This window comes from Sorangium sp. So ce362, from assembly GCF_051519845.1.
In the GTDB taxonomy this organism is placed as follows: domain Bacteria; phylum Myxococcota_A; class Polyangia; order Polyangiales; family Polyangiaceae; genus Sorangium.
Window position 1 is genome coordinate 5297501 of the sequence record NZ_CP150332.1, and the last position, 230686, is coordinate 5528186.

Consider the following 230686-nt stretch of genomic DNA (forward strand, 5'->3'; position numbering starts at 1 on the left):
CTTCGCCTCGCAGTGGTGGCCCCAGAACAGGAACGGCATCGCGGACCGCTGGAACTCCGTGGTCAAGGACTACGGCGATCTGACGTCCGATCCGGACAACCTCTCGCCGGCGGAGAAGTACGATCTCCTGTTCTACGCAGGACAGGCCCGGTCGCTCGAGGCGCCCGCCGGCGCCGGCGCCGACGAGACGGGCCTGCCGGAGGGGACGCGCGCGGCGCCGCGCGCTCCACGGGCGACGCGGGTGGTGGGGCCAACGACGTACTGGGAGCTGCAACACCACGGCCTGTATCAGGGCGTGACCCCGGAATACTGGTGGGGACACTGCAACGGCTGGGCGGCCTACGTCGTCGCCGAGGGCGGCGGCCCGCCGCTGCGCGACATCCGCGTGAAGCTCTCCGGCAGCACGCTGACCGAGTGCGCGTCCGTCGAGCGGGGGTGCATCCTGTTCCGCACGGCCGACATCGAGGCGCTGATGACCGAGGTCTATCACAACGACTCCGCCACCGTGTCGGGGCGGCGCTGCGAGGCGCGGGAGGACCTCGTCCAGCGCGACGTCTACGGCAGGCCGGTCGACGCCGCGTGCCGCGATCTGAACCCGGGGACGATGCACGTGGCCATGACCGGCCTGCTCGGGCTGGGCGCGAGCTCGATCAGCTCCGCGTCGAGCGGGCACGGGCGGCGCTCGTTCGTTGTCGACTACACCTGGCACCGCGAGGTGTGGAGCTACCCGGTCACGTCCTTCAACATCGACTCGATGGCGGAGGTGAGCGCGCAGGAGGCGGCGCGGCTCGTCTGTAACGGCGGGTACCAGGGGGCCGATTGCTATAATTACCGGTTCAACCCGAACGCGCGGCGCTTCATGCGCGTCGGGGCGCGCTACGGGATGATCTCGGACGAGGTGAGCCCCGCGCAGCTCCTCCAGCCGCCCGCGCTGCGCAGCGTCCCGATCCTCAGCTCGGAGCTCCACTACGTGCTCGAGCTCGATGACCGGCTGACGGTGCTCGGCGGCGAGTGGATCAAGAACCCCGCCCTCGCCAACGGCGTGAACGGCAAGGCGATGCACCCGGACTATCTCTGGATTCCGGTGAGGCCGCAGGGCGCAGGCGAGGACGGCGACGATCTGGGCGGCTCCGGAGACAACCCGTACATCGCGTACTCGCGCGCGAGGGCGCTGCTCGATCTGTCGCGGAGACGGTGAGCGGGCGGCGCGCGGGCTGGTCTACGATGACCGCCCGATGATGCACCTGGACGAGGCGCTCGCGGCGCCGCTGCGCCGCGGAGATGTGCGGTGGCTCGACGAGCACCTCGACGAGGCGCGCTGCACCGACGAGGTGCTCCGCCAGCTCGTGCGGCACGGCGAGGCGCGCGTGCGTTACCTGGGGCTCTCGCGGATCGCGCAGGCCGCCGCCCGTCGCAGCGCGGGCGCGCGGCGGGCGCTCGCGGCGATGCTGCCGCGCGCGATCGACGGGGACGGGACGCCGGAGGAAGCGCTGCTCCTCGCCGGGCTCTACCGCGAGCTCTGGCCGTTCCTCCCGGAGCAGCGGCTGCCGGCGTGGCGCGAGGCCGCGCTCCATGCGCCCGTCCGCGTCGCCTGGCTGCGGACCGAGATCCTCACGCGGCCCGAGGTCCTCCGCGACGAGCCCGCCGGCGAGCTCGTCTACCAGGCGCTCCACGCCCTCGACCCGGACGAGATCCCCGCGCCCGAGGCGCTCCTCCCCGAGCTCGCGGCGCGCCGCGACCCGGTCCTCCAGGCCGCAGCGCTCGATCTGACCCGGCGCTGCCTCCACGCGGCGCTGCTCGCGCCGGCGCAGGCGCGCGCGGTCCTCGGCGCGCTCGCCTTCGCGACGGCGCCCGCGGTCGCCGCCGCCGCGCTGCGCGAGCTCGCCGAGCCGTGGGCGGTCCTCGCCGGGGCGCCGCTCCCGGGCGCGCACCTCGATCAGCTCCTGCGCGGCGATCCCGAGGTGGCCGCGGCCGCGCTGGAGGCCGCGGCGCGCCACGGCGAGGGCGCGCCGCTCCGCGAGGTCGCCGCGCGCGAGGACGCGCCGCCGCGGCTCCGGCAGCGGGCGCTCGCGCTCCTGGGCGAGCGCGCGACCCGCGAGGACGTCGGCGCGATCCTCGAGCTCGCCGCGCGCGATCCGCTGCTGCTCGGCCCGAGCGCGATCGCCTGCCTGCGCGCGCTGCACCGGCGCGGCCACTTCCCTGCCCCGGAGCACGCGGCGGCGATCCTCGAGCTCGCCCTCGCCGATCCAACCCTCCCCGCCGGCGACGTCGCGGCGATCACCTTCACCTGCAGGCGCGCGCTCTTCGATGCGCTCGCCGCAGCGCCAGCCAGCGACGCGCGCTGGCCGCGCCGGGCCGCGATCGCCGTCGCCATGGCGGAGCAGGGCGCGACAGACCTCCCCCTCGGGGACATGCTCGCCGAGAAGCTCCGCGAGGCCGCCTCGCCCGCGCCCTTGCTGCGCGCGATCGGCGCCCTTCGCCACGCGGCCGCAGAGGACGACGTGCTCGCCGCGCTGCCGCGCGCGCCCGCCGAGGCCCTGGACACGCTCGCCGCGATCGGCGGCCAGCGCACGGCGGACGCGCTCCGCACCGCCCTCGGCCTCGACGGCGCAGGCGCAGGCGCGACCATCGCGCCATCGATCGCCCCATCGATCGCCCTGAATATCCGTCACCAACGGTATCGTGCCGTGACGCTGCTCTGGCATCTGACGGAGGAGCCCGGGGACCGGCGCGCGCTCCTCGCCCGCCTGAACCCCCGCGATCTGCCGGTCGATCTCGCCGCCGATCTCGGCGGGGCCGATCCGGCGGAGCTCGCGGTGCTCCAGCATGCGGTGGAGCGGTACACGCCCGTGGACGCGCTGCCGGCGCTCGCGCGCGCCGGCGATGCGCGCGCGCTCCCGGCGATCGCCGACCTGCTGCTCCGGATCGCGGCGGATCTCGCGGCCGCGTGGGCTCCCGGCGGGCCGGCCGAGCGGCTCGAGCCCGCGATCGACCAGGGCCCCCAGCGGCCCGCGGAGCCGGCGGTGCCGGCGGAGGTCGCGGAGGCGATCCGCGGCCTCGGCCGGCGGCTCCACCGGCGCCGGAAGATCCGGCCCGTGTGCCTGCTCGACGCGAGCGAGCGCGAGGCCGGCGACGCGCTGCTCGCGAGCCTGACCCTCGACCTCCTCGATCGGCCCGGCCTGTCCGCGGGCGAGCGCGCCCTCCTCGTGGACCTGCTGCGCTCGGCGCCGTGGCGGCGCGCGCGCCCGCGCGTCCCGCGCCTCCTCCGCCACCGCGACCCGCACGTGCGCAAGCGCGTGATCGCGCTGCTCGCCCAGGGCGGCGCCGAGGCGCTCTCGGCCAGCCTGACGCTCCTCACGGGCGCCGGCGACGTGCAGACGGCGCGGCAGGCGCTGCGCGCGCTCGGCGCCATGGAGGCACGCTGGGCCTGCCCCGCGATCGCCGCGTGCCTCGATCACCCGAGCATGAGCATCAAGAAGACGGCGGCCGAGGCGCTATCGCGGGCGGGCGGGCCAGAGGCCGTGCCGAGGCTCGTCTTCTGGCTCGGCCGCCACGACAACCCGGGGCTGCGCGCCGCGCTCGAGGCCGCGCTGCGGGCGATCGTCGGGCCGGCGTGCGCGGCGACGATCCTCGCCGCCGCCGAGGCCGCGGAGGACGAGCGCGCGCGCGACCGGCTGCTCGACGCGGTGGGCCGCACGCTGTCGGCGCAGGCGATCCGGAGCGGGATCCGCCAGGGATCGGCCGCGGCGGCGCGGCTGCTGGAGCGGGCGATGGCCGGGGAGGTCGCGCTCGCTTCCGGGACCGCCGCCGAGCTCGCCGCGGACCTCGAGGCGCGCGACCCGCACCGGCGCGAGCAGGGATCCGCGGGTGCACCGGCGCCGCCGGGCGCGGGGGAGGCGCTCGCCGCGGCGGCGCTCGCGGCCGCGCTGGCCCGGGGCGGCTGGGACAACGCGACGGCGCGGCGGCTGCTCGAGCGGGAGGCGGCGCTGCCGCAGGACGGGCTCGCGGCCCTGCGGCAGCTCGCGCCGGAGTGGCTCCGCCTCGCGGCGTCCGAGCCGGCGCTGCGCGACGCGGCGCTCCGGCTGCTCGTCCGCGCCTCCCCTGCCCCGTGGTCGCCCGGCGAGGCGCGCGCGCTCGCGAGGCAGGTCGCGGTGCTGCTCGACGGGCTCGCCGCGGCGGCGGCCGATCTGCGCGACGGTCTCCTTTCGCTGCTCGAGGCGGCGGCGCCGGAGCTCCCGGCGGCCGAGGCGCTGGGCGTGGCGGCGCGCGTGCGCGGGCTCGCGCCGGCGCCCGGGGCGCGCCGGTCGCCGCTCGAGGTGCTGCGGCGGTGCGGGGCGATCCTCGGGCGCACCGACGTCGAGCAGGCGCTCGCCATGGCGCGCGTGGCCGCCGATCCGTGGACGGCGGAGGCGGCGATCCTGCGCGAGGTGTTCGGCGCGCCGGCGGAGGCGGGCGAGGGCGCGGATCCCGAGGGCGCGGCCGCGTGGCAGGCGGCGCTCCGGGCCGCGGCGCAGGAGCCGGGGGAGCTCGCGGCGCTCCGGGCGGAGGGGCCGCGCGGCGGGGTCGGCTCGCGGGCGCAGCTCGCCGCGCTGATCGAGGTGTTCCCGTCCGCGGCCGAGCCGGCGCGGGCGCTCCTCCTGGACTGGATGGAGTCGCTGCAGCCGATCGGCGCGCCGCCCTGGACCCTCGCCGAGCAGGCGGCATCGCGGAGCGGCGGCGCGCGGGCGCCGCGGCCGTCCGATCTCGACCAGCCGCGCTCGGCCGCGCTCCGCGGGCGCCTGCTGTCGATGCTGGACGCGCCCGCGCCGGCCGAGCGGCGCGCGGCGGCCACCGCGCTGCTCTCGTGGCCGGAGGAGGACGTCCGCGCGGCCGTGCTGCGCGCTCACCTGCGCGGCGACGTCGAGGGCCTGGATGGGCGGAGCCTGCCGCGTCTGGCGGGCTCGCTGCTCGATGTCACGGAGGAGGAGCTCCGGGGCGACGCCAGCGACGAGCTGCGCCGGGAGCGCGCGGCGCGTCTCGCGGCCCTGCTCGATCGGTCGGCGGTCGAGCGCCTGTTCCCGCTGCTGCTCGGGTGGTGGGAGACGGGCGCGCCGGCGACGCGCGCGGCGGCGGCCCAGGCGCTCCGCCGCATCGCCCCCGACGTGCGGGCGGCGCGGCTCGTCGAACGCGTCCGGCAGGGGGCGTGGGGCTACCTCGACCTGGTCACGGGCGAGCTGCTGCTGCGCACGCCGGAGCTCGAGGCCGTCGTGAGGCGCCTGCGCGCCGAGGGGCGGGCCGACCTGGCGGAGCGGATCTCCCTCGTGGACGGCCCGATCCGGCCGCCCGGCGGTGCGGACGAGGACGCGCGGGCGCTCGCGGCGCTGCGCGCGCGCCCGGAGCCGCGGGCGCGCGCGGCGGGTGACCACGGCCCGGCGCGGCAGGAGCTGGTGCGGCTCGCGCGCGCCGGTGATCCGGAGCAGTCCCGCCGGGCGCTGTCGGCGCTCGCCGGGGCGCCGGACGAGGAGCTCGCGGCGCTGCTCGTGGAGCTGCTCGGCGATCGGCGTCCCCGGGTGCGGCTCCACGCGCACCGGCTGCTGCGCGACGCGGTGGACCGCGCCGCCTACCTGCGCGCGACGTGCGCGCTCCTCTCGGATCCGCTGCCCGACGTGGTCCGCTCGGCGATCCGCATCCTCAGCTTCGCGCCGTGGCCGCCTGCGATCCCCGCGATCGTGGGCCTGCTGCTGCACCCGCACAAGGCCGTCCGCCGAGCGGCCGCCGAGGGGCTCGCGCACGTGGGCGCGCCGGCGATCCCTGCCCTCAAGGAGGCGCTGGGGCACGCGCGGCCGGATCGACGGGAGGTCTACGCAGAGGTGATGCGGCGGATCGGGACGCTGTGATGCGGGGACAGGGTTGCTCCGCAGGATGGCCGGCTGAGAGAGAGAGAGAGAGAGAATTCAACGCCAAGGCGCCAAGGCGCAAAGACGCAAAAAAAAAAGAGGAGAGATAGAATCACAGCATACGCATCAGGCCATCTCGTTCTCTTTGGTTTCCTTGGCAGCTCATCGTCATTCCTGTCATGAGCACCTCTGCGCCATCGCTTTCGGTGAGCAGCCGGTGACACAGACACCACGCAGATCATCGATCTGCCAGGTCGGCCCCCCTCCCCCATCCTCTTTTTTGCGTCTTTGCGCCTTGGCGCCTTGGTGTTGAATTCTCCCTTCCTGCCAGGAGCCGAACGATGTGCGCCGTCGCGCGCGTCTCATCATTTCGCTCCCGCCCCTTCGACCTGGCCTGCCGCTCCTCCCGCCCCTTCGACCTGGCCCGCCGCTCCCCCCGGCTCGGCCGGCAAAGGCACAACACCGCGGTCGGGCTCCCCGAGGACGCAGGCCTCTTTGCCCTCGACCACCTTGCAGCGGCGATCCGCCGGGCACTTCCCTCCACACGGCAGCCGCACACACAACCCCGTCGCCGCGTCGCACGCCGTCCCGATCTCACAGATCGCGTAGCAGGTGTCGTAGACCTCGCGGTTCACCACAGCCGCCCCGGCCGCGGCGGCGAGCGCCGCCGCCGCATCACCATAGGAGCTCCCACCCGACCGCACGGGCCTCATCCCCAACAAAAACTCGGGGGGACCGCGCTTCGCCCTCAAGCAACCGGCCAGGCTTACAGCCACACAGCAGGACATCAGAAAGACGGTAATTTTCATCAACCTGAGATCCTGCATACACACAGTAACGATTCGACACCAGGTCAGGAGCATACTCCGGTACAATGCTCGCCATGCAGGGGGGAGGGAACCGAGGTGAGTGATCCTGTGCACCTGGCGCCGTTGCCGACGCCGCTACGCTGGGAGGTACCGCCCAGGAGCTGGAGCGCCGGCAAGGCATCGTGCCTGACCGTCACGGCGGGCGGCAAGACCGACCTGTTCCTCGATCCGGAGCGCACCGCCGGCGTCCTGAACGCGCCGCGCCTGCTCGGGACGCCGCAGGGGGATTTCCTCGCCAGCGCGCGGGTGACCGTGGGCTTCGCGGCGGCGCACGACGCCGGCGTGCTGCTGCTCTGGGCGCACGAACGCGCGTGGGCCAAGCTCTGCTTCGAGCTGTCGCCGGAGCGCGTGCCGACGGTCGTCTCCGTGGTGACCCGCGGCCTGTCCGACGGCCGCAGGGCCTTCAACGTGGACGCCGACCACGTCTGGCTGCGCGTCTCGCGGCTCGGGCGGATGTGCGCGTTCCACGCCTCCACCGACGGGACGATCTGGCACGTGCTCCGCAGCTTCTCGCTCGGCAGCGCAACCGAGCTCGACGTCGGCTTCTCGGCCCAGTCGCCGGCAGGCGACGGCTGCACCGCCGTCTTCGACGACATCCGCTTCACGCCGCGCCGGGTCGGCGACCTGCGCAGCGGACACGCCGAGAGGGACGCAGCGCTGGCGCGCGCCGGTCAGATGCCGCCGTTGACCGGGATGACCTTGCCGCTCACGTACGTGTTGTGAAGGGCCAGCCACGCGATCGCGGCCGCGGCCTCGTCCGGCGTGCCGAGGCGCCGCAGGGCCGAGAACGCGAGGTACTCTCTGCGGAGGCCCTCGTCGAGCCGCGTCGATAGCCCGGCGTCGAGCAGGCCCAGCGCCACCATGTTGACCCGCACCCGCCGCGGGCCGAGCTCCTTCGCGAGCGCCATGGCGGTGGCCGCGATCATCCCTTGGCTCGCCGCGAACGCGACCGGGATCGGCAGCGACTGCGCGCGATCGGGCCCGCCGACGAGGACGATCTCCCCGCCGCCGCCCCGCGCCATCACCGCCCCGACATCGCGGGCGACAAGGAACGCCGCGCGGGCGTTCGACGCATAGGCCCGGTCCCACGCCTCGTCCGACAGCTCGAGCCCCGGCGTGGCGTCGAGGCTCCCGGCGCAGTGGATCGCCGCGGCGGGCACCGGCTCGTCCGCGCCCATCCGGCCGACGAGCTCGCGGAGCGCGGCGGCGTCGGTGAGATCGAGCCGGACGGCGCGGAAGCCGAGCTCGCGCGACAGCTCGGCCGCCCGGACCTCGCTCCGGCAGTACGTGAACGTGGCGCTCGCCCCGCGCGAGGCGAGCGCGCGCAGCACCGCGGCGCCGACGGCGCCCGTGCCCCCGAAGACGACGACGTGCTTCATGTCAGGCCCTCCACGTACGCGAGCGCCTCGGCCGCGGCGTCGACGAAGGTGTCGAGCGTGCCGCGCGGGATGTCGAACCGAGGCTGGAGCCGGAAGATCGTCCAGTCGTGCCCGCAGGTGAAGCAGAAGAAGCCACGGCGATAGAGGCGGTGGCACACGAGCGGCGACACAACCGACTGGTGCGCGAGATCCGGGAACCCGAAATGCTCGAAGGAGAGCCAGGGGTGATCCGGCGGCTCGAGCTGCACGCCGAGCATCAGGCCCGCGCCGCGCACCTCCCTGAACAGCCGGTTCGGCCGGAGCGCCGACTCCAGCCGCTCGCGGAGGTACGCGCCCGTCTCGCGGATGTACGCGATGAGCTCGTCCGTGATCAGGTCGAGCGCGGCGAGCCCCGCGACCGCGGAGAGGGCGTTGTAACCCATGGTGTTGTTGTGGCTCTCGCCCGCGGCGAACTGGCTGCCGTAGGCGCGCACGAAGAGGTCGCGCCTCGTCAGCATCGCCGAGAGCGGCAGGAGACCGCCGCCGAGCTGCTTCGCCAGCAGCACCACGTCCGGCCGGCGCGGCCAGCGCTCGGTCGCGAGGAAGCCGCGCCCGGAGCGGCCGATGCCCGTCTGCACCTCGTCGGCGATGAGCAGCGCGCCGTGCCTCGCCGTGAGGTCGCAGAGCGCCTCGACGAACGGCGGCGGCAGCTCGCGCACGCCGCCCTCGCCCTGGATCGGCTCCACGAGCACCGCCGCCACGTCGCCCCCGGCGAACACCCGGGCGAGCGCGTCGACGTCGCCGAACGGGATCGACGTGGCGCCCTGCAGGAGGGGCACGAACGGGTCGCGGAGGTACCCCTCCCCCATGAACGAGACGCTCCCGTAAGAACAGCCGTGGTAGGCGCCGGTCAGCCCGACGAGGACGGGCTTCCGAGTGAGCGCGCGGGCGAGCTTGAGCGACGCCTCGACGGCGTCGCTCCCCGTGCACCCGAAGAAGACGTTGTCGTAGTGGCCCACGCGCTCGCAGAGGCGGCGCGCCAGGCGGCCGGCGAACGGGTTGACGCGCGACGGGTACCAGGAGGGCGCGTCCGAGTCGAGGAAGGCGCGCACGGCGCGGGCGATGCCCGGGTTGCGATGACCGAAGGCCTGGGTGCCGTGGAAGTCCTCGATCACGAGGCCCTCGCTGTCGACGAGGAGGCCGCCCTCGGCGCGCACGACCCGGATGGGCTCGCGGGCGAGCTTCGCCCGCTGCGCGATGAGCGGGTTCACGAAGGCGCGGTAGTCGTCGAACCCGTCGCGCAGGATGTCGTCGAACGCGTCCACGTCAGAGCCCTCCGTCGGCGACGAGCTTGGCGGCGCTCATGAAGGCGCTGTCGTCGGAGCACAGGAACACCGCGAGCTCGGCGATCTCGTCGACGCGGCCGAGGCGACGCAGCCCGCAGTGCGCGACGTACTCCGCCTGGCGGTGCTGCGGGAGCCCCTGCGCCATGCCCTCCTCGAGGAGGCCGGGGCCGAGGAGGTTCACGCGCACGCCGTAGCGGCCGACCTCGCGCGCGAGCGCCTCGGTGAGGCCGCGCAGGGCCGACTTCGAGGCGGCGTAGTGGACCGGCGCCTCGATCACGCGCTCCGACGCGAAGTTGCCGATGTTCAGGATGACGCCGCGCTTCTCGCGGATCATGAACCGCAGCGCGGCGCGGCTCATGAGGTAGGCGCCCTTCACGTTCACGTCCATCACGAGGTCCCAGTCCTCCTCCTCGAGCAGCGAGATGGGCAGGACCTGCGTGATGCCGGCGTTGTTGACCAGCACGTCGAGCCCGCCCCAGGCGCGGTGCAGCGCGGCGAGGGTGTCCTTCACGTGGGCGGCGTCCGCCACCGAGCCCTTGAAGACGAGCGGCGGGGCGCCTGTCGCGGCGATCTGTCGGCCCGCCTCCGCGGCGTCCGCGTCGTCGGTCGCGTAGGTGAAGGCGACGCGCGCGCCGTGCCGGGCGAGCGCGAGGGCGATCGCGCGCCCGAGCCCGCGCGAGCCGCCCGTGACGAGGCAGCGCCGGCCGGCGAGGAGGCCGGAGGCGGCGCTCACGGGGCCTCCCGGCGAGGCGACGGCGAGAGGAGCGGGAGGGCGCGCCGCCCGCCGGATCGATCCGGCCACGTCCGCGGCTCGCTCATGAACCGCGGCTCCTTCTCCCTGTAGAGCACGTTGTAGTTGCACACAGGCACGGTCCTCCCGTCAGCGTAACAGTTGCTGTCGCAGCACTGGGCCGCGCGCTCGACGTCGAACGTCTCCTCATCCATGTGCGAGTGGACGTACACCGCCTTCACCGCGCGCTCGCTGATCCGCAGCGACTCCTCCCTGCGGAGCGGCTTCTTCGCCGGGAAGAGCGCGCGCAGGAGGCCGTTCAGGAGGCCGAGCGCGCGGTCGTCGTCGCCGCGCGACCAGAGCGCGTCGATCGCGTCCTGCATGGCGCGCTCGAGGCGCGCGCTCGGCTCCAGGTAGAGGTGGTCGCCGAGGCAGGCGTAGAGCGCCTCGCGGCTCATGAACCGGGTGAACGGGATCGGCGGGCCCCCCGCGGGATCCATGAGCAGGTAGGCGACCTGGTAGCAGAGCGGGTGAGCGCACGGCGACGGGACGAAGTCGCCCGGCGAGAGGAGCCCGCCCGTCGTCTCGGCGATCCGCTCGAGGACCTCGAGCGTGGAGATGCGCCCGCTGCGATCGAACGAGGCGCCGCTCTGGCCGGTGAACGTCATCGTGTGGACCTCGAGGTGGCGGACGCAGCCGAGCCGGAAGCCGAGCTCGAGGATGCGGCCGATCTCGTGGTCGTTGAGGCCGCGGGTCATGACCGGGATGAGCGTCGTGTCGACGCCGGCGGCGTCGAGCCGCTCGAGACAGGCGAGCTTCTTGTCGACGCTCCTGACGCCGTTCAGGGCCCTGTCCGTGGCGTCGTCGAAGGTGTCGAAGGAGAGCGCGATCCGCGCCCCGAGCTCCGCGAGGCGCCGGAGGAGCGCGTCGTTCCTGAGCAGGCCGAAGCCGTGGCTGCAGATGCTCACGCGGTGGATGCCCGCGTCCTGGCACATCGCGACGAGCTCGGGCAGCTCGGGGTGGAGCGTGGGCTCGCCGCCCGTGAGGTTGATCAGGTCGAGATCGCCGCCGGCGCCGTCGCAGAGGTGGCGGAGCACCTCCCCGAACTCGGCCTTGCTCATGAAGAACGCGCCGTCGTTCTTGTTGTGCACGTAGCACATGGGACAGTCGAGATCGCAGGCGCTCGTGATCGTGACGACCGGCATCCTGACCCGCTGGGTGTGGGCCTCGCACGGGCCGCAATCGAAGGGGCAGCCGTGCTCGATCGGGCGCCGCGGCGCCCGCGGCGGCGCAGGGGCCGGCGTGATTGCGCGCGTCGACTCGTACCAGGCCGCGCTCGTCGAGAGCCGCACGTCGCGCGGGCCGTGCTCGGGGCACGCCTTGCGCATCCACGCCTCGCCGGCGGGCGTCGCCACGACCCGGGCGGGGACGGCGATCTTGCAGGCCGGGCACAGGCTCGTGGTCTCGTGGATCAGCCGGTCGGTCCCCATGGACGCGGAGGATATCAGGCTCGTCGGGGCGAGCGCGCTCCCGTCGACGCCCCGCGCGGCCTGATAAGCTCGCGCGCATGCCCCGCGCGCCGGACGAGATCGTGGCGGTCGAGTCGCTCACCAAGACCTTCGGCGGGGTCGCCGCGCTCTCGGACGTGAGCTTCCGCGTCGAGGGCCCCGGCCTCGTCGGCGTCCTCGGCCCGAACGGCGCCGGCAAGACGACGCTGCTCGACCTCCTGGAGGGCCTCAGCGAGCCGACGCGCGGCGCGGTCCGCCTCTTCGGCGCGCCCGTGCCGCCCTACCCGCGGCGGCGGGTCGGCGTGGTCATGCAGAAGGAGGTCCAGCTCGAGCGCTGCACGACGCGGGAGTACGCCGGCCTCTTCGCCGCGATCTACGGCGTCCGTGACGGCGCGGCGCGGATCCTGGAGCGGGCGCGCCTCGCCCAGCGCGCGTCGGTGCCCATGGCGCGCCTGTCGGGCGGCGAGGCGGCGCGCCTGTTCATCGCCACCGCGCTGGTCCACGAGCCCGAGCTGCTCTTCCTCGACGAGCCCACGGCGCCGCTCGACCCGGCCGGCAAGCAGGAGATCGGCGAGGTGCTGCGCTGCGTGGCCCGCGAACGCACGGTGGTCATGACGACGCACGACCTGCGCGAGGCGGACAGCCTCTGCGATCGGCTGCTCTTCCTCGTCGGCGGCAAGCTCCGGGCGAGCGGGACGCGGGACGAGCTCGTGGCCGCGGTGCCCGAAGGCCGCCGGACGGGGCTCGGGGTCGAGGACGCGTTCTTCCACTTCTGCGCGGTCCGGATGCGCCGCGGCGAGGCGGAGGAGGCGTCGTGAGCGCCTTCTGGGCGCTCGCGCGCCTCCGGCTGCTCGACGTGCTGCGGAGCGCGAGCTCGACCAGCTTCGTGCTGCTCTTCCCGGTCGTGCTCCTCGTCATCGTCGGGTTCGTGTTCATGAACGGCCACCCGTTCGAGGAGCGGACGATCGCCGTCGTCGCCGGCCCCGGCGCCGCCGAGCGCCCGCTGGAGGCGCTCGGCGGCGAGCTCGATCCCGCGCGGCTCGTGCACGTGGAGAGCGAGGCCGCCGGGCTCGCGCGGCTCCGGGCGCGGACCGCGAGCGCCGTCGTGGTGCTCCCGCGCGGTGACGGGATCTCGCGGGTGATCGTGGGGCCGCGCGACCGGCTCTTCGGGCGAGGGATCGTCGCGTCGCCCGGGGTGCGGGCCGAGCTCGCCGTCGTGGAGCTCCCGCGCTGGGGCTACGTCCACTACCTCTTCCCGGGGATCCTCACGTTCAGCGTCATGCTCGCCGGGCTCTTCGCGACCGCCTACACGATGGTGCTCTACCGGCAGAACCGCTTCCTGAAGAAGCTCGCGACGACGCCCATGCCGAAGGCGGCGTTCGTCGGGGCGCAGATCGCGGCGCGCTCCGTCCTCGTCCTCGGGCAGATCGCCCTCGTCGCCGCGGCCGGCGCGCTGCTCTTCGACGTGCCGTTCACCGCGGTGTCGGCCCTCTGGGTGGCCCTGGTCTCGCTGCTCGGCCTGCTCGCGTTCATGGGCATCGGCTTCGTGCTCGCCTGCGTCCTCAGGACCGAGGACCTCGTGGTCGACATCGTGAGCGCGGTGAACCTGCCGCTCGTCTTCCTGTCCGAGATCTTCTTCCCCCTCGACGCCCTCCCCCGCCCGCTCGCCGCGCTGGGCGCCATCCTGCCGAGCACGCACATGGTGCAGCTCACCCGCGAGATCTTGCTGTTCGGTGCCACCGATCCGGGCCAGCTCGCCGGCGGCATCGCCGTCCTCGCCGGCTGGACGGTCGCGACGTTCGCGCTCAGCCTCCGGCTCTTCCGGTGGCATCGCTGAGGGCGGCGACCCCTACCTGGAGGGGGTCGCCGGAGGGTCGCGTTGGATCGTGAGGTCTCGATTGCGGTACAGCGACCGCCACATGCGACGGGCCGACCGGGTTGTGGGTTGTCGACGGGGTCGATTGCAGCAACCCGACGGAAGGGGGCGACGGAGGTAACGGGGGCAGCAGCGGCGACGAGGACGGCTGCGGCTAGAACACCGACGTTGAGCGAGCGAGAAATGAACCGCCAAGGCGAACTTCAGGCTGGCCGCGCGGACCGACCGGCTCGGCTATCCCTGCGAGCGCATGCGGCTCGATTGGGTCGAGGCTCCGGCGATGCCGTCGTGAGTCCCCTGCAGGTGACGCACAGGCCAGACCTGTAGTCCGCCCCCCGGGCGACCGGCGGCCCCTTTCGCTCGATCGCCGGCCCCGGTAAGCTCGGGCTCGATGATCGCAGAGAACACGCTTCAGGGGCCGCCGGTCGCCGAGAGCTCGCGCCGGGTCGGCGCGCTGTTCGAGCCCTTCTCGCCGAGCTATGCGGACAACCCCGCGCTCGCGTTCTATCAGGCGGCGCACCGGGAGGCGCCGGTCGCTTACAGCGAGGCGTTCTCCGCTTACCTCGTCGTGGGGCACGCCGAGGTCACGCAGGTGCTCCGCGAGCCGGTCGGGTTCTCCTCGGCGCACATCCTCGACCTGCCGCCGGATCTGCCGCCGGAGGTGATTGCCGAGCTCCGGCGCGGCATCTACCAGATGCCGCCGGCGCTCTTCAACAACGACCCTCCCGGGCACACGCGCGCGCGGGCGCTGTTCTCGAAGGCGTTCACGACCGCGAGGGTCGCCTCCCTCGAGCCGACGATCGCCCTGGCGGCGGAGGCGCTGGTGCGCGCGATGGACCCGGGCGGCGATCCGGTGGATCTGATGCAGGCGCTCGCCTTCCCGCTCCCCTTGCAGATCATCGCCGCCCTGGTCGGGATACCGCTGGAGGACGCGCCGCTGCTCAGGGCCTGTCAGGACGAGCGGTTCAAGCTCTACGAGCCGGCGCTCGACACGGCGCGGAAGGTCGAGGCCGCGCGGAGGTTCGTCGCCTACGAGCGCTATCTGGCCGATCTCATCGAGCGGCGCCGCGCCGAGCCCGCCGACGACCTGATCACCGCGCTGATCGGCGCCCGTGTCGACGGCGAGGCGCCGCTGTCGGTCGAAGAGATGATCTCCCACCTCATCATCCTGTTCTTCGCCGGCTACGAGACCGTGGCGAGCCTGATTGGCTCGCTCGTGCTCCGCCTGCTCGAGGCGCCCGCGCTGTGGGACGCCATCGGCAGCGACGCGGCGCTGCTCCAGGCGGCGATGGAGGAGACGCTCCGGATCGACGCCCCCGTGCAGATGGAGCCGCGGCGCGCGACGGCGCCGGCCGTCGTCGGCGGCGTCGAGATCCCCGCGGGGGCCACGGCGTTCGCGTTCTTCGGCGCCGCCAACCACGATCCGGCGGTCTTCCCGGACCCGCAGCGGTTCGACGTGAACCGCAATGTCGCCGGCCCGCGTGCGCGGCACCTCGGCTTCGGCTGGGGGGTGCACACCTGCATCGGCGCAGCGCTCGCGCGCATCGAGGTGAGGTGCGCCGTGCAGGCGTTGCGCGCCGCGTTCCCCGGCCTGCGCCTCGCCGCCGGGGCGCGCCCGAGCTACGCGCCCAGCCTGTTCTTCCGCAAGCCCACGGCCGTGCCCGTGACGCTCGGCGCGGCGTGACCGCGGCGGCCGCCGCGCTTCAGGACGGGACAGGCCACCAAGAAGCTCTCTCCGAGTTCTCCCGACGTCTTTGGCGTCTTGCCGGTCTTCGTCTCCGGGTCGCCCCTTTCGCTCGATCGCCGGACCGGGTACGCTCGGACTCGATAGAAGAGCTGGAACGGAGCAGTTGAGGGTTCGGATACCGATCGACGGCACATCGCTGGGAGGCAGAGTGCCATGAACAGAGAGCTGCGCGCGCGCATCATGCAAATCGTGGGAGCTGGCATGTTCACGGGCCTGTCGCTGGCGCTCGGCTGCCAGGACGGGACCGGCGGCGGGGCGGCGACAGGGGCGGGTGGGACCGGCGGGGCTGGAGGAACCGGCGGCGCCGGCGGTCAGGGCGGCGCCGGCGGTCAGGGCGGCGCCGGCGGTCAGGGCGGCGCCGGCGGTCAGGGCACCTCCTCGGAAACGAGGTGCTTCTCGCTGGACGAGATCCGGGCCAGCTCCGACGGCGGCGCTGGGGGAAGCGGCGGCGGGGGGGGGAGCGCCGAGACCTGCCCGAGCGAGTACCATCCGAACCCCGTGTCCTGCGTGGTCTACGAGAGTGGCCGGCTGGAGGACGGCCAGTGCTGCTACGACGTCAACGACCCGGGCATCGGCGCCTGCGGCCGCCCGTTCCTCGTGGGCGGCGAGCCGCGCGTCGCCGGCGTCGAGACGCGGGCCGACTGGGTGCTCGACGCCGCGGCGGACGAGCCGCTCGCGGTCGACCCCGTGACGCGCGCCGCCCTCGCCGAGGCGTGGCTCGCCGACGCGCGGCTCGAGCACGCGTCCGTCGCGTCGTTCGCGCGCTTCACCCTGGATCTGCTCGCCCTCGGCGCGCCGCCCGCCCTGATCGAGGCCGCGCAGCGCGCCCTCTCGGACGAGCTCCAGCACGCCCGGGCCTGCTTCACGCTCGCGAGCCGCTACGCCGGCCGCTCGCTCGGCCCGGGGGCGCTCGCCATGGACGGGGCGCTCGACGCGCCCACGCTCGCCAGCGCCGCGGCCGGCGCCGTGCGCGAGGGCTGCGTGGGCGAGACGCTCGCCGCGCTCCAGGCCGGCGCGCAGCGGAGCCGCGCACGCGACCCCGAGGTGCGCCGCGCCCTCGACAGGATCGCCGACGACGAGGCCGCGCACGCCGAGCTCGCGTGGGCCTTCGTGCGCTGGGCCGTCGCGCGCGGCGGCGAGCCGGTGCGCGCCGCCGTGGCCCGCGCGTTCGACGAGGCGCTCGCCGGTGTGCGCGCCGCCCGCGGCCCGGAGCGCCCCGGGATCGACGCCGCCGCGTGGCACGATCACGGCCGGCTCACCGAAGCGGAGCGGGCGCGCTGCCACCTCGACGCCGCGCGCGAGGTCATCGCGCCGTGCGCGGAGGCGCTGCTGTCCACGCCGCCCTCCACCGCCGCGGCCAGCGCCGGCCTCGACGCCCCGGCGTAGCCTCCCCCCTGGATCCGACGCCCGAGCGCACCTACGTCAAGAAACGAGCACGACGTCGATACCCGAGACGAATCTCACGAACCTCCCCGCCGCCTGGCCTACCTTCCCGTCATGACCGCGCTTCGCCAGCTCCGCCTCATCGCGATCCTCGAAGGCCTGTCCTACCTGCTCCTGCTCTTCATCGCGATGCCGCTCAAGTACCTCGCCGACCAGCCGCTCGCCGTTCGCGTCGTCGGCAGCGCCCACGGCCTCCTCTTCGTGCTGTTCCTCGCCGCGCTCGTCCACGCCGCCGTCCGGCGCCGGTGGTCGCTCGGCCGCTCGCTGCTCGCCTTCGTGTCGTCGATCGTCCCCTTCGGGACGTTCGTCTTCGACCGCTCGCTGCGGCGCGAGATCGAGGCGACCCTGCCGTCGTCGTAGGCAGGCGCGGTGGCGGCGCGATCGCGGGATCGCCTGGCCCCACCGCCGTGTCAGCCGGGCACCGCGCCAGCGCCCGCACGCCTCGCCGCGGAGTCGCCCGCGCGCGCCGACGACGCCGGGCGCTCCTCGCCGGGTGCCGAGCACAAAACTTAATTATTTCATACACTTACAAATGATCGTAAAATAATGGGCCGGCGTGTCGATCCTGCGTCTGGCCGTTCGTCGTGACGATAGAGCCGGGGCGCATCCGGTCGGGAACGCCCGGACGCGCCGCTTCGAACCAGAAGGAGACACGACGATGCGATCCATGAACACCGCGGGACCGACGACGATCGAGGCGAGGACGGACACGCAGCAGCCGGGTCACGTGGCGCCGTCCGATCGCCGGACGAGGCGAGGCAGCACGGTCATGAGGCGCATCTCGATGGCAGCGTGCCTGTTCGTCGCCGCGTGCGGCGGCGCGGACGACGGCGAGGCGGACCCGGTCGACGCCGAGCCCGATCCGGTCGCGTGGAAGGACATGAGCTTCGCGGAGCGCACCACGTACATGAACGACATCGTCATGCCCCGGATGAAGGAGGTCTTCGTCGCGTACGACGCGAAGTACGCGTCGATGGACTGCACGACGTGCCACGGCGACGACGCGGTCGAGCGCGCCTACGCGATGCCGAGCTCGCAGATCGCCCCGCTCCTCGGCGAGGCGGAGTTCCCCGAATGGGTGTCGGATCCGGAGCACCCGGAGCGCCTGGCGTGGACCGACTTCATGTACAGTCAGGTCGTGCCAGAGATGGCCGACCTGCTCCAGGTCGCCAGGTACGATCCGATGACAGGTACCGGCGAGTTCTCGTGCAACAACTGCCACACGGTGGAGGAAGTCGAGCCGTGAGGCGGCCCGAGGCGTGAGCGAGCGACGCGGATCCCGGCGTCCTCGGCGCCACCACCCTATCTCTGGCTGGTTTGCGCCCTCGCGGCTCGGCGTCTTTGCCCGAATTCTCCCTTCCGGACCCTGATCCGTCGGGTCCGCCTCCTCATCCCGGCGGAGCGCACTGCCGCATCCGGCGGCCCGGCAGCGCCGCGCGGCCCGCTAACTCGACGGCTGCAGCTCAATCCCTGGACGCCGCGCTCCGACTACTCTCCGCCCGGAGGAGGTTTCGCATGCCCGTCCCGATCGAGATCGAAGAGTCCAACGCTCAGTTCCTGGCCGCCTGGATGCATTTCAGCCAGCGTCTCCCCGGCCATCGGATCGAGCACACCGACGGCGTCACCGTCGTCCTCTCGGGCACCGACATGGTCCTGCTCAACACGGCCACGCTCTCCTCGCCGGCAACCGACCTCCAGGATCTCGAGCGCCGGGCGCTCAGGGCCGTCGAGCTCGCGCGGACCGGCGGCGTTCCCTGGCTCTTCGCGCTGTCCGACAGCTGGTCGCCGGGCGGCGACGCGGGCGCGACCGCCGAGGAGCTCCTGGCCCGGCTCGGCTTCACGCCGGCCGTGTCGCTCATGGGCATGGTGGCCGACGCGATCACCCCCTCGCGGCGCCCGGCCGTCGGCCTCGATCTCCGGCGCGTGGCCGACGCCGAGACGCGCGCCGCCATCGCCGACCTCAACTCCGCCGCGTACAGCGTCCCGATCCCCGCGGGGCGCGCCTCCGTGGCCCACGAGGCGCTGTGGAACGACCGGGCGTTCGGGCAGGTCGGCTACGTGGGCGACCAGCCCGTGTGCTCCGCGGCGACGTTCATCGTGGAGAAGATCCGGTACGTGGGCTTCGTCGTCACCGCGGCCGAGCACCGGCGCAAAGGGTACGCCGAGGCGGTGATGCGCAGCTGCCTCGACGACGCGCTGAGCGAAACGGGCGTCGCGAGGACCGTCCTCCACGCGACGGACATGGGGCGGCCCGTGTACGAAGGGATGGGCTACCGCGCGGTCACGCGCTTCGCCTTCTACACGCCGCCGCAGGCCTGAAGCCCGGGCGGCGCGCGCGTCCCGCTGCGGCGCCGCCTACCACCCGCACGTCCTGCCGCGGTTCTGCTGGTCGAGCCACCCCTTGAGCGGCGCGAAGTAGTCGAGCATCGCCGCCGCATCCATCCGACGCGATCCGGTCACCGCCTCGAGCGCCTCAGGCCACGGGCGGCTCCGCCCCATCTCCATCATCCGCCGGAGCCGCTCGCCGGCCTGCTCGTTGCCGTGGATCGTGCAGCGGTGGAGCGGCCCCTTGTACCCCGCCTCCTCGCAGAGCGCGCGGTGGAGCTGGAACTGGAGGATATGAGCGAAGAAGTACCGGAGGTACGGGACGCTCGCCGCCACATGGAACTTCGCGCCGGGATCGAAGTCCGCCTCGGAGCGGGGCACCGGCGGCATCACGCCCTGGTACCTCGTCCGGAGCTCCCACCAGGCCTGATTGTACTCCTCCGGCGGGATATCCCCGGAGAAGACCCCCCAGCGCCACCGATCGACGAGGACCGCGAACGGCAGGAAAGCCACCTTGTTGAGGGCGTCGCGGAGGAGGAGCGAGAGATCGCTCGACGGCGGGGGCAGATCTTCCACGAGCCCGATCCGCTGGAGGTACTCCGACGTGACCGACAGCCCGATCGTGTCGCCGATGGCCTCGTGGAACGCGGGGTTCGGGCTGTCGCGGTACAGCCACGGCAGGTGGTTGTAGGCCCTCTGATAGAAGGTGTGGCCGAGCTCGTGGTGGATCGTCCGGAAGTCGTCGGCCGTGATCTCGATGCACATCTTGATGCGCAGATCCTCCTCGTCATCGAGGTTCCAGGCGCTCGCGTGGCAGACGACGTCGCGATCCGCCGGCTTGACGAACAGCGATCGTTCCCAGAAGGTGGCGGGGAGCGGCTCGAACCCGAGCGAGATGAAGAATCGCTCGCCCGTCTTCACCATCTCGATCGGTGTGAGGCCCTTCGCGCGGAGCACCGCGTCGAGATCGTAGATCGGCGCGGCCCCCTCGGGCGCGACGAGATCGTCGATGTTGCTCCAGTCCTGGGCCCACATGTCGCCGAGCAGGTCGGCCCGGATCGGGCGCGCGGCGGGGACGACGTCCTCGCCGTACGTCGCCGCGAGCCGGCCGCGCACGTAGCAGTGGAGCGCGTCGTAGAGCGGCTTGACCTGCTCCCAGAGGCGGTCGACCTCCCGCGGCAGCGCCTGCCGCGGCATCTCGTATTTCGAGCGCCAGGCATCGCCGGTGTCCTTGAACCCGAGCTCGCGGGCCCCCTCGTTCGCGAGCGCCACGAGCCGCGTGAAGTCGCCGCGCATGGGCACGGAGACCGTGCGCCAGCCGACCCACGCTCGCTTCAGCTCCTCGGGATCGCGGCTCTTTGCGATGATCCTGCTGAGCTCCTGGAGATCGAGGCACTGGCCGGCCGCGGGGCAGTATTTGCCCGCTCCGTACATCGCCTCGAGCCGCGACGCGATGGTCGCGAGCTCCTGCGTCCTCGCGGGATCGGCGGGCGCGTACAGCGTGAGCGACGTGCGCAGCAGATCGAGCCGCCGGCGAACGTCGTAGGGCAGATCGAGGCCGCGGAAGCGGGCGGCCCGCTTGGCGAGGTCGGACTGCGCGCCGAGCAGCTTCGCGCTCGCCGCGGCCGCGAGGATCTGCGTGTCGACCGTGATGTACGTCGACGCCACCCACGCGGCCCGGTTGTTGTGGGTGCTGAGCTCGTGGAGCTCCGACTCGGCCGCCTCGATGAGTCGCGCGGCCTCCTCCGCCGCCGGCTGGGAGCCTGGCTGCGGCCGCGGCGGAGGGGTGGGCTCGGAGCAGGCTGCCGTGAGCGCGAGGGCGCTGCAGGGCAAGGCGACGACGAACACCGGAACCATGCGCACCATTTCCCGCCGCTCCCGGATCGCCGACACCTGAAGCGTGCAATGGTCCCTCCACCCCGGACGCGCAGAGGGCGTGGGGTGCGCTTCGGCGTCGCGATCCTGATAGGGCCTCTAAGGCCGCTCGGCGGCTCGAGCAATCCTCGGGGGTGCATCCTCGCGAGGGGCTGACATGCGGCAAAGTCTGCTCCTTTCACGCCGTCAAGTCAGCCTGGAGGATGGACCCTTATCGCGACATCGGCAATGACGTTGCTTGCGCGGCGGACTGGACAAGAGCACCGGCTTCCTCCCGCGCGACCCGCGACGCCCCCTCGGGGAAATACCGCTCCGCCAGCCGCCGGAAGCCATCCCTGAGCTCGAAGGATCCGAACGAGCGAGATCTCCCGCCGTGGTCCCCCGCGGGTCACCGCTTCTGCATCTGCAAGCCGCTCACCAACCCCAGGAACCACGACAGCGCGCCGCTCCCCGCCGCCTCCACGCGCGCGCCTCGGGCCCGCCCGCCCACGCGCTTTCGTGGCTGTCCACGCCGTGGACACCCGGCGTGCCGCCTGCGTGGACGCCGGAGGTCGCGCCGCGCGCGCCGGCGCCGTCAAGCGCGCCACCGCGGCCCGCTCCACGCCGGCGCGTGCTCCCTGGCACGGTGGTCGCACCAGGCGGACGTCATGAAGCCTCGCCTCGGCGACCTCGCCTTGCACATCGCCCGTATCGGCCTCTGCGCCTCCGGCGTCGCCGCCGCTGCACGCATCGAGAGCGCGACGCTCGCCGCGGCCTCCGGGGGCTCGCTCTTCTTCGCCGCCTTCGCCCTGATGCACGATGTCGCTCACGGCGCCCTCCGCCTGCCGCGCAAGGCGAACGAGATCGTCCTCACCCTCTCGGCCGCGCTGATGCTCATGAGCGGTCACGCCCTGCGCATCATGCACCTTCGCCACCACGCTCGCCCCCTCGCGCCCGACGACACCGAGGGCGCCCCCGCGCGCCTGCCGCTCTCGCGGGCGCTCCTCGGCGCCCCCCTCGCCGCCTTCGCCCTCCGCGCCGAGGCGTTCCGCGCCGCCGACCCGTCCGGCCGCCGCTGGCAGCTCGTCGAGGCCGCGCTCAACCTCGCCTCGCTCGCCCTCCTGCTCGCATCGCGGCGGCCTGCGCTCCTCGCCTTCGCGGCCACCGCCGCGTCCCTCCAGCTCACCATGGCCGTGTGGGCCGCGTACATCCCGCACAACGCCCCAGCCTGGATGCTGGCCGCCGCCCGCCGGCTCGCCTTCACCCGCTCGCCCATCGCGCTGAGCCTCGGTTACCACGAGCGCCACCACCGCACCCCCAACCTGCCCTGCAGCCGCCTCGCCCTCCCCTCCTCCGACCGCAGGTGCGGTTGCTCGGGTGAGTCCACCATGGCACGCTCGCCCTGATCCCGGGGGGGCACGCGCGGTGAGCCTGATGCAGCGGCTCGCTCGGCCGGGCTCGGCCTGGACGGAGGGTACAGAGATGAATGACACCAGGCCAAAGACTGGAATCATGGCCGCGACGCAGCGGCCACGAGGCCTGCTCGGGCGCCACGGAACGGGGGTGCGAGCATGAGCGTCCGGCTCAACCACACCATCGTGTCCGCGAAGGACAAGAAGGTGTCCGCCACCTTCATGGCCGAGATCCTGGGCCTCGCCGCTCCGAAGCCGTTCGGACATTTCCTGGCGGTGCAGCTCGACAACGACGTCACGCTCGACTTCGCCGACAGCCCTGACGAAATCCGCCCGCAGCACTACGCCTTCCTGGTCAGCGAGGCCGAGTTCGACGAGATCTTCGGTCGGATCCGCGAGCGAAAGCTCCAGTACTGGGCCGATCCCAGAACGCAGCGCCCCGGCGAGATCAACCACAACGACGGCGGGCGCGGCGTGTACTTCCCCGACCCCGACGGGCACTTCCTCGAGATCATCACCCGCCCTTACGGCGGCGGCTGATCCGGGGGCGCCGCGCTCCCCGCGGACAGGCGCTCATCCAATCTCCAGCACCTCGTCGCCGATGCTCGTCCCGGATTCCGGAAGAGGATAGGCCCGAGGCGCCGGGGCTCGTCCGCCGCGCCGGAAGGGTCGATGGGGGAGCCCATGGGTCCTCGCTCCGCCGGCAGAGCCGGAGGGGCGAGGGCTCAGGCGAACGCGGTGGGGTTTGCTCGCCACGCGAGCCGGCGGCCGGCTACCGCCATCCGTGCAAGACTGCAACAGAGATTTGCGCAGAATGCTCGGCGCGTGGCGAGCGCGGGAGGGCGCCGGGTGCAGTGGAGGGGGCGGTGCGGTTGAGGCGCGAGAGACCCCAACCTCGTCGCTTCACGCGGCGAGCACCGACGATCGGGTCATCACCTGGCTCACGCCGTCCGTCTCGGGGTCCGCCACGGGGGCGCCCACGGGGTGCGCGACGGCATAGCGCAGGAGCTCGTGCGTCCACGGCTCGAACATCGCGTACACCTCGTCCGCGAGCGCCTTGTACCGCTCGCGCGTCTCCGCGTCGAGCGAGATGCGCGCGAGCTCGGCGTGGTCGGCGTTCACCGCGTGGCCCGACTCGCGCTCGAAATGGAACGGGCCGCAGTAGCGCAGCTGCGTTCCGAGCCGCTTCTCCAGCGCCTCCGCCAGGGGAAGCATCGCCCCGAAGAGGACGTTGCCAGTCTCCTCGATCGCTTCGATGATGACCAGCCGCTCGAGGCCCGTCGTGCCCTTGATGAGCTCGATGAGCCGCGCGGTGAGGATCCGATTCTCGATCGTCTCGTCGCCCCAGAGGAAGTTCAACAAGTCCGTGCTCCGACCCTCGACGTCGTAGCCCAGCTTGATCAAATCCTCCAGGTACCACGGCCAGTGATGGTCGTCCTCGCGTGTGTGGACGTTCACCATTTCCTGGTATTCGTCCGCTGCGTGCTCCTCCCTCAACACGAACTTGTTCAGATCACCGAAACTCAGGATGAAATAAGCCATGCACGGATAAAAGGCGAGCCGCTCGCTAGGATCGAGCTGTTCGTCACGCATCCGCTCGAACAGGGGTAGACGAGCATACGACTGCTTCTTCTCGAAGATGTGCCGCAAGACCTGCCGCATAAGCGATCTCCTTTTCGGCTGTGGGTGTCAGTTGGTTGAGCGATCCCTCTGTTTGCGAAAGCCAAGCGCCTTGCGCGCCCCGTGGCGCCTCAAGACAAGACCACGGCGTAACCAAATGGACGCTGCTGCTGGATCTCAGCCGTGTCGAAATCCTGCATTCCCCTCCCCCCTTGCAGTCCGAGCTTGATCTTTGGAACTTTCCTCGAACCACCTCAAACGTTATGCGACGTTGGAGGGTGCATCCACTCGGTGCACTCACTCTACCGCAAGTGCGGCGTGAGCTGCATCCAGTATCTTCAGGGATCTCCAATCCAGGCGGCAACGAGAGCCGGGTGGGCGAACGGAAGCCAATGTACGACACTTGATTCGCTGTCCACGATCGGCTGGCGATTCATTCTGCAGGGCGGGCGAGAGCGCCCGGCGACTCAATGCACCGATTGCGGAAGCGAGCCACTGTCATCGCCTCGTCAATGTCTCCACGGCCTTCACGTGGGCCCATGTCGCAGCACCCAGTGCGTTAGAGCAGGGTTCCGGCTGGTCCCACACGCGCGCACCTGACGTGCGGCGATCCAGGTGGACGGCGCTGACGATGGTTCCCGCGAAGGGGCAACCAAACAGCTTGAAGGTCGGCGGTCGAGGCATGTAGCTTGCCGAGTCGTGCCGTGAAAGACCCACGCGATTCAGCTTTGATGATGGAACCTGAAAGCCGCACGCTTCCGAAGAGCGCCCCCGTGCGGGCGGAGGTCGTGCGGCTGGTCCGTGAGAAGCGCTACGAGGAGGCGCTGGCGGTGCTGTACCAGGCGCGCTCGGAGGCCCCCGGCGATCGCGAGCTGCAGACGAGCATCGAGCGGATCAAGGAGTTCCTCGCCGGCGCGTACGCCAAGCGGCTCGGCGGCCTCGATCGGGTGGCGGGGCCCATCCCTGTCGCCGCGGGTCGCTCGCCCGACGCGCTGCTCGTTGCGCGGTACATCGATGGCTCGTCGACGTTCGACGACATCGTACAAATGTGCCCGCTCGGGCGGCTCCGCACGCTGCAGGTGCTCGTCGGCCTTTACACGGGCAAGGAGGTGGCGTCGCCGTTCAGCGAGAGGACGCCGCAGCCCTGGCGGCGGCAGCTGGACACGCTGCCGTCCGAGCCCGGCATGGACCCGGGGCCGCCCACCATGCCGGAGCGCGGGCTTCAGCGGCGATCGCCGGAGTCTCCCCCCGTGAGCGCGACGTTCACGCCGCGGGTGATCGAGACGGAAGAGGATCGGCTCTACCGCGACGCGTTCGCCCGCGGCACCGCCGCGTTCGTGCAGCGCCGCTACGCCGACGCGATCGAGGCGTTCGAGGCTTGCGAGCGCATGCGTCCGGGCGACACGGCGTCGTCGGTCATGCTGCGCCGAGCGCGGAGCGACTTCGGAGTCTGATGCCCATCGTCGTGGTCGCCGATCCCGATCTGCGCGAGCGCATGCGGTGCATTCGCGTCATGGCCGGGCAGACGCCGGTGAGCGCCCTCGGCGCCGCCACCTGGGAGGAGCTCGAGCAGGCCCTCGAGGGCGCGCCGAGCACGGAGCTCATCATCTACGCGCCGTCGCTCCCGGGCGCTCCGGAGGACGCCCTCGCGCAGCTCCTCCGCCGCACGGCGCGGCTGGTGCTCGCCGTGAACGACGGCGCGGAGATCCCGGGAGCGGTGAGCACGACGCGGGTGACGTGGCCAATCGCCGAGGAGACGCTCATCCTCATGGCGCACGCCGCGGGCGCGCAATCGACGCCGATCGGGATGAACTTCGTGCCCGTCGACTTCTTGCAGATGATCTGCATGTCCGGCGACTCGCACGTCCTCGTGGTCAGCAACGACAGCGCCGACGTGGGTCTGATCGAGGTGCGGCGCGGCAAGGTATGGACGGCGTTCGACGGCCTCGGCGTGGGCGAGACCGCGTTCGCGCGGCTCATCCGCCCGGAGATGCGGGTGCGCGTCACCCCGGCCGTCGGCTCGACGAAGGAGCGCACCATCTTCAAGGACCTGGCGGAGCTGCTGCTCGACTCGCTGCGCCGGATCGACGAGGGCAGCGTGGAGGCGCCGCCGCCGATCTCGTCGAGGCGGATCGAGGTCGCGCTCGCCTCGCCGGAGCAGGCTGCGATCCGGATCAAGCAGCTCAACGCCGACGCTCGGCGCCTCTTGATGGAACGCAGCTACAGCGACGCGGCCCGCGTCCTCACCGACCTCTCGACGCTCGACCCTGCGTCGAGCCTCGTGCGCGCTAACCTGGAACAGCTACGCAAGCTCGGATACCCAAGATGACCCGATCCATCGCATTCGCCAGCCTGAAGGGCGGAGTCGGAAAGACCACCGTGGCGCTCAACTGCGCCTTCGCCTTCGCGCGCCGAGGCGCGCGGACCCTCCTCGTCGACACGGATCAGCAGGGCGCCATCGGCATGTCGCTCGACGGTGTCGGCGACCGCGCCGGCCTGGCCGCGAACCTCGCGCGCGGCGGCCCCCCGCTCGAGGGCATGGTGAAGACCCGTCTCGCGGAGCTCTGCCTCTTGCCCATGGGCCCGGTCGACGCGCTCGACGAGGATCGCTTCGCCGTCAATGCCCGCGAGGCCAACCTCCTGGGGCGCGTCCTCGAGCAGAGCCAGCGCGACTTCGACCTGGTCCTCTTCGACACGCCGGCCGGGCTCGGCGGGATGTCGCGCCTCGCGCTCGAAGAGGTCGACAGCGTCATCGCCGTGGCGCAGTGTGAGCCGCTCGCGCTGCGGGCCCTGCCGCGGCTGCTCGAGCTCCTCGCGCGGCTCCGCGAGATCGGCTCCGCCTGCTCCCTGCTCGGCGTCGTCGGCACGATGAGCTCGTTCCGCGACCCGGTGCTGCTGGCCTCGCTGGAGGAGCTGTGGTCGCTCTACCGCGATCAGGTCTTCGACACGGCGGTGCCGCGCGACGGCACGTTCCTCCAGGCGAGCCGCGCGGGCGTGCCGCTCGGTCTGCTCAGCCGCCGCCCGCCGGCGGTCTCTGCGGTGTTCGACAAACTCGTGGCCGAGATCGAGGAGCGCCTCGGCACCACGGCAGGAGGCGAGGATGACGGTCCGATCCGTCTCGTGGACTGACGCGCAGCGGGTGAGCTCGCTGCTCGCGCGGGTGACCGCGACGCGCTCCCCCGAGCCCACGGCGCTCGTGAGCGCCATGGGGGCAGCGCGCGCCGGCGCGCCGGCGAAGGCCGCGCCGACGCCGGCGAAGGCCGCGCCGAAGGCGTCGAAGGAGGTGCCGCGCCTCGTGCAGACCTCCGACAACCCGGCCGACCGGCTCGACGCGCTCGTCGCCTGGACGCTCGCTCATCAGGCGTGCGTGGGCGCCTTCGTCGCGGACGACAACGGCCTCACGCTGGCGGCGCACGGCATCTCCGAGGCGCACGTGTCCCTCGTGGGCCCGCTGCTCTCGGCGCTGGTCGGCGTCCGCACCATCCCCGGCGTCGACGCCACGGCGGGCGCGCTCTGGCTCGGCGCGCAGATGATGTCGTGGGTCGAGGCGCGCACGACGCGCGGCGGTTTCTGCCTCGGGACGGTGGGGGACGAGGCTCTCTCCACGCGGGCGTTCGAGCAGCTGAAGGAAGCGCTCGGAACGACCGTGCGCGGGCTGTAACGGATCCGGTTTTCACCACGGGCGCGCGCGCCCAGGAGCGACGGAAGCACGATGATCGATACCAAAGTCCTCGACGCCGCAGTCCATGACCTCCGCAACATCCTCCGCGACGGGCTGCTGGCCACCGACATCTGGGAACGCACGGCAGGCCTGTCGCTCGCCGGCTTCAACCAGCAGCCGGTGGCGGTGGCCCTCTTCACGCGCATCACCGAGGAGCTGGACAGCTCGCTGCGCGACTCGAATTTCCCGTCGCTCGGGCGGTATTACATGCTCGACATGGCGGGCAATCACACCGTGGTGATGCTGAACCACGGGAAGCTGCTCCAGGGCGTGCTGGTGGACAACCGGCGGGCGAACCTGGGGATCCTCATCTCCGTCGCCATCCCGCGGATGATCGAGACCGTCGCGCAGGCGATGGAGCTCTGAGCTTTTCGGCCCCCGCCCGGCGCCTCGACGGCCTCCCCTCGAGAAGGCCCTCGGGGCCGCCGCTGGGTCGTGGTCCCATTTGCCCGGAGAGAGTTCCCATGAAGGCGGGAAGATCATTGATCTTTTCTTCTCGCCTTCCTGCCTTCATGTTCAAATCTGACCACTACCCGCCGCTGGGGGGCTCGCCGGGGCGTGTCACCGGGGCCCCTGCCCGCGGTAATAGGCGACCAGGTGACGCCAGCGCTCGTGGAGCGCCTGGTCGGCGCTCAAGCGCCGTTGCCACGCACGGTCGGCCGCGAGCCAGGCGTCCTCGCCCGCGATGCCATGCTGCGCGAGGAGCTCGGCGCTCCTCGCGGGCTCGACGAGGCGCCGGGTCCAGAGCCAGGCGTGCTGCTCGAGCGAGAGGGCCGGCGCGTCGGCAGCTGCGCCGGCATCGGCCGGCGCCCTGAACGGCAATCCAGCGTAGGACGGCGTCGCCTTGACCGCCGCCGGCGCTGGCTCCGCGGCCGCAGACCTCTTGAACGGCAAGACGTCGCGCGGCGCGTGCATGGCGCCCTCCGATACGGGGGGCGCGAGCGTGGGCGGCGCGAACGCGGGCGCGGGCGGCGCGGGCGGCGCGGGCGCGGACGGCGGCGACACGAACGGCAGCGCCGTGTCGCCGGCGGTCCGCGCGGCCGACGGCGTGCGCGGGAGCGCCGCGCCCGGAGGCGGCGGGGCGAACGGCAGCGCTCCCGCCACCTCCACCCGCGGAAAGGCCACCATCGTGGAAGCGAGCGGCCGGTGCGACACCGACGCGGCGGGAGGCGGCGGCGGCAGGCTGCTCCGCGTCCACTCGAACGCCCACCGGCCCGCGGGGAAGCTCGCGTCGCTCACGCGATCGCGGAGCTCCGCCAGGTGGGCGCGCTGCCGCGCGACCCAATCGTCCGGCGAGAACGCAGAGACGAGCCCCGTCGCGATCCAGAGCTCGCGCGCGGCCTCGTGGCGCCGCGGCGGCGGGGTCGACCTCGCCTCGATCTCGTCGACGATCGACAGCACGGTGAACGGACGCCCGCCGCGCGTGCGCACCTCCGGATCGAGCCGGCGCGCGTCGCGCCGCAGGAAAGCCTCCCAGCGCGCGGGGTCGGTGACGACCTTCTCCACCTTGCGGACAGGGATCGGCAGCGCGTCGCCCAGGACCGCAGCCTCGGCCTCGGGAGGCAGCTCCACCTCCCACGGCTCCTCGACCGTCTCACGCAGGCCCGCGCCCGTGATGCGCTCCAGCGCCTCGGCCGCTGCTTCCACGAGCGGCTCGTCGCCGGAGCCGAGCAGGCTCACCAGGAAGCCGAGCACCCCGACATGCCCGAAGCGCCCGAGGCCGCGCACGAGCTGGGCGGTGGGCGCCGCGGCCACGCTGGCGAGCAGCGGCTCAAGATCGCTCCCGTGCCCGCCGAGGCACAGCAGCCACGCCGCGCCCGCGGCGCGCGCCGGGCCCGCCCGGCCCGCCAGCGTCACGCGCAGGAGCGAGCGCGTCGGCCCGTGCCCCCGCCGCATCGCCGCCTCGGCGCCGGCGAGGAACACGGCGTCGCTCCCCGTACGCGCGAGCACGCCATCGATCACCGCGAGCGCCTCGTCGCGCGGGCCGGCCACGGCGAGCGCGCGGAGCGCGCGCTCCGCGAGCTCGGGCCGCTCCGACCCCGCGAGCCGCGACGCGAGATCGAACGGCACCGCCTGCCGGAGCGTGAGCACGTCGAGCGCCACGGCGGCGAGCGGCGCGAGCGGGCCGGCCGCGAGCTCGACGAGCGCCGCGTCGATCTCGGGGTTCGGGGCGAGCCAGAGGCCCTCGACCCACCCCGGGTACGTCTCGGGCGCGCTGTGCCGGAGCGTGGCCAGCGCCGCGTCGACCGTGTCGCGGCCCTCGATCGCGCCGAGCGTCAGCGCCACGGCGAACGCGCGCCCCGGATCCGGCGCCCTCGCCTCGGCGAAATAGAGCGACACGAGCGGCAAGGCCGCGGCGCCGACGCTGGCAAAGCAGTCGACGTTGTCGAGCAGGCGCTGCTCGAACGGCTCCTGATCCACCCACGTCTCGATGGCGTTCGGCTTGCGCAGATCGCCGTGGATGGCGATGTCCTCGAGGCAGTCGCGCCCGAGGCGCCGGAGCATCTCCGCCTCCTCGACGGCGGGCTCGTGGACGAAGCGGGGCGGCTCCTCGGCCGGGGCGGCCGGCGCCTCCGCCGCGTTCTCGCCGAGCTTCTCCTCGATCTCGCCCGCCGCGGCCGCGCGGGCGAACGCCTTCAGCGCGTCGAGCGTCGCGGGCGGCTTCAGCTTGCGCGGCGCGGGCTGCGGCTCGCGCAGCGGGACGATCGGGTCGAGCGAGGGCTCCGGGACGAGCCGGCGCCGCGGGAACGCGTGCAGCGACGGCGTGCCCTGGCTCGCGCGGAACGGTCGCTCGCGCGGCGGCTCGTGGTGCCGGCCGCCGCCCGTGAGCTCGCTCCGGCGCTCGAGCTGGATCTGCGCCACGGCCGTCGCGCCCATCGCGAGCGCCGATGCGGCCAGGTCGAGCGCGCCGAGCGCCCTGCCGAGCGCCGGCGCCTCGCGGCGATCGCCGGCGCGCGCGAGCAGCTCGCGCGCCTCGCGCACGAGCGCCGCGGCCTCGGCGAGCCCGTCGTGGTGGACCGGCGCGAGCACGTCGCTGTCGAGCACCGCGTAGCCGCACTGCACGGCCCGGCGCAGCCGGTCGCCGATGCCGGCGCGATCCATCTGGAACGGGATCTCGGGCACGGCGGAGAGCACGTCCTCCACGGCCCGCTGGGCCAGCACGGCCGCGTTCTTCCCGGGCTCGGCGGGCACATCGCGGGGGGGCGCGCTCGAGGAGCTCATGGAGCCGGGTCACGGCTGGCGAGGAGGGCGCCGCGCTCGGGGCCCTCGGAGTGGGCGCCGATGAGCGCGCAGTCGGCGGCGGCGCAGCCGGTCTGCCAGCGCATCGCGGCGATCGCGAGGAGCACCGCGGCGCTCGCCGCGCCGAGATCGCCGGTCTTCAGCAGCGGCTGATCGTGGATCACGTCGGGCGAGAAGGCCTCGAAGGCGCGCGCCATGACGTAGCTCCACTCATCGACGCGGTGCCGCTCGTTCACGACGTCCGTCATCACCCACGGGACCCGGCGCGCCCGGGCGCCCACGGGCGCGACCGCGCGCTTCACGGCCGCGGTGATCCCCTCTCCGAGGCACGGCTCGTCCGAGCCGTACGGTCGTGGCTCCGACGCGACGCCGGCGCCGAGGATCTGGGCCAGGCGGGGCAGCGACGCCGCGCTCCGCCGGGCGGTGAGCAGCGAGAACCCCGCTCCCTCGCCCGGGATGAAGCCGTTCTCGGTCTGCATGGAGTGCAGGCGGAGCTCGCGATCCAGCCATTCGAGCGCGTCGGGGTCGAACCAGCTATCCACGCCGCCCACGGCCACCGCGTCGTACTCGCCCGCGCGGAGGCGCTCGATCGCCAGCCGAAAGGCCTCGACGCCCCCGCCGCGACATCCGAAGATCAGCCCCGAGCGCGCGTGGTCGATCGGCACCTGCGAGCGCGCCTCGAGGCCGCGCAGCAGGTGCTGCTCGAGGCGCGCGTCGAGCCCGGGGCGGCGCCGGCTCGGCAGCGCCACGAGGACGGGCAACGGCCGCGCGGTCCGCCCATTCCTGCGCTCCGCGGCGAGCCACGCGAACGCCGCCTGGGTGAGCGCCGGCCCGCCGAGCGCCACGAACCGGTCGACACCCATGACCTCGTCGTCGATGGAGGGCAGCCGGCACATGACCATCGGCTCGCCGTGCCTGTCGATGAGGTGGGACTCGCGCGGGTCCATCTTCAGCGCGCGCACGCTCATCGTCACCTGCAAGGCCGTGAGCCCGCTCGGCGCGCGAGCCCCCACGCCGACGACGACGACGTCGGAGGCGGGCAGCGGCGGGTGCCCGGCGGGGGGCGAGGAGGCGGCCATCGCCGGGGCATCCTACCAGCGGGAACGGAGCCGGCGCACTGCCATGAAGCATTCCCCGCGCGCGCCCGGGAGTACCCCTCCGCGGTGGGCCAACGGGTCGCCGACCCGTTCCGCAGGCCGCGAGGAACAGCCCCACCGGCACGCTCGGGCGCCCGTCATTCGGGCGGCGCCGACCACCCGCTCAGGTCGAGCTTGCTGTGTGCCTCGAGCGCGCGCGCGTCCTCGGGGTTCGCGTCCGGGTCGAACAGGACAACCTCGAAGAGGTGCGCGAGGTAGACGTCCACGCCGGGGTACGCGACGCGGACCCCGGGCGGATCCACGCGCATCTCCAGCACCGGGTACTCGCCCGCGGCGTCGGGCTCGCCGACATAGAGCACGTCCCGCGCCTCGCCGTCCTGCGCGCCGAGGAGGTAGGCCTCCCCCGGCAGCGCCTCCTCGATGCCCTCGAACATGCCCGCGAGCATCGGGTCGAACTCCGCCTCCGCGATCTGGCGGAGCGTCCTCGGCGCGAAGCGGGGCGCCTCCGGGTCCTCGAACAGCCCGAGGAAGCTCGCGTCGAACGCGAGGAAGGCCGCGAGGCCCGGTGACAGCGGCTTCTTGCACGGGAACGTGAGCTTCTTGAGCTTCGCCGCAGGGACCGGCCGCGGATCCGCGATCGCGTCCGTGCCCGCGATCGCCTCGATCACCTTCGCGACGAGCGCCCGCCCGCGGAGCCGCGCGGCCTTGCCCTTCGCGGGGGCGGGCTTCTTCTTCGCGCCGCCGCCCGCGCGCTTCATCGCCGAGAGCACCTTCACGGCCGAGGGCAGGTCGTCCCACCCGAGGGCGCGCTCGCCCGCGGCCATCGCCTCGATGAGCGGCGCATGCTCGGTGCGCCCGAGCTTGACGAGGGCGCGCGCCGCGTAGAGCACGACCTCCCGGCTCGGGTCGAGCAGCATCGCGAGCAACGGCCCGGCGTCCCCGCGCTCAACGCACGCGTCGGCGAACTGGAACCGCACCTCCGACTCCTCCCCGAACTGCCCGTCCTCCTCGCGCGCGAGCGCCTCGACGACGCCGCGCGCCGCGTCGAGCGCCACGATGGCCTCCTCGCGCGCCTTGGCCCAGGCGCGGGCGACGCGCCCGTCGATGGGCGAGTCCTCCGTGACCCACTTCGGCGCCTGGCGCGTGGCGAACAGTGCGTAATCGTGGTGACCGCGGGCGAGGCAAGCGACCGCATGCGCCCGCCGCTGCTCCTCGCCCTCGGCGAACGGGTTCAGCGCGTTCACCGCGCAGAAGCGCAGCCACGCGTCATCCGACAGGGCCGGGATCTTCGCGAGGTCCGGCGCGTACGGCTGCGCCTTCGCCCGGTCTCCGCCGAGCGCGCCGATCAGCGCGCGGAGGAACACCTCGGAGTAGCCCGAGGACGCGAGGTAGGCGAGGACGCCGCCCGCGCGGCCGCGATCGCCCGCCCTGGCCAGCGCCACGCCGAGGGTCAGGAGCGCGTCCGGGTTGGTCGGGTCCCACTCGAGCGCGCGCTCGGCGAGGCGCGCGGCCTCGTCGAAGCGGCCGAGGTGCACGAGGTCGTCGGCGATGGCGTCGAGCACGCGGTAGACCGAGGTCGGGTGCCACCGCGGCGTGAGGCGCAGCGCCGTCAGGTGGACACGGAGCGCGTCGTCGTAGCGGCCTTGCCGCGTGAACGCCGTCCCGACCAGGCCCTGCAGGAGCACGAACGAGCCCCAGGGGACGACCGCCTCCGCGAGCGCGTCGGCCGCCGCGCGCGCGTCCTGGCCCTCACCGGAGAGCGCCACGTGCACCGTGCGCGAGAGCGGCGCTTCGCCGAGCAGCCGGCGGCGGCTCGCGGCGGCGCCGAACGCCTCCACGGTGACATCGTTCCCCAGAAAATCGCGAAAGGCGGCCTCGACGTCCCCAGCGTCGGCCGTGCTCACGAGCGCCATTCCTCGCCCCCTCGTCTTGATCCCGACGGCATCCCTCGCGGCCCGCGGCGGTCACACGACCCGTTTATGAACCACGTGGACCCACTCTAACATCTCGTACTTCCTGGGCAAAGGGATCGCAGCGCGCCACGTGAGCTCGACGCGCATCGCGTCCGCGTCGATCAGCACGGTATCCAGGTGCGTGCGGTGCTCGGTGCGGGCGCCGAGCGCGAAGCTCGTGAACCCGAGGTGCACGCGCGGCAGCGCGAAGACCCACCGGCCCTGCGGCGTCGCGCCGGTGACCTCGATCGGCTCATCGCCCCGCAGCGGCGTCGGCGACCACTGATCCTCGGGGACGCAGACGTGGAACCGGCTGTCGAAATCGTCCGGCAAGAGCGGCATCTTCGTCTCCATCCACTCGGGGCCGTAGGTGCCCGCGTACGAGGCGCGCGGCTGCCAGTGGCGATGGATCGCGCCGAAGCCGGCCGGTACGTTGCGGTGCCCCCCGATCGGGTGAGCCGGGTCCTCGATCCGCGCGGCCGCCTGATCGACGAGCGAGCGCACGTCGCGCATGGCGCCGCGGCCGACGGTGTTCCTCGGCTCGCCGAACGGCCGCTCCGGATCGGACAGATCGAGGCCGCCCCACGCGAGCTCGTACAGCAAGGGGACCGGCTCCACGATGGGCTGCGCCGGGCCCGGCGTGAGCCCGCCCATCGCGCCGAGCGTCCACGCGCGCTGGCCAAAGGCCCGGACCGTCTTCGCGATGGAGCCCATCTTCAACGACACGTCGACGTGCTTCGCCTGCCCTGGAGAGCGCGCGTGGGCGTGCCCGAGCAAGAGCACGTCGGTCCCGGGCTTCTCGTCGAAGAGATCGGACGGCTTCCGGATACTCGCCCGCGCCGCGTCCGCACCGTTGAACTCGTCCGCCAGGTAAGGCGCAGGCCCGTCCGGATCGATCGTCACGCCGCCGCGCGCGTCCACGGCGAACGTGATCTTGATGATGATCGCGAGCCGATCGCGCCCCTCCTTGCTCTTCACCGGGACCGCGAAATGCTGGCCCGGAGTCTGGTTGATGATGCGGATCATGGGCCGCCGAGCACCTCGAAGCGGCGGAGCCACCGCTCGATCGAGCGCTCGTCCCAGGGCGCGAAGAACTGCAGGTCGGCGCCGCCCGCGGCGCGGAGCGGGCGCACCAGGGCGTCGACCTCCCGGTAGGCCGGCGGAACCTGCCGCCGGTTCACGTCGCCGCGCTCAGGCGCGCCGCCCGCCTGGATCAGCACCCCGTCGCCCGAGGCCGTCCAGGTCGACAGGCGCGGCGCGCCGAGGCCGCCTCCGGCCCGCAACTCGTCGAGCATCGAGGGCCCAAGCCACGTGAGCCAGCTCACGGTACGGATCCGCCGATGGAACGCCTCGGTGAGCCGGACGTACTCCGCCACGTCGTAACCCCAGTACCTGCGCGCATGCGCATAGATGGCGGCCGCGGGCGCCTGGTAGTTCTGCGCCTCGCAGTCGGAGAACGTGTACCCCGCGGCGCCCCAGCGGAGCCGGAGCTTCGCCGCGATGGCGCAGATCCGCGCGTGGAAATCCGCGAGCGGCCACGTCTCCGGCACGGTCAGGTGCAGGACCGCGTGGGCCGTCAGGTGCAGCGCGTCCGAGCCCTCCGGGAGATCGCCGATCTCCGCCCAGAAGCGGTACGAGTACGGTGACGCCTCGAAGGGGTCGCGCGACCCGCTGCACACGACGGACATCTCGTCCCGGCCGAGCCGCACGAGGTGGGCGGAGATCCGCTGATCCTCCGGTCCGCCGCCGGGGACCGGAGGGACGCCGAGGTTCGCTCCATGAGTCGAGATGTAATCGAGGTGCGCGCGCCGGACCGCCTCGGGGCGCTCGGCGCACGAGAGCGATACGTGCGTCAGCGCGGGGCCGATCCAGTCCCACACCATGTCGTTGACCGCATCGAGCCGCGCCTCGTCCTCCGCGGCGAGCGGCTCGAGGTGGAGGACCGCGCCGAGCGCCCCGTAGACGATCGGCGTCCTGTTGGCCAGCCGCGCGAGCGGCTCCGGCGCGACCTCGTGGCTCATAGCTTCAGCGCGACGCGCGCGATGGGCGCGACCCTCCGGTGAAAGCGGTAGAGGAGGTTCTCGAGCAGCGCGCGCGCCGGAGCGCGCTTGTAGGGGAGCTCGGCGTAATGGGCCCGGAACTCGGTGCGGCTGGACCCGAACGTGGGCAAGGTCTTCGACGGGTTCATGATGACCTCGAGCCCGTCCTCGGAGACGTAATTGCGGATGAAGTTGAGCCACCACACGCTCATCGCCTCGAGCTCGACGCGGATCCCGGGGGTGATCGAGGCGGCGAGCTCGACGCGCACGTCAGCGACATGATCGGTCGGCTCGACGTCCACCGGGAACTCCCGGTGCGGCCACGCCTCCAGGTACGTCGAGCGATCGTCGAGCCACGAGCGCACGAGGCCCTCGCGGACCGACAGCTCCCCGCCGTCGAGCGGCAGCGTCCCGACGAGGCTCATCCGCGTCACCGGGTGATCCGCGCCCGCGCGCCGGAGCTCCTCGACGACGTTGCGGAGGAAGAGCGGCGCGACGCCGGCGACGCGCAGCCTCCAGCGGTACGCCGGGCCGAGGACGCCCTCGGCCTCCCAGGGCCCGTCGATGCGCTCGGCCGCGCCGAGGAGGGGGTCGAAGACGGCCCCGCCCGCCGCGCCGCGGTTGATCGCCTCGATCAGGGCGCGGAGCGACGCGACCGACATCGGGAACTCGGCCGCGCCCTCCGTCTCCACCTCGATGATGAGCTCTTGCGGCTCGGCGCTCGCGCGGTAGGCGACGAGCAGCCCGCCCGCAGCGAACTCCATGTCATAGAGAACAGGCACCGTTCACCGTCACTTGCATCCACCGTTGCTTGTCTTCTTGTTATCGCAGTTGGCCGGGGCGCATGACTCGCAGCTCGGCACGATCGGCGGATCGGGCCTGCTGAACGCCTGGTAGTCCTTGGCTTGGCCCTTGCTCATCGTGTCGCCAGGGCCCTTGATCTCGATCACCTGCCGGCCGATGAGCCCGTCCGGGAACTTCACCCGGACGCCGCGGTTCATGAGCCGGAAGAGCGCGAACTTGATGCGGCTGAACAGCGGCGCGCCCCTGCGGATGCCCTCCATGGCGCCGAGGCCGACGATCCCCCAGGGGCCGGCCGGGATGCGGGGGTTCGCGAGCGCGCCGGTCACCGCGGCCGCGCCGGGCCCCGCGAAGGCGCGCACGCCCGCCTGGTGCGCGGCGAGGACCGCGTTCGCCGCGGCGCCGGCCGGGCCGGGCGCGTTCGTCAGGTTCGCCGCGAGCTGGCCAGCCGACCCGGCGGCCCCGCCGAACACGATGGGCACCTCGCGCTGGATGCGGCCCGCCAGCTCGGGGTTGTGGCGCCGGAGCTTGTCGTAGAACTTGTTGTTGAACGACCCGCGCTTCCCCTTCGGCTTCGAGCAATGCTCGTCGACGGCCTCGCGGAAGGCCTGGCACATCACATCCTTGTAGCCCGACGCCGCGAGCCCGCCTCCGCCGTGGACGAGCTGCTCGGGAGCCTGGACGGCCATCTCAGATGTTCCCGTTCGACTTGTCGCCGGTCCGCACGACGCCGCCGCCCTCGGCGTCCACGTCGGTCGACGCCATCAGGATGGCGACCATCCCCATGATCTTGTTGCTGACGACGCCGAGCGCGACGCCCGGCTGATCCCCGTTGGAGAGCGCGCTCTTTCCCTTCTTGGTCCACATCGGCGTGGCGATGCTGAGCGTCTTCGTCGTGTAGCCCGGGCCCATCGTCGAGGAGACGGCCACGTTGGGGTACGGCATGGGGACCGGACCGCCGGGCGTCGGCGTCTTGCAGATGTCGAGCGGCCCCGACGTGACGGAGGTGTGGACCGACGCGACGCTCGCGCACATCTTGTTCTGGTTCAAGAGAGGCATACTCGTTCGAGTCCGTGCCAGGGCGCGGCGGAGGCCTCCTCGCTACTTGTCCGCCACCATGGGGGCAAGCTCGGGTTGAGGTCCGGTCGCGGTGAGCTTGATCGTCGACGACTTGATGACGACGGAGCCGGCGGAGATCGTCACGTTGGACCCGCCGACCTTGAGCGTGATCGAGGCGGCGTTCATCGACAGCGCGCCGCCGACGGTGATGTTGAGCGTCGAGCCGCTCGAGATGGCGATGTCGCCGCCGGCCTGCGCCGCCCAGACGCCGCCGACCGTCGTGGCCTTGGCGCCGCCGACGTTGATCGCGACGTCCTTTCCGCTCGCCGAGATGAAGGCGCCGCCGACCGTCGTCGCGTGCGCGCCGAGGGTGAACGAGCTCGCGCCGGTCGCGCACGCCGCGATCTCGGCGCCGCCCACGCTGATGCTCGTGACGCCGGCGACGGCCATCCCGACGCCGAGCGCGGCCGCCTCGACGGCGCTGCCGCCGACCGTCTCGCTGAACGAGGCCGGCGTGCTCGCGCTGACCGACATGGGCGTCATCGTCGTGTGGCTGCCGCCGATGGTGAGCGAGCGCGAGCCCTTGACATCCACCTTCTCATCGCTGCTCACGGCCTCGGTCCGCGACCCGCCGACGGCGATCGTCTGCGACCCGCCGATCTCGATGTCCTCCTGCGCGCCGACGTCCAGCGTGGCGTTCGCGCCCACCGTCTGCTCGTGGTTCGCGCCGACGCCGAGCGTCGCGACGTTCGTGACCTTCTCCGTCTTGTTGTTGGCGACGACGACGTTGAGATCCCGCTCCGCGTGGACATGGACGTGCTCGCCGCCCCCGCTGTCCTCCATGCGGATCTCGTTGTGCCCCCCACCGCCGGGGCTCGACGACGACTGCAGCGCCGACTGGGTCTTGCTGTCGGGCAGCTTGTACGGCGGGCCGTACTTGCCGTTGTAGACGCGCCCGAGGACGATGGGCCGATCCGGATCGCCGCCCTCGAAATCGACGACGACCTCCCAGCCGACGCGCGGGATCGCCACCGCGCCGCTCGAGTGCAGCTGCGCGACGCGCACCCAGCACGAGCTCTTGTCGTCGCCGGTGCCGCGCCGATCCCAGGGGAACTGCACCTTGACGCGCCCGAACGCGTCGGTGTGGATCTCCTCGCCCGCGGGGCCCGTCACGGTCGCGAGCTGCGGACCCGGCACGTCGCACTCCGGCGCCGACGCGGGCGGGCGGAACGGGAGATCCTTCGGCAGGAGGTGGAAGCGGTTCCTGTAGGTGCCCTCCCCGGACGCGTCCTCCCACACGTGCTCGATCTCGCGGACGACCCACTCGCCCTCGAGCGCCTGCTCCGGCGCGTCCGTGAGCTTCACCGTGTGGCCCGGCGTCAGCGAGCCCACGGTGCTCGCGCCGCGCGCGCCCTGCGACGCGGCCTCGAACGCCTCGAGGCGGATCCGCGCGCGCCGCGCGCCCTCCGACGGCTCGACGTAGCGGCCGGGGTAGTCGTAATGCTCGCGGCCGAGCGGCGCCTTGCCGCTCGCGTTGGCCTCGAGATCGAGCGCGGGCCGCTTGAAGTCGTGATCCCGGAGCGTCACCTCGGCCGGGCGGGCGCGCTCGAACAGCGCGAGATCGGTGATCGCATAGCCCGAGGTGAGCCCGCTCTCGCGCCGGAACACGACCTCCGCGGTCGGCTGCGCCTCCGCGTAGGCCGAGCTCGAGTCGCCGAAGACGACGATCGCGCCCTCGTCGCCGTGCTCGTGGAAGTAGAAGATGCCGTCCTCCTCGAGGACGCGCGAGACGAACGTGAAGGTGTCCTCGCCGAACTGCGTGCACACCTCGCGCTTCGGGTAGCTGCCGGACAGCCGCCACCGGACGCGCGCGCCGACGATGCCCCGCTCCTCGAGCAGCGCGGAGACGATCTCCTGGCTCGTCTGCTCCTGGAAGATGCGATGATCCGTGGTGCACCGGAGGACCGCGAGCGGCGACTCGAGCGTGACCGCGATCGTGCGCGGGTCGCCGCGGCTCGCGCGCTCGCGCACGCCCGTCACGACGCCGCAGAAGAGCCGCGGCGCGCCCTCCTGGCTCGCGACGATCGCCGTCGCGCTCGCGCCGACCCAGCCGCCCGGGTCGAGCTCGGGCGCCGAGAGCTCGATCTCGACCTCGACCTGGTACGAGAGGCTCAGCCCCTCGTGGGCGGCGATGCTCCGCACGCGCGCGAGCTCCGGGGAGAGCCCCTCGGTCGCGAAGAACGCCTGGTGGAGCGAGATCGCGTCGCTCATCCGTTGTGCGCTATCTTCGAGGCCTTCTTCGTGATCGTCGCGCCGGGCGCGGCGATCGCGGGCGCCTTGACCTCGACGCTCGACGCCTTGATCGTGAGCGAGGCGCCCCCGACGCGCATCGAGATCTCGCTCTCAGCCTCGATCTCGATCGTGGGCGCGTTGACGAGCATCGCGCCGCCGACCGTGAAGGCGAGCCGCGACGTCGCGCTCTCGCCCACGTTCGCCCCGGCGGCGATCACGTACGCGCCGCCGACCGTCTCGGCGCACGCGCCCTTCACCGAGACGGCGCAGCCGGCCGCGCCCGCGTTGATCTTGGCGCCGCCGACCGTCTCGGCGCACGCGCCGCCCGTCAGGTACGCGAGGCCGGTCGCCGCGGCGCTGACCCACGCGCCGCCCACCGTGACGCTCGCCGTGCCCAGCACGAGGCGGTTCACGCCCAGCGCGGAGATGGCCATCATCGTCCCGCCGATCGTCACCGAGCGACCCCCCGTCGCGTCGAGGCTCGATCCCAGGGTCGCGGTGACGCTGCGCGAGGCGCCGATCGTCGTCGTCTCGGAGCCGCCGACGACCACGGACCGGCTACCCGACACGGTGAGCGACTCCGCGCCGCCGACGCTCACGTCCTGGTTCGACACGACGCCGACCTTGCGGTTCGAGCCGACCTTGGCGTCGAGGTTCGCGCCGATCGTCTCCTCGAGGTTGACGCCGATCTTCTCCATCCTGTTATCGCCGACGACGACGTTCATGTCCTTCGACGCGTTGAGGAAGATCTCCTCGCCGCCCTTCTTGTCCTCGAACCGGACCTCGTTCGACGAGCCGCCGCCCGGCGTCGTCGCCGTCTGCCACGAGGTCCGCGTCTTGTTGCCGGGGAGGCTGTAGGGGACGGGGAACTGCCCGTCGTATAGGTGCGCGCTCACGTAGGGGAAGTCGACGTCGCCCTCGACGTGGTGCGCGAGCACGTCCCAGCCGACGCGCGGCAGGACCATCGAGCCGCCGAGCGGGAACTGGCCGACGCGCATCCACGTCGAGGCCTTGTCGTCGCGCTGGCCCTGGCGATCCCAGTAGAACTGCACGCGGACGCGGCCGGACCTGTCGGGGTGGATCTCCTCGCCCGGAGGGCCCACGACCACCCCCGTCTCCGGACCGGCCGGGTCGCGCGTGACAGGCCCGCGGCGCGCGGCGCGGTACGGCGTCGCCTTCGGGATGGCGACCCAGGCGATGCGGAGCGTCTCGCCCCCGCCCGCCGACGGACCGCGGTCGTCCGAGACGACGTAGGTGACGCGCTCGACCAGGTAGCTGCCGTCGAGCCCCTCGACCGGGTGCTCCGATAGGTCGAAGCCGCGGCCGACCCGCAACCGGGTCGTCGACGCATCGCCCGCGACGACGACCCGGCGTGCCCGCAGCTCCTCCAGGCGGACCTGCGCGCGGCGCTTGCCGTCGCCGGGCACCGCGAAGCGCCCGGGGAAGTCGTAGAGCTCGCGCGCGCCGCTGCCCGCCTTCTCGTCCATGAGCAGGCGCGGCTTGTCGAAATTGTAGTCGCGCAGGCGGACCGCCTCGTGGGCGAGGGCGGCGCGCTTCGTCACCCGGTACACGGCGCCCCGCGCCTCGAGCAGCTGCGCGTCGTCCCGGAACGACAGCTCCGCGCCGCCGTCGATCGGGGCCGCCGTGGTCGAGTCATCGCCGAGGACGAGCTTCGTCGCACCGTCCTCGTGCTCGAACCAGTAATAGATGCCCTCTTCGTCCAGCAATCGCTGGACGAAGTCCCAGTCGCTCTCGCGGTACTGGGCGGTGTAGGGCCGCGTCGCGTACGACGCGCTCGTGCGCCATTCGACGTCGGCCACCTGGCCGCGCGCGAGGACGTCCTTCACGATGTCGACGACCGTCATCTCCTGAAAGACGCGGCTATCGCGCCCGAGCGCGAGCGGCGAGACGGGCGACCCCAGCGTGAGCTCGAGCCGCGCGCCCTGCGCGAGATCGCCGACGTGGCGGGCGGCCGAGACGACCACGCCGCGGAGGGGCAGCACGCCGCCGAAGCCGTCGGAGAGCACGAGCTCGTACGGCTCGCCCAGGAGCTCGCCTGGGGAGGGGGCGCCGTCGCGCGTGAACACCTCGGCCGACAGCGCGTAGGGGCAGGACAGCGCGACGGTCCCCTGGAGGCGCGCGACCTCCAACCCGGTACCCCCCACGGAGAGCTCGGCCACGTGCGCCATCAGCCCACCAGGTTGGGGTTGCCGGAGATCTTGATCTGGCCCGAGGCGTCGAGGGTGATGAGGCCCGCGAAGCTCGCGGAGGCGGGCGTCAGCGTCAGCACGCCGCCGCCGCCGAGCAGGTTCGCCACCCCGCCGACGAGGATGTTGATCTTCTTCGCGTTGATCGCGACCTTGCCCGCAGCGCTCATCGAGGCCAGGCCGCCGACGGTCACCGCCGCGGCGCCCTTCGTGCCGCCCACCCGGTTCGCGGCCGCGGCGTGCACGCACGCGCCGCCGACCGTGGCGGCGTAGGCGCCGACGACCGACTCGGTAACGGACTTGCCGGACGCGGTGATCTTCGCGCCGCCGACCGTCTCCGACTTGGCGCCCGCCACCGCCACGGAGACGCCCATGCCGGCCGCCGAGACCATCGAGCCGCCGACCGTGAGCGAGTAGCTCGACTTGGCCGTCTTGTCGATGCCGAGCGCGGCGAGCGTCGTGTGGCTGCCGCCGGTCGTCTCGGCGTCGCTGCCCGCGATGAGCTGGCTGATGTTGCCGCTCACCGAGACGGTCTCCGACGCGCCGATCGACACCGTGCGATCGCTCTTGATCTGGAGGCCCTGGTCGGCGCCGACCGTGGAGGTCTGGTTCGCGCCGATCGACACGGTCTGGCTCGCGCCGATCGTGATCTGCTCGTCGACGCCGACCTCCACCCGCTCGTCGACGCCCACCTTCTCGGTCTTGTTGTTGTTCGTCTGCGCGTCGAAGTCCTTCGACGCGTTGACGAAGAACTCCTGCCCGCCACCCCCGTCCTCCATGCGGATCTCATTGGATTTGCCGCTCGCCGGGCTCGACGGCGTCTGGAGCGCCATCCGCGTCCCTGCGGCCGGATGGGTGTAAGGAGACGTCTTCTCCGCGTTGTACATCCGGCTCACGGCGATGGGCCGGTCGGGATCGCCGTCGAGATAGACGATCGACATCTCCCAGGTCATCCGCGCGAGGGCCATCGATCCGCCGATGGGGAGCTGGACGACGCGCATCCAGCACGAGCTCGTGTCGTCGTCCTTGCCGAGCCGGTCCCAGAAGAACTTGCCCTTCATGCGGCCGAGCCGGTCGGTGTGGATCTCGCCGCCGGGCCCCGTGACGACCGCGGAGTGCGCGCCCCGCAGCCGCGGGCGCGCGGCGGTCCGCGGCACGCGGAACGGGGTCGCGTGCGGGATGGCCGTGAACCGGTTCGTGTAGGAGCGCGCGTCGCCGCCGCCGGCCGTCCCGAGCCCGCGGGCGATGATGTCGTGCCGCACGGCGGTGAGCAGGTACTTCTGCGACAGGTGCGCGCCGGCCGTCTCCTCCAGCTCGAACCACGAGCCGGCGCGGAACGTCCAGCGATCGCTGTGACCGGCGCCGACGCGGGACCGGGCGAGGATCTCCTCGCAGCGGATCTTCGCCAGCGCTGCGCCCTCCTCCGGCGTCCTGTGGCCAGCGGCGTACTCGAAGCGCTCGCCGCGCGGCGACTCGACCCCGGCGTGGGTGGACGTGAGGTCGATATGAGGCGTCTCGAAGTTGTAATCGCCCACGGACGCCGCCTCCGGTGTCGCGATCGTTTCGAGCTCGAAATCGAGCACGCCGACGCCGTGCTCGCGTCCATCGACGATGGGCCACGCCACGGTCCCCTCGACAGGAGGGAAGCTCGATTGCGCGTCGGCGAACGTGACGTGGGTCCCGCCGCCGTCGTCGTGGATGAAGTAATGAATGCCCTCGTGCTCGAGCAGCCGTGAGGCGAAATTCAGGTCCGTCTCGCGGGACTGGACGCAATAGGTGCGCTCGGCGAGCGTGCGTTGCAGCGACCACGCCACGTCACCGCGCGGGATCCCGGCGCCCTCGAGCACCTCGGACACGATCGCCTTCGCGTCCTTCTCCTGGAACATACGCGTGTCGCTGCGCAGGGTCAGGAGCGAGAGCTCGTGGACCAGCTCGATGAAATAGCGCCGATGGTGGCCGTGCTGCAGGCCGTCGAACCGCGCAGCGGACACGACGAGGTGGAAATGGCGCACCGGGGCGCCGTCGACGCAGAGGGCGAGGTGGGCCTTCTCCCCGATGAGCCGCTCGAGGTCGAGGTCGTCGGGGCCGACGAGCTCGACCGTGGCATGGGTCGGCTGCGAGATGGCCTCCAGGACGGTCGCGGCCACGGCGGTGAGGCCGGCCGGGATCGCGCTGCATTCGAGGGAGAGCGAAAGGAGCTGCTCCACGGTCGACCTCAGTTGAGCCGGATGATGCGGCCGACGATCTTGTGGATACCGGAGGCGCGCGCGGTGATGTCGTGCGCGACCGTCTCGATGAGCCCCTGGGCGCGGACGACGAGGCTCGCCGCGCCGCTCGCGATGGCGAGCTCGTGCTCCGCCGCGACGATCACGCGGCGCGCCTTGATGAGGAACTCGTCGCCCTCGTCGACGCCGGGCGTGGGCGCGGTGCGCAGGGCGCCGAGCACGACCCAGCCCCCGCCCTCGCGCTGGACGATGACCCGCTCGCGGCGGACCAGCGCCGTGGCGAGCACGCGCGGCGAGAGCGCCTCATCGAGCGCCGCCTCGATCTCGGAGCCGCCGAGCGAGAGCCGGGCCGTGCGCCCCTCTGCGTCGAACGCGACGAGCCGCGCGGCCATCAACCCGGCGGCCGCCGACTGCGCCTGCGACGCGGGCGGCGGGTCCGACGCCGGGGCGGAAGGCGGGCTCGGAGGAATATCGAGCTTTCGCACCGCCGCCCGCTTCACTTGCCCCGCCATGCGGTCCTCCTGTGGTCCTGAAGCCTCCCGCGAGGTTCGCTCCGGCCAGGATACACGAGGAGCGCGCAATCATGCATCCCTCGAACAGCGCGCCTGACGCCGGTCGCGGCGCAGTTCGTGCACGCACCACGAGACGATCGATCCGGAATCACCGCAGGCGCTACCATCGACGGCCGTCATGGGCCACATCGTCCGCCGACCGTCCTGGGGAGTCATCGATCTCGATACCCGAACCGGGCACATCTTCGTGCAAGAAGAGTGGCGGTACGTATGGCAGCTCGACCCCGGGGCCCGGCCGTGGACCTTGCAGGAACGGCGCCGGTTCCATCACACCGCCGACAGGCACATCTGGGGCGCGTGGAGCCGCCGGCTCCGGGTCCAGCCGACCGGCACGCACCGGCTGGCGAATCCAGTGCGCGACCTCCCCATCGCCTTCGATATCCGGTGGGTCCTCACCGGAGGCCACTGGACGGTGAACGTGAAAAAACTCAGCGCCGGCGCCCCCTCGCCCCGGAGCTGGGTCGATTTCCGCGCGCGCACCATCCAGCTCGATCAGCTCGACGCGATCCCGCACGCCGTCGGGAATGCCGCGCATCAATCGAGGAGCGGCTTCTACACGATACCGCACGAATTCGGGCACACGCTGCCGACGGGGGCCGGCAGCGCGCTGCCGGTGGACGACGAGTACGGCGCGGGGCACGCGCACCTCGCCGATACCGATAGCCTGATGAACATAGGCCGTCAGGTGCGCAGCCGCCACGTGCAGGCCGTCGTGGACGAGCTCAACGCCATGCTGCCTGACCTGCAGTTCTCTGTGGCGCCCTGAGGGCAGGCTGGACACGGGCGGTGGGGGCGGCGAGGATGCCCGGGTGCCGGCCCGAGGCAGGGACGAGGACGACCAGAGCACGGCGGAGCGCGGCGCGCCGCACGGCGTGACGCTGTTCGATCACGCGCAGATCTCCGCCGAGCTCGCGGAGGGCGATCGCGCGCTCGCGCGCGTGCTCGATGCGCGCGGGCTCACGGAAGCGCAGTGGAACGAGGTGACGCTGTACTGGATGCAGCGAATGGGCGACGACGTGATGGACCACGCCGAGCGCGCGCGCATCCCCATCGTCTACTCCGACGCCTTCTCGAAGGCGCAGGACGCGCTGAAGCCGCTGCCCGCGATGGACGTCGAGGGGTACGCGGCGCTGGTCGCCGCCATCCAGGCGGCCGGCTCGCCGGCGCCGCCGCTCGCGGCGCGCCGGCTGTCGATCGCCGACTATCTGCGCCTCTCACGCCATTTCGCGCGCGCGATGGCGGCCGACGCGGAGCAGTCCAGGCGGTTCTTCGAGGTGCTGCAAGCCCTCGCCCCGCCGGCGGAGGAGGTCGAGGTCTGACGGACACGGCGGGAGGGCGCGGCGCCCTCGCGGCAGCGGGGGCGGCTCACCCGGGCGAGCCGAGCGCGGCGCGCGCCGCGGCCACCCTCTCGCGGTAGGTCCGGGCAAGCGTCGGATCGGCGGCGAGGCGCTGGGTCCAGGCGCGCTGCTGACGGGAATAGGAGGAGAGCGAGAGCCGGGCGCCGGCCAGCACGGCGCTCGGGGGCTCGCCCGCCTCGATGCGCGCGGTGAGGCGGGCGTAGTCCTCGAGCGGCAACACGGGCTCCGACGGACCGAGCGCCGCCTGCGCGGCGGTGTAGGCGCGATCGAGGTCCTGGCCGAGCGAGAGGTCGGCCTGCAGCGCAGCGGTCGCGACGCGGAGGAGCCACGTCATCTCGACGTCCATCCACCGCACCTCGTCGAGCCCGTGCGAGGCCAGGACGCTGGATCGAGCGGCGGGCGCCTCGGCGAGCTCGGCGGAGATGCGGGCGTACGTGTCGAGGTCGACGCCTTCCACCGGCGAGCGCGGCACCGGCTGCGTCGGGTCGGGGCCGCCGGGGAGCTGCGGGAGGGGGGGACGTTCGTCGGGCATCGGTCTCCTGTCGCGCCTGCGCGCGCAGCCTCCGGCTATTCCGGCGGCGCCGCCGGGGCCACCCCGGCCGCGGGCGGCGCGAGCCGGCGCGCCGCCACGATGCAGAGGGCCTCCACGGTGATGAGCGAGAAGAGCTGCCGCGGCGTGACCCGCGTCTTGTCCTCCACCGCCGCGAGCGCCGGGAGCCACGTCTCCAGCCGGGCCACCACCGGCCCGGTGAGAAACCCCTCCTTCATCACCTCGGGCGAGGAGAAATCGAGGCGGGTGATGAAGTTGAACTCGCTCTCTCGCGCGCGGATGTGGAGCTCGTGATCGACCATGAACACGATGTCCACGAAGTCGAGCGAGTCGGCGCCGAGATCGTCGATGAGGCGGCTCCCGAGCTCGACCGCGTCGGCCTCGACGGCGAGGCTCTCCACGATGCAGCGCTTCACCGCCTCGACCACGTGCGGAGGGATGTCCACGCTCGCTGCGTCCGTGTTCGTCATCGGATCCACCTGGTGACCTTGCTCCCCGCCTTGCGATCGGTCGGCGCCGGCTCGCCGGCGGCGTACCCGACCGCCACGAGCGCGACGATACCCCAGCTCGCGGGCACGCCGAGGATCTCCTTGAGCCGACCCGCCGCGAGCAGCGGACCGGTCATCGCCGACGCGCCGAGGCCGGCGTCGTGCGCCGCGAGGAGCAGGCTCATCAGCGCGAGCGACGCGCCCGTCAGCCCCGAGTCGCGCTCCATCGCGGCGATCGTCTCGCGCAGCGCCGCCGGCAGCGAGGGCGCGACCAGGCCCGACAGCACGGTGTGCCCGCGGTAGATCGGCGCGATCACGACCGGCGCCCCCTCGAACCGCGTGAAGTAGTCGCCGTAGGCCACGAAGGCCCCCTGGCTGTCCGGCGGCACGTGCTCCGCCACGGTCGCCACCGCCTCGCGCACCGCGCTCGCCATCGCCGCGATCGCCTCCGGGCGCTTGACGACGACGAAGCGCCACGGCTGCTTGTTGCTGGCCGACGGCGCGGTGACGGCGAGCTCGATGAGCCGCTCTATCACGCCGTCCGGCGGCGGCTCCGGGAGGAAGCGCCGCACGCTGCGGCGGGATCGCAGGAGCTCCTCGAGCGTCATCCGACCGCGTAGCCCCCGTCCACCGACGCCACCGCGCCGGTGACGTACGCGGCCCTGTCGCTCAGGAGAAACGCCGCGTAGTCGGCGATCTCGCCCGGGGCGGCGATCCGCTGCTGCGGCACGCGGGCCACGATCTCCTCGCCGGCGAGCGCGCGCGTCCCGCCCAGCATGTCGGTGTCGACCGGGCCGGGCCGGAGGCAGACGACGCGGATGCCCTTCCTCGCGTACTCGACCGCGAGCGCGCGCGTGAGCGCCTCGATCCCCCCCTTCGCCGCCGCGTAGGCGGCCTGGCCGCGGGCAGGGCGGACCGCCGCGACGGAGCTCACGTTGAGGACCACGCCGCGCTTGCGCCGCATCATGCGCGGCAGCACGGCGCGGGCGCACAGGAGCGGGCCGAGCAGGTTCGTCTCGATCTGCGCCCGGATCTGCGCCACGTCGCCCGTCACGAGCAGCCCCGGCGCCACGACCCCGGCGCCGTTGACCCAGCCGTCGATCGGCCCCACCTCGGCCTCGAACCGCGCCACGGCGGCCGCCACGGCCGCCTCATCGGCGACGTCGAACCCGAGGGCCAGCGCGCGCCCTCCGCGCGCCGCCTCGACCGCGGCCGCGACGTCCGCGGCCTCGCTCGCCCGCTCGCGGTAGCCGATCCCGACGCCGGCCGCGCCCTCGCGCGCGCACGCGAGCGCGATGGCCCGGCCGAGGCCGCGGCTCGCGCCCGTCACCACGACGCGCTTGCCCTCGAGCAGGAGGCTCACGGCCGGATCGACTCCGGGTGGCGCAGGACGATGGCCGCGTTGTGCCCGCCGAACCCGTACGAGCTCGAGAGCACGTGGCGCTGCCGGTGCGCGCGCGCCTCGTTCGGCACATAGTCGAGATCGCACGCGGGGTCCGGCTCGCGGAGGTTGATCGTCGGGTGCACGGCGCCGCGCAGCATGCACACGACGGCGGCCACGGCCTCGACCGCGCCGGACGCCGAGATCAGGTGGCCGATCATCGACTTTGTCGCCGAGACCGGGACGCCGCGCGCGCGCTCGCCGAGCAGCCGCTTCAGGGCGAGCGTCTCGGCGGGATCGTTCTTCGGCGTCCCCGTCCCGTGGGCGTTGATCGCGTCGACCTCGTCCGGGCCGATCCCCGCGTCGGCGAGCGCGCGCGACATCGCCAGGAAGGCGCCGCGCCCCTCGGGGTGCGGATCGCTGATCTTGTAGGCGTCGAAGCTGGTCCCGTACCCCGCCACCTCGGCGAGGATGCGCGCGCCGCGGGCCCGCGCGTCGTCGAGCCGCTCCAGGACGAGCACGGCAGCCCCCTCGCCCATCACGAAGCCGTCGCGCGTCCTGTCGAACGGCCGCGACGCCGCCTCGGGCCGGTCGTTGCGGAGGCTCGTCGCCCCGAGCGCGCAGAAGCCCGCGACGCCGAGGGGGTTGATCATCGAGTCCGTGCCGCCCGCGAGCATGACGCGGCGGCGGCCGGCGGCGATGAGCCGGTAGGCCGCGCCGATCCCGTCGGTGCCCGCGGCGCAGGCCGACACGTGGACGAGCGGCGGCGCGGCGAGGCCGAAGCGGTGGCTCAGCGCGTGGACGCAGACCTCCGAGGGCGTCTGCATGAAGCCGAGCCGCGCGGCGAGCCCCTCCGGCAGCGCGAACCCCGGGCGCCGCGCCGCCGCGAGGTGATCCATGTTGAAGAGCTCCAGGCCGACGCCCAGGCTCACGCCCGCGTCGGCGCGCGGCGCTTCACCGCCCGCGCCGAGCGCGAGCCCGGACGCCTCCACGGCGCGCCTCGCCGCCGCGAGCGCGAACGCGACCTTGCGGTCGCCGAGCGGCACCTCGGCCGGCAGCGGGGCCTGCCCGGCGATGCGCGTCGGCAGGGTGGACGCGTCGAACAGGGTGATGTGACCGACGCCGCTCCGCCCGGCGAGGAGCGCGTCGCCGAACGCGTCGACGCGATCGCCGAGCGGCGACACGACGCCCATCCCCGTCACGACCACCGCGTGGCGCGCCGTCACGAGACCCTCCGGAGCCAGCGGCTCTCCGCGGTGATGCCGTCGCGCCCCTCGAGGCGATGCACGACCTCGACGGCGCCGCGCTCCCACGCGCGCGCGAGCGCGACGAGCGGCGACGCGGGCCCGAGCTCCGCGCCCGCGTCCAGCGCGGCGTCTCCGCCGCCGCCGTCGGCCTGCGTGGACGACGCGACGGCGACCGCCTCGCGCTTCGCGGGCGCACGGGACAGCGGATCGAACGGCGCGTACGCCACCGCGACCGACGCGAGCTCGCCGAGGGCCGGCGCGCCCCGCCCCGCCGCGTGGGCCCCGCGCTCCAGGACGACGGTGGCCGACGCGTCGAACAGCCGGTCTCGGGGCACGGGGTCGTCGATGCGCCGCATGTGGTGCTCGACCAGGTAGTTGCGCTGGTGCGCCACCCCGACCACGAGCGCCACGTCGATCTCGCCGCGATCGAGCGCCTGCACGGCCTCCTCGAGCGCGAGGTAGAGCTGCCCCGCGCTCGGGTAGAGCACCGCGTACGGCCCCTCCACGCCGAAGCTCGCGGCGACGTGGTAGGCGGGCATGTTGGGCAGGCAGCGGAACGCGAGCAGCGGGTGCGCGCGCGTGTACCCCTCGGCGCCGAAGCGCGTCGGGCTGAAATCGCCGCGCTCGTCGAGCGAGCCCTCGAGCACCGGCGCGATGTCGCGCTCCAGGAACGGGATGTAGCCGACCGCGAGGTAGAGCCCGGTGCGCTCGCCCGGCAGCGACGCGGCGAGCCCCGCCGCCGCGAGCGCCCGCCCGGCGCTCACCACCGCGAGCGCGTCCTGGAGCCCGAGGTACTTCCTGCTCTTCTTCTCGCGGAGGAACGGCGACGGATCGCAGGCATCACCGGGAGAGAGCACGACGGACGCGAGGCCGGTCACGAGCGTCACGGCAGCCACACCTTGTCCGGGAGCTCGCGCGTCCACAGCGCGTAGAGGTAGCGCCGCTGCGCGTGCACGCGCTCCGAGTCGATCGTCTTCAGCACGAAGGTGAGCGTCGCCCGCATGCACCTCTCCCCGCGGACGTCGGCGCCGACCGAGAGCTTCGCCGCGGCGTCCAGCGACTGCGCCACCTCGGCGAAGAGCTCGACGCTGTCCCCCGGCTGCGCGGGACGGTAGAACTTCGCCTTGTCGATCTGCGCGAGGAGCGCGCGGCGCGGCGCCTCGGACGGCCTGTTCTCCGTCACCTCGACGAGGAAGCCGGCGAGCTGCGCGGCCGCCTCGACGAGCAGCGCGCCGGGGTAGATCGGGTAGTCGGGGAAGTGGTCGTGCAGGACCTCGTCGGTCAGGGTCACCGCCTTCAGCCCGCGCGCGCAGCGGCCGGGTTCGACGGACGTGATCCGGTCGAGGAGGATGTAACGCATCAGGGGGTGCTCGCTCCGGGGGTGATGCCGTCCGCGGCGCCCCGGCGCGGCGGGCCGAGCCACGCCGCGAGCGCGCGATCGAGGACGAAGAACGTGAGCGCCGCCGCGGCCGCCACGAGGACGAAGTACCGGTCGTAGCGCGGGAACATCGCCTCCCAGCCCGCCCAGACGCGGTGGGAGAGGTTGACGTTCGCCTCCGGGGGCGTGAGCACGCGCGTCAGCCCACCGAGGGCGAGCAGCGCCCCCGTGGCCTTGAGCCAGGCGCGCCGCGCGAGCCCCATCTCCCGCACCGCGAGGACGGCGACGACGGGACAGAGCACGTGCGGCAGGAACGTGGTCAGGATGAGCCCGCTCCCCGTCGCGATGTCGAGCAGCCACATGGGCGTGCCGAACGCGAGCCACAGCGCCGCGATCGCGGCGAGGTCCGGCTTCGCGAGGAAGCAGCCGGCCGCGAGCAGGAGCGGCGCGACGTTGCACATCCAGAGCACGTCGTGCGGCGAGCCCCGCCGCACGTGGTTGCCGCCGTGGACGAGGAACGCCATCGCGGCGAGGCCGCCCAGCACCCGGAGGCGCAACGAGGACGGCGCCGCCATCAGAGCCCGCCGTCGACCATCATCGTCTGGCCGGTGACGTAGGTGTTCTCGAGCGCGAGCCACGCGGCGAGCGCCGCGACCTCCTCGACCTTGCCGAGGCGGCGGAGCCCACAGTGCTTGAGGTACTCCCTGCGCAGGTCGTCGGGCAGCGTGCGCGAGGCGCCCGCCTCCAGGACGCCGGGCGCCACGAGGTTCACGCGGATCCCGCGCGGGCCGAGCGACTTGGCGAGGCTGAGCACGAGGCCGGCGAGGGCGGCCTTCGATACGGCGTAGGGGACCGGCGACGGCACCGGCTTGATGCCGTCGACCGAGCCGAACAGGACGATGTTCCCGCCGCCGTCGAAGTGCGGGAGCAGGCTCCGCGCGGCGGCGAAGGCGCTGGTCACGTTGACGGCGAGGACGTCGGCGAACCCCTCGAAGCTGACGTCCTCGATCGCGTCGAACGCGGGCGGCTCGACCGACGACGTGCGGACCGCGCAGTGCGCGAAGGCGTCCACGCCCCCGAGCCGGCGCGCGAGCGCGTCCGCGGCCTCCGCGGCCGCGCGCGGATCGCCGAGGTCGACCTCGATCGCGGTCGTACCCGGGAGAGCGCGCACCAAATCATCAGCGATTTCGCGCCCTTGCCTGTACGTGAACCCGACGCGCGCCCCCGCCCGGGCGAGCTCCGCGACCAGGGCGCGCCCGACCGTGCCCGAGCCGCCGAGGACGACGCAGCGGCGCGGCTTCGGGGCGGCGGCGGCCATCACACGCCCCCGTCCACCACCACGGTGGCGCCGGTCATGTAGCCGTTGCGATCGGACACGAGGAACGCCGCGAGCTCGGCGACCTCGCGGAAGGTGCCGACGCGGCCGAGCGCGCAGTGCTTCAGGTAGTCGGCGAGGCGGTGCTCGGGCAGGTTGCGGCCGACGCCGTCCTCGAGCAGCCCGGGCGCGACGCACAGGACGCGGATCCCGTGCCGCGCGACCTCCTTGGCCATGGCCTCGGTCATCCCCTTCAGGCCGGCCTTGCTCGCGCAGTAATGGATGGGCGCCTCGATCATCCTGACCCCGGCGAGCGACCCGATGTTCAGCACCACGCCGCGCTTCTTCCGGATCATCGACCGGAGCGCCTCGCGGGCCGTGAGGTAGGCGCCCTTGAGGTTCAGGTCGAGGACGTGATCGAAGTCCTGCTCCTCGAGCAGCGCGAGCGGGAGGTTCTGGGACACGCCGGCGTTGTTGACGAGCACGTCGACCCCGCCCCACGCCTCCTCGACGGCGCGCACCATCGCGCGCGTCGCGTCCGCGTCGAGGACGCTCGCCCGGAACGCGCGCGCCTCCGCGCCGGCGGCCGCGATCTCGTCGCAGAGGCGGCGGGCGCCCTCCTCGCTCTTCGTGAAGGTGAACGCCACCCGGGCGCCGTGCCGCGCGAACGTCGCGCAGATCTCCCGGCCGAGGCCGCGCCCACCGCCGGTGACGATCGCGCGCTTGCCGGCGAGCAGGCCTGTCACGTCTTGCCCCAGATCTGCGGCTCGCCGATCGGGCCCGCATACCGCGGATCCTTGTCGCGGTAGAGGTTGTTGTACGCGCAGCCGGGGATCAGCCGCCCGTCGGGGAGCGCGTAGTGGGTGCAGCACTTCTTGATGCGGTCGACCTCGAAGTTGTGCACGTCCATGAAGGCGTGGATGAACACCGTCTTCACGAGGCCCTCGCCGATGTGGAGGCGCTCCTCGAGCGCGAGGGCGCGCTCCTCGGGGTACATGAGGAAGATCGCCCGGCGCAGGACCTTCAAGATCCGGTCGCAGTCGGGGACCTGGCCCGAGCTCGTCCACATCTGGTCGATCGCGTCGCGCAGGGCGCCCTCGAGCTCCTCGTCGGGCCGGATCGTGCCGCGGTTCGCCAGGAGCTCGAGGTAGCGATCGAGCTCGAGGAACCTGGGGAACGGGATGAACTCGCCGTCGACCTTGAGCAGGTAGGTGAGCGCGAAGCAGCTCGGGTGGGAGCACGGCAGCGGCAAGAAATCGCTCTTCTTGAGGAGCCCTGTCTGCTCCTCGGCCGCGCGGACGACGTCGGGGATGGTCATGACGTCGAGCGGATCGTGCGGCGCGAAGTGGGCGCCGCCGTAGCCGGTGTACGCCGCGGGCTGGAACGTGAGCGACAGGATGAAGTCGTTGTCGTAGAGCAGCCGGAGGCAGTCGCCGATGCGGTCGTCGTTCACGCCGCGGGCCACGGTCGAGACGAGGGTGGTGCGCACGCCCGCCCTCTTCAGGTTGGCGAGCGCCTTCTCCCGCGCGGCGGCCTGGTCCCCTGCCCCGCGCAGGACCCGGAGGGCCGGGTTGCTGAGCGCGTCGAGCTGGAGGCTCACGTACACCTTGCGCCGGGCGAGCTCCTCGCAGAAGGCGTAATCGCTCGCGCAGCGGAGGCCGTTCGTCGAGATGGAGACGCGCGCGATCTCGGTCCTCGCGCACGCCATGTCGAGGAGCGCGAGGAACTCGGGGTGGAGCGTCGGCTCGCCGCCGGAGAGGTTGATCGTCTCGAGCGTCCCCTCCTTGGCCACGATGCCGTCGAGCACGCGCCCGAACTCCTCGCGCGTCATCGTGTAGTTGTGCCGGTTCTGCACGATGCAGATCGGACACTCGAGGTTGCAATGGTTCGTGATCTCGATGATCGGCAGGCACGAGTGCTGCTCGTGATCCGGGCAAAGGCCGCAATCGTCCGGGCAGCCGCGCTCGACTGAGGTCGAGTACTCGATCGGCCTGGATCCCTCCTTGACGTAGGTGAGGGACCTCAGGAACCAGTCGGCGTCGCCGGAGATGAGCGCCTCGCTCTGCCCGTGCGCCGGGCACTGCTTGCGGAGGTACACCTTGCCGTTGCGGAGGAGCCTCACGCCGTCGACGGCCTTCTTGCACTGGGGGCACAGCCCCCGCGAGAAGGAGTGGAAGACCTCGCGGTCCTTCGCGCTCGGGGTGAACGTGAACTTCCGGTCGACGAGGGGGAGCTTCGCGGTCATGACGGCACCTTGAGGAGCGGGAGAGAGCGCCTGTTCGCGGGGGGCGCGGGCGCGAGGAGCGGGTGCGGCGCGGTCCGCCCCATGCGAGCGAGCATGTCGGGATCGGCGAAGCGCGCGTCGTTCTCGCGGTAGAGGACGTTGTACGAGCACGTCGGGATGTTGCTGCCGTCGACGTCGGGGACGCCGATACTGCACTTCATGACGCGGGCGACGTCGAAGCTCTCCTCGTCCATGTGGGAGTGGATGTAGATCGCCTTTGTCGCGCGCTCGGCGATCTTCTGCCGCTGCGCGATGGGAAGCGGCTTGCCCGGGGGGAACATCTCGCGGAGCAGGCGCTTCAGCGTGCGGAGCAGCGCCTCGCTCTCGGGCAGCCTGTCCGGATCGGCCCAGAGCTCGTCCATCGCGGTCCGGAGCGCCTCTTCGACGGGCTCGCGGGGCTGGATGTAGAGGGAGTCGCCGAGCAGCTCGAAGAGCTTGTCCCGGCCCATGAAGCGCGCGAACGGGGCGAGGCCGCCGCCGTCGAGCACGAGCAGGTAGCAGATCGAGTAGCAGTGCGGGTGGGCGAGCGGCGAAGGGACGAAGTCGCGCGCGGCGATGGCGCCGCCGGTGTGCTCCTCGAGGAGCCGGTGGAGATCGGGCGTGGTGATGCGCGCGGCGCGGTCGAACCCGGCGCCGCCCTGGCCCGTGAACGTGAGCGTGTGGAGCTCGAGCGAGACGATGTTCGGCTTGCGCATCATCAGGTCGAAGAGCTTGCCGAGGTCCTTGTCGTTCAGGCCGGCCGCGATCGCGGGCAGGAGCGTCGTCGTGACGTCGTGCTCCTCGAGGAGCTCGAGCGCCTCGAGCTTGGCCCGCACGGTGTTGGCGCCGAGCATCCGCTGGTCGATCTCGGGGTCGAAGGTGTCGAGCGACAGCACGATGCGCGCGTCGAGGGCGGCGAGCTCGCGAACGTAGGCCTCGTTCCGCAGCTTGAGCCCGTTGGTCGAGATGGTGAGGCGGCGGATCCCCGCCTCGGACGCCATGCGGAGGAGCTTCGGGAGCTCGGGGTGCATGGTGGGCTCGCCGCCCGTGAAGTTGATGATGTCGAGCTCGTCGTGCTGGGCGCGGAGGTGGCCGAGGATCGCGGCGAACTCGCCCTCGCTCATCTGGTGCGCCCCCTCGTTCTTGTTGACCGTGTAGCAGATGGGACAATCGAGGTTGCACGCCGACGTGATGGGGACGACGGGCATGTACACCTTCTGCTGGTGCGAGGCGCACGGGCCGCAGTCGAAGGGACAGCCGCTCCGCACGGCGTGGATCTCGCCGCGCGGCGGCGTGTGCGGCGCAAGGAAGGAGAGCGCGTCGAGGTACCATTCGACGCTGGAGGCGACGAGCACCCGCTGGTGGCCGTGTTCAGGGCAGAACTTGTCGAAATATACCGCCCCACCAGAAAACTGGATCTTGGCATCGACGGCCTGCTTGCAGGTCTTGCAGAGGCTCTTCGTCGACGAGTAGTAGACGTGCTCCGTCGGCTGTCGCTGGTTCCCCGTTCCGCAGATCGCCACGGTCGACATGGCGACCAGGAGTACCTGGGCTGGTCGGGCAGCGCAACGCCCGGCTTCCCGGCGCTGGCACCGCGCGCGCGCCGCGCAGGCGCGATGTCGCCGGGCCATTCCCCCGCGCGTGATTCGTGTCTAGCCTCCGCCGCATGCTCCGTGTCGCCGCTCCTCTCCTCGTCATCGCGCTCGCCGGCTGCGGCGGGGCCGCGAGCCCGCCGCAGCCGGTCGAGCCCACGCCTCCGCCGGCCGTCACCCCACCCGAGCCCGAGCCCGAGCCGCCGCTCGACGACGCGCCGATGCTCGACGTCGTGTCGGCGCAGCCCACCGAGATCCTGCTCGACGGCAAGCCGATCGGGACGACGCCGATCTCGGGGCGCAAGGTCGCGCCCGGCACGCACGAGGTGACCTTCGTGGATCCGGAGCGCGGCAACCGCACGATGATGGTGACGCTCGAGCCCGGCGACGCGAAGACGGTCCAGTCGGACCCGCCGCCCTCCATCCGGGAGAACGCTGGCGACGCCAAGGGCGAGAAGCCCGAAGAGAAGAAGTAGCGCCGCGCTCGCGCGGCGTCGCCGGTCCTGCGCAGGCCAGCGCCGCGAGCTCCCGCGATGACGGGCGATCGAGCCTACGGCCCGAGATCGCACAGGACGGCGGCGTTCGCCAGGCCGCCGTAGTGGCTCCGCGCACCCAGGTTGACCGTTGTGGCCACCCAGCGGCCGTCGCTCCAGAGCCGGGAAGGGAGCTCCGTCTCGCTGTTCGATGAGAAATGCATCCAGTCGTGGTTGCGGGTCCACGAGGTGCCGTCCGTCCGGCCGAGGTACTGGTCGAACGGCTCTGCGTTGTGCAAGGAGGCGCTCGCGACGAGCCGCCCGGGCGTGCCCGCGAGATCCTCGATGTGCGTCGTGGGAGGCAAGGCGCCGAGCCCCCAGCCGAGGTCATCGCGCACGCGGTACGCGCCCAGTCCCTGCGCCTTCTCCCACGCGTAGGCCTCCAGCGCGTCGGGCGGGCCGATCTGCGCGAGGGAGTCTCCGGTCGCGGGCGACTCGGACCAGGCGGCGCCGTCCCATTCCACGAACGACGGTCCCCGGGAGTCGTCCAGCGCGTGCCTGTCGCACAGCGCGACCACGGCCTGCGCGCCCGCGAGCGCGAGGCGCGCCATGATCGGATCCCGCCCGTCGCACGGCGACGCGCCCAGCGACGACCACGCGGCGCCGTCCCAGCGGTGGAGGGTGTTGTCCAGCGCGACGTAGACCTCGGACGACGCTCGCCCCACGATGTTCGAAGTCGACGCGGCCGGCAGCGACAGGTCGCGCGTCCATGCCGCGCCGTCGTGTCGCCAGACCGAGCTCACGCCGGCGTCCATCGCGACGACGAAGAGCGCGCCGTCCGGCGCCTGCACGCCGAGCGGCCGCGGATGGCCTCGGAGCCGGCGACCGGCGCCCACGTGAGGCCGTCCGCCGCGAGTCGGGCGACGCCGTCGCCGATGGCGTAGAGCTCGTCGCGCGTGCGGCCCGCGAACGACCTCCACGTCGGCGCGGGCGTCTCCACGAGCGATGTCCAGCCGGTCGGATCGAGCCGCTGGATCTGCCCGTCGGCCGCGCTGGCATAGACGACGCCCGCCGGGTCGACCCGGAGGGCCGGGGCGTCGTTCGTGGGCGGTTGCAACGGGATCGGCGCCGGGAGCGCGGGCGTCGCGACCCACGCGCCGCCGCTCCGGAGGAAGACCCGGAACGTCGACGCGTCCGAGCTGGCGGCGCGGCACTTCACGCTGAGGGCCAGCGTCCCGCCCCCGGCCGCCAGGTCGGCGTAGGATGTGACGGCGGCGCCGTCTCCGCAGTCCGGCGCGGGCTGCTGTACGAGCGAATCGCCCGAGACCAGGTAAAGCTCCTCGGTGGCGGAGACGAACACCTCGGTCCCGCTCCCCGCGATCGCGGCGTAGCGCTGCGGCGCCGGGCCGGAGAGCTCTCGCCAGCGGGAACCGTCCCACCGCCGGACGCCGGTGTCGTAGGTCTCGAAGAGGTCCGCCGGATCGCCCCAGAGCGCGTGCGGATTCCCGGTGCCCGCCGGGAGGATCCGGCGCCAGCCGGTCAACGGGTCGTACAGGTCGATCGTCCCCCCGAACGTGGTGAGCGCCAGGATCCCACCGACGTTGTGGACACGGCCGGTGCCGGCTCCGGGCTCCGGATGAGCGAGGTTGTACCAGGTCCCGCCGCGGCGGTACGGGAGCTGGGTGCTGTCGCTGGTGGAGGTCGCAACCCAGTCCGTCCCGGCAGCGACGTTGTAGAGCGACAGGCGCGGTCCGAAGCCCGTCATCGTCCAGCCGCAGCGCGTGAGATGCAGGACGTGCGAGGAGCTCAGGTACTGGCCGCTGACGATCCACAGGCCTTCGTCCGAGATGGCAGGCGCGGGGTAATCGTAGACGGGCGGGACCTGCGACCAGCCGGTGCACGAGCCCGCGCGCCACGGGGGGCGCTGCTCGTAGGGCGCATCCGGAGGAAAGACCCACGGCGTGGCGCCGACGGGCGGCACCGGGTCCTCGGCGGGCGTCTCCACGACGACGCAGCCCCCGCCCTCGCCGCCCGCGCCGCCGGTGCCGCCGCCGCCGTCCGCACCCCCGTCGCCGCCCTGCGGCGAGCCGCCCCCGCCGCCCGTGTGGCCGGCGTCGGGAGGCGCGGCACCGCTGGCGGCACCGCTGCCGCCGTCGCCGGCCAGCGGCGAGCCACCGCCGCCGCCCGACGGGGACGACGAGCACGCGGCCCAGGCCCCGATCAGCCCGAGCAGCAGGGCAGTTGTTCGACAGGAGAGATACATCACGGGGCGAGCCATAGGCGGACATTCCAGCAGATGTCCGTCGCCCTCGCCCCCGGCACAACCCGACCCAGGTTGGGAACCGCGGTCAGCAACCCGACCCAGGTTAGGCGGGGCAACCCGACCCAGGTTGGGAACGCTGCCGACCCGACCCAGGTTGGGAACCGCCGCCGACCCGACCCAGGTTGGGAACCGCCGCGCCGGCCCAGGGTGGCGGAAACTGGCGGAATCCCGCCGCCGCCACCCTGAGAGCGGAGCAAACCCTTGAAATGATTCACACCGACTCACGGCGCGGCGTTTGTCTCTGCGCTCCGGCCATGAGCCAGCCTCGCGCGATCGCCCCAGGCGCTACTTACCTGCTCACCCGTCGCGTCCTGCGCCGTCACTTCCTGTTGCGCCCCGATGTGGCCATGAACCAGCTGTTGGTCTACGCCCTCGCTGTCTCAGCGCGCCGCTACGGCGTCGAGGTTCACGCTCTTTGCGCGATGTCGACGCATCTGCACCTCGTGGTGACCGATGTGCACGGCGTATTGCCGCGCTTCTTGCAGCTCTTCCACCGCCTCGTCGCGCTGGGCACGAAGGTGCTGCGCAAGTGGGAAGGGCCAGTATGGGACCACGAGGCCACGAGCGTGGTACGGCTGCTGACGCCGGCGGCGGTGGTGGAGAAGATCGCCTACGTGCTCGCAAACCCAGTGGCCGCTGGTCTGGTCCGACATGCGAGGGAATGGCCGGGCGTCAAGGTGGATGTGGGCGAGCTCGGCTGTGGCGTGCTGCGCGCGACACGTCCCTCAGTGTATCTCGATCCGGAGAATCCGCAGTGGGTCGAGGAAGCAACGCTGCCCCTGGCGCTGCCGCCGGGCATCGAACAGGAGAACGCGGAGAGCCTTCGCCATCAGATCGCTGCCGAACTCGAGCGTCTGGAAGCGCAGGCCCGTGCGGAGGCGGAGCGGCAAGGGCTCCGTTTCTTGGGCGCCGAGCGAGTCAGCAGGGTCTCCCCCTACGAGCGAGCCACGAGTTCCGAGGAATTGCGCGGGCGCAATCCGACATTCGCCGTCGGCCGTGACCAGGGTGACTCGTGGCAAACCGCTGCTACCGCTGTACGTGCGTTTCGCGCGTCGTACCGTGCTGCGCTCGAACGATGGCGAGCTGGCGTGCGCAGCGTCCTTTTCCCGGTAGGGACGTGGTGGATGCGCACGTTTCACGGCGCCAGCGTCAATGACGTGGTGCTCACGGGATAGCACCTCGCGCGGGGGCGCGACAGCGAGACGGGCAGGAGGGGACAGCTTCTAGGCGTCGTCATCGGGAACGCCCGTTTGGCGGAGACGGAGCGGATGGCGGATCCGCCATGCTGCGTTGCGTGAATGGATGAGCATGCGTCATGCCGCGCCGAGCGTGCATGACGCGGAGCGAACCACCGCGCCTCTGCTCGGCCGAACGGAACCGTTCAGCCACCAGCCGACGCCCCAGATCGATGGGTCAATCCGGGTCGGGTCGCGCGCGCGCGGATCAACCCGGGTCGCGCGCGCGGATCAACCCGGGTCGGGTCGCGCCGGGTCGCGCGCCGGGTTCGCGGACGTCTGGGCGGAGGACGACGCCAGCACGTCGCTCCTGCGGCAGCTGCCCGCTTCGCTCCTGCGCCGCGCGGCGATGGACATGGGGCGCGACCCCGACACGGCCGGCCTCCATCTGCGCCACAAGCTCCGGGATCCGCAGATCGAGCACATCGCCTGGGCGCTGGACGCCGAGCGCATGGCCGGCCATCCGAACGGCCTCCTCTACGCCGAGAGCCTCGGCCTTGCCCTCGCCGTGCGCCTGCTCGGCCGCTTCGCGGCGCCGAGCCGGCCACCCCCGCGGGCTGTCAGCGCTGCAGCTGCGGCGCCTCACGGCGTACATCGAGGAGCACCTCGACCAGAGCCTGTCCCTGGACCGGCTGGCCGGCGTCGCCGAGATCAGCGCGTCCTACCTCAAGACCAGCGGTCGACGGGTCTACCGGTGCACGAGTACGTCGTCCGGCGCCGGGTGGAGCGCGTGAAGGCGCTGCTCTCGCGCGGCGACCTGCCCGCCAGCCAGGTGGCGATCGAGGCGGGGTTCGCGCACCAGAGCCACATGGCGCGGTGCATGCGCCGCGTCCCCGGCGTGACGCCGACGGCGCTGGCGCGCCGCTCGCCCAGGCGCTGATTCGCCCGGTCACCGCGCCTCGCGCCCGCCCCCTGCCCGCCCCCACCTGCGCCGTCCCTGCCCAGGCGAGCGAGCTTATCGGGGTTGCGCACGATGTAGATGTTCGTCGCCGCGCCGTGCTCGTCGTAGGCGAAGGACACGCAGGCCGCGGCCGAGCCGTCCTTCCACAGGACGACGACGCCCCGGCCCCCGTTGATGTCCGTCGCCTCGCACGCATAGTCGCCCCAGTACGCGTGCAGCGCGCGGCCGATGAAATCGAGCACCTCGACCTTCCCCTGCAGGACTTCAAGGAGGCTGGACACCTTGCCACCCCCGTCGGCGCAGAGCTCGATCTCGTCCGAGAGCAGCGCCGACAGGTGCTCCGTGCCGCCGCTCGCCACGGCCGTCTGGAAGGCGGCGAGCAGCTGCTCCTGTCGGTGCAGCGGGGTGGTGTGCCGCACCTTCGACTGACCCACGTTGGCGCGCGCCCTCGAGACGAGCTTGCGGCACGTGGTCTCCTGGATGCCGAGCGTCGCCGCGATCTCCGGATAGGAGACGTCGAAGACCTCGTGGAGCAGGTACGCCGCCCGCTCCTTCGGGGTGAGGCGTTCTAGCACCAGCAGAAACGCCGTCTGGAGCGACGCCGCCAGCGACAGCCGCTCGCTCGGCTCCGCTCGCTCGGCTCAACCTCGGTCGGCGCGTGGATGGGCTCTGGCAGCCACGCGCCCACGTAGTCGACCCTGGCGTTGCGGGCGGCCCGCAGCAGATCGATGCACCGGCGCGTGCAGAGGGTCGTGAACCACGAAGCCGGGTTCTCGATCGTGCTCCTGTCGGCGTCCTGCCATTTCAGGTACGTGTCTTGCTCCGCGTCCTCGGCCTCCGCGCGCGAGCCGAGGATGCGGTAGGCGAGGCCGAGGAGCATCGGCCTCGTGGCCTCGAACGCCGAGACGTCGTTCTCTTGCGCCATCTCAGTGCTTCGACACCTGGATGCGGTTCCACAGGTTGATCATGGCGACGGCGGAGGTCAGGACACCGATCTCCTCCTCCGAGAAGTGCTCCCGCAACCGCGCGCGGAGGGCCGCGTAGTCGGTCCGCCGATCGAGGACGGTCAGCGCCTCGGTCCAGGCGAGCGCGGCCCGCTCACGCTCGCTGAAATCGCTGACGTGCTCCCACACGACCACCCGGTCCAGCCGGTCGTTCGTCTCGCCGTCCTGCCGCGCCTCCCTCGTGTGCATCTTCACGCAGAAGGCGCACTGGTTGATCTGCGACGCGCGCAGCTGCACGAGGTGGATGATCTTCCTGTCGAAGCCGTGCCGGTTCATCACCTCGTGCACACCGGCCAGCGCCTGCAGCACATCCGGGATCACCTGCTCGTACTTCACGGGGGATTGCTCGCTCATCGTCGCTCTCCTTGTCATGGGCCCGCGGGCCCCTCCATCTGATGACGATCCAGCCTTCCCGTCTGTGACGCCTGGCCGACGCGCGCGCTCGCGGAGCAAAAAATTCCTCCCTCACGAGAATTTCACATCGACCCATCGGGAGGTTCAGGGCTACCTCGGTCTCAGGATTGATCATATTTTCCCTTCTTTCTTCGCGGCACTCCAGCCCTGGACGAGGATGCGGAGCTGCTCGTGGCCACGCCCCAAGGTCTGCCAGCCGGGCTCGCCGTTTCTCCGGAGGTGTCCGGCGAGCGCGGCGCTCGCCAGGAAGGCATCGCTGGCCGTGGCGTTCTCGGGGAGCGGCTTGCGGGCGAAGACCCGCAGCATGTCGAGTTGGGTGGGCGTGAGCATGGCGCTCGCCGGCTGCTCTGGAGCGCGCCGGGCCTCGCTGCGCAGCAGCAGCAACTGCCAGGCGATGGGAGCGAAGAGCGCCAGCACGTTGCGCAAGCCGTGCAGGTCTTCGCTCTGGCGCTTTTCGTAGGCGCATCCGGTCTTCGCTCCCAGACGCGTACGACCTGGAGCGAGAGCGTCGCAGGCAGCTCGCGCGGCTGGGATCTCGGTCGTCGTAGCGTCACGCGCGTGCTGCCGAGGGCCAGCCTCGCCAAGCCACCCGCTGCCCCTCCGGTTCGTCCCGGCGAGCGCCAGCGCGGCGCGGGTGGCGCACGCGCACGAAGCAGGCCTGTGCTGCCTCGCGCCGCCCGCGCCGCCGCGCAAGGACATGGGCGTTCAGACCATGATCGAACATGCCAGGAGAGGACCGGCCGATGGCGGAGCGCGCCTCCGCTTGCCCCCGCGCGTCCGGGCGTACGAAGCTGCGCCGCCGTCGGCAAGGAGGTCTTCATGGCCAGCCGCTTCGCTTGAAGGACGTGACGCTGCGCAACCGCGTGGTCGTCTCTCCCATGTGCCAGTACTCCTCGAAGGACGGGTATGCCACCGACTGGCACCTTGCTCACCTGGGCTCGCTGGCGAGGGGCGGCGTCGGCCTCGCGATCGCGGAGGCGACGGCGGTCTCCCCGGAGGGCCGCATCAGCCCAGGGGACGCCGGCCTCCGGGAAGACGGGCAGATCGAGCCGCTCCGGCGGATCGTCGCGTTCGTCAAGGAGCAGGGCGCGGTCCCGGGGATCCAGCTCGCGCACGCGGGGAGATAAGGCGAGCGCCAACCGGCCCTGGGAGGGCGATGATCACCTGGCGCCGCAGGAGGGCGCGTGGGAGACGCTGGCGCCGTCGGCGAAGGCGTTCGGCGCGAACCTCCCCCAGATGCCGAAGGAGATGACGAAGGCCGATATCGCGCGCGTGAAGGCCAGCTTCGTCACCGCCGCGCGGCGGGCCCGCGAGGCAGGCTACGCGTGGCGCTCCCGTACGCCGGGCGCATCCGCAAGGAGGCGAGCGTGCCGGTCGCGGGCGGGTGGTCACGGCCGGGATCACGGCGCCGTGAACGACCGGGCGCCTCGCGAGCGACGCCGGCTCACGGGACCTCGGAGAACGCAAGCCAGTAGGCGAACTCGTGGCCCGGCTCCGCGTACTCGAACGAGCGGAGATTGCGGAACGTGTAATCCCCCGCGTGCGCGCCGGTGATGAGGATCGAGGCTTCCTCGCCGGCGTTCAATGTCACGGAGGACGGGCTCGCGTCCGCCATCGAGAACCGCAGGGCATAGACCGGGTTGCCGGCCTCGGTCGAGAAGCAGACGTCCAGGCGCTCCACGGTGAAGGGGTCGAACGCGGCGGTGAGCGCGTTGGGCCCGCCGGTGACGAAGCGCTCGTGCGCCGCCAGCCACACGCGGTCGTCCGTGGCCACCGGGTTGGAGAGGCCGCGCCATTCGGAGAGATTCTCGACGGTAAGGTGCATCGCGGTGTAGTCGTCGTAGTCGCCGTAGCCGCTCCGCTCGCGCTGGGCCTGGAAGTCGAACCGCACGAAGGCGCCCTCCGGGACGAGCACGTCGGGCAACCCACTTGCGGCGAGCGTCAGCGTGGTGAGCGCCTGGTCGCAATCCGCGTCGGGAGAGCATGAGTCGATGGCGATCTCGCCCGGTGCGGAGGAGACGATCTGCCCCTCGATCGAGCGCTGCGCCGGAGGGTCGCCCGCCTCGCCGACCGGATCCTCGGAAGAGAAGGTGGTGCCATCCGCGGTGGTCAGCGACCACGTGATCTGGTCCATCGCGGGAATCGAGCACTCGGCGGCGCCGCCGCCACCGCCCGCGCCGCCGTCGATGACCTCGGAAGCCGTGCAGCCGGCGAGGAGAGAGAGCGAGAGCATGCCCAGAAGAAGGTCGTGTTGAATTGACATGACCTGCAACGGAGCAACCGTTGTACCGCGCGAGGGCTCCCTCCCTCGCCGCGGATGGCGCCGTATTCAGCCATGAGCAACGACGACCGCCCGGCTGTGCCATGGTGTGTCGTGGCACAATATGCCCCTCGGCCTGGCCCCTGTGGCCGCCGGGCCGCCGGGCGCAGCGGAGTTGCACCGGGGGCGGCCGGGTGTGGCAGCATGCGGGCCGGAGGAACTCTACCGTGCGCCTCGGGATCGATTTCGGAACCACGCGGACCGTGGTCGCGTGCTGCGACCGCGGAAACTACCCCGTCATCAGCTTCCTGGATGCGGCGGGGGACACCGTGGACTTTTACCCCTCCGTGGCGGCCGAGCGGCAGGGGGAGCTCCGGTTCGGCTTCGACGCCCTCGCTGTCGCCTCGGACCCGGAGTGGACCGTCCTCCGCTCGTTCAAGCGCGTGCTCTCGGGCCCGCGCGCGTCGCCCGACGTCGAGGTCGAGATCGGCGCGACCAAGCTCCGGGTGCTCGACCTCCTGACCCTGTTCCTGAGGTCGCTCCGCGACGCCGTGCTGCACCGGTCGAACCGGCCGAAGAAGAAGGACGACGACGGGCGCCTCATCTGCGTCGTCGCGACCCCGGCGAACGCGCACGGGACGCAGCGCTTCGTGACGCTCGACGCCTTCCGCCGCGCCGGCTTCGAGGTCATCGCCCTCCTGAACGAGCCCTCGGCCGCCGGCTTCGAGTACACGCACCGCCACCGCAGCACCATCACGTCGAAGCGCGAGCACATCGTCGTGTACGACCTCGGGGGCGGCACCTTCGACGCGTCGCTCGTCCACATGACCGGGCGCAGCCACGACGCCGTGACGACCGCGGGGCTGAACCACCTCGGCGGCGACGACTTCGACGCCGTGCTGGCCTCGACGGCGCTCGCGGCGGCCAAGGTCGAGCGCGAGGAGCTGCCGGCGCGCGCGCTCGCCGCGCTCGCCGACCAGTGCCGCGAGGCGAAGGAGCGGCTCAACCCGAACTCCCGGCGGATCGTGATCGACCTGGAGGCGTGCCTCGGCGACCTTTCGCCTGCCCACGAGGTGACGATCTCGGCCTCCGACTTCTACGACCGGTGCGCGCCGCTCGTGGAGGAGACGATCACCGCGATGCAGCCGGTGATCGCGCGCCTCGACGCCGGCGCGGGCGAGGCGCTGGCCGACATCGCGGGGATCTACGTCGTCGGCGGCGCGAGCTCGTTGCCCGTCGTCGCGCGGACGCTGCGCGAGCGCTTCGGGCGCCGCGTCCATCGCTCCCCCTACCCTTCGGCGGCGATCGCGATGGGCCTCGCCATCGCCGTCGACGAGGACGCGGGCTTCGAGCTGTCCGACCGGCTGTCGCGCCACTTCGGGGTCTTCCGGGAGAGCGGCGGCGGGGACGAGGTGGTGTTCGACCCGATCTTCGACCGGGAGGCGCGCATCCCGTCGAGCCACGAGGCGCCGGTGGTCTCGCGCCGCGTGTACCGGGCGGCGCACAACGTCGGTCGCTACCGGTTCGTCGAGTGCGCCGCGCTCGACCGGCTCGGCGTGCCCCACGGCGACATCACGGCGTTCAACGAGGTCGTGTTCCCCTTCGACCGGCGGCTCCGCGACCGCGCCGCCGAGCTCGCCGCCGTGCCCGTGCAGCGCGTGAGCGACGAGGGGCCGCTGATCGAGGAGCAGTACGCGATCACCTCGCACGGCATCGTCGAGGTGACGATCACCGACGTGGAGGCGGGCTACCAGCGCGTCTATCAGGTCGGGGCGTGAGCGCGCCGGGCGCGGCCTGAATCCATCCGCGCTCGGCCGCGGCTGCGCGCGTTCTTCGACGTCACGGGAGGAGCCGGCGCAGCACCTCGATCACGGCCGGCAGGGTCGCCAGCGCCGCGATCGTCGTCACGACCGCGGTGGCCGCGGCGAACTCGCCGTCGCAGCCGTACCGCGCGGCGACGATCACGGACACCATGGAGGTCGGCATGGCGGACTGCAGCACCGCCACCTCCGACACGGGGCGCTTCAGGCCGAGCGCGAGCGCGACGCCGAGCGCGACGGCGGGGGACAGGAGCAGCTTGACCGCGGCGACGGCCGCGAGCGGCCGCATGCGGCCGCGGAGGGAGCGCAGGTCGAGGCTCAGGCCGAGCGCGAGGAACACGAGCGTCGGGGTCGCGCTGCCGAGCGCGTCGAGCGCGCGCTCCACCCACACCGGCAGCGGGATCGGCAGGGCGTGGAGCGCGAGGCCGAGGGCGATCGACATCACGTTGGGTTGCAGGAGCACCGTGAGCAGGCTCCGCGCGTCCACACCACCCCCTCCGCCCATGCGCGCGACGAGCGCGACGCCGAACGTCCAGAGCAGCAGCGTCGTGACGATGCTGTCGACGAGGATCGCCGTCCCCGCCGCGCTGCCGGCGTGGCCGTAGAGGGCCAGCACGACGGGGACGCCGAGGAAGCCGGTGTTGGAGAAGCTGCTGACGACGCCGGCGGCGCCCTGCGCGGCGCGCGGCAGCCCGAGCGCGCGCGCGACCGCGACGCCCGCGAGGGCGCACGCGAAGAGCGCGACCGACGAGGCGGCGACCGCGCCCCAGGCGCCGTGGCCGAGGCCCGAGCGGCGCAGCACGGAGACGATCAGCGCGGGCGTGGTGACGTCGATGACCAGCCGGTGGAGGACGGCGGCGTCCGCCTGGCCGCCGCGGCCGAGCGCGCGCAGCAGCACGCCGACCCCGAGCACCGCGAAGAGGGCAAGGAGCTGCGAGATCAGGTCGCCCGACGGCACGGGCGGCTTCTAGCTCCGCGGCGGGCGGCGTCCAGCGATTAGGAGGAGCACGCGCGCACGCACGAGAGAGGGGGGACCGAAGCGGGAGACGGGGGACGCGGGAGGTGACCGGCGCGGGCGACGCGGCAACCCGCGCCGATCCTCTCCTCGGATGCTCAGGGCACGAGCTCCTGCACCGCCTGCACGATCGCCTGCGGATTCATGCCCAGCCGGTCCAGCACGATGTCGCCGGGAGCGCTCGTGCCGTAGCGATCGATCCCGAGGGCGAGCCCCTTGGAGCCGACCCAGCGGTGCCAGCCGAAGGTGATGCCGGCCTCGAGGGACACGCGCCGCGCACACGCGGCGGGCAGCACGGCCTCCTGGTAGCCGCGGTCCTGGCGCGCGAACCGCTCGACGCAGGGCATCGACACGACGCGGACGCCGGGGCCGAGCCGCTTCGCGGCCTCGACCGCGTGCTGCACCTCGCTGCCCGTCGCGATCACGATCGTCTCGAGCGCCGCCGTCTCCTTGACGAGGACGTAAGCGCCGCGCCGCACGCCCTCGCGCTTCGCGGCGGCGTCGCCCGGCAGCATCGGGACGGCCTGCCTCGTGAGCGCGAGGACCGTCGGGCCGTCGGCGCGCTCCAGCGCGGAGATCCACGCGCCGGCCGTCTCCTCGGCGTCCGCCGGCCGGATGACGTCCAGATCGACGATGGCGCGCAGCCCGGCGACGGTCTCCACGGGCTGGTGCGTCGGCCCGTCCTCGCCCACGCCCACCGAGTCGTGCGTGAAGACGTAGATGACCGGCAGGTGCGACAGCGCCGCCAGGCGGATGCTCGGCCGCAGGTAGTCGGCGAACACGAGGAACGTCGCGCCGCTCGGGCGCAGGCCGCCGTGGTAGGCGATGCCGTTCATGATCGCGCCCATGCCGTGCTCGCGGATGCCGGCGCGGATGTTCCGGCCGCCCGGGTGCTCCGGATCGAAGTCGGTGCTCGACGCGATGTAGTTGAACGTCGAGCCGTAGAGATCCGCGCTCGACCCGATGAGCGCCGGCACCGCCTCGGCGACGGCCTGCAGCACGGTCTCGCCGGCCTTGCGCGTGGCCACCTTGGTGCCGGCGGCGAAGGCGGGGACACGCGCGTCGAGGTCCGCCGGCACCTTCCTCGATGTGCCCTCGTCGAGCTGCCGGGCGAGCTCCGGGTTCTTCGCGCGCCACGCCTGGAACGTCGCCTCCCACGCCCCGCGCACCTTGCCGAGCGCTTCCTTGCGCTTCGCGAAGAACTGCTTGACCTCCTCGCTGACGTAGAAGTGCTCCGGGGGCAGCCCCAGGTTCTTGCGCGCCTGATCCACGAACTTGGCGCCGCCCTCGCCGTGCGCCTTCTGCGTGCCGGCGACCTCGGGGATCCCCTTGCCGATCTGGGTGTGGGCCACGACGAACCTGGGCTTTCCGCTCTTCGACGCCCGCGCCTGGCTGAGCACCCGGTGGACGGCCTCCAGATCGTTGCCCTGGTCGATGTGGAGCACCTCGAAGCCGTAGGCCTCGAAGCGCTTGGCCGTGTCCTCGCTCTGGGTCTTCACGGCCATCGCGTCGAGGGTGACGTCGTTGGCGTCGTAGATGAGGACCAGGTTGTCGAGCTTGAAGTGGCCCGCGAAGGAGGCCGCCTCGGCGGCCACGCCCTCCTGGAGGCAGCCGTCGCCGGCGAGGCAGTAGACGTTCAGATCGAAGATCGTGTGCTCCGGCGTGTTGTAGCGGGCGGCCAGCATCTTGGCGGCCACCGCGTGCCCCACCGCGTTGCCCACGCCCTGGCCGAGCGGGCCCGTCGTCGCCTCGACCCCCTCGGTGTAGTGGTACTCCGGGTGGCCGGGCGTCTTCGACTCCCACTGCCGGAAGCGCCGGATGTCGTCGATGGACACCGGGTAGCCCGAGAGGTGCAGCCAGCCGTACAGGAACATGCTGCCATGGCCGGCGGACAGGATGAAGCGATCGCGGTTCAACCAGTGCGGTTCGCCCGGATCGTGGCGGAGGAGGTCGCCATAGAGAGCGGCTCCGATCTCGGCGGCCCCGAGCGGCAGGCCGAGGTGACCGGACGAGCAGGCGTGGACGGCGTCCATGGCGAGGCCGCGGGCCATCGTGCACGCGGCGGCGAGCTTGACGAAATCAGGCATGGCGCGCACTCTAACCTACTTCGTCACGAAGCGCGCCCTTTCGCGCACCCTCCCCCCCCCGCCCGGACGGCGTCGGGTCTGCCTGGAGAGTGCCCCTCGGCGCGCGCTCGATGTCCACGATTTCTCGAGAGGCGCGAGGATCGCCGGTCGCCGGCTTGGCTGACCGCGACCCGACCCAGGTTGACCGCGACCCGACCCAGGTTGACCGCGACCCGACCCAGGTTGACCGCGACCCGACCCAGGTTGACCGCGACCCGACCCAGGTTGGCCGCGACCCGACCCAGGTTGGCAGGGCCGCGCGGGTGGGTGCTGCGTGGCGAGCTCCGGCCCGGCGTGGCGTGGTGGAAGCTCGCGGGCGCCGGCGGCCGCGACGGCGTAGGCGGCGTCAGCGCCGGCGCCGCCCAGAGCGGCGGACCACAGCGGCAGAGGCGAGCATTGCCCCACGCCATCGCAGTCCTCGTCGGCGTCCGTGGCGCAGTCTTCAGCAGAGGGCGTGTTCTCACCGGTACACGGGCCATCGCCGGATCCGTCTGACAGGCAGGTTTGAGCGCCGGAGGTACAGAGTCCTACCCCTTGCGTCCCCGGGGGCCCCGAATAGCAGCTCAGCTGCGACCCCGGCACGCAAACAGCTGTGCCGCCTCCCTGCCCGCCTCCCCCGGTCGCCGGCTCTCCTCCGCCGCCTCCCTGGCCCCCGCCGCCGCCACCCCCGCTCGTGCAGCCGATGGCCAGCGACATCGCCAGCATCGCGCCCCCTCTGAACCCCTGCCACACTCCGGCGCCTCTGTATCCCATGCGCTCCATCTTTCGTTGACAGGCAACAGGAGGTATCCGAACGCTCCCCTGGTGCTGGACGCGGGGGAGCGCAGACCACGATGTGCTAGATGCCGCGATGCGCGCGCATTCATCCCCTGCTCAGCGACCCTGGAGGTTCCGGCTTGCCCATGTCTGAACAGAAGTCTGCTCGGCCTACCCCCTCCGCCGGTCTGCTCGAAGGGACCGCCCCGGCGTGGCGTTCCCGCTGGCTCAGCGCGTCCTGGGCGCTGACGCTCGCGGTCGGCGCGGTCGCGTGTGAGGATCAGCACGTCGTGATCGGCGCATTCGCGCCGGAGCGGCCGCGGTTCGCGGCACCGCAGAAGGTCGCCACGCTCAACGACGCCACCGCCAGGGACGAAGACCCGACCCTCACCGGCGATCTGCTCGAGATCCACTTCATGTCCGAGCGCGGCGCGAGCCAGGATATCTGGGTCTCGCGGCGGGCGGACCTGGGTTCGCCCTGGGAGACGCCGACCGTCGACCTCGCGGAGAAGCTCAACAGCGCGGACGACGACGACACGCCTGCCATCTCGAACGACGGGCTCAGGATGTGGTTCCTCCGCAAGAGCGAGCAACAATCAGGCATCTGGATGTCCGAGCGCGCGAGCCGGGGCGACCCCTGGGGCGAGCCCTCCTACGTCGACGCGCTCAACCCCGGCCACGACGATGGCACGCAGGCGATGAGCCCTCACGTCGATCTGCCCGAGCTCCGCGCCGTGGTCGGCCTGAAAGGGCCTGAGACCCAGGGCTGGGACCTCGCCATCGCGTCCCGCGAGAGGCCGGAGGACGACTGGGGCGAGTTCGTTCCGCTCGCCGAGCTGAGCGACGCGGGAGACCAGCTCGCGCCCTTCCTGTTCGACGACGGCCGGCAGATCCTGTTCCGTTCGGGGGATGACCTGTTCTGGGCTCGACGGCCAGGGACGAACGACGCCTTCGAGCCGCCGCAGGCGCTCGACGAGGTGAACGTACCGGATGCGCGCGAGAACGATCCTTACCTGTCGCCGGACGGGTCCATCCTGTTCTTCTCCTCGGAGCGGAGCGGCGGGACCGACATCTACGAGGCCCGCCGCATCGCACCATGAACGGCCGGCGCGTCGAAGCGACCCGATCCGGGTCGGGGTAGCAGCCAGCCGTACGTCGCCCCGCCCGAACCTGGGTCGGGTCGCTTCTTCAGAGCGACGCCGACGACCCGAAGGAGGTAGTCATCGACGACCTGTGTGGCGCAGCCCACCCTCCTCTTCCGCCCACAAAACACGTGTAAAAGCCGATCGTCCCGTGATACGAGAGGAAAAGGTCAGGGGGAATGTCCTCTGCGGCAGAGCCGCACTGCTCACAGTGCAGGTGTCTGCTCGCTCGCTGTCCGGCGGGACATGCCGACCGGGCGCGGGAGGCTCGTTCAGGCGTACCCGAGACCGGCAGAGATCGATGCAAGAGCAAGAAACGCCGCCGTCTGGGCTCGTCCTCATCGTGGACGACAGCGCGGACAACCTGAACGTGCTGTCGGACGCGCTGATGTCCGATGGACTGGAGATCGCCGTCGCGCGCGACGGCGAGGAGGCGATCGAGCTCGCCGGCCGGTCTCAGCCGGACCTCATCTTGCTCGACGCGCTGATGCCCGGCCTCGGCGGGTTCGAGGCGTGCCGGCGGATCAAGGCCGATCCGGCGACGCGGAGCATCCCCGTCATCTTCATGACGGCGCTCGCGGAAGCGAAGTTCAGGATCCAGGGCTTTCGCGTGGGCGCCGTGGACTATGTGACCAAGCCGTTCGAGAAGACCGAGCTGCTCGCGCGGGTGCACACCCAGCTCTCGCTCCGGCACGCGACGCGGGCCCTCGAGGAGCAGAATGCGAGGCTCTCGGAGGAGGTCCAGGAGCGCGTCAAGGCGGAGGAAGCGCTGGCGGAGGCCGTGCTGGGGCTGCGCGACGCGAACGCACGGCTCTCGCATCAGCTGACGCAGAACGAGCGCGCCGAAGCGGCCAGGGCGGCGCTGCAGGAGCAGGTCATCGCGGTCCAGCGGGAGCGGCTCCTCGAGCTCTCCGCTCCGCTCATGCCGATCATCGATGGCATCCTCGTGATGCCCCTCGTCGGCGCGGTGGACGTCGAGCGTGCCAGGCAAGCCATCCAGACAGCGCTGCACGGAGCGAGCGAGCGCGGGGCAAACCATCTCATCATCGACATCACCGGTGTCAAGGCGGTGGATGAGACCGTCGCGCGCATGCTCGTCCAGGCGGCGATGGGGCTCTCCCTGCTCGGCACGCGGACGATCGTCACCGGCATCCACGGCGAGGTGGCGCGGACGCTCGTGGGGCTCGACCTGCACCTCGATTGCCTCGTGACGAAGGCCACCCTTCAGGCGGGCGTGGAGCACGCGCTGCGGACGCGCGGTCGTCGCTGGGGCCAGGGCGAGCCCTGAGGACCCGATGAATCCGTCGTTCCCCGGCGTCTCCGCCGGGCTTGAAGAGGAGCTCAACCGGATGGATCCGAGAGACTACGTCGTGGGGGAGGTGCTGCACGAAGGGGCCGAGACCCGCGTGTGCCGCGCGGTCCATCGTCCCTCGGGCGACAGGGTGGTGCTCAAGCTCCCCGCGGCGGCCGCGTCGAGCTCGCGCGTGACGGGGCGCATCCTGCATGAGCACCACATCCTGACGCTGCTCGGGGCGGTGCCAGGGATAGCGCGGGCGCGGGAGCTCGTGCAGCGGGACGGCACGGTCGCGCTGGTGCTCGAGGACCCCGGCTTCCGGTCGCTGGATCGCCTGCTCGCCGAGCGCGGGCGCCTGCCGGTGGAAGCGGGGCTGAGGCTGGGCGCGCTCGTCGCGCGGGTGCTCGAGGCCGTGCACGCGGCGGGCGTGACGCACAAGGATATCAAGCCGCAGAACGTGCTCGTCGATGCGGCGTATACGCAGGTCAAGCTGCTCGACTTCGGCATCGCCTCGTCGCTGCCGCTGGAGGCGACGGCGGCGAGCATCCCCGAGGGGCTCGAGGGGACGCTGGCGTACATGTCACCGGAGCAGACGGGCCGCACCGCGCGGGCGATCGACGCGCGCACCGACCTCTACTCGCTCGGCGTGACGCTCTTCGAGGCGCTGTCAGGGCGGCTGCCGTTCACCGAGCGCGACCCGCTCTCGCTTGTGCACGCGCACCTGGCCAGAGAGCCCCCTCCCCTCGACGAGGTCGCCCCGGGCGTGCCTCCGGGGCTCGCGGCGATCGCGTCCAGGCTCCTGGCGAAGAACCCCGACCGGCGGTACCAGACGGCCAGGGGGGCGGCGGAGGATCTGGAGCAAGCGCTTCGCGCGTGGCGCGAGCGCGGCACGGTGGAGCGCTTCCCGCTCGGGAACAAGGACTTCTCGCGCAAGCTACGGCTGCCGGACGTGCTCGTCGGGCGCGAGCGCGAGCGCGATCTGCTGAGCGCCTCCTTCGCCCGAGCCGCCGAGGGCGCGGTGGAGCTCGTGCTCCTCGGCGGCCCGTCCGGCATCGGCAAGACGGCGCTGGTGCGCACCGTCTACCGGGACATCGCGCGCGCGGGGCGCGGTCTCTTGATCTCGGGCAAGCACGACCAGCTCGCGCGGTCGACGCCCTACGCGGCCATGGCGCAGGCGTTCGGGGCGTTGATGCAGCAGTGGCTGGCGAGCCCGAAGCCTGTGCTCACGGCATGGCAGGAGCGAATCAAGGCGGACGTGGGGGACAACGCGCGGCTCATCGCCGACGTGGTGCCGGAGCTCGATCGGATCATGGGCGAGCTCGCGCCGGTGCCGCCGGTGCACGGCGAGCAGGTGCTCGCCCGCCAGCGGCTGACCTGGCTGAGCTTCGTGCGGGCGGTCACGACGCCGAACGCGCCGCTCGTGATGTTCCTCGACGACATGCAGTGGGCCGACAGCGCCACGCTGGAGATCCTGAAGACGCTGCTGACCGACGCGGAGCGAAGAGAGCTCCTGGTGATCGCGGCGTACCGCGACAACGAGGCGCCGCCGGAGCATCCTCTGTGGCGGCTCGTGGCGTCGGTGGACGAGAGCGGGGCGAAGGTGTCGAGGATGTCGGTGCGCCCCCTGCCGGAAGAGCACGTGCAGGCGTGGGTGGCGCAGACGCTGAGCAGCGAGGCGGCGCGGGTGGAGCCGCTCTCTCGGGTCCTGTGGCAAAAGACGCGAGGAAACCCGTTCTTCATGGAGCAGCTGCTGCTCTCCTTGCACAGGCAGGGCAAGGTGGTCCGGGACCCGGAGAGCGGCGCGTGGCGCTGGGACCCGAGGGAGCTCGCGCAGGCGCAGGTCACGGACAACGTCGTGGCCCTCCTGACGGACAAGGTGCTCGAGATGCCCGAAGCGACCCAGCAGCTCCTGGGGCTCGCGGCGTGCGCGGGGCACACGTTCCACCTCCACGATCTGGAGCGGCTCAGCGGATGGGAGCGCGCCCGGGTGACCGGGGCGCTGTGGCCCGCCCTGCAGGAGGAGCTCCTTGTGCCCGCCGATGGGGCCTACCGGCCCGCGCAGGCGCTGGGACAGGTCGGGGACGGAGCGCTGGACGCGGAATACCGGTTCTTGCACGACCGCGTGCAACAGGCGAGCTACGAGCGGGCCCCGCCCGAGCAGCGCGTCCTGGCGCACCTGGAGATCGGCCGGCGGCTCTGGGCGCGGCACCGGACGCAGGCGGGCACACCGCAGCAGCTCCTCGAGCTGGTGCGGCACCTGAACCTCGGCTCGTCGCGGATGGACGCCGTGGACGAGCGCGAGGCGCTGGCGCGGCTGAACCTCGAGGCCGCGCTCGCCGCGAAGGCGGCGAGCTCGCACCGGCTCATGGCGAGCCTCACCGAGACCGCGCAGGCCCTGCTCGGCGACGACGCCCCCCGCAAGGACGCGGCGCTGTCCGCGCAGCTCGCGCTGGAGCGGCTCGAGGCGGCCTTTCTGATGCGGGAGTTCGACGACGTCGAGGCGCGGTCGGCGCGGCTGCTCGCGACGCCGCTGCCGGCGCTCGCCAGGCTCTCGGTGCAGGAGATCCGCGTCCGCTGCTCCCAGGCGGCAGGCCAGTTCGCGCGAGGGGTCGAGCTCGGGCTCGCCGCGCTCGCCGAGCTGGACATCGTCTTTCCGGACACGGACGAGGCGCGCCGCGCCGCGCTCCTCGAGGAGTCCGCCGAGCTGGATCGATGGTTCGAGCGCGACCCCGACGCGTTCGACCGGATGCCCGCGGATCCATCCCCGGAGCGCGTGCTCGTCGATGCGCTGACGATGCACCTGATGGTGTGCGCGGCGATCGGCGGCCAGCCGATCCTGTCCGGGCTCGTGATAGTCCGCGCCGTGCTGAGGGTGCGACGACAGGGCGTGCTCACGCCGGTCTCTCCCTTCATCATCGTCTGCTTCGCGAACGTGTGGTCGTTGACCACGGGGCTGTATCGCCGCTCCGCGGACTGGGTCGGGCCGGGGGTGCGCGCGGCCGAGCGCGTCGCGTCGCCCTTCCTGGCAGAGTGCCTGTCCTTCCAGGGGCAGTACACGGCCTACGCCCGCCCCGCGGATGAGATGGCGCCCATCTTCGAGCGGACCTGCGCGACCGGGCTGAAGATCGGCTCGTTCCAGGGGACGAGCTGGGGGCTGGAAGGCGACCTGTTCTATTACCGGGTGTGGCGTGGGCAGCCGCTCGGACAGATCGAGGCGCACCGGGCGGCTCGCTCAGGGCTCGTGCAGCGCGCGGGGACCGCGCTCGGGGCCCACTATTTCGAGGCGGCCGCCTCGTGGTGCGCTCTCCTGATGACGGCGGGCGGCGCGGCGCAGCTCCTCTCGGAGCAGCCCTTCTCACGCGGGTCGCGCTCCCTGCTGGCCGACGGCGATGGGATGGCCGCCGAGCTCGCGCGCATCCTCGAGGCCCACCTGTTCATCGTCGCCGGCGCGTACCCGATGGCGCTCTCGCGGGCTCGGGAGGCCGAGCAGCACCGCATGTCCATCTTCGGCTTTCCCCCGGTGACGGACGTGCCGCTCTGGCTCGCGCTCGCGGCCGCGAGGTGCTGGCCGGGGACAACGGACGCGGAGGAGCGGCAAAGGCTCGGCGAGCACATCGAGCAAGGCCTCGCGCGGCTCTCGTATTTCGCCGAGGGGAGCGCGGACAACTTCCTGCACAAGCTGCGCCTCCTCCAGGCCGAGCACGCCCGCGTGCAAGGCAGGACCGAGGAGGCCATGGCCAGGTACGACGAGGCCATCGACCTTGCCCGCGGGCAGCGCTTCTTGCACATCGAGGCCCTCGCCGCCCAGCTCTGCGCCGAGCTCCACCTCGAGGCGGGCAGGAGCCGTATCGCCGCGATGTACCTGCGCGAGGCGAGGGACGCCTATGTCCGCTGGGACGCGCGCGCGGTGGTGGCCCACCTGGAGGCGAGGTGGCCCGCCCTGCTCCGCGCGCCTGCCCAGCCCGCGACGCCCGCGAGCGCCGAGCGCCGCCTCGCGACGGGCGCCTCCGCGCTGACGACCACGGGCGTCGACGGCGGCGCGCAGCTCGACGTGAACACCGCGGTGCGCGCGGCGCAGGCGCTGTCGAGCGAGCTCGATCCGGAGCGGGTCGTCGGCCGGCTGATGGAGCTCGTGCTGGAGAGCGCCGGGGCGCAGCGCGGCGTCCTCCTGCTGGCCGAAGGAGAAGAGCTCTCGGTCGTGGCGCGGCTCTCGGTGGAGGGGGCCCGCATCGAGACGGGCCTGTCCGAGCCGCTCGCGCAGAGCGACGAGGTGGCGAGGACGGTCGTGCGCTACGTGGCGCGCACGAGCGAGCCGGTCGTGCTGGACGACGCCAGGGCCGACGCCCGCTTCGCGGCCGATCCGTACCTCGCGTCGCACCCCGTCCTCTCGCTCCTCTCGCTTCCCCTTGCGCATCGAGGGCGCCTCCGCGGCGTGCTGTACCTCGAGCACCGCGAGGCGCCTGCGGCGTTCCCCGAGAGGCGGGTAGAGCTCCTGTCGGTGCTCGCCGCGCAGGCCGCCATCGCCGTGGAGAACGCCCTCCTGTACCGGGACCTGGAGGCCAAGGTCAAGGAGCGCACCATCGAGCTTTGCGTCGCCAAGGAGGCGGCGGAGCGCGCCAGCCAGGCCAAGAGCGACTTTCTCTCCAGCATGAGCCACGAGCTGCGCACTCCGCTCAACGGGATCATCGGCTATGCTCAGATCCTGGAGCGAACGCCCGACATCGCGCCGGCGTGGCGGGAAGGGCTGCACGTCATCCAGAAGTCGGGCGAGCATCTGCTCTCGCTCATCAATGACCTGCTGCACCTCGCCAAGATCGAGGCGGGCAAGCTGGACTCTGTCCTGACGGAGTTCCGGTTGCCTGCCCTCGTGCAGATGGTGGTCGACCTGTGCCGGGTGCGCGCCCAGGCGAAGGGGATCGCGTTCGCCCACGAGCTGCGCGGCCCCGCGCTCCGGGCCGTCCACGCCGACGAGAAGCGGCTGATGCAGGTGCTCTTGAACCTCCTCGGCAATGCCATCAAGTTCACCGAGCGGGGGGCCGTATCCCTCCATGTCGAGGCGCTGGAGGAGAGCGTCCCTGCGGGCCGGATGGTGCGCTTCCGCGTCGAGGATACGGGGCCTGGCATCGCCTCGGAGCACCTGTCGCGCATCTTCGAGCCGTTCGAGCAGGTGGGGGAGCAGAGCGCGAGGAGCGAGGGCACGGGGCTTGGGCTCGCCATCACGAAGAAGCTCGTGGAGCAGATGGGTGGAGCGGTCGAGGTGCAGAGCGAGGTCGGCGTGGGCAGCGTCTTCACCGTGACGCTCCCGCTCGCCGAGGTGCAGCCGGCGGCGAGCCCGGGCGATGCCCGGGGGTGGGACACGATCGTCGGCTATCGGGGGGAGCGCCGCACGATCCTCATCGTGGACGACAACGCCGACAATCGCGCGGTGGCGCGCGGGCTCCTCGGCCCGCTCGGCTTCGACCTGTGCGAGGCGGACGGCGGCGAAGCGGCGCTGCGCATGGGCGCGCTGCACGCGCCGGCGCTCGTCCTGATGGACGTGTACATGCGGGGCATGGATGGCTACGAGACAGCGCGCCGCCTCAGGCTCGTGCCCGAGCTCCGGCGGACCGTCATCGTGGCCTCGTCGGCGAGCGTCTCCGAGGCCGAGCGGCAGAAGTGCGCCCGTGCCGGCTGCGATGATTTCCTGCCCAAGCCCATCCAGGCGAGCGCGCTCCTGGACAGGATATCGCGCCTGCTGGGCATCGAGTGGCTCCGCCGCGAAGAGGCCCCCTCTCCGGATTCACCGGCAGAGGTCCCCACGGACGGCGAACCCCTCGCGCCGCCTCCGGCCGAGGAGCTGGCCCTGCTGTCGGCGCTCGCGAACAGGGGGCTCGTCCACAAGATCCTGGCAGAGGCGGAGCGGATGAGGCAGCGCGACCCGCGACTCAGGCCCTGGCTCGATCAGCTCGTGACGCTCGCGCGTGGCTACCAGACCCGGAAGCTGCGGGAGTTTCTCGATGCGTACGGCCCAGGCGGCGCGGTCCGCGCCGACGGCCCCGCGGATCCGCAGGCATCGACGTAGGGAGAACGACGAACGGGTCCGGGGCATCCGGCGAGGGGCGGCGGAGGGTGCGCAGACGCTACAGTCTCACAAGATTCGTTCAGTGAAACGGTCGTCTACAGCCTCCGGGTTGAGTTTCAACTCTCCCCGGACCCTCTCGGCAACCTCCGGGTTGAGTTTCAACTCTCCCCGGACCCTCTCGACAACCTCCGGGTTGAGTTTCAACTCTCCCCGGACCCTCTCGACAGCCTCCGGCTTGAGTTTCAACTCTCCCCGGACCCTCTCGACAGCCTCCGGCTTGAGTTTCAACTCTCCCCGCCCCCTCCCGGACCGCCTCCGGCGGTCGGCCGCCCCCGATCGAGGTCGTGCTGGGTGCGCCACGCCTCGAAGATCAGCGCCTGGAACGCGGAGAGGACCAGGACGGACACGTCGGTGTTGACGTAGAGCCAGATGAACCCCAGCCCGAGGCCGCGCACGAGCAGGGCCACCCCCACCCCGACCGCGACGTTGCCGCCCCAGAACAGGAGGCACACGCCCGCAAGCCGGATCGCCCGCCGGACCGCGAGCGGCAGGAGCCCGGCGCGCATCCCTCGGCGGCGCCCCACCGCGTAGGCCGCGCACGACGTGGCCGCGACGACGCCCAGGATGTAGAGCGAGTCCGACATCGCTATACGTCCCCCCGGAGCCAGGAGAGCGCGCGCGCCGCGAGTTCCTGGAGCAGCCCGCCGATCGTCGAGAGGCGCTCGCCCGGGAGGCTCGAGGTCGGCGCCCCCTCGCGCACCGGCGCGGCGAGGACCTCGAAGCCCGCGCGCTCGAAGAGCCGGCGTGCCCGCCAGACGCGGTGCTCGCCGGTGACGAGCAGGATCCTCCTCGCGCCCCTTCCCAGCAGGAGCTCCGCGCTGCGCTGCGCCTCCACCGCCGTCGTCAGCCCCCGCGGCTCCGTGAGGAGGGCCGACGCGGGGACGCCGAGGCCCTGCGCGAGGCGGGCGCGCGACTCGGCCTCGCTGGCCGCCCCGTTGCGGCTGCCGAGCATCAGCACGAGCGGCGCGCGCCCCTGATGGTACAGCGCGACCGCCTCGGCGGCGCGCCGGAGCGAATCCTCCGGCAGCCGCCCGTCCGGGTCGACGTCCGCTCCGAGGACGACCACGGCGTCGGCCTGCCCGGCGTCGGGCGCCGACGCCATCCAGCGATCGAGCGGCGCGGCGGCCGGGGTGAACGCGGCGACGGCGAAGACCGCCAGCCCGACCCCGCCGGCCGCCGTGCTCAGGCGGTCCCACGCTGCTCCCATGCGCATGACGCTGATCCCGGAACCGATCCCTGCGCCGTGCCCTACGTCGTGGCCAGGAGGGCTGGCCTCGAAGGACGCACGGCGAGCCGCGGCGCCTCCAGCTCCTCCGCGACGCCGTGGATGGCGGCCTCGATGCGCTCGAGCGTCTCCTCGCTCATGTGGCTGTGCAGGGGCAGGCAGACCTGGCCCGCGCAGAGCCGGTCCGTGTTCGGCAGCGCGTCGCCCGCCGGGGCGCAGCTCAGCTCGTGCAACGGCGGGTAGAAGTACCGGCGCGCCTCGACGCCGCGCCGGGCGAAGGCGGCGACCGCGTCGTCGATCGGGACGTCGGCCAGCCCGACCCCGAGGTTCTGTCCATTGACGCGCACGCCCGGCGGGATGCGCTGGGTGCGGTACACCTGCGGATGCCGGGACAGGGCCGCGCGCAGCCGCTCGAGGTACGTCCGCCGGCGAGCCAGCGCCTCGGGGAGCCGGCGGAGCGACGCCAGCGCCAGCGCGGCGCGTAGCTCGTCGATCTTGGCGTTCATCCCCGGGACCGACGCCCGCAGCGGCTGCGCGAGCCCGTGGTTGCGCAGCTGGCGCATCGCCGCGCTCACCTCCCGATCCGGGGAGACGACCACGCCGCCCTCCGCGGCCACGAGGATCTTCGTGGCGTGCAGCGAGTAGGTCGTCGCCGTGAGGAGCGCCTCGGCCTCCCGGCTCGCCGTCTCGGTGCCCATGCCGTGCGCGTTGTCGTAGATGACGGCCGCCCCGGCGGCCCGCGCCTGCCGCGCGACGCCGGCCAGGTCGGGCGGGACGCCGAACACGTTGACCGGGAGGACCAGCGTCACGTCGTGCTTCGCGAGCAGGCCGCGCAGGTGCTCCGGATCCAGCGTCCAGGTCTCCGGATCGATGTCGCAGAAGATCGGCTCGAAGCCCGCATGGACCGCGGCGTTGAGCGTCGCGATGAACGTGAAGGCGGGGAGGATCGCCTTGCCCCGCCGCACCGCCGCGGCCTCGATGGCGAGGCTGATCGCGACGGCGCCGTTCGAGACGACCACGGCCTCCTCGACGCCGAGGAACGCCGCGATCGCCCGCTCGAAGCCCTCCGCGAACGGGCCGCCGTTGCTCAGCCGCCCCGAGCGCAGGACCTCGGCGAGCTGCGCCGCGATCGCGTCCGGATCGTCCACCTGCGGCAGGACCATGGGGATCAAGGGGCGCTGGTCGCTCATGCTTGTCGCTCCAGAGATAGGCGCTGCAGCGCAACGCGGCCGATGAACTCCGGGATGCCGAGCAGGTACCGCCGCCAGAGCCGCCTCGGCTCGACCACCAGGCGGTAAAGCCAGTGGACGTGATGTCGACGGACCCACTCGGGCGGGTAGGCCACCGCCCCGGCCACCTGATCCAGCAGCCCGCCCATGCACCAGGCGGCGTGCACCTGCAGCGCCGCGAGGTGCCGGTCCACCCACAGCTCCTGCTTGGGCGGGCCGAGGCCGACGATGAGCAAGGCCGCGCCCGAGTCGTTGATCTTCCGGACCACCGCCGCCTCCTCCTCGGGGCCGAAGTACCCGTGGTGAGCCCCCGCGATCCGGAGGCCCGGACGCTGCGCGACGAGGCGGCGGGCGACCTCGTCGGCGATCCCGGGCGCCCCCCCGAGCAGGAAGACAGAGGCCCCGCGCTCGGCGCACAGGTCCACGATCCTCCCCAGCTCGACCGGGCCCACGTTGATGCGCTCGGGACACGGTCCGCCCAGCAGGCGAGCCGCCCAGACCACCCCGATGCCGTCGGCGTACACGACGTCGGCGCGGCCGACAGCGTCGCGGTACGACGCCTCGCGCTCCGCCAGCGTGGCGCAGTACGCGTTGACATAGGTGTAGTACGCCGGCCTGCCGCCGGCCTTCGACGACCCGAGCAAGGCGTCGTCCAGATCGAGCAGCAGCTGCTCGAACGTGAGCCGTGCGACGGGGACGCCGAGCACGTCGACCCGGGGCGCCGCGGGCGGGTCCGCGATCATGCAGCACCTCCGGCCGGCGCCACCTTGGCCTGGGTGCCGATGAACGCGCGCGGATCGGTGACCGGCCCGCGATCGAGGACGGGCCGCGCCTCGTCGGTGCCGAACATCGCGACGTAGTCCCCGTGGAACCCGTCGCAGATGTCACGGAGCGCGCAGCTCCGGCATCCGGCGCCCTTCGCGTAGCCGTTGTGCTCGACGCGGTTCAGCGCGTCGCCGCGGTAGGCGGCGTCCTGATCCCCGCGGCGACGGAAGAGCCGGTAGGAGAGCCCTTCCAGCTTCCTCAGCGAGGGGCCGAGCCGCGAGCTCACGTCGGCGCGGAGCAGCCGGCCCCGGAGGTCGAGCGCGTCGGCCAGGCGGAGGAGCGGCTGCCGGAGCGGCCCGAGGCGCGGCCGCGCGCCGAGCGGGACGGGCGGCGACAGGAGACCGCCCCGCATCCGTTGCGGTCCCTTGTTGGTCCAGGTCCAGCTCGCGAAATCCCACTCGTGCGGGTCGTACGGGAGCTGCTGGTAGTCGTAGACCGAGGGCCAGTGGCGCTCGGACACGACGCAGTGAGGCAGGTACCGGACGTTCGCCTCCACGCCGGCGCGCGCGAGCACGTCCAGGGCCTCGTCGAGCGGCTCCCGCAGCTCGGCGTAGCGAGGCACGTTCTCGGCGGTGCGGACCCCCGCGTTGCGCTGATCCGCGAACGGGTTGAAGGCGAGGAAGTTGACGGCGCGCGCGCCCACCTCGACCGAAAGCTTCGCGACCGCCGGGAGCTGGGGCACCGCGCGCTTCGACATCACGCAGTTCACCCGGAACGGCACCTCGAGCGCGATGAGGTGGTTCAGCGCGCGCATCTGGCGCACGTGCGCGCCGTCCGCTCCCACGGCCAGGTCGTGCGCCTTCCCGAGCCCCTGGACGCTGACCAAAAAGTCGGCGACGCCGGAGTCCTTGAACTGCTGCACCTTGTCGCGCTTGTCGAGCACCAGCGCGTTGGTGATGAGCGTCGGCGAGAGGCCGATCCCGACGCAGTACCGGACCAGCGCGTGGATGTCGCGCCAGATGGTCGGCTCGCCGCCCTGGATGTCGATCGCCGTGTTCCCGTAGAAATCGACGAGCGTCCGGCAGATGGCCTGCGCCTTCTCCAGCGACATGAACGGGTGCTCGGGGTGCTCCTTGTCCTCGATCCGATCGAGGAAGTAGCAGAAGTGGCAGCGGAGATTGCATGTCTGCCCGAGCCACAGCACGCCACGGCGCGTGATCCCGCGGCCCTGGGCGTAGAGCGGCGGCGCGGCGGCCGGGCGCGCGTCCGGCACCGCCAGGGCGAGGGCCCGCTCGAGCAGGACCTCCGGCGGCTCGATCTCCACGGGGGCCTGCGGCACCGAGCCCTGCGACCCCTTGCGCTTGAGCTGCACCAATGAACCGTTACCATCCGTGCTGGTCTTCACTTGGGCCTCACCTGGGTTCCATCCTTCACGCGCGGCAACGCGCCGCGCGCTGCGAAGGCGCCGACACGGCTCGGGGGATCGTATCTCGACGGCCGCGACGTGGCGTTGCGCGCCGCGCCCTGCCGCTCGCCGGATCCGCTGACGGGCAGTTGAACTGCTCCGCGATCAGGGCGATAGAGGAGCGCCATGCTCACGCCACGACCCCCGGCGAAGGCGCTCCTCCACCCGTGACGGCGCCGGCCCCGCGCGAGGCCCCCCCGCCTCCGGCGAGGAGGAGCGTCTCCGGCAGCATGGCGCTGAAGACCGCGAGCGATCTCGTCTCGCGCGGCGTCCGCATGCTCCTCGCCGTGGTCGCCGCGCGGCAGCTCGGGCCGGCGGGCTTCGGCGACTACAGCTACGCCTTCGCGGTGGGCTTCCTGCTCGGCGAGCTCGCGGACCTCGGCCTGCACCTCTTCATCGCGCGGGAGGTCGCCCGGGATCCGGGCGCTCCCATCGGCCCGCTCGTGCGCCTCAAGCTCGCGGTGACGCTGGCGGCGGGCGGCGTCGGGCTCGGGGTCGGCCTCCTCGCGGACGCGGCCTCGCCGCGCCGCGCGCTCGTGTGGCTGCTGACCGCCGCGTGGCTGATGGCCTCGTTCGTCGAGATGCTGAACCAGGTGTTCCGCGGGCACCAGCGGATGGAGCGCGAGGTGCTCGTGGCGCTCACCATGGCGATCGCGTCCTTCGGGCTGGGGACGGCGGCGCTGCTCTCGGGTCTGGGCGCGCTCGGCCTCGCGTGGGCCCTCGTCGCGGGCCACCTGCTCGCCCTCGCGCTCGCCGTGGCCCTCGCCGCCCAGCTCCTCGAGCGCCGGCCGGGGTCCGGCGGGGGCGCGATGCTCCCGCGGGGCTTCCTCCGGGAGGCTGCGCCTCTCGCGGTGGTGATGCTCGCCAGCCCCACCTACTTCCAGATCGATCTCCTGATGCTGGGCTGGATGAGCACCCCCGGGGCGGTCGGCGACATGAGCGCCGTCCAGCGCGTCATCGGCGGCGCCATGGTGCTGCCGGGCGTCGTGCGCGCGGCGGTCTTCCCCGCCTTCGTCGCCAGCCGCTCGGCGAGCGTCCGCAGGCGCCTCGCCGCGTCCACCTTCCTCGGCCTCATGGCCGCAGGCGTGCTCCTGAGCGCCGCGGTGTGGTGGCTCGGCGCGCCGCTCGTCCGGCTCGTGTTCGGCGCGGAGTACGCGGGCGCCGTGCTGCCGCTGCAGCTCCTGACGACGGCGCTCGTGTGGATGCTGCCGGAGTTCGCCATCGGCCCGATGCTGTTCGCGACGGGCCAGCAGCGCCCGTACGCCGCCCTCTGGGTGACGAGCGTGCTCCTCATCGCGGCCGGCAACCTGTGGGCGATCCCGGCGCACGGCGCCGCCGGCGCCGCCCTGGTGAAGCTCGTTGTCACGTTCGGCCTTGTGGCAGGCGAGGTGATCGTCCTCTGGCGCGCCCGGGACCGCCTCGGGGCCCCGTGAGCGGCCGCGGAGCGGGCCTCTCCCGCGCTCGTCGATCGCCCGGCGCACGGGTCAGTAGCTCCCCACGCCGAAGAGCATGCGCAGCGGCGTGAGCGCGATGATCTTCAGGTCGAGCCAGAAGCTGGCGTTGGCCAGGTAATAGATGTCGAGGAGGACGCTCTGGTCGAAGGTGACCTGGTTGCGCGCCGCGACCTGCCACAGGCCGGTGATCCCGGGCCGGCCGTCGCTGCGAAGCCGGTGCCACGCCTTCAGCGCGTCGAACTCCGCCATCGGATAGGGCCTGGGGCCCACGAGGGCCATGTCGCCGGTGAGGACGTGGAGGAGCTGGGGGACCTCGTCGAGGCACAGCCAGCGGAGGACGCCGCCCAGCCGCGTGATGCGCGGATCCCTGGGGTGCTTGGGGATGACGACCCCGTCCTCGCGCACGAAGCCGGGGATGTCGCCGCGGATGACCGAGAGCCGCGCGGCGTCGCCCTCATCCTCGCCGTCCCGGCGCCGCGCCCGCATCGTCCGGTACTTGAAGAAAGCGAACGGCTCCCCGCCCAGCCCTGCGCGCGGGGCGACGTGGAACGCCCCGCCCGGGGACTCGATGCGGATCAGCAGCGCGATCGTGAGCCACAGCGGCGCGCCCCCGAGCAGCACCGACAGGGCCACGAGCTTCTCGACGGCCTGGGTCGCCGCGGCGTCGAGGCCGCTCCGCTCGCCCGAGCCGAACCGGACAACCGGGATCCCCTCCGCGGTCCGCTCGGTGAGGCCGAGGCGCGCCGCGAGCCACTCGAGGTCCCGCGACGCGATCGCGACGGGCCGCGCCTGTCCGCCCGCCCGCCGCAGCACCTCCCCGATGGCGTCGAGGCCCTCGACGGCGATGGGAGCGCTCGGATCCAGCGGAGGAGGCGACGCGGTCTCCCTGCCAGCGAAGGACGTCGGTGCACAGCTCAAGCAAACCTCCTGGGGGTGTCCGGTCCGGCGTCGCGACGGTGCCCCGCGCTGCCGGACGCGCTGCCGTCTCGTCTCAGCCCTCTCTCAGCTGCTCCCCGAACGCCCGGCGTGTTCGCCACCGCGCCCACGCCGGGAAGAGCTCTCCCACCGCGCTGCGGAGGCGGAGCCGCAGCGCGGCGCTCCCGCGCGCCCGCGGCGCGCGCCAGAGCGCGGCCACGCTCTCGGCGACCCGGTCCACCGGGACGCCGCCGTCCTGCGGTCGAGACACCGCCCCCCGGCGCCGCCGCTCGTCCTCGTGCAGGCCCGTATCCACCCAGCCGGGGTGCACCTGCGAGACCCGGATCCCCCGGGGCGCGAGCTCGAGATCGAGCGCGTCGCTGAGGCCACGGACGGCGAACTTCGTGGCGCAGTAGACGCTCTTCAGCGGCACGGCGCGGAACGAGACCTCGGATCCCACGTTGATGATGTGCCCTCCCCCGCCGCCCATGGCCTGCACCGCGTGCCGGCAGCCGAGGAGGACGCCGACGAGGTTGGTGCGGACGATCGACTCGACCTCCTCGAGAGCCATCTCGTCGAGGCGCCCGTAGCCCTCCCGGGCAGCGTTGTTGACGACGACGTCGATCCCGCCCAGGAAAGCGCGCGCCGCGCCGAAGAAGGCGCCCTGGGAGGCGTCGTCGCCGACGTCCACCGCGCCCGTGCCGAGCCGGCGGCCCGCGTGCTCCGACGCGAAGCGCTGCTGCAGGGCGAGGAGCCCCTCCTCGCCCCGCGCGCCGGCGAAGACCCGGTGTCCCTCCTGCAGCGCGCGCGCCACGACGGCCCGCCCGATCCCGCGCGAGCCGCCGAGCACGACGATGGCGAGGGCGCGCTCAGGCACGCGCGACCCGCGCCAGCAGATCTCGCCCCAGGCTGCGCACGAGGAGCTGTTCGTTGCTCACGAGGTGCTGCTGGTTGAGCCACGGCGCCGCGCACGCGAAGCAGCCATGATCGCTCAGGTGCTCCCACGCGGCCCGGAAGCCGACCTCCAGCACGTTCTTCGCGGGGAAGTCCGAGAGCCGCTGGTTGCACGGATACATGCGTCCATCTCCGTCGATGAACGCATAGTACCGGCCCGCGCTGCACGGGAGGTACGGGAAGCTCGCCCGCCGCGCCTCCTCGGTGACGCGGTCCTCGCCGTGGTGCTCCCACCAGCGCGCCATGTTCTCCCAGACGCGCTCGCGGAAGACCAGGGGCGCCCCCTCGCGCTTGAGGGCGAGCAGGGCGTCGGCCAGGACCTGGCGCTCGCCCGCGTCGAGGGAGTTGTCGCCGTGGATGCGCAGCTGACGGTCGGACTGCGGGGCGTAGCTCATCACGACCTCGAGTCGCGCGTCGAAGCGGGTCGCGAGGTCGAGGAGCCAGGGCACCTGATCCTTGTTCCGGCGGTTCAGCACCGCCTTCACGATGCGCGGGATGCCGCGCGCCTGGCATACCTCCAGCGCCCCGACCGAAACGGCGAAGGTCCCCTCGCCGCGATTCAGATCGTTGATAGGCGCTGGCCCGTCGACGCTCACGACGATCGAGCTCAGATGCACGAGCTCGTCCACGCGCTCCTTGACGCGGAATCCGCTGGTGACCATCCCCACCGAGATCCCTCGGCTCACCGCCCGATCGACGATCCGGCCGATCGATTTGTGCAGCATCGGCTCACCGCCCGTGAGCGTCATGACAGCAGTCCCGAGCTCCGCCGCATCGTCTACAATGGCGCACAGCTGCTCATAGTGAAACTGCCCGATGCTGTCCCGCCGGTGGTGGTAGTCTCCGTAGCAGTACTCGCAGCTCAGGTGGCACCGGTTGGTCACGGAAACGTCCACCCAGACGGGACGCGCTTCGCGGGCGAGCTTGGCGCGAACGAGTGAGCCCAGGTACCGAGGAGAGCGGTGCACGCCCGGCAGTATAGGGAACTGGCACCCGGATGTCATCCACTCTTTATAAGTACATTTTCCTATGGTAAAGGTTCGAGGGTTCAAGATGTTCCGGAGCTCTTACCGAGCGGCCGTCAAGGAGGCATTTTTGCGATGAGCGCGAGCAAGCGAATCCTGGTCACTGGTGGGGCAGGTTTCCTCGGGTCGCACCTCTGCGCTCGGCTGCTGGCCGAGGGCAACACCGTGATCTGCGTCGACAGCATGGTGACGGGGCGCGAGGAGAACCTCGCGCCGCTGATCAAGAACCCACGGTTCCAGTGGCATCGCTGCGACGTCAGCGAGCCGTACCATTTCGAGGTCGACCAGATCTACAACATGGCCTGCGCGGCATCACCGCCGAAGTACCGGGCCGATCCGGTGCACACGCTCAACACGAACGTCTTCGGCGCGATCAACGTCCTCCGGCTCGCGGAGAAGCTGGGAGCCCGCGTCCTGCAGGCCTCCACGTCCGAGGTCTATGGCGACGCGCTGGTCCACCCTCAGCACGAGGACTACTGGGGGAACGTCAACCCGATCGGGCCGCGGGCCTGTTACGACGAGAGCAAGCGGGTGGCGGAGACCTACTTCTGGGAGTACCGCCAGACCCGGAACGTCGACACCGTCATCGTCCGCATCTTCAACACCTACGGGCCGAACATGGCGCGGGACGACGGCCGGGTCATCGCCAATTTCGTGGTCAAGGCGCTGCGCGGCGAGGCGCTGGAGCTGTACGGCGGCGGCGATCGCACGCGCTCGTTCTGCTTCGTGAGCGACCTGATCGAGGGGCTGGTTCGCGTGATGAACGCCGGGGACCTGACCGGGCCCGTCAACCTCGGGAATCCGGCCGAGACGACGATGACGGCGCTCGCCGAGCTCATCATCCGCAAGACCGGCGGGCGCGCGAAGCTGACGATGGGCGCTGCCGTGATCGACGACCCCCACCGGCGCAGGCCCGACATTTCCCGGGTCAGCGAGCTCCTCGGCTGGCGTCCGGTCGTGGATCTCGAGTCGGGCCTCGATCGCACGATCGACTGGTTCCGCCCGCGCGTCTGACGTGTCGACCCGGGCGGGCGAGCCTGTCGATGCGCTCGCCCGCCACCCTCCATCGATGGGTCCGCGCTCCGGCCGCGCCGCGCTCAGCCGCCCTTCGAGGGGAGGCGACCGGAGGTGGCCATGACGCGCCCGCCGCGGCCGGCGCGGACGTCCGCCAGGATCCGATCGCGTCGCGCCGTGATCTGCCGTCCGAGCGCGCGGTGGAGCACGGCCCTGAGGGCCATCCCTCCCAGCCCGCGCACGACGGCGCCCGGCCCGGGAGCCGACTTCAACCGTTCCATGAGGATCCGCGGCGCGGTCCGCATCGAGAGCAGGCGGGCGTCGTCACGCCGATAGAGCTCCGGGTAGCTCGAGCGGAGCTGCTCTCTCGCGGCGGCGTTGCGCGCCAGCGCGCGGACGACGTCGGCCATGCTGTCGACCTCGAAATGGATGGGCGCCTCGGGGACCACGACAAGCGTGTCGCCCGCGACGAGCGCGGTGAGCCACGAGTCCTCGGTGACGAGATCGATGGGCAGCCGAGGGAGCATTCCCTCGCACGGCAGCCCTCGGTTCGCCATCACCGCGCCCAGGCGGTCGCGGTCGATGGCGTAGAGGCGACCGGAGATGTAGTCCTGACCGAGGCTCGTCGTGAGCAGGCGGATGACGGTGCCGAGCGGCGCCGGCGGCACCCCGCGCGGCTGCTCGAACGCCGCGGCGACGGCGGCGCGCGGCGAGCGCTCCAGGGCGCGCAGCAGGGCCGAGATGGCGCCCGGGGTCGGGCGCACGTCCGCGTCCGTGAACACGAGGCGGCTGTTGCGCGCCCGGGTCACAAGGGCGTTCCAGGCGTGGTTCTTGCCAAGGTCGCTCTGGATGACGGCGAGTCGCGGCTCCCGCTCCCGGAATGCGTCGACGACGCTCTCGGTGCCGTCGGTGCATCCGTTGAGACAGACGAGGATCTCGTCCACCTCGGGACCGAGCCGCGACAGCTCGGTGAGGGTCGCCTCGATGGTGCGGACTTCGTTGTACGCCGGCAGGCAAACACTGGCTGGCATCGGCTCCGACGCATAGCACCGCGCCGGCTCGGATGTCACGCGGAGCGCGGCCCGCACCGGCGTCTCCCGGGGTGCGTCGGCGAATCAGCAATGACGCCCAGGGGACGACCACCGAATCGGCGATCGGCATCGCCGGTCTACCTGGGGTCGTCGTGTCAGCCGGCCAGTACGACGCTGCCGCCTTGACGACGTGGCCGAACGCGCCTTGTATGAGCGGATGCTCCGAGCGATCGCCGAGGACGTGTGGGCGTACGAGAGGGACCTGCGGCTGCCGGTCGGCTACCTGCCGTCGCGCGCGACCGTCGTGCGGCGGGCCGATGGCGGGATCGTCATCCATTCGCCGCTCGCGTTCGACGACGCCGCGGCCCGGGCGATCGACGCGCTCGGCGAGGTGCGCGCCATCGTCGCCCCGAGCCGCCTCCACCACCTCTTCGTGAAGGCCGCGACCGAACGCTGGCCGCGCGCGAGCGTGCTCGGGGCGCCCGGGCTGGAGAAGAAGCTGTCCGGCCTTCGCTTCACCCCGCTGTCTCGGTCCGGCGTCATGCCCGAGCTCGGCGACGACCTCGGCGTTCGCCTCGTGGAGGGCGTGCCGTACATCACGGAGCACGTGTTCCTGCACGCGCGCTCGCGGACGCTCATCGTGACGGATCTCCTCTTCAACGTGCACGAGGTCCGCAGCTTCGGCATGAAGGTCTTCCTCTGGCTCGGCGGCGCGTGGAAGAAGACCGCGCAGGACCACGTGTGGCGCGTGCTCATGAGGGACCGCGCCGCGGCCTCGCGGAGCGTCGCCGACGTCCTCGCGTGGGACTTCGAGCGCGTCGTCGTCGCCCACGGCGACGTCGTCGAGGGCGACGCGAAGGACCGGGCGCAGCGGGCGCTCGCCTGGATCGGCGGCGGGGCCACCCCGCTCCTGCCGGCGAGATGAGAGCGCGCGGGCTCTCTCGGCGCCCTTGGCGCTCCTGGCGTTCTTCTTGAGGGGAGCGTCGACGGTGCGACGGTAGGGTCGATATGCCGGACGCGGCACCGGCGCTGCCTGACGAGCCGCCGGGCGGAGGTCGTCAGACAGCGCCTGTCACCGCGCTAGTTGGAGCGGGTCGCCGGGTACCTGTAGAAGTTCTGCGCCCACTCGATGGTCCAGATCGTCGGCTCCACGTACAGGTTCTTGTCCGTGCCGAGGATCATCTCCCGCTTCATCTTCGCCATCGCCGCGAGGAAGACGCGGCGGTCGTCCTCCATCCGCGACCGCATCACGGACGAGGGCGGGTACAGCTCCTTGACCTGCGCCACGACCGCGGGGTCGTCGACCCACCCGTCGACCCCGTGCTCGCCCTTCGGGAGGCGCTCGCCGCCGGCGTCCAGCCAGTCGCGCAGATCGTTGTTGCCGCGGTTCATGCCGTCCGTGTGGCAGCCGATGCACGAGCTGCCGGTGTTCAGGCGGCGGTCCTGGGCGGCGAAGCCGAGCGTGCTGTTGATCGCCGCGTCCGAGGCGTTCCGGAGGATGCGCGGATCACGCACGATGTTGACGAAGGCGTCGACGCGGCGCTGGTTGAAGCCGCCCCACAGGGAGTACCCCTGCAGGCCGTTCGGCAGATCCCAGATGACCTCCTCGGCCGACTGCTGGAGCCCGTCGGTCCCTGTGTAGTAGCGGCAGTTCACGAAGCCGCTGCCACCGTAGCTCGGCGCCGCGTCGCACCCCGGCGGCTCCGTGCCCTGGGGCTGAGCCAGGGTCGCGATGAAGCTGTAGTTGTTCGCCGTGCCGCCGATGCCGGTCCCGCTGATGAACTTCGGGATCGGGTGCGCCCAGAAGGGGAACCGGATCTGCCCCGACTCGTACGCCTGCTCGATCGTGTTCACGCCGTCGAGCTGCCCGGAGAAGACGTCCCACGTCTTCCAGTAGTACCCGCCGCGCCTCGTCTTCGCCCTGAAGTACATGCGGGAGTCGACGGTGATGGCCTGCTTGGTGACCATGTACTCGTACGACTTCATCCCCGCGTCCTTGATGACGCCGAGCTCGCTCTCGAGATCCTGGGCGTACCAGGGGATCGCCATGATGGAGTTGTAGACGTCCGGACGGGTCAGCGTGTAGACGAGCTGGCTCGCCTCGATGTAATCCGTCTTGAAGCCGTCGACGTAGGGCGGCAGCACCGCGCTGTCCGTGGCGCCTTCCACGTTGCCGGCGAGGACGCGACCCCAGACCAGGCGCGCGAAGCTCGGATCCCTCTGGACCTCCGAGGTGTACCGGTACTTCTCCCTGAACGTGACATCGGAGCCGACCGGCTCGCCCAGGTAGTTGACGCTGGTCCTCCCGAAGAAGACGTCGTCGTCCGACCCGCCGAAATGGAGCTTCGTGACGCCCTTGTTGTAGCCCCAGTAGTTGCGGGTATCGAAGCGGTAGACGATGCCCTTGCCGTTGATGTCCACCGGGTTCACGATCGTGGGAGCCCAGCGCGCGGTCGAGTTCAGCGCCTTCGACAGCCCGACGCGGGCCACGTTCATCTCCTCCGCCGAGACGCCCTTGTTGTGGATCTCGTGCAGCGAGGCGTACTTGATGAACTCCGCGTCGGCCGCGGGAACGGTGGCCTTGTCCGTCGCGATCCACGACTTGACCGTGGCCTCGGCGACCTGCTCGCCGGCCGCGACGGGGCGCGGGGTCACCGGCAGGGTCGACGAGACGGCGTTTGCCCACGCCTGCACGGCGGAGAGCATCTGCGTGTTCGCGTCCCTGCAGCTCGAGCCGAAGCAGTTGTGCCGGTCGATGCCCATCCGGACAACGAGCTTGGAGTCCGCCGGCTTCTTGAAGTTCACGCGCGTGAGCGCGTACTCGTGGGCCAGCGCCGGATCGACGTCGGCGTGGAGGGGCGCCTGGGCCTTGCCCGTCGAGCTATGGCAGCCCGAGCAGTTGGCGGTCAGCAGCGGATAGACCGTCGTCTTGAAGGCCGCGAGCGACGTGGCCATGTCGAAGTTCATCTCGCTCGGAATGCAGACGGCCTCGACGTTGACGCCGCCCTTGCCGTTCGGGAGCTGGCTATAGCCGAGCCCGCACCCGGACGCCGGGGAAACCCCCGTATCGCCGCCGGTGCCGCCCGTACCGCCGGTGCCGCCCGTACCGCCGGTGCCGCCCGTACCGCCGGTGCCGCCCGTACCGCCGGTGCCGCCCGTACCGCCCGCGCCGCCGGTGCCGCCCGCGCCGCCGGTGCCGCCCGCGCCGCCGGCCCCGCCCGCGCCGCCGGCCCCGCCCGCGCCGGTCCCGGTCGTCGACGAGGAGGTCGTCGATGACGAGGAGGTCGTCGACGACGAGGAGGTCGACGACGAGGTCGAGGAGCCCGCCACGGCCCTCATCGAGAACATCTGGTTCTGTCCGTTGGCCCAGCTCCACTGCTGGAGGCCGGCGCCGTCCGACGTCGAGCGCCCCGCGACGTCGAGCACCTTGTTGCTGTTGCGGTTCGTGAGCCGCTGGTTGGCGCCGACGTCCGCGATAGAAAATTGCTGGCTCGTGGCGTTGCCGCAGCTGGACTGGACGATGGTGGCGCCGTTCGACGTCGACCCTGCGTTGACCCCGAGGCAGAGGCCGCTGTTCACGTTGCGCAGCCGGAAGAAGTTGTTGCCCGCGGACTCCACCCGAAACTGCTGGTTCGTGTTGCCGGTGCTGCAGGTGGCGATCTGCGCGGCCGCCGAGCTCGACCTGCTCGCGCCGCGGATCTCCACGCACTTGTTGCTGTGCACGCCGACGATCGTGTACGCCGCGCTCGGATCGATCGTGAGGCTCTCGTCGAGCTCGCCGCCTTCCTCGCTGTCGTAGTCCTCCGCGAGACCTACGCAGGAGACGGCGAGAAGGCCCGTCGCGGCGGCAAGCAAGGCATGCCTGGATGTGAGTCTCATAGGATTTTCCTCATGATTGTAACCAAGTAAAAAGCCGATCTGTTTACAGCTCGACGCTGCCCTTCGTTGATCGGACGCGCTCGCCGCGCGGTGAAGGTTAAGGCTGCCGAGATATCGCCGCGGTGGCCGTCCGGTGAAGCTCTCTCGCGAGGTGCACGGAGCAAGTGGGCGCGTTCCGTGCTCGGTCAGGCACTGCGACGAGGGTAGTTATTGTTTCATGTCGACTTGCAGGTCAAGAAGAACCTGTATTTCGAGGTGCTTTGCGAGACGACGTGACTATTCCGAAGTCACGACAACGGCCGTTATGAGGTGATAATTGGTAGCGCAATATCCGACACCGACCGAGGCCTCGGCGGCTTTCGTCCGTGAGTTCGCCCGTGAGACTGAACTGGTTAAGCCGTGTTTGAATCGAGCACGCTGCGACTCCCGGATGGATCCACCAGCGACCAGGTCTTCGCGAGCGCCGACGGCTTCACGAATCCAGGTGGGCCGGTTCTTTTGCGCGGTGACTGGACGGGATGGCACGAGCGGCCGAGGGGCCTGGGTACCAGGACGTCAGGAGAAGAATTTTGACGCACAGGCGTCAAGATGCCAATCGCGCCCACGAGACAGGAAATTTCGGCACTCCCTGGTGTTTATGCGCCCTGGACGCTCCTGGCGCTCTCGGCGGATTGATCCAGATTCCTGCGCCAGAGGCCGCCGAGCGCCGCGCCGGCAGCTCGGGGATCATGGTAAAACGCCCGGCCGGGGCGGGCGCGCATCCCGGCCGCCCTCGGCTCTTGTCTCTTGTTGCTCGGGAGGACCGATGTCCGACATGCTCGTCAATCTGCTCAAGCTGCCGCCGCTCGAACCGGTGATCGAGGCCATGCGGCGGGCCTCCGTCGTCGTGCGGCGGGCGGCGCCTTACGAGATCACGCGCGTCCGCCGGTTCGTCGAGCAGCACTTCACGACGTACTGGGCCGATGAGATCAGCGTCGGCTACGCGAACAAGCCCATCAGCATCCATCTCGCGATCCGCGACGGCGAGGTGATCGGCTTCTCCGCCTACGAGTGCACCCGCCGCGGCTTCTTCGGCCCGACCGGCGTCGCCGAGAGCGAGCGCGGCCGCGGGGTCGGCAAGGCGCTGCTCCTCGCCTCCCTGCACGGCCTCGCGCAGATGGGCTATGCGTACGGCATCATCGGCGGCGTCGGACCTGCCGAGTTCTACGCGCGCACGGTCGGCGCGACGCTCATCCCCGACTCCGCCCCTGGGGTCTACGCCGACCCGCTGAGCAACCCGGCCCAGGGCGACGGCGCGGAGCCGCCGCGCTGACTGGCGTCGGGGCGCAGGGCTGGGACGATAGGGTTCAGCCGATAACGCGCGTCGGGGATGATCCGCAGCGGTGGACGAGCGGAGTCGGCGAGCGGGACAGCGAGGTTGACCGAGCGGTCCTCTTGACGAAACCGTCGGCGAGGAGAAGGATGCGGCCTCCCGAGCTCCGGTGGAGGCCAAAATGAAGCTCTATTTCAGCCCTCGCGCCTGTTCGCTCTCTCCCCATATCGCGCTGCGCGAGGCTGGCCTGGAGTTCGACCTCGAGCGCGTCCACCTCGGCACGAAGAAGACGAGTTCGGGCGCCGATTTCACCCGGATCAACCCCAAGGGCTACGTCCCCGCGCTCGAGCTCGAGAGCGGTGAGGTGCTCACGGAGGGGGCGGCGATCGTCCAGTATATCGCCGATCGGAAGCCCGAGTCCGGGCTCGCGCCCCCGGCAGGCACCCTCGATCGCTACCGGCTGCAGGAGTGGCTCAGCTTCGTCGGCACCGAGCTGCACAAGCCGTTCGCGCCCCTCTTCAAACCCAGGCTGCCGGAAGAGCAGAAGAGCGCGGCCAGGGCCTACCTGGGCCGGCGCTTCGGTTACGTGGCGCAGCGCCTCGACGGCACCGCGCACCTCCTCGGCGAGCAGTTCACGGTGGCGGACGCCTACCTCTATACCGTGCTCACCTGGACGAAGCTCGCAGGCGTCGATCTCGGCGGCTGGCCTGTCCTCGGCCAGTACAGAGAGCGCGTCGGCGCCCGTCCTGCCGTGCAGGCCGCCGTCGCGGCCGAGCAGCGGATGTAGCGGCCCCTTCCCCCTCCAAGCGCCTCGACGGACCGCGATCACGAGCTTGCCGACGTGCTCGCCCCGGGCGCTCGCCCTGCCGCTGACGATCAGGAGCGGCGCGAGGGCTACCTGTGCATCGCGATGTCGTTGCGGGGGAACGGCTTGATGCGCCGGGTGAGCCTCCCCGCGGACGGGGTCGACGGGGTGGGCTTCACCCGCCCTGGGGACCGCGCGGGGCGCGCGGTGGGCTTCTTCTTCGCGCCTGGCCGGGTCGCCTCGCTCCCAGGCGTGTTCTCGGGCCGCTCCGGCGTGGCGCCGGCCTGGACGGGCTCCGGGAGCTCCGGCGCGAGCAGCAGCCGCGGCGTATCCACGACGCTGGCGAGGAGCATCGCCTCGGTCGAGCCGGTCAACCCGGCGCCGCGGGAGGCGACGGCCGCGAGCGCGGCGCCGTCGGCGGGGGACGCGATGTGCCGGACGCCGAGGAACAGGCCGACGCCTGCGACCACGGCGCCGACGGCGACGATCGTGGCGAGCCGCACCGAGGGCCTGAGCTTCTTGCGGCTCGAGGTCGCCATCAGGACCGTCGTCGAGCGATCGGGGGCGTCTGCCTCGCAGGGATCCGTCTCCGTCAGCGCGAACGTCCGGGGCCCCGGCGCGGGGTGGCGCCGGGTGACCGCGCTGTCCTGCTCGCTCGTGATCCGGGACGTGGGCAGGATCTCCGCGCCGGCGTCTCGGGCTGCGGAGTCCCACGACTCGGCGCTCCGCTTGCGCGAAGAGAGCGCCCGCTCCAGCGCGTCAGCCATCTCCCTGGCGGATCCGAAGCGCGCGCTCGGGTCGAACTGCAGGGCCTTGCGCATCCAGTCGTCGAGGGCGGGCGGCGCCTCGGGCCGGAGCGCGCTCGGCGGCCTGAACTTGCCCGTGTGCACGGAGAGCGTGAGCGCCACCAGCGTATCCCCGCCGAACGGGGCCTGCCCGGTGATCGCGTGGTAAGCCACGACGCCGAGCGCCCAGAGATCCGCGCGAAAATCGAGGTCCTGCGAGCTGATGAGCTGCTCGGGGCTCATGTAGAGCGGCGTCCCCACGACGTTCCCCGTCGAGGTGACGCCCAGGTCCCGGGCCCGCTTGGCGATGCCGAAGTCGAGCACCTTGACGAAGGTCTCCCCGTCCACCTCGGTCAGGAACAGGTTGTCCGGCTTGATGTCGCGGTGGACGATGCCGAGCCGGTGCGCCTGCCCCAGCGCCTTGGCCGTCTGCGCCACGATGCGCGCCACCTCGCCGAGCGGCAGCCGGCCCAGGCGGCGGATGCGGGCCCTGAGGTCCTCGCCGCGGAGGAGCTCCATCGCGATGTACGGCATGCCCTCCGCCGTCAGCCCGTGATCGAGGACCTGGGCCACGTGCGGGCTCGTGATCTGCGCCGCCGCGACCGCCTCTCGCCGGAATCGCTCCACGTAGCCCGGATCGTCCGCGAACTCGGGCGACATGAACTTCACGGCCACCTGCGCCTTCAGCGAAAGGCGATCGGCGACCCATATGCTCCCCATCCCGCCCCGCCGGAGAATGCGTACGAGCCGCAGCGCAGGGGTCACCATCTGTCCGGTGTGCAGGGGCATACCTCTGCTACTCCTTCTCGAAGAGGCCCGAGCCGGTGGTTCGTGTCGGCTCTAGCCGATAACTCGCGTAATTAGATCATTACGACGCCTTCATTGCCCCTGCAAGAGAAACAAGTGTTCTCCGCAACGTCGTGATGTCGCATTGTTGAGATTCCCACTTCCCACGACCGCACGGATCCCGCGGAGGGTCCACGCGTGATACCGCCGGGCTCACGGCATGGACGGACACCTGGAATGCACCGATGTCGGCGCACAGGCGCACAGGCGCACAAATATCATCCAATCGGTCGAGTCCACGTGACGACACGCACGATGTAAGGAGATTCCGGAGCCGCGCTCCGCCGCGCGCCGCACCGGTGGCCTGACGGAGCGAGAGGCGGGTCGTGCCACACGGCGGGTCGCCCCTCGCCCTGGGAGCGGAGGCGGCCGTGAAGATCAGCGTTGAACGCGAGGATGGGGAGAGACGCAGAGACGCCCAGCGACAGAATGCGAACGGGCGAGGACGAGATAGCCGGGATCGGCGAGCGGCGCGCCGCGCGCTCTCGAGCTCAACCCTTGGAGGGCTTCGGCCCGAGCGGGCCCCCGTCGCCCGGCATCCGCTCGTAGACGCCGGGGTGCGAGGCGGCGAGCCACTGGTTCACGTGGCTCATCACCTGCGGGCGCTCGGTCCTGAGCTGCAGGTAGCGCTGGCCGCGCGGGACGAGCACCTGCTCGGTCAGGTTGCCGCCGAACTGCTCCGCCAGCACCTGCACGACCGACGCCACATCGAAGAACTTGCAGCTGAACAGATCGAAGAACGCCTCTTCGCTGTCGGGGAAGATGTGCAGCGTGATGTGCGACTCCGCGATCATCACCATCGCGCTGATCACCGGGGCCCCATCGCGCGTCGCCGTCTTCACCACGAAGGGGCGCATGATCGGGGTCATCCCGATCTTCGACGGCAGGCTATCGAAGATGTCGAAGAGCGTGTCGAGCGAGGTGGGCCCGCGGTACGGGCTGAACTGCAGGAAGAGGTGGGGGCCGAAATCGGCATCGGGGCTCACCACCTCGTGCCCCCTGCGCTCCTGGAGATCGCCGCCGTCGCCGCGATCGACCGTCTGCGTGAACACGCTGCGGCAGGGGAGCGTCGTCTGGAGCATCAGCTGAACGCGCTGGGGATCGAACGCCCCCGGGTACACGAGATCCGCGAAGAAGCACTCGCGGAAGCTGAAGGTGTGGATGGTGAGGTGGCCGCCGAGCAGCAGCACGAAGGCGCTGATGCCGCAGTCCTCGGCCACGACGCCGTTGTAGTACGGGAGGATGAACGGAGGCATCACCGGCTTCAGCCGAAGCACGCCGGGCACCTCCTCCAGGAGCTCCTGCGCCAGCTTCACATCGTCAAAACGGCTGCGGAAGCCGTGGAAGCCATCCATCGTGAAATGGGTGAGGTTCTTGCGTGCCTTATCCATGTTGCCCCTTCGTCGATGAGTTGAGCGATGCTACTCCACGCGGAGCAGGCGCGAGCGGAGAAATTTCGCGAGCTGCCTTTCATCCGCACATTCGTGTGCGCCATCCGATGATCAGGTGGGGAAGCTGGATACAAGCATGGCTGTCGTGCGGCCATGGCCCGCGATCCGCCGCCGCTTCGCCCATCGGCTCACCTCGCCGTGCACGATGAGCTCGCCGGGACGGCGCACGATACGGCAGCGCTCGCCCGCCGCCGGGCTCCCCCTCTTGGAACGGTCGCCGCCCCCGCTGCGCAGCGGGGGCGGCGAGGCCCGCGGGAAGGCAGGAGACGCTTGACTTCAAAAAAAGTCTTTCATTTCGCTTCCAGGCGGCGTGATGACTGGCTTCCAGCCCACGCGCCGAGTCGCTTCCGGACCACGCGACCGGCGGCGCGCATGTCGGTCAGGCAGCGCAGGAGTCGTGGAACTGGACGATATCGATGGGACGCTCGGCGTCCAAGGCGGGCCTGTCTTGCGCGCCGCGCGCGGGGCGCTCGAAGCCCCCTTTGCGGCGCCCCGAGGCCGTTTCCCCGCTCCCCAGCGCGGCGCGGCGCGCGCGCTCCCCCCGGGGATCACGCGCTGCGACAGGCGGGTTGGCCCCGGAAGCGAGCCAGAACCTCTCTCGCTTTCGGGATGCCGGCACACTGAAAGAGTCCACGAGGACGGCCCGGACGCCCTCGGGGGCGCGCGTTGCGCCGGCGGAGGAAATCCACCTGTTGTGGATCAGGTGGCGGGGTGCGATAAAAATTGAAGCCCAGGTGTCATCCATCGTTGCCCCGACGCGCGCACGCGTAGAATCGCTGGAGCCATGACCCGATCCCCCTCCGACAAGGACGCGCACAAGAAGGCACCGGTCAGCCCCGTGTCGTCGCGAGGGACCCCGCCGGAGACGATCCCGGCGCGCGGCAACACCATCGGCAGCTACGTGCCTCCGGCGCCGCACCCGGCGCGCAACAACAACAGCAGCGGCCTGCCGCCGGGGCCGGCATCGAACCGCGGCGGCAGCACCCTCCCTCCCCCGCAGGCCGCGCCGCCCGCGGCGCGCGGCAGCCACTTCCCGACCGACGCGCGCGTGCGGCGAGAGCGGCCGAGCGCCTCGAACGCGCTGCACGGCAGCCACCCCGCGCAGGACGCGCGCTGGCGCGAGCGGTCGATCGGCGCGGGCGGCGCGGGCGGCGCGGGCGGCGCGGGCGGCGCGGGCGGCGCGGGCGCGGCGCGCGGCGGCCAGGCGCTGCAGGATCCGTTCGATCGATGGGACCCGCCGGAGGGGCCGCTCGCGATGCCCGCGACCGAGCCGCCGAGCTCGCGGGCGCCGGAGATGTCGCGCCACGACGACGCGGGCCGCGGCCACGCGCCGGCCTCGGCGCCGGGCAGGCGCGCCTCGCCCGTCGGCCCGCCCTCGGCGCACCAGCCGTCGGCCCGCCCGTCGGCGGGGCGCGAGCCGCAGCGGCTCCACGAGCCGCACGGCGGGGGGCACGACCCGTACACGCCCATCAACCAGATCCTCGGCTACACGCGCCTGCTCGTGGCGTCGCTGCAGGGCAAGGTCGCGCCGCAGCACATCGAGGACATCCGCAACATCGAGCTCGCCTCGCGCAAGCTGCTCGGCATCGTGCAGGCGATGGAGAACGGCGATGAGGACGCGCCCTCGAGCGTGAACCTCAACGTCGCCGCCCCGCGCGAGGAGCCCGCGCTCCAGGCCGAGATCGAGGGCGGCGGGCGCGGCGCGATCCTCGTGGTCGACGACAGCCGCGGCAACCGCGACGTGCTCTGCCGCGTGCTGCAGAACAACGGCTTCCGCGCGGTCGCCGCCGAGGACGGCCCCCGCGCGCTCGGGCTCGCCGCGCGCGAGCGGTTCGACGCCGTGCTGCTCGACGTGAACATGCCCGGCATCAGCGGCCTCGGCGTGCTCTCCGCGCTGCGCCAGAGCCGGTCGCAGGCGGAGCTGCCCGTGATCATGGTGACCACGCGGGGCGCGAGCGAGGACGTCGTCGAGTCGCTCAAGCTCGGCGCCAACGACCACGTGACGAAGCCCATCGACTTCGACATCCTGCTCGGGCGCCTCGACACGCAGCTCACGCTGAAGCGATCGCGCGAGCAGCTCTCGCAGCTCGCCGGGGAGCTGTCGGTCAAGAGCGAGTTCATCCGCAAGACGTTCGGCCGCTACCTGAGCGAGGACGTGGTGAACCGCCTGCTCTCCTCGCCCGAGGCCCAGCTCCTCGGCGGCGAGGAGCGCGTGGTCACCATCATGATGACCGACCTGCGCAGCTTCACCACGATGACCGAGAACATGCCGCCCGAGGTCGTCATGCGCCTCTTGAACGGCTACCTCGGCGAGATGGCGCGCATCATCGTCTCGCGCGGCGGCACCATCATCGAGTTCATCGGCGACGCGATCCTCGCGCTCTTCGGCGCGCCGTTCGCCACGGGCGACGACACCCGCCGGGCGGTCGCGTGCGCGCTCGAGATGCAGATCGCGATGGACGTGGTGAACGAGAAGAACAGCGCGGAGGGCCTGCCGACGCTCCAGATGGGCGTCGCGCTCAACACCGGCCCGGTGATCGTCGGCAACATCGGCTCCGAGGCGCGCACGAAATACGGGGTGGTCGGCTCGCAGGTCAACCTGACGTCCCGCATCGAGTCGTGCACGGTGGGCCGTCAGATCCTCATCGCGGACACCACGCGCCGCGCCGCCGGCGCCGGCATCCTGCTCGGTCAGAGCCACGCGCTGGCCGTCAAGGGGTTCTCGCACCGCGTGCTGGTCCACGAGGTGCTGGGCCTCGACAACCCCGAGCGGCTCTACCTGCCCGAGCGGCGCGTCGAGATCCTCGCGCTCTCGTCGCCGCTGCCGGTCGTGTGCGCGCGCCTCGCGGGCAAGCGGGTGGAGGGCGAGCCGCAGTCCGCCTTCATCCTCGGGCTCTCCCCGTTCGGGGCGGTGCTGCGCTTGCACCCCCGCCCTGCGCCGTTCACCAACCTCCAGCTCCACCCGTCCGTGGCGCTCGCGGAGCAGCTCGGCGGCGAGCTGCACGCGAAGGTGATCGAGCTCGACCCGCGCGCCGAGGACGTGGTGCGCATCCACTTCACCTCGTCGCCGCCGGGGCTCGCCGCGCTCGTGCAGGAGCTCCACCGCGCCGAGGCCTAGCGCCTCGGCGCACAGAGAAGCTCGTTGCCGGGTGTACCGCACGTGTTGCCGGGCCGCCCGGCCGCCTGGTTCCCATCATCCTGCTGCGATCTCGATCACGATCCTGCCGGCGGCGGTGCGCGCCGCGATCGCCTCATGGGCATCGCTCGCGGTCTCCAGGGTGAAGCGCCGCGGATCCAGCCGCGGCCTCAGCGCGCCGGCCTCGGCGAGCCCGGTCGCCTGACGCAGGATGTCGCCGTGATGGGCCCGCCCCTTCCCGGTCAGCAGCGGCATCAGCGTGAAGACGCCCGAGTAGGTCGCGCCGCGGAACGACAGCGGCGCGAGCGAATGGGCTCCCCATCCCAGGCAGCTGACGACGTGACCATGATAGGGGCGCACCGCATGGAATGAGGCATCCAGGACGGCGCCGCCCACCGTGTCGTAGACGATGTCAAAGCCTTCACCGTCCGTGTGGGCAGCGACGTAATCCTCCACCGAGCTCTTGGCGTGGTCGATCGCCGTCGCACCGAGCTTCGAGATGAGCGCTGTCCTGTCCGCGGAGCCTGTCGCGAACACCTCCGCTCCGCGCGCTCGGGCGAGCTGGACGGCGACGTGGCCGACGCCGCCAGCCCCGCCATGAATGAGCACCTTCTGGCCGGCGCGGACATGGGCCCGATCCACAAGGCCTTCCCAGGCGGTGATGAACACCAGCGGAAGCGCGGCGGCTTCGCGCCAGGTCAGGTTGGCCGGCTTGATCGCCAGGAGGTCGGCGTCCACCGCGGCGAAATCGGCGAGGGAGCCCTGCAGCCCGCCGACACCGCCTGTCATCCCGTAGACCTCATCACCCGGCTTGAAACGGTCGACATCCGGCCCCACCGCCTCGACGACCCCGGCGAGATCGATGCCCAGCACGGCCGGCAGCGGCATCCTCGCGTGCGCCGCCTGTCCGGCGCGGATCTTGAGATCGAGCGGATTGACCCCGCTCGCCTTGATCCGCACAAGCACCTGGCCCTTGCCAGCAACGGGGCGGGCGATGTCGGTCCGCTGGAAGGGGGAGCCGAAGCTCTCCAGAACGAGCGCCTGCATCAAGGAGGTGTTCACGGTCGTCATGACGATGTTCCTCGCGGTGGGTGGAGCTGACGCCTGCAGGATGGATCGAGCGGAAGTGAACGAAAACGGACGATCTTGCACGTGCGCCGTACAGGAATATATCGTGCAGCAGGGTCATGGAGTAGAGCGACATCAGGATCTTTCTTGCGGTCGCGCGGGCCGGGACGCTGGGCGGCGCGGCAGCTCGGCCAGAGCCATCCGACCATGGGACGACGCCTCCGCGCGCTCGGGGAGGCTGTTGGACACCCCCTCTTCCAGCGCACGAGCGACGGCTTCGTGCTGACCGAGCCGCCCGAGCGCGACGTCTGGATCGGCTATCACCATGACCTGCGGGGGCTGGCTCGGCTGCGCGCGCTGCTCGACGCGACGTTCTCGCGCTTTGCATGACGGGCATCTCGCCTGCGCTCCAGGTGGTGAAGGAGCGCATTGCGCACACCGGGCCTCGGTCAGGCGCGGCCAGCGCCCCGGCCTCGGCCGCACGGGAGTGCCCAGGCAGGACCGTACGGCGCGATCAAGGCATTCCTTGTTGACGGCGAACCCGAGAGAAATCATGACGCGTGGAAGAAGAGGAGATAATGACCATGATCAATAGGCCTTGGATTATCGTTCTCGCCGCGCTTTCCCCCGTCATGGGCTGCACCAGCGAGCCGGAGGGCACGAATCCTCGGGTCGAGGCCCCCGAGGCGGGACCGACGTTCCACAAGGACGTGGCGCCCATCCTGCAGAAGCGCTGTCAGGGCTGCCACTCGCCCGGCGAGATCGCGCCCTTTGGCCTGACCGACTACGCCGACGTGAAGCAGGTCTCGAGCCGGATCTGCGCCGATCGAGGAGCTCCCTGTCCTGAAGACCGGCGATATCATGAGCGCGCGTTGCCTCTACGACAACACGATGGACAATCCCTTCGTGAGGAGGGCGCTCCAAGAGGAGCACCTCACCGCTCCGAGGGATATCGTCCTCGGCGAGAGCTCGCTCGACGAGATGTGCATCGGCCTCTTCAACGGGCTCGTCAAGAACTGACGGGCGCTCGGCCCGCCCGCTCTATCGCCGGGCCTCGGCGGCCTACGCCGGCGGCGGCCTCTCATGGCCGCTCGGTCAGCTGAAGCGCGCCCGGATCGGCGCCGGGCTCTCGCAGATCGGGCACGCGTCCGCGCGTTCGGCGATCTTGCCGCAATCCTTGCAGTCGACGCGGTAGCCGTGGAACCCGGGGTCGTGCAGCTCGACGCTCGTCTGCGCCTTGTTCGCGCGCTTTCCTTCGTACTTCACGCGCGCTGGCACGAACGCGATGAAGCGCACCTCGATGTGCTCGCACCGCGGGCACCGCTCCGGCGCCGCGTACGCGTTGGTCGTCGTGAGCCCGCGCGCGAGGCCGCCTTCGTCGTGGCACCGCGGGCAGCGATCGTCCTTGAACAGGAGGTGCTGGCACGCGCCGCACGCGATCTCGTACAGCCCGTCGACGAACATCTCGCCCTTGTAGACCCACTTGACCGGGCCGACGGGCTCGCCCTCCATGAGCGGCACGAGCCCGTCCACGTAGGAGCGCAGGTCGAGCTGTCGTCCCCCGCACGAGGGACACCCCGCCTCGACCATCTCGGCAAACGCGCGCTCGGAGAGCCTGCTCATGTGCGCCGCCTTCTAGCACGGCTCGGCGGCGCGCGTGCCCCCGGAGGAGGCCGTGAGCGTCGCGAGGCGCGATCCCGGGCACATCGACAAGTCATCCATGCATCGACCCGCCCCGCGACTTCACGCAGATCCCGGCGGAGGTCCAGGCGCAGCACTTCCCGCCCTACCTCGCTCGACGCCGCGTGAGGGAGCGCGCGCAGGCGGGCCGGGCGGTGGCCCCACCGCGCCGCGCCGCGAGCGCCTCCGGGTCCTTTTCGGCCGGGCGTTTCCGGCCCACACTGCCGCCATGCGCGACGACGACAGCTCCCGGCTCACCGCGAGGACCCTGGCTCACTACGAGGATCACGCCCTGTCGTTCTGGGAGGGCACGCGCGACCACGACGTCTCGCAGAACCGCGCCGCGCTGATCGCGGCGCTGGAGGGGGCGGGCCCGTTCACGATCCTCGATCTCGGCTGCGGCCCCGGGCGCGATCTCGCGGCCTTCCGCGCGGCGGGGCACCTCCCGATCGGGCTCGACGGGTCGGCGCCGTTCGTCGAGATGGCGCGGCGGCACGCCGGGTGCGAGGTGCTCCACCAGGACTTCCTGCACCTCGATCTCGGGGCCGAGCGCTTCGATGGGGTCTTCGCCAACGCGTCGCTGTTCCACGTGCCGGGCCGCGAGCTGCCGCGCGTGCTCCGCGAGCTCCACGCGGCGCTGCGCCCGCGCGGCGTCCTCTTCAGCTCGAACCCGCGCGGCGACGATCGAGAGGGGTGGTCCGGCGATCGGTACGGCTCCTACTGGTCGCTCGAGCGGTGGCGCGAGCACGTGACCGCCGCCGGGTTCGAGGAGATCGAGCACTACTACCGTCCGGCAGGCCGGCCGCGCGAGCAGCAGCCGTGGCTGGCGTCGGTGTGGCGCAAGCGCTGAGAGAGCGGCGGTATCGTCGAGCCGCGGCCCGGCACGCCGGCTCCACGGCAACGGCGCCGGCGGTCAGTGCGCCCTGATCGCGTGCGGGCGCGCCGCGGGCGGGCGCGCGGCAGGCGCGCCGGCGGCGGATCCGCGAGCCACCGCCGGGGCCAGGACGACGATCACGAGGACCAGCGCCACGACCAGGACGAGCCCGCCGCGCAGGGTGAGGTGGTCGGCGATGAGGCCGATGACCGGCGGCCCGACGAGGAAGCCGCCGTAGGACATGGTGGCGAGCGTCGCCAGCGCCCTTCCAGGTGCGACGCCTGGGGCGCTCGCCCCCGCGCGGAAGACAAGCGGCACAACGATGGACAGGCCGGCGCCCACGCACGCGAAGCCCAGCAACATGGCGGCGGGCACGTTGGCGATCAGCGCCGCGCCCAGCCCGCCCGCGACAAGGAGCCCGGCCGCGCGCACGAGCCGCGCGGCGCCGAAGCGCTGCGTCAGCCCGTCCCCGGAGAACCGCCCGAGGAGCATCGCCAGCGAGAACACGGCGTAGCCGGTCGCCGCCACGGCCGCGGTGGTGTGGAGCTCGTCGCGGAGGTAGACGGCCGACCAGTTGGCCATCGCGCCCTCGCCGATGGAGGAGCAGAACGCGATGAGGCCGAGCAGGACGAGCCGGGTCGAGCGACCCTCCCCGGGGGCGCCCGCGGCCGCCGCGGCCGGGGCCTCGGGGCGCGCATCGGCCGAGAGCGCCCCGCCCTCGGCGGTGACCGCCGCGGCGAGGACGGCGGCGACGGCGAGGAGGTGCGCCGCGGGCGACAGCGCCCGGTCGGCCGCGAGCGCGCCGAGGGCCGCGCCGATCAGGCCGCCGAGGCTGAACATGCCGTGGAACGAGGCGAGGATCGGCCGGCCGTGGCGCCGCTCGACCTCGACGGCCTGCGCGTTCATGGCGACGTCCATGAGGCCGTTGCTCACGCCGAGCAGCAGGAGCGCGGCGACGAGCGCGGCGAAGGAGGGCGCGAGCGCGGGCACGGGCAGCGCCGCGCAGAGGAGCACGGCCGAGACGCGGGTGACGCCCCGGCTCCCGAAGCGGGCGATGAGCGGCCCGGCAGCGCGGAAGGCGAGGATCGCGCCGCAGGCGATGCCCAGCAGGGCGAGGCCGAGCGCGCCGTCGCTCAGCCCGAGCCGCTCGCGGACCGCGGGGACGCGCGCAGCCCACGACGCGAAGGCGATGCCGTTCGCCACGAACATGACCGAGACGGCACGCCGGGCGCGCGCGACGTCGTCGACGGGCGCCGGAGGCGCGCGCATCACGGCACCCCCCGCGCCGAGCCGGACGAGGCGCCGGTGCCGGGCGGACCGGGGAGAACCGTCCAGCGGACGGTATGGAAGGCAGGAAAGGCAGGGAGCCTCCCCGAATCTTCGTGCATTATCGTGAACATCAAGGAAGAATCATGCAGCCGCACGCGGCCGAATCAAGTAATTACCTGCACAAACAGGAACAAACGTGCAAAATAGCGCAGACACCTCCGGCCTCATGGTCGCCGAGCGGCGGCGGCATATTCTTGCGACACTGGAACGCGACGGAAAGGTTGTGGCGGCCGAGCTGAGCCGCGCCTTCGGCGTCTCGGAGGACACGGTCCGGCGCGATCTGCGCGAGATGGCGAACGAGGGGCTGCTGCAGCGGGTGCACGGCGGCGGCCTGCCGCTCGCCCGGGTGAGCCCGAGCTTCCCTGCGCGCGAGCGGCAGCAGCCCCGCGTGAAGGAAGAGCTCGCGCGGGCGGCGGCCACGTTGATCAAGAAGGGTCAGGTCGTGTTCATCGACAGCGGCACCACCAACGTGGCTGTCGCGCGCCACCTCCCGCGCGATCTCGAGGCGACGATCGTGACCAACAGCCCCCCTGTCGCGATCGCGCTGTCCGAGCACCCGCGCGTGGAGGTGGTGCTGCTCGGCGGGCGCATGCGCAAGGATCCGCTGGCCGCGGCCGACGCGGTGACCATCGCGGGCGTGCGCCAGATCCGGGCGGACCTCTGCTATCTCGGCGTGTGCACGCTGGATCCGACGTTCGGCATCACCACGGTGGACCTGGACGAGTCGTACGTGAAGCGGGCGATGGTCGAGGCCTCGGCCGAGGTGATCGCGCTGGCCACCGCGGACAAGCTAGGCACGGTGTCGCCTTACGTCGTCGCCCCGCTGGACGAGCTCACGTGGCTCTTCACCGAGCGCGGGGTGTCGAGGGAGGCGCTCGCGCCCTACCGGGAAGCGGGAGTCACGATCACACAGGCGCTCGAGGCGGATCCGGCTTAGCCACTCTCGCAGAGGTGCAACTCGTCACGTGAGCGCTTTCCGGGAAAGCCCGACCCCCTGCCATCGCCCTACAGCAACCCAGGGAGCAGCCCCAGGACATCGCACGTCAGGCCCCCCGAGGAGAGCGCGACGAGGGGCTCCAGGCTCGACGCGATCGACTCCGGGTAAACCCCGCTCCCGGAGGCGCGGCAGGTCGGCGCGCCCGCGCGGTCCCGGGTGCAGACCGCATCCCAGCGGCCGAGCAGGGTGAGCCTGCACGTGGGCGACTGCCCGCAGATCCGCTCGAAGGTCTTCGCGCTCAGGGCCACGCCGCAGTCGTCGATCAGCGAGTTGTCGGCGCAAGCGCTCGGCCAGGTGCCTGCCCTGCCCGGTCCGGAGGAGCACCGCACCCGACCGCGAGCAAGCAGAAGCAGCTCAACCCGGCAGCGTAGTTCCGTGAGCGAAGCATCCGCCGTCCTCCAGTTCAGGCGCACATGTGTGCGCCTCACACCGGCTTGTGAGCGACTCTTGTTGGCTGTCAGCAACTGGTAGCAATCCCGATCCGCAGCCGCGTCCGCCGGTCGCCGCGCCCGGCGACCGAGCCCCTCCTGCGCCCGGGTCGCTGGCTGCAGCAGGCGGCACGTGCTGGCTGGAGAAGGCAGCGAGCGCCCGCGCCAGTCGGCCGGTCACCGCCCCGCGCTCGCTGGACGGGCGAGCGCGATGGCGTCGGACAGGATCCAGAGCCCCACGCCGATCAAGACGAACGGCAGCGCCGCGCGACCGTGGCGCCGGATGCGGCTGCCCAGGATCGGGTGGTGGACGAGGTGGTGGCCGAGCGCGCAGAAGGCGCCGGTCAGGACCGCGAACACGGCCGCGTGGAGCGGGACGTGCCCGGGGGTGCTGGAGAACAGCGGGATGTAGACGCCGAGGTTGTCGCCGCCGTTCGCGACGGTCACGCTCGCCACGGCGAGCGCCTTGAAGCGCGCCGCGCCGCCGCGCGGCTCCTCGGCGTCGTCGTCCCCGGCGTCGTCCGCTTTCGCGGGGCCGGTGCCGCGCCGGAGCGCCCAGAGGCCCCGCACGCCGAGCGCGATGGGCACCAGGCCGAGCAGGCCGATCCACCCGTCCGGCACGCGGACGGCGAGCAGCGCGCACGCGACGCTGGCCATCACGAGCGCCCCCATGCCGAGGAGCTGACCGGCGACGACCTGGCGCGGGGTGAAGCCAGGATCCGCGAAGAAGGCCGAGATCAGGAGGAGGTCATCGATGTTCGTGGAGATAAAAACGACCACGCTCACCCCGAGAGCCGGAAGGATCTGCTCCATGACGCGCCCGCGGACGTAGCACCTCCCGCTGCCCGCGACCGCTCGACGTGGGCGCGACCGCGGTCAGGGTCGGCGCCGCCTCGGCCTGCGCCTGCGGGAGCGCCGTCGGTCGCTCCGGGGTAGACCCTCGTGGCCACCGGAGCGGACCGCGCCTGTGCAGGGCGACGGGCGACGAGCCGCGCGCTCGTGTAATGGAGAGACCATGGCGACGATTCCTCAGCCCGTGGAGCCGCCCAGGGCGACGGCCGCGCCCGCTGCGACGGCCGCGCCCGCCACGCAGAGCGCCCGGACGGACCTCCCGGTGCAGGGCATGACCTGCGCGGCGTGCGTGCGCCGCGTGGAGAAGGCGCTGCGCGCGACGCCCGGCGTCCAGGAGGCGACCGTCAACCTCGTGACCCAGCGAGCGACGGTCGCCTACGACGCGCAGGCGACCACGCCGGCCGCGCTCGCCCGCGCCATCGTGAAGGCAGGCTACGAGGTGCCCGAGGTGCCCGAGGCCCCCGCCGTCGACGGCACCCGTGCGGCCCCCGACGCGACCGTGCGCTCCGCGGTCGCCCCGCCGCCGCGCCCTCATCCGGCCGCGTCCGAGCGCGCCGCCGCCATGGACGCGGCCGAGCAGAAGGAGCAGCGGACGCTCCGGCGCGACGTCGCGATCGCCGCCGTGTTCACGGCCCCCCTGCTCGTCGTGGCCATGTCCCACGGCGCCATCCCGGCGCTCGAAGGCAGCTTCGGGCGCTGGCTCTCGCTCGCCCTCGCGACGGTCGTGGTCATCGGGCCGGGACGCCGGTTCTTCCGCCTGGCCGCGAGCGCGCTCCGGCACCGCGCCGCGGACATGAACACCCTCGTGAGCCTCGGCACCGGCGCCGCCTGGCTCTACTCGACCGCCGCCGTCGTGGCGCCCGGCCTCTTCCCGCACGCCGAGCACGGCCACCTGCCGCCCGTCTACTTCGAGGCCGCGGCCGCGATCGTCACCTTCGTGCTGATCGGCAAGCTCCTCGAGACGCGCGCGCGGAAGCGGCTCGCCGACGCCGTGCGCGGGCTCGTGGCGCTGCAGCCGAAGACCGCGCGGCGCATCCGCGGCGACATCGAGGACGAGGTGCCCGCCGCAGCGCTCGCGCCCGGCGACCTCGTGCTGACGCGGCCGGGCGAGCGCATCGCGACCGACGGAGAGGTGGTCCGCGGCGCGTCGGCGGTCGACGAGTCGATGCTCACCGGCGAGAGCATGCCCGTCGACAAGACGACGGGCTCCGCCGTGCTCGGCGGGACGCTCAACCAGAGCGGCGCCCTCACCTTCCGCGTCACGAAGACCGGCGCGGACACCGCGCTCGCGCGCATCGTCGAGGCCGTCGAGCAGGCGCAGGGGTCGCGCGCGCCGATCGCCCGCCTCGCCGACGTGGTGAGCGGCATCTTCGTCCCCATCGTCGTCTCCGTCGCGTCGCTCACCTTCGTCGTGTGGCTCGCGGTCGACCCGACCGCCGCGGGCCTCGCCACGGCGATCGAGCGGTTCGTCGCGGTGCTCGTGATCGCCTGCCCGTGCGCGCTCGGCCTGGCCACGCCGGCGGCCGTGGCCGTCGGGACGGGGCGCGGCGCGGAGCTCGGCGTCCTCGTCAAGGGCGGCGCGGCGCTCGAGGCGGCGAGCCGCGTCGATACGGTGCTGCTCGACAAGACCGGGACGCTCACCTCGGGGCGACCCGAGCTCACGGACGTCGTCGCCCACGCGGGCCTCGGCGAGGCGGAGCTCCTCGGCCTCGTGGCGGCCGCGGAGCACGAGAGCGAGCACCCGGTGGCGCGGGCGATCGTCGAGGGCGCGCGCGGCCGCGGCGTCGGCCTCCCGCGGGCCTCGGCGTTCCGCGCGGAGATCGGCCACGGCATCGAGGCGCGCGTCTCGGGCCGCCTCGTGCGGGTCGGCACCGCGGCGTGGCTGCGCCGGGCGGGCATCGACACAGACGTGCTGGAGGCCGAGGCCGAGCGCCTCGCCGCGCAGGGCCGCACACCGTCGTTCGTGGCCATCGACGAGGGGCTCGCGGGGCTCGTGGCGGTCGCCGACCGGCCGACCGAGGAGGCGCGGCGCGCCGTCGCGGCCATGAGGCAGCTCGGCGTCGACGTGGCCATGGTGACCGGCGATCGCGCGGGCGCCGCGCGCGCCGTCGCCGAGGAGCTCGGCATCCGCGTCGTGTTCGCGGAGGTGAGGCCGGAGGACAAGGCGAGGATCGTCCGCGAGCAGCGAGCCGCCGGCCGCCGGGTGGCCATGGTCGGCGACGGCATCAACGACGCGCCCGCGCTCGCCGGCGCGGACGTCGGGATCGCCCTTGGCAGCGGCGCGGACATCGCTGTCGCGTCCGCCGACGTGGCGCTGCTCCGCGGCGGGATCGCCGGCCTGCCGGTGGCGCTCGGGCTCGCGCGCGCCACGCTGCGCACGATCCGCCAGAACCTCTTCTGGGCGTTCGTCTACAACGTGCTCGGCATCCCCATCGCGGCGGGCCTCCTGTACCCGTTGACCGGGTGGCTCCTCTCCCCCGTCCTCGCGAGCGCGGCGATGTCGCTGTCGAGCGTGTCGGTGCTCGCCAACTCCCTCAGGCTGCGCGCGTTCGGTCGCGGCTAGCCGGGAGGCCCCGCGGCGCCCGCGCGCCCTCTCGCCTGCTACCGCTGGCGGAGCCGCCAGTGCAGCTTCCAGTCGGACGGCGCGAGCTCCGCGCCGACGGTGTCGCAGCACCGCTCGTACACCCCGCGCGTCCGCGCGTCCTCGAAGAAGGGGCACCGCCGTCGCTCCCGCTCCCCGGTCGACGCCTGTTGCCGGAACACGCAGAGCCCCCTCTTCCGCCGGGGATCCTCGCGCCGCCCGTCCTCCTCGTCCTTCCGGATCATCTCCATGAACCCGTCCCGGTGCTCGTCGCGCCGCCCCGGCCGCTGCTCCTGGTAGCTCCGCCACTCCATCGCGATCCGGGTGCGGCGGCAGCCCGACGCGATCATCTCCCCCTGCTTGCGCTCCTCGAAGCCGAGGTACGACTTGAACGCGAAGGGGTGCTCGTAGATCGTGTACGTCGGCGAGATCAGATCCATGTCCGCGAGGATGGCCTGCGGCCGCCCCGCGCTGCGCAGGATCGGGTTCGCGGCCTCGGCCAGCGCGTTGATGTGCTGCTGCGCGATGAGGGTCTTCTCCACCTTCTCGTCCTCGCCGATCGCGTGGGAGCGCAGGAGCGCGAAGATCAGGCCCTCCTCGTCGCGCCAGCGGGCGGCGGCGGCCTTGCCGCGCAGGAACATGGGCGACGTCAGGCTGAGCAGGAGGACCCGGTGCTCGGCCGCGCCGATCCACCGGGTCTCGGGCTTCGCGCTGAGCCGCCTCAGGTACGAGAACGCCGTGTCGCTCGGGAAGTTGTTGAAGATGCCCCCGTCGGCGAACAGGTCGTCCGCCCTGCCCACGCTGTCGCGGCCGAAGATCTCGCGGCGGCTCCGCCTGCGGAACGCGAGCGGGAACGACGCGGCCGCGAGGCACGCCTGCACCGCCCTCGGCGACGGCCGCTCCGGATCGAGCTCGTCGTCGTACCCGAACGACTCCGGGACGCCGCGGGTGTGGTTGGTCACGCTGAAGATGTAGCGAACGCGCTCGCTGCTCGAGTGCAGCTGCAGCGTGGGGTCCCCGTCGCCGAACACGATGCGGCGGAGGTGGCGCTCGAGGTTCTCGAAGCCGATGATCTCGCCGCGATCGGGGTGATCCGGCTCGAAGCAGCCGAGGCTCGCGGCGATCGCGTCGAGCGGCGCCACCGCCTCGTCCAGCCGGAGCCGGGCGAGGCTCAGGAAGAACCCGCGGAGCGCCTCGTAGTCGCTCGCGCGCGACGGACCGCCGGGGAACGCGCGGGGCGAGCCGGCCCCCGGGCCCGGCGCGGGGGCGAAGAGGAGCGCCTCGGCGCCGAGCCGCAGCTTCTCCCAGCGCGCCCACGCCGCGGCCGACGTGAGCCTCGGGGAGGCGAAGACATCGACGATCTCGCGGGGCGTGAGCTCGCGCAGCGGCCGCACCGCCTCGGAGCGCCACCGCTCGGCGATCGTCTCGCGGATCCGGTCGACCCGCCCGCGCGGCGCCTGGCCGCCGCCGTTCCGGAGGCCGAGCTGGCCGGCGATCGAGGCGAGCCACGAGGCGGCGCGCCGCGCGGGCGGCGGCGCGGGCGGGTCGCCCACCGCGTCGATCCAGGAAGGCACGGTGTAGAGGAGCTGGATCACCTCGGCCAGCGTGTTGCGATCGCGCTGACTCGAGCCGTCCTGACGCTTCAGGCAGGCCTGGAGCAGGTAGGAGAAGATCGTCCCCACGGAGGCGCCGGCGTAGAGATCGGGCTCGATCTCGCACCCCTTCAGCGCCGCGATCGCGCCGACCTGGAAGGCGCCGAGGAACACGCCGCCCGCGGGCACGATGACGGTGAGCGGCGCCGGCGGCGCCGTCGCGCCCTCGACTCGCCGTTGCTCTTCATGAAACGGGGCGAAGTCGTTGACGCCGCGCGCGTCGCCGCGCGGCGGGCGGGGAAAGAGCTGGCCCGGGCAGTGGGCGCAGACCTTCTTCAGCGGCTTGAAGTAGTCCGCGATCGGCGCGCCGTCGCGCGTGCCGCCCTGGTGCGCTGCGCGCGCTGCGTCGAGCACCTCGCGGCACGGGGCCGACGGGCGGTCCTTGCAGAGCTCCCCGATCTTCGGGGCGAGGAGCACCTCGAGCGCGCTCCGGCACCCCGTCGCGCTGGCCTCCGCGAGGTCCTGTTCCCTGGGCACGCTGACCGGGATGAACGGCAGCGCCGCTCGCGGGGCGATCTCGGTGATCCGGACCGGCACGTACGCGCCGCCGGAGGCGCGCTGCGGGACGGTCGCGCCGGCCTCCTGGAGGGTCTGGATCATGTCGGTGATCATCTCGACCACGCGCGAGATGTACTGCTGGTCCACCCGGCTCCGGAGCAGGAGGTTGTGGAGCGCGGGCATGAAGAACGAGGTCTCCTCGGGCGGGGAGACCTCGCCCGTCGGATCGCTGTACACGGCGAAGAGCCGGTAAGGCTGCTTCGGAGCGCGCTTCAGCCCGGCCCAGTGGGTGACGGCGGGCGAGAGCGGATCCCGCTCCACCTGCGCGGCGTCCATGAGCAGGTCCTCGGGGCGCAGGTGGGGAGGCATCGCGCCGAAGAGCTCCTTCATGTGCACGCCGGGGAAGACCGGCGCGAACGCGCAGCTCGCGCGCAGCGCGGCGAAGAGGTTGGCTCCCGAGAAATCGCGGCGCCGGCCGGGTCGCTTGCCGATGAGCTCGAGGCGCGGGGTGCCGTCGCGCCTCCGGTGGGAGGAGAGGTTCGCGACCTGGAAGAGGAGCGCGGTGTTCTCGAGCTGGTCGAAGCGGGTCTTCCAGCCCGACGGCGCATGCCGCGCGATGGCCTCGCCGAAGTGGGTGTCCACCACGCTCCCTTCCACGAGCGCGCGGCGCATGCCGTACGCCGTGAGGAGCTTCTGGGCGAAGCGCAGCGAGAGATCCTCTGTCACGCGGTCCGCGCCGATCTGACCGCGCAGGAGCGCGAGCAGCTGGCCGTCGCGCCAGAGCGCCTCGGCGGCGTCGCCGCTGGTCTCGAGCGCCGCGCGCAGGACGCAGGATCGGAGGTGGGGCGGCAGCGCGCACACGAGCGACACCCAGGCGCTCGGCTTGCCGGAGAGCGCCGCGCCGAGGCGCTCGACGACCTCCCCGAGCGGAAGGTCGATGTCCACGAGATCACCCGCGAGGCGGCCGAACGGGCCCTCGGAGAGGCAGGTGAGGATGTGCTCGCCCGGGTTCCTCATCCACGCGTCGAGGTGCTCCGAGACGAGCGCGAGCCGCTCCGCCTGCGACCTCACCTCGCCGGCGATCGCGAGCACGGTGCCGGCGAGGCAGCCAGCGCTCGTGCCCACGACCGTGCCCGGGTAGTAGCCGCAAACGACGAACGCATGGACGACGCCGGCCATGTAGACGCCGCGCAGGCCGCTCCTGCCCAGCGCGATCCCGGCGTGCTCGTCGTGGATCGGGAGCGGCTCGCTGGAAGGGAAGATGAACGATCTGTCCGGCTCGCTACGCGAGTTCATCAGTCCATCCTATCCGAGCCGGGGTCATTCACCTAGAACACCGGACCGGTTGAAACCGCGACAGAATCGACGGGAAGGTGGCCGGCACACGAATGCAGACGAATCACGATCACCCCGACTCCTCAGCAGGACGTGCGCGCCCGAGGCCGAATCGACGACCACGCGATCTCGCGCGCGACGTCCCCCCCGACCGGGCCGGGATCGTCACCGAGGGCCTCGCCGCGAGGAGCGCGGGGGGCGCGCTGGCAGACATGGATCAGGGCTCGCTCGCCTGCGTCATCCTGCAGCGCAACGCGGCGCGCAAGAGGCCGGGCGAGCCGTCCGCAGCCGTCAGGTCGAATTTCCCCGGGGGTCGGCTTGCGTCGGAGGCGCTCAGCCCGGACGCTCTGCCGCATGGGCGCTCCATGGCACGCCCACGCGCGCGCCGCGGGAGCACTCCCCCGACGCCGTTCGGGTGAATGTTAGAAACAGCGAGCGCACCGAAGCATCAGAATACGGAGGAACTATGCGAACTTACCGAAGACATACTGGCACAGCCATTGCTTTTGCTCTATCCCTTGTAGCTCAGACCGCTGATGCGGCGGTCACCGTCAACATCCTTCAGCCGAGCAACACGATCATCGACGGTGGCACGGTCCCGGTGCGCGTCGCCGCGTCGTCGCCAGAGGACATCTACTACGTCGAGGCGGAGTTCGAGGGGCTCACCATCGAGCTCGCGCCGACGGGAGACGGCTACTTCGAGGGAGCGTTCGATCTCGGCGAGCTCGGTGGCGACCTCCCCTACGGCCCTTATGTCGTGACGGTCAACGCATACAGCACGTTCGGCGAGGCGGCGAGCGACCAGGGCACCGTGCACCAGTACGCGCCGCCGATCATCGCGTGGAACGTGCTGCCGCACGAGGCCCTCACGGCGGACAAGCGCTTCGATGCGAAATGCATCCCGACGCCGCCGTACGAGTGCACGAGCCTCGCGGCGACGTTCCGCAGCGACGAAGGAGGCGGCTACACGCTCTTCGCCGAGAGAGATTGGCCCTACCCGCAGCCTGTGCCGGGGCGGCTCTACGTCAAGGAGGGGGCGTACGGCTATTCCGGCGCGATCCCCTCGGGCAGAACGTACACGCTCACGATCGAGGCCAGCGACCGCGTGGGGCCCACAATCACCAAGACGATCGGCCCCATCCACGTCGACCGGAGCCCGAGGCTCACCGTCGTCCAGCGCGCTCCTGGCAGCATCCTCGATTTCGATGCCACGCGGTTTCTCTTCGTGGATTCTTACCGGCGGCTCGGGATCTCCGATCGGAACACGCAGCAGGTGACGTGGATCGAGACCATCCCGGAATGGGCTGGCCCGCTCAGCGCGACCTACGGGGCGCTCACGCCGTCGGGGTCCGTGCACCAGTCGCCGACCGGCTACATTCTCTCCTGGGTCGACGGCGTTCGACGCCAGATCTCGAGCGTGAACAACGCGCCACGCCTCGACGCCGTGAACGGCGACACCGTCGTGTGGACGGCGTACGGTGACGACCGGGCCTTCGCGCACTCGCTGTCGACGGGCACGAACCGGTCCCTCTGGCACGTCCCGGGGAGCCGATCGCCGTTCCAGGCCGACGTTTCGGCCTCGGGCGACATCTTCTTCGGCACCTACGAGGGAGCGTCCATCGTCGGGCCGGGCAATGCGCTCCTCGGGGATCACGCGGGCAACCTGCAGCGGCCGATCGCCGACGGGACGAACGTCGTCGGCCGGTGGTGGGATGGGATGACGAGCTCGAGCTACCTGTACACGGCAGATGGCGAGGAGGTGTTCCTGGGCGACTCGCTCACCAACACCTCGGCCGGGCTGCTGGCGCACGCGGGCTACGCCGCCTTCCTGAAGAGCGACGGCGAGGTCAACCAGGTATGGCTGCGGACCCCCGACGGCGAGCAGCACCCGATCAGCGACTTTCCGACGTCGAGCCAGTTCGATCAAGCAAAGCTCCGGGTCGGCCATGACGGCCTCAGCGACACCGGCGAGGTCCTGTTCTTGAACGACGGCAAGCGCTATATCGGCCGGCCCGGGGGAGCGCCCGAGAACATCAGCACGAGCCTCGGGCACGCTCGCTGGGTCGACGGGAGCTGGCACGTGGCGATCGGCAACACGCTGTTCCAGGTCTCGAGCCCGGAGGTCGCCGTCGCGCGGCTCGCCGCGCCGGGGATCGGGGCGTTCGCGCCGGCGGAGGGCCTCGGCGAGCGCCATGAGCTGTCCACCTCGTTCGCCGAGGACGCGGTGCTCGATTCGACGGTGTGGGCTCGGGATCTGCACGAGCCCGACGCGATGCCGGCGCTGGACGACGGCTCCCTGCTGCTGGGCGACGTCGACGAGGACACGGGCGCCGACATCGCGCCGGCCGGGGCGGGGTGCAGCACCTCTGGCCCGGCGGGCTCTACCGGCGGCGTCGCTGCGCTCGCCGCGGCGCTCGCGGGCCTCGCGCTCGCGCGCCGGGGCCGCGCGCGGCCGTAGCGCGCCCCGCGGCGCCTCGCCGCTGGCGAGGGGTCCCGGGACCTCCGGAACCCCGCCGACAGAGTAGCCCGCGTCCGCGACGTCTGATATAACGGATGTTCGTCCACGGTCTGGCCTGGTCCGGCTCGACGCGCGGAGCCGCCGGGCGATGAAGCGCATCGGCTCGGCAACGGATCGCCGTTCATGGTCTCATGTCGCGAGCATCGCGCGCCCGCCTCGCCGGGACCGGCGGCGGCGCCTGGAAGGACACGCGACCCCCCCGAAATCAAGGAGATCCAGCGCATGCGATTTCGTCCGGATCCCACGTTCTACCCGTCGCCGCGCCTGGCGATGGAAGCGCCGCCCGAGCGGCTGGCCTACGTGACCGCGTTCGACGCAGGCGCCGCGCTGAAGCGCCCGGGCAACCTTCGCCACGACGCGCTCACGGTCGTCGACCTCGATCCGAGATCGCCGGCGTATGGCACCCTCGTCTCGGTCAACGAGGTGCCGACCTACGGCGACGAGCTCCACCACTCGGGCTGGAACGCGTGCAGCGCCGCCCTGTGCCCGTACGCGCCGCACCCCCACGTGGAGCGCCGCTTTCTCCTGCTCCCGGCGCTCCGCTCGTCGAACATCTTCGTCTTCGACGTCAAGCGGGACCCGCGCCGCCCCGAGCTCGTCCACACGGTCCGGGCCGAGGAGATCGCCAAGCGAGCGGGCTACTCGCGCCCGCACACGCTGCACTGCGGCCCCGACGGCATCTACGTGAGCGCGCTCGGCAACCCCGAGGGCGAAGGGCCGGGCGGCATCTTCGTGCTCGACTGCGAGAGCTTCGATGTGCTCGGCCGCTGGGAGATCGACCGCGGGCCGCAGTTCCTCCACTACGACTTCTGGTGGCACCTCGGCCACGATACGCTCCTCACGAGCGAGTGGGGGACGCCGAAGATGATCGAGGACGGCGTGAATCCGGAGCTCCTGCTCGGCAAGAAGTATGGCAACAGAGTTCACGTCTGGGACCTCCGCAAGCGCAAGCACCTCCAGGCGCTGGAGCTCGGCGACGAGCACCAGATGGCGCTGGAGCTCCGCCCCGCCCACGACCCGACAAAGGCCTACGGCTTCGTCGGCGTCGTCGTGAGCGTCAAGGACCTCTCCGCCTCGGTCTGGCTCTGGCATCGCGACGGCGAGAGGTGGGCGATCCGCAAGGTGATCGAGGTGCCGGCCGAGCCGGCCGAGCCCGACCTCCTGCCCCCGCTGCTCAAGGGCTTCAAGGCGGTCCCTCCCCTGATCACCGACATCAATCTCTCTCTCGACGACCGGTTCCTCTACGTGTCTTGCTGGGGCACGGGCGAGCTCCGCCAGTACGACGTGTCCGACCCGTTCCACCCGAAGCTGACCGGCTCGGTGCACCTCGGGGGCGTCGTCCGCAGGGCGGCGCACCGCCGCTCCGGGCCGCTGCGCGGCGGGCCGCAGATGGTCGAGGTGAGCCGCGATGGGCGGCGCATCTACTTCACGAACTCGCTCTACGCGTCCTGGGACGAGCAGTTCTATCCGGAAGGCGTCGGCGGCTGGATGGCCAAGGTCGACGCGGCGGCCGGCGGCGGCCTCGCGCTCGACCCCGAGTTCTTCGTCGATTTCGGCCCCTTGCGCCCTCACCAGGTGAGGCTCGAGGGGGGCGACGCGTCCTCGGACTCGTTCTGCTATCCCTAGCTCGCCATGACCCCCTGGCTCACGCTGGCGCTCCTCGGCGCTTATCACGGCATCAACCCGGGCATGGGCTGGCTGTTCGCGGTCGCCCTCGGCCTGCAGGAGAAGAGCAGCCGCGCGGTCCGGCGGGCGCTCGTCCCGATCGCGATCGGCCACGCCGCGTCGATCGGCCTCACGGTCGCGCTGCTCGGGCTCGGGCTCGCGAGCGTCCCCGCCGCGGCGCTCCGCTGGATCACGGCGACCGCGCTTGTCGCGTTCGGCGTGCTCAAGCTCGTGAGGCCGCGCCACCCGAGGTGGGTCGGGATGCGCGTGGGCTTCCGCGATCTGACCTGGTGGTCCTTCCTGATGGCCACCGCGCACGGCGCCGGGCTCATGCTGCTCCCGGTCTTCCTGCTCGGCGCCGACAACCCGGCTCCGTGCCATGGCGGCGGGTGTCACAACGCAGCTGGCCTGTCGCTGACGAGCCCCGCAGGCTACGTCGCCGCCGTCCTCGTGCACACCGCCGCCATGATGGCGGCGGCCGCCGCGGTCGCGCTCGTTGTCTACCACAAGCTCGGCGTCGCGATCCTCCGCACCGCCTGGTTCAACCTCGACCGCGCCTGGGCTGTCGCGCTCATCGGGGCCGGCATCCTCGCGGCCCTGCTCTGAGGGCCGCTCCGCCGTTCACCCGCCCGTCAGTTCGCCACGACGATCTGCCATCGCTGCTCCTCGCCGCCGCCGCTCCCCCGCTGCTCGATCGCGGCAGCGTCCTCGGTCGAGCCCTGGACGACCCCGATCATCTTGCCGCTGTTCTTGTTCCTGATCTGGAAATCGCCGCCGCCCAGATCGATGAACAGCCACGCCTGGTTGTCGCCGTCATGGTTCGTCCATTGCTTGAGCGCGATCCCGTCGCTCTTCGACTCGTCAGGGACGTCCAGCACCTTTCCGCTCTTGACGTTTGTCAGCCGGAAGTGACCGGAGCTGTTGTAGTTGAAGCTCCACTTCTGGTTGTCTCCTCCGTCGTCCGCGCTCTGGACCACCGCCGCCCCGTCCTCGGACGACGCGCCCACGACCTCCATCACCTTGCCGCTCTTGCTGTTCACGAGCTTGAAGTTGTTCGTCGCCCCGGTGACGCTGCCCGCCGCCGTGTCGATCGTGAGCGTGTTGTTCCAGCTCATGCTCATTGTCGTGTCCGAGGGGAACGAGATCGGCTGCCAGACATAGGTCGAGTCGTTGACCCGCCCGCTCCAGGCCCCCGCCCAGCGATCCCCCATGTACAGGTAGGCCGTCCCCGAGCTGCCCTGGACCGGGACCACGTAGGTCGACTGGGAGTGGTAGGTCGTGCCGTCGCCGACGTTGGTCATCGCCGACCAGCCCCTGTCGAGGGAGCGGGAGGTCGCGTACTTGGCCTGGTTGGGCGACCAGCCCGTGGCGCCGGAGGTCAGCAGGAAATAGATCCCCTTTCGCTTGAACAGCGCCGGCGCCTCGCGGTGTCCGCCGGGGAAGAGCACGGCGGCCAGCCGCTCGACGGACAGGTAGTCGGGGGTCAGCGCGTAGAGGTTGAGATCGTAGTTCTCGTTCGAGGCGGAGATGAAATAGCCCTTGCCGTCGTCATCGACGAAGAGCCCGCAGTCCCGGGACATGTACCCGGGCTTGTCGTGGTCGGTCACCCCGGTGCCCGCCATCGGCCGGAAGCTGCCGTGATACGTGTAGTCGCCGTCCACGGTGCTCGAGCTCGCGACCGCGGCCCGGGCCTCGCCGTAGTGCATCCCGTTCTCCCAGTGCATCCACATCACGTACTGGCCCGTGGACGCGTTGTAGACCACCTTCGGGCGCTCGATGTTGGCCGGGTCGAGGTCCTCGTCCGAGTCCATGGTCAGCACATGGTTCCTGAACTCCCAGCGCCGCAGATCGGCCGATCGATAAGCGGATACAGCATAGAACGTCCCGTCCGGGTTCCGGTTCTCGCCGAACCAGTAGTAGTAGGAACCCACCTTGATCACCCCTCCCCCGTGCGCCTGGATGGGTTTGCCCGCGGTGTCGGCCCACTGGATCCCGTTGACCAGAGGCCCCACCGCCGGAGGCAGCGCCGGGCCCCCGCCCTCGCCGGCGGCGCCGCCGTCGCCTGGCGCACCGCCGTCGCCGGGCGCACCGCCGCCCGAGGCGTTGACCCCCGAGGAGCTGCCGCCGCCGGGCGCACCGCCGCCCGAGGCGCCGACCCCCGAGGACCCGCCGTCCCCGGAGTGCGAGCTCCCAGGACGCGCTGCCGGGCCGGCATCGCAGGACGCGAGGCCGGACCCCGCGACCAGCAGGCACACCATCGGAGACAAGGAATCCAGACGCATGATGCCCTCCAGAAAGAGCACCATCTCCAGGCCTTCAACCGGGCTTGTCAAGGCCTTCCCGCGCGCCATGGCAGCGCTGGAATAATTCGCTCCCGTGCGAACTGCCTGCACCCAAGTGCTCTCGCCGCTCTTCGTGTCCGGGCCGCTGTGCCCGGCGCGGCCGAGCGCCGGGCGTACGCCGGGCCGGGCGCGACTACGTGAGATCGGGGAGCGGCCCGCTGCTGAACGCGGGGTCGCCGAAGGTCGTGTCGTCGGTCCCCATCGCGTTCGCGATCGTCAGCAGCAGGTCGTTGTGCTGGCGGGCCGCGCCGCCGTTCGCCAGGTAGTCGACGAAGCGACCGGTGCGGAAGGCCCCGCCCGCGCTGCCGGCGAGCAGGAACGGCATGTTCGTGAGCGCGTGCTGCGTCGACTCGCTGATCTCGGTGACCCACAGGACGACGGTGTTGTCGAGGAGCGTGCGATCCCCTTCCGCGTACGAGTCGAGCTTGCCGAGCAGGTAGGCGAGCTGCTCCGCGAACCACGTGTGGATCTTCGAGTACTGCGCTTTGCCCGGGGTGTCCCACTGGTGCGAGATGGCATGGTGGTTCCCACTGAGCCCGAGCCACGGGTAGAGGTGCTCGCTCTCGGCATACGACCACTGGAGCGTGACGATCCGGGTGAGGTCGCACGCGAGCGCCGCGGCCGCCATGTCCATCTGGAGCTTGCCGATGGCGGGCATGTTCGCGTCGTCCGAGAGGTTGATCCGCTCGCCAAGCGCCGGGGGCTGGCAGCTCGTGGTCGGGCCGCCGGTGCCGGTCGAAGGACCGCCGCCGGCCAGGCGCGCCTCGATGTCCTGGATCGATTGCATGTGCGCGTCGAGCTTGACGCGATCTTCCCTGCCGATGCGAGGTCGCACCTCCGCGATGTCCTCGCGGAGGAGGTCGAACACGGTTCGACGCTGCGCGCGGAGCCGATCCAGCGCATCGGAGCTGCCCTGCCCCTGCACCGACGCCCCGAAGAGCTGCTCGAAGGTATCGTAGGGATCCTCGCGAGGGGGGATCGGCTGGTCGGGCCCGCTATAGCAGAGCCGGCCGCGCACCTCGGCGTCGCGGACCTGGACGCCGAGCTCCAGGGTGCGAAACAGCGTCGAGGGCTTCAGCTTGTTCGCGATGTGCTGATCGAGCGAGATCCCCGACGACCAGCCGGCGTTGTTGGAGTTGAAGCTCCGGAAATTGCCCTTGAGCAGCGCCCGCCCCGTGAGCAGGCCGCCGATGCCCCGCGCGTGCTCGGAGCCGATGTTGGAGTTCACCACGACGTTCATGTTGATCCCGCGCAGCGGGATCAGCTTCGCCTTGAACGGCGAGAGAGGCTGCAGCAGCGGGCTCAGCGTGTAGTTGGCCCCGGGACCCGTGGGCATCCATTGCGACTCGAGCGTGCCGTTCGGCGTGTAGAACACAACGAAGCGCTTGGGCGCGGTGGTCTCGTCCCCGCGGGCCAGCTCCGAGTTGAGCAGCGGGATCGTCGCGGTCGCCGCCAGCGCGCCCTGGAGCATCCGCCGTCGAGAGATCATTCGCTGTCTCATGTCACTCCTCCTCTGCTGCGATCGCGCTGCGGAACATGAACGCGTCGGTCTGCGTCGTCTGCACGATGAGCTCCACGAGATCGCCCTCGGAGCCGTGGAACTCGGCGCGCAGCTGGCCGAGCGAGCACTCGTCGCCGACCGTCTCGAAGCGACCCGCCGTGTAGCGGAACCACTGCGTCGCGAGGCACTCGCGGACCTGGTCGCTCCCGGCGAGCTTCTCCGCCAGCTCGCGGACGCCGACGAACGGGCCATCCATGTCCTCGGACTGGAAGATCTCGCCGGAGACGTCGATGACCTGCCCGCCCTCCTCGGTGCGGTAGGCGCCGACGGAATCGAAGTTCTCGAACGCGAAGCCGATCGGATCCATCAGCTGATGGCAGCCGGCGCACGCGCCGGAGGCGTGCTGGTTGAACCGCTCGCGCGCCGTGACGCCTTGCTCGCCCGTGGGCGGCGTGAGGTCGACGTCGTTCGGGGGCGGCTTCGGCTCGGAACACATGAACTTCGACCGGATCGCCTTGCCGCGCAGGACCGGAGACGTCTGATCCGGGTGCGCATGGACGGCCAGGAACGCGGGCTGCGTGAGCACCCCGGCGCGCTGGTCGGGCGGGAGATCGACGCGCTGGGGCGTTGTCGAGCCAGGCGGGACCGACACGCCGTACAGCGCGGCGACCGACTCGGTGGCAAAGCCGACAGGCAACGTCAGCAGGCTCGACAGCTTGCGGTCCCCCGACCACAGGACGTGCTCGATGAACGCGGGCGTCTCGGCCTTCATCCCCGCGACGAGCTCGTCGTCGAAGCCGGGGAAGGCGCCCTCCTCCTTGACGAGGGTCTCGAGCTTCCCGAGATTCAGCCATTGCTTGTAAAATTCCGCGATCGCCAGGCGCGCCCGCGGGCTCTCCAGCATCTCGCGGACTCGCTCGGCGAGCTGTTCGCGGGTCTGGAGCAGGCCGGCCTCGGCGGCCTCGAGCAGCGCGTCGTCGGGGGCCGACGCCCAGACGAGGTAGGAGAGACGGGATGCCATCTCGTAGGGATCGAGGCGCACCTTCGGCGCGGCGCCGTCGAGCTCGTGGCGCAGCTCCAGGCGGAACAGGAACTTCGGCGACTGCAGCGCGGCCCGGATGACCACCTCGATCCCCTCGCGCAGCGACCCGCCCGTCCGCCCCGCCGCGTACGCGCGCATCAGCCGCTCGACGTCCTGCGGCGCGAGCGGCCGGCGGTACGCGCGGCGGCCGAAGTCCTCGACGAACTCCCGCGCGCACGCCTCCTCCGCCTCGACCTGACCGTCGACGGCAGCCGGATCGCACGGCAACAGCGTCGACAGGTCGCGCGCCACGGCCTCGGCCGCGAGCGCCTCGGCCGCCAGGAGGTACTTCTCGGCGTGCAGCGATGACACGGTGAGCACCGCCGCGTTGTTGTTGAATCCGCCGGCGATCTCGTCCGGCGGGAACTGATTGGCAGGGGTGAGCGACGTTCCGAGCAGATCTCGAACCGTGTTGTTGTATTCGAATCGCGTCAGGCGCCGCTGGGGCGCGAGGAGCCGCTCCGTGCCCCCGCACGCCTGCGGATCTCCTTGTCCGGACCCCGGGATGTCCGTCCCGGCGCCTGCCCCTCCGATCGTCCCGTCGCACCCGGCCGCGAGCGTCAGCGCGAGCGTCGCGAGGGTCACGCGACCACCTCGCCAGCGACGATATCCTAAGTCAGCCATACCGTGACCTCCTACCGTCGTGCACAACCTACGGTGCAGCTCCGTCACGCGTCAAGCGCTGTTCCCACCGACGATCGCATCGGAGGCCAGCGCCCAGGGGCGGACATCGCTTATCGTGGAACCATTAAATCGAGGACTTCATCGTTAACGAAATGGTGAGTCACTCCTGCCTTGACGCGGCGCGATTGACTGGCTGCGTCACGCCAGCAGATCGCCGATCGCCTCGTGTGAGAGATCGCGAAAATTATAGCCACGCCGAAGCCATCGTGTCTCGCCGCGCCACCGGCGCCGAACGCCGGACAACCATCTCGTTAAATGCCCGCGCTGGGGCGTCTTGATCACGAGCGCGTCAGAAATCCGCCTGCGCCACGTTGGACCGGAGGCCCCCGCTCATCCGTCGCGCTTCATCGTGGCGTGAATGAGCCCGTGCGGCTCGTCGACCGGGACGAAGATCTCGTTGTCGTTGCCGAGCCCGAAGGGCGAGAGATCGACCAGCAGGCAGTGCTTGTTCGGCAGCGAGAGGCTCAGCTCGTCGACGGCAGGGCAGGCCGCGAACACCGCCTCGCCGAGCGCGTGGAGCGTGTGCTGCACCGAGACGCTGTGTTGCTCGGCGAACGTCTCGAGCAGGGCGCGGCGGACGCGCTCCCACGTCGCCGTGGGGGCCTGGTCGCGGGCCGCCGCGCGCCATCGCGCCAGGATGAGGGTGGACAGGATGCGGTCCTCCGTCTCCTTGAGCGTTGTGTACCTGTCGCGCGGAAAGCCCGAGAACGCCGAGCCGGTGGTCTTGAGGACGAGCAGATCCGCGATGCCCGACGCGATCTCGACCGCGCCGGGAGCCGCCGTGATCTCCGCGGTCCGCCGCTCTGCCCCGGCGCGGAAGAAGGCGTGCCGGTGCGGCGCGCCGCCCGCGTCGATGCGCGACCAGACGTTCTCGGCGATCGAGACCCTCGCCCGCCGGGTATGGGCCTTTCCGAGGAAGTGCTCGGCCAGCACGACGCCGAAGTCCTCGATCGGCTCGACCGGGTGGCCCTTGGCGAGGGCGTACACGGTGTTCTTCATCGTGTCCGTGGGCAGCACCTTGCTGTTGTCGCCCCGCGTATAGGCGTCGTCGAAATCGCCCTCGAGCTCGATGTCGACGTCGATGTCGGTGAGCTCGTGCCGCCCGTCCGCGCGGCGCACCTTGACGAGCCGCACCCTCGATTTGCCGTAGCTGTTCCGCACCAAGGAGATCGACATCGTTCTTCAGCTCCCGCGCCTGGCAACGACGCTTCGTTGCGGTGCGGGAGACCGTACCTTGAAGCAGGACGCCGGCTCAAGCCCGGCGGGCAGCCCGGCGCTCGCGAGGCCCGGCCTGCCGGCGGCGCCCGTACGCCCGAACGCCCCGGGCGAGCTCGTGCGATATGGGACGTGCGCCGGCGATCCCGCGCTACAAGATAGGCACATATGGTGATCGCAGAGCGCAACAGGGCGGCGGCCGACCGGCTCACCTCGGCGCACGTCGAGCCCCCCAGCTTCGTCCGGCCCGAGGCCCCGCTCGGCCTCGTCGCGTGCGGCTACCTCGACGCGCTCCTCCAGGGGGACCAGCGGCGGGCCATGGAGGTCATCCGGGAGGCGATCGAGGCGAGCACGCCGGTCAAGGACATCTATGCTCACGTCCTGCATCCGTGCCAGTACGAGGTCGGCCGGCTCTGGCAGCTCCGTCAGCTCAGCATCGCCGAGGAGCACTACTGCACGGCGGTCACCCAGATGACCCTGAGCCAGCTCTACCCGCTCGTCTTCAACGCCGATCGCGCCGGCCGCCGGCTCGTGGCCACCGCGGTGGACGGCAACCTCCACGAGCTTGGCGCGCGCTTCGTCGCCGACTTCTTCGAGATGGCGGGGTGGGACACCTTCTATCTCGGGGCCAGCACGCCGGCCCAGGACGCGATCGACGAGGCCGTCCACCGCGCGGCCGACGTCCTCGCGGTCTCGGCCGCGCTCGACGAGCACCTCGCGCGCGTCGGCGATCTCGTCGCCGCCGCGCGCGCCGACGAGCGGTGCAGGGACATCGTCGTTCTGGTCGGCGGCCAGCCGTTCGGCGTGGACCACGACCTCTGGAGGCAGCTCGGCGCCGACGGCTCGTCGCCGACAGCGGAGGGGTCCGTCCGCGTGGCGGAGCAGCTCCTCGCCGCGCCACGGTGAGGGTCGGATTCCGATGGTACCGCGCGAGCCGCGAAGCAGAGGAGATAGCGAAGAGAGGGCGCGCGTGGCCCCGCCGGCGGGAGGGCAGCTCTGCGGCCGGACCGCAGAGCTCGCCGGCGCTTTCCTCATGGACTCGACAGCGCTGGCGGTCGGCGTCTTTTCGCCGGACGGCGCGCCGCGGTTCGCGAACCGCGGCATGCGCCGGCTGCTCGGGCACGCGGGTGAGCCGGCCCGCCTCGTCAGCCCGAGCTTCCCGCAGCTCGCCGCGGCAGGGCACGGCCGCGAGGCGCCGATCCACCGCGGCATCCTGCACTTCGGGGACCTCCGCTCGATCGCGCACAGCCTCCGGGGGGAGGTGTGGCGGCTCGGCGATGAGCTGCTGATCCTCGGCGAGTTCGACGTCGTCGAGCTCGAGCGCGTCGTCGTCGAGGTGTCCGCGCTGAACTCGAGGATCTCGAGCCTCCAGCGGCGGCTCGTCTCCGAGCAAAAGGCGCTCGAGAGGTCGCTCGCGCGGCTGCGCGCCACGCAGTCGATGCTCGTCCACTCGGAGAAGATGAACGCCCTCGGCAAGCTCGCCGCCGGCGTGGCCCACGAGATCAACAACCCTCTCGCCTTCGTCCGCAGCAACGTGCACACCCTCGGAGAGTCGCTCGGGCGGCTGTGCGCCGCCTACGCGGCGCTCGAGGAGGCCGCGCTCCGCGGGGGCCCAGGCGACGTGACGGACGTCGCCGAGGCGCTCCGGGACGACGCCGACCTCGCATTTCTGCGCGAGGACGCGGGCGATCTCGTGAAAGGCACCCTGGGCGGCCTCGCGCGCGTGCAGAAGATCGTCGCGGATCTAAGGACCTTCGCGCGGCTCGACCAGGCCGAGGTGGAGCAGTCCGACCTGAGAGAGAGCCTGGAGACCACCCTCGCGATCGCGGGCCCCGCGCTGAAGAGCGGCGGTGTACAGGTGCTGGTGGAGTGGGCCGACCTGCCGAAGGTGCGCTGCAAGCCGGCGGAGCTCAGCCAGGTGTTCCTGAACCTCCTCATCAACGCGGTCCAGGCGGTCGAGTGCCGCGGGCGGGGGAACGGTCGCATCGCGATCCGCGCGCGAGACGACGGGCGCCGGGTCGCCCTGGACTTCGAGGACAACGGCGCCGGGATGACCGATGACGTCCGCGGCAGGATCTTCGACCCGTTCTTCACGACCAAGCCCGTCGGGCAGGGCACGGGGCTCGGCCTCACCATCTCGCACAAGATCGTCGTGGATCAGCACGGGGGCACGCTCTCGGTCCGCTCGACCCCCGGGGCCGGCAGCACCTTCACGATCACGCTGCCGAAGGGGCTCGAACGGTGACGCGCGCGCCCGGCGATCGCCGCGCGCTGCTCATCGTCGACGACGAGCGCGAGACCCTGAAGGCGCTCCGCCGCGAGCTCCGGCGCGACTACGAGGTCCTCACTGCAGAGAGCGCCGAAGAGGGCCATGCGCTCCTGCGCGAGCGGCCCATCCCTGTCGTCCTCAGCGACCAGCGGATGCCGGGCATGACCGGCACGGAGCTCTACGCGGCGATCAAGGCCGAGTTTCCGGATACCGTCCGGCTCCTCATGACGGCCTATGCGGACACGAGCGCCGCGATCCAGGCCATCAACGCCGGCGGCGTGTACCGGTTCATCCCCAAGCCGTGGGATCCGCCGGCGCTCGCCGGCGTCGTGCGGGACGCGTTCGCGCTCCACGAGCGCCTCAGCGACAAAAGGCGGCTCCTCGCAAGCCTGGAGGCGAGCGCCGAGGCGCTCCGCCGGGAGAACCAGCGCCTCGCCGAGCTGAGCCAGCGGAGTCATGAGCTCGTGGGCATCGCCGCGCACGATCTGCGCAATCCGATCGCGGCGATCCAGTGGTTCTCGACGATGCAGCTCGGGAGCGCCTTCGCCGCGCGCGAGGACGCGCAGCGCCACCTCCTGAAGATCCAGGCCAACGCCGAGTTCGCGCTGCAGCTGGTCGAGGATCTGCTCGACATCACGACGCTCGAGCACGGGAACATCGCGCTTCGCCTGCAGGACGCCGACCTGCGCGGCATCATCGCGGCGGCGGCCTCCCTGAACGAGCACGGCGCCCGCCGCAAGGGGATCACGATGGCGGTCGATGTGCCCGCCGGTCTCCCGCTCATCCGCTGCGACGTCGAGCGGATCGAGCGGGTCTTGAGCAACCTGCTCAGCAACGCCTTCAAGTTCTCTCACCAGGGCACGACGGTGACGGTGCGCGCGCGGAGGCTCGGTCGGGCGGTCGAGTTGATGATCGAGGATCAGGGCCTCGGCATTCCCCCGGAGGAGATAGGCGGCGTGTTCCGCAAGTTCCAGAGGACGAGCACCCGGACGACGGGCGGGGAGAAGAGCACGGGGCTCGGCCTCTCGATCTGCAAGAGCCTCGTCGAGCGCCACGGCGGCACGATCCGCGTGGAGAGCGAGCTCGACCGGGGAACGCGGGTGTTCTTCACGCTCCCGCTGGAGGCAGAGAGGAGCAGCTGAATCGACGCAGCTTTCTTCGAGCGCGATCTCCCGTCGCCTACCATGCTCCGTCATGTGGACCGATACGCGCCTCACCCGACAGCTCGGCCTGCGTCTCCCGATCATCCAGGGCCCCTTCGGGGGCGGCCTGTCCACCACCGCCCTCGCGGCCGCCGTCTCGAACGCCGGCGGGCTCGGCTCGTTCGGGGCGCACGCCCTGACGCCATCGCAGATCGCCGACCTCGTCCCCGAGCTCCGGCGGCTCACGCCGCACCCCTTCGCGGTGAACCTCTGGGTGCCTCAGCCCGGAGAGCCCACCACCCTCGATCTGGCGGCGCTCGAGCAGCACGTGGCGCGCCTGCGCCCCATGCTGCGACAGCTCGACCTGCCCGACCCCGAGGTGCCCCGCGCGTTCGCTCCGCGCTTCGAGGAGCAGGTCGAGGCCGCGCTCGAGGCGAGACCGCAGGTCCTGAGCTTCGTCATGGGGGTTCCGCCCGGCCCGGTCATCGAGGGGGCGAAGGCGCGGGGGATCGCCGTCATCGGCACCGCCACCACGGTCGACGAGGCGATCGCGCTCGATCAGGCCGGCGTCGACCTCATCGTCGCCTCGGGCAGCGACGCGGGGGGGCACCGCGGCGCGTTCCTGCGGCCCGTGCGGGAGTCGCTGGTCGGCACGCTGTCGCTCGTCCCGCAGGTCGTGGACGCGGTGCGGGCCCCGGTGGTCGCCGCGGGCGGCATCGCCGACGGCCGCGGCGTCGCGGCGGCGCTCGCGCTCGGCGCCAGCGGGGTGCAGATCGGGACGGCCTTCCTCGCGTGCGAGGAGTCGGGGGCGAGCGCCGGCCACCGCAGCGCGCTGGCCTCGCCGCACGCGCGTACGACCGTGCTCACGCGGGTGTTCTCCGGCCGCACCGCGCGGGGCATCCCCAACGCGTTCGTCGAGGCCCTGACGCCGCACGAGCCCGAGGTGCCGGAGTATCCGGTCCAGAACTGGCTCACCCAGCCGATCCGCCGGGCCGCGGCGGCGGCGGGGCGCGAGGACTACCTGTCGCTCTGGGCCGGCCAGAGCGCCGCCCTCGCCAGGCCGCGGCCGGCGGCCGAGCTCCTGGCGGCGCTCGCCGAGCAGACCGAGCAGGTGATTCGCGGGCTCATGCAGCTTTGAGGGGGCGAGCCGGGCGGCCAGCTAGCCATTCGGCCAGCTCGCCCGTCGGTCGCCGCGGCGCTCACCCCCTCCCCTCGCCCGCGCCGCGCTTATCTTACCAGATCACCGTGTCATTGAGCGTGAGCGTCCCGCCGGACGCGGGGGTGCTCATCGTGCGATTGCCGCCGCCGGGCCGGTTCTCCCAGGTCACGGTGCCATTGGCGTTCTTGCGGTAGTACTTGTACTGCAGGGCGCTGCTGGCCGGCAGGTTGGCGCGGTTCGTCCACACCGGGTAGCTGCGCGGATCGACCGGGATGCCGAGATCGGTATTCCAGCTGCCCAGCGCCGCGGTGTTGCCGGTGACGTACACGTGCTGGCCGACCACGGTGGTCGCGGTCGCGTTGAACACGACGCCCGCCTGGCCCGACGCGGGCGGCACGACGCAGGCGTTGTAGCGGCTGCAGACCACCGACGGGATGTCGACGACCTTGCCCGCGCGGATCGACGCCAGCAGGCTGATGTACTCGCCCATCGCCCAGTTCAGGGGGCTCATCGACCTCGTCGGGGTGCCCGCCGTGGCGGTCGCCGGCTTCACCACTTGCCAGCCGGTGACGTCCGTCGTCTCGCTCCACACCTGCTCCGGGATGAAGCCCTGCGGCGTCGAGAACGCCTTCACCGCGGTCAGGAACGGATTGCCATCGCTGCCGACGCCCGTGCCGGCGATCTTGAACATGCCGCGCTCGGCGGTGAAGATGGGCCACAGCCGGCCCCGGCCGCCGGTGCCGTCGAAGTTGCTGCCGTCGTTCTTCTCGCCGTATCCATCGTAGTTGTAGCGGAACCAGGCGTCGCCCTTGCCGGCGATGTTGCGCTTCAGGATGAGGTCGTACTCCGGCAGCGTCGCGAGGATCGACGGATCGTCCGCGCGCTTCACCCCCATCCGGACGAGCTCGAGGAACCCGCCGTCGACGATGTAGCGCTGGTCGTGCGTGCCACCGCCGTTGCCGATCGTGAAGGAGATCGCCGCGTCCGGCCCGGACACCGGGTTATACACCTGCGGTCCTGTGCCGGTGTTCCCCCGCGCAGACGGGTTGATGCGGATGTAGTACTTGCCGTCGCCGTGATAGCCGGTGTTCGTGAACGTCCAGCGGTCGACGCTCTGCTGCCAGACGTCGGCGGCGGCCATGTAGCGGGCCGCGCTCGTCGTGTCGCCGTTCGCGCGCGCGATCGTGGCCGCGCAGACGAGGCCGGCGATCTCCGCGGCGATGGTCGACGGCGAGTACCCGGCGTTCTCCTCCCAGCGCTCCTGCTGGGTCCACGGGCCGGTGTTGACGATGTAGTCGGCCGTCTTCTTGATCTTCGGCCACAGCGGGTTGGACACCGACGGGCCCAGGCGCCAGGCCAGGATGATCGGCATCGCCTGCTCGTCCATCTGCGTGCCTTGCCAGTACTGCCAGCCGCTGACCCAGGCGTTCTGCGGGAAGCGGCCGACGCGGGTGTAGCCCTGCGGGCAGCTCGGCGCGTTGTACTCGGCGACGCCGCAGTCGCTCGACTGCTGGAGCGTGTTGAACAGGTAGTTGACCACCGCGGTACCGGCCGCCGTGTCTCCGGCGGTCACGAGCGCGCTGGCGAACTTGAACAGATCGCGCGGCCAGACCAGGTGGTACCCGCCGTTGTTGGCGTCGCCGTTGGTCTCGCCCCACGGCGTGCCCATCCCGGCGATCATGGCGCCGTTCGACTTGTCCTGGATCGATTTGAGCGACATCGCCGCGAGGTAATACTGGTCATCGGCGGTGCCGCCCTGGTTGTTGAGCCCGCTTGTGTAACTGTTCCACCCGCTGTCGTAGGTGGTTCGCAGGGTGGTCAGGTTGCTGCCGAGCGTCGCGTTCGCGGTGGTCGTCGCCTCGGTCTCGGTGGCGCCGAAGCCGAGCACGACGTCGAACGAGACGCTGGTGACGGCGCTCGCGCCGAGGTCGACCCAGCCCATCTGCGCCACGTTGCCGCCGCTCGCCAGGTCGTTGCGCCAGCTCATGGTCCTGTCGGCGCTGCCGCCGAGCAGGTCGGTGAAGCCGTCCGTCTCGCCGACGAAGCCGCTCGACACCATCGGCGGGCCGCCCGAGGTCAGCGTCTTCCACGCCCGCGAGATGGCCAGCGCCGAGACGCGGCTGTTCTCCGAGGCGACGAGCATCGTGCGCCCGCCCGCCGTGGCGGTCTTCGAGCTGTCGCCGGCCCCGGAGTTGTCCATCGCCGGGTTGTGGAGCAGGTAGAGGTTGAACTGGGTGACGTTCCTGCCGTTCAGCGCGTCGAACTGGACGCGCTGGATCAGCGAGCTGCGGCCGGGATCGGCGAAGATGGTCTTGGTGATCCGCCAGTTGTGGCCGCTGTTGCTGGTGACCGCCTGCCACCGCATGGATCGCTTGTCCGGCTGGGTGACGGTGTAGCTCTGCTGCTTCTCCTCGTCGACGAAGGTCTTCGCCGTATCCCCCACCAGGAACTGCAAGTCGACGGTGTTGACCGTGTCGAGCACCGGATAGAACACCTCGGACACGATGCCGCGGTGCCCGGTGAAATAGACCCGCGAGGCCGTGGTCGTCGAGGTGCCCAGGAACGACTTCTCGGCCGGCCCCCACACCGAGGCGACCCCTGAGCCCGCGGCGCCCGTCAGGGCCGCGACGCCGCGTCCGATCGGGACGGCCGACACCCCACGCGACGGCTCCTCGGCGCCGGCCACACAGCCGACGAGCCCCAGCGTCAGATGAATAATTATAGCTCCACAAGAAATCCGCTTCCGCATCACGCCATCCCCTTTCCACGCGGGCATCGCCGCGTGAAGGCCTCTCCACGGCTATCGTAAGCCAGCGACTTAATTGATATTTCCACGTGGCGCAGGCGGTCCGCGGCCCGGCCCCCCCCGGCCGCTGCTCGCTCCTGCTCCGCGTGGAACGCCGGCGAGCTTTCAGCATAGCACGCGATCTGCACGCTCTCGCGCGCCGCCATGCCGGGCTCGTGGCGAGGACAGCGACATTGCGCCTTGCGCACCGTGTCGACGCGGCGAGGCGCGTCCTGCGGCGGCGGCAGCGGCCGCGGGCGTCGCGCCGCCGGGGCGTTTGCTGGGCCTCGGTCGATCTCGGCGGCGGCCTGCTGGAAGCGCCGCCGCGAGCTCATGATCTCATGAGCCAACCGCCCTGCGCCGCGCCGCCGCATAGCGCCTGACCAGCTCGTCCGCGATGACGCCGATCAGGATGACGGCGCCGATCACAGCGAACTCGATCTGCGTCGGGACGCCCAGCATGTTGATGGCGTTGCGCAGCACCTGCATCAGCGCGGTGCCGAGGATCACCCCCAGCACCGCGCCCTCGCCTCCGCGCAGGCTGAAGCCGCCCAGCACGGCGGCGGCGATCGCGTAGAGCTCGTAGAAATTGCCGAAATCGACGGGCTGCGCCGAGTTGACCTCCAGCGCGAACAGCATGCCTCCGAAGCAGGCGAGCACCGAGCACAGCACATAGGCGAGGATCGTCATCCTGTCGGTGTCGACCCCGCTGTAGCGCGCCGCCTGCTCGTTGCGGCCGAGCGCCATCAGATAGCGGCCGTAAATGGTGCGGTTCAGGAAGATCGACGCCGCGATCGCGATCGCGAGGAACAGGAGGAACGGCATCGGGATATCGATCCACGTGATCGCCGCGAGGCGCGTCCTCGCGCCCGTGAACGGGTGCACCGCGTACGGGCTGAAGCGCCCCTCCGAGATCCACGAGAGGAACGGCACGGGGATGGAGAACGGGCTGCCGACCGACAGGTAGCGCAGCGACTCGAACCCCATGCCGAACCCCTGCGTCTGGTCGCCCGAGATCCCGCGCGCGGTGCCCCTGTAGAGCAGGAGCCCGCAGAGCGTCACGACGAACGGCTGGAGCCGGAGCTTCGTGATGAGCAGCCCGTGCGCGAGCCCGATGCAGAGCGAGATGCCGAGCAGCACGGGCACCGCCAGCGAAGGCGGCCAGTGCTGGACCGAGAGGAGCCACGGCAGCATGCAGCCGGCGAGCGCCACGACCGAGCCGATCGACAGGTCGATACCGCCCGTGATGATCACGAAGCCCGCGCCGATGCTGAGGATGCCGAACAGCGCCGTCCGCCGGATCAGGTTCTCGAGGTTCGCCGCCAGGAGGAACCTGCCGTTCATGAGCGCGGTGCCGAGCGACACGGCGAGGAGCAGCCAGAAGACGCCGAGCACCTTCCGCCGCGTGCTCGGCACGAGCGGCGCGGGCGGCGCGGGCGGCGCGGAGCCGCGCGCCCGGAGATCACGTGTCGTCGTCACAGGCATGCTCCTCTGGCCTCGGCCCCGTCTCGATGGCTCCGTGTCACGCCGCGGCGTCGCTGCCGGTCGCGAGCTGCAGGATCGCCTCCTCGCTCAGCCCGGCGCGGCCGAGCTCGCCGGCGATGCGCCCCTCGTGCATCACCAGCGCCCGATCGGACATGCCCATCACCTCTTCCATGTCGCTGGAGACGAACAGGGTGGCCATGCCGCTCGCGGCCAATCGCTCCATCAGCTGGTATATCTCGTGCTTCGCGCCGACGTCAATGCCGCGGGTCGGCTCGTCCAGGAGGAGCACGCGCGGCGACATCGACAGCCACTTTCCGATGACCACCTTCTGCTGGTTGCCGCCGGAGAGGTGCTGCGCCGGCTGCACGTCGCACGGCGTCCGCACGCCGAGCTCTCGGATCATCGCCGCCGACATCCGGCGCTCGTCCGCGCGGTCGAGGACGCCGTAGCGCTGCGCCCTCCGGAGGCTCGGCAGGCTCACGTTCGCCCGGATCGCCATCTCCAGGATGATGCCCTGTTGCTGGCGATCCTCCGGGACCAGGCCGATCCCGGCGGCGATGGCGTCGCGCGGCGTGCGCGGGGTGATCGCCCGCCCGGCCACGCGCACGGCGCCGCCGGCCGCCGGCGTGACGCCGAACAGCGTCCGGAGCAGCGACGTGCGCCCGGCGCCGAGGAGCCCCGCCACGCCGACGATCTCGCCGGCGCGCACCGTGAACGAGAGCGCGCGCTCGGGGTGCCGCGACGTCCGGAGGCCGGAGACCTCGAGCACCGGCGCGCCCGGCGGGTGCGGGACGTGCGGATAGAACTGGGAGAGATCCCGGCCCACCATCAGCCGCACGATGCGATCGTGGCTCATCTCGTCGCGCGGCAGCTCGCCCGCGTTCTCGCCGTCGCGCAGCACGAGCACGCGATCGCACAGCGCCGTCACCTCGCCGAGGCGGTGAGAGATGTACACGACGCCGATGCCGCCCGCGCGGAGCTCCCGCACCACATGGAACAGGACCTCGGCCTCGTGCGGGCACAGGCACGACGTCGGCTCATCCATGATGAGCACCCGGGCGTTCGCGGAGAGCGCCTTCGCGATCTCCACGAGGTGACGCTGCCCGAGGGACAGGCCGCCGACGAGCGCGCGCGGCGAGCACGCGAGGCCGACCCGCGCCATGATCGCCCGCGCCTCCCGCTCCATCCTGCCCTCGTCGATGAAGCCGCCCCGCCGCGGCTCCCGGCCGAGGAAGATGTTGGCCGCGATATCGAGGTTCTCCGCCAGGTTGAGCTCCTGGTGGATGAGCGCGATCCCGCGGGAGAGCGCCTCCCTCACCGAGCCGAGCGCGACCGGCCGCCCGTCGAGGCGCATCTCGCCGGCGTCGGGCGCCTCGACACCAGCGAGGATCTTCATGAGGGTGCTCTTGCCAGCGCCGTTCTCGCCGACGATGCCGAGCACCTCGCCGCGGCCGAGCGCGACGTGAACGTCGCTGAGCGCGAGCACGCCGGGGAAGCGCTTGGTCAGGCCGCGCGCCTCGAGCAGCGGTGTCGCGTCCAGGTCGGGCGAGGAGGCTTTCATTCGCTTCAGGGGTCGTCAGCCCGGGCGGCGCGCCGCGCGGCCCGCCCGAGGGCTCACTCGGTTTTGCCTGCCTTCTGCTTCAGATCCGCCCAGAACTCGCCCAGGTTGCCCTTGCGGATCTGCCGGGCCGGCAGCGAGATGAACTCGTTCGGGGGCACGACGGAGCTGTCGCCCCGCACGAGCGCCGCGAGCACGCGCACCGACTCCTTGCCGTACATGTACGGGTTCTGCACCACCGTGCCGACGACCTCGCCGTCCTGGATCGCGCGCAGCGTCGCGTCCTGCTCGTCGAAGCCGACGACCTGGATCGCGCTCATCTTCCGCGCCTGCTTGAGCGCCTCTAGCAAGGCCGGCGTGTGGTACGCGTTCAGACCGATGAGGCCGACGAGGTCCGGGTGCGCCGACATCATGTCTTCGGCGTTGCTCTTCGCCTTGGCCGCGTCGATCTGGTCCGTCACGGTCGCGATGACGGTGTACTTCGCCCCCTTCAGCTCCTGGTTCAGCGGGTCGTTCCCGGCGCTGTTGTCCGGGCGATCGAGCAGCTCGTCGAGCACGCCCTGGCGGCGCTTGCGGGCGTTGTCCCCCTCGAGCCGCCCGACGAAGATCGCCAGCTTGCCGCCGCCGGGGATCGCCTCCTTCACGAGCTGCCCCGCCATCCGGCCAGCGACGTAGTTGTCGATGCCGATGTACACGATCCGCTCGCTCTTCGGAGCGTCCGAGTCCTGCGTGATGAGCTTGGTCTTGGCGGCCGCCTTGTTGAGCAGCGGGACCTGGTTCTCCGCGTCGATGGGGCTTATCGCGATGCCGTCGACGCCGCGGATCAAGAGATCCTCGACCCGCTGCATCTGGTCGTTCACGTCGCTCGGCATCACGACGCTCACCTCGGCGTTGTACTCCTTCGCGCCGTCGATGACGCCCTTCTCGGCGATGGTCCAGAACGGGGCGACCCCGTTCGTGATGTAGGCGAGCTTCGGCTTGCCGCGTTCTGCCGGCGCGCCCGGCGCGCCGCTGCCGTTGTCGCAGCCCAGGGCCGCGAGCCCCGCCGCCACGCAGACCCCGACGATGAACCGACCGATTCTATGGACCATACGCCTCACCCCCTCCACCCGCGAGGAGCCGCCCTGTTGTTCGACGGATCCGGACGCCTCGTGCGACCGCACGGCGCACGATGAAACAGGCACCCCCCGACGGACTGGCGAGCTCATGATGCGCCATCCGCTCCAGAGCTGTCTACACGATTCGACGTAGGGACATCCGGCGAGCCCCTACACACGCGACCCCGAATGGCTCGCGCCGCCCGATCGGCCGACGGCGTAGGCGATCCCGCTCTGCAGTGTCCCGCGGATCACGATGCGCGACAGGTCGATGTCGAGCCGGATGAGCGCCTGGGCGACCTCGCCGCGGATGCCCGTCAGCACGGCCTGGGCCCCGAGCAGCCGGAGGGCGTTCGCCGCGTTGATCAGGGCGCTCGCCACGCGGTGATCGACCCCCTTGATCCCGGTGACATCGATGATGACGACGCGCGCGCTGCTCCTGGCCGCGCCGTCGAGCAGGGTTTGCAGCACGTCCTCTGAGCGCTCCTCGTCCAGCGTGCCGATGAGCGGCATGACCATGACATCGTGGGTGATGGGCACGAGCGGGGTCGACAGCTCCGAGATCTTCGCCCGCTGGAACCGGATCACCTCCTCATGCAGCTGGGCGCGGGCCTCCTCGGCGCGCTCGCGCTCGCCGAGCTCGTGCACGAGGCGCAGGTTGGTCTCCCGGAGCTCCTCGCCCTGCGCCGAGAGGCGCTCGTTCGCCTGCGAGAGCTCCTCCGTGCGCTCCCGCACCTCCCGCTCCAGCCGCTCGTTCGCCGCCCGGAGCTCGGCGCTCACGGCCGTGAGGCCGGTGTAGAGCAGCGCGTTCTCGACCGCCACCGCGGCCTGCGAGGAGAGGAGCCGCAAGAGCTCGATGCGATCGGCGGTGAACGCGTGCTCGGCGAGGTGGTTCTCCAGGTACAGCACGCCGCTCAGCCGGCCCTGGTGCAGGAGCGGCAAGCCGAGGATCGATCTCGGCCGGCGCGCGATCACGTGCGGATCGCCGGCGAGGCGCGGATCGTCCGTCGCGCGCCCGATCACGAGCGCCTCGCGCGAGCGCGCCACGTAGTGCACGACCGAGCGGGCCAGATCGAGGCGCGCCTCCAGCGGCATCGAGAGCCCGAGGCTCACCGTGTCGGGGTCGACCGAGATCATCGCCTCGACCGTCAGCACCTCGCCGCGCGACAGGATCAAGAACCCCCGGCTCGCCCCGGCGCTCTTGATCACGATGCGCAGCACCTGATCGAGCACCTTGTCCAGCACGATCTCGCGCGAGATGGCCTGTGCTGTCTCGAGGACCGTGGCGAGATCGAAGCTCTCCCCCGCGGCGAGCCCTCGCGGCGCGGTGCTCGTCGGCGAGAGCGCGAGAGGCCCGCCCTCGGCCGACGAGACGGCCGGCGCGAGCTCCTCGCGCAGCGCCTCGGCCTTCTCGCTCGCCCCCCAGCGCTCGTACAGATAGAGCGCCCTGCGCAGGAAGATGCCGGCGAACTCGGCCCTGCCCTGGGCGAGCCAGAACCTGCCGTAAAGCTCGTTGCCGAGCGCCTGGTTGTTGATGTAGTCGGCCTGCCGCGCCGCCTCGATCCCCCGCTCGTAGAGGTCCATGGCCTCGGCCCTCCGCCCCTCGACGCGGGCCTGCTCGGCGAGCAGGAGCAGGTATTTGTGAAGGACGTTGTCCGGCCCGGCGTCGGCCCACCGCTTCATCCGCACGAGGAGCCGCTCCAGGTGCTCCTCGTGCTCCCGCCGCTCGGCGCCCTCGGCGCTCTCGCACGCGGCGATCCGCATGAGCCCCGCATAGAACGTCGCCTCGGGCACCTTGGCGTGCGTGGGCAAGGCGCCCTCGATCACGGCGAGCTTCGGCATCAGATCGGCGAAGCTCGCCCTGTCGCCGAACAGATAGGCATTCCGGATCTTGGCGTAGAAGAGCCACCCCATGTGGTAGGGCGAGCCGCCGTGCCTCGCCGTGTAGGACGCCTCGTCGAACGCGCCGTCGTCGAAGCTGAGGCGGCTCTTCGTGAGCCCTTGCAGGCATTTCAGGGGCTGGATCACGCCCGCGAGGAGGATATCGATGATGTCCTGGCTCCGGGCGCGCCGCAGGAACGCGAGGTGCGTGTCGGTGAGCTGCGCGAGCTCCGCGAGGGGCATCCCGTAGGTGAGCCGGTCCGCGCCGCTCTGGCTGATCATGTAGCCCATGGCCGTCCAGTCGCCGGCCTGGAGCCCGAGATCGTAGACGCGGTCGTAATAGGGATCTGCCCTCCGCAGCGGCTGCGTCCAGCTGTGCACGTCCGCGGAGAAGATGTGGTAGGTCTTGGCCCGGAGGACGAGGTTGTCGAGCTGGTCCGCGAGCTCGATGGCCATCCGGCCGAACCGATAGGCCGTCTCGTACTCGCCGAGCAGCGGGCCCACCACCATGCCGTACGCGACGTATCCGAAGGCGGACATATCGCTGTTCCCGTGCTGCAGCGAGAGCGTCACCATCTTCACGATGGCGAGGTTCGCGAGCGTCTGATCGCTCGAGTTGTAGGCACCGAAGAACAGGTTGACGAGCAGCTCCAGCGTCACCGGGTGCTCGGGGCGCGTCGTCCTCGGGGCGTGGGCGAGCTCCTCGATGCTCCGCCCTCCGAGGAGGACCGGCACCGCCTCGAGCTCCCGCTCGAGCAGCGCGGCGACCTCGTCCCGGTCCTCGGGGATGGGGCACCCGAGGAGCCGCAGGCCGGCCTTCTGGACCAGGGTCGCCTCGTGGTTGCGCCACTGGAGCAAGTACTGGTTCGCCTGGACCAGGTGGATCGAGACCTTGTCCATCGCCGTCCGGGCGCGGGCGAGCGCCGCGGCGCAGAGCCGCTCGGCCTCCTCGAACGCGCCGCACAGCGACTCGACCTCGGCGCGCTCCCTGTGGAGCGCGAGGGCGAGCTCGTAGTGCTCGTCGAAGCCGCCGCGGGGCAGAAACCCCATGCCCGCGCGGAAATAGCCGGCGGCGGCCTCGTAGGCGGTGGCCGCCTTGGCCCTCCTGCCGGCGGCGAGGTTCAGCTCGGCGGCCGTGGCCTGCTCCGCGGGGGAGGTCACGATGGGCGCCGCGATGTTGACGTGGTTGACGATGTCGAAGAGCGCCTCCTCCCGCGCGGCGCCCTCGCTGCTCGCGAGCATGAGCCGCCCGATCCTGAGGTGGACCTCTCTCCTGTGATCCTCGCCGAGGAGCGAGTATGCCGCCTGCTGGACGCGATCGTGCAAGAAGCGGTAGCTGACCCGCCAGTCGACGCCGGTCTGCGCCTCGCCGTCGGTCGCGTGCGCGAGGCGGTAGTCGGCGTCGACGGGCGCGATCAGGCCCTCTTGCAGGATCCTCCACAGCGCCGACACGGTCTCGTGCGGCGGCCGCTCGCTGATGACCGCGAGCGTGCGCAGGTCGAACTCGTGCCCGATGCACGCCGCGAGCCGGAGGACGCGCACGAGCTCGGGATCGAGCTCCTCGATCTTGCGCGCCATGAACTCGACGACGTTGTCGGTGACCGTGCGCCGCCGGATGCCGTCGAGCTCCCAGGTCCAGGCGCCCGCGTGGAAGCGGAGCAGGCCCTCGGCGTGGAGCGAGACCAGGAACTGCCGCACGAAGAACGGGTTGCTCTGGGTCCGGTCGAACACCACGCGGGCGAGCGGCTCGACCTCGGCGCGGGACGCGGAGAGCGCGTCCGAGAGCAGGTCGGCCACGTCGGCGAGGGCGAGCGGCTCGAGCCTGAGCTCGCGGAGCGGCGCGCCCGCCTTCTCGATCTCGCCGAGCGCGACGCGGAGCGGGTGAGCCGCGTACACCTCGTTGTCGCGGAAGGCGCCGATCACGAGCAGGTGGCCGCGCTCCGGATCCGCGGCGAGGACCTGGAGCAGCTTGAGCGAGGCGGGGTCGGCCCACTGCAGGTCGTCCAGGAAGAGGACGAGGGGGTGCTCGGCGGTCGCGAAGACGCGGACGAACGCCTTGAAGATCGCGTGGAAGCGGCCCTGCGACTCCGCCGGCGCGAGCTGCTGGACCGGGGGCTGCGGGCCGACGATCCACTCGAGCTCCGGGATCAGGTCGACGAGGAGCTGCCCGCTCGTGCCGAGCGCGCGACCGAGCTCGGCGCTCCAGCGCGCGAGCTGCTCCGGCCGCTCGGTGAGGATGTGCCGGACGAGCTCGCGCAACGCCCGCGCGAGCGAGGTGTACGGCGCGCCGCGGTTCAGCTGGTCGAACTTGCCCGCGGTGAAATAGCCCCCTCGCTGGGCGATGGCCCTGTGCATCTCGTTCACGAGGGCCGACTTGCCCATGCCCGAGTACCCCGACACGAGGAGGAGCTCGCCCTCCCCGCCTGCGGCGCGCTCGAAGGCGGCGAGCAGCGCGCGCTCCTCCTCGGCGCGGCCGTAGAGCTTCTGCGGGATGCGCAGCGTGTCCGGGATGTCGCGCTCGCCGAGCGCGAAGGGCGCCACCGCGCCGGAGGTCGAGAGCTGGCGGAGGCACGCGTCGATGTCGGCGAACAGGCCGAAGGCGCTCTGGTACCGGTCCTCCGCGTTCTTGGCGAGGAGCTTCATCACGATCCGCGACACCGCCTCGGGCATGTCCGGAACCCGCTCGGGCGGGGGCACGGGCGTCCGCGCGATGTGGCCGTGGATGAGATCCATCGGATCGCTCTCGCTGAACGGCAGGACGCCGGTGAGCATCTGGTAGAGGGTCACGCCGAACGAGTAGAGGTCGGTGCGGCGGTCGATCACGCGGTTCATCCGGCCGGTCTGCTCGGGCGACATGTACGCGAGGGTCCCCTCGAGCGCCTCGGGGCTCACCGCCTGCTGCGTCTCCTGCGGGAGCAGCGTGGCGATGCCGAAGCCGACGAAGTGGACATCGAGCGTGTCCGGATCGACCAGGAGGTTGTGCGGCTTGACGTCCTTGTGAATCACCTTGCGGCGGTGGATCTCGTCGAGGATCCGGGCCGCCGAGCGGGCGATCGTCAGGGCCGCCTTGAGCTCCAGCCGTCCGGCGCGCAGGAGGTCGTGGAGCGTCGTCCTGCTCGGCATCTCGAGCACGAGGGCGAGGCCGTTCTTGTGCTTCTCGATCCCGTACGCCTTGACGACGCCCTCGACGTCGAGCTCGCACAGGACGTTGTACTCGTGCCGGAGCGCCGCGAGCTCGCGCGAGCTCGGGAACTCGCTCTTCAGTACCTTGAAGACAGCAGGCTTGCGCTGGTCGCCCCAGGTGCCTTCGAACACCTCGATGCTCGAGTCGCTGTAAATCTGCTGGCTCACAGTACAGGTTGCGGAGAGCATCTCACCTCGCCACGGCGCTGGACCTCCGGCCGACACTGCCGCTCACGCCGAGCAGACACGACGGACGGTGGTCTTGCAGGATCGCACCGTGGGCGGATTCTGTCTAGACCGCTGGTCCGCGGCTCCCCATCGAACTGTGGGCGTCCATTCGTATCTCGTCGAGATTTTGCGGTCCTTGTGTCCCAGCTCTCTTATTCGAACCGGGCTCGGCAGTCGTGCCCGGCGACGGGCGCGCCGCGGGAGCTGCGCGCCGCCGCGTCCCTGTCGCGGCGCGCTATGCGCTGTGGGCTATCTCGCGGGGGACAGGAGGCGAGCGATCCACCTTGCGACGCTACGCCGACGTCCTGCTCCCCTTCCAGAGCGCGGTCCAGAAGCGGCCCGTCTTCACCGCGGCCTCCGGGGCGGGCTCGAGCGCGGCGTCCACGGCGGGCTTGTCCTTGTGCGCCTGGGCTTCGAGGAACGTGATCAGCCGCTCTCGGAGGGGATAGTACATCGGGTCCTCCAGCACCGCCTGACGGTCCCTCGGGTGCGGGAACGGCACCTCCAGGATCTCGCCCACGCGCGCCCCCGGGCCGTTCGTCATCATCGCGATGCGGTCCGACAGGAACAGGGCCTCGTCCACGTCGTGCGTGACCATCAGCGCCGTCTTCTGGTCCTCTGCCCACAGGTTCATGAGCACCTCCTGGAGCTCGAACCGGGTGAGCGAGTCGAGCATGCCAAAGGGCTCGTCGAGCAAGAGCATCTTGGGCGACAGGGCGAAGGCGCGCGCCAGCCCGACGCGCTGCTGCATCCCGGAGGACAGCTCGCGCGGCTTCCTGTGCATCGACTCCTCGAGCCCGACCAGATCGAGGTAGTGCGTCGCGATCTCGATGCAGTCCTTCTTGCTCTTCTGCCGGTGGACCTGCTCCACCCCGAGCAGGACGTTCTCGAGCGCCGTCATCCAGTGCAGCAGGCAGGGCGACTGGAACACGACCCCGCGGTCCGGGCCGGGGCCGTGGATCTGCCTGCCCGCGAGGACGATGCCGCCGCTCGTGATCTCGCTCAGGCCCGCGACCATCGACAGCACGGTGGACTTGCCGCAGCCGGAGTGGCCGATGAGCGACAGGAACTCTCCCCTCTTCAGGTTCAGGTCGAAGTTCCGGACGACGATCGCAGGCCCCTTCGGGGTGGGAAACGTCTTTGTGACATTCCAGATCTCGAGATACTTCTTCATGCGACTGCCTCCGCCTCCCGCGCTGCGCCGGACACGCCCTTGCCCGCCATCGGCCCGGCGCCCGGGCCGAGCAGGTAGTTGATGACGGCGCCGCGGATCTCCTTGAAGCGCGGATCGTGGTTCATGGCCCTGCGATCCCGCGGGCGCTCGAGATCGACGATCACCCCGGGACCGAGCGTGGCGCCCGGGCCCTTGCTGAGCGGGACGATCCGGTCGGCGAGGAGGATGCCCTCGTCGACGTCGTTGGTGATGAGGAGCACGGTCTTCCGGGTCGCCCGCCAGATCCGCGCGATCTCGTCCTGCAGCGTCGCGCGCGTGAGCGCGTCGAGCGCGCCGAGCGGCTCGTCCATCAGGAGGACCTCCGGTTCCATGGCGAGCGCCCGCGCCACCGAGACCCGCTGGCGCATGCCGCCGGAGAGCTGCGCCGGCTTCTTGTCGCGGGCCGGGGTGAGCTTCACCATGGCGATGGTTCGTTCGGTGTGCTCCCGCTTCTTCTCCGCGGGCCAGGACGAGAAGATCTGGTCCACGGCGAGATGGATGTTCTCGTAGACGGAGAGCCAGGGCAGGAGTGAGTAGTTCTGGAAGATGACGCCGCGGTCGGGCCCCGGCCCCTCGACCGCCTTCCCGTTCAGCGTCACCACCCCGGTATCCGGCTGCAGGAGCCCGGCGATGAGCGACATGAGGGTCGTCTTCCCGGCCCCCGAGTAGCCGACAACGGCGACGAACTCGCCCTTCTCGATCTCCAGGTCGATGTCCCTGAGCACCTCGGCGCGGGTGGCCCCGGCGCCGTAGCTCTTCCCGACGTTGCGCAGCTCGAGGAGCGCCATGGCCGTCACCCTCCCGCCAGCTTGAGCCTGCGCTCGACGAGGCTCATGAGCGCGTCCAGCAGGAAGCCCACGAGCCCGATGGTGATGATGCACAGGATGATGTGCTCGTAGATGAGGCTGTTGTACTCCTGCCAGAGGAAGCCGCCGACCCCGGGCGAGCCGGTCAGCATCTCCACGGCGACGATGACCAGCCAGGCGATGCCGAGGCTGAGCCGGAAGCCCGTGAACATGTACGGCAGCGCGGCGGGGAGCTGCACCTTGATCAGCGTCTTCATGCGCGAGAGCCGGAGCACCCGGGCGACGTTCATGTAATCCTGCGGGATCGACCGCACCCCGAGCGCTGTGTTCAGGACCGTCGGCCACATCGAGCACATGGCGATGGTGAAGACGCCGGCCGGGTCCGGCTTCTGGAAGAGCACGAGCCCGAGCGGGAGCCACGCGAGCGGGGAGACCCGGCGGAGGATCTGGATGATCGGATCGAAGCTCGTCCTGAACAGCTTCGAGGCGCCGAGGAAGAAGCCGATGGGGATCCCGAGCAGGATCGCCAGGGTGTAGCCCTTCGCGACCCGCTGGAGCGAGTACCACGTGAAGCGGAGGATGCCCTGGTCGAGCTCTCCCCGCTTCTCGAACGGCTCGAAGATGTAAGGCTTGCTCACCTCCCACGTCTTGAGCGGAGAGGGCAGCGCCTGGGTCCACAGGCTGCTCGCGATGGCCCATAGCCCGATCACGCACGCCACCCCGACGAGGGGCAGGATCAACTTGTCGACTCGAATCCTCGGAGAGATCGCTTTCGCCTCGCTCATGCAGCACTCCTCCGCCGCCGCCGCGCTTTCCGTCGGCCCCCGGCGATGTGGGGGTTCATCCCTTCAGGGCGTTGACCGGGAAGGACGTCGCGTACTTCTCCGGGTCCTTCGGGTCGAACGTCACGCCGTCGAACAGCGTCTCGGGCTGGTCGCTCGGGCCGCCGTGCTGGACCCCGAGCTCCTTCATCGCCTCCTCGTAAAGGTCGGGGCGCATGACCTGCTTGACGACCCCCTCGTAGTCCGGCTTCCCCTCCACCATGCCCCAGCGGCGGAACTGGCTGAGCCACCAGAGCGCGTATTTCGCCTGCGGGTAATTGCAGCCCCGGTCGCTGAAGATCATGTAGTCCCTGTCCTCTTTCTTGCGACCGTCGCCGTAGTCGTAATGCCCCTGGAGCCGGCCCAGGATGAGCTCCGGCGGACAGTTGATGTACGTCGGCCTCGACACGATGTCGGCCTGCTCGGGGCGGTTGTCGAGCTTGTCGAGCCAGACGCTCGCCTCGTGGAGCGCCTTGAGCACCGCCTTCACCGTCCTCGGGTTCCTGTCGGCGAACTCCGCGGTGAACGCGCACACCTTCTCGGGGGGTCCTTCCAGAGCTCCTGCGTGGTGATGGCCGTGTAACCGATCTGATCGGCGATGGCCCTGGCGTTCCACGGCTCGCCGACGCAGAACCCGTCCATCTGTCCCACCTTCATGTTGGCGACCATCTGCGCGGGCGGGATGGTCACGAGCGCGACGTCCTGAAGAACCCCTTTTCATGAGCGATCACGAGCGGCGAGCAGTCGGTCAGCGCGATGATGCCGAAGCGCAGCTCGGACACCTCCGGCCTGTCGGCGGCCGCCACGAGGGGCGCGGCGTTGGCCGCCGGCGGCCCCGGCTCGCCGGAGCGTGAGTCGCAGGCGTGGAGGAGCGCTGCTCCCCCGAGCCCGAGGGCGTCGCCGAGAAAGCGCCGGCGTTCGAGGGGCATGGCGCTCGGTGCCTCACGCGAAGGTTCTCGTCTCTTCATTCGATCGTCCTTTGCTGTGAATGACCGCAGGGCCGCGGGCGCGTGGAGAGATACGCGCCCGCCGGCCAGGGCAGAACGGACGGGTTGCGCTCCGGGGGCGCCGTCCGTGAAATCGCCTGTTCGTTCGACGGTGGGCCAGGCCAGCTCCGCAGCGGATCGGCGGGAGGAGATCGATCGCGCAGCGGGAGTTTGCCCTGGATGACATCAACCCTACATGGGCCCATGATCCGCCAAGTACGATGCATGGGTGCGTGTTTCAATCAAGTTTCTGTGGAATGTTTTTTCTGCATTCGAATTGATGCGCGTACCTCCTCACGCCGATCCGCGTCGCCGGGGAGGAGGAGGAGCTCTTTTCGTGGCAGTTCGCCACCGGGTGGTCGTCGCCGGACCTCGACGCGGACACAAAGAGCGACGGCAACTGCGCGAGCGTCTATGCGGGCGTCACGCAGCACGACGGGCACTGCTTCGTCTACAATCTCGGCGCGGATGCCGACGAGCCGATCGAGGACGAGGGCTGGGGGCCGCACGTGAACACCGCGGCCGCGACGTCGTACGGGCTCTCGAACGATTGCAGCGGCCACACGCGCGCGAAGCGGATCTCCCGCTGGACGCGCTGGTGAACGCGCCCCGCGGGCTCAGGCCATCAGCGTTCCTTGATGAAGCCCAGGACCGCGGCGCAGAACGCCGCCGCGTCCTCCTCGGGCCACATGTGGGTGGCCCCGTGGACCACCAGGTGCTGCCCGGGGATGCAGCGGGCCGCCGCGCGGGAGACCACGCTGAACAGCGGCCGGGAGAGCTCGCCGTACGCAACGGTGACCGGCACCTTCAGGCTGGCCAGGTCGCCGCACGTGATGGCCGGGGGCTGGGGCTGCGACAGGAGGAGCGGCATGGTCCGTGCGTTATCCAGGTAGACGGCCTGCCGCTCCGCGGGCTGAGCGGCGAAATAGCCCTCGCGCTGGCCCGAGCCATCCAGCAGGAGCCTCACGGCTTCCTGGCTGTCACCGCGCTGGACTGCCCCGAAGACGGGGCCGAACATGGCGCTCATGTCGTCCCCCAGCGCGCTCAGCTCGGCGGGATCGGTGACGTACGAGGGCACGCCCGGCTCGTAGACGAAAGCGCTCCTGATCAGCGCTGGATGGCTCAGCGCCGCGCTCAGGGCCACATGGCCGGCGTAAGACCACGCGACAAGGTGCGCGGGGCCCGCGTCGAGGGCGCGAAGGAGCGCGACAAGGTCGTCCGCGTGCGTCTGCACGCCGAGCGGAGGCCAGCTCGACCCCCACGCGCCAGCCCCGAAATAGCGCTGGCTGTAGGCGATGGCCCGGTGATGCTGGCCCACGATGGCGCGATGCCGGTCCCACATCCGGTGGTCCGAGGCCGCTCCGTGCAGGAACACCACCGGGGAGCCCTGCCCCTCCTCCGCACAGGCGAGGCGGGCCCCGTTCACCTCGATGAGCCGAGGCGTCTGCGCGCCGTCCGGGCCGCCGTGGCCCACCAGGGGTGCTGTCGTCATGGGCATGGAGCGATAGCTCGCTCGAGCGCCCGGATCAAACGCCGCGGAGCGACGATGGGAGCAACGCCGTGAACTCGCTCGACATCGAGGTCTCGATCCCACGCCCGCGCCGGCTCCTGCGGGGAGTGTCATGGAGGCCTCCCGGCGCCGGCCCTCCGGGGGGACGGCCCGGGTCAACAGGTCAATCCGGGGTGATGCTCGGCTCGAACGAGCCGGCAGAGACGTTGTTGTAGCTGTCGACGAAGAGGTCGATCGGAGTCCCCGCAGTCACATCCATGGGGATCGACTCGGTGTCTCCGGAGTTGCCGACGTCCAGGCAGCTGATCTCGCTCACGTTCTTGCTGCAGTCGGTCCGCCTGTGGAGGACGAGATCGGCGGACGACTACATAGAGCGAAATGGGGGGACAATATTGCGTCCTGGACGAACTTTCTTAGTAAGGAAAGAGATCTAACAATCGTGCACTCATGAGATGGTCGCGTTGCAAAATCGAAACGCGAGAGGGCATGTCCGTGACGCATCGACGCAATTTAGGGAAAGTTCCCGATGGCATATTCAGTGCTTCATGGGACCGCAGCGCCGCCGGCGCGGCCTTCGCCCCCCCTGAGGCCCCGGCGGCGCTGCCTTTTTGTTTGTCTGCGTGGGTTGCCGTGCCTGGACGGCTCAGCCTGCCTCCCTGACGGCCGGGGCCGTCCGGCACGACGGCGGCGAGAGCCGGTCCCCGTGACGTTGCAGGGTCCGGCGCCCCAGGGCGACGAAGCTCTCCTCTCCCCCGGATCAACTCCCCCGGATCAACGGTTCGAGCGCCGCGACTGCCCATCTCGGTGCAGCCGGCCGCCCTGGACCCTCCGCTTCAGCACCGAGGAAGCCGCGCGATAGGGTCTGCCGAGCAGCGCGTGCCGGCGACTTGGCTCGCGAGCACCGCGGCCTCGAGAGGGGCGTCGGGCGAGCGGGTGAAGCGCGGCAGGGAGATCTTCCGCAGCGACGAGGCGAAGTGCTCGCGCTGCCACGTGCCCGAGAGCGATTACACGGATCGCATGGCGTACCCGATGCCAAAGCGGCCGCCGCTGCCGGGTCACGACGAGGATCCGCGCCCCGAGTACAAGACGCCGTCGCTGCGAATGGCTGGACGACGAGCCGGCGTCGATCGAGAGCGCGCGGCGCTCGTCCGTCGCGCCTCCGCCATGTCGCCCCACAGCCAAGGTATCCTCCGCGCCGATGAATCAATCCCATCGCCCCGCGCCCCACAGACAGCATGCCATCGCGCGCGCAGGCAGCAGACTCGACACATCCCACCGCGGGCCTTCCGCGCGCTCACGAGCCCGGCGTCGAAGCAGCGAGCAGGACAGAGGCAGCTGACCGCGCCCGCCGGGCTCGCGGACGCCTGCTCCGCCCGCGTCTCGCGGCTTGCCTTCCGACCCGGCGCGGCGCACCTTCGCGCCCAGCCACCATGCACAGCGACGATCCCTACGTGATGTCCGCCTACGTCAAGCTTCTCGTGGCCGACGCGGAGCGCTCCGCCTCGTTCTACGAGCTCCTCGGCTTCACCCGAGCTCACCAGGATCCGGTGTTCGTCCACCTGCGCTGGGCGCGCCATGCCGATCTCTTTCTCATCGCGACGCCGCCGGGTGTCTCGCTGGCCGGTCAGCGCGGCCTCGGCGTGATCGTCTGTTTCAGCGCGACCGGCGACCTCGGCATCGAGACGATCGCCGCGCGCGCCGCTGCGGCCGGCGCCGGCGTCGACGGGCCGCGCGACCAGCCGTGGCATACGCGGGAGGTCGTCGTCACCGACCCCGACGGCTATCGCCTCTGCTTCGTCGAGCCGAGCACGCCCCTGCCGGGCTGACGCCCCGCCCGACGACCGGGGACGCGGCCGCGCGGGCTCGTGTATCATCGCGCCGGCATGTCGTCGGCGCCGTCGCAGCCCAGGCGAATCGGGCGATATCTGCTGTACAGCCCCATCGCGTCCGGCGGGATGGCGTCCGTGCACCTCGGCCGGCTGGTCGGCGAGGCGGGCTTCGCGCGCACCGTGGCCATCAAGCGGCTGCACCCCCAGCTCGCCGAGGCGCCCGAGATCGCCGAGAGCCTGCGCGGCGAGGCCCGCATCGTCGCGCGCATCCAGCACCCCAACGTGGTCGCCACGCTCGATCTCCTCATCGCCGAGGACGAGGCGTTCCTGGTCATGGACTACGTGCGGGGCGAGTCGCTGGCGCGCCTGCTCCGCGCGGCGCGCGCCCGCGGCGCGCCGGTGCCGGCCCCGATCGTCGCGAGCATCGCGTGCGGAGCGCTCCACGGCCTCCACGCGGCCCACGAGGCGCACAGCGAGTCCGGCGAGCCGCTCGCCATCGTGCACCGGGACGTCTCGCCCGAGAACGTGCTCGTCGGCGTCGACGGGACGGCGCGGCTGCTCGACTTCGGCATCGCCAAGGCGCGCGGGCGGCTCAGCACCACCCGCGGCGGGCAGCTGAAAGGTAAATTGCCTTACATGTCACCCGAGCAGATCCTCTGCGCCGACGTGACCCGGAGGACCGACGTGTTCGCGGCGGGTGTGGTCCTGTGGGAGGCGCTCGCGGGCCAGCGGCTGTTCGACGGCGGCGACGAGGCCGCGCTCATCGGGGCCGTGCTCGAGCGGCCGATCCCGCCCCCGAGCTCGCTCGCGGCGCACGTGCCGCCGGCGCTCGACCCGATCGTGCTCCGGGCGCTCGAGCGGAACGCCGAGGGCCGCTACCCGACCGCCCGCGAGCTCGCGATCGCCATCGAGGACGCGGTCCCGCTCGCGTCGCCGCGCGCGGTGGGCGAGTGGGTGGAGGAGCTCGCCGGCGACGCGCTCGCGCGGCGGGCGGCCCGCGTCGCGGAGATCGAGAGCGCCTCGGCGGCGGGCCTGGAAGACGCCCAGGCGGCGGGCCCGGGCAGCGCGGCGGCGCCGCCGCCTGGGTCCGCGACGTCCAGCGGGCTCTCCATGGCGCTCTCCCCGGGAGACGGCGCGTCGCGCGACGTCCCGCCCGCCGCGATGTCGAAGCGCGCGCGCCCGGCCCTCGCGCTGGTGGGTGTGGTGCTCCTCGGCAGCGCGGCCGCGCTCGCAGCGCAGTGGGCGCGCCGCGGCCCGCCCGGGCCGGAGGACGCAGCGCGCGCGGCCCACGCGCCCGCGGCGCAGCCCACCGGCACGGGGGTGGTGACGCCAGGCGTGACCAGCGCGCCCCCGACCCCAGCCCTGCCGGCGCCAAGCCCGCCGGGCGCGATGAGCGCGACGCCCACCGCTCCCGCCCCGCCGCCGAGCCCGGAAAGCTCGCCAGGACCGCCGGCGCTCGGCCCGGAAAGCTCGCCAGGACCGCCGGCGCCCGGCCCGGAAAGCTCGCCGAGCCCGCCGCCGGCGTCGAGCGCCGCCGTGACCGCGCCCGCCCGGAAGCCGGCACGCCCGGCGGCGGGTGCGCGCGCTCCTGCGCCCACGCCGCGCGCAGCCAGCGCCGCCGCCCAGCGCTGCTCCCCGCCCTATACCGTGGACAAGGCCGGCATACGCCGGCTCAAGCCCGAGTGCATGTGACCCGATGAACGCCTCCTCTCCCGCTCGCGCACGGCCCGCGCCCACGCTCGCCGTCGCCGTCGCCGCGGCGCTCGCGCTCACCGGCGCCCGCGCCCGCGCCGAGCCTCACAAGCGGGCGTGCGCCGCCGCCTACGAGCGTGCGCAGGGCCTCCGTCGGGACGGCAAGCTCCTCGCGGCGCGGGAGGCGCTCATCGCGTGCTCGCAGCCGACCTGCCCGGCGGCCGCCGTGGCCGACTGCGGGCCATGGCTCGCCGAGGTCGAGAAGAGCCTCCCCACCGTGGTCATCGCCGCGAGGGACGCGCACGGGCGGGAGCGGCTCGACGTGCGCGTGCTCGTGGATGGCCGCCTCCTCGCGGCGGCGCTCGACGGCAAGGCGCTGCCGGTCGATCCCGGTCCGCACACGTTCCGGTACCAGCCCGCCTGGGGCCCCGCGGTCGAGGAGCGTGTGCTGATCCGCGAGGGCGAGAAGAACCGCGCGCTCACCGTGACCCTGGGCGCCCCCTCGGCCGGCGCGCCGGCCTCTCCTGCTCCGCCGCCTGCCGCGCCGCCGCCCGCCTCGCCTACCGCCCCGCCGCCCGCCTCGCCTGCGATCCCCGGGCTCGTGTGGGCGTCCGGCGCCGTCGGCGCCGCGGGGCTCGCCGTGTTCGCCGTCGCCGGCGCGCACTCGCTGAGCGCCGAGGCCGACCTGCGCGCCACGTGCGCCCCGCGCTGCGCGGCCGACGAGGTGCGCGCCATCCGCGTACAGCACGCGGTCGCCGACATCGGCCTCGGCGTGGGCGTCGTCGCGCTGGGGGCCGCGGCGTGGTTCTACGCGACCCGGCCGGCCGCGGCGAGGCCGCCGAAGGCCGGCGCGCGCGCGCCCGGGCCGGCGCTCCGGCCGTTCGTCGCCGGGAACGCTGCCGGCATCGAAGGGGCCTTCTGATGCGTCCTCGGCCGGCCCACGCCGCCGCGGCCGCCCTCGCGGCCGCCCTCGTCTCGGCGTGCACGTTGGTGCGCCCGCTGCACGGCCTCACCTGCGAGCCCGGCGCCGGGAACGCCTCGTGTCTGTACGGCCAGCCGTGCGAGGCCGACGCCGACTGCGCGACGGCCTCGTGCGCCGCGCGCGTGTGCCAGTGCCCCGCCGCCATGGTGACGATCGAGAGCTCGTTCTGCATCGACCAGACCGAGGTGTCGAACGCCGCCTACCGCGCCTTCCTGGCCACGCAGCCGGACGTCGCCGCGCAGGAGCCGTTCTGTCTGTTCAACGACAGCTTCGCGTTCGACACCGGCCCCGGCGCGCCCGAGGTGTGCACGACCCGCCGCGAGGACGACCGGCACCCCGCCTCCTGCGTCGACTGGTGCGACGCCCGCGCCTTCTGCAAGAGCCTGGGCAAGCACCTCTGCGGCAAGGTCCACGGCGGCCCGCTGCCGTACGGCGGCGACACGGCGCAAGGCGAGTGGTTCGAGGCGTGCAGCGAGGGCGGCGCGCGCTCTCACGCCACGGGTGAATTCGACGCGCAGCTGTGCAACGGCGACGGGGACGCGACGGTGCCGGTCGGCGACGACGCCAGCATGGCGTGCGAGGGCGGCTATTTCGGCCTGCAGCACATGAGCGGCAACGTCCGCGAGTGGGAAGACGCGTGCTCTGGCGACACCGGCTCCGGCGACCTTTGCAGGACGCGGGGCGGAGCGTTCGACAGCGGGGACTCGCTCGACGAGCTCCGGTGCGACGCGCGCGACGCGCGCGAACGCGCCGACACGGACCCCACGATCGGGTTCCGCTGCTGCAGCGGCTAGCGCCGCGTCGCCCACGTTCGCCCCTGCTTCCCCGAGAGGCGAGCCCCGAGGAGCCCGCGGTCGTCGCGCGGCGCGGCGCGGGGAGGGCCTAGCCGAGTTGCCCTCCCCGCTTTCGGCCCCGCCGAAGGACCGGGCGCTCAGGCGGATCCGCTCGGGTCGCCGCGCTGCGCGGAGGGTCGGATCAAGGCAGCCCCGGCACGTTCATCTGCACGACGTGCACCTCCGTCCCGCCGCCGACGACAAAGAGGGTCTTGCCGTCGACGCCGCCGAACGCGAGGTTGGTGCCGCCGGGGAAGTCGCCGATGGTCTGCCCCTCGGGGTTCAGGATGGTCCCGCCCGAGAGGTACACGTTGCCGTCGCAGTCGACGCCGATGCCGTCGGCGTTGAGCGGGAAATTGCGCTGATTCGACGTCACGCCGGCCGCGTCCACATCGTAGAGGCCTGCGTTCACCACGTAGAGCCGGGTCTGATCGGGCGATAGCGCGATGCCGTTCGGCTGGCCGCCGCCCTGCTTGATGATCGACAACGCCCCCCCGGGATCTCGCCTGAATACCGCGCGCCCGACGCCGGGAGGGCGATTTCCGACCTCATAGGTCGGGTTCGTGAAATAGATCGTGCCGTTCTTGTGCGCGATCAGATCGTTCGGTGAGTCGAGCAGCTGGTTCATGTACATGTCGGAGAGGATCGTCACCTGCTTGGTGGCGACGTCGAACGAGCTGATCGAGCGGGTCTTGTGGCTCGCGCCCAGCAAATTCCCGTCGATCGACACCGCGAGACCGTTCACGCCCACGTCCGAGATGAACACCTCGCAGCCGCCGCCAGGCGTATATTTGATGATGTCGCCGGTGAAATTGTTGCCAGCGGCGCGCTGCACGAAGTTGGTGAAGAAGAACGCGTTTTGCGCGGCGATCCACGTCGGGCCTTCGTTGTAACCGTAGTTGTACCGGAAACCCGCACAGACAGCCGTGGATGTGAGCGCCTCCGGCGCCGGGAACGGCCCTTCGGGGCACGCCGTCGCCGAGGGCGCCCCGCCCGAGCCGGCGGAGCCTCCCGCCCCGCCCGCGCCTCCGGCTCCTGTGCTGCTGCTGCTGCCGCCGCTGCTGCTGCTGCTGCTGCTGCTGCTGCCGCTGCTGGTGCTGATGCTGGTGCTGGTGCTGCCCCCGCCGCCGGTGCCAGCCGCGCCTCCCCCGGCTCCTCCCGCGCTGCCGGCCGGCTGCGGCGAGGGCTGCTCGGTGTCTGCCGCGTCGCTGCATCCGACGAAGCTTGCCAATACCGCAAATCCAACCCAGTAGAAGCAGTGAAGTCTCATGATGCTCCGAGGGTAGGACGATGGAGGCGAATTGACCATGGGTTTACCCGCCCGACGTCGACATTCACCCCGAGCCGGGCGAGATCGGATGGGCGGATATCACGCCGCGAGCCGGTGATCGAGCTCGATCGGAGTGAGCCGCGGGGGCTGTTCGTCGACGACGAGCGTGCTGCCCGGGTAACGGCGGACGAGCCCCTCCGTCACCTCGATCGCTTCCTCCTTCGTGCCGTACGGGAGCGAGCGGGCCTCGTACCCCTCGGCCGCGACGATCCACCCCCAGCCGTCGCGATCCGGCAGGACGTGATACGAGAATTTCCTCATCATGGCGCCACCTCTCGCCAGAAAGCTAGAGCGGCGCGCGCGATCCGCAAGCGATCGACGCCGCCGTCTTCGCCGAACCATCGGTCGAGCTGCGCCCCGCGCAAGCGCCGGATCGTGACGGCTCACCCCCGTCCTTCGCCCTCGGGGAACGACGTACCAGCTCCTCGTAGCAGCGGCTCAGCTTCTCGAAGGCGACCTCGCTGGTGAATCTCTCCTGGAAGAGCCTCCTCCCGTTGCTCGACCTCTTCGTCGCGACCTCCCTCTGCCCGTCGATCGCCCTGATCGCCTCGCCGACCTCGCTGGTGGACACCTCTTTCAGGAAATATGCGCTCTCATCGCTCAGGATATCCCCCAAGAAGCCCTTCTTGGTGGTGATGATCACGAGCCCCATCATCAGCGCTTCATTGATGGAGTTGTTGTGCCCTTCCCCCTTGTGGCTCGTGGGATAGCAGAAGATATCGTTCAGCTTGAAATGCCGCAGCACCTCCTTGTGCGGCTGCAATCCAAGGCGCTGGATCTTCAGGTTGGGCTGCTCGGCTCTGGAGTCCATCCACCGCGTGAATTCATCGTGCTCTTTCCCGATGATGGTCAGGCGGATCCTGGTGCCCTGCCTGGCGGCCTCCTCGCAGCCCGATACGACCTCGTAGACGCCCTTGTCCTTGTAGCAGTACCCCACGAACAGGACCTTGAGCTCTTCATCTCTCAGCTTGTCGGCGACCTCGTCGGGGATCTCTTCCGTCGGGATGAAGTTCGGGAAATAGTGCGCCTCTTTCCCGAACGTCTCCTTGACGAAGTCGAGGTACACGCTCCCCTCGGCGAGGACGACCTTGGAGCTCTTCAGGCAGAAATCGGTGAGGCGCCGCGACAGAGGGTTCGTGCTGCTGTACCACTGCATGAAGGCCCCTGCCTTGATCTCGTACAGGACCGGCTTCCCGAGCATCCTGGAGATCAGCACCACGGCGAACTCCCGGGGGATCGCCCCCCGGTACTGCGCGAGGATATGAACGCCGTCTGGCCTCGCCTTCACGAGGCCGGAGATGAAGGCGGAGATGTCCTTGGCAAGCCGCGCGGGAGCGGTGAATGGACCGAAGTCGTACTGGCCCCTCACGGTGTGAAAGCACGGGACGATCGTGAACTCATCGGACCTGAAATGGTTCAGGTACACCGACATGTTGCGCGTGTAGCCGCCGGTGCCGCCCCCGTACGCGTTCTTGAGCTTGGACAGCACGGGGCCGAACAGGAGGATCGTCCTCACTTGAGCTCCTTGAGGATCTTGAACGGAACACCGCCGATGACGCAGTTGGATGGAACATCCTTGTTGATCAGGGTGTTCGCTCCAGCGACGACGTTGCTGCCGATGGTGACCCCCCTCAAGACAGTGCACTTGTCCGCGAGCCAGACGTTGTCTCCGATCACGATGGGCGACGTGCTGTACCCCTTCAGGAGCAATCGGTCGCCCTCCATCGTGTAGTTGTGATCGTGATCCACGATCGCCACGTGCTGAGCGATGGTCACGTTGTTCCCGAGGCGTATGGATTCGAACGCGACCACCCTGGAGTACCGGTTGATGACGAAGTTGTCTCCGATGGTCAGGCTGCCGTCAGCCTGCAGCTCCGTGTGGTCGCCCAGGATCGCCTTTCTCCCGAGCTTGAGCGTCCCCCTGGGCGAGACGAGGACGTAGCAGCTCTCCCCGAGCATCCCCACGCCCCCGAGCTCCAGCCTCCGCCCGTGAACCATCTTTGCGAAGGCGAGCCTCAGCACAGAGCATGATTTGTATGCGATGGAATTCTTTACTATCCTCATGACCGTTTCCTGGGAGTATCGCCCCCGCCCTTCGTCCCTGCGGGCCCTCGTGCTCGATCGCCCGCGCTCACCGCCGGAGGTCGTACTTTTCCAGCTTGTAGAGCAGCGCGCGCCGCGAGATGCCCAGCCGCTTCGCCGCGCGCGTCTGGTTGTTGCCCTCGGCGGCGAGCGCGTCCTCGATGCTCTTCTTCTCCAGCTCGGCGAGGCGCGCCGGCATCGACGCGTCCTCCGCAGGCGCGCCCGCGCTGGCCGGCGCGCCCGCGCTCGGGGGGGCCGCGCCGGCCCCGGCCACCGAGGCCGGCAGGTGCTCGACCTCGATGACGCCGGCCTCGGCCAGCACGACAGCGTGCTCGACCGCGTTGCGCAGCTCGCGCAGGTTGCCGGGCCACGCGTGCGCCTCGAGCACCTGCATCGCGGCGGGCGCGAAGCGCGGCGCCCGCTCCCCCATGCGCTCGGCGATCTGCTGCGCGAAGCGGTGCGCGAGCAGCGCGATCTCGGCGCGCCGCTCGCGGAGCGGCGGCACGCGGAGGACGAACGTGCTGATGCGATAGTAGAGATCCTGCCGGAAGCGCCCGGCCGCCACCTCGGCCTGGAGGTCCCGGTGCGTGGCGCACACGACGCGCACGTCGAGCTCGAGCTCCTGCGTGCCGCCGATCCGGGCCATGCGCCGGCTCTCGAGCACGCGCAGCAGCTTGGCCTGCATGGCGAGGGGCAGCTCGCCGATCTCGTCGAGCAGCAGCGTGCCGCCCTGCGCCGCCTCGAAATAGCCGATCTTGCGGCGATCCGCCCCGGTGAACGCGGCCTTCTCGTGGCCGAAGAGCTCGCTCTCGAGCAGCGTCTCGGGCAGCGCCGCGCAGCTGAGCTGCACGAACGGGCCGCCGGCGCGCGGGCTCGCGCGGTGGATCTGCTCCGAGACGACCTCTTTGCCCGCGCCCGTCTCGCCGAGGACGAGCACCGTCGTCCGGGCGCGCGCCAGGCGCTGCACCACCTGGAAGACCTTCACCATCGCCTCGTCCGCAACGACGAAGCCGGCGCCGGAGAGCGCGTCCTCCGCCGCCGGCGCGGACCCCGGCGGCGTCAGCGGCGGAAGGCGCGCAGGCGCGGCGATCGCGACGACGATCTCGGCCGGGCCGATGCGGATCACGTCGCCGCCGGCGAGGTCCCGCGCGGCGTTGCGCAAGACGGCGCCGTTCACCGAGGTGCCGTTGCGGCTCCCGCGGTCGACGACCTCGAGGGCGTCGCCGTGCCGCGCGACGATCGCGTGGTTGCGCGACACGCGGGGATCGTCGACGCAGACCGCGGACTCCGGCGCGCGGCCGATCGCGACGACGTCGCCTTCGGTCAGGTCGATCACCCGCGCCGTGCCGTCGGCGGCGCGGACGATGAGCGACGCCTGCCCCTGGGGCGTCCGGCCGCCGAGCGCGCCCTCCGCGGCTTCCAGCTCGGTCGCGACCTCGGCCGCGAGGGGCGGCGGCGCCTCGCCTGACGGAGGGGCTGCCTGTCGACGAGGATCTCGCTCCGTCATGCCGTTCGAAGGTTGCGCAAGTGTACGACGCTTGCGCAACGCTCAGCAACGGCGCAGCGCGGCACGGGCGCGAGAGCGCGTGGCGAACGAGGAGCGTGGGCTGGCCCTCGCCTTGCAGTGCCTCTCCAGCGCGCACGGAGACGATGCGGGAACCGCCGTCGCCGGGAGCCATCGCGGGGACCGCGGAGCGTCGAGAGACACCCCGTACCGCCGTGCGCCCAGCTTCACGAACGCACGAACCGAGGAGAGAACCCATGACTTATTCCAGCCGTCCGGCGTCCGTTCTCGCGCGCCGCAGCGCGCTGCGCCACGTCGCCGTGTGCTTGACCGTCGCGCTCGCCGCCGCCGGGTGCGACGCAGATCCGGGCGCCGGCGCGGAGGTCGCCTCGGCGGCGAGCGGCGCTGCGGTCACCGGCAACGGCGGCTCCACCGGCAACGGCGGCTCCACCGGCAGCGGCGGCTCCACCGGCAGCGGCGGCTCCACCGGCAGCGGCGGCTCCACCGGCAGCGGCGGCTCCACCGGCAGCGGCGGCTCCACCGGCAGCGGCGGCTCCACCGGCAGCGGCGGCTCCACCGGCAACGGCGGCTCCACGGGCAGCGGCGGCTCCACGGGCGGCGACGTCTGGGTGCCCGCCCCGGGGACGACGTGGCAATGGCAGCTCACGGGCACCATCGACACCAGCCTGGACGTCGCCATGTACGATATCGACCTCTTCGAGGCCCCGCAGGCGACGATCGACGCCCTGCGCGCGGCCGGGAAGAAGGTGGTCTGTTACTTCAGCGGGGGGAGCCACGAGGACTGGCGCAGCGATGCGCCGGAGTTCCCCGCCGCGGCGCTCGGCAACCCGCTCGACGGCTGGCCCGGCGAGCGGTGGCTCGACACCCGCAGCGCCGGCGTGCGCGACATCATGAAGGCCCGGCTGGACCTGGCCGTGACGAAGCGCTGCGACGGCGTGGAGCCCGACAACGTCGACGGCTACACAAACCGTCCCGGCTTCCCGCTGACCGCGGCGACGCAGCTCGACTACAACCGCTTCCTGGCCGCCGAGGCGCACGCGCGCGGGCTGTCCATCGGGCTGAAGAACGACCTCGATCAGGTGAGAGATCTCGTGGGTGACTTCGACTGGGCGCTCAACGAGGAGTGCCACGCGTACGACGAGTGCGAGATGCTCACGCCGTTCATCCGCGCCGGCAAGGCGGTCTTCCACGCGGAGTACGTCGCCGCGTCGAGGGCAGACGCCGTCTGCGCCGCCACCAAGCCGCTCGGGCTCTCGACGCTGATCAAGAAGCTCGATCTCGACGCCTGGCGCATCGCCTGCCCCTGAGCCGCCCGCGCCGCCCCCCGCCGGCGAGAGGGCTGGCCGCCGTTGCGCGGCCAGCCCTCTCGCCCGCTCAGCCGCTCACTCCCCCAGCACCTGCAGGAGCTGCGCTTCGGAGAAGCTCTGCTGCTCCGGCTGGTAATACGGGTGCACCTCGGCGCCGCCGTCCTCCGCCCGGACAGGCATGGTCGCCTGCAGCCGGTAATCGAACCTCGCCGCGCCCCCCGCGGGGATCTCCTTCACATAAAGGATCAGCTGCTTGCCCGTGATCTCGAACCTCGAGAGCAGGCCCGCGGCGATGTACTGCTGGAGATCCTCGGTCAGGAGCTGGAAGCCGGGCGGGAGCCCGACGGTCACGAGGACCATGCTCTGCGCCGAGCTCGTCGTGTTCCGGACGTTCAGCGACGCGGTCACGATGTCATTCACGTACAGCGAGGTCTTGTCGTAGCTCAGGCTGACCGCGAGCGGCCCGCCCCCGTCGCTCGGGACCGCGCTCCAGGGCAGGTTGTGGCGGCTCACCAGGTTGTAGCTGAGCTTCCCCTCCCCCGCGAAGGCGAGCGTGACCTCGTGCGCGCCGGGGGTCGCGAGGTGCGTCAGGTCGACCGTGGTCATGACGTCGGCCTGGTCCTCGCGCAGGGAGACCGTGCCCGTCGGCTCGCCGTCGACCGCGACGGTCAGCGTCCCCGTGGCGCCCTCGGTCCCCTTGCTCGCGGCGAGCAGCAGGGTCCGCAGGCTCCAGATCGTCGCCTGGGTGGAGCCGAAGTTGCCGTTCGGGTCCTTCGACTGGGTCAGGAACTTCACGCCGCCGTCGGCGCTCGACCGGTGCGCGCCCGCGGAGAGCAACGCGTGCGCCGCGAGCGCGGTGGTCGTGACCTTCGCGTCGTCTCCGACCTCGTAGAACGCGGTCTGCGTGCCGCCGTCGTCCCAGAAGAACGCGTCCCCTTCGGCCGTCTTGCGCTCGTCCAGGGCGTCGAGCACCCGGTCCGTCAGCGCGCCGGAGGGATCGGCCACGGCGAGCGCATTGGCCACGATGGCCAGCGTGTACAGGTCGTCGGTCGCCGGTTGCACCGACCTGCCCACGTAGCCGAGCCCCGCCGAGATCTCGGGTCCCGTGTACCCCGCGCTCGCGAGCGCCCAGAGCACGAAGGCGCTGTTGCGGAGCGTGCCCGTGTGGAAGCTGAAGAACTCGGTCTGATCGCCCGCCCACGTGCCGTCCGACTTCTGCTGCCCGGCGAGCCAGGCCACGGTCCTGGCGAGCATCGCCTCGTCCACGGCGTGCACCTTGATCATGTCGGCGAACTCCATGACGCCGAACGCGGTGACCGACAGGTAGGGGTGCCCGTCCTGCTCGCCGAACCACGAGAAGCCGCCGCCGGCGTGCTCGAAGGTGAGCAGGCGCTGGTAGCCCGCCGAGATCAGCGACTCGGCCTTCATCTGGATCTCCGGGGTGATCTGGCCCGTCTGCTTCATGTACTGCGTGACGAGCACGTTGGGCCAGGTGGTCGAGGTGGTCTGCTCGAAGCAGCCCGACGGCACCTGGAGCATGCTGTCCATGCCGCTCACGACCTGCGACAGGAACGCGGGGTAGATCTCGAGATAGAGCTGGTTCGAGCCGGCGACCGCGCCCGCCGGGAACGAGAGGGCGTGGGCGACGCTGCCCGTCTCGAGCATGCCGGACTGGCTCTCGGCGAACGGCTTGCCGTCCGGGACCACGCGCACGGTGCGGGCCACGGCGTCGGCGCCCTCGGTGCCCCGCGCGGTGACCGTGAGGGAGTTGACGCCCACGGTGTCCACGCGCACGGGGAACCGGACGCCGAGCACCTCGCCCGGCGCGAGCGACACCCGCGAGGAGGTCGCGCCGAGCGCGGTGTACCAGCTCCCCGGCTCCAGGCTGAGATCGACCGTCTGCGGCGTCTCCAGGTAGTTGTAGACCGCGATCGGGAACTCGACCTCATCGCCGCGCGTGAGCGTGGCCGGGAAGCTCACGTCGACGAAGAAGTCCTGGAACACCTTGAAGCCGCTCTGCACGCCGCCGAGCTTGCCGTCGGCCGAGTTCGCGAGCGCCGAGAGCCGCCACTCGGTGATGCTGTCGGCGAGCGGGATGCTCAGGGTCGCCGTGCCGTCGGCGCTCGTGATCACGCTCGGGTTGACATACAGGGTCTCGGGGAACTCGCGCCGGACGCGCGGCCCGCTCTCGCCGCCGCCGCCGCCGCTGGGGTCCCCGGCGCTGCCGCCGCCCGCTCCGCTGGCGGCACCCCCCGTGGCCCAGCCGCCGTTGTCGCCGTCGGCGGCGGCCCACTCCTCTTGCGCGGGCACCTCCACCCCGAGCGCGCCGAACTCGAATGCGATCGACGCGTCGTCCGCGGTCTGCGCCAGCTCGTCGGGCCCCGACGAGACCACCGTGAGCCCCGTCCAGCTGGAGGTCACCTTGTACGCGTTGCCCCACACGTCGAAGGCGCGGAAGCGCTCGGTCGTCCGGCGCCCGAGCAGCGTGACGTACTCGCCCGCGTCGCAGTAGTACTGGCTCGGTTCGCATCCGAGCGCCCGGAGGTCCTGCACGGCGCTCGCCGTGGCCTCGGCGAGCCAGGGCTGGAGCGCGCCCCGCTGGCGCTCGTAGAACGGCGCGAGCTCGGTGCGCACCTGGCCCAGCACCGAGGGCCACGTGCGCGCCTGGAGGCCGGTGAGCGACGTGCCGGCGAGCGCGGCGAGCGACGCCTGGGTCGTGCGCTGCGCGGCCTCGGCCTGCTCGGGGTCCTCGCTCGCGGTCGCGCTGAACAGGAGGTTCTGGAGGTTCGCCGAGGGGCCGCGGATCTGGTAGCTCGGCTTCGCGAACTCGTCCTCCAGCTCGAAGTAGGTGCGGAGCAGCCCGGGCTGCGCGTCGACCAGCGCGAAGACGGCCTGATCGACCACCTGGACGCCGACCGCGGCGACCTTCGGGTTGCCCGCGTCGTCCTTGACCGAGAGGCGCAGCGTCGCCGTCTCTCCCGGCGCATACAGGGGCTTGTCGGCGGCGACCTCGATGCTGAGCGCCGAATCGCCCCGCGCGAAGACCGTGCGGCCCGAGCGGACAAGGTTGCCGTCGTCGTCGACCAGGTACGCCTCGACCCGGTTGCTGCCGAGCAGGCCGGCGTCGACGGGCATGCTGAAGCGGGCGCGCCCGCCCTCGAGCTCGAGAGAGCGCATGTCGACGGCCTGACCGTCGTTCAGCCAGTCGACGTAGACGCTGCCTGTCTCCTCGCTCGCCTCGATGGCGACCTCGATCGTCTCCCCGGTCTCGTACACGGCGCGGTCCGTGCGCACGATCAGGTGCTCGCCGCCCGCCTGGGCCGCGAACGAGAACTCCCGCTCGACCGCCCGATCGCCCACTGTGGCCCGGACCGAGAAGGCGCCGTCCGCCGAGCCGAGCGGCGGGGTGAAGCTCACCGCGGCCTGGCCGAAGGCGTCGGTGCGCGCGGCGAGCGTCGCCCCGTCCGGCGCGGTGATGACCGCGTCGGTATCGGGGATCGGCGCCCCGAGCGGGTCCGTGACGAAGAGCAGGAGGGTGTTCGGGACCCCCGGGACGAGCTCGCGCGCCTCGGGCACGAGGACGAGGGAGGCCGCGTCCGCGGCGACCTTCACCGGGATCGCCTTGGTGACCGCCTGTCCCGCCGTGTCCGCGACGGTGACCGTGAGCGTCACGGCCGCGTCGCCCTGCTCCAGCGGCAGGCCCGCGAGGCTCTGCGGCAGCGCCAGGCTGAACCCGTAGTGCCCCTCGGCGTCGAGCTCGCCCAGGATGCGCTGGAACGTCGTCTGACCGACGTCGAGCGACGCCGCCTCGATGGTCACGCTGCCGCCGGCGACGTTCTTGCCAAAGAAATAGCGCGCGTCGATGGTGCCGGTCACCGTGTCACCGGCGCTGTACCAGGGCTTGTCGGTCCTCACGGCGACCTCGAACCTCGGCAGCGCGTACTGCCCCACGTTGACGGTCTTCTCCGTCGTCGTCTCTCCGCTCACGAGACGCACCTTGAACTCGCCGACGTTCACGATGGAGCCGATCCGGAACGTCGTGGCGGCCACGCCGAAGGCGTCGGTCACGACAGGCTTCTTGAAGATCTTGTTGCCCTTGCCGTCCTCCACCTCGAACGTGACCGACTCGCGGACGAGCGGCGCGTTGTTCCCCCGCTCGAGCGCGAGCGCGCGGAGGTGGATCGTCTGGCCGGGCTTGTAGAGCGGCTTGTCGGTGGTGAGGAGCAGCTTCGGGCCGGGGCCCTCGACGGTGATGCTCTCGTCGACGACCGCTCTCACACCGAAGCCGAGCGCCCGCGCGGAGACGGGGAGCGCGCCGATCCCGCCGGGCTCCACCTCGAACACCGCGGCGCCCAGCGCGTCGGTCGTCCCGCGGAGCTCCCGCGCCGCGGCCCCCTCGCCCACGGCGAGCTCGACGGCCACCTCGGGCACAGGCTGGTGGGTGAAGGCGTCCGTCGCGCGCACGCGGTAGCTCGCGGCGCGCCCGCGCACCACGCGCGCCGGCCCCTCGAGCTGCACGTCGTAGGGCGGGATGACGCGCAGCAGGCTTCGCGTCACGAGCAGCCCCCTCTCCGACCCGTCGTCGATGCGGACGAGGTAGCGCGCGAGCCCCGGCTGCGCGCTCACGGCCGGCGCCGGCAGGCGAGCCTCCGCGGTCGCCGCCGCCGCGCTCGAGATCTCCACGTCGACCTCGGTCGTGCCTTGTTCCTTGTCCGCGTCGATATCGACGAGCGTCACGCGCAGGTGGCCGCGCGTCGCCCCCGTGGTCAGGTTGCGCACCGGGATCCGGAGGCGCAGGTCGCCCTCCTCGATCACGCCCCTGAGCTGCGCTTCGTCGACCTCGATCGTGCCGTTCTGCGGCTGATCAGGGCGGCCGAACAACGCTGGCGGCGCCTCGTCGGAGGAGCAAGCGGCCCCCGAGAACGCGCCCGCCAGCGCCAGCGCGGCAAGCAGGTGGGGTGAGCTCCAGCGTCGGCGGAATGCATCGAAGCGAATGCGCATAAGTCCAGTCCTCCCGAACGGCGCTGGCACAGCTCCAGCGACCGGCGCGTAGATTGCATCCGGCGTACCAGGACGTTCTCGCAGCAAATCCGCGGGAATAGACGCGGGTCGTCCCGGGGATGTGCCACCTTGTGCCCCGGATCCGGCTCAGGTGATGCTCCCGGCGCGGCGCTCGCGGAGGGGTCGCTCCGCGCTCGCGGGGGCGACGGCGATGGATCGCGCCCGGCGAGGGCGCTCGTCATGAAGCGTGGCGGCCACCTCGCGATCGCACCGGAGAGTCGCCGCGAGCCGGCCCTGTCAGGATCGCGGTTCGGGCTCGCGCGAACAGCATAGATGACCTCCCTGACAACACGCCAGCACAGCCCAGGACAAGGGCTGTCGGGTCTCCTCGCTCGCTGGCGCTCCCCTGGACATCGGCGCCCGACCGTCTCAGGCTCTCGCTCGAGCACGAGGCTCTTCGTTCAGGAGGAACCATGCAGATCGACTTCGAGATGCCTGTGATCGCGGACGGCGGCCTCGATGCGGGCGTGCTCGACCGGGTCCTGGTCGACCGGGAGCGGGGCGTGCTGACCCACGTGGTGCTCCGTTCACCGCTGGCGAGCGAAGAGCTCCTTGTATCGATGGATCTCGTGCAGGGCACGGCGGGGGGCGAGCTCCGCCTGCGGCCGGGTCGGGACGCGCTCCTGGCGCTGCCTCGGTACTACGACGGACGGACGACGGCGCAGCCGGCGGGGCGGGTCGACACCTCGCTCGTCCCGCAGCCGCCCGAGCGGAGGCAGGAGCTGGAAGAGGCCCTTGGGGTCACCGAGGATACGGTCGAGCTCGGCCCCGAGACGCGGGTGATGACCGCCGATGAGGCCGAGGTGCAGCTCGTGGGCATCGGCGCGAACGACCCCGGCAATGACATCTCGCGGCTCCGCGTCCGCGGCCCCGCGGGCGCCGAGGCCGACTTCCCCGCATCGTGGATCGAGGTGATGCGCGAGGACGTGGTGGCGCTGACGGTGACCCGGGACGACGTCCTGCGGTTGCGCCCCGCGCCCAGGCGCCGTGACGGGAACCTCGCGGATCTCGAGGGGCTCTCGGGCATGGGCGGGCTCGACGGCGACACGCCCGAGGAGGTGTTCGGCGCGGACTTCGTCGATGAGCTGCGGGACAAGGGCGGAATGGTCCTCGATGTGCCCGGCACGAGCGGCCCCGGCGAGGCCGCCGGTGGCCGCGTTGGAGAGCTCGATGCCGGCGTGGGAGTCCATGCCATGAAGCGTCCCAGTCGATGATCGCACCGCCGGGAGCCCGCCGCCGGGAACTTGACAGCGATGCTGGCGCGTGCTCGTCTCCCGCCCCAAATGGACCCGCACGACAAGCCGGCGCGCCGGGACACGGGCACGGCCAGAGTTCTCGATCCGACCGCGGTGGCGGAGGCGTTCCGAAGCGAGATCCGGGCGGAGATCGCCGCCCTGCCTGAGCCGCTGTTCCTGGTCGGCGTGCTCGCGGCGGATCACGGGCCTTCGTATACGTACGCGGAGTACACGCGCAAGGCGTGCGAGGACGTGGGGGTCCGCTTCGAGATCCGCCACGCCACGCGGCTCAGCGCCGAGGCCGCCATCCGCTCGGCGAACGAGGACGCGGGCGTGCACGGGATCATGGTGTATTACCCGATCTTCGGCACGGAGCAGGACGTCTATCTCCGGGACAGCGTCGAGCCGTCCAAGGACATCGAGGGGCTCCACACGTTCTGGGCACGTTGCCTGTACGGGAACCAGCGTTTCCTGGACGAGGCGAAAACGAAGAAGGCGATCCTGCCCTGCACGCCGCTGGCCATCGTCAAGCTGGCCGAGGCGGCCGGCTTCTTCGGCCAGGGCGAGCGGCCCCTCGAGGGCCGGAGCGTGTGCATCTTCAACCGCAGCGAGGTCGTCGGGAGGCCGCTCGCGAGCATGATGGCGCACGACGGAGCGCACGTGACCTCCTTCGACATCGACGGTCCCCTGCTGTTCGTCCCGAGCTCGTCCGGCGGCACGCACGAGGTGCACGAGACGACGGCGGACCGGGCGAGCGCGCTGCGGCAGGCGGACATCGTGGTGACCGGCGTGCCTTCGCGGAGCTTCCCCCTCGTGCAGGCCGCCGAGATCCGCGAGGGCAGCCTCTGCATCAACTTCTCCACCATCAAGAACTTCAGCGACGATATCCAGAGCAAGGCGAGCGTGTTCGTGCCGCGCGTCGGGCCCATGACGGTGACCATGGCGATCCGCAACAGCCTGCGGCTCTACAAGAACACCCACCCGACCCCGTGAGCCCGGCGCGCTCGCGGCGGGGAGGCCGTCGATGCCCTCGTCCTGCATCCCCGCCTTCCGCCTCGAATCGGACCGCCATCCGCCGTGCGGAGCAGCCGACGAGATCACATGTGCTCGGTGGGATCGTCAGGGGCCGCCCTTGGCCTGGCGGGTGGCGGCGTGCCTTTTCTGATGGATGGTGAGGGCGAAGGCGGCGCGCGCACGGGCGCGGATGCGCTGGTCGGCGCGGCGGGGGCTGACGTCGCGCTCGCCGCGGCGGGGACGCTGTCGGCGGGCGGCGGAGGAGGCGGCGTCGCCTCGGAGGGCGCTGTCGCGGACAGCGCTGCTGCGGACGCAGGCGAGTCCGCCGGGTCGAGCCGCGGTGCCGGCGCGTCGCTCGACGCGGTGATGCGCAGAACAGCGTAGGTGACGAGCCCCGTCATCGCGAGCGCGCCGAGGGCGAGCGGGATCCCGACGCGGCGGCCGCGGCTCGGCGGCACGATCACGCTGCTTCCGGCCGGCGCCAGCGTGCTCGCGGTCTCCTGGAAGGCCGGCGCGCCGCCCTCCGGGGCGCCGCTGCCCGGCGAGGCCCGCGGGAGGTCGAGTGGGCTTGCCGGAAGTGTGGACAGGAACGCGCCGCCGTCCGACTCCCTCGCGTCGGGGCCTGATCTCGGCGTTCCAGGGCGGGCCCCCGTCGCACCTGGGCTCGCTCCCGGCGCGTCGCCGCGGACGACGAGCGCTGGAGAGGCGCCCTCCGCGGGCGCCAGCGGCGCCGGGGCTCCGGTCCGCGCCCCCGGCGAGCTGGCCGCCGCGCCGAGCGCCTCGGCGAGCGCGCTCGCGTTCTGGAACCGATGCTCGGGGTCGCGCATGAGCGCGCGCGAGAAGAACCCGTCCACCTCGGGCCCGACCTCCGGCGCGAGGCTGGACGCCAGGGGGGCGTCCTCGGTGCAGATGGCCACGAACACCTCGCCGATCTCCTCGCCTGGGAACGGGAGCCTGCCGGTGAGGCAGCGATAGGCGATCACGCCGACAGACCAGAGATCGCTGCGCCAGTCGAGGGTCTTGCTCCGGCGCACCTGCTCGGGGCTCATGTAGTAGGGCGAGCCGACGAGCGTGCCCGTCTTCGTCTCCTTGCCGGCCAGCAGCATGCCCGGGGCCTTGGCGATCCCGAAGTCGAGGACCTTCACGAGCTCGTCGTCGTCCTGGCGCGAGAGGAAGAGGTTCGCCGGCTTGAGGTCGCGGTGGATGATCCCCATCTCGTGCGCGCGGCGCAGGGCCTTGCACACCTGCGTGACGATGCTCAGCGTGGCCGCCATCGAGAGGCGCCCCTCGCGCGTTAGCCGCGTCTCGAGGTCCTCGCCGTCGAGGAGCTCCATCACGAGGAACGGCGTGTCGCCCTCGATCCCGTAATCGTGCACATGGACGACGTTCGGGATCTTGAGCTGCGCCGCGGCCCTCGCCTCGCGCTCGAAGCGCGCCCGCGCGGTGGACGAAGCCGCGTACTCGGGCGCCATGAACTTGATCGCGACCCCGGCGTCGAGCTGGAGGTGCCGGGCCACCCAGATCGCCCCCATGCCGCCTCGCGCGAGTATCCGCTCGAGGCGGTATCTTCCAGCGACGACACGGCCTTCTGCGGGCGAAATCATGAGCTTCGGCCTCTCGCTGGGATGACGTATCCAGGGACCCGGGAGCCAGCGCTCCGGGGCGTCTCGCACCCAACGAAGCAAACGAACGGGCCCCCCGCAACAGGATCCGGCTCGGGGGCGGGAGCGCGCGCCGGGGCGTCGCCGGTCGCGCGCGGCGCGAGCCGCCTACCTGCCTCTCGGTCGCGTCGTCGAGCCCGCGGCGCCCTGCGCTGTCGGCGCGGCGGCGGCTCGCCCGGCGCCCTGCGGGGCCCGGAGCTCGCTCGCCCTCGATCGCCGCGCGGGAGCGCTGCCCTGCGATGTCAGCGGCTCCAGCGCGCCCCGCAGCTCGGCGCGCACGTGCGGGCCGAGGAGCTTCTCCGCCATGGCGCTCAGGCGCCCGGCGAACGTGGCCATGATGCAGGCCGCGCGCTGATCGTCGCGGTCCGGGGCCCCCGAGCGCCGGTAGTGCCGTGCGTAGTCGCGCGTGATGGCCCCGAGGTCGCCGCCGACGTGGACCGCCTGTCGCATGAAGAGCCGCGCGGCGCGCTCGTTGGCGATGGGCGGCATCTGCGCGAGGGTGAGGGCGACGTCGGTCCTGCCCACGGCGAGCAGCATGGACACGACGCGCTGGCGGGCGATCTCCACGAGCCGCGGGGCGAGGGTGTGCTCGTCGAAGACGTGGACGTTCGGCGGTACGAGCTCCCCGCGTTCCGTGCCGAGCTCGCTCAGGAACGCGTTGAGCACCGGCGAGCGCGTCGGCGCTGCCTTCAGGTACTCCCGCGCGCTCCCCGCCGTCGGCGCGCCGCCCGGCGGCGCGGGCGGGCCGGCGTCGAGCGCCGCGGGCGCCTGACGTCGCGCGGCTCGCGCCTGCCGTGCCCGCTCGAAGTGCCTCTCCGCGCTCCCGGCGCGCTCATCCGCCGCGGCGGAATCCGTCGCGCCGAGCAGCGCGGCCAGCCCGGCCGCGTGGGCGGCGGTGACGTGCGGAAGGGGTTTCTGTCTGGACATTCGAGCAGGCTCTCTCTTTTCCAGAGCTGCTCGGGCGTTTACCACACCGTGCAAACAGTTGTACAGCGCTGAACCCCGGTTCCCAGGCGGGCGGACGTACGCCGGCACGAGGCCGTGGCTCTCCCGCCGCGCGCTCGACCTGCGAAAAGGCGGCCTTGAACAGCGCATCATGCGTGTTGGTCTGCATCGGTCGATCGACACCAGGCCTCATGGGCACGCCGCCGACGCCCTCTTTGGTGATGCACTTTTGCGCATCAACTCAGGCGACTCCGATCACATTTTGTTGGCAAAATGTCACCGCCGGATCGGTGAGCTCGCGCGGCTCCTGCGCAGGCTGTCCGGCGCGTACGACCAGGAAACCCGCGCCGCCGGCTCGCTGGGAGCCCGGAGGCGCAGGCGCAGGCGCCCCCGGCGCGCGAGCGCAGCCCCTGAAGAGACGCTAGCAAGGAACGGAACCCATGACGTCGACCTCGAGCAAGTGGCAGTTCTGGATCGACCGCGGCGGGACGTTCACGGACGTCGTCGCCAGGCGGCCGGACGGCTCGCTCACGACCGCCAAGCTGCTGTCGGAGAACCCCGAGCAGTACGCCGACGCAGCGGTCGAGGGCATCCGCCGCCTGCTCGGCCTCCCGCCAGGTCAGGTCATCACCCCCGACCAGGTCGCGTGCGTGAAGATGGGCACCACGGTGGCCACCAACGCGCTGCTCGAGCGCAAGGGCGATCGCACCGTGCTGGTGACCACGCGCGGCTTCCGCGACGCGCTGCGCATCGGGTACCAGAACCGCCCTCGCCTGTTCGACCGCCGCATCGCGCTGCACGACCTCCTGTACGAGCGCGTGATCGAGGCGCGCGAGCGCATCGACGCGCGCGGCGAGTTGGTCGAGCCGCTCGACGTCGCGGCGCTGCGCCGCGACCTGGACGAGGCGTTCGAGGCCGGCATCCGCGCCTGCGCCGTCGTGTTCATGCACGGCTACCGCTTCACGGCGCACGAGCGGCGGGCGGCCGAGATGGCGCGCGAGGTCGGCTTCACCCAGGTCTCCGCCTCGCACGAGGTCAGCCCGCTCATGAAGCTCGTCTCGCGCGGCGACACCACCGTGGTCGACGCGTACCTCTCGCCCATCCTGCGCCGCTACGTCGAGCAGGTGGCCAGCCAGATGCCCGGCGTGCCGCTCTACTTCATGCAGTCGAGCGGCGGGCTGACGCTCGCCCACCGGTTCCAGGGCAAGGACGCGATCCTGAGCGGCCCGGCCGGCGGCATCGTCGGCATGGTGCGCACCGCGCTCTCGGGCGGGCACGAGAAGGTCATCGGCTTCGACATGGGCGGCACCTCGACCGACGTGTCGCACTACGCGGGCGAGCTCGAGCGCGCCTTCGAGACGCAGGTGGCCGGCGTGCGCATGCGCGCGCCGATGATGAGCATCCACACCGTGGCCGCCGGCGGCGGCTCCCTCCTCGGCTTCGACGGCGCGCGGCTGCGCGTGGGCCCGGCGTCGGCCGGCGCGAACCCCGGCCCCGCGTGCTACCGCCGCGGCGGCCGGCTGGCCATTACCGACGCCAACGTGATGCTCGGCAAGATCCAGCCCGACTTCTTCCCGCGCGTGTTCGGGCCGGGCGCCGACGAGCCGCTCGACCGCGAGGTCGTCGAGCAGCGCTTCCGCGCCATGGCGGAGGACGTGCGCCGCGAGACGTCGCGCCCGATCACGCCCGAGCAGCTGGCCGAGGGCTTCCTGCAGATCGCCGTCGCGAACATGGCCAACGCGGTGAAGAAGATCTCGGTCGCGCGCGGCTACGACGTCACCCAGTACACCCTCCAGTGCTTCGGGGGCGCCGGCGGCCAGCACGCCTGCGCGGTGGCCGACGCCCTCGGCATGCGCCGCATCCTCGTGCACCCCCTCGCCGGCGTCCTGTCCGCCTACGGCATGGGTCTCTCCGACCAGAACGCGATGCGCGAGGCCGCGGTGGAGCGGCGCCTCGACGAGGCCGGCCTGGCCGCAGCGCACGAGGCGCTCGCGCGCATCGGCGGCGACGCGGAGGCCGAGCTCGTGGGGCAAGGGTTCTCGCCGGAGCGCGTGCGGCGGCGGAGGCGCGTGCACGTGCGCTACGACGGCACCGACACCGCCCTCGTCGTGCCGTACGGCAGCGCCGAGGCGATCCGCGCCGCCTTCGAGGCGGCCTACCGCGACCGGTTCGCCTTCCTGATGCCCGACAAGGCGCTGATCCTGGAGAGCGTCTCGGTGGAGGCGCTCGGGCCGGGCGACGCCGCCGAGGAGCAGCCCGCCGAGGCGCGCCCGCACCGCCCCGAGGCCGATGCCCGCGTGCGCATTTACTCCGACGGCGCCTCCCGCGACGCGGCGCTGCACCGGCGCGAGCGGCTGGGGCGGGGCGCGGTGATCGACGGCCCCGCCATCGTCGCCGAGGCCAACGCCACGACCGTCATCGAGCCCGGCTGGCAGGCCGAGATCACCGCGCTCGGCCACATGGTGCTCACCCGGGCGTCGCCGCGCCCCGAGCGCCGCGCGGTGGGCACCGCGGTCGACCCGGTGATGCTGGAGGTGTTCAACAACCTGTTCATGAACATCGCCGAGCAGATGGGGCTGCGCCTGCAGAACACCGCGCACTCGGTCAACATCAAGGAGCGGCTCGACTTCTCCTGCGCGCTGTTCGACGCCGAGGGCAGCCTGATCGCGAACGCCCCGCACATGCCGGTGCACCTGGGCTCGATGGGCGAGTCGATCAGGACCGTGATCGCGCGCAATCCCGGGATGAAGCCGGGGGACGTTGTCGTGCTCAACGACCCCTACCACGGCGGCACGCACCTGCCCGACGTGACGGTGGTCACGCCGGTATGGGACGAGCAGGGCGCCCGCGTGCTGTTCTACGTGGCCTCGCGCGGCCACCACGCCGACATCGGCGGCATCACCCCGGGCTCGATGCCGCCGTTCTCCAGGACGATCGAGGAGGAGGGCGTGCTGCTCGACAACCTGAAGCTGGTCGAGGCCGGGCGGCTCCTCGAGGCCGAGATCCTCGCGGCGCTCGGCAGCGGCCCGTACCCGGCGAGGAGCCCGCAGCAGAACCTGGCCGACCTGCGCGCGCAGATCGCGGCCAACGAGAAGGGCGCGCAGGAGCTCTGCGCGATGGTGGCCCAGTTCGGGCTCGACACCGTGCAGGCGTACATGAAGCACGTGCAGGACAACGCCGAGGAGAGCGTGCGCCTCGCGATCGCGCGGCTCGACCCGGCGCTCCTCCGCGACGGGCGCTTCACGCTGCCGCTCGACAACGGCGCGACGATCGCGGTCGCCGTCCGGATCGACCGCGCGCGCCGCTCGGCGGTGGTGGACTTCACCGGCACGTCGGCGCAGATGGACAACAACTTCAACGCGCCCCGCGCGGTGACCCTGGCCGCCGTGCTCTACGTCTTCCGCACGCTCGTGGACGACGACATCCCGCTCAACGCCGGTTGCCTGAAGCCCATCGAGGTCGTCGTCCCCGAGGGCTCGATGCTGAGCCCGCGCCCGCCGGCCGCGGTGGTGGCCGGCAACGTGGAGGTGTCGACCTGCGTGACCAACGCGCTGTACGGCGCCCTCGGCGTGCTGGCCAGCAGCCAGCCGACCATGAACAACTTCACGTTCGGCAACGACAGGGTCCAGTATTACGAGACGATCTCGGGCGGATCGGGCGCGGGCATCGAGCTCGGCGGGGCCGGCTCGGGCGGCGCGCGCGGCTTCCCGGGCACGAGCGTCGTGCAGACGCACATGACGAACTCGCGCCTGACAGACCCGGAGGTGCTGGAGCATCGGTTCCCGGTGCGGATCGACCGCTACGAGATCCGCGAGGGCTCGGGGGGCGCCGGGCGCTTTCCGGGCGGGAACGGCGGCACGCGCGCCGTGCGCTTCCTCGAGCCGATGACGGCGTCGATCCTGTCCAACGGGCGCTCGACGGCGGCGTTCGGCCTGGCCGGCGGGGGCGCGGGCGAGCCCGGGCGCAACCTCGTGGCGCGCGCGGACGGCTCGATCGAGGTGCTGTCGCACATCGGGTCGGTCGAGATGGGGATCGGCGATGTGTTCGTGATCGAGACCCCGGGAGGCGGCGGGTATGGAGCGCCCGTGCCTGGATGAGGGGCGCGGAGGACGACGGAGCAGGAGGGAGAGCCGCTCCCTCCGGAGGCGCTCTCTAGAAGCTGCCCGCCACCTGGACCCCGAGGCCGGGGCCCTGCCGCGCGCTGCGGAGCGCGTCAGCCCTGCGCGCCGGCTCCCTCGAACCGCGCGCCGCTCGCGCCGTCCGGCGCGCCTTTCGCCGCCCTCGCGTCGGCCCTGGACGGCGCCTTCGCCTGGGCCGCGTGGACCGTCCGGTGAGAGAGCGGCATCTCGATGCCATGCGCGTCGAACGCCTTCTTGAGGCGCCTCCGGTACTCCCGGCCTACCTGCCACTGCTCGGCGGGCTGCGTCTTGATGCGCGCGCGGACGACCACCGCCTGCTCGTCGAACGACTCCACCCCGAAGAGCTCCAGCGGCTCGAGGATGCTCGCCTTGTAGCGCCTGTCCTCGTGGAGCTCGTGCGCGACCTCGCGCATCACCCGCATCACCCTGTCGACGTCCTCGCTGTAGGCGACACCCACGTTGAACATCACGGCAGACCAGTCCCTGGTCATGTTCGAGAGCGCGTGGATCTTCCCGTTCTGAAAGACGTGGACCACCCCGGACTCGTCGCGCAGCGTGACCGTCCGCAGGCCGACCTGCTCCACGAGACCGCCGGTGCCGTTGACGACCACCACGTCGCCGACCCGGAGGTGGTTCTCGAGGAGCAGAAAGAAGCCCGAGATGACGTCGCGCACGAGCTCCTGCGCCCCGAGGGCGATGGCCAGACCGGCGATGCCCGCGCCCGCGATGAGCGGCGCGACGTCGACCCCGAGCTGGACGAGGAGGAGCATCGCCACCACGACCCAGATGACGACCTTCCCGGTCGTCCGGAAGATGCCCAGCAACGTATCAGAGCGCTTCTCGATCTCGCGCACCGTCTTCACGTCGCCGCTGCGGCCGCGCCTCATCAACGACACTTCCACGCGCCTGCACAGGAAGTGGAGCACCTTGAGCAGCACGAGCGCGAGGACCAGGATCAGCAGCACGGCCGGCGAGGCATGGATGGCCCCCGCGACGGTGCGCCGGAGAACGTCCGGCCAGAACGTGATGTCGAGCCAGGAGTCGAGCTGCGGCATGGCGATGGCACCTCCGCCGCAGGACGTCCGCAACCCATATGCCAGCGAGCTCGGGGGCCGCGAGGCCCGGCAGCGGGCGCGCGCGGTGCTGCGGCGGGCGGACCGCTCGCGCGCCGGTGCGACACGATGTCGCACAGGAGCCGAATTGTCGCAGGGTCGTGCACCCCGGCGCCGCGAGCCGAGCGGTGCGCTGCGGAGGCCTGCGTCGCGAGCGGGCGCGGGCCTCCGGCGTGGCGGTGCGCGCCGCGATCGGAGCGGCGTCAGAGGTCGAAGCGACCGGCCGCTTCGGGCTGATAGACGACGCGCTCGATCCGGATGCGGCGCGTTCGGCTCGGCGTGGGCCACTCCACCTCTTCTGCTTCTCGACAGCCGAGCAGCGCGAGCCCCATCGGCGCGAGCACCGAGATTCGCCCGGTGTTCACGTCCGCGGACCCGGGAAACACCACGGTCACGCTGAGCGCCTCCTGCGTGTCGAGGTCGACGAGCTGGGCCCTGGAGTTCATGGTGATGACGTTCGGCGGGATCTCCTGCTGCTTCACGACGTCCGCGCGCTCGAGCTCGATCTCTAGCGCCTCCAGGGTCGGGGAATCGCCCCCCGGCCGCGCGCGGAGGGCCTCGAGCAACCGTGTGAGCCGCTCGCGGTCGAACTCGGTGATGACGATGGGGTTCGTATGAGGTGCCATGAACAGGGATCTCCTTGTGTCGTCGACTCGATCCAGGCCGTGGCCGAGGGCCCGCGTCGGGCGAGCAGACCGTCGAGCGCGCCCGGTCAGTCCGTCCGGACGCAGGCGCGCTCGATCAAAGCCGCGCTTCATCCCGGGAGCGGCCGGCGAACGGCGCCGGAAGACCGCTCCCTTACGAGCGTGCGGGCGACCTCGGACAGAGCAGCCGGGTCCGCGGGAAAACGAACGCGCCACGCGCGCCGCGGCGAGGCCACGGACACGATTCTAGGTGCAGACGGGCGTTCATTCCACGCGGACGGTAGCACGGCCGACCTCCGCGAGCCATCGAGCCGCGCTGCATGGCGCTCCGGGCGCTGCGCTTCGCCGTGCCACCGCCATGTCCCCGACGAGTCGAATCGGTCGCGCCGCCGGCGTCCCTGCCCGGGGCTCTGCGGCGACCGCTGACAGGGACAGGGGCTCCTCCGCCGATGGCGCGGCGCTTGCCCACAACCGCGCCGCCCCCCTCGGACGAGGCTGGACGGCACGAGCGCACGCCGGTGCGCATCACATCGGGCGGAGCGCGGTGACCGGGATCGAAAACTTGACAGCATCGATTCATCCCAGGACCGTCGCTGCCGAACGACCATCAACAGAGGAGGAAAAACTTGGACATCCGGCCGCTACTGCCAGTATTCATCTTCTTCGTCGTCGCGCTCCCGAGCGCAGTGCGGGCCGAGATGCTCAGCGTCAAGGTCCCGGTGGCGAACTTCCGCGCGGGCCCGTCCACGACTGAGCCCGTCGAGTTCACCGCGACCCGCTACTACCCCGTCAAGATCGTGGAGCGCGAGGACGGGTGGTGCAAGATCAAGGACTTCGAGGGCGACCTGGCGTGGGTGGCCGATCGCCTCCTGGCCAGGGTCAAGACCATCGTGATCAAGGCCGCACGGGGCAACATCCGCGAGGCGCCGACGACCTCCGCGGAGGTCGCGTTCCAGGCCGAGCGCGGCGAGGTGTTCAAGGTCCTCGATCGCAAGGGGCGGTGGCTCCAGGTCGTCGACGTCAAGGGCGGGAAGGGCTGGGTGCGTGAGGATCTGGCCTGGGGCATGAAGAAGCCCGATGACGCGGGCGGCTCGTCGTGATGTGTCGCCCGCCACGAGAACGCCGGTCGAACAGGCGACCTGCGCAGGACGCCCCTCGCACCGGGCGCCCGCGGGTCTCCCGCGCTCGCGGGTAGTGGCCGCCGGGTGGCTCGCCCGTCGGGGCTGCTTCCCCTCCTGCCGCCACGATGACCTGGACCGCTGCCACGCCCGCCCGGGCCCGGCCTCTGAACGAAGCGAAGAGCGCCGGGGATCGTCAAAAGTCCCGATAGTCGATCTTCATCTGATCGTAGGGCGCGATCATCGCCTCGATGACGTTGCCCCTCGGGTCGAAGATGCGCTCGTGGTACTCGGTCGGCTCCCAGATGAAGCTGCCGAGCCCGCGCTTGTCCGGGAGGTTGAACATCAGGTCGTTGGCAGCGCGCTTCTCCCACGAATACTCCGCCACAACGAACTTCAGATCGGGGTAGCGCGTCACGAGATCGTCGAAGTTCTCCTGCCACTCCGACGGCTGGCCCTGGTACTCGGTGTAACAGGACTGACCGAGCACATCGAACGAGACGCCCTGCCCGAGCACGCCGTCGACCCACCAGCGCGTGACCGCGTTGTCGTTGCAGCGGTCGAGGTGCAGCATGACCGCGATCGTGTCGTCGGCGTCCTTCACGCCCTGGATCCCGGCCTTCAGGAGCGCGCCGAGCCCCTGGAAGGCCTGCCCCGTGACGAACCCGTCGGGCCACAGCAACCCCTGCGGGGTCTCGTTGCCGATCTGGACCATGTCCGGGCGCGCGCCGGCGGCGCTCAGCTGCGCGATCGCGTCCCGCGTGAACTCGCGCATCGCGCTCGCCAGCGCAGCTCCCTCGAGCTCCGCCCAGGCGACGGGCTTGTGTTGATCGTCGGGATCGGCCCACACGTCGCTGTAGTGAAAGTCGAGGAGGAAGCCCATGTTCGCTCGCTTCACGCGCTGCGCCATCTCTATCGTGTGCGCGAGATCGCAGAACCCCGCGGGCGAGTACGGATCGTCGTCGACGACCGGATCGGCGTAGATCGCCGTGGGGTCGTTGAACAGGCGCAGGCGGATCCAGTTGAACCCGTGCGCCTTCAGGATCTCGAGGATGTCCTTCTCGACGAGCTCACCCGTCGCCGGGTCGACGTCGCGGAACACCTTGCCTTGGGCTTCGCGCTCCTGCACCCAGGAGATGTCCGCGCCGAGGATGAAGCCCGCGGGCGCGCCCGGCGTCCCGCCCCCCCCGGTCCCGCTCGTGGAAGCGCCGCCGCTGCCGCCGGCGCTCACCGGCGCTCCGCCCGCGCCCGCGTCGCCTCCGGTCGCAGCGCTGCTCGCGCCCCCGGATCCGGTTCCCGTGGAGGGGCCAGCGCCTGTCGTGGCAGCCTGACCGGCACCCCCCCCGCCGTCCGCCCCGACACCCGAGCTCTCACCGCACGCGACCAGCGCGGTAAGCAGCGTTACCACACAGATCGCGTTCAGCTTCCGTCGCCGCATCGTTGACCCCCTCGAGGACATGACCCCACCGTTCGATCGAGCGCGGGGCCCGGCGCCGGGCGCGCCGCTCGTTCGCCTTCCGTCAGACACGTTGACTCCCCTCCTCGCTCATGCGGGGCCGCGCGCCTGGGTGCCAGGTCCGCGTGAGAGCTTGCACGTCGCCTCCCACAGGCCATTGAGGTAGACCAGGCCGAGCGCGCGGTCGTACAGACCATATCCCGGCTTGCCGGTCTCGCCCCAGATCATGCGTCCATGGTCCGGACGCACGTAACCGTCGAAGCCGACGTCGTGGTACGCCTTCACGATCTCGGCCATGTCGAGCGAGCCTTCACAGGACAGGTGGGCGGATTCGAAGAACGTGCCGTCCTCCTGGACCGCCACGTTGCGCAGGTGCCCGAAGGGAATGCGGCCCATGCCGCCGAACTCATGCACCAGCGACACGATGCTGTTGCACAGGTCCGCGCCCAGCGAGCCGGAGCACAGCGTGATGCCGTTGGCCGGAGAGTCGACGATCTTCACCAGGCGCCTCAGATCGTCGCGGTTCTTGACGATGCGCGGCAGACCGAAGATCGGTCGCGGCGGGTCGTCCGGATGCATGGCCATGCGGACGCCGACCTCCTCGGCGACCGGGATGATGCGACGGAGGAAGTGCTCGAGGTGCTCCCACAGCGCCTCTTCACCGATGCTCTTGTACTCGCCGAGGACGGCGCGGAGCTGCTCGGGCCTGTAGCTGCTGTCCCAGCCGGGCAGCGCGATGCCCTGTTCCGGGTCGATCTTCGCCGCGGCCCCGGCGTCGAATGCCAAAGTCAGCGAGCCGTCGGGCAGCTCCCGGGCCATCTCGGTGCGCGTCCAGTCGAAGACCGGCATGAAGTTGTAGCAGATCACCTTCACGCCGGCGGCCGCGCAGTTGCGGATGTTCTGGCAGAAATTGTCGATCAGGCGCTCCCGGGTCGGCTTGCCGAGCTTGATGTCCTCGTGCACCGGCACGCTCTCCACCACATCGAACTTCAGCCCCGCGCCCTCGATGCGCGCCCTGAGCGCCTGCAGCGCCTCGACCGGCCACACCTCGCCCACCGGCACGTCGTAGATCGCCGAGACGATGCCGTAGAGGCCCGGAATCTGGCGGATGTACTCCAGCTTGACGGGGTCGCGCTCTCCGTACCAGCGAAAGGTCATCTTCATCGTTGCGATCTCCTCGGGCGACGTGCTCGGCTCGCGAGCGCGCGTGGCCGGGTCGACCTCCGGGGCAGAGCGGCGCGGCCTCGGCGCTGCGGGCCCCGGCATCGTACAGCCAGCTGGGAGCAGCGCAAAGGGATCGCGGGCGCGAAGAGCAGGCGGACACAAACGGCGAGAGCCCGCCGCGCACCCCGTGCACGGCGGGCTCTCCGAGGCCGTTACAGCCGACCTGCTGCTATTCCGCTCCCTTGCCCATCCAGTAGCTCTCGGGCGGGCCCAGGTAGCTCTCCTTCACGCCACCCGCGTCCACCACGATCTTCTGGAGAATCACGCCCGGATGGACCATCCAGAACTTCAGCACGTGGTTCCCCGGCGCGTTGATCGTGTGCTTGGTGCGCATGATGTTGACGTTGTCCGAGGTGTGCCGCTCCCAGATCTTGTTGCCATTGCCGTTGAGGTCGATGGCATAGGTCATGTTGACCGGCTGGATCTCGCCATCGTCGATCGACACGGCGTACTGCATCCCCTCCTGCCAGTTCTGGAAGTTGTTCCTGGGCGAAACGTACACCCAGACCGTCACCTCGCCGCTGCTGGTGAGGTGCATGTCGTATTCCAGCCGGGGAGAGTCGTCGCCGGGCTCCTGGGCCTCCGCCGTCACAGGGAACGGCGTCATCCCCGCTCCGGTGCGACCGATGTCCGGAAGCCGCTTCCACCAGATCTCCTCCGTATCGACCGCGCGGCTGTAGCGATCCGCGAGCATCGACACATAGCCGTTGGCCTCGATGTAGCGGTTGGGCTTCCAGTCGATCTTCCTCGGGTCGTCGACGCGAGCCGTGACCACCACCGAGCTTCCATCCGACCCGGTGACCGTGATCGGGACCTCGAGCGGGAACTCCAGCGGCAGCTGCTGCGTCGGATCCGCGGGGTTGGGGTACGTCGTGGGAGCGAGGGTCCAGTCCACCCTCACCGTCGCGCGCACCTCCTTGTCGACGACGCCATGGTTCGGGTAGACGGTCAGCCACGGCGGGCACGGGGCGCCCCCGCCCCAGCCGGCCCAGCCGGCGGGGCACGCGACGGGGAGCTCGGCCTCGATCGTGTACTCGAGCGGCTCGCGGCCGCGGTTGAACACCTCGATGTACTGCTCCGGCTGCGTCTGGTACTGGCTGAACGTCGGCAGCACGGGCAGCTCTGCGCTCGCGTCGCCTGCCCCGCCCGCCGTCCAGTAGTTGCTCGAGCCATCGATCGCCACGCCGAGCTCCGCCGCCGCGGGGACATCGAGCGACACGAGCTCGGGCCAGATGAACTCCTGGATGTTGTTGTACTGGTACTCGGCCTGCTGCCAGGACGGGTTGCCCGGCGCGCCGTAGCTGATGTGAGGCTGCGTCTGGAAGCCCTCCCACTTGCCGTCGGCGAGGTCGTGATTGTAGTAGTACGAGAGCGCCAGGTCGTCCTGGAGCCGCGCCTCGGCGATGACCGCCATGTCGTTGGTCGCCGCCCGCCCCTGCGCCGCGTAGTGCCGGTTCTTGAACCCCGCCAGGCGCAGCGCGTACAGGTTGGCAGTCGCCTTCACCTGGTAGAGCACGAGCTGGAAGTAAGCGTCCTGCGCCTCGCCCGGCAGGAGCTGGGCCACGAACTCCGCCTGCGAGGCCAGCGACTCCCACTCGTCCGCGACCTGCTCGAGCTCCTGGTAGTTGGTGAGGCTGAACGGGCTGGCGCTGTCGTCGTACGTGACGGCGGCGGTGTCGGGGTCCGGGACCGCGGTCGTCGGCGCGCTGTACAGGACGTCGTAATCGACCGTGATCTTCCGGTTCGTCAGCTCCGGCTTGCGATCCGACTGCAGCTGCGCGTAGCTGTGCAGGATGTCGGCGATGATGTCCGAGTACTCCGGGCCGAATTGCTGCTCGCTCCACTGCCGCTTCCACTCGCCGATGCGCTCGACAGGCCAGCGATCCGGGTTCCAGGCGTAGTCCAGAAAGAACTGGAGCGGGAGCTCCTCGTTCTTGAAGTCTCCGACGTTGACCACCCAGAGCCGATCCACGCCGTAGTTGTAGGCGAGGTGGAGCTGCTCCCAGACGTTGGGCAGGAGCGTCGTGTCGACCCACTTGTAGTTGCGGCCGCCGCCGACGTAGTCGAAGTGGTAGTAGAGGCCGTAACCGCCGGCCCGCTGCTCGCCCGGCTTCGGCAGGCGCTTCATGTTGGCCCAGTTGTCGTCGGCCCAGACCACCGTGACGTCATCCGGCACGCGGATGCCCGCGTCCCAGTAGCCCTGGATCTCCTTGTAGAGCGTCCAGACCTGCGGGATGGTCGTCACGTCCTCGCCGGTCACGGTTTCAAGGATCTCCCGCTGGGCGGCGACGATCGACTCCATCAGCGGGATGCCGTCCTCCGGGGCCAGGCTGACGTCGCCCGGGCCGCGCATGCCGAGCGTGACGACGCCCTCGATCTTCTCGTCGACCATCCGCTGGATGCCCTTGGTCCAGTGCTTCTTCAGCGCCTCGGCGTTGACCGAGAAGCGCCAGTCGCCGGTGCCGCCGTAGGGGTCCGTCTTCGGCGTGACGACGTTGCCGCTCGCGTCCTTCACCTCCGGGACGACGTGGCGATTCCACTCCTCGATGCCCTGCATCATCGGGGCCTCGTGCGAGGTCCCCATCACGATGCCGTAGCGCGTGGCCGTCTTGTGGTTCTCGGGGTCGTCCTCGCCGAACGCCCGGCCCCACACGGCGGGCCAGATGTAGTTCGCCTTCATCCGGAGCGCGGCCTCGAAGACCTTCTCCCAGTAGAGATGGTTGAGCCCACCCGGCTGATTCGGCGCCTTGCCCGGGCCGAACATCTTGGCTGCCCAGTTGCCCGTCGCCGGGTTCTCGTCGTTGATGAAGAAGCCGCGGTACCTCACGGCGGGCTCACCCTGCGTGTGGAGCCCGGGCAGCACGTACAGCGCGTGCTTCCGCTGGGGCGGGACGTCGTCCCACCAGTACAGCGGCGACACGCCGATCTGCGCGGAGAGGTCGTACGCGCCGAAGATGGCGCCGCGCTGATCGCTGCCCGCGATCACGAGCGCCCGCTCCACGCCCTCCACCGGGTCCTCGACGATCTGCGTGACGAAGGTCTCCCACTTCCCGGTCACACCCGAGACGTCGAGCTTCCCCTCCTCCTCCAGCTGATCGATGAGCGGGCTCTTGCCCAGCGTGCCGATCAGGACCACCTCGGTCGCCGACTCCGGGATCTCATCCGGAACGACCGTCGCCGCGGCGCCGGTCACCCGCTGGATGTCCGCCGCCAGGTCGTTCACGACGCGGATCACACCGTCGTAATCGGTGGAGCTGACCACCAGCGGAGCCACCTTGCCGTTCACGGCCAGGGGAAAACGATCCGCTCCACCCTCGCTCGAGACGTACTTGCCCGGGCCGGCCGCACCTGCCGGCAGGTCGGGCCCTTCCGACCCGCCGTTCTCCCCCGGCGGCCCCTGCTCCCCCGGCGGCCCCTGCTCCCCCGGCGGCCCCTGCTCCCCCGGCCCGCCGTTCGCGCCGTCCGACCCGCAGCCGGTCAGCGTGGCGAGCGACAGGGGAAGCAACAAGCAGAGTAGCGAGGGTCCGATTCGACCCTCTCTGATGCCAATGCGTGCATAGCTCATAACGGTGTTTTCCTCGTTGATGCGGCTGACCGGTGTTCGGCTCGCCCGCGTCCGGCGCCGGCCGTGTCATCCGGCGCCGAGGCAGGCTGCTCGTGTGCAAGGACCGATGTCCCTCGAAGGCGTGCGCCTGCAGTGGTCCGGTTCGTGTTGAAATCGACGGAGCCGCGGACCCGTCGACCACGGCTGGAAAATTCTCCCAACCATGTCAACCTTCGAGCCCGTAAGTAACCAAACAAATTGGATGAGATCTGGGCGTCGTACCTATTCCCACGACGGGCCGACCTGATCTCACAATCGATACCATCGGAGGAGGATGTAAGCAACGCAACCCTCATCGCGCTGGCGTCGCCGACGACGCGTGAACCCCTCCGCCGGGGCGGCAGCTCGCCGAGATCTACGCGGCTCGGCTCACGGCCGGCACTCGTTGCCTCCCCGGTCACTCACGTGCTCGCCACTCCAAAGCTCGTGATGCCGGCCACCGGAGGCGGCCCCCTCGAGACGCGGAGACCTATCGATGGCTCGTCGCTCTTCCGGGAGGGTGAGCGGCCCGCACAAGGGATCTCCGGTCGCCTGCGGCGGGCGTGGTGATTCGAGCTTGACATCGTCGAATCATTCTGTCGTCCCCTCCCCGCGGCCGGCTGCCCCCGTACGGGTGCCGCCACCGGCTGCGCCCGCGCCGCTCGGACCGGCGCCTCGGCCGGGATCGTCCATGAAGGCGCAGCGAGCGACGGCGAGCGGGCGCTGGGCAGGGACGAGGCAAGGCACACCCCGCTATTACACCCGCTGGCCGGTCACGGGAAGCCGCGCGTGACACGCCGCAGCCCGGCTGGCTCCGGGGACGGGCGGCGGCGCGCCACGAGGCCTCTCCGGCCAGGGACTGCCCCGTGGTACGGCTCGGCAGACCGCTGTCGGGCCCGAGGTTCCAGGGGCGACTCGATGACGAAGGGCCGCACGAAGCCGGCCAGAGGCCGCGCGCAGCGCGAGGGCGGGCGGCGCGCGGCCGACACGGCGAAGAGCCTCGCGCGGCTCTGGGGCTCTACACGCATGTTCCCGGCAAGGCCGAGCTGACCGATCTCATCGGTCGACACGGTCTTCGGCGACCGCTACGACGACGTGGACGCGCCCTCGCGGCAGCCGGGGGGTGGCGCGAGTCGCTCGGAACTATCGCAGCGCGCAAATGGGAGCTCTACCAGAATCGGCGGTCTGACGGCCAGCGCTGCCCCTCGAGATGGCGAGTCCCGGCAGCTCGATGGCCGGGCCCACCAGCCGAACAGAACCGCTCCTGAGGCACGGAACCTGCATCGATCCTCCGTCGGGCGACGTCCAGTGCGTCGCGCCCGGCCCCGTGGCATGACAGCCACCGTCGCCGCCGGGCGGCGAGCCGAGAAGCGCCCGCAGCACCGACCGCCAAGCGCGCCTCCAGAGGAGCATCATGCCTGATTCCTTGCCCGCGACCGACCGTGCCCACGACGTGCTTCGCCAGGAGTTTCAGAGCCTCGACCCGATCTTCAAGCCGCGGAACGTCGCCGTCATCGGCGCGACCGAGAACAGCGGCGCCGTCGGCCGCACGCTCCTCTGGAACCTGATCAGCAACCCGTTCGGCGGGACGGTCTTTCCCGTGAACCCCAAGCGGTCCAGCGTCCTCGGCATCAAAGCGTACCCGAACATCGCGTCCGTTCCGGCCAAGGTGGATCTGGCGGTCATCGTCACGCCCGCCGCGAGCGTGCCGGGCCTCCTCGGCGAGTGCGTGGACGCCGGCGTCCGCGGCGCCATCATCATCTCCGCCGGATTCAAGGAGATGGGCCCTCCGGGCGCCCGGCTCGAGCAGCAGATCATGGAGCGCGCCCGCGGGAAGATGCGCATCATCGGGCCCAACTGCCTCGGCGTCATGAATCCGATCGGCGGCCTCAATGCCACGTTCGCGAAGGGGCAGGCGCGGCCCGGCAAGGTGGCGTTCATCAGCCAGTCCGGCGCGCTCTGCACGGCGGTGCTCGACTGGAGCCTCCAGGAGCAGGTCGGCTTCAGCGCGTTCGTCAGCGTCGGCTCGATGCTCGATGTCGGCTGGGGCGATCTCATCGATTACCTCGGCGACGACCCCAAGACGAACAGCATCCTCATCTACATGGAGTCCATCGGCGACCCGGACGACGCGCGCTCGTTCCTGTCGGCCGCCCGCGAGGTGGCGCTGAACAAGCCGATCATCGTGATCAAGCCCGGCCGCAGCGAGGCGGCGGCGAAGGCGGCCGCGTCTCACACCGGCTCGCTCACCGGCTCGGACGAGGTGCTCGACGCGGCGTTCCGGCGCGTCGGCGTGCTGCGCGTGAACGACATCGCGGACCTGTTCTCGATGGCCGAGACGCTCGCCAAGCAGCCGCGGCCCCGCGGCAACCGCCTCTGCATCGTCACGAACGCCGGCGGCCCGGGCGTCCTGGCGACCGACGCGCTCGTCGCGCACGGCGGCGATCTGGCGCCGATCTCGCCGGAGATCCTGGGCGAGCTGAGCAGCTTCCTCCCCGCCGCCTGGAGCCGCAGCAACCCGGTCGACGTGCTCGGCGACGCCGGCGCCGACCGGTACGCCAAGGCCCTGGAGATCTGCGCCAGGGATCCGAACAACGACGGCGTGCTCGTCATCCTCACGCCGCAGGACATGACCGAATCGACCGAGACCGCCGAGGCCCTGCGCAAGCACGCGCACGTCGAGGGCAAGCCGGTCCTGGCCAGCTGGATGGGCGGCGTCGAGGTGGAGGCGGGTAAATCGATCCTGAACCGCGCCGGGGTCCCGACGTTCGAGTACCCCGACATCGCCGCGCGCGCGTTCTGTTCCATGGTCCGCTACGCGTACAACCTGCGCGCCCTGTACGAGACGCCGAGCATGGATGAGCGCGCGCTGAACGTCGATCGCGAGAAAGCCGGGGCGCTCATCGCCGGCGTCCGCGCGTCGGGCCGGACGCTGATGGATGAGTTCGAGTCGAAGCAGCTCATGGCGGCGTACGGCATCCCGACGGTGCCGACGGCCGTCGCCCGGAGCGTCGAGGAGGCCTTGGCCACCGCGAGGCAGATGGGGTATCCGGCCGTCCTCAAGCTGTACAGCACGACGATCACGCACAAGACCGACGTGGGCGGCGTGAAGCTCGACCTGCGCGACGACGACGCCGTCCGCCGGGCGTTCGCCGAGATCCACGTGAGCGTCGCGCAGAAGGCCGGCGCGCAGCACTTTCAGGGCGTGACCGTCCAGCCGATGATCGCCCTGAAGGACGCCTACGAGATCATCCTCGGCAGCGCGATCGATCCGCAGTTCGGCCCGGTCCTCCTGTTCGGGGCCGGCGGTCAGCTCGTCGAGGTCTTCAAGGACCGCGCGCTCGGCCTGCCGCCGCTCAACGCGACGCTGGCCCGGCGCATGATGGAGCGGACAAAGATCTACCGCGCCCTCCAGGGCGTGCGCGGCCGCGCGCCGGTGGACCTCGAGGCGCTGGAGCACCTGCTCGTGCGGTTCTCGCAGATGGTGATCGAGCAGCCATGGATCCGCGAGATCGACATCAACCCGCTGGCCGTGAGCGCCGAGCAGATGATCGCCCTCGACGCGCGCGTCGTCCTGCACCCGGCGGACACGCCCGAGTCGGCGCTCCCCAGGTCGGCGATCCGCGCGTATCCGACGCAGTACGTGACGGAGCTGAAGGGCAAGGACGGGCAGGCGTTCACGATCCGCCCGATCCGCCCCGAGGACGAGCCGCTGATGGTCAAGTTCCACCAGAAGCTCTCCGAGCACACCGTGCGGCTCCGGTATTTCTACCCCATGCAGCTCGACCTGCGCACCGCGCACGAGCGGCTGACGCGCGTCTGCTTCGCGGACTACGACCGTGAGATGGCGCTCGTCGTCGAGGAGCGGCCCGCGGGCGGCGCCGATCGCGAGATCATCGGCGTCGGCCGGCTGAGCAAGCTGCCGGGCACCAACGACTCGGAGTTCGCCCTGCTGATCAGCGACGAGCACCAGAGAAAGGGGCTCGGCTCGCGGCTCCTCGGCCTCCTCGTCCAGATCGCCCGCGACGAGGGGCTCTCCCGCATCAGCGCCGATATCCTGGCCGAGAACACGGAGATGCAGCGCGTGGCGCAGAAGCTCGGTTTCCGGATCACCCGGGATCTGGAGGACTCGACCTCGAGGGCGGAGCTCGTGCTGCAGGAGCGTTGAGACGATGCAGGGCCGGCGGGGAGGTGGGTTCGAAGCCCCCCCGGCCGGCGCGCGCTGACTCCCCCGTCAGTGCGAGCTTCGCTGGACGTCCACCGGAAGTCGCCTGGCGCTGATCATCCTCCACGGGTTGTGGAACTCGCACCGATCGTCGCGGGCCACCGCGATCGTCCGGTACCGATCGAGCAGGATCTCCAGCGCGATCTTGGCCTCGAGCCTGGCCAGCGGGGCGCCGAGGCAGAAGTGGATGCTGTGCCCGAAGCTCAGGTGCTGGTTGGGCTTGCGGTGGATATCGAACGCGTCGGGGTCCCGGAAATGGGCGCTGTCCCGGTTGGCCGAGGCGATCCACAGCATGAGCAGCTGATCGGCGGGGATCCGCTGCCCGCCGAGCTCCACCTCTCTCGTTGTCCGCCGGGCGAGCCGCGGGAACGGCGCGCGGCAGCGGAGCACCTCCTCGATGGCCGCCGGGAGCCGCGCCGGGTCGGCCCGGAGCTCCGCCGCGGCGGCGGGGTGCTCGTCGAGGCAGAGGATCGCGTTCCCGAGCAGCGCGGTCGTGGTGATGTGCCCGGCGATGAGCAGCAGGCCGACGAAGCCGACGATCTCCTCGTCCTCCAGGCGGTGCCCCTCGACCTCGGCGCCCACCAGCTGGCCGATGAGGTCGTCCGTGGGGCGCTCGCGGCGCTGCTGGATGTGCGAAAGGAGGTAGCGGTTCATCTCACCGAGGACCGGTCCGAGGCGGTTCATGGTGGCCTGGTCCGGCAGGGTACCCGGGCCCTCGCTCTCCCTCGACAGCATCGTGTCCGCCCAGGTCCGGAAGGCATCCCGGTCCTCGGCCGGGATGCCGAGCAGCTCGGCGATGACGATCACCGGCAGCGGATGGGCCAGGCTCCCGACCAGATCGAAGCGCTCGGCGTCTCCCACACCGGCGAGCAGCTCATTCGTGACCGTCGCGATCCGCGGCGCGAGCCCGGACACAACGCGCGGCGTGAACGCCTGACTGACCAGATCACGGAGCTTCCGGTGCTTCGGCGGGTCCATCCGGGCGAAGTTGCCCCTGGAGAACAGCGCGAAATCGGCCTGCGGCGGGATGAACCTGGACATGTCCGACGAGAACGTCGCCGGATCGGACAGCACGCGGAGGATCTCCGCGTGGCCGAAGAGCTGCCAGGTGCGCTGCTTCTCGTCGTGAAGAACCGGGCTCCCCTCCCGCGCATTGCGCAGCCACGTCAGAAAGGCGTCCAGGGTGGGCTGGCTCGGCTGGGGGGTCACGTCGGTCGTGCTCATGACGGATCACTCCTCGGGGCTCTCCCGCGTTGAGGTGGTATTGCCTTGCGCGAACTGCGCGTAGTGAGCGCGCAGCTGCTCGAACCTGTCGATGATCCCGGGCGCGAGCGAGCGCAGGGCGTCGAGGTCGGGGGGATCGGGGGGCTCGAAGGCCCTGCGCACCATCGTGGCGACCATCTCGGCCCTCTCCTCGATCGGCTGCCTCTCCTCGGCCGGCAGCAGCGGATCGAGCAGGTAGAAGCCGAGCACCGCCGCGTTGATCGCATAGAGCTGGGCGCCCGGATCCACGTCGGTGCGCAGCAGGCCATGCGACCGCAGGAGCCCGCAGTACTCGCGTAGATACGCGAACTTGTGGCCCTGGAGCGGCCGCGCCGTGCTCTCGCTGACGAGATTGCCGAGCACCTCGGTGTCGCGGGTGAACAGCGCTTGCAGCAGCGGAAACTCCTCCAGCAGGAGGAGCCTCCTTTGCATCACGCGGTGAAGCAGGATCTCCGCCGGATCCTCGCGCATGGCCTCGGCGAACCTGTCGAACATCCTCAGGGCGTCGCGCGCGAGCACCGCGAGGAAGAGCGCCTCGCGCGTCTTCCAGTGCAGGTAGACCGTCCCCTTGCCGATGTTCGCCCGCCTGGCGACCTCGTCGATGGTGACGCGCTTGTACCCCCAGCGGAGCACAAGCTCCGCCGCTGCATCCAGGATCCGCTCGGCCCGCTGCCGCTGCTTCGAGAAATCTCCGTCGGCCACCAGCGCCCTCCGTCACGCGAATCATGACCAGTTTACAAAATTGGTCAAACGTCAACGAGTCACCCGGCACCGGGGCCGCGATTCCATTACCTTAAATTTATATTCAATTACATGTATATACATACCAGGTAATATTGTCCGCACGATGGCCGAAACGTTCGCGGCGCTCGCAGATCCGACCCGCCTGCGCCTCGTCTAGCTGCTTCGCGCCGGGGCTTGGGGGCACGCGCTCGGAGGTGCTGAGAAGCCGCAGACCGCTGTAGTATAGTCCACATGGGGGCAGTTCACGGGGCGTGGTCGCGGCGCGCGGGCGGCGCACTCTGTTCAGCCCCGATCGAGCGGAGCCTGGCAATGGGCTATTGCTGTTCTTCCGGGTGGATGATTTCGACGAGGCGCTGTCACGCGCCAGAGCGCTTGTCAGTCAACTCGCGGAGGAGCCCCAGACGAATCCGGCCACCGGGACCCGAGAGTTCGCTCTCCGCGATCCGGACGGTTACTACGTCATGGTCAGCGCGCTCGCGTGAACGTCCATACGTTCCTGGCGTACATGAGGGGCCGCTCGACGCCCCCCGCTCTCCTCCCGCGAGCGAGCCGCCGCTCTCGGCGAGCACGGTGTCGTGACCCTGCGGGAGCGCGCTGATGAAGTCGTGCGCGCGCACCGCCCTCGCGGCGCGCTCGACGTCCTCACGAGAGGCGTCCGGGCGCCCCACGCAAATCGCCTCCTGCGGCCGCTCAGTCAGACCGAGCTGGCAACGGTGCGCTCGGGTGCGCCGACCGAGCACGAGTGTCGTGGGGGGTCGGAGGCCCTGCGCGTAACGAGCCGGCGGCCAAAGTTCACCCAGGACGGCCATCCTTTTGGTAGGCTGGCGGAGAACGGCGCCGCTGTCCGCCGGCGCTTCGAAGGGCCACGGGATCATGGACGATGGCGATGCGAGAACTGGCACGACAGCAGAGGCGGAGCTGGAGAAGCTCCGCCGGCGCAATGCCGAGCTCGAGCAGGAGCTCGCCGAGAAGCGGCGAGTGGAGGTCGCCCTGCGAGAGAGCGAGGCCCGTTACCGGGGCATCGTCGAGGACCAGACCGAGCTCATTTGCCGCTTCCGGATGGATGGCACGCTGACCTTCGTCAACGACGTGTACTGCCGGTACTTCGACAAGACGCGGGAGGAGCTGGTCGGCCATCACTTCACGCCGCTCGTCCCCGACGAGGACCAGCGCCTCCTCGATCAGCAGTTCGCGAAGCTCGGCCCCGAGAACCCGATCGTCCACACCGAGCACCGGGTCGTGCACCCCGACGGATCGGTCCGCTGGATGCACTGGACCAACCGCGCCCCGCTCGGCGAGGGGGGTGCGCACGCCGAGTTCCAGGCGATCGGCGTCGACGTCACCGATCGCCGGGAGGCGGAGGACGAGGTGAAGCGCCTCAACGCCGAGCTCGAGCTGCGCGTGGCGGAGAAGACGCTGCGGCTCGAGCAGATGGTTCGCGAGCTGTCGGCCCCGCTCATGCCGGTGGCGGATCAGGTCATCGCGATGCCGCTGATCGGCTTCCTCGACAGCGCCCGCGCCACGGCGGCGCTCGAGACCCTCCTCCACGGGGTCGTCGCGCACAACGCCACGACGGTGGTCCTGGACATCACCGGCGTGGGGATCATCGACTCCCACGTAGCCGACGCGATGATCCGGTTGGCCCAGGCGGTGAAGCTCCTCGGCGCCCAGGTGGTGCTCACCGGCATCCAGCCGCGGATCGCGCAGACCCTGGTCGCGCAGGGCGTCGGTGTAGGCGACATCGTGACGCTTCGGACCCTGAAGGAGGGGATCGCGTTCGCCCTGCGGCGTGGCCTGGCCCACCCTCAACGGCCGTCCCGCTAGCGCCGCGAAGGGCGCCTCCAGGCGGCCCGGAGCCCAGGCGTCGGTGAGGCTCGCGCGGCGCCCAGCGCTGCACCTCTCCTCTATCCGGTCCCCCGTCCTGGGTGTACCTTCATCGGTTATGGCGCAAACGCACACGACCGCCGGACCCGACGTGCGCCCCGCTGCTCACGACGCGAGAGCCAGCGACGGCGTCCAGGGGACAGAAGGCGAGTTCGACCCCCGCTACATCAACGACGACATCGCGCCCGTGCGCCTGGATCAGCGCAAATGGGGGACAAAGGACATCGCCGCACTGTGGATCGCCATGTGCGCCTGCACCCCCACGTACATGCTCGCCTCGGGTCTGATCGCCGAGGGCATGAGCTGGGCGCAGGCCGAGCTCACGATACTCCTCGGCAACGTCATCGTGCTTCTGCCCATGATCCTCAACGCGCACGCGGGCACGAAGTACGGCATTCCATTTCCCGTCTACTGCCGGAGCGCCTTCGGCGTCCGAGGGGCCAACGTGCCGGCGGTGCTGCGAGCCCTCGTGGCCTGCGGCTGGTTCGGGATCGGAACATGGCTCGGCGGGTGGGCCATCTACAAGATCGTCGCCGTCTTCGTCCCATCGATAGAGCAGATGCCGGCGACGCCGCTCGGCATCAACACCCCCCAGCTCGCCTGCTTCCTGCTGTTCTGGGGCATCAACGTCTGGATCATTCACCTGGGCATCGAGTCGATCCGGATCCTGCTCAACATCAAGGCGCCCCTGCTGGTCGGCCTCGGCCTCTTGTTGCTCCTCTGGGCCTACAACCGCGCCGGCGGGTTCGGCCCCATGCTCGAGAAGCCGTCGGCCTTCGCGGCGGGGCAACCCAGGGAGGGCCAGCTCTGGAGCTTCTTCCTCCCTGCGCTGACAGGGATGGTCGGCTTCTGGTCTACCCTGGCGCTCAACATTCCCGACTTCACGCGCTACGCGCGCTCCCAGCGCGCTCAGGCCCTCGGGCAGGCCATCGGCCTGCCGCCCACCATGGCGTTCTTCTCGTTCATCGGCGTCGCCGTCACCTCCGCCACGGTCGTCATCTACGGCGAGACTATCTGGGACCCGGTCGTCCTCCTCGCCCGCTTCGAGAGCCCCATCGTCTTGATCGTCTCGCTCGCGGCGCTCAGCATCGCCAACCTGGCGACCAACATCGCCGCGAACGTGGTGAGCCCGGCCAACGACTTCTCGAACCTCTGGCCGTCGCGGATCTCCTTCCGCACCGGCGGCCTCATCACCGGCGTCGTCGGGATCCTGATGCAGCCCTGGCGGCTCGTCAGCGACCCCACGGGGTACATCTTCACCTGGCTCGTCGGCTACTCGGCGCTGCTCGGCCCCGTCGGCGCGATCCTGATCGCAGAGTATTACGTGATCCGGAGGACCCAGCTCGATCTCGTCCAGCTCTACAGGCGGGACGGGTCCTACTGGTACACGCACGGGTGGAACCCCATCGCGCTCGTCGCCCTCGTCGCCGGGGTCCTGCCCAATTTGCCTGGCTTCCTCGGCACCATCCACGTCGTGACGGTCGCCGGCGCATGGATGGAGTTCTACCATTACGCGTGGTTCTCGGGCTTCGCGATCTCGTTCGTGGTCTACGTCGCCCTGACGCTGATGCGTCGCCCGGCCATCCGCGCCGCGGCTTGAGCCTCGCTGCCCGCCCCGGGGCGCGAGATCTCATCAACCATTGACACCGGCGGCGAAGGCCGCGTCCCCGGCGCGCGACGCGCACCGCCGAAGAAACGCGCGCTCCCTCACCACAGCGACAAGACGTCCTCGCGACTGCGTCGTGGCTGTGGGTCATGGCCCTACCATCGAAGACCTGTAGCGCCTCATGGAGCGCTCCTCCCACGAGGGGATCTCACCCTAGAAAAGTGTCTTATCAAACAACCTCATCATAATTTTACACTTCACGCTTGATCGGCGGCTGCATTTTTATGTCATCATTGAATGTTCCTTCAGCCTCCGAGGTGCCCATGAAGAAGCTCGTTTTCCTGTCGCTCCCGGCGCTCGTCATCGCCGCCTGCGGCGACACCGGCACGATGGTCGACGAATCCCCGTTGGTCGACGAATCCCCGTTGGTCGACGAATCCCCGGCGACGGCGAGCGCCCCGAGCGCGCTCACCGCCCCACGGCCCTACACCCTCTTCGAGAGCGGCCAGGTCCGCCCTCTCGCCCTCTCGCCCGACGGATCGACGCTCTTCGCCGTCAACACGCCGGATAACCGGCTGGAGATCTTCAAGGTCAGGCGGGGCAGCCTCGTGCACCGCGGCTCGGTCGCCGTCGGCCTCGAGCCCGTCGCGGTCGCGGCCCGCAGCGACGACGAGGTCTGGGTCGTCAACCACCTCTCCGACAGCGTGAGCGTCGTCGACGTCTCGAAGCCCAGGAAGGCCCGCGTGGTGCGCACCCTGCTCGTCGGCGACGAGCCTCGCGACATCGTCTTCGCCGGCGCCGGCAAGGGCCGCGCCTTCATCACCACCGCGCACCGCGGCCAGAACAGCCCTGTGGATCCGGCGCTCACCACGCCGGGCGTGGGCCGCGCCGACGTCTGGGTCTTCTCCGCGGCGAGCCCGAGCCCCGCGCCGCTGACCATCATCACCCTCTTCAGCGACACGCCGCGCGCGCTCGCCGCCACGCCCGACGGCGCGCGCGTCTACGCGGCGGCCTTCCACTCCGGCAACCGCACAACGGTGGTGGAGACCAACCTGGTGAACCTGGGCCACGGCCTGCCCCCGCCGACCACCAACGCCGCCAGCGCCGCGCAGCCGTCAGCGCCCCTCATCGTCAAATTCGACGGCCAGCACTGGGTGGACGAGCTGAATCGAACCTGGGACGACAAGGTGAATTTCGCGCTGCCCGACAAGGACGTCTTCGTCCTCGACGCCATGGCCGACCCGCCCGCGCAGGTCGCGGGCGCCGCGGGCGCCTTCCAGGGCGTCGGCACGGTCCTCTACAACATGGCCGTCAACCCGGTGAGCGGCCGCGTCTACGTGGCCAACACCGAGGCGTTCAACGAGCAGCGCTTCGAGGGCGCCGGCGTCTTCGCCGGCCACACCGTGCGCGGCCGCTTCAACCACAACCGCATCACGGTGCTCGATCCGGCGACGGGCGGCGTGGCCCCACGGCACCTGAACAAGCACATCGACTACAACACGTGCTGCGCCCCGATCCCGAGCGCCGAGAACGCGAAGAGCCTCGCGCTGCCCCAGGGCATGGCCGTCTCGGGAAACGGAAAGAAGCTCTACGTCGCCGCGCTCGGCTCGGACAAGATCGGTGTCTTCTCGACCGCGGCGCTCGAGGCCGACACCTTCGTGCCCAAGCTCTCCCACCAGATCCCGGTCTCCGGCGGCGGGCCGACCGGCGTGGTGCTGGACGAGGCGCGCAAGCAGCTCTACGTCCTCACGCGCTTCGACAACTCCATCTCGATCATCGACGTCAAGGACCGGGCCGAGGTCGCCCACGTGCCCATGTACAGCCCCGAGCCGGAGAGCGTGGTCAACGGCCGGCGCTTCCTCTACGACGCCTCGTTCTCGTCGAGCCACGGTGACTCGGCCTGCGCGAGCTGCCATGTCGACGGCGACGTCGACAGCCTGGCGTGGGACCTCGGCGACCCGGACGCGGTGACCACGCCGATGCCAGGGCCCTTCGTGCTCGATCCAGCGCTCTTCGGCCAGCCCGCCGAGTTCGCCGCCCTCAAGGGGCCGATGACGACGCAGAGCCTTCGCGGGATGGCCAACCACGGTCCGATGCACTGGCGCGGAGACCGCACCGGCGGGAACGACGCGCCGAGCGCGCAGCCGGACAGCGGCACCTTCGACGAGGACGCCGCGTTCAAGAAGTTCAATGTCGCCTTCGTCGGCCTGCTCGGGCGGAGCGCGCCCATCTCCGGGGCGGACATGCAGGCGTTCACCGACTTCATCCTCCAGGTGATGTATCCGCCCAACCCCATTCGGGGGCTGGACAACACGCTCACCCCCGACCAGGCGGCGGGCAAGGCCTTCTTCACCGAGCCGGGCGGCGCGTGCAGTACGTGCCATGTGCTCGATCCCGCGGGCAACGCCGAGCACGGAGTTCCATTTCCCGGCTTCTTCGGGACCGACGGGCGCTACACGTTCGACTTCATCTTCCAGAGCTTCAAGGTCGCCCAGCTGCGCAACGTCTACCAGAAGGTGGGCATGTTCGGCATGGTGCAGAACCCCCGCTTCAACAACCGAGACCACCAGTTCATGGGCGATCAGATCCGCGGGTTCGGCGTCGCCCACGACGGGACGGTGGATACGGTCTTCCGCTTCGACGATCAGGCCGGCTTCAACGAGGCCCCCGGGGTCGCCGGCTTCCCTCCGGGCGAGCCAGGCGACGTGCTGCGCCGGCAGGTGACTTCCTTCCTGCACGCCTTCGACACAAACCTGGCGCCCATCGTGGGCCAGCAGGCGACGCTCGCCGGCGCCGGCGACACGGCGGCCGGGCAGCGCGTGGATCTCCTGATCGCGCGCGCCGACGCGGGCGAGTGCGATCTCGTCGTGAAGCGCCGCGTGGGCAAGGAGGAGGTGGGCTTCCTCTACCAGGGCGACGGCACGTTCCGCCGGAACAGGGCGGGGCGCGCGGCGATCGACGAGGCGGCGCTGCGCCAGCGCGCGACCGCGGGGAGCCCGCTGACCTACACCTGCGCGCCGCCCGGCTCGGGGGTGCGGATGGCGATCGACCGTGACGGCGATGGAGCGCTCGACGGCGACGAGGTGGACGCGGAGACCGATCCGGCGGATCCGGCGAGCACGCCTGGCGGCTGAGCCCGGCCCCCCCCTGGCGCATCACTGCGCGAGGTACGCAGCCACGTCCGCCGGACGCTCCTTGGCGTGAGCGATCAGCGTGGCGAGGCCGTTGTCGAAGTCCTCGGGCGACGCGAGGTGCGTGTGCCCCTCGATCTCGCCATCCGGCCCGACGACGTACGGCGCGATCAGCTCGTGCGCCGCCCTGAACCACGCCTCGGTCTTGGCCGGCTCGTACTCCTTCTCCGCGGCCTGCTTCACGTAGCCGCGGTAGACCTCGAGATAGACCGGATCGTCGAACAGGAAGCGGATGAGCGGCCAGTTCTCGTTCACCTCGTCCATCGAGAGGGGCAGCGCCTTCAGCCCGATGTTCGCGCCCGCTGAGTCGGGGTCCGTCCACGCGAAGGTGTGGTCCCACGGGATCCACGCGAATTGCCCGTTCCTGTTCGGGTCCGAATACATGTAGTAATTGTGCGGCAGGCGGCCGTACACGTCCCAGTCCTCGATCACCGCGTTCAGCGCCATCCAGTGCAGGAAGCCGTCGACGTCGAGGCGCGCCTCGAGCCCCGCGCGCCAGGCGGCGGCGTCGGTCCTGTCGGCGTGCAGCGCGTCGAACAGCGCGCGCGCGTCCGAGAAATCGGCCTCGTCCTCGTTGTTCTCCTTGACGAGGGTGTCGGGATCCCACGTCTCCCACCGCGCGCCGGTGCCGTCAGGCTTGTAGAGGTTGCCCTTGTGGCCGCCGAAATGGGTGTCGAGGAACGACTCGTCCGACGGGAGCTCGATCCCGGTGTACAGCCCGAAATAGACAGGCCCGTCGCCGTGATCGATGAAGACCCGGTAGAACGCGGTCGCGGGCGCGGGGATCCCCGCCTTGGCGAAGATGTCGGTGCCGATCTTCTCGCGCAGGAGCGACGGATCCAGGTAGCCGCTGGCGAACGACAGCGCGTCGAACCCGTAGAAGCGCTGATTCTTTGTCTCGGGGTAGGTGTCCTCGAACTTGTCGAAATTGAGGCGCAGCGGCAGCTTCCAGTTCCCCTGGTTCCAGGGCAGGAGCAGGCTCGAGTTGCCCTTGAAGCGGATGCCGACGTGCTGCCATTGCCGATCCTCGGTGGCGACGTCGCACTCGACGTAGGCCGGCGTGCGCGGGAGCAGCTCGACGCTGCTGATGAGCCCGGGATCGCCGCCCGGCCCGGCCGGCATGCAGGTCAGGCCGGCGTCGTGCTCCGTGCACGCCCCCAAGGTGTCGGTCCCGAAGAGCGAGATCGTGCAGATGGCGTCCGCTGCGAGCCCGTCGCAGGCCGCGATCCAGTCCGGCGGCGGGGTGAATTCCCCGGGGTCTTGCGGCTTCGGCTGGCAGGTCAGGCCGCCGGGGAGCTCGGTGCACGACCCCTCGGCCTCGGTCCCGAAGAGCGCGATCATGCAGTCATCGCCGGCCACGAGCCCGTTGCAGGCGTCGATCCACTCCTGCGGCGGCTCGAATCCGCCTGGCCCGCCTTGCGCGCCGAACTCGCCGACCATGTCCGTCATGTCGGCGACCATCTCCTGCCACTTCTCGGGCGCGATGGTGATGTCGAGGCGGGGCACCCGGTCCTGCGGGAACGCGGCAGCGTAATCGGGCGCCTCGTTGGTGCTGCCGCCCGCCTCGCCGCCTTGCCCTGTACCGCCCGCGCCGGTGCCGTTCCCGCCCGCGCCGCCCCCGCCCCCGCCCGCGCCGCCCCCGCCCGCGCCGCCCCCCGTCCCGGTCGCAGCGGGATCGTCGGATCCGCCGCAGCCCACCAGGGGCGCGGCTGCCAACGCGGCGAAAGGCAATAGATAATGCAGACTTCGTAAGTTCATCGATCGCTCCTCAGCTCGGCGGTCTGTGGCGATCTTATGTCAGCAGCGCATCGATCTCGTGACGAAATCCGCGCCGAGGCCAGATGTGCAGCGGTTCAGACGCAGGCAGAGCGGATAATTCCACATGAGATGTAGAGCGGATAATTCTATATGAGATGAAGACGGGTAATGTGATGTGCCTCCAATATGGAGCCAGGCGGCCGCGCCCGTCGGGCGCGGCGCGCCGCGCGTCACGGTCGCTCCGCCGCGGGCGCGAGCGTTCGATGGACCGCGTCGATCGCGAACGTGAGATAGGCCCGGTTCTCGGCCCGGTCGAACCCCTGGTTCGAGAGGTGCTGGTGGAACGGCCGGAAGTGCAGCGCGCCGAGGAAGAGGTCGGCCGCGTGCTCCGGGGGCGCGGGACGCAGGAGGCCGCAGGCGATCGCGCGCGAGAACCACGCGACCACCTCGCGCCGCGCGCGGACCGGCGGCAGGTCCTCGCGCCGGTCGGCCATGGACTCGACGTGCATGCCGGCCGAGCGGAGCACCGCGAGGCACGGCACGATGCGCTCGAGGTAGGCGGAGATCTCCTCGCCGAGCTCGAGGAGCTGGATCCGCGCGTCACGGTCGTCCGGGCCCGCCCGCGCGCGCGCCATCCACGGCGGATCGAACGGCGGCAGCAGCGCGGCGCGCAGGAGCTGCTCCTTGGTGCCGAAGCGCTGGAACAGCACCCCGTGCGAGATACCGAGCCGCTCGGCGATGAGCATCGTCGAGACGCCCGCGCCGTGCTCCAGAAAGCACGCGCGCGCCTCCTCGAGGATCTGCGCGTCGGTGATGTTGCGCGGCCTTGCCATTCATAAGTATCATGATACTTACTGCGTGACGTCACAATGTATTTCAGGTGACAATCGACGCTGACGCTGGCGGCTCGAGCGAGGCGCTGCCCGGCGGGCGGGCGAACGCCGGGGAGCTCGGGACGCGGGCGAAGCGACCTTTCTTGGCCGAAGGAGATGCCTGATGCTTGTTCATCGCTTGAGCCAGCTATCCCGAGTCGACCTCGCCACGGCGGGCGGCAAGGGTGCCAACCTCGGTGAGCTGCTCCAGCTCGGGCTGGCCGTGCCGCCGGGGTTCGTCGTGAGCGCTGGCGCGTATGCGGAGCAGGCGCGCGCATGGGGGCTCGCCGACCGCCTCTCGGCGCACCTCGCCGCGAGCGGCTGGGACGCGGCCGCCTCGGAGGCCGCGGCGCTCTTCGAGCGGGGCGCGATGTTGCCCGGGATGGAGAGCGCGGTCCGAGACGCGTACCGCGAGCTCGGCGCGCCGCCGGTCGCCGTTCGCTCCTCGGCGACGGCGGAGGACCTCGCCGACGCGTCGTTCGCGGGCCAGCACGAGACGTACCTCGACGTGGCGGGGGAGGACGAGCTGCTCCTCGCGCTGCGGCGGTGCTGGGCGTCCCTCTGGAGCCCGCGGGCCCTCGGCTACCGAGCGGCGCGCGGCATCGATCACCTGGGGGTCCACATCGCCGTGGTGGTGCAGCGCATGGTGCCGGCCGAGTTCGCCGGCGTCCTGTTCACCGTCGACCCGGTGGCCCAGCGCGCCGACCGCATGCTCCTGGAGGTCGCCCCGGGCCTCGGCGAGGCCGTTGTGTCAGGGCACACGACCGGCGATGTGTACCGCCTGCGGCGCGCGCCGTTCGCCGGAGCCGCGGCGCCCGGCTCGGACAGGCCGAACGGGGCCGCGAGCCCCGGCACGGACGACCTCGCGATCGACGACCGCGACCGCCGGGAGGCCGGCCGCCCCGCGCCGAGCGACGCCCTGGTGCTCGAGCTGGGCCGCATCGGGCTCCGCCTCGAGGCCCACTTCGGCTGCCCGCAGGACGTGGAGTTCGCCTTCGTCGGGGGCTCCATCCACCTCCTCCAGTCGCGCCCGATCACCACGCTCGGCACGGCCGAGCTCGAGCCCCTCCCCCCGCCCCCGCAGCTCAACCGCCTGCAGCGGAGGATGCTCGAGGCCAACGACAACGACCGGTTCCCCATCGCCCCCAGGCCGCTCGATCAATGGGGCTTCCGGGTGACGCTCCCCGCGCTCGTGCGCATGGTGCGCTTCCTGGGGGTCGACGTGGACGAGGCCGAGGAGCGCGCGTGGGTCGACCAGCTGTGGCGCCCGGTCTTCGTCCCTCCGCGGATGCGACCCACCCTCCGCTTGCTCCGGCTGCCGCAGAAGGTCGCGGCCAGCCTGCGCTACGACGCGATGGCGTGGTGGGAGAGCGACGGGTTCAAGCGGCTCCAGGAGGCCTGCGCGCCGGTCGATCTCCGCGCGCTGGACGACGCCGCGCTCCTCCGCCGCGCCGACCGGATCGGGGAGACCACGACCGCCGTCCTGGGCGAGCGGTTCGAGCGGAACGCCAGCCAGCTGGCCGCGATCGCCCTCCGCGTTCCGGTCACCCTCGCCGTGGGACCGAAGCGGGCAGCGGCCGCCATGAGCGACCTCGTCGCGGGCCTGCACACCCGGACGTCCGACGTCAACCTGGCGCTCTTCCACCTCGCGCGCCGGGCGGCGAGCGCCGGGCCGGAGCTCGCCGGCGCGATCCGGGAAGGACGCCCCGAGGCCCTCCGCGAATCGGAGGCCGGCCGGGCTTACCTGGACGAGGTCGAGGCGTTCCTGGACGAGCACGGGCACCGGGAGACCACGGGGCTCTACCTCTCGGCGCCGACGTGGCGCCAGGATCCCGCGCCCCTGTGGGGGCTGCTGCGCGGCCTGCTCGACGCCACGAAGCCGCCGTCCGAGGAGGCCGGGCTCGCGCGCTACCGGGCGACGCTCGAGGAGGTCACCCGCGGGATCCGCTTCGTACCGGGTCTGCCCGACGCGTTCCGCCGCACCCTCGAGCGGCTGCGGAGCGCGATCGTCTTCCGGGAGCGCACGCACTTCGATCTCGTGCGCTCGTACTCCGCGCTCCAGGCGATCGTGGCCGAGATCGCGCGTCGCCTCGGCGAGCGCGGGCGCCTGCCGAGCCCTGACGACGTCTTCTACCTGACGGAAGCCGAGGTCCGGGGGTGGCTCCAGGGGGAGGCGCCGCCGCTCGACGAGGTGAGGCGGCTCGTTCGACGGCGGCGCGCGACGTACGGGGTGGTCAACGCGAGGTGGCAGAAGAGCGCGCTCGGGGCGGGCGCGGGGCGCGCCTCGGGCGACGAGCTCCGCGGCATCGGGGCGTCGTCCGGGGTGGTCCGCGGCAAGGCGCGCCTCGTGCGGGACGAGCGGGAGTTCGAGCGGCTGAAGGCGGGGGAGATCCTTGTCTGCCGCTACACGAACCCCGCGTGGACGCCGCTCTTCACGCTGGCCGCGGGCGTCGTGACGGACGCCGGCGGCGCCGTCTCCCACGCGGCCATCGTCGCGCGCGAGTACGGGATCCCGGCGGTGCTGGGGGCCGCCGGGGCGACCGAGCGCATCACGGACGGCCAGGAGATCCTCGTGGACGGGACGGAGGGCCGGGTGACGCTCCTGCGCCAGGGCGACCGTCAGGGCGGCGCGAGCGAGCTCGCCCGTGGCTGAGCCTCTGGCCGAGCCTCCGTCGCGCCCGCCGGCGTCCGTGCCTGAGCCTCCGTCGCGCCTGCCGGTGCGGCTCCTCGCCGCCATCGCCCTCTCGACGGCGCTCGCGCCGCTCAACTCCACGATGATCGCCGTGGCGCTGCCGGAGATGTCGCGCACGCTTCGCGTCGACTCCGGCGCGCTCCGGCAGGCGCTCGTGACGAGCTACCTGCTCACGAACATCGTCCTGCAGAGCCCCGGCGGGAAGCTCGGCGATCGCCTCGGCCACCGGCGCGCGCTCGGGCTGGGCCAGCTCCTCCTGGCGGCCGGGGCCGCGCTCGCCTACTTCTGGCCGGTCCTCCCGGTGCTCGCCGTGTCGCGCGTCGTGATGGCCGCGGGCGGCGCGATCGTGGTCCCGAGCGCGACGGCCATGCTCCGCACGGAGCTGCCGCCCGAGGTGCGCGGGCGCGCCTTCGGCGCCTTCGGGGCGGTGATGGGGCTGTCGGCGGGCACCGGACCGGCGATCGGGGCGCTGCTCGTGGGGACCTTCGGGTGGACCTCGATCTTCCTCGCGAACGTCCCGGTGCTGCTCCTCTCCGCCGCGCTCGCGCACGTCGGCGCGCCGCCGCGTCCCGCGGCCATGAAGCCCGCCGCGCCGCGCTCGCCGTTCGACGTCGTGGGCTCGGTGCTGCTGGGCGCGTCGCTCATCGGGCTCGCCCTCGGCCTCGAGGCCGCCCACCTCCGCTGGGCCGCGGTGCTCGGCGCGCTGGGCTTCGTGCCCTTCGTGCTCTGGGAGCGGCGCGCCGCGGACCCCATCATCGACTTCTCGCTGTTCAGGCGGCGCGCGTTCGTCGGCGGCAGCCTGCTCATCGCGCTCCAGAACTTCGCCATGTACGCGACGATCTTCGAGCTGCCGCAGGTGGCGGGGCGGCTGTTCCACGTCGGGCCGCGCGACGTCGGCACGACGCTGCTGGCCATGATGGGGACGATGGTGGTCGTCTCGCCCTTCGCGGGGCGCGGCTCCGATCGCTTCGGGGCGCGGGCGGTGGCGCTCGCCGGCTGCTCGCTCGCCGTGGCCGGCATGGTCCTGCTCGCGGTGCGGCCGCTGGACGCGCTCACGGACGCGGTCCCCGCGCTCGTGATGCTCGGCGCCGGCCTCGGCCTGACGTCCGCGCCGTCGCAGGCCGCGGCGATGAGCGACGTCCCGCGGGAGAAGAGCGGAATGGCCGCAGGCCTGACCTCGACGATGCGCTACATGGGGGGCATCGCCGGCCTCACCGTGCTCGGCCTCGTCCTCACCGACCGCCCGGAGGGCGACGTGGTGATGCGCGAGCACACGATGGCCACGTCCATCTTCGGCGCGGCGCTGCTCCTGACGATCGGCTGCGCCTTCCTCCTGCCCGGCCGGGCCGCGGCGCCGGCGGCGGCGGCGGGATCACGATAGAGCGGTCTCACGAGGAGAGGCGGCGAGCCGCAGGCGGCGGGCCCCTGGGACCGGCGCGCCTGGTTCGTGGTAGGGAGCGCGGATGAGCCGCCGCCCTCGCCTCGCCGCCTCCTGCGCCGTCCTCACCGCCCTCCTCAGCAGCTGCAGCGCCACGCCTGACGCTGCCGCGCCGGGCAGCGGCGGACGGCGCGAGACCGCGAGCGGCGCGCAGGCCGCCCACGCGGGCCATGCCCCGTCGCCCGGTCAGCAAGGCGCCGGTCACGCCGGCCACGGCGCTGGGCACGGCCACCACGCAGCGCAGGGCCACCACGCAGGGCGCGCGCACGGCGCCGGGCACGGCCACCACGCAGCGCAGGGCCACCACGCAGGGCGCGCGCACGGCGCCGGGCCGCTCGTCCACCGCTTCGAGCGGGCCGACGACTGGGTGGCGGCCTTCGAAGGCCCCGAGCGCGACGCCTGGCAGAAGCCGGCGGAGGTCATCGCCGCCATGCAGATCGCCCCGGGCATGCGGGTCGCGGATCTGGGGGCCGGCACGGGCTACTTCCTGCCGCACCTCGCCCGCGCGGTCGGGCCGACCGGCGCGGTCATCGGCCTCGACATCGAGCGGGACATGGTCCGCTACATGGCGGAGCGCGCGGCCCGCGAGCGCCTCGCCAACGTCACCGCGCGCGAGGTCCGCCCCGACGATCCCGGGCTCGAGCCCGGCTCGGTCGACCGCATCCTCGTGGTGAACACCTGGCATCACATCCCCGATCGCCCCGCCTACACGGCGAAGCTGAAGGCCGCGCTCCGCCCGGACGGCGCGGTGGTCGTCGTCGACTTCACCGAGGCCGCGCGCCGCGGCCCCCCGAAGGATCACCGCATCACCGCCGAGGCGGTCGCCGCCGAGCTCCGCGCCGGGGGCCTCTCGCCCCAGATCGTCGCGGAGGAGCTGCCCGAGCAGTACATCGTCGTGGGCCGGCGCGCCGGCGCGGGCGAGGCGCGCTGACGCGGGCGGAGCGGCCGGGTGCGACCCGCTCGGGACAGGGCTCGCCGAGGCGCCGGCTATCGATAGCCGGTGACGTCGGCGGGCTTGCCGGCGTCCTGGACCTCGACGAGGTACCGCCACGCGTCGGGCTGGCTGCCGTCCACGTCGGTGAAGCCATAGACCCGCGCGAGTTGGCCGCTCGACAGCGACTGCCCGGACCACCGGGCCACCTCCGGGTCGGCCGCGAGCGCCGCCACCGCCCGGCCGACGTAAGCGGGGGTCTCCGAGATCGCGAAGTGGGGCTGCTTCGCGAGCGCGTCGCGCCAGCGCTCCTCGGTGACCCCGTAATGACCCATCATGATCTCCGAGCGCAGCCAGCCGGGCGTCAGCGCGACGGCCGTGCCGCCGTGGGCCCGCAGCTCCTCGGCCTGGGCGAACGCCATGCGGAGGACCGCGGTCTTGGCGAGGTCGTAGAAGAACGAGACGCGGTAGTGCCCTGCATTGTAGTCGGCCGTGCCGTCCGTGATCTCGACGACCAGGCCGCCCGGCCTCTTGATGAGCAGCGGAAGGGCATGGTGGCTCGTGAGGATGTGGGTATCGATGGCCAGCCGCAGCAGCCGCATCCCGCTGTCCAGCGAGTGCTCCCATAGCGGCTTGTTCCACTCGAACAGGTGCTCGCCGCCCCACACGTCGTTGACCAGCACGTCGAGCCGGCCCTGCTCCCGCTCGATGCGCGCCACGAGCTCCCGGACCTGCTCGCGCTCCAGGTGATCCACCTGCACCGCGATCCCCTTGCCCCCCGCCCGGGTGACCCGCTCGGCGGTCTCCTCGATCGTCTCGGGTCGATCCATCTCCGAGCGCTGCGCGCGCGTGGTGCGGCCCGTGGCGTACACCGTCGCGCCCGCCGCCCCCAGCTCGACCGCGATCCCCCTGCCCGCGCCGCGCGTCGCGCCCGCGACGAGCGCCACCTTGCCATGAAGTGCTCCGCTCATGCTCCATCGTCTCCTTTCCTTGCCAGGACGCGTGTGAGGGTCGCACGGAAATCCTGACACCTCCTGTCAGGTATTCCGGGACCGCCGCGATGCTCGGCGAGGGGGGCGGAGGTCGTGCTGGAGCGTCGCACTCGACAGCAGATGGCACGCGCGTCCAGTCGCCACCACGACACCTGCCCATCGATGCGACGTTTATCCACCACGTGGTACCTCGAGCGATCACGCGGTGCCGCTTGATGCAGCGCGGAGAAGCGCTCTACAAGTAAATTATGATCAGTATCCCCGGGTACACTCTCACCGGTCTCATCCACGAATCTGCCGCGTCGACCGTGTACCGAGGAGTTCGAAACGACGACCGCGCCCCCGTCGCGGTCAAGCGCCTCAGGAACGAGCGCCCGGCGCCGGCCGAGCTCGCGAGGCTTCGCTACGAGTACGCCATCGCCAAGGAGCTCGCGCTGCCCGGCGTCGTGAAGGTCCTGGGCGTCGTGAAGACTGGGGCGAGCCTTTCGCTCATCATGGAAGATGCCGGAGCCTGCGCGCTCCATGAGCTCATCGGCGCGCGCTCCCTGACCCTCCAGGACACGCTCCGGATCGCGATCTCCGTCGCGAGCACGCTGGAATCCATCCATCGCGGCGGTGTCATTCACATGGACATCAAACCGCAGAATATCATGGTCGAGCCGTCCACGGGGAACGCCAAGATCATGGACTTCGGCAGCGCCACCCGCCTCTCGCAGGAGGCGCAGCGTTCGAAGAGCCCAGCCGCCTTCGAGGGCACCCTGGCGTACATGTCCCCGGAGCAGACCGGACGGATGAACCGCGTGATCGACCTGCGCACGGATCTCTATTCCCTGGGGGTCACCCTGTACGAGATGGTGACAGGCAGGCTCCCCTTCCCGACGAAGGATCTCCTGGAGCTCGTGCACTGCCACATCGCCAGGCTCCCGCCGCCGCCGGCGCAGGTCTCGCCCGACGTACCGCGCCCCGTCTCCGACATCATCATGAAGCTCCTCGCGAAGAGCCCCGATGATCGGTTCCAGGGCGCCTACGGGCTCAGGATGGATCTCGTCGAGTGCCTCACGCAGCTCGACGCGACGTCGAGGATCGAGCCGTTCGAGCTCGGGCGCCACGATTACGTGGACGCGCTCCGGATCCCGCAGAGGGTCTACGGCCGCGAGGCGGAGCTCGCCGTCCTCGAAGGCACGTGGCGGCGCATCAGCCAGGGCGCGAGCGAGCTGCTCCTCGTGTCCGGCCACGCCGGGATCGGCAAGTCGCTCCTCGTCGGCGAGATCCAGAAATCCGTCGCGCAGGGCAACGGAACCATCGTCGCCGGCAAGTTCGACCAGATCAACCGGACCGTCCCCTACGCGACCGTGGCGCACGTCTTCCGGGAGCTCGTCCGCGCCCTCTTGACCGAGCCCGCGGAGGCGCTCGCGCGCTGGGCCGAGAAGATCGCGACCGCCGTCGGGCAGAATGGCCAGCTCCTCATCGATCTCATCCCCGAGCTCGAGCTCATCCTCGGCCCCCAGCCCGCGGTCACGCCGCTCGGCCCGACCGAGGCCCAGGCTCGCTTCCACCTCGCGTTCCAGAGATTCTGCGGCGCCATCCCCGCCCAGGAGCACCCCCTCGTCATCTTCCTCGATGACCTGCAATGGGCAGATCCGGCCTCGCTCAAGCTCCTCGAGCAGCTCCTGACCGCAGCGGAGATCAAGCACCTGCTCGTGATCGGCGCGTACCGGCAGAACGAGGTCGACGAGAGCCACCTGTTCTCGATCACCCTGGCGGAGCTGCGCAAGGCCGGGGTGACCGTCGGGGAGATCGACCTCAAGCCGCTCGATCTCCCCGTCGTGACGCGCCTCCTCGCCGACGCCCTCTCCTGCGATCCCGCGCGGGCCGAGCCGCTCGCGCGTCATGTCATGACCAAGACCCACGGCAACCCGTTCTTCATGAACCAGTTCATGAAGGCGCTGCACGCCGAGAAGCTCGTCGCCTTCGACCCGGCCCTGCACGAGTGGACGTGGGATCTGCCGCGCATCCAGCAGATGAAGGTCACGGAGAACGTCGTCGACTTCATGACGGGCAGGCTCCGGGAGCTCGACGAGCGCGCGCATCGCATCCTCACGCTCGCCGCGTGCATCGGGTATCGCTTCGACCTGAAGACGCTCGCGATCGTGGACGGCAAGCCGCGCCGGGAGGTGGCAGGCGAGCTCTCGGCGGCGCTCCGCGAGGGTCTGGTCCTCGCCGTCGGCGCCGACTCCAGGTTCTTCGACGCGGCCCTCCACGGCGCGATGATCGGCGAGGCCGACGAGCCGGAGCTCTCGGTCGACGCCTCCTACCGGTTCTTGCACGACCGCGTGCAGCAAGCGGCCTACCGGCTCCTCGACGACCCCCGCAAGCAGGAGATCCACCTCCAGATCGGGCGGCTCATGCTCGCGGAGAGCGACCCCGGAGACGCGGAGGGCAACGTCTTCGAGATCGCGACCCACATGAACCTCGGGTCGCCGCGGATCGACGATCCGGGAGAGCGCGTCACGCTGGCGCGGCTGAACCTCGAGGCGGGCAGGAGGGCGAAGGCCGGCGCGGCGTACGAGGCGGCCGCGAGCTACTTCGAGGCCGGCACGGCGACGCTCGGTCCGAGGCGCTGGGACGAGCAGCACGACCTCACCTTCGCGCTGACCACCGGGCTCGCGGAGTGCCTGTGCCTGACAGGCCAGTTCGACGCCGGAGAGCGGCTGTTCGACGCCCTCCTCGAGCACGCGAGATCCCGGCTGGACAGCGCGCAGATCCGCAACCTGCGCATGTCGTTCCACCTGATGCGCGGCAATCTCTCCGACGTCGTGCGGTGCGGCCTCGAGGCGCTCGCGCTGCTCGGGGTCGACATCCCCACGGCGGCCGAGGAGCAACGCGCGCGGCTCGGCAGGGAGCTCGATGCGATGCAGGCCCACCTCGCAGGCCGCCAGATCACCGATCTGCTGGGGCTGCCCACCGCCGCCGATCCGGAGAAGCAGACCCTCCTCCGCCTGCTCGCCGACATGACGCAGCCCGCCTCCGCGCTCGGGCTGCCGGTCCTCGGTCCGCTCACGCTCATCATGCAGATCAACCTCGCGATCGAGCACGGGAACTCGAGCACGTCCGCGTACGCGTACGTGCTCTATGCGGTGCTCCTGATCGACGGCGTCTTCGAGCCGAGGACCGCGGAGGACCGGTACAAGGAAGCCTACCAGTTCGCCAAGGTCGGTATCGAGCTGAACGAGCGCATCCCCAACCCGCGCATCGCGTGCATGCTCCTCACGACCTTCGCGTCCATCCTCCATTTCTTCGAGCCGCTCCGGGACACGATCAAGCTCCTGACCCGCTCCCGGCAGGCCGGCCTGGAGTCCGGAGATCTGGCCTACGCGTCGTATTGCTGCATTCACATGATCTCGGCGAGCCTGGGCCTCGGCGACGATCTCGGCGCGGTCGCCGAGGAGATCGAGCAGGATCTCGCGCTCATGCGGAGGACGAACGACAAGCTCACGACGCTCATCCTCACGTGCGCAAGGCAGGTCGTCGCGAACCTCACGGGGGGCACCGCCGGGGCGCACACCCTGAGCGACGGCGCCTTCGACGAGGCCGCCTTCGCCGGCGCCGTCTCGGCCCCGGAGCTCACCTACGTGGCCGCCTGGTACCACACGCAGAAGATCCAGCTGGCCTATCTGTACGGCGACCAGGGCGCCGTGCGCTCGCTGATGGCCACCGTGGAGAAGATGACCGCCGGCTGCGTGAACAACTTCTGGGCGACCGAGCTCGTCTTCTATTCGTGCCTGAGCCTCGCCGCCTCGTGCGACGGAGCGCCGGCCCCAGAGAAGGAGCGGCTCGTGGCGACGATCGCGACGGAGCGGGAGAAGCTCGCCCGCTGGGCCCAGCTCTGCCCCCGGAACTACGCGCACAAGCACCTCCTCGTCGCGGCGGAGATCGCGCGCGTCTCGGGCGACGACAGGCACGCCGCGGCGCTGCTCTACGACAGGGCGATCGAGGCCGCCGAGGAGGCCGGGTTCACGCGCGACCAGGCGATAGCGAGCGAGCTCGCCGCGAAGTTCTACCGCGGAAGTGGCTTCACCCGGTGCGCTCGGGCCTACATGACCGACGCCTACCACGGCTACATGCAGTGGGGAGCGACCGCCAAGGCGGACCGCCTGGCGGCCGAGGCGCCGCACCTCGTGCAGCGGATCGACCTCGCGTCGGCGCCGCCCGGCGTGCTCGAGCTCGCCCGGACCACGATCCAGACCACCTCGACGACGAGGCTCAGCACCGGCGTGCTCGACGTCGAGGCGGTCATCCGGGCCGCTCAGGCCATCGCCGGCGAGGTCGTCCTCGACAGCGTGGTCCACCGGCTGCTCGACATCGCGATCCAGAACGCGGGCGCGAAGAAGGGGGTCCTCGTCCTGGAGCGCGATCAACAGCTGATGATCGAGGCGTCCATCACGGTGGATCCCAGCACGGTGAAGGTGGGTCAGCTCGTCCCCGTCGAGGGCAGCGCCGAGGTCCCGTCCTCGGTCGTGCAGTACGTCGCGAGGACGAGGCTGCCGGTGGTCCTCGCGGACGCGAGCCAGGAGCCTCGCTTCGCCGCGGACGCCTATGTCGCCGCGCACAACCCGAGATCGATCCTCTGCCTGGCGATGGTGCACCAGGGTCGCACGACCGGCGTTCTCTACCTGGAGAACAGCACGGCGACAAACGTGTTCACGCCGGCCCGGCTGGAGCTGTCGAAGCTGCTCCTGGCGCAGGCGGCGACCGCGGTGGAGAACGCCGTGCTCTACGCGCACCTGCACAGGCGCACGGAGGCGCTGCACCGCGCCGAGGAGCAGCTCCGGGTCGAGTTCTCGGAGCGGGAGCGGAGCGAGCTGGCCCGCGTGGAGCTCCAGGAGGAGATCATCCGCGTGCAGAACGCCCGCCTCGCGGAGCTCTCCACGCCCATCATCCCGCTCTCCGACCGGATCATGGTGATGCCGCTCATCGGGATGATGGACAGCCAGCGGGCGCAGCAGGTCCTGAGCACGGCGCTCAAGGGGGTCGAATCGACCGGCGCCGAGGTCGTGATCATCGATATCACCGGCGTGAGGACGGTCGACACCGACGTCGCGGGCACGCTGATCAACACCGCCGTCGCCCTCCGGCTGCTCGGGGCGCAGGCGGTGATCACAGGCATCCGCCCCGACGTCGCCCAGACGCTCACCTGCTTGCAGATCGATTTCGGCACGGTGGTCACGCAGGGGACGCTCCAGAGCGGCATCGCCTACGCCCTGCAGCGGGTGGGGCGCCCCGGCGCGCTCCTCGGCGCGCGCGCGCGAACATCACGCTGAAGTGCTGCGCCGACGCGCAGCCCACGTCGATCGCGATGGCCGTCAGGCTGTCGTCGCCCGGAAGAAGCCAGGCGACACGATCGCTTTGTTGGCCCCTACGACGAGTGGCCCAACCCATAGCTGCCCCGGCTTGTGACGCTCGTGTCCAGCCGGTATCTTCCCGGCTGGACACCTCTCTTCAGAAGCGATCAGAGCCCAAAAGACACGCCATCAAGCGACAGGAACATCGAGGCGACGCTCAGACCGGGGGAGTCGACGGTCACGACGCCGCTCGTGCTGACGACGATCCTCGCGGGCACCGGGCCGTATGCAGCCGCCACCAAGTAGACGGTCGTCGGCGGCCACATGCCCGAGGGGAGCGTGGCCACCGTGGCGCTCGTTCCACCGGAAATGGCGCCCTGGAAACGAACGACCCCCCCGTACGTGCCCACCTTGACAGATCGCGCTGAGTAGGGGCCCCAGTCGTTGTCCAGATCCAGCGGGACGCTGCCGTCGAGCGTGTTGGAGAAAGACACGCCTTCGAGCGACGTGCCGCTGTTCGCGGCCACGGAGCTCCCGTTGACGTAGACGTCGCCATTCGAATAGATGGTGAGTTGTCCCCAGGTCTGACCGCCGAGGGTCGTGGGCACATAGACGTTGTTGCCGGGACGAAACTCGGCGTCAAGGTTGAATAGAAATCCGTCGTAACTGGTCGGATAGCTGTTTGTCAGCAGACCCTGGAAACGAACGAAGCCGTCCACCTCCTTTACATAGGCTCCCCATAGGTTTGTCCCACCGACCCGAAACCCGTACAATGGTCCCCAATCACCTTCCGGTTCGAGCGGCGTCTCCGTTCCGGCGCTCTGGTCAAAGGAGACACCGTCCAGCGAGGTGAGGGTTTTCGCCGCTGGCCCCGGCCCGAGCGGAGACTCGCCGTCCTGAAGGATATGCGCCGCGCCGTTGAGATCGAAGTGAATCGTCCCGCCCACGCCGCCGGACAGGACAACCCTCAGATCGAGGTTGGAGGCAGGAGAAGGCAGGAAACTGGTCGGCCCGGTCGGCAAGGTGAAGGGGGAGTCGCTCGTCGGGTTGGTTGCTTTCAGAGCCCCCCGGAACGTCACGACTCCGTTGACCCTTCCGATGGCGGGAGGGTAGGTGCTGCCCCAATAGTTTTGCCAACCGTTGCCGAGCGCCAAGGTCGTCCAACCGTCAGTGATGGCTTCAGCGGTCTCTTCGACCTGCTCGCCCTGTTCCAGAGCTTCGAGCTGTTCGGGGCCTTCAGTCGCCACGCATCCTGCGGCTGCGAGCAACATGAAGCCGACCAGGAGGGTCGACCGCGTTCCTGACGACGTTTGAACGTTCGATGTTTGCTTCACTCTCGTCTCCCTGTCTTGATTGATGATTGATGATGGAAACCATCAGCAATCGTGCTGAATTGCTCCGATGAGCTGGACAGTTGTTTGGATAGTCAAGCGGCGGCTTCCGTCGGGAAGCCCCAGCAATGCCTCGGGGCGCGCATGCTATACACGAGCTCGGTGGCTGCGCAATGGAGTATGGCCGTCGCCGATAACGGCGGACTGGCTACCACGAGCAGTTTGACGAATAAATTCTGGTCGTGGAGCACGGCGCGTCACCGCCTGCCTGGGGGCTGCGCGGCGCTCGATCTAGGGAGCCTCGCCGGGCCCAACCCACCCGCTTCGCCGTTGACTCGGTCGGCGGCGGTCTCCCCATGACGCCGCGCGTAGACAGGGCGCATCGGGATCGTGGCCCTGTCGCACGCATCCAACCGCCGGGAGGGGCCCTGAACTCGGGAGCGACGCCTGCGCGCTGGAATCGCGCGATCGGGCGCTTCGGACGCGCGCTCCCTGCGTCGCTCTATTGCGATCGTCCTGGAGCGCCGGACAAAACCGGACCGAGCCAAGCACCCGAGCGCGGGTACACCGCCAGGCGCGGTGAGGAGCCCCACTGAGACGCTGCGACGAGGCGCAACGACGCGATGCGCCCGACCTCGGCTGCCTGGTGACGGGAGGTCTTGAGAGGCGCTCTTGGGCACGTGAGACCGGCTTGAGCGCACAGGGTACGAGTGTCAATCGACGTGTACAGCATGGCTGTACGCACGGATGACCGCCACGAACTGCTTGATTTTTCGACCGCGTTTGCTCATCCTACCCGCCCAAGAGGACGTTCCTCGCCTCGCGCAGCTCTTGCCTACATCCAACGGGAACGAGAGCTAAACCTTCTCTCTCACCATCTTCGTCGTGAACCATGAAACCTCGACTCTCAAGCTTCATCGCGGCAGCAATCATCGCCATCCTGTCACCGCTTCCAGGCTGCGCCGAAACCCCTGACGATACCGGCGGTGGAGGCACCGGCGGCTCGGATCCCGGAAGCACGAGCGCTAGTGGGTCTACCTCGAGTGGGGTCGGGGCCGGCGGTTCGGGCGGGGCTGGCTCGACCAGCGCGAGCACCGGTGGCGGCGGCTCGACCGGCAGTGGCAGCGAAATCGAGCCAACGTTCGAGACCGTGAAGTTCGTTATCGAAAACGTCACTTGTTTCGGGGCGGGTTGCCATAACGACGACATGAACCCCCTGGACTTGATGATAAACGAAGAGCTGCACACGACGATAACCTCGCACATGTCCAAGAATTGCGGCCCACTCGTCAATCTCGGCAACCCGCAAGAGAGCGCTCTCGTCAAGGTCCTAAAGGGACCGTGCGGCTCAACTCCGCGGATGCCCCTTGAGTGCGTCAACGATGAGGATCAAGCGTGCGTACCCCCCGACTACATCGAAGCGATCACGCAGTGGATCGCCGACGGCGCCCTGGAGTAGCAGGGCTCGGCGAGTAGCCGCCGACGGGTTGCGGCGCCCCACAGGCGCAGGTTGAGCGCCCGCTGCTTCAGCAAATTCCCCGTATCTATAGTCAAGGCGCATGCCGGTACTGGACCGGGCCTCACTGCCCTCCCGTGCCGTTCTGCAGCGCCCCGTCCGGCTTTGTTCAACCCGACGTTTGCGCGCGCGTGACGCGGCTCCGCACACGTGCGCCCTCGGTTGCGCGCGCGCAAACGCCTACAGGTTTGCCGACACGCCCCAGTGTCGGGGGATAGCCGCGCGACTTATGGGATGGTCTACCGCGTTGCAAGCGCGGCGGCCGGGTATGCGGCTTGATCAGGTCCGGGCGTGTCCACGGTGTTCGTCTCGAAGGCCCAGCTGCCACCCGGCGGAATGTGGACTGTGCCGCTGCCGATCGCTACGCCGAGCGGACGCCCGACGCGATTGACTGAGAAGACCGTGACGGAGGGATCGCTCACCGCTACGTCGAGTCCGTTGAGGAGCGTGCCGGTGTACGCCGTGGCGGCGCCACGAGTTACGGCCTTCACTTGGCTGATGGTGAGGCCATCGATGGGAACAACGTCGAGGGCAAAGTAAGGGCACCGGTAGACGACGTATCCTACGTCCTCGATCACGATGTCTGAGGGCAAGTCCGTCACCGCGCCCATGGTCACGTCACCTGGACCCACGCACGCAGCGATGGCGCCCGAGCCATCCGTGAGTCGATAGAAATGCTGAGTAAGCAATCCGTTGATCCCAGCTGCCAGGGACCGCTCGGTCTTGTCGTAGAGCTCAACTGAAACGGCAGCGCTGCAGGCCGGGATATCCCCGTCGTTCCTCAAGGCGGCGTAGAGTTCGGTGTTCGTTGGTCCTTTGCGAAGAGTTAGCGCGATCACGTTAAGCACGCCGTTTCCGCCAGGGAGCGCCATGACGGTGAGGTCTTCCGGAACGATGAGCGCGTCGTCACCAATGTCCCCGCCCACCCCGGCACCGCCGCTCGTTTCGCCGCCGCTGGTCTGAGTCGGCGCACCCCCGCTGCTGGAGTTCGCTTCGCTCGAACAGGCCAGCGGGAGGAGCACAGCAGCAGGGATGAGGAATCGCTTCGCCAACATGAACATGAGAAGAGATGCCCAGCCTATCGCTGTCCGCCATCGTCGGGCAGCATGGAGTCGCGAAGTGAGGCACATGATGAAGATCGGCAATATCGCGACGACGAGCAGACGGCTAAGGGCGCCGGCGCGCGGTCACCGACAACGCACAAACCCAAAGACCCCTCCGGCAAGGAGAGGTCTTTGGACCCGAGCTCGTCCGAGTGTTCAGGACGTCGCCCCGAGAGTGCTCAGGCTTTGAGCTCTGTGAACCCGCCCGGATTGTGGATCGTGGCGCCGGCGACCTTGCCCTTGCCACCGATGAAATCTTCCGTCTTGTCGGAATAGCCGAAATGGGTCACTTCCGCGGAGCCACCCTTCGCAGGGAAGCCATCCGCACCCGCCTTCACGCCCATGGCGTTCATGATGTTGCAGAAGTACTTGTTGACCGGCGCATTGGCAATCTTCGGATCGGTTCCGGTGCCTTGATTGACACCGTTGGACTGGCCGGTACCATTGGCGCACTGCGACATACTGTTGCCGCCCGTCGGGGTCGACCCGGGGTCGACGTTGATGATCTGACCGGTCTTGAAGTAACCGCCGGCGCTACCGGCTTGGATGATCGGAGCGTTGTTGAGGTTGTGTGCGTTGCCGTCCGACATTTCGTTGAACCAGATAGCGGCGCTGCTGTCGAGGACCGTCGACCCATTCCCCTGGGGGATGCTGTCGAGCATTCTGACGAGGTTCGCGAACTTCTGCGCGTAATAGGCGTCAACCTTCAGGAGCCACTCGATCGCGTTGGGCAGGCAGCTGCCTGACATACCTGCATTGTCGAGGCGGTGCGAGAGGGAATGCGACTCCATCGTGATGTCGAGCCCCTTGAAAAGGTAATTTCCCGGGTACTTCAGGAAAATCACGGGGTTGGCGTTGCAGGCGGCCGCGAGCGCTGCGATGGCCGAATAGATATCCGCTCCATCCAGATCGCCGGAGACCTTGGTCGTGAGGGCGTCGCTGCCCAGGCTACCCGACCCCGCTTTGGAGGCGTTCGCTGCCGTCGCACCGAGCATCACGCCGAGCGCCTCGTTGCACTGCGCGGAAGCCACCACGGTTCCTGTGGAGTCGAGGAGCTCCTTCCAAGCTTCGAGCTTCTGCTTGTCGGCCCTGCTCATGTCGAACCGTTCGAGCGTCTCCAGATCATCCTTTACGAGGTCGAGAATGCTCTTGCCGCGAATCGAAGCGTAGGTGTCCGGGTTCATCGGCATCCCCGTCTGGAAGAGGCCCGTGAGGCTGCTGAAGGCCTGCGACGCGTTGAGGCCGCTGTAGGCGCGCTCGGCGGCAACGTAGGAGATCCCCGACTGAGCGGAGTCCCTCTGACCAGCCGTGTTCAAGAGCAGCGGAGTGCCTTCCGGGCTGAGCTGCTGGGCAATGACGTGATCCAGCGAAGGACCGACAGGCATTGCATTGAACTTCGTCGCGGTGTTGAAGCTGAACGGGTCGTTGCTGTTCGGAGTGACCGGCTGGCAGGTGAAGAGCGACCCCACGATCTGCGTGTGGGAGTCGTTCCCCTGTCCACGCGTCATGTTGGCGGTCCACTCGTTCATCGTGCGGATGCCGCGCGGCATGAGGAGCTTCTTCGCATAGGGAGCGAGGGGCGCGAGGCTCGTCGGCGTGAGGTCAGCAGCCGTGAGCTCACCCTGGGTCTTCGCGGGAAACCAGTTGTTCGTGACGCACCCATAGTGGGTGAACATCACGATCAGCGTTTTTCCAGCTGCAGAGGTGTCGGCCTTTGCGGTGCGTTCCCACACGGAGCTGAGGAACGGCGCAGCCAAGGCGGCTCCGCCCAGGCCACGGAGGAAGATTCTTCGGTTCAATTGCTTGCTCATGTTCGACATTCCTCAGCTTTCAGGGCGTTTCACGGACTCGCACGCGGAAGGAGTCCGCTTGAGTGAGATCGGCCAGCAGATTGAGAATGCTGTAGCCGCTCTGAGACAGCTTGGTGTCGAGCATATCGACGACGCATTTGTCTTTCCCGTTCGGATCCCGCCCGAAGGCATAGGAGATCCACGCCTGAGCGTAAAGCTGCTTGGCTTTCTGAACCTGAACGATTTCCTCCATGAGCTGCAACGGAGAGGAGATCTCCTGCACGTTACCGTCGCCGAAGTTGACGATGTTTGTGGTGACGCTTGCGTCGATCGCACCACCACGAGGATCAGTCGTTTGCAGCTTTCCGATGCCGTCGAAGCCCTCCATCACGAATCCCGGCGGATTGATGATCCCGTGGCAGCCTTTGCAGGAATTGGGCTTCGTCAGCTCTTCGACGTACGCGCGTTGCGTTGGGAAGTCGCCATCAACGGTCGCCATGGTGGCGGCGGGATCGGGCGCACCCGGATTGACACCGAGCATGTACGTCGCGATGAACGCGCCTCGCAGGATCGGGCTCGTGGCGTTGAAGCCCGCGTAGGAGCTCAAGAACCCGACGCGAGTCAGGAAGCCCGGCCGCTCGTTGGCGTCCAGCTCCACCTTGGTCAGGTCGGTACCGTACATCGAAGGGTCGAGCCCATAGATCGCCGCGTTGTCCTTGTTGACGAAGGCGACATTGCTGAGGAGGAGGTCCTTGAACGAACCGCCCCCGAACGCCACCTCTTCGAAGAAGGCGTCGAGCTCAGCCTGCCAGCTGGGCTTGGCGGCCGCGGAGTACAACGGATACGTCTCGGTGTCGTGATCCATCTTCCACCAGTGGGCGTTTCCGTTCTCCATCTGCGCCCAGTTGCGGTGGAACGCGGTCACGAGCGGCCCGGTCTTTTCGCGCACAGCAATCATTCGCTGCGCCTGGGCCAGAACCTGCTCTTTGGTCTGGAGCTCGTTATTGTCGGCCGCCGCGCTCAGCGTGTCATCCGGAACGGAGCCCCAGAGCAAGTACGAAAGCCTCGTCGCCACTTCGTAGCCGGAGAGCTGTATGCCCTCACCCGACGGAGCCTGGGTGGTCGTCAGCTCGGGGAGCATGAGGAACGAGGGCGACACGAGGAAGCCCATCAACGTTGCCTCGGCGACCTCGTCGGGCGTTCCTGCCGGCGTCGTCTGGCCCAGCTTTTCGAATCGCGTCACCTCCGCAGCGGTCAGCGGGCGACGGAACGCCTTGCGGCCGAAGGTTTGGATGGTCTGCGTCAAGCAGCCGCTTGCCGAAGGGTCGCAGTTGATGAACTTGGACTTGTTCGGCCCAGCCATCACTGCTTTGGCGATCTGCGCGGCAGCATCTTGATAGAAGCGCCACGCGTCAGGGGTCATCGGGCCGTCGAAGTCGGTGACGAGCAGCGCAGACGGCGGCTTGCTGTCGGTACCCACGCTGGTGACGCCGAGGAGGTCCCGCACCGTGTTGTCGTACTGCCGGTTCAGGATGCGGGGGATCTGGGTCGTCGTCGGGAGGCCGGGGATGCATCTATCCGGGGGCCCATTGTCCGGCCCGCCCCCCGTGCCGCTGCTGGTACCGCCGGAGGGGTCGTCGTCATCCTCGACACCGTCCGCGATGCTGCCGGTGCAGCCAGCGAAGAAAGGTGTTGCGGCGAGAAAAATTGTCGTACCGATGTACGAGAGGTGTTTTAACATTCGCATGCGCATACACCTCTTATTCCCGGTCGATGTCGAGATGATCACGGGAGCGAATCAAAAGCTGTGACGAGCCCGAGGCGGGGCCATCGGCGTGGGCACGGGCGCCTCGCGGACGGTTTCCTTTGGAGACGTGATAATGAAACGCTGGCGTACGAGCGGCGCGCTGCTGCCCGCTTCGATCCCGAGGGCCGTGCCTCCGCCGAGCGAGGCGGCGGCGCGCACGAGGCCCCGGCGCTCCGCCACGCAGCGCACGGTAGACTCCGGGTTCGTGATGCCTCGCCCATGGATCACGCGCAGCTCGCCGTGGACCTTCGGCCCGTCACGCCAGCCGCACGCCGACGAGCCACTCTTGCTTTAGAGCGTCATCCACGAGGTACATCAACCAGAAAGTTCGCTCGCGCGACCCAGCCACGCCGGCTAGCGCCACGACGAGCGAAGCGTGGGTGTCGAGCGGCCCCTTGCCCGCCTCAGAGAGCACCCGGCGGGAGCTCGTTCGGCCACGGAAGTCCGGAATTTCCAGCGCGAACGCGCCTTCCTCACGAGTCCAGTACATCCGAAAAGATGCAGTTGGGTCGGTCTGACGGTGGATCGTTCGTGGACGACGCGCTGCGCGACCGTGAGCAACGCGCTGCGCGACCGTGAGCAACGCGCTGCGCGACCCGAGGTTGGGCTCGGAGAGGTGCTGGGATCCCCAGAGCGAGTGATGACAAGGCGAAAGGGTACCTGCACCCGGACGAGGACCCTCGTCGAACGCGTCGTCAGGCCATCCCGCTGTGCTTCCGGGTCTACTACGGCTCTCTCACTCGCGAGGGAATGCGAGCCGACGCGTCGCGCAGCTCAGGGGACGAGATACAAGCTCAGCGCGACGGCGGGCCGCTCTCGGGCCCGCTCTCCACGCCGAGGGGCCTCGCCCTCGGCCTCCGGAGCGGCCGCCCCTCCAGGGCGTCGACGAGCGCAGGCCTCAGCGCGCCCTCGATGTGCTGCTGGATCGCGCGGGCGACGTGCGCGACGAGGGGCGGCTCCATCATCGTGAAGTGGTTGCCGGGCACCACCTGCAGGGCGAAGGCCGCTCGCGCCAGATCCATCCAGGCGTTGACGGCGGCCGCGTCCTCCGGGCTGACCTGCTCCCGCGCGCGCAGGAACAGGACGCTGGCGTCCGTCGGCTTCGGCGCGTAGCCCGCGAGGGCCTGCCACGTGCTCGTGACCTCGGCGCGGAGCCGCGCGTCGTCCGCCATGGCCGCGACGAAGCTGCGGTATCGCTGCGACGCGACGGCTTCGAGCTTCGCCATCTCGTGGGCGAGGCCGCTCGCCGGAGAGCGATCGCTCGCGCGCGGGACGGAGCCGGTGTCCAGCAGCAGCAGCAAAGGCACCTTGCGCCCTCGCGCGAGCAGCTGCTGCGCCATCTCGTACGCGACGACGCCGCCGGCCGAATGCCCCCCGACGAGGTAGGGCCCCTCGGGTCGGACGCTCAGGATCTCGTCCACGTACCGCGCCGCGATCGCGGGAATGGACGTGAAGCCCGGCTCGCCCGGCTCCGCGCCGGTGGGCTGGATCCCGTAGACGGGCAGCTCGCCGCTCAACCGCTGCACCAGGGGGCGATAGGCGTGGACCGTGCCGCCGAGCGGCGGGATCAGGAACAGCGGCGCGGTGTCCGGCGCCCCCGCCTGCAGCGTGACGAGGAGCTGGCCAGCCGCGCGCCAGTGGGGGAGGACCGCGGCGCTCCCGCTCCGCTGCGTCAGCGCGGCGCTCAGGGGCGCAGGCGAGTCCGGCGGCGGCGCGTCCCGCAGCCGCACGCTCGCCGGCGAGCCCGTCGGAGGGCCGGACGACGCCGGCGGACTGCAGATCTTCGGCGACAGGGACCGCTCCGTGGGTGGGCCCACGGTGCACGTGGTGTCGAGCATGTGAGGGACGCGCTCGAACGGGTACGTGGGCAACGGCACGCGCCGCCGGCGCTCGTCCCGGAAGAACGCGGCCCAGTCGACGTCGACGCCGGCACACCAGAGGCGGCCCACCGCGGCGAGCAACGCCTCGAGGTCGCCGGAGCCCTCGCCCGGGCCTGCCAGGCTGGTCGCAATCGGTCGCCCCGCCCCCGCGTCCGGGTGCCGCGACGCCAGGGTGGCCAGGGAGGAGCCGGGCCCGACCTCGAGGAGGGCACGATCGGCCGAGGCGAGCAGCGCGGCGATGCGGTCGTCGGGGCGAGCCGATCCCGCGAGGACCCGGGCCCAGAACGATGGATCGTGGACGTCAGTCTCCGTCACCCAGTCGCCCGCGTGGTCTCCGACGAGGGGGATGCTCGGCGCCCTCCTCACCATCGACGCGGCCAGCTGGGCCATGCGCGCGGGGAGCGGCTCGGCGGCCTCCTCTTCCGCGTCCGCTTCCGCGCGCCCGAGCAGCGCGACCGCGTCGTCGAGCGAGAGCACACCGGCGACGCACGCGGCGACAACCCCGCCCAGCCCATGGCCGAACAGCGCGGCGGGGCGGATCCCCCACGACATCAGGAGCTGCGCCAAGGCGTACTCGGTCGAGAAGAGGGCGGCCGCGCGGAGGCGCGGAGAGCCGATGTCTTCTTCACCGCGGGCGCGCCCCTGCTCCTCGGGGAAGAGCCGGTCGCGGAGGTCGGTCGACAGCTCACGACGGAAGAGATCGGCGCACCGGTCCATGCTCTCGCGGTAGACGCGCTCGTGCAGGTAGAGCTCACGCCCCATGCCGACACGCTCCGCGCCCGCGCCGGGGAACATGAAGACGACCTCCGGCGGCCGCCCGCCGGCAACCTGCGTGAAGACGCGGGCCGGGTCGCGCCGATCGAGGCAGGCCGCTCCCGAGGCCGGATCCGCGCACACCACCGCGCGGCGGTGCGTGAAAGGCACCCTGCCCCGCTGCAGGGTGAACGCGACGTCGGGGAGCGAGCCGTCCGGCGCGCGCCGCAGGTGCTCGGCCAGACGATCGGTGCTCTTCTCGAGCGCGGCGCGCGTCCTCGCCGAGACGACGAGCAGCTGGCAGCGCCGCGACGGGCCAGACGGCGCCGGCTCCGGCGCCTCCTCCAGCACGGCGTGCGCGTTCGTGCCGCCGATGCCGAAGGCGCTCACCGCCGCGCGGCGCGGGGCCCCGCCGCGCTTCCACGCGCGCGGCCCGGCGTTGACGAAGAAGGGGCTGCTCGCGAGGTCGATCTCGGGGCCGGGGCGACGGAAATGGAGCGTCGCGGGGATGAGCTCGTGCTCCAGCGACAGCGCGGCCTTGATGAGGCCGGTCACCCCGGCGGCCGCGCGGAGGTGGCCGAGGTTGCTCTTCACCGAGCCGAGCGCGCAGAAGCCGACCTTGTCGGTGGCCCTCCGGAACGCCCGCGACAGCGCGGCCACCTCGATCGAGTCGCCGAGCCGCGTGCCCGCGCCGTGCGCCTCCACGTACGTGATGCTCTCCGGGCTGACGCCCGAAGCGGCGTGGGCCCGGGCGATGGTCTCGAGCTGCCCTTCCAGGCTCGGCGCCATGTAACCCACCTTGAGTGCACCGTCGTTTGTGACGGCGGATCCGCGGATCACCGCGTGAATCGTGTCGCCGTCGTCCAGGGCGTCCTTCAACCGCTTGAGGACGACGAGCCCCACACCGTTGCTGGCCACGATGCCGCTCGCCTCGGCGTCGAAAGGACGGCAATGGCCGTCGGGCGAGGTGACCGAGCCTTCCTCGTGGAGGTAGCCGATCCTCCGCGGCGAGAGGACGCCGACCCCTCCGGCGAGGACCATGTCGCTCTCCCTTGTGGCGAGGCTCTGGCAGCCGAGGTGCACCGCGACGAGCGACGTCGAGCATGCGGTCATGACGCTCACCGCCGGCCCCCGGAGCCCCAGCTTGTAGGCCACCCGCGTGGTCAGGGAGTCGGTCACGTTCCCGGTATAGATCCGCTGGTGCTCCGAGTTCGGCGCGGCCGGAGGCGGCCCGACGCGCTCGATCCAGTAGCTCGGGGCGTCGCTCCCGGCGAACACGCCGATCGGCTTCGGGTAGGCGAGCGGGTTGTACCCGGCGCGCTCCATGGCCTCCCAGGCGCACTCGAGGAAGACCCGCTGCTGCGGGTCCATGAGCACGGCGTCCTGCGGGCTGTAGCCGAAGAACGCCGCGTCGAAGCACATGACGTCGTCGAGCACGCCGGCCGCCGGGATGAACCTGGGCGAGCGGGTGAGCTCCGGGTCCACGCCGAGCGCCTTCAGCTCCTCGGGCGAATAAAAGCCGATCCCCTCCCCCCCGTCCTCGAGCATCGACCACAGCGCGTCGACGCTGCGCGCCTTCGGGAATCGACCCGCCATTCCGATGATGGCAATCGCGTTCTCGGGGAGCGCCTCCCGCGCCGGCGCCTCGACCGCGGGGGCCACGGCGCCGGGGCCACGCCTGGAGACCGTGCTCTCGCCCGAGGCGGCCGCCAGAGGGCCCCTCTTCAGGTGGGCAGAGAGGCTGCGGATCGTCGGGTACTGGAACAGGTCCATGATGGGGACGTCCTCGCCGAGCCGCGCCCGGATGCCCGCGCGGACCCGTGCGAGGAGCAGCGAGTGACCGCCGAGCTCGAAGAAAGGATCGTCGAGCCCGACCTCGTCGAGGCCGAGCACCTGGCGCCAGATCTCGCTGAGGATCACCTCGATGTTCGAGGCGGGCACCGGCGTCGCCGCCCTCGGCTCGGGCTTTGCGCGGTCGTCGGCCGGGAGGGCCGCCATGTCGACTTTCCCGTTCGTGGTGAGGGGCAGCGCGTCGAGCCTCACGAGGGCGGCCGGAACCATGTAGTCGGGGAGCTTCGCCGCGGCGAACTCGCGCAGGCCTGCGGGCATCGCGCGCGTCTTCTGCCGCCGGAGAGGGCTGTTCGCGAGCGACCGCTCGGGCAAGGTCTCCCGGGGCCGCGCCTGGATCCAGGCGCGCGGTCGCGGCGCGCCCTCGGCGCGCTCGAAGAGCACGTCCATGCAGCCCGGACCCGAGGTCCTCGATCCGGTGATCCGGACCGAGCAGCCGAGGCGCGCGCCGAGCGCCCACAGCGCCTCCGGCTCGATCGCGGCCATCGAGCCCTCGGCGACCGTCGTGGCGGCGCGGGCCAGCCCGACGCCGTCCCCTTCCCGCAGCCGGCGCGCAGCGATCACGTCGGCGTGCACGCGCGCGCTCGGGATCCCCAGGACCTCCAGCCCGAGGGATCCCTCCTCACGCAGCGCTCGCTCCACGCCGGCGAGGCCCTCCGAGGCAGCCCAGTCCAGCGATCGGCCGACGACGACGGGCTCGGGCGCCGCGCCGACGTGCAGGACCACGTCATAACGGAAGCGCGTCATCTCGTCGGAGCCCGAACCCCGCTTGAGCCAGACCTCCACGTGCTCCACGCCCGGGATCTGGCCGCGCAGCGCGTGAAAGAGCTCGGGCGCGAGGACGAGCTCCTCCTCGGCCGAGGCCGCCCGCTGCACCCGGGCCCGCAGCTCGGCCGCGGTGGCGCCCGCGGGCGCGCGGTGGCGCTGCACCGACGTGTGGAACGCCTCGAGCAGCGGAAGGCTCCTGATGTCGCCCAGGAACACGACGCCGCCGGGCGCCACCGCGCGCACGGCGCCCTCGATCACCGAGCGCAGGTAATCGGCGCCGGGGAAGTACTGGATGATCGAGTTCAGGAGGATCACATCGAAGCTGCCCGGCTCGACACCGCTGAAGTCGTTCGCCTCCCGGCGCTGCAGCGACACGTGCGAGAGCGTGCCGCGCGCGACCTCGGGGCGGAGGAGCGAGATCGCCTGCTCCGAGAAATCCGTGCCGAGGTAGGCGGCGCACTGCGGGGCCAGCTGCAGGAGCAGGAGCCCGGTCCCACAGCCGATCTCCCAGACCCGGCGCGGCTGGAACGAGAGGATCCGCTCGACGGTGTGGTCCCGCCAAGCGCGCATCGCTCCGGCGTCGATGGGCTCGCCGGTGTAGCTGCTGTTCCATCCGGTGATGTTGAAGCCCGGATCCACGCCGGCGTCGCCTCCCCCGTAGGTGCCGTCGTACAGGGCCTGCCACGCCGAGACGTGCTCCGCTTGCAGGGCCGGGGCCTGGTCCGTGGCGCCGCCGCCCTCGAGGCGGGGGATGACGTAGGCGACAAGCCGCCTGTTGCCCGGCGGCTCTTCCCGCGCCACCACGACGGCCTCTTCCACGTCGGGGTGCTCTCGCAGCACGGCCTCGATCTCGCCGAGCTCGATACGATAGCCACGGATCTTCACCTGGTTGTCGACCCGTCCCAGGAACTCGATGGTCCCGTCCGGGAGCCACCGGGCGCGATCGCCGGTGCGGTACATGCGTGCGCCCGGCTCGTCCGTGAACCGATCGGGGAGAAACCGCGCTGCGTCGAGCTCGGGCCGGTTCAAGTACCCGCGGGCGATGCCGGCGCCTCCGAGGTAGAGCTCGCCGGGGACGCCCACCGGGACGAGCTCCCCGCGCGGATCGAGCAGGTAGACCCGCAGGTTGTCGATGGGGCGGCCGATCGAGGGATCGACCGTCGCCGTCCCGCCGTTCGGCCGCGCCCGCGGCACGAGGCACGAGGTCGCCACGACGGTCGCCTCGGTCGGACCATAGTTGTTCACGACGTCGAAGGGGAGCGCCGCGCCAGGCCAGACGCGGAGCTTGTCTCCTCCCGTGAGCAGGTACCGGAGCGCGGTGGAAGCAGGCCAGTCGAGGCGCAGGAGCTCCTCCGCCATGGGCGTCGGCAAGAAAGAGACGGTGATCTTTCGCGCGACGAGCCACGCTTGAAGCTCGTCCGGGGAACGGCGGAGCGGCTCCCCGGGGATGAACAGGCACGCTCCCATGCACAGATACGGCCAGAGCTCCCATACCGACGCGTCGAAGCCGGGGCTCGCGACCAGGGTCGCGCGATCCCCGCAGGAGACGGCGAAGCGCCGCACGTGCCACTCCACCAGGTTCATGAGGCTCCGGTGCTCCACGAGCACGCCCTTCGGGCGGCCGGTCGAGCCCGAGGTGTAGATGGCATAGGCCAGGTCCCGGGGGCCTGCGCACGCCGGAGGGGGCGACCCATCCAGCGCCGCCATCTCCGGCCAGTCGGCGTCGAGGCGGATCACCGCGCCCGCGAACGGCGGGAGGCGATCGGAGAGGTGCGCCTGCGTGAGGAGCACCGGCGCCCCGGAGTCCGCGAGGATGAACGCCAGCCGCTCTCTCGCGATCTCGGCGTCCACGGGGAGATACGCCGCGCCCGCCTTGAGGGTCCCGAGGATCCCGACCACCATCTCCAGCGAGCGCTCCGCGCAGATCGCGACCAGGGTATCGGGCCCGGCGCCCAGCTCGCGCAGGCGGCGCGCGAGCTGGTTCGCCCGGCGATCGAGCTCTCCGTACGCGAGCGATCCGCGATCGGACACGACCGCGGCGGCGTGCGGCGCGCGCGCCGCCTGCTCCTCGAACCGATCCAGGACGCGCCGGTCGCGAGGAAAATCGACGCCTGGTTCGTTCCATTCGACGAGCAGCTGGCGCTGCTCGCGCTCCGGGAGCAGCGGCATCGACGAGACGGAGCGCGCAGGGTCCGATGTCGCCGCGGCGAGGAGCGTGAAGAGGTGATCCATCATCCGCCCCATCGTCGCCCGCTCGAAGAGGTCGGTGCTGTACTCCAGCATCCCGGCGACGCCGTCGGCGCTCTCCCAGGCATAGAGCGATACGTCGAAGATCGTCTTCTTCGTATCCGTGTCGATGGCGCGCGCCTCGACCCCGGCGAGGTGGAGCTCGCGCTCCGCGGGCGGCTGCGGCGCGAACACGATCTGCACGAGCGGGCTGTAGCTGGGGTCGCGCTCGGGCTGGAGCTCCTGGACGAGCCGCTCGAACGGGAGCCTGTCGTGCGCGTAGGCGTCCAGGCACACATCCCTCACGCGGCGGAGCAGCTCCTCGAACGACGGCTCGCCGGAGACGTCGATCCGGATGGGGATCACGTTGACGAAGAAGCCGATCGCCGCCTCGAGGTCGGCGTGATCGCGGCCCGCGCTCGGCAGGCCGATCAGGAGGTCGTCGCGTTGCGTGACGCGGTGGAGCAGCGCGGCGAACGCGGCCAGGAGGACCATGTTCACGGTCACGCCTTCTCGCGCGCCGAGGTCCCGGATGGCCCTTCCGACCGCCGGGTCGAGCTGGAACGGGATCGTCGCGCCGCGGAAGGTCTGGACCGGCGGCCGGACGCGATCGCTCGGGAGCTGGAGCAACGGCGGCACGTCGAGGAGCCTCTGTCTCCAGCCGGCGAGCAGCCCCGACAGGGTCTCCTCCGTCAGCTGCTCGCGCTGCCACGAGGCGAAATCGGCGTACTGGAGCGGCGTGTCCAGCAGCGGAGGGGGAGCCTCCCGACAGAAGGCGTCGTAGAGCGCCGCGATCTCGCGGTAGGCCACCTCGAGCGACCAGCCGTCGACGGCGATGTGGTGGATGTGCAGCCAGAGGACGTGATCCCGCGGCCCGAGCCGGAGCAGCCCTGCACGGAAGACGGGGCCGCGCTTCAGATCGAAGATCCTCTGGGCCTCCGCTTCGATGAGCTGCTGCGCCCGGGCCTCGCGCTCGCCCTCCGAGAGGTGCTGGAGGTCCGCGACGTCGAGCCGGAAGGAGGCGTCCTCGGCGACGATCTGGACGGGCTGGCCGTCGATCTCGGTGTAGACGGTGCGCAGGATCTCGTGGCGGCGGACGAGCTCGCGGAGGCTCCTGTCGAGCGCCGGAACGTGGATGTCCCCGGTGAGGCGGAAGGGACAGAGGCAGTTGTAGGCCCGGCTCTCCGGCGCGAGCCGGTGGAGGAACCACATGCGCTCCTGCGCGAACGACAGGGGGACTGGCCCCGTCCGGGTGCCTCTCGGAATGGCATGCTCCTCTCGGGGGGCCGCGCGGCCGCCGCCCTGGCTCAGCGCGGCGAGCCCGGCGACGGTCGGATGATCGAAGAGCTCCTGGAATCCGACGTCGATCCCGAAGGCGCCGCGGAGGCGGGAGAACAGCTGGACGGCGTGCAGCGAGCTGCCGCCCAGCTCGAAGAAGCTGTCGTGCGCGCCGACGCGCTCCACGCGGAGGAGCTCCTTCCAGAGGCCTGCGAGCGCCTCCTCCAGCTCGGAGCGCGGCGCCACGAAGGCGCGTCCGAGCTCCTGGCGGTCGCCGCCGGGCGCAGGGAGCGCCCTGCGGTCGACCTTGCCGTTCGGCGAGGTGGGGAGCGCGTCGAGCGGCACGAAGGCGGTCGGGACCATGTAGCCCGGCAGATGGCGCTGCGCGAGGGCGCGCAGCGCGGGAAGGAGCGCCCGCTCGTCCCTGGCGGAGCCCCCCTCGACCGCGCGGGGGACGATATACGCCACGAGCCGCCTGTCGCCCGGCGCGTCCTCGCGCGCGACGACCGCGACCTCGCGCACGGAAGGGTGCTGGCCCAGCACCGCCGCGATCTCGCCGAGCTCGATGCGGTGGCCGTGGATCTTCACCTGATCGTCGATCCGGCCGAGAAACTCGATCTCGCCCGAGGGGAGATAACGCGCGAGATCGCCTGTCCTGTACAGACGGGAGCCCGGCCCGGCGCCGAACGGGCTCTGGACGAACCGCTCCTGCGTGAGCTCGGGCCGGTTCAGGTAGCCACGCGACACGCCGCCGCCGCCGATGTAGAGCTCGCCGGCGACGCCGACGGGGACGAGCGCGCGGTTGCGATCGAGGAGCAGCACCTGGACGTCGCGGCACGCGGAGCCGATCGAGCTCGACCACGGTCGCTCGAGATCCGGCATACCCATCGTGCGGCGGGTGGCGAACACCGTCGTCTCGGTGGGACCATAGATGTTGACGATGGTGGGGTGCCTGTCCCCGTGGCGGTCCCACCACGGCTTGAGCATGGCCACATCGAGCGCCTCGCCCCCGCAGATCACGAGACGCAGCTGCGGGCGGCCGCCGAGCGACGGCTCGGCCGCCGCATCGGCGTGGATGAGCTGGCGGAGCGCCGAGGGCGTCTGGCAGACGACGGTCACCCCTTCATCGCCGAGGAGCCTGTAGAACGCGTCCGGCGTGCGGCTCGTGAGGAACGGCACCACGACCAGCCGTCCGCCGTGGCAGAGCGCGCCCCAGATCTCCAGGACGGAGAAATCGAAGGCATAGGAGTGGAACAGCGTCCAGACGTCGCGGTCGCTGTAGCGAACATCGCTTTCGGTGTGGTCGAAGAGACGAGCCACGTTGGCGTGGGTGACCATCACCCCCTTGGGCTTCCCTGTCGATCCCGAGGTGTAGATGATGTACGCGAGGTTCTCCGGGCCCTCGTTCGGCGCGGGCTCTACCCTGTCCCCGGGCTGCCGCTCGATCATGGCCCGCTCCGCGTCGAGGTACACCCCCCTGGCGCTCCCGCTCCGGAGCCGGGAGGCGAAGCGCTCCTCGGTGAGGATCACGCGGACGCTGGCATCCTCCAGCAAGAAGGCGAGTCGCTCCGCGGGGTAGGAGGGGTCGAGCGGGACGTAGGCGCCGCCGGACTTGAGGACGCCGAGCAACGCGACGATCATCTCGAGCGATCGCTCCAGGCAGACGCCGATCCGGACATCGGGCCCCGCGCCGCTCTCCCGGAGGAGGTGGGCGATCTGGTTGCTCCGCCGATCCAGCTCGGCATACGTGAGGCGCTGCCCCTCGAAGGCCACCGCCACCGCGGACGGGGTGCGCCGGGCGTGCGCCTCGACCCGCTCGTGCACCCGATCGCGCGGCGGCTCGAACACCCCGCCGCTGTTCCACGCGAACAGCAGCGTGCGGCGCTCCTCCTCGGTCAGGAGCGGTAGCTCCGAGACGCGCTGCGCCGGATCGCTCACGGCGCCGCGGAGCAGCACCCCCCAGTGCCCGAGCAGCCGCTCGAGCGTCGCGTGGTCGAAGAGGTCGCGATTGAACTCGACGCGCGCGATCACGCTCGCCTCGGACTCCTCGACGCGGACGGCGAGCTCGAACGCCACCTCGGTCGCCTCGAGCGCCGCCGGCGTCAGCGTGAGCAGGGCGCCTCGCCTCGGCTCCAGCGTGCCCGGCTTGCTGGCGAAGGTGGCCTGGACGAGCGGCGCGCGGCTCGGATCGCGCGGCAGCGAGAGCTGCTCGGCCAGGGAGGATAAAGAGATGTCTCCGTTCTCTTTCCCCTCCTGCATGGAGCGGCGCACTTGACGCAACAGCGAGCGAAAGCTCGGATCCGCGCCCAGCCTGCCCCGCACGACCACGAGGTCCCCGAACGCCCCGATGAGGCCCTGCGTCTCCTCGTCGTCTCGCCCGGACAGCGCGACGCCGATGAGGACGTCGTCCTGGCCTGTAGCGCGGTGGAGCACGGCGTGCATTCCCGCGAGCAAGACCGCGGACAGCGCCACGTCCTCCTCGCGCGCCAGCGCGCGGAGCTCTCGCACGAGCTCCCGATCGAGCGCGCGCTCCGCCGAGCCTGCGGCGAAGGTCCGCGCCGCGGGCCGCGGCCGATCCGTCCGGAGCTCCAGCGCCTCCGGCGCCCCCGAGAGCTCGCGACGCCAGTGCGCGAGCTGCCTGTCGAGGAGCTCCGGAGTCCTGTGCTCCCGCTGCCGACGCGCGTAGTCCTGATAGCGCATCGTCGGCGCCTGCCGCTCGACGCCGTGATAGCCGTCGAACAGCTCCGAAAAGAACAGCGTCACGCTCGGCTCGCCGTCGGAGACCATGGGATGCATGGAGAGCGCGACGAGGTGCCGGCTCGGGTGCACGCGGATGAGGCTCACGCGCCAGAGCGGGCCGCCCTCCGGGTCGAGGGGCAGAGAGGCCTCCCGGCGAGCCATCTCGAGCGCGGATTCATCCGAGGCGGACCGCCCGTCGGCGGCGAGATCCACCTCGCGGAAGGCGACCTCGGCCTGCGGCGAGACGACCTGCACCGGCTGCCCATCGCGCTCTGCGAACGACGTCCTCAGGATCGCCTGGCGCGCCGCGAGCCTCTCGATAGCGTGGACCCATCTGGGCACGTCCAGCTCGCCATCCAGCCACGCCGCGCCCCGCTCATGCAAGCCGGGCGCGGCGCCTCGGCTCCGGTGGAGCCTCCAGGCGCGTTCTTGCTCCAGAGAGAGCGGCGAATAACGACCTTCGTTCATTGCAGATGACCTCCTTGTGGCGGGTAGGGGTCGGTTGCATCGATGCGCGTGGATCCACCGTACGCCGCGTCGAGAAGCTCGACACGCGCACACCTGCGCGCACACTTTGCTTGCTGTTCTGTCGTACGCT

General features: G+C 71.2%; 158 protein-coding genes and 4 pseudogenes (1 of these 162 only partly in view). 64 read left to right on the forward strand and 98 right to left on the reverse strand.

Going from position 1 to position 230686, the window contains the following annotated elements; translation table 11 throughout:
* Both WMF17_RS20585 and WMF17_RS20590 read left to right on the forward strand, forming a co-directional pair.
* Positions 1 to 1198, forward strand: partial view of a hypothetical protein gene (locus tag WMF17_RS20585; RefSeq protein WP_437603775.1) — the 3' portion only. Its footprint begins 344 nt before the window's first position; 1198 of the gene's 1542 nt are visible here — the last part of the coding sequence; its start codon lies beyond the left edge, outside the window; it ends in the stop codon at positions 1196 to 1198.
* A gap of 37 nt (positions 1199 to 1235) precedes the next feature.
* Positions 1236 to 5876: a HEAT repeat domain-containing protein gene (locus WMF17_RS20590; protein ID WP_437650832.1), complete on the forward strand. Its 4641-nt coding sequence runs from the start codon at positions 1236 to 1238 to the stop codon at positions 5874 to 5876.
* 365 nt (positions 5877 to 6241) lie between these two features.
* On the opposite strand, the gene WMF17_RS20595 is transcribed toward WMF17_RS20590, so the two are convergent.
* Positions 6242 to 6589, reverse strand: coding sequence for a hypothetical protein (locus WMF17_RS20595; RefSeq protein WP_437650834.1), 348 nt, complete (start codon positions 6587 to 6589; stop codon positions 6242 to 6244).
* A gap of 192 nt (positions 6590 to 6781) precedes the next feature.
* Between WMF17_RS20595 and WMF17_RS20600 the strand changes: the two genes are divergently transcribed.
* Positions 6782 to 7468: a DUF1349 domain-containing protein gene (locus WMF17_RS20600; RefSeq protein ID WP_437603780.1), complete on the forward strand. Its 687-nt coding sequence runs from the start codon at positions 6782 to 6784 to the stop codon at positions 7466 to 7468.
* Here the strand turns inward: WMF17_RS20600 and WMF17_RS20605 are convergent.
* The 4 genes from WMF17_RS20605 to WMF17_RS20620 are packed head-to-tail and all read right to left on the reverse strand — an operon-like array spanning position 7417 to position 11669.
* On the reverse strand, positions 7417 to 8124 hold the full coding sequence (locus WMF17_RS20605) for an SDR family NAD(P)-dependent oxidoreductase (protein ID WP_437603782.1): 708 nt from the start codon (positions 8122 to 8124) through the stop codon (positions 7417 to 7419). The genes WMF17_RS20600 and WMF17_RS20605 overlap by 52 nt on opposite strands.
* Positions 8121 to 9428, reverse strand: a complete 1308-nt coding sequence (locus WMF17_RS20610; RefSeq protein ID WP_437603783.1) for a class-III pyridoxal-phosphate-dependent aminotransferase — start codon at positions 9426 to 9428, stop codon at positions 8121 to 8123. The genes WMF17_RS20605 and WMF17_RS20610 overlap by 4 nt, the downstream gene beginning before the upstream one ends.
* A 1-nt stretch (position 9429) precedes the next feature.
* The gene (locus WMF17_RS20615; RefSeq protein WP_437650836.1) at positions 9430 to 10182 is read right to left on the reverse strand and encodes an SDR family NAD(P)-dependent oxidoreductase; all 753 of its coding nucleotides are present in this window, start codon (positions 10180 to 10182) and stop codon (positions 9430 to 9432) included.
* Positions 10179 to 11669 (reverse strand): radical SAM protein, encoded by a 1491-nt coding sequence (locus WMF17_RS20620; RefSeq protein WP_437650838.1) that lies wholly within the window; start codon positions 11667 to 11669, stop codon positions 10179 to 10181. The genes WMF17_RS20615 and WMF17_RS20620 overlap by 4 nt, the downstream gene beginning before the upstream one ends.
* A gap of 77 nt (positions 11670 to 11746) precedes the next feature.
* On the opposite strand from WMF17_RS20620, the gene WMF17_RS20625 reads away from it, so the two are divergent.
* From WMF17_RS20625 to WMF17_RS20655, 7 genes are all read left to right on the forward strand, one after another.
* Positions 11747 to 12505, forward strand: coding sequence for an ABC transporter ATP-binding protein (locus WMF17_RS20625; protein WP_437603786.1), 759 nt, complete (start codon positions 11747 to 11749; stop codon positions 12503 to 12505).
* Positions 12502 to 13524, forward strand: coding sequence for an ABC transporter permease (locus tag WMF17_RS20630; RefSeq protein WP_437603787.1), 1023 nt, complete (start codon positions 12502 to 12504; stop codon positions 13522 to 13524). The genes WMF17_RS20625 and WMF17_RS20630 overlap by 4 nt, the downstream gene beginning before the upstream one ends.
* 430 nt (positions 13525 to 13954) lie before the next feature.
* Complete coding sequence (locus tag WMF17_RS20635) at positions 13955 to 15247, forward strand: cytochrome P450 (RefSeq protein WP_437603789.1); 1293 nt, start codon at positions 13955 to 13957, stop codon at positions 15245 to 15247.
* A 216-nt stretch (positions 15248 to 15463) separates the two neighbouring features.
* Complete coding sequence (locus tag WMF17_RS20640) at positions 15464 to 16696, forward strand: ferritin-like domain-containing protein (RefSeq protein ID WP_437603790.1); 1233 nt, start codon at positions 15464 to 15466, stop codon at positions 16694 to 16696.
* Positions 16697 to 16807: 111 nt separating this feature from the next.
* Positions 16808 to 17113: a DUF3817 domain-containing protein gene (locus tag WMF17_RS20645; protein ID WP_437581402.1), complete on the forward strand. Its 306-nt coding sequence runs from the start codon at positions 16808 to 16810 to the stop codon at positions 17111 to 17113.
* A 298-nt stretch (positions 17114 to 17411) separates the two neighbouring features.
* Positions 17412 to 17999, forward strand: coding sequence for a hypothetical protein (locus WMF17_RS20650; RefSeq protein WP_437603792.1), 588 nt, complete (start codon positions 17412 to 17414; stop codon positions 17997 to 17999).
* Between the two features lie 269 nt (positions 18000 to 18268).
* On the forward strand, positions 18269 to 19072 hold the full coding sequence (locus WMF17_RS20655) for a GNAT family N-acetyltransferase (protein ID WP_437603793.1): 804 nt from the start codon (positions 18269 to 18271) through the stop codon (positions 19070 to 19072).
* Positions 19073 to 19108: 36 nt separating this feature from the next.
* Here the strand turns inward: WMF17_RS20655 and WMF17_RS20660 are convergent, their stop codons facing one another.
* Complete coding sequence (locus tag WMF17_RS20660) at positions 19109 to 20944, reverse strand: M2 family metallopeptidase (RefSeq protein WP_437603794.1); 1836 nt, start codon at positions 20942 to 20944, stop codon at positions 19109 to 19111.
* A 656-nt stretch (positions 20945 to 21600) separates the two neighbouring features.
* On the opposite strand from WMF17_RS20660, the gene WMF17_RS20665 reads away from it, so the two are divergent.
* Positions 21601 to 22338 carry a fatty acid desaturase gene (locus WMF17_RS20665; RefSeq protein ID WP_437603796.1) on the forward strand — a complete coding sequence of 246 codons (738 nt, stop codon included), beginning with the start codon at positions 21601 to 21603 and terminating at the stop codon, positions 22336 to 22338.
* A 165-nt stretch (positions 22339 to 22503) separates the two neighbouring features.
* Positions 22504 to 22884: a VOC family protein gene (locus WMF17_RS20670; RefSeq protein ID WP_437603797.1), complete on the forward strand. Its 381-nt coding sequence runs from the start codon at positions 22504 to 22506 to the stop codon at positions 22882 to 22884.
* A 363-nt stretch (positions 22885 to 23247) separates the two neighbouring features.
* Here the strand turns inward: WMF17_RS20670 and WMF17_RS20675 are convergent, their stop codons facing one another.
* Positions 23248 to 24006 carry a hypothetical protein gene (locus WMF17_RS20675; protein ID WP_437603799.1) on the reverse strand — a complete coding sequence of 253 codons (759 nt, stop codon included), beginning with the start codon at positions 24004 to 24006 and terminating at the stop codon, positions 23248 to 23250.
* A 689-nt stretch (positions 24007 to 24695) separates the two neighbouring features.
* Here WMF17_RS20675 and WMF17_RS20680 point away from each other — a divergent pair.
* Genes WMF17_RS20680 through WMF17_RS20700 form a run of 5 tightly spaced genes read left to right on the forward strand, consistent with a single transcriptional unit; the run spans position 24696 to position 28051 of the window.
* Positions 24696 to 25418, forward strand: coding sequence for a TRP-like protein (locus tag WMF17_RS20680; protein WP_437603800.1), 723 nt, complete (start codon positions 24696 to 24698; stop codon positions 25416 to 25418).
* Positions 25418 to 26293: a DUF4388 domain-containing protein gene (locus WMF17_RS20685; RefSeq protein ID WP_437603801.1), complete on the forward strand. Its 876-nt coding sequence runs from the start codon at positions 25418 to 25420 to the stop codon at positions 26291 to 26293. The genes WMF17_RS20680 and WMF17_RS20685 overlap by 1 nt, the downstream gene beginning before the upstream one ends.
* Positions 26290 to 27093: a ParA family protein gene (locus WMF17_RS20690; protein WP_437603802.1), complete on the forward strand. Its 804-nt coding sequence runs from the start codon at positions 26290 to 26292 to the stop codon at positions 27091 to 27093. The genes WMF17_RS20685 and WMF17_RS20690 overlap by 4 nt, the downstream gene beginning before the upstream one ends.
* On the forward strand, positions 27065 to 27625 hold the full coding sequence (locus tag WMF17_RS20695) for a hypothetical protein (RefSeq protein WP_437603803.1): 561 nt from the start codon (positions 27065 to 27067) through the stop codon (positions 27623 to 27625). Before WMF17_RS20690 ends, WMF17_RS20695 begins: the two co-directional genes overlap by 29 nt.
* Before the next feature lie 51 nt (positions 27626 to 27676).
* Positions 27677 to 28051 (forward strand): hypothetical protein, encoded by a 375-nt coding sequence (locus tag WMF17_RS20700; RefSeq protein WP_437603805.1) that lies wholly within the window; start codon positions 27677 to 27679, stop codon positions 28049 to 28051.
* Positions 28052 to 28246: 195 nt separating this feature from the next.
* On the opposite strand, the gene WMF17_RS20705 is transcribed toward WMF17_RS20700, so the two are convergent.
* The 12 genes from WMF17_RS20705 to WMF17_RS20760 all read right to left on the reverse strand — a co-directional run bounded on the left by WMF17_RS20705 (position 28247) and on the right by WMF17_RS20760 (position 45109).
* Entirely contained in the window at positions 28247 to 30907 is a 2661-nt protein-coding gene (locus WMF17_RS20705; protein ID WP_437603807.1) for a hypothetical protein, read from the reverse strand.
* A complete protein-coding gene (locus tag WMF17_RS20710; protein ID WP_437603809.1) occupies positions 30904 to 32004 on the reverse strand; it encodes a beta-ketoacyl synthase N-terminal-like domain-containing protein in 1101 nt (366 codons plus the stop codon). Before WMF17_RS20710 ends, WMF17_RS20705 begins: the two co-directional genes overlap by 4 nt.
* A 155-nt stretch (positions 32005 to 32159) precedes the next feature.
* A complete protein-coding gene (locus tag WMF17_RS20715) occupies positions 32160 to 33935 on the reverse strand; it encodes a tetratricopeptide repeat protein (protein WP_437650840.1) in 1776 nt (591 codons plus the stop codon).
* Positions 33936 to 33986: 51 nt separating this feature from the next.
* Positions 33987 to 35000 (reverse strand): DUF2169 family type VI secretion system accessory protein, encoded by a 1014-nt coding sequence (locus WMF17_RS20720; protein ID WP_437650842.1) that lies wholly within the window; start codon positions 34998 to 35000, stop codon positions 33987 to 33989.
* Positions 34997 to 35995, reverse strand: coding sequence for a type VI immunity family protein (locus tag WMF17_RS20725; protein ID WP_437603813.1), 999 nt, complete (start codon positions 35993 to 35995; stop codon positions 34997 to 34999). The genes WMF17_RS20720 and WMF17_RS20725 overlap by 4 nt, the downstream gene beginning before the upstream one ends.
* On the reverse strand, positions 35992 to 36795 hold the full coding sequence (locus tag WMF17_RS20730; protein ID WP_437603814.1) for a hypothetical protein: 804 nt from the start codon (positions 36793 to 36795) through the stop codon (positions 35992 to 35994). Before WMF17_RS20730 ends, WMF17_RS20725 begins: the two co-directional genes overlap by 4 nt.
* Positions 36796 to 36804: 9 nt before the next feature.
* Positions 36805 to 37503 (reverse strand): hypothetical protein, encoded by a 699-nt coding sequence (locus WMF17_RS20735; protein ID WP_437603815.1) that lies wholly within the window; start codon positions 37501 to 37503, stop codon positions 36805 to 36807.
* A 1-nt stretch (position 37504) separates the two neighbouring features.
* The gene (locus WMF17_RS20740) at positions 37505 to 37873 is read right to left on the reverse strand and encodes a PAAR-like domain-containing protein (RefSeq protein WP_437650844.1); all 369 of its coding nucleotides are present in this window, start codon (positions 37871 to 37873) and stop codon (positions 37505 to 37507) included.
* 42 nt (positions 37874 to 37915) lie between these two features.
* Positions 37916 to 40144 carry a type VI secretion system Vgr family protein gene (locus WMF17_RS20745; protein WP_437650845.1) on the reverse strand — a complete coding sequence of 743 codons (2229 nt, stop codon included), beginning with the start codon at positions 40142 to 40144 and terminating at the stop codon, positions 37916 to 37918.
* Complete coding sequence (locus WMF17_RS20750; protein WP_437603817.1) at positions 40141 to 42354, reverse strand: type VI secretion system Vgr family protein; 2214 nt, start codon at positions 42352 to 42354, stop codon at positions 40141 to 40143. Before WMF17_RS20750 ends, WMF17_RS20745 begins: the two co-directional genes overlap by 4 nt.
* Complete coding sequence (locus WMF17_RS20755) at positions 42354 to 44579, reverse strand: type VI secretion system Vgr family protein (RefSeq protein WP_437650847.1); 2226 nt, start codon at positions 44577 to 44579, stop codon at positions 42354 to 42356. The genes WMF17_RS20750 and WMF17_RS20755 overlap by 1 nt, the downstream gene beginning before the upstream one ends.
* 8 nt (positions 44580 to 44587) lie before the next feature.
* Positions 44588 to 45109 (reverse strand): hypothetical protein, encoded by a 522-nt coding sequence (locus WMF17_RS20760; protein WP_437581425.1) that lies wholly within the window; start codon positions 45107 to 45109, stop codon positions 44588 to 44590.
* Positions 45110 to 45287: 178 nt separating this feature from the next.
* On the opposite strand from WMF17_RS20760, the gene WMF17_RS20765 reads away from it, so the two are divergent.
* Together WMF17_RS20765 and WMF17_RS20770 are read left to right on the forward strand one after the other, a co-directional pair.
* A complete protein-coding gene (locus tag WMF17_RS20765; RefSeq protein ID WP_437603819.1) occupies positions 45288 to 45935 on the forward strand; it encodes a hypothetical protein in 648 nt (215 codons plus the stop codon).
* 43 nt (positions 45936 to 45978) lie between these two features.
* Positions 45979 to 46488, forward strand: a complete 510-nt coding sequence (locus WMF17_RS20770) for a hypothetical protein (protein WP_437603820.1) — start codon at positions 45979 to 45981, stop codon at positions 46486 to 46488.
* 46 nt (positions 46489 to 46534) lie between these two features.
* On the opposite strand, the gene WMF17_RS20775 is transcribed toward WMF17_RS20770, so the two are convergent.
* From WMF17_RS20775 to WMF17_RS20830, 12 genes are read right to left on the reverse strand one after another with little or no spacing between them, the layout of a single operon-like run.
* Positions 46535 to 47059, reverse strand: a complete 525-nt coding sequence (locus tag WMF17_RS20775) for a hypothetical protein (protein WP_437603821.1) — start codon at positions 47057 to 47059, stop codon at positions 46535 to 46537.
* Between the two features lie 35 nt (positions 47060 to 47094).
* Positions 47095 to 47547 carry a phosphopantetheine-binding protein gene (locus WMF17_RS20780; protein WP_437603822.1) on the reverse strand — a complete coding sequence of 151 codons (453 nt, stop codon included), beginning with the start codon at positions 47545 to 47547 and terminating at the stop codon, positions 47095 to 47097.
* On the reverse strand, positions 47544 to 48173 hold the full coding sequence (locus WMF17_RS20785) for a nitroreductase family protein (protein ID WP_437603823.1): 630 nt from the start codon (positions 48171 to 48173) through the stop codon (positions 47544 to 47546). The genes WMF17_RS20780 and WMF17_RS20785 overlap by 4 nt, the downstream gene beginning before the upstream one ends.
* Positions 48170 to 48928 (reverse strand): SDR family NAD(P)-dependent oxidoreductase, encoded by a 759-nt coding sequence (locus tag WMF17_RS20790; protein ID WP_437650849.1) that lies wholly within the window; start codon positions 48926 to 48928, stop codon positions 48170 to 48172. The genes WMF17_RS20785 and WMF17_RS20790 overlap by 4 nt, the downstream gene beginning before the upstream one ends.
* The gene (locus tag WMF17_RS20795; RefSeq protein WP_437650851.1) at positions 48925 to 50172 is read right to left on the reverse strand and encodes a beta-ketoacyl-[acyl-carrier-protein] synthase family protein; all 1248 of its coding nucleotides are present in this window, start codon (positions 50170 to 50172) and stop codon (positions 48925 to 48927) included. Before WMF17_RS20795 ends, WMF17_RS20790 begins: the two co-directional genes overlap by 4 nt.
* Positions 50169 to 51080, reverse strand: a complete 912-nt coding sequence (locus tag WMF17_RS20800) for a beta-ketoacyl synthase N-terminal-like domain-containing protein (protein WP_437650853.1) — start codon at positions 51078 to 51080, stop codon at positions 50169 to 50171. Before WMF17_RS20800 ends, WMF17_RS20795 begins: the two co-directional genes overlap by 4 nt.
* Positions 51077 to 51553, reverse strand: coding sequence for a 3-hydroxyacyl-ACP dehydratase FabZ family protein (locus WMF17_RS20805; protein WP_437650855.1), 477 nt, complete (start codon positions 51551 to 51553; stop codon positions 51077 to 51079). The genes WMF17_RS20800 and WMF17_RS20805 overlap by 4 nt, the downstream gene beginning before the upstream one ends.
* The gene (locus WMF17_RS20810) at positions 51553 to 52146 is read right to left on the reverse strand and encodes a hypothetical protein (RefSeq protein ID WP_437603828.1); all 594 of its coding nucleotides are present in this window, start codon (positions 52144 to 52146) and stop codon (positions 51553 to 51555) included. The genes WMF17_RS20805 and WMF17_RS20810 overlap by 1 nt, the downstream gene beginning before the upstream one ends.
* On the reverse strand, positions 52146 to 52889 hold the full coding sequence (locus WMF17_RS20815) for an SDR family NAD(P)-dependent oxidoreductase (RefSeq protein ID WP_437603829.1): 744 nt from the start codon (positions 52887 to 52889) through the stop codon (positions 52146 to 52148). The genes WMF17_RS20810 and WMF17_RS20815 overlap by 1 nt, the downstream gene beginning before the upstream one ends.
* Entirely contained in the window at positions 52889 to 53632 is a 744-nt protein-coding gene (locus tag WMF17_RS20820; RefSeq protein ID WP_437493617.1) for an SDR family NAD(P)-dependent oxidoreductase, read from the reverse strand. The genes WMF17_RS20815 and WMF17_RS20820 overlap by 1 nt, the downstream gene beginning before the upstream one ends.
* Positions 53629 to 55131, reverse strand: coding sequence for a radical SAM protein (locus tag WMF17_RS20825; RefSeq protein WP_437603831.1), 1503 nt, complete (start codon positions 55129 to 55131; stop codon positions 53629 to 53631). The genes WMF17_RS20820 and WMF17_RS20825 overlap by 4 nt, the downstream gene beginning before the upstream one ends.
* A complete protein-coding gene (locus WMF17_RS20830; RefSeq protein WP_437650857.1) occupies positions 55128 to 56681 on the reverse strand; it encodes a radical SAM protein in 1554 nt (517 codons plus the stop codon). Before WMF17_RS20830 ends, WMF17_RS20825 begins: the two co-directional genes overlap by 4 nt.
* Positions 56682 to 56815: 134 nt before the next feature.
* On the opposite strand from WMF17_RS20830, the gene WMF17_RS20835 reads away from it, so the two are divergent.
* Positions 56816 to 57217, forward strand: coding sequence for a PEGA domain-containing protein (locus tag WMF17_RS20835; RefSeq protein WP_437650859.1), 402 nt, complete (start codon positions 56816 to 56818; stop codon positions 57215 to 57217).
* Between the two features lie 74 nt (positions 57218 to 57291).
* On the opposite strand, the gene WMF17_RS20840 is transcribed toward WMF17_RS20835, so the two are convergent.
* Both WMF17_RS20840 and WMF17_RS20845 read right to left on the reverse strand, forming a co-directional pair.
* Positions 57292 to 58065 carry a hypothetical protein gene (locus WMF17_RS20840; protein ID WP_437650861.1) on the reverse strand — a complete coding sequence of 258 codons (774 nt, stop codon included), beginning with the start codon at positions 58063 to 58065 and terminating at the stop codon, positions 57292 to 57294.
* Complete coding sequence (locus WMF17_RS20845) at positions 58014 to 59480, reverse strand: hypothetical protein (protein ID WP_437650863.1); 1467 nt, start codon at positions 59478 to 59480, stop codon at positions 58014 to 58016. The genes WMF17_RS20840 and WMF17_RS20845 overlap by 52 nt, the downstream gene beginning before the upstream one ends.
* 311 nt (positions 59481 to 59791) lie before the next feature.
* Between WMF17_RS20845 and WMF17_RS20850 the strand changes: the two genes are divergently transcribed.
* Both WMF17_RS20850 and WMF17_RS20855 read left to right on the forward strand, forming a co-directional pair.
* On the forward strand, positions 59792 to 60712 hold the full coding sequence (locus WMF17_RS20850) for a transposase (protein WP_437603835.1): 921 nt from the start codon (positions 59792 to 59794) through the stop codon (positions 60710 to 60712).
* Positions 60713 to 61223: 511 nt separating this feature from the next.
* Positions 61224 to 61652 carry a helix-turn-helix domain-containing protein gene (locus WMF17_RS20855; RefSeq protein ID WP_437604280.1) on the forward strand — a complete coding sequence of 143 codons (429 nt, stop codon included), beginning with the start codon at positions 61224 to 61226 and terminating at the stop codon, positions 61650 to 61652.
* Between the two features lie 53 nt (positions 61653 to 61705).
* Here WMF17_RS20855 and sigJ read toward each other — a convergent pair.
* The 3 genes and pseudogenes from sigJ to WMF17_RS20870 all read right to left on the reverse strand — a co-directional run.
* A pseudogene (gene sigJ, locus WMF17_RS20860) lies at positions 61706 to 62598 on the reverse strand (RNA polymerase sigma factor SigJ); the annotation flags it as partial.
* 1 nt (position 62599) lies between these two features.
* On the reverse strand, positions 62600 to 63031 hold the full coding sequence (locus tag WMF17_RS20865; RefSeq protein ID WP_437603837.1) for a carboxymuconolactone decarboxylase family protein: 432 nt from the start codon (positions 63029 to 63031) through the stop codon (positions 62600 to 62602).
* Between the two features lie 171 nt (positions 63032 to 63202).
* The gene (locus WMF17_RS20870) at positions 63203 to 63517 is read right to left on the reverse strand and encodes a hypothetical protein (protein ID WP_437603838.1); all 315 of its coding nucleotides are present in this window, start codon (positions 63515 to 63517) and stop codon (positions 63203 to 63205) included.
* Positions 63518 to 63969: 452 nt separating this feature from the next.
* On the opposite strand from WMF17_RS20870, the pseudogene WMF17_RS20875 reads away from it, so the two are divergent.
* Positions 63970 to 64420 (forward strand): annotated as a pseudogene (locus WMF17_RS20875) (NADH:flavin oxidoreductase/NADH oxidase); the annotation flags it as partial.
* Positions 64421 to 64535: 115 nt separating this feature from the next.
* On the opposite strand, the gene WMF17_RS20880 reads toward WMF17_RS20875, so the two are convergent.
* On the reverse strand, positions 64536 to 65354 hold the full coding sequence (locus WMF17_RS20880) for a hypothetical protein (protein ID WP_437603839.1): 819 nt from the start codon (positions 65352 to 65354) through the stop codon (positions 64536 to 64538).
* A 224-nt stretch (positions 65355 to 65578) separates the two neighbouring features.
* On the opposite strand from WMF17_RS20880, the gene WMF17_RS20885 reads away from it, so the two are divergent.
* Positions 65579 to 67129, forward strand: coding sequence for an Hsp70 family protein (locus WMF17_RS20885; protein ID WP_437603840.1), 1551 nt, complete (start codon positions 65579 to 65581; stop codon positions 67127 to 67129).
* A gap of 61 nt (positions 67130 to 67190) precedes the next feature.
* Here the strand turns inward: WMF17_RS20885 and WMF17_RS20890 are convergent, their stop codons facing one another.
* A complete protein-coding gene (locus WMF17_RS20890; protein ID WP_437650865.1) occupies positions 67191 to 68129 on the reverse strand; it encodes an AEC family transporter in 939 nt (312 codons plus the stop codon).
* A 155-nt stretch (positions 68130 to 68284) separates the two neighbouring features.
* Positions 68285 to 70273, reverse strand: coding sequence for a transketolase (gene tkt / locus WMF17_RS20895; protein WP_437603842.1), 1989 nt, complete (start codon positions 70271 to 70273; stop codon positions 68285 to 68287).
* Between the two features lie 1085 nt (positions 70274 to 71358).
* Between tkt and WMF17_RS20900 the strand changes: the two genes are divergently transcribed.
* The 3 genes from WMF17_RS20900 to WMF17_RS20910 all read left to right on the forward strand — a co-directional run bounded on the left by WMF17_RS20900 (position 71359) and on the right by WMF17_RS20910 (position 79565).
* A complete protein-coding gene (locus WMF17_RS20900; protein WP_437650867.1) occupies positions 71359 to 72168 on the forward strand; it encodes a hypothetical protein in 810 nt (269 codons plus the stop codon).
* A gap of 343 nt (positions 72169 to 72511) precedes the next feature.
* On the forward strand, positions 72512 to 73498 hold the full coding sequence (locus WMF17_RS20905; protein WP_437603844.1) for a response regulator: 987 nt from the start codon (positions 72512 to 72514) through the stop codon (positions 73496 to 73498).
* A gap of 7 nt (positions 73499 to 73505) precedes the next feature.
* On the forward strand, positions 73506 to 79565 hold the full coding sequence (locus WMF17_RS20910) for an AAA family ATPase (RefSeq protein WP_437650868.1): 6060 nt from the start codon (positions 73506 to 73508) through the stop codon (positions 79563 to 79565).
* A gap of 66 nt (positions 79566 to 79631) precedes the next feature.
* Here WMF17_RS20910 and WMF17_RS20915 read toward each other — a convergent pair whose 3' ends face one another.
* From WMF17_RS20915 to WMF17_RS20940, 6 genes are read right to left on the reverse strand one after another with little or no spacing between them, the layout of a single operon-like run.
* Complete coding sequence (locus WMF17_RS20915; protein ID WP_437650870.1) at positions 79632 to 79853, reverse strand: hypothetical protein; 222 nt, start codon at positions 79851 to 79853, stop codon at positions 79632 to 79634.
* Positions 79850 to 80209 carry a hypothetical protein gene (locus WMF17_RS20920; RefSeq protein ID WP_437650871.1) on the reverse strand — a complete coding sequence of 120 codons (360 nt, stop codon included), beginning with the start codon at positions 80207 to 80209 and terminating at the stop codon, positions 79850 to 79852. Before WMF17_RS20920 ends, WMF17_RS20915 begins: the two co-directional genes overlap by 4 nt.
* A gap of 2 nt (positions 80210 to 80211) precedes the next feature.
* On the reverse strand, positions 80212 to 80838 hold the full coding sequence (locus WMF17_RS20925) for a YdcF family protein (protein WP_437603848.1): 627 nt from the start codon (positions 80836 to 80838) through the stop codon (positions 80212 to 80214).
* A gap of 35 nt (positions 80839 to 80873) precedes the next feature.
* Positions 80874 to 82040 carry a DegT/DnrJ/EryC1/StrS family aminotransferase gene (locus WMF17_RS20930; RefSeq protein WP_437603849.1) on the reverse strand — a complete coding sequence of 389 codons (1167 nt, stop codon included), beginning with the start codon at positions 82038 to 82040 and terminating at the stop codon, positions 80874 to 80876.
* Complete coding sequence (locus tag WMF17_RS20935) at positions 82037 to 82822, reverse strand: WecB/TagA/CpsF family glycosyltransferase (RefSeq protein WP_437603850.1); 786 nt, start codon at positions 82820 to 82822, stop codon at positions 82037 to 82039. The genes WMF17_RS20930 and WMF17_RS20935 overlap by 4 nt, the downstream gene beginning before the upstream one ends.
* On the reverse strand, positions 82819 to 84249 hold the full coding sequence (locus WMF17_RS20940; RefSeq protein ID WP_437603851.1) for a radical SAM protein: 1431 nt from the start codon (positions 84247 to 84249) through the stop codon (positions 82819 to 82821). Before WMF17_RS20940 ends, WMF17_RS20935 begins: the two co-directional genes overlap by 4 nt.
* A gap of 290 nt (positions 84250 to 84539) precedes the next feature.
* Here WMF17_RS20940 and WMF17_RS20945 point away from each other — a divergent pair, with 290 nt between their 5' ends.
* Positions 84540 to 85742, forward strand: a complete 1203-nt coding sequence (locus WMF17_RS20945) for an oligosaccharide flippase family protein (protein ID WP_437650873.1) — start codon at positions 84540 to 84542, stop codon at positions 85740 to 85742.
* A 51-nt stretch (positions 85743 to 85793) separates the two neighbouring features.
* On the opposite strand, the gene WMF17_RS20950 is transcribed toward WMF17_RS20945, so the two are convergent.
* The 3 genes from WMF17_RS20950 to WMF17_RS20960 form a co-directional block, all read right to left on the reverse strand.
* Entirely contained in the window at positions 85794 to 86681 is an 888-nt protein-coding gene (locus tag WMF17_RS20950; RefSeq protein WP_437650875.1) for a sugar transferase, read from the reverse strand.
* 73 nt (positions 86682 to 86754) lie between these two features.
* Entirely contained in the window at positions 86755 to 87555 is an 801-nt protein-coding gene (locus WMF17_RS20955; RefSeq protein WP_437650877.1) for an SDR family NAD(P)-dependent oxidoreductase, read from the reverse strand.
* Positions 87548 to 88516, reverse strand: coding sequence for a radical SAM/SPASM domain-containing protein (locus tag WMF17_RS20960; protein WP_437603855.1), 969 nt, complete (start codon positions 88514 to 88516; stop codon positions 87548 to 87550). The genes WMF17_RS20955 and WMF17_RS20960 overlap by 8 nt, the downstream gene beginning before the upstream one ends.
* Before the next feature lie 216 nt (positions 88517 to 88732).
* On the opposite strand from WMF17_RS20960, the gene WMF17_RS20965 reads away from it, so the two are divergent.
* Positions 88733 to 89671, forward strand: a complete 939-nt coding sequence (locus WMF17_RS20965; protein ID WP_437603856.1) for a UDP-glucuronic acid decarboxylase family protein — start codon at positions 88733 to 88735, stop codon at positions 89669 to 89671.
* 83 nt (positions 89672 to 89754) lie between these two features.
* Here WMF17_RS20965 and WMF17_RS20970 read toward each other — a convergent pair whose 3' ends face one another.
* A complete protein-coding gene (locus WMF17_RS20970; RefSeq protein WP_437650879.1) occupies positions 89755 to 90702 on the reverse strand; it encodes a glycosyltransferase family 2 protein in 948 nt (315 codons plus the stop codon).
* Positions 90703 to 90919: 217 nt separating this feature from the next.
* On the opposite strand from WMF17_RS20970, the gene WMF17_RS20975 reads away from it, so the two are divergent.
* A complete protein-coding gene (locus WMF17_RS20975) occupies positions 90920 to 91627 on the forward strand; it encodes a DUF4336 domain-containing protein (protein ID WP_437603858.1) in 708 nt (235 codons plus the stop codon).
* A gap of 155 nt (positions 91628 to 91782) precedes the next feature.
* Here the strand turns inward: WMF17_RS20975 and WMF17_RS20980 are convergent, their stop codons facing one another.
* Complete coding sequence (locus WMF17_RS20980) at positions 91783 to 94581, reverse strand: RICIN domain-containing protein (protein ID WP_437650880.1); 2799 nt, start codon at positions 94579 to 94581, stop codon at positions 91783 to 91785.
* An 805-nt stretch (positions 94582 to 95386) separates the two neighbouring features.
* On the opposite strand from WMF17_RS20980, the gene WMF17_RS20985 reads away from it, so the two are divergent.
* Complete coding sequence (locus WMF17_RS20985; RefSeq protein WP_437650882.1) at positions 95387 to 95893, forward strand: GNAT family N-acetyltransferase; 507 nt, start codon at positions 95387 to 95389, stop codon at positions 95891 to 95893.
* A gap of 181 nt (positions 95894 to 96074) precedes the next feature.
* A complete protein-coding gene (gstA, locus tag WMF17_RS20990) occupies positions 96075 to 96680 on the forward strand; it encodes a glutathione transferase GstA (protein WP_437650884.1) in 606 nt (201 codons plus the stop codon).
* A gap of 107 nt (positions 96681 to 96787) precedes the next feature.
* Here gstA and WMF17_RS20995 read toward each other — a convergent pair whose 3' ends face one another.
* Together WMF17_RS20995 and WMF17_RS21000 are read right to left on the reverse strand one after the other, a co-directional pair.
* Positions 96788 to 98272: a serine/threonine-protein kinase gene (locus WMF17_RS20995; protein WP_437650886.1), complete on the reverse strand. Its 1485-nt coding sequence runs from the start codon at positions 98270 to 98272 to the stop codon at positions 96788 to 96790.
* A gap of 548 nt (positions 98273 to 98820) precedes the next feature.
* Positions 98821 to 99720 (reverse strand): S-adenosylmethionine decarboxylase, encoded by a 900-nt coding sequence (locus tag WMF17_RS21000; protein WP_437603863.1) that lies wholly within the window; start codon positions 99718 to 99720, stop codon positions 98821 to 98823.
* A gap of 844 nt (positions 99721 to 100564) precedes the next feature.
* Here WMF17_RS21000 and WMF17_RS21005 point away from each other — a divergent pair.
* Entirely contained in the window at positions 100565 to 102898 is a 2334-nt protein-coding gene (locus WMF17_RS21005; RefSeq protein ID WP_437603864.1) for a response regulator, read from the forward strand.
* A 75-nt stretch (positions 102899 to 102973) separates the two neighbouring features.
* On the opposite strand, the gene WMF17_RS21010 is transcribed toward WMF17_RS21005, so the two are convergent.
* Positions 102974 to 103963, reverse strand: a complete 990-nt coding sequence (locus tag WMF17_RS21010; RefSeq protein WP_437604281.1) for a zinc-dependent alcohol dehydrogenase family protein — start codon at positions 103961 to 103963, stop codon at positions 102974 to 102976.
* Positions 103964 to 104118: 155 nt separating this feature from the next.
* Between WMF17_RS21010 and WMF17_RS21015 the strand changes: the two are divergent.
* Together WMF17_RS21015 and WMF17_RS21020 are read left to right on the forward strand one after the other, a co-directional pair.
* Positions 104119 to 104275 (forward strand): annotated as a pseudogene (locus tag WMF17_RS21015) (helix-turn-helix domain-containing protein); the annotation flags it as partial.
* A 570-nt stretch (positions 104276 to 104845) separates the two neighbouring features.
* The gene (locus WMF17_RS21020; RefSeq protein WP_437603865.1) at positions 104846 to 105004 is read left to right on the forward strand and encodes a hypothetical protein; all 159 of its coding nucleotides are present in this window, start codon (positions 104846 to 104848) and stop codon (positions 105002 to 105004) included.
* Positions 105005 to 105079: 75 nt separating this feature from the next.
* Here the strand turns inward: WMF17_RS21020 and WMF17_RS21025 are convergent, their stop codons facing one another.
* Positions 105080 to 105607, reverse strand: coding sequence for a hypothetical protein (locus WMF17_RS21025; RefSeq protein ID WP_437650888.1), 528 nt, complete (start codon positions 105605 to 105607; stop codon positions 105080 to 105082).
* A gap of 286 nt (positions 105608 to 105893) precedes the next feature.
* Here WMF17_RS21025 and WMF17_RS21030 point away from each other — a divergent pair, with 286 nt between their 5' ends.
* Positions 105894 to 106514, forward strand: coding sequence for a class I SAM-dependent methyltransferase (locus WMF17_RS21030; RefSeq protein WP_437650890.1), 621 nt, complete (start codon positions 105894 to 105896; stop codon positions 106512 to 106514).
* A 63-nt stretch (positions 106515 to 106577) separates the two neighbouring features.
* Here the strand turns inward: WMF17_RS21030 and WMF17_RS21035 are convergent, their stop codons facing one another.
* Positions 106578 to 107807: an MFS transporter gene (locus WMF17_RS21035; protein WP_437650892.1), complete on the reverse strand. Its 1230-nt coding sequence runs from the start codon at positions 107805 to 107807 to the stop codon at positions 106578 to 106580.
* Positions 107808 to 108003: 196 nt separating this feature from the next.
* On the opposite strand from WMF17_RS21035, the gene WMF17_RS21040 reads away from it, so the two are divergent.
* Complete coding sequence (locus tag WMF17_RS21040) at positions 108004 to 108804, forward strand: DeoR/GlpR family DNA-binding transcription regulator (RefSeq protein WP_437650893.1); 801 nt, start codon at positions 108004 to 108006, stop codon at positions 108802 to 108804.
* Positions 108805 to 108872: 68 nt separating this feature from the next.
* Here the strand turns inward: WMF17_RS21040 and WMF17_RS21045 are convergent, their stop codons facing one another.
* Both WMF17_RS21045 and WMF17_RS21050 read right to left on the reverse strand, forming a co-directional pair.
* A complete protein-coding gene (locus tag WMF17_RS21045; RefSeq protein WP_437650895.1) occupies positions 108873 to 109193 on the reverse strand; it encodes a hypothetical protein in 321 nt (106 codons plus the stop codon).
* A gap of 276 nt (positions 109194 to 109469) precedes the next feature.
* Positions 109470 to 110105 (reverse strand): cadmium resistance transporter, encoded by a 636-nt coding sequence (locus WMF17_RS21050; protein ID WP_437650897.1) that lies wholly within the window; start codon positions 110103 to 110105, stop codon positions 109470 to 109472.
* Between the two features lie 202 nt (positions 110106 to 110307).
* Between WMF17_RS21050 and WMF17_RS21055 the strand changes: the two genes are divergently transcribed.
* Positions 110308 to 112707 carry a heavy metal translocating P-type ATPase gene (locus WMF17_RS21055; protein WP_437650899.1) on the forward strand — a complete coding sequence of 800 codons (2400 nt, stop codon included), beginning with the start codon at positions 110308 to 110310 and terminating at the stop codon, positions 112705 to 112707.
* A 38-nt stretch (positions 112708 to 112745) separates the two neighbouring features.
* Here WMF17_RS21055 and WMF17_RS21060 read toward each other — a convergent pair whose 3' ends face one another.
* Entirely contained in the window at positions 112746 to 116171 is a 3426-nt protein-coding gene (locus tag WMF17_RS21060; RefSeq protein WP_437650901.1) for a patatin-like phospholipase family protein, read from the reverse strand.
* Between the two features lie 505 nt (positions 116172 to 116676).
* Between WMF17_RS21060 and WMF17_RS21065 the strand changes: the two genes are divergently transcribed.
* From WMF17_RS21065 to WMF17_RS21075, 3 genes are all read left to right on the forward strand, one after another.
* Positions 116677 to 118668 (forward strand): hypothetical protein, encoded by a 1992-nt coding sequence (locus tag WMF17_RS21065; protein WP_437650903.1) that lies wholly within the window; start codon positions 116677 to 116679, stop codon positions 118666 to 118668.
* A 282-nt stretch (positions 118669 to 118950) separates the two neighbouring features.
* On the forward strand, positions 118951 to 120354 hold the full coding sequence (locus tag WMF17_RS21070) for a selenium-binding protein SBP56-related protein (protein ID WP_437650905.1): 1404 nt from the start codon (positions 118951 to 118953) through the stop codon (positions 120352 to 120354).
* A 6-nt stretch (positions 120355 to 120360) separates the two neighbouring features.
* Positions 120361 to 120999, forward strand: coding sequence for a hypothetical protein (locus WMF17_RS21075; RefSeq protein WP_437650906.1), 639 nt, complete (start codon positions 120361 to 120363; stop codon positions 120997 to 120999).
* Between the two features lie 26 nt (positions 121000 to 121025).
* On the opposite strand, the gene WMF17_RS21080 is transcribed toward WMF17_RS21075, so the two are convergent.
* From WMF17_RS21080 to pucL, 4 genes are all read right to left on the reverse strand, one after another.
* Complete coding sequence (locus WMF17_RS21080) at positions 121026 to 122675, reverse strand: RICIN domain-containing protein (protein WP_437603877.1); 1650 nt, start codon at positions 122673 to 122675, stop codon at positions 121026 to 121028.
* 193 nt (positions 122676 to 122868) lie between these two features.
* Positions 122869 to 124236, reverse strand: a complete 1368-nt coding sequence (locus tag WMF17_RS21085) for a DUF1552 domain-containing protein (RefSeq protein ID WP_437603878.1) — start codon at positions 124234 to 124236, stop codon at positions 122869 to 122871.
* 1 nt (position 124237) lies between these two features.
* Complete coding sequence (locus WMF17_RS21090; RefSeq protein WP_437603879.1) at positions 124238 to 125941, reverse strand: DUF1592 domain-containing protein; 1704 nt, start codon at positions 125939 to 125941, stop codon at positions 124238 to 124240.
* Between the two features lie 390 nt (positions 125942 to 126331).
* A complete protein-coding gene (gene pucL, locus WMF17_RS21095) occupies positions 126332 to 127177 on the reverse strand; it encodes a factor-independent urate hydroxylase (protein WP_437603880.1) in 846 nt (281 codons plus the stop codon).
* A gap of 207 nt (positions 127178 to 127384) precedes the next feature.
* Between pucL and WMF17_RS21100 the strand changes: the two genes are divergently transcribed.
* The 4 genes from WMF17_RS21100 (at position 127385) to WMF17_RS21115 (ending at position 131765) form a co-directional block, all read left to right on the forward strand.
* The gene (locus WMF17_RS21100) at positions 127385 to 128122 is read left to right on the forward strand and encodes a cobalamin B12-binding domain-containing protein (RefSeq protein ID WP_437650908.1); all 738 of its coding nucleotides are present in this window, start codon (positions 127385 to 127387) and stop codon (positions 128120 to 128122) included.
* Positions 128123 to 128249: 127 nt separating this feature from the next.
* On the forward strand, positions 128250 to 129461 hold the full coding sequence (locus tag WMF17_RS21105; RefSeq protein WP_437650910.1) for a sensor histidine kinase: 1212 nt from the start codon (positions 128250 to 128252) through the stop codon (positions 129459 to 129461).
* On the forward strand, positions 129458 to 130627 hold the full coding sequence (locus tag WMF17_RS21110; RefSeq protein ID WP_437650911.1) for an ATP-binding protein: 1170 nt from the start codon (positions 129458 to 129460) through the stop codon (positions 130625 to 130627). Before WMF17_RS21105 ends, WMF17_RS21110 begins: the two co-directional genes overlap by 4 nt.
* Positions 130628 to 130679: 52 nt before the next feature.
* The gene (locus WMF17_RS21115) at positions 130680 to 131765 is read left to right on the forward strand and encodes an NAD(P)H-dependent flavin oxidoreductase (protein WP_437650913.1); all 1086 of its coding nucleotides are present in this window, start codon (positions 130680 to 130682) and stop codon (positions 131763 to 131765) included.
* 94 nt (positions 131766 to 131859) lie between these two features.
* Here the strand turns inward: WMF17_RS21115 and WMF17_RS21120 are convergent, their stop codons facing one another.
* From WMF17_RS21120 to WMF17_RS21175, 12 genes and pseudogenes are all read right to left on the reverse strand, one after another.
* Positions 131860 to 134535: a glycoside hydrolase family 15 protein gene (locus WMF17_RS21120; protein ID WP_437650915.1), complete on the reverse strand. Its 2676-nt coding sequence runs from the start codon at positions 134533 to 134535 to the stop codon at positions 131860 to 131862.
* Positions 134536 to 134910: 375 nt separating this feature from the next.
* A complete protein-coding gene (locus WMF17_RS21125; protein WP_437650917.1) occupies positions 134911 to 136056 on the reverse strand; it encodes an ABC transporter permease in 1146 nt (381 codons plus the stop codon).
* A gap of 37 nt (positions 136057 to 136093) precedes the next feature.
* Entirely contained in the window at positions 136094 to 137617 is a 1524-nt protein-coding gene (locus tag WMF17_RS21130) for a sugar ABC transporter ATP-binding protein (protein WP_437650919.1), read from the reverse strand.
* Positions 137618 to 137670: 53 nt separating this feature from the next.
* Complete coding sequence (locus WMF17_RS21135) at positions 137671 to 138705, reverse strand: sugar-binding protein (RefSeq protein ID WP_437603888.1); 1035 nt, start codon at positions 138703 to 138705, stop codon at positions 137671 to 137673.
* Positions 138706 to 138882: 177 nt separating this feature from the next.
* Entirely contained in the window at positions 138883 to 143943 is a 5061-nt protein-coding gene (locus tag WMF17_RS21140) for an AAA family ATPase (RefSeq protein ID WP_437650921.1), read from the reverse strand.
* 352 nt (positions 143944 to 144295) lie between these two features.
* Positions 144296 to 145177, reverse strand: coding sequence for an ABC transporter ATP-binding protein (locus tag WMF17_RS21145; protein WP_437650923.1), 882 nt, complete (start codon positions 145175 to 145177; stop codon positions 144296 to 144298).
* Positions 145174 to 146004, reverse strand: coding sequence for an ABC transporter ATP-binding protein (locus WMF17_RS21150; protein WP_437650925.1), 831 nt, complete (start codon positions 146002 to 146004; stop codon positions 145174 to 145176). Before WMF17_RS21150 ends, WMF17_RS21145 begins: the two co-directional genes overlap by 4 nt.
* A 5-nt stretch (positions 146005 to 146009) precedes the next feature.
* The gene (gene ntrB / locus WMF17_RS21155) at positions 146010 to 146807 is read right to left on the reverse strand and encodes a nitrate ABC transporter permease (RefSeq protein WP_437603892.1); all 798 of its coding nucleotides are present in this window, start codon (positions 146805 to 146807) and stop codon (positions 146010 to 146012) included.
* A 55-nt stretch (positions 146808 to 146862) separates the two neighbouring features.
* A pseudogene (locus tag WMF17_RS21160) lies at positions 146863 to 147512 on the reverse strand (ABC transporter substrate-binding protein).
* 17 nt (positions 147513 to 147529) lie between these two features.
* Entirely contained in the window at positions 147530 to 147772 is a 243-nt protein-coding gene (locus WMF17_RS21165) for an ABC transporter substrate-binding protein (RefSeq protein ID WP_437603893.1), read from the reverse strand.
* 682 nt (positions 147773 to 148454) lie between these two features.
* Complete coding sequence (locus tag WMF17_RS21170) at positions 148455 to 149321, reverse strand: alpha/beta fold hydrolase (RefSeq protein WP_437603894.1); 867 nt, start codon at positions 149319 to 149321, stop codon at positions 148455 to 148457.
* Positions 149322 to 149502: 181 nt separating this feature from the next.
* On the reverse strand, positions 149503 to 149655 hold the full coding sequence (locus tag WMF17_RS21175; protein WP_437650927.1) for a hypothetical protein: 153 nt from the start codon (positions 149653 to 149655) through the stop codon (positions 149503 to 149505).
* Between the two features lie 1114 nt (positions 149656 to 150769).
* On the opposite strand from WMF17_RS21175, the gene WMF17_RS21180 reads away from it, so the two are divergent.
* The 4 genes from WMF17_RS21180 to WMF17_RS21195 are packed head-to-tail and all read left to right on the forward strand — an operon-like array spanning position 150770 to position 154636.
* The gene (locus tag WMF17_RS21180; protein WP_437650929.1) at positions 150770 to 151165 is read left to right on the forward strand and encodes a VOC family protein; all 396 of its coding nucleotides are present in this window, start codon (positions 150770 to 150772) and stop codon (positions 151163 to 151165) included.
* 57 nt (positions 151166 to 151222) lie between these two features.
* Complete coding sequence (locus WMF17_RS21185; RefSeq protein ID WP_437603896.1) at positions 151223 to 152860, forward strand: serine/threonine-protein kinase; 1638 nt, start codon at positions 151223 to 151225, stop codon at positions 152858 to 152860.
* A 4-nt stretch (positions 152861 to 152864) separates the two neighbouring features.
* On the forward strand, positions 152865 to 153782 hold the full coding sequence (locus WMF17_RS21190) for a hypothetical protein (RefSeq protein ID WP_437603897.1): 918 nt from the start codon (positions 152865 to 152867) through the stop codon (positions 153780 to 153782).
* Positions 153782 to 154636 (forward strand): formylglycine-generating enzyme family protein, encoded by an 855-nt coding sequence (locus tag WMF17_RS21195; protein ID WP_437603898.1) that lies wholly within the window; start codon positions 153782 to 153784, stop codon positions 154634 to 154636. Before WMF17_RS21190 ends, WMF17_RS21195 begins: the two co-directional genes overlap by 1 nt.
* 181 nt (positions 154637 to 154817) lie before the next feature.
* Here WMF17_RS21195 and WMF17_RS21200 read toward each other — a convergent pair whose 3' ends face one another.
* The 5 genes from WMF17_RS21200 to WMF17_RS21220 form a co-directional block, all read right to left on the reverse strand.
* The gene (locus WMF17_RS21200) at positions 154818 to 155945 is read right to left on the reverse strand and encodes an SMP-30/gluconolactonase/LRE family protein (RefSeq protein ID WP_437650931.1); all 1128 of its coding nucleotides are present in this window, start codon (positions 155943 to 155945) and stop codon (positions 154818 to 154820) included.
* 99 nt (positions 155946 to 156044) lie between these two features.
* Positions 156045 to 156269, reverse strand: a complete 225-nt coding sequence (locus WMF17_RS21205; protein WP_437603900.1) for a DUF2188 domain-containing protein — start codon at positions 156267 to 156269, stop codon at positions 156045 to 156047.
* Positions 156270 to 156291: 22 nt separating this feature from the next.
* Positions 156292 to 157521, reverse strand: coding sequence for a glycosyltransferase family 4 protein (locus WMF17_RS21210; protein ID WP_437603901.1), 1230 nt, complete (start codon positions 157519 to 157521; stop codon positions 156292 to 156294).
* Positions 157518 to 158003 carry an acyltransferase gene (locus tag WMF17_RS21215; RefSeq protein ID WP_437603902.1) on the reverse strand — a complete coding sequence of 162 codons (486 nt, stop codon included), beginning with the start codon at positions 158001 to 158003 and terminating at the stop codon, positions 157518 to 157520. The genes WMF17_RS21210 and WMF17_RS21215 overlap by 4 nt, the downstream gene beginning before the upstream one ends.
* 133 nt (positions 158004 to 158136) lie before the next feature.
* Complete coding sequence (locus WMF17_RS21220; RefSeq protein ID WP_437650933.1) at positions 158137 to 159594, reverse strand: sigma 54-interacting transcriptional regulator; 1458 nt, start codon at positions 159592 to 159594, stop codon at positions 158137 to 158139.
* Between the two features lie 254 nt (positions 159595 to 159848).
* Between WMF17_RS21220 and WMF17_RS21225 the strand changes: the two genes are divergently transcribed.
* Positions 159849 to 160919 (forward strand): endo alpha-1,4 polygalactosaminidase, encoded by a 1071-nt coding sequence (locus tag WMF17_RS21225; protein WP_437650935.1) that lies wholly within the window; start codon positions 159849 to 159851, stop codon positions 160917 to 160919.
* 75 nt (positions 160920 to 160994) lie between these two features.
* Here WMF17_RS21225 and WMF17_RS21230 read toward each other — a convergent pair whose 3' ends face one another.
* Positions 160995 to 165920: an MG2 domain-containing protein gene (locus tag WMF17_RS21230; RefSeq protein ID WP_437650937.1), complete on the reverse strand. Its 4926-nt coding sequence runs from the start codon at positions 165918 to 165920 to the stop codon at positions 160995 to 160997.
* A gap of 473 nt (positions 165921 to 166393) precedes the next feature.
* Between WMF17_RS21230 and WMF17_RS21235 the strand changes: the two genes are divergently transcribed.
* Together WMF17_RS21235 and WMF17_RS21240 are read left to right on the forward strand one after the other, a co-directional pair.
* Positions 166394 to 167194, forward strand: coding sequence for a hypothetical protein (locus WMF17_RS21235; protein WP_437603906.1), 801 nt, complete (start codon positions 166394 to 166396; stop codon positions 167192 to 167194).
* Between the two features lie 69 nt (positions 167195 to 167263).
* A complete protein-coding gene (locus tag WMF17_RS21240) occupies positions 167264 to 168208 on the forward strand; it encodes a bifunctional methylenetetrahydrofolate dehydrogenase/methenyltetrahydrofolate cyclohydrolase (RefSeq protein WP_437603907.1) in 945 nt (314 codons plus the stop codon).
* Between the two features lie 104 nt (positions 168209 to 168312).
* On the opposite strand, the gene WMF17_RS21245 is transcribed toward WMF17_RS21240, so the two are convergent.
* Together WMF17_RS21245 and WMF17_RS21250 are read right to left on the reverse strand one after the other, a co-directional pair.
* Complete coding sequence (locus WMF17_RS21245; RefSeq protein WP_437603908.1) at positions 168313 to 169833, reverse strand: protein kinase domain-containing protein; 1521 nt, start codon at positions 169831 to 169833, stop codon at positions 168313 to 168315.
* Between the two features lie 165 nt (positions 169834 to 169998).
* Positions 169999 to 170817, reverse strand: a complete 819-nt coding sequence (locus tag WMF17_RS21250) for a hypothetical protein (protein ID WP_437650939.1) — start codon at positions 170815 to 170817, stop codon at positions 169999 to 170001.
* A 458-nt stretch (positions 170818 to 171275) separates the two neighbouring features.
* Here WMF17_RS21250 and WMF17_RS21255 point away from each other — a divergent pair, with 458 nt between their 5' ends.
* Complete coding sequence (locus WMF17_RS21255; protein WP_437650941.1) at positions 171276 to 174932, forward strand: hydantoinase B/oxoprolinase family protein; 3657 nt, start codon at positions 171276 to 171278, stop codon at positions 174930 to 174932.
* 116 nt (positions 174933 to 175048) lie between these two features.
* Here WMF17_RS21255 and WMF17_RS21260 read toward each other — a convergent pair whose 3' ends face one another.
* Both WMF17_RS21260 and rnk read right to left on the reverse strand, forming a co-directional pair.
* Positions 175049 to 176029 (reverse strand): mechanosensitive ion channel family protein, encoded by a 981-nt coding sequence (locus tag WMF17_RS21260; RefSeq protein WP_437650943.1) that lies wholly within the window; start codon positions 176027 to 176029, stop codon positions 175049 to 175051.
* 260 nt (positions 176030 to 176289) lie between these two features.
* On the reverse strand, positions 176290 to 176712 hold the full coding sequence (rnk, locus tag WMF17_RS21265; protein ID WP_437603912.1) for a nucleoside diphosphate kinase regulator: 423 nt from the start codon (positions 176710 to 176712) through the stop codon (positions 176290 to 176292).
* Between the two features lie 644 nt (positions 176713 to 177356).
* On the opposite strand from rnk, the gene WMF17_RS21270 reads away from it, so the two are divergent.
* Complete coding sequence (locus tag WMF17_RS21270; RefSeq protein WP_437603913.1) at positions 177357 to 177830, forward strand: SH3 domain-containing protein; 474 nt, start codon at positions 177357 to 177359, stop codon at positions 177828 to 177830.
* Between the two features lie 214 nt (positions 177831 to 178044).
* Here WMF17_RS21270 and WMF17_RS21275 read toward each other — a convergent pair whose 3' ends face one another.
* The 3 genes from WMF17_RS21275 to WMF17_RS21285 all read right to left on the reverse strand — a co-directional run bounded on the left by WMF17_RS21275 (position 178045) and on the right by WMF17_RS21285 (position 184036).
* Positions 178045 to 179079: a glycosyl hydrolase 53 family protein gene (locus WMF17_RS21275; RefSeq protein ID WP_437603914.1), complete on the reverse strand. Its 1035-nt coding sequence runs from the start codon at positions 179077 to 179079 to the stop codon at positions 178045 to 178047.
* A 315-nt stretch (positions 179080 to 179394) separates the two neighbouring features.
* Positions 179395 to 180468 carry a mannonate dehydratase gene (gene uxuA, locus WMF17_RS21280; RefSeq protein WP_437650945.1) on the reverse strand — a complete coding sequence of 358 codons (1074 nt, stop codon included), beginning with the start codon at positions 180466 to 180468 and terminating at the stop codon, positions 179395 to 179397.
* Positions 180469 to 180697: 229 nt separating this feature from the next.
* Complete coding sequence (locus tag WMF17_RS21285) at positions 180698 to 184036, reverse strand: glycosyl hydrolase 115 family protein (protein WP_437650947.1); 3339 nt, start codon at positions 184034 to 184036, stop codon at positions 180698 to 180700.
* A 1489-nt stretch (positions 184037 to 185525) separates the two neighbouring features.
* Here WMF17_RS21285 and WMF17_RS21290 point away from each other — a divergent pair.
* Complete coding sequence (locus WMF17_RS21290) at positions 185526 to 188279, forward strand: bifunctional acetate--CoA ligase family protein/GNAT family N-acetyltransferase (protein WP_437650949.1); 2754 nt, start codon at positions 185526 to 185528, stop codon at positions 188277 to 188279.
* A 66-nt stretch (positions 188280 to 188345) separates the two neighbouring features.
* Here WMF17_RS21290 and WMF17_RS21295 read toward each other — a convergent pair whose 3' ends face one another.
* Positions 188346 to 189560: a cytochrome P450 gene (locus WMF17_RS21295; RefSeq protein WP_437650951.1), complete on the reverse strand. Its 1215-nt coding sequence runs from the start codon at positions 189558 to 189560 to the stop codon at positions 188346 to 188348.
* 6 nt (positions 189561 to 189566) lie between these two features.
* Entirely contained in the window at positions 189567 to 190301 is a 735-nt protein-coding gene (locus WMF17_RS21300) for a TetR/AcrR family transcriptional regulator (protein ID WP_437603919.1), read from the reverse strand.
* A 293-nt stretch (positions 190302 to 190594) separates the two neighbouring features.
* Here WMF17_RS21300 and WMF17_RS21305 point away from each other — a divergent pair, with 293 nt between their 5' ends.
* The 4 genes from WMF17_RS21305 to WMF17_RS21320 all read left to right on the forward strand — a co-directional run bounded on the left by WMF17_RS21305 (position 190595) and on the right by WMF17_RS21320 (position 196967).
* Positions 190595 to 190825 (forward strand): VOC family protein, encoded by a 231-nt coding sequence (locus tag WMF17_RS21305; protein ID WP_437650953.1) that lies wholly within the window; start codon positions 190595 to 190597, stop codon positions 190823 to 190825.
* 391 nt (positions 190826 to 191216) lie between these two features.
* The gene (locus WMF17_RS21310; protein ID WP_437650955.1) at positions 191217 to 192167 is read left to right on the forward strand and encodes a PAS domain S-box protein; all 951 of its coding nucleotides are present in this window, start codon (positions 191217 to 191219) and stop codon (positions 192165 to 192167) included.
* A 118-nt stretch (positions 192168 to 192285) separates the two neighbouring features.
* Positions 192286 to 193827, forward strand: coding sequence for an NCS1 family nucleobase:cation symporter-1 (locus tag WMF17_RS21315; protein ID WP_437650957.1), 1542 nt, complete (start codon positions 192286 to 192288; stop codon positions 193825 to 193827).
* Positions 193828 to 194156: 329 nt separating this feature from the next.
* Positions 194157 to 196967: a hypothetical protein gene (locus tag WMF17_RS21320; RefSeq protein ID WP_437650959.1), complete on the forward strand. Its 2811-nt coding sequence runs from the start codon at positions 194157 to 194159 to the stop codon at positions 196965 to 196967.
* A 21-nt stretch (positions 196968 to 196988) separates the two neighbouring features.
* On the opposite strand, the gene WMF17_RS21325 is transcribed toward WMF17_RS21320, so the two are convergent.
* Both WMF17_RS21325 and WMF17_RS21330 read right to left on the reverse strand, forming a co-directional pair.
* On the reverse strand, positions 196989 to 198782 hold the full coding sequence (locus WMF17_RS21325; RefSeq protein WP_437650961.1) for a CotH kinase family protein: 1794 nt from the start codon (positions 198780 to 198782) through the stop codon (positions 196989 to 196991).
* Positions 198783 to 199012: 230 nt separating this feature from the next.
* On the reverse strand, positions 199013 to 199615 hold the full coding sequence (locus WMF17_RS21330) for a TetR/AcrR family transcriptional regulator (protein ID WP_437603926.1): 603 nt from the start codon (positions 199613 to 199615) through the stop codon (positions 199013 to 199015).
* 163 nt (positions 199616 to 199778) lie between these two features.
* Here WMF17_RS21330 and WMF17_RS21335 point away from each other — a divergent pair, with 163 nt between their 5' ends.
* The 3 genes from WMF17_RS21335 (at position 199779) to WMF17_RS21345 (ending at position 204715) form a co-directional block, all read left to right on the forward strand.
* Entirely contained in the window at positions 199779 to 202307 is a 2529-nt protein-coding gene (locus WMF17_RS21335) for a PEP/pyruvate-binding domain-containing protein (protein WP_437650963.1), read from the forward strand.
* The gene (locus WMF17_RS21340; protein WP_437650965.1) at positions 202300 to 203727 is read left to right on the forward strand and encodes an MFS transporter; all 1428 of its coding nucleotides are present in this window, start codon (positions 202300 to 202302) and stop codon (positions 203725 to 203727) included. The genes WMF17_RS21335 and WMF17_RS21340 overlap by 8 nt, the downstream gene beginning before the upstream one ends.
* A gap of 82 nt (positions 203728 to 203809) precedes the next feature.
* Positions 203810 to 204715: a class I SAM-dependent methyltransferase gene (locus tag WMF17_RS21345; RefSeq protein ID WP_437650967.1), complete on the forward strand. Its 906-nt coding sequence runs from the start codon at positions 203810 to 203812 to the stop codon at positions 204713 to 204715.
* Positions 204716 to 204771: 56 nt separating this feature from the next.
* Here the strand turns inward: WMF17_RS21345 and WMF17_RS21350 are convergent, their stop codons facing one another.
* The gene (locus tag WMF17_RS21350; protein WP_437603930.1) at positions 204772 to 205686 is read right to left on the reverse strand and encodes an SDR family oxidoreductase; all 915 of its coding nucleotides are present in this window, start codon (positions 205684 to 205686) and stop codon (positions 204772 to 204774) included.
* Between the two features lie 269 nt (positions 205687 to 205955).
* Between WMF17_RS21350 and WMF17_RS21355 the strand changes: the two genes are divergently transcribed.
* Complete coding sequence (locus WMF17_RS21355; RefSeq protein WP_437650969.1) at positions 205956 to 211028, forward strand: protein kinase domain-containing protein; 5073 nt, start codon at positions 205956 to 205958, stop codon at positions 211026 to 211028.
* Between the two features lie 188 nt (positions 211029 to 211216).
* Here the strand turns inward: WMF17_RS21355 and WMF17_RS21360 are convergent, their stop codons facing one another.
* Positions 211217 to 212383 carry a hypothetical protein gene (locus WMF17_RS21360; protein WP_437603932.1) on the reverse strand — a complete coding sequence of 389 codons (1167 nt, stop codon included), beginning with the start codon at positions 212381 to 212383 and terminating at the stop codon, positions 211217 to 211219.
* Between the two features lie 889 nt (positions 212384 to 213272).
* Here WMF17_RS21360 and WMF17_RS21365 point away from each other — a divergent pair.
* Positions 213273 to 213839 (forward strand): hypothetical protein, encoded by a 567-nt coding sequence (locus WMF17_RS21365; RefSeq protein WP_437603933.1) that lies wholly within the window; start codon positions 213273 to 213275, stop codon positions 213837 to 213839.
* A gap of 296 nt (positions 213840 to 214135) precedes the next feature.
* On the opposite strand, the gene WMF17_RS21370 is transcribed toward WMF17_RS21365, so the two are convergent.
* The 5 genes from WMF17_RS21370 to WMF17_RS21390 all read right to left on the reverse strand — a co-directional run bounded on the left by WMF17_RS21370 (position 214136) and on the right by WMF17_RS21390 (position 230556).
* The gene (locus WMF17_RS21370; protein ID WP_437603934.1) at positions 214136 to 214957 is read right to left on the reverse strand and encodes a hypothetical protein; all 822 of its coding nucleotides are present in this window, start codon (positions 214955 to 214957) and stop codon (positions 214136 to 214138) included.
* Positions 214958 to 215178: 221 nt separating this feature from the next.
* Positions 215179 to 216810, reverse strand: coding sequence for a DUF1552 domain-containing protein (locus WMF17_RS21375; protein WP_437603935.1), 1632 nt, complete (start codon positions 216808 to 216810; stop codon positions 215179 to 215181).
* Between the two features lie 19 nt (positions 216811 to 216829).
* Positions 216830 to 218542: a DUF1592 domain-containing protein gene (locus WMF17_RS21380; protein WP_437650971.1), complete on the reverse strand. Its 1713-nt coding sequence runs from the start codon at positions 218540 to 218542 to the stop codon at positions 216830 to 216832.
* A 310-nt stretch (positions 218543 to 218852) separates the two neighbouring features.
* On the reverse strand, positions 218853 to 219086 hold the full coding sequence (locus WMF17_RS21385; RefSeq protein WP_437650973.1) for a hypothetical protein: 234 nt from the start codon (positions 219084 to 219086) through the stop codon (positions 218853 to 218855).
* A 304-nt stretch (positions 219087 to 219390) separates the two neighbouring features.
* The gene (locus WMF17_RS21390; protein ID WP_437650975.1) at positions 219391 to 230556 is read right to left on the reverse strand and encodes an amino acid adenylation domain-containing protein; all 11166 of its coding nucleotides are present in this window, start codon (positions 230554 to 230556) and stop codon (positions 219391 to 219393) included.
* Positions 230557 to 230686 lie beyond the last annotated feature (130 nt).

What these genes read in the sequence shown, in the direction of transcription:
- WMF17_RS21230 (WP_437650937.1), bottom strand. Translation starts at nt 165,920, where the DNA reads ATGCGCATTCGCTTCGATGCATTCCGCCGACGCTGGAGCTCACCCCAC.
- WMF17_RS20695 (WP_437603803.1), top strand. Translation starts at nt 27,065, where the DNA reads ATGACGGTCCGATCCGTCTCGTGGACTGACGCGCAGCGGGTGAGCTCG.
- WMF17_RS20935 (WP_437603850.1), bottom strand. Translation starts at nt 82,822, where the DNA reads ATGATCGCGGACCCGCCCGCGGCGCCCCGGGTCGACGTGCTCGGCGTC.
- WMF17_RS20660 (WP_437603794.1), bottom strand. Translation starts at nt 20,944, where the DNA reads ATGGTGCGCATGGTTCCGGTGTTCGTCGTCGCCTTGCCCTGCAGCGCC.
- WMF17_RS20925 (WP_437603848.1), bottom strand. Translation starts at nt 80,838, where the DNA reads ATGCGCATGGGAGCAGCGTGGGACCGCCTGAGCACGGCGGCCGGCGGG.
- tkt (WP_437603842.1), bottom strand. Translation starts at nt 70,273, where the DNA reads ATGCCTGATTTCGTCAAGCTCGCCGCCGCGTGCACGATGGCCCGCGGC.
- WMF17_RS21085 (WP_437603878.1), bottom strand. Translation starts at nt 124,236, where the DNA reads ATGAGACAGCGAATGATCTCTCGACGGCGGATGCTCCAGGGCGCGCTG.
- WMF17_RS20650 (WP_437603792.1), top strand. Translation starts at nt 17,412, where the DNA reads ATGCGATCCATGAACACCGCGGGACCGACGACGATCGAGGCGAGGACG.
- WMF17_RS21010 (WP_437604281.1), bottom strand. Translation starts at nt 103,963, where the DNA reads ATGCAGGCGCTCGTTCTGGAGAGCTTCGGCTCCCCCTTCCAGCGGACC.
- WMF17_RS20970 (WP_437650879.1), bottom strand. Translation starts at nt 90,702, where the DNA reads ATGCCAGCCAGTGTTTGCCTGCCGGCGTACAACGAAGTCCGCACCATC.
- WMF17_RS20605 (WP_437603782.1), bottom strand. Translation starts at nt 8,124, where the DNA reads ATGAAGCACGTCGTCGTCTTCGGGGGCACGGGCGCCGTCGGCGCCGCG.
- WMF17_RS20590 (WP_437650832.1), top strand. Translation starts at nt 1,236, where the DNA reads ATGATGCACCTGGACGAGGCGCTCGCGGCGCCGCTGCGCCGCGGAGAT.
- WMF17_RS20785 (WP_437603823.1), bottom strand. Translation starts at nt 48,173, where the DNA reads ATGACGCTCGAGGAGCTCCTGCGATCCCGCCGCAGCGTGCGGCGCTTC.
- WMF17_RS21105 (WP_437650910.1), top strand. Translation starts at nt 128,250, where the DNA reads ATGGACTCGACAGCGCTGGCGGTCGGCGTCTTTTCGCCGGACGGCGCG.
- WMF17_RS21330 (WP_437603926.1), bottom strand. Translation starts at nt 199,615, where the DNA reads ATGGCAAGGCCGCGCAACATCACCGACGCGCAGATCCTCGAGGAGGCG.
- WMF17_RS21125 (WP_437650917.1), bottom strand. Translation starts at nt 136,056, where the DNA reads ATGCCTGTGACGACGACACGTGATCTCCGGGCGCGCGGCTCCGCGCCG.
- WMF17_RS21205 (WP_437603900.1), bottom strand. Translation starts at nt 156,269, where the DNA reads ATGATGAGGAAATTCTCGTATCACGTCCTGCCGGATCGCGACGGCTGG.
- WMF17_RS20745 (WP_437650845.1), bottom strand. Translation starts at nt 40,144, where the DNA reads ATGAGCGACGCGATCTCGCTCCACCAGGCGTTCTTCGCGACCGAGGGG.
- WMF17_RS20825 (WP_437603831.1), bottom strand. Translation starts at nt 55,131, where the DNA reads ATGACCGCGAAGCTCCCCCTCGTCGACCGGAAGTTCACGTTCACCCCG.
- WMF17_RS20855 (WP_437604280.1), top strand. Translation starts at nt 61,224, where the DNA reads ATGGCCGGCCATCCGAACGGCCTCCTCTACGCCGAGAGCCTCGGCCTT.
- WMF17_RS20920 (WP_437650871.1), bottom strand. Translation starts at nt 80,209, where the DNA reads ATGTCGGACTCGCTCTACATCCTGGGCGTCGTCGCGGCCACGTCGTGC.
- WMF17_RS21000 (WP_437603863.1), bottom strand. Translation starts at nt 99,720, where the DNA reads ATGGATAAGGCACGCAAGAACCTCACCCATTTCACGATGGATGGCTTC.
- WMF17_RS20720 (WP_437650842.1), bottom strand. Translation starts at nt 35,000, where the DNA reads ATGATCCGCATCATCAACCAGACTCCGGGCCAGCATTTCGCGGTCCCG.
- WMF17_RS20670 (WP_437603797.1), top strand. Translation starts at nt 22,504, where the DNA reads ATGAGCGTCCGGCTCAACCACACCATCGTGTCCGCGAAGGACAAGAAG.
- WMF17_RS21255 (WP_437650941.1), top strand. Translation starts at nt 171,276, where the DNA reads ATGACGTCGACCTCGAGCAAGTGGCAGTTCTGGATCGACCGCGGCGGG.
- WMF17_RS20735 (WP_437603815.1), bottom strand. Translation starts at nt 37,503, where the DNA reads ATGGCCGTCCAGGCTCCCGAGCAGCTCGTCCACGGCGGAGGCGGGCTC.
- WMF17_RS20635 (WP_437603789.1), top strand. Translation starts at nt 13,955, where the DNA reads ATGATCGCAGAGAACACGCTTCAGGGGCCGCCGGTCGCCGAGAGCTCG.
- WMF17_RS20665 (WP_437603796.1), top strand. Translation starts at nt 21,601, where the DNA reads ATGAAGCCTCGCCTCGGCGACCTCGCCTTGCACATCGCCCGTATCGGC.
- WMF17_RS20620 (WP_437650838.1), bottom strand. Translation starts at nt 11,669, where the DNA reads ATGGGGACCGACCGGCTGATCCACGAGACCACGAGCCTGTGCCCGGCC.
- WMF17_RS20640 (WP_437603790.1), top strand. Translation starts at nt 15,464, where the DNA reads ATGAACAGAGAGCTGCGCGCGCGCATCATGCAAATCGTGGGAGCTGGC.
- WMF17_RS21150 (WP_437650925.1), bottom strand. Translation starts at nt 146,004, where the DNA reads ATGGCGCTCCTCGAGCTGCGCAACGTCGGGAAGAGCTACGGCGCCGGG.
- WMF17_RS21100 (WP_437650908.1), top strand. Translation starts at nt 127,385, where the DNA reads ATGGTGATCGCAGAGCGCAACAGGGCGGCGGCCGACCGGCTCACCTCG.
- WMF17_RS21170 (WP_437603894.1), bottom strand. Translation starts at nt 149,321, where the DNA reads ATGACGACAGCACCCCTGGTGGGCCACGGCGGCCCGGACGGCGCGCAG.
- WMF17_RS21115 (WP_437650913.1), top strand. Translation starts at nt 130,680, where the DNA reads ATGTGGACCGATACGCGCCTCACCCGACAGCTCGGCCTGCGTCTCCCG.
- rnk (WP_437603912.1), bottom strand. Translation starts at nt 176,712, where the DNA reads ATGGCACCTCATACGAACCCCATCGTCATCACCGAGTTCGACCGCGAG.
- WMF17_RS21250 (WP_437650939.1), bottom strand. Translation starts at nt 170,817, where the DNA reads ATGTCCAGACAGAAACCCCTTCCGCACGTCACCGCCGCCCACGCGGCC.
- WMF17_RS21185 (WP_437603896.1), top strand. Translation starts at nt 151,223, where the DNA reads ATGTCGTCGGCGCCGTCGCAGCCCAGGCGAATCGGGCGATATCTGCTG.
- WMF17_RS21215 (WP_437603902.1), bottom strand. Translation starts at nt 158,003, where the DNA reads ATGGTTCACGGGCGGAGGCTGGAGCTCGGGGGCGTGGGGATGCTCGGG.
- WMF17_RS21145 (WP_437650923.1), bottom strand. Translation starts at nt 145,177, where the DNA reads ATGAAGAAGTATCTCGAGATCTGGAATGTCACAAAGACGTTTCCCACC.
- WMF17_RS20905 (WP_437603844.1), top strand. Translation starts at nt 72,512, where the DNA reads ATGCAAGAGCAAGAAACGCCGCCGTCTGGGCTCGTCCTCATCGTGGAC.
- WMF17_RS20985 (WP_437650882.1), top strand. Translation starts at nt 95,387, where the DNA reads ATGTCCGACATGCTCGTCAATCTGCTCAAGCTGCCGCCGCTCGAACCG.
- WMF17_RS21355 (WP_437650969.1), top strand. Translation starts at nt 205,956, where the DNA reads ATGATCAGTATCCCCGGGTACACTCTCACCGGTCTCATCCACGAATCT.
- WMF17_RS20810 (WP_437603828.1), bottom strand. Translation starts at nt 52,146, where the DNA reads ATGGCGGCGCCGTCCTCGTTGCGCCTCCGGGTGCTGGGCGGCCTCGCC.
- WMF17_RS21030 (WP_437650890.1), top strand. Translation starts at nt 105,894, where the DNA reads ATGCGCGACGACGACAGCTCCCGGCTCACCGCGAGGACCCTGGCTCAC.
- WMF17_RS21060 (WP_437650901.1), bottom strand. Translation starts at nt 116,171, where the DNA reads ATGAACTCGCGTAGCGAGCCGGACAGATCGTTCATCTTCCCTTCCAGC.
- WMF17_RS20685 (WP_437603801.1), top strand. Translation starts at nt 25,418, where the DNA reads ATGCCCATCGTCGTGGTCGCCGATCCCGATCTGCGCGAGCGCATGCGG.
- WMF17_RS20765 (WP_437603819.1), top strand. Translation starts at nt 45,288, where the DNA reads ATGGGCCACATCGTCCGCCGACCGTCCTGGGGAGTCATCGATCTCGAT.
- WMF17_RS20690 (WP_437603802.1), top strand. Translation starts at nt 26,290, where the DNA reads ATGACCCGATCCATCGCATTCGCCAGCCTGAAGGGCGGAGTCGGAAAG.
- WMF17_RS21365 (WP_437603933.1), top strand. Translation starts at nt 213,273, where the DNA reads ATGAAACCTCGACTCTCAAGCTTCATCGCGGCAGCAATCATCGCCATC.
- WMF17_RS21035 (WP_437650892.1), bottom strand. Translation starts at nt 107,807, where the DNA reads ATGCGCGCGCCTCCGGCGCCCGTCGACGACGTCGCGCGCGCCCGGCGT.
- pucL (WP_437603880.1), bottom strand. Translation starts at nt 127,177, where the DNA reads ATGTCGATCTCCTTGGTGCGGAACAGCTACGGCAAATCGAGGGTGCGG.
- WMF17_RS20780 (WP_437603822.1), bottom strand. Translation starts at nt 47,547, where the DNA reads ATGACGAACACGGACGCAGCGAGCGTGGACATCCCTCCGCACGTGGTC.
- WMF17_RS21245 (WP_437603908.1), bottom strand. Translation starts at nt 169,833, where the DNA reads ATGATTTCGCCCGCAGAAGGCCGTGTCGTCGCTGGAAGATACCGCCTC.
- WMF17_RS20655 (WP_437603793.1), top strand. Translation starts at nt 18,269, where the DNA reads ATGCCCGTCCCGATCGAGATCGAAGAGTCCAACGCTCAGTTCCTGGCC.
- WMF17_RS21180 (WP_437650929.1), top strand. Translation starts at nt 150,770, where the DNA reads ATGCACAGCGACGATCCCTACGTGATGTCCGCCTACGTCAAGCTTCTC.
- WMF17_RS21345 (WP_437650967.1), top strand. Translation starts at nt 203,810, where the DNA reads ATGAGCCGCCGCCCTCGCCTCGCCGCCTCCTGCGCCGTCCTCACCGCC.
- WMF17_RS20750 (WP_437603817.1), bottom strand. Translation starts at nt 42,354, where the DNA reads ATGGCGCACGTGGCCGAGCTCTCCGTGGGGGGTACCGGGTTGGAGGTC.
- WMF17_RS21070 (WP_437650905.1), top strand. Translation starts at nt 118,951, where the DNA reads ATGCGATTTCGTCCGGATCCCACGTTCTACCCGTCGCCGCGCCTGGCG.
- WMF17_RS21260 (WP_437650943.1), bottom strand. Translation starts at nt 176,029, where the DNA reads ATGCCGCAGCTCGACTCCTGGCTCGACATCACGTTCTGGCCGGACGTT.
- WMF17_RS20850 (WP_437603835.1), top strand. Translation starts at nt 59,792, where the DNA reads ATGAGCCAGCCTCGCGCGATCGCCCCAGGCGCTACTTACCTGCTCACC.
- WMF17_RS20805 (WP_437650855.1), bottom strand. Translation starts at nt 51,553, where the DNA reads ATGCGTTACATCCTCCTCGACCGGATCACGTCCGTCGAACCCGGCCGC.
- WMF17_RS20740 (WP_437650844.1), bottom strand. Translation starts at nt 37,873, where the DNA reads ATGCCTCTCTTGAACCAGAACAAGATGTGCGCGAGCGTCGCGTCGGTC.
- WMF17_RS20865 (WP_437603837.1), bottom strand. Translation starts at nt 63,031, where the DNA reads ATGAGCGAGCAATCCCCCGTGAAGTACGAGCAGGTGATCCCGGATGTG.
- WMF17_RS21295 (WP_437650951.1), bottom strand. Translation starts at nt 189,560, where the DNA reads ATGAGCACGACCGACGTGACCCCCCAGCCGAGCCAGCCCACCCTGGAC.
- WMF17_RS21240 (WP_437603907.1), top strand. Translation starts at nt 167,264, where the DNA reads ATGGACCCGCACGACAAGCCGGCGCGCCGGGACACGGGCACGGCCAGA.
- WMF17_RS21350 (WP_437603930.1), bottom strand. Translation starts at nt 205,686, where the DNA reads ATGAGCGGAGCACTTCATGGCAAGGTGGCGCTCGTCGCGGGCGCGACG.
- WMF17_RS20760 (WP_437581425.1), bottom strand. Translation starts at nt 45,109, where the DNA reads ATGGCGGGGCAAGTGAAGCGGGCGGCGGTGCGAAAGCTCGATATTCCT.
- WMF17_RS20710 (WP_437603809.1), bottom strand. Translation starts at nt 32,004, where the DNA reads ATGGCCGCCTCCTCGCCCCCCGCCGGGCACCCGCCGCTGCCCGCCTCC.
- WMF17_RS20835 (WP_437650859.1), top strand. Translation starts at nt 56,816, where the DNA reads ATGCTCCGTGTCGCCGCTCCTCTCCTCGTCATCGCGCTCGCCGGCTGC.
- WMF17_RS20675 (WP_437603799.1), bottom strand. Translation starts at nt 24,006, where the DNA reads ATGCGGCAGGTCTTGCGGCACATCTTCGAGAAGAAGCAGTCGTATGCT.
- WMF17_RS20815 (WP_437603829.1), bottom strand. Translation starts at nt 52,889, where the DNA reads ATGGCCGCCGCCGCCCCGAAGCCGCGCCGCTGCGTCGTCCTCGGCGGC.
- WMF17_RS21020 (WP_437603865.1), top strand. Translation starts at nt 104,846, where the DNA reads ATGAGCGCGCGTTGCCTCTACGACAACACGATGGACAATCCCTTCGTG.
- WMF17_RS21050 (WP_437650897.1), bottom strand. Translation starts at nt 110,105, where the DNA reads ATGGAGCAGATCCTTCCGGCTCTCGGGGTGAGCGTGGTCGTTTTTATC.
- WMF17_RS21335 (WP_437650963.1), top strand. Translation starts at nt 199,779, where the DNA reads ATGCTTGTTCATCGCTTGAGCCAGCTATCCCGAGTCGACCTCGCCACG.
- WMF17_RS20945 (WP_437650873.1), top strand. Translation starts at nt 84,540, where the DNA reads ATGGCGCTGAAGACCGCGAGCGATCTCGTCTCGCGCGGCGTCCGCATG.
- WMF17_RS21315 (WP_437650957.1), top strand. Translation starts at nt 192,286, where the DNA reads ATGGCGCAAACGCACACGACCGCCGGACCCGACGTGCGCCCCGCTGCT.
- WMF17_RS20910 (WP_437650868.1), top strand. Translation starts at nt 73,506, where the DNA reads ATGAATCCGTCGTTCCCCGGCGTCTCCGCCGGGCTTGAAGAGGAGCTC.
- WMF17_RS21200 (WP_437650931.1), bottom strand. Translation starts at nt 155,945, where the DNA reads ATGAGACTTCACTGCTTCTACTGGGTTGGATTTGCGGTATTGGCAAGC.
- WMF17_RS21135 (WP_437603888.1), bottom strand. Translation starts at nt 138,705, where the DNA reads ATGGTCCATAGAATCGGTCGGTTCATCGTCGGGGTCTGCGTGGCGGCG.
- WMF17_RS20995 (WP_437650886.1), bottom strand. Translation starts at nt 98,272, where the DNA reads ATGCCCCTGCACACCGGACAGATGGTGACCCCTGCGCTGCGGCTCGTA.
- WMF17_RS20625 (WP_437603786.1), top strand. Translation starts at nt 11,747, where the DNA reads ATGCCCCGCGCGCCGGACGAGATCGTGGCGGTCGAGTCGCTCACCAAG.
- WMF17_RS20680 (WP_437603800.1), top strand. Translation starts at nt 24,696, where the DNA reads ATGATGGAACCTGAAAGCCGCACGCTTCCGAAGAGCGCCCCCGTGCGG.
- WMF17_RS20930 (WP_437603849.1), bottom strand. Translation starts at nt 82,040, where the DNA reads ATGAGCGACCAGCGCCCCTTGATCCCCATGGTCCTGCCGCAGGTGGAC.
- WMF17_RS21325 (WP_437650961.1), bottom strand. Translation starts at nt 198,782, where the DNA reads ATGAACTTACGAAGTCTGCATTATCTATTGCCTTTCGCCGCGTTGGCA.
- WMF17_RS21065 (WP_437650903.1), top strand. Translation starts at nt 116,677, where the DNA reads ATGCGAACTTACCGAAGACATACTGGCACAGCCATTGCTTTTGCTCTA.
- WMF17_RS20965 (WP_437603856.1), top strand. Translation starts at nt 88,733, where the DNA reads ATGAGCGCGAGCAAGCGAATCCTGGTCACTGGTGGGGCAGGTTTCCTC.
- WMF17_RS21370 (WP_437603934.1), bottom strand. Translation starts at nt 214,957, where the DNA reads ATGTTCATGTTGGCGAAGCGATTCCTCATCCCTGCTGCTGTGCTCCTC.
- WMF17_RS20725 (WP_437603813.1), bottom strand. Translation starts at nt 35,995, where the DNA reads ATGAGCCACGAGGTCGCGCCGGAGCCGCTCGCGCGGCTGGCCAACAGG.
- WMF17_RS21130 (WP_437650919.1), bottom strand. Translation starts at nt 137,617, where the DNA reads ATGAAAGCCTCCTCGCCCGACCTGGACGCGACACCGCTGCTCGAGGCG.
- WMF17_RS20830 (WP_437650857.1), bottom strand. Translation starts at nt 56,681, where the DNA reads ATGTCGACCGTGGCGATCTGCGGAACGGGGAACCAGCGACAGCCGACG.
- WMF17_RS21235 (WP_437603906.1), top strand. Translation starts at nt 166,394, where the DNA reads ATGCAGATCGACTTCGAGATGCCTGTGATCGCGGACGGCGGCCTCGAT.
- WMF17_RS21380 (WP_437650971.1), bottom strand. Translation starts at nt 218,542, where the DNA reads ATGCGCATGCGAATGTTAAAACACCTCTCGTACATCGGTACGACAATT.
- WMF17_RS20700 (WP_437603805.1), top strand. Translation starts at nt 27,677, where the DNA reads ATGATCGATACCAAAGTCCTCGACGCCGCAGTCCATGACCTCCGCAAC.
- WMF17_RS21290 (WP_437650949.1), top strand. Translation starts at nt 185,526, where the DNA reads ATGCCTGATTCCTTGCCCGCGACCGACCGTGCCCACGACGTGCTTCGC.
- WMF17_RS20715 (WP_437650840.1), bottom strand. Translation starts at nt 33,935, where the DNA reads ATGGCGCTCGTGAGCACGGCCGACGCTGGGGACGTCGAGGCCGCCTTT.
- WMF17_RS21385 (WP_437650973.1), bottom strand. Translation starts at nt 219,086, where the DNA reads ATGTACTGGACTCGTGAGGAAGGCGCGTTCGCGCTGGAAATTCCGGAC.
- WMF17_RS21080 (WP_437603877.1), bottom strand. Translation starts at nt 122,675, where the DNA reads ATGCGTCTGGATTCCTTGTCTCCGATGGTGTGCCTGCTGGTCGCGGGG.
- WMF17_RS21310 (WP_437650955.1), top strand. Translation starts at nt 191,217, where the DNA reads ATGGACGATGGCGATGCGAGAACTGGCACGACAGCAGAGGCGGAGCTG.
- WMF17_RS21225 (WP_437650935.1), top strand. Translation starts at nt 159,849, where the DNA reads ATGACTTATTCCAGCCGTCCGGCGTCCGTTCTCGCGCGCCGCAGCGCG.
- WMF17_RS21375 (WP_437603935.1), bottom strand. Translation starts at nt 216,810, where the DNA reads ATGAGCAAGCAATTGAACCGAAGAATCTTCCTCCGTGGCCTGGGCGGA.
- WMF17_RS21025 (WP_437650888.1), bottom strand. Translation starts at nt 105,607, where the DNA reads ATGAGCAGGCTCTCCGAGCGCGCGTTTGCCGAGATGGTCGAGGCGGGG.
- WMF17_RS21320 (WP_437650959.1), top strand. Translation starts at nt 194,157, where the DNA reads ATGAAGAAGCTCGTTTTCCTGTCGCTCCCGGCGCTCGTCATCGCCGCC.
- uxuA (WP_437650945.1), bottom strand. Translation starts at nt 180,468, where the DNA reads ATGAAGATGACCTTTCGCTGGTACGGAGAGCGCGACCCCGTCAAGCTG.
- WMF17_RS21055 (WP_437650899.1), top strand. Translation starts at nt 110,308, where the DNA reads ATGGCGACGATTCCTCAGCCCGTGGAGCCGCCCAGGGCGACGGCCGCG.
- WMF17_RS21195 (WP_437603898.1), top strand. Translation starts at nt 153,782, where the DNA reads ATGCGTCCTCGGCCGGCCCACGCCGCCGCGGCCGCCCTCGCGGCCGCC.
- WMF17_RS20705 (WP_437603807.1), bottom strand. Translation starts at nt 30,907, where the DNA reads ATGAGCTCCTCGAGCGCGCCCCCCCGCGATGTGCCCGCCGAGCCCGGG.
- WMF17_RS21090 (WP_437603879.1), bottom strand. Translation starts at nt 125,941, where the DNA reads ATGGCTGACTTAGGATATCGTCGCTGGCGAGGTGGTCGCGTGACCCTC.
- WMF17_RS20595 (WP_437650834.1), bottom strand. Translation starts at nt 6,589, where the DNA reads ATGAGGCCCGTGCGGTCGGGTGGGAGCTCCTATGGTGATGCGGCGGCG.
- gstA (WP_437650884.1), top strand. Translation starts at nt 96,075, where the DNA reads ATGAAGCTCTATTTCAGCCCTCGCGCCTGTTCGCTCTCTCCCCATATC.
- WMF17_RS20975 (WP_437603858.1), top strand. Translation starts at nt 90,920, where the DNA reads ATGCTCCGAGCGATCGCCGAGGACGTGTGGGCGTACGAGAGGGACCTG.
- WMF17_RS21165 (WP_437603893.1), bottom strand. Translation starts at nt 147,772, where the DNA reads ATGCCCCTCGAACGCCGGCGCTTTCTCGGCGACGCCCTCGGGCTCGGG.
- ntrB (WP_437603892.1), bottom strand. Translation starts at nt 146,807, where the DNA reads ATGAGCGAGGCGAAAGCGATCTCTCCGAGGATTCGAGTCGACAAGTTG.
- WMF17_RS21190 (WP_437603897.1), top strand. Translation starts at nt 152,865, where the DNA reads ATGAACGCCTCCTCTCCCGCTCGCGCACGGCCCGCGCCCACGCTCGCC.
- WMF17_RS20980 (WP_437650880.1), bottom strand. Translation starts at nt 94,581, where the DNA reads ATGAGACTCACATCCAGGCATGCCTTGCTTGCCGCCGCGACGGGCCTT.
- WMF17_RS21390 (WP_437650975.1), bottom strand. Translation starts at nt 230,556, where the DNA reads ATGAACGAAGGTCGTTATTCGCCGCTCTCTCTGGAGCAAGAACGCGCC.
- WMF17_RS21005 (WP_437603864.1), top strand. Translation starts at nt 100,565, where the DNA reads ATGACCCGATCCCCCTCCGACAAGGACGCGCACAAGAAGGCACCGGTC.
- WMF17_RS20880 (WP_437603839.1), bottom strand. Translation starts at nt 65,354, where the DNA reads ATGTCAATTCAACACGACCTTCTTCTGGGCATGCTCTCGCTCTCTCTC.
- WMF17_RS21075 (WP_437650906.1), top strand. Translation starts at nt 120,361, where the DNA reads ATGACCCCCTGGCTCACGCTGGCGCTCCTCGGCGCTTATCACGGCATC.
- WMF17_RS20645 (WP_437581402.1), top strand. Translation starts at nt 16,808, where the DNA reads ATGACCGCGCTTCGCCAGCTCCGCCTCATCGCGATCCTCGAAGGCCTG.
- WMF17_RS21220 (WP_437650933.1), bottom strand. Translation starts at nt 159,594, where the DNA reads ATGACGGAGCGAGATCCTCGTCGACAGGCAGCCCCTCCGTCAGGCGAG.
- WMF17_RS20775 (WP_437603821.1), bottom strand. Translation starts at nt 47,059, where the DNA reads ATGCCCGACGAACGTCCCCCCCTCCCGCAGCTCCCCGGCGGCCCCGAC.
- WMF17_RS21120 (WP_437650915.1), bottom strand. Translation starts at nt 134,535, where the DNA reads ATGCGGAAGCGGATTTCTTGTGGAGCTATAATTATTCATCTGACGCTG.